The sequence below is a fragment of the Serratia sp. Z4 genome, assembly GCF_009900725.1.
GTDB lineage: Bacteria > Pseudomonadota > Gammaproteobacteria > Enterobacterales > Enterobacteriaceae > Serratia > Serratia nematodiphila.
In genome coordinates, this window is sequence record NZ_JAAABD010000002.1 from 402,869 (window position 1) to 629,373 (window position 226,505).

The 226,505-nt window shown below is 59.2% G+C and carries 229 protein-coding genes and 1 riboswitch (2 of these 230 running past the window's edge); of the genes, 91 read left to right on the plus strand and 138 right to left on the minus strand.

The annotated features are described in order from the left end of the window. Positions 1-281, minus strand: the 5' portion of a protein-coding gene (locus GT753_RS09755; RefSeq protein ID WP_004932318.1) for an ATP-dependent DNA helicase. It extends 1,636 nt beyond the left edge of the window; only the first 281 of its 1,917 coding nucleotides appear in the window; the start codon lies at positions 279-281; its stop codon lies beyond the left edge, outside the window. A 133-nt stretch (positions 282-414) separates the two neighbouring features. Between GT753_RS09755 and GT753_RS09760 the strand changes: the two genes are divergently transcribed. After that, positions 415-759: a RidA family protein gene (locus GT753_RS09760; RefSeq protein ID WP_015378124.1), complete on the plus strand. Its 345-nt coding sequence runs from the start codon at positions 415-417 to the stop codon at positions 757-759. Positions 760-821: 62 nt separating this feature from the next. Here GT753_RS09760 and mdtI read toward each other — a convergent pair whose 3' ends face one another. The 4 genes from mdtI to zwf form a co-directional block, all read right to left on the minus strand. Then, a complete protein-coding gene (mdtI, locus tag GT753_RS09765) occupies positions 822-1,151 on the minus strand; it encodes a multidrug/spermidine efflux SMR transporter subunit MdtI (protein ID WP_004932324.1) in 330 nt (109 codons plus the stop codon). Continuing rightward, positions 1,138-1,506, minus strand: coding sequence for a multidrug/spermidine efflux SMR transporter subunit MdtJ (mdtJ, locus tag GT753_RS09770; RefSeq protein WP_004932327.1), 369 nt, complete (start codon positions 1,504-1,506; stop codon positions 1,138-1,140). Before mdtJ ends, mdtI begins: the two co-directional genes overlap by 14 nt. A 552-nt stretch (positions 1,507-2,058) precedes the next feature. Beyond that, positions 2,059-2,700, minus strand: coding sequence for a bifunctional 4-hydroxy-2-oxoglutarate aldolase/2-dehydro-3-deoxy-phosphogluconate aldolase (locus tag GT753_RS09775; RefSeq protein ID WP_160125558.1), 642 nt, complete (start codon positions 2,698-2,700; stop codon positions 2,059-2,061). A 154-nt stretch (positions 2,701-2,854) separates the two neighbouring features. Beyond that, positions 2,855-4,330 carry a glucose-6-phosphate dehydrogenase gene (zwf, locus tag GT753_RS09780; protein ID WP_004932333.1) on the minus strand — a complete coding sequence of 492 codons (1,476 nt, stop codon included), beginning with the start codon at positions 4,328-4,330 and terminating at the stop codon, positions 2,855-2,857. Between the two features lie 449 nt (positions 4,331-4,779). On the opposite strand from zwf, the gene GT753_RS09785 reads away from it, so the two are divergent. From GT753_RS09785 to GT753_RS09795, 3 genes are all read left to right on the plus strand, one after another. Next, complete coding sequence (locus tag GT753_RS09785) at positions 4,780-5,652, plus strand: MurR/RpiR family transcriptional regulator (protein WP_021503871.1); 873 nt, start codon at positions 4,780-4,782, stop codon at positions 5,650-5,652. Between the two features lie 189 nt (positions 5,653-5,841). After that, positions 5,842-7,284, plus strand: a complete 1,443-nt coding sequence (pyk, locus tag GT753_RS09790; RefSeq protein ID WP_004932339.1) for a pyruvate kinase — start codon at positions 5,842-5,844, stop codon at positions 7,282-7,284. Between the two features lie 85 nt (positions 7,285-7,369). After that, positions 7,370-8,251 carry a leucine-rich repeat domain-containing protein gene (locus GT753_RS09795; RefSeq protein ID WP_160125559.1) on the plus strand — a complete coding sequence of 294 codons (882 nt, stop codon included), beginning with the start codon at positions 7,370-7,372 and terminating at the stop codon, positions 8,249-8,251. A gap of 49 nt (positions 8,252-8,300) precedes the next feature. Here the strand turns inward: GT753_RS09795 and lpxM are convergent, their stop codons facing one another. The 3 genes from lpxM to znuA form a co-directional block, all read right to left on the minus strand. Further along, positions 8,301-9,269 (minus strand): lauroyl-Kdo(2)-lipid IV(A) myristoyltransferase, encoded by a 969-nt coding sequence (lpxM, locus tag GT753_RS09800; protein ID WP_015378127.1) that lies wholly within the window; start codon positions 9,267-9,269, stop codon positions 8,301-8,303. 149 nt (positions 9,270-9,418) lie between these two features. Continuing rightward, positions 9,419-10,741, minus strand: coding sequence for a murein DD-endopeptidase MepM (gene mepM / locus GT753_RS09805; RefSeq protein ID WP_004932347.1), 1,323 nt, complete (start codon positions 10,739-10,741; stop codon positions 9,419-9,421). Positions 10,742-10,762: 21 nt separating this feature from the next. Then, on the minus strand, positions 10,763-11,707 hold the full coding sequence (gene znuA / locus GT753_RS09810; RefSeq protein WP_041922343.1) for a zinc ABC transporter substrate-binding protein ZnuA: 945 nt from the start codon (positions 11,705-11,707) through the stop codon (positions 10,763-10,765). A gap of 78 nt (positions 11,708-11,785) precedes the next feature. On the opposite strand from znuA, the gene znuC reads away from it, so the two are divergent. Together znuC and znuB are read left to right on the plus strand one after the other, a co-directional pair. Further along, complete coding sequence (znuC, locus tag GT753_RS09815) at positions 11,786-12,544, plus strand: zinc ABC transporter ATP-binding protein ZnuC (RefSeq protein ID WP_021503875.1); 759 nt, start codon at positions 11,786-11,788, stop codon at positions 12,542-12,544. Beyond that, positions 12,541-13,326: a zinc ABC transporter permease subunit ZnuB gene (znuB, locus tag GT753_RS09820; RefSeq protein WP_015378131.1), complete on the plus strand. Its 786-nt coding sequence runs from the start codon at positions 12,541-12,543 to the stop codon at positions 13,324-13,326. Before znuC ends, znuB begins: the two co-directional genes overlap by 4 nt. Positions 13,327-13,387: 61 nt before the next feature. Here znuB and ruvB read toward each other — a convergent pair whose 3' ends face one another. The 7 genes from ruvB to GT753_RS09855 form a co-directional block, all read right to left on the minus strand. Further along, positions 13,388-14,392, minus strand: coding sequence for a Holliday junction branch migration DNA helicase RuvB (gene ruvB / locus GT753_RS09825; protein ID WP_004932364.1), 1,005 nt, complete (start codon positions 14,390-14,392; stop codon positions 13,388-13,390). Positions 14,393-14,411: 19 nt separating this feature from the next. After that, on the minus strand, positions 14,412-15,026 hold the full coding sequence (ruvA, locus tag GT753_RS09830) for a Holliday junction branch migration protein RuvA (RefSeq protein WP_004932365.1): 615 nt from the start codon (positions 15,024-15,026) through the stop codon (positions 14,412-14,414). 112 nt (positions 15,027-15,138) lie between these two features. Next, positions 15,139-15,660: a crossover junction endodeoxyribonuclease RuvC gene (gene ruvC / locus GT753_RS09835; RefSeq protein ID WP_004932367.1), complete on the minus strand. Its 522-nt coding sequence runs from the start codon at positions 15,658-15,660 to the stop codon at positions 15,139-15,141. 57 nt (positions 15,661-15,717) lie between these two features. Next, positions 15,718-16,461 carry a YebC/PmpR family DNA-binding transcriptional regulator gene (locus GT753_RS09840; RefSeq protein ID WP_004932370.1) on the minus strand — a complete coding sequence of 248 codons (744 nt, stop codon included), beginning with the start codon at positions 16,459-16,461 and terminating at the stop codon, positions 15,718-15,720. A gap of 19 nt (positions 16,462-16,480) precedes the next feature. Next, positions 16,481-16,927 (minus strand): dihydroneopterin triphosphate diphosphatase, encoded by a 447-nt coding sequence (gene nudB / locus GT753_RS09845; protein ID WP_004932373.1) that lies wholly within the window; start codon positions 16,925-16,927, stop codon positions 16,481-16,483. Further along, a complete protein-coding gene (aspS, locus tag GT753_RS09850; RefSeq protein WP_160125560.1) occupies positions 16,927-18,711 on the minus strand; it encodes an aspartate--tRNA ligase in 1,785 nt (594 codons plus the stop codon). The genes nudB and aspS overlap by 1 nt, the downstream gene beginning before the upstream one ends. Positions 18,712-18,785: 74 nt before the next feature. Beyond that, positions 18,786-19,016, minus strand: coding sequence for a zinc ribbon domain-containing protein (locus tag GT753_RS09855; protein WP_320204121.1), 231 nt, complete (start codon positions 19,014-19,016; stop codon positions 18,786-18,788). A 215-nt stretch (positions 19,017-19,231) separates the two neighbouring features. On the opposite strand from GT753_RS09855, the gene GT753_RS09860 reads away from it, so the two are divergent. The 5 genes from GT753_RS09860 to cmoB all read left to right on the plus strand — a co-directional run bounded on the left by GT753_RS09860 (position 19,232) and on the right by cmoB (position 22,991). Further along, complete coding sequence (locus tag GT753_RS09860) at positions 19,232-19,810, plus strand: hydrolase (RefSeq protein ID WP_004932381.1); 579 nt, start codon at positions 19,232-19,234, stop codon at positions 19,808-19,810. Between the two features lie 53 nt (positions 19,811-19,863). Beyond that, positions 19,864-20,679, plus strand: a complete 816-nt coding sequence (locus tag GT753_RS09865; protein WP_031299685.1) for a DUF72 domain-containing protein — start codon at positions 19,864-19,866, stop codon at positions 20,677-20,679. Positions 20,680-20,781: 102 nt separating this feature from the next. Beyond that, the gene (locus tag GT753_RS09870; protein ID WP_004932387.1) at positions 20,782-21,177 is read left to right on the plus strand and encodes an MAPEG family protein; all 396 of its coding nucleotides are present in this window, start codon (positions 20,782-20,784) and stop codon (positions 21,175-21,177) included. Positions 21,178-21,279: 102 nt separating this feature from the next. Beyond that, positions 21,280-22,023 (plus strand): carboxy-S-adenosyl-L-methionine synthase CmoA, encoded by a 744-nt coding sequence (gene cmoA / locus GT753_RS09875; RefSeq protein WP_015378133.1) that lies wholly within the window; start codon positions 21,280-21,282, stop codon positions 22,021-22,023. Further along, entirely contained in the window at positions 22,020-22,991 is a 972-nt protein-coding gene (gene cmoB / locus GT753_RS09880; protein WP_015378134.1) for a tRNA 5-methoxyuridine(34)/uridine 5-oxyacetic acid(34) synthase CmoB, read from the plus strand. The genes cmoA and cmoB overlap by 4 nt, the downstream gene beginning before the upstream one ends. Before the next feature lie 36 nt (positions 22,992-23,027). On the opposite strand, the gene GT753_RS09885 is transcribed toward cmoB, so the two are convergent. Then, positions 23,028-25,001: an FKBP-type peptidyl-prolyl cis-trans isomerase N-terminal domain-containing protein gene (locus GT753_RS09885; protein WP_230857991.1), complete on the minus strand. Its 1,974-nt coding sequence runs from the start codon at positions 24,999-25,001 to the stop codon at positions 23,028-23,030. After that, positions 24,998-25,402, minus strand: a complete 405-nt coding sequence (locus GT753_RS09890) for a hypothetical protein (protein ID WP_015378136.1) — start codon at positions 25,400-25,402, stop codon at positions 24,998-25,000. The genes GT753_RS09885 and GT753_RS09890 overlap by 4 nt, the downstream gene beginning before the upstream one ends. Before the next feature lie 438 nt (positions 25,403-25,840). Here GT753_RS09890 and GT753_RS09895 point away from each other — a divergent pair, with 438 nt between their 5' ends. Further along, positions 25,841-27,661, plus strand: coding sequence for a hypothetical protein (locus GT753_RS09895; RefSeq protein WP_015378137.1), 1,821 nt, complete (start codon positions 25,841-25,843; stop codon positions 27,659-27,661). Positions 27,662-27,793: 132 nt separating this feature from the next. Here the strand turns inward: GT753_RS09895 and cutC are convergent, their stop codons facing one another. Beyond that, complete coding sequence (cutC, locus tag GT753_RS09900) at positions 27,794-28,552, minus strand: copper homeostasis protein CutC (protein WP_015378138.1); 759 nt, start codon at positions 28,550-28,552, stop codon at positions 27,794-27,796. A 101-nt stretch (positions 28,553-28,653) separates the two neighbouring features. Here cutC and GT753_RS09905 point away from each other — a divergent pair, with 101 nt between their 5' ends. Continuing rightward, a complete protein-coding gene (locus tag GT753_RS09905) occupies positions 28,654-29,802 on the plus strand; it encodes a MalY/PatB family protein (protein ID WP_015378139.1) in 1,149 nt (382 codons plus the stop codon). Here the strand turns inward: GT753_RS09905 and GT753_RS09910 are convergent. Beyond that, the gene (locus GT753_RS09910; protein WP_004929646.1) at positions 29,799-30,365 is read right to left on the minus strand and encodes a VOC family protein; all 567 of its coding nucleotides are present in this window, start codon (positions 30,363-30,365) and stop codon (positions 29,799-29,801) included. The two genes, GT753_RS09905 and GT753_RS09910, sit on opposite strands and share 4 nt — an antisense overlap. Positions 30,366-31,194: 829 nt before the next feature. Between GT753_RS09910 and argS the strand changes: the two genes are divergently transcribed. Then, a complete protein-coding gene (gene argS, locus GT753_RS09915) occupies positions 31,195-32,925 on the plus strand; it encodes an arginine--tRNA ligase (RefSeq protein WP_015378141.1) in 1,731 nt (576 codons plus the stop codon). Between the two features lie 62 nt (positions 32,926-32,987). Here argS and murJ read toward each other — a convergent pair whose 3' ends face one another. From murJ to rimJ, 4 genes are all read right to left on the minus strand, one after another. After that, a complete protein-coding gene (gene murJ / locus GT753_RS09920) occupies positions 32,988-34,523 on the minus strand; it encodes a murein biosynthesis integral membrane protein MurJ (protein WP_015378142.1) in 1,536 nt (511 codons plus the stop codon). Positions 34,524-34,629: 106 nt separating this feature from the next. Further along, the gene (locus GT753_RS09925; RefSeq protein WP_015378143.1) at positions 34,630-35,550 is read right to left on the minus strand and encodes a Gfo/Idh/MocA family protein; all 921 of its coding nucleotides are present in this window, start codon (positions 35,548-35,550) and stop codon (positions 34,630-34,632) included. After that, positions 35,543-36,190, minus strand: coding sequence for a YceH family protein (locus GT753_RS09930; RefSeq protein WP_015378144.1), 648 nt, complete (start codon positions 36,188-36,190; stop codon positions 35,543-35,545). Before GT753_RS09930 ends, GT753_RS09925 begins: the two co-directional genes overlap by 8 nt. 9 nt (positions 36,191-36,199) lie before the next feature. Continuing rightward, the gene (gene rimJ / locus GT753_RS09935; RefSeq protein ID WP_004929636.1) at positions 36,200-36,784 is read right to left on the minus strand and encodes a ribosomal protein S5-alanine N-acetyltransferase; all 585 of its coding nucleotides are present in this window, start codon (positions 36,782-36,784) and stop codon (positions 36,200-36,202) included. A 346-nt stretch (positions 36,785-37,130) separates the two neighbouring features. On the opposite strand from rimJ, the gene mdtH reads away from it, so the two are divergent. The 5 genes from mdtH to GT753_RS09960 all read left to right on the plus strand — a co-directional run bounded on the left by mdtH (position 37,131) and on the right by GT753_RS09960 (position 41,822). After that, positions 37,131-38,336 carry a multidrug efflux MFS transporter MdtH gene (gene mdtH, locus GT753_RS09940; protein ID WP_015378145.1) on the plus strand — a complete coding sequence of 402 codons (1,206 nt, stop codon included), beginning with the start codon at positions 37,131-37,133 and terminating at the stop codon, positions 38,334-38,336. Between the two features lie 73 nt (positions 38,337-38,409). Further along, positions 38,410-38,658: a hypothetical protein gene (locus tag GT753_RS09945; RefSeq protein WP_004929632.1), complete on the plus strand. Its 249-nt coding sequence runs from the start codon at positions 38,410-38,412 to the stop codon at positions 38,656-38,658. A 127-nt stretch (positions 38,659-38,785) separates the two neighbouring features. After that, the gene (grxB, locus tag GT753_RS09950) at positions 38,786-39,433 is read left to right on the plus strand and encodes a glutaredoxin 2 (protein ID WP_015378146.1); all 648 of its coding nucleotides are present in this window, start codon (positions 38,786-38,788) and stop codon (positions 39,431-39,433) included. Between the two features lie 32 nt (positions 39,434-39,465). Further along, a complete protein-coding gene (locus GT753_RS09955; protein WP_160125561.1) occupies positions 39,466-41,106 on the plus strand; it encodes an AarF/ABC1/UbiB kinase family protein in 1,641 nt (546 codons plus the stop codon). A 152-nt stretch (positions 41,107-41,258) separates the two neighbouring features. Next, on the plus strand, positions 41,259-41,822 hold the full coding sequence (locus GT753_RS09960) for a lipoprotein (RefSeq protein WP_033632830.1): 564 nt from the start codon (positions 41,259-41,261) through the stop codon (positions 41,820-41,822). A 56-nt stretch (positions 41,823-41,878) separates the two neighbouring features. Here the strand turns inward: GT753_RS09960 and yebF are convergent, their stop codons facing one another. The 5 genes from yebF to cspC form a co-directional block, all read right to left on the minus strand. Continuing rightward, entirely contained in the window at positions 41,879-42,238 is a 360-nt protein-coding gene (yebF, locus tag GT753_RS09965) for a protein YebF (protein ID WP_015378148.1), read from the minus strand. A 71-nt stretch (positions 42,239-42,309) separates the two neighbouring features. After that, complete coding sequence (gene yqfB / locus GT753_RS09970) at positions 42,310-42,618, minus strand: N(4)-acetylcytidine aminohydrolase (protein ID WP_021503892.1); 309 nt, start codon at positions 42,616-42,618, stop codon at positions 42,310-42,312. 39 nt (positions 42,619-42,657) lie between these two features. Then, positions 42,658-42,981: a YebG family protein gene (locus GT753_RS09975; RefSeq protein WP_004927565.1), complete on the minus strand. Its 324-nt coding sequence runs from the start codon at positions 42,979-42,981 to the stop codon at positions 42,658-42,660. An 88-nt stretch (positions 42,982-43,069) separates the two neighbouring features. After that, positions 43,070-44,452 carry an ATP-dependent RNA helicase DbpA gene (dbpA, locus tag GT753_RS09980; protein WP_031299688.1) on the minus strand — a complete coding sequence of 461 codons (1,383 nt, stop codon included), beginning with the start codon at positions 44,450-44,452 and terminating at the stop codon, positions 43,070-43,072. A gap of 147 nt (positions 44,453-44,599) precedes the next feature. Then, complete coding sequence (gene cspC, locus GT753_RS09985) at positions 44,600-44,809, minus strand: cold shock-like protein CspC (RefSeq protein ID WP_004927572.1); 210 nt, start codon at positions 44,807-44,809, stop codon at positions 44,600-44,602. 246 nt (positions 44,810-45,055) lie between these two features. Between cspC and purT the strand changes: the two genes are divergently transcribed. Continuing rightward, positions 45,056-46,234 (plus strand): formate-dependent phosphoribosylglycinamide formyltransferase, encoded by a 1,179-nt coding sequence (gene purT / locus GT753_RS09990; protein WP_075684559.1) that lies wholly within the window; start codon positions 45,056-45,058, stop codon positions 46,232-46,234. A 34-nt stretch (positions 46,235-46,268) separates the two neighbouring features. Here the strand turns inward: purT and GT753_RS09995 are convergent, their stop codons facing one another. Both GT753_RS09995 and GT753_RS10000 read right to left on the minus strand, forming a co-directional pair. Beyond that, entirely contained in the window at positions 46,269-46,508 is a 240-nt protein-coding gene (locus GT753_RS09995; protein ID WP_015378151.1) for a YoaH family protein, read from the minus strand. A gap of 70 nt (positions 46,509-46,578) precedes the next feature. After that, positions 46,579-47,580, minus strand: a complete 1,002-nt coding sequence (locus tag GT753_RS10000; RefSeq protein WP_160125562.1) for a glycosyltransferase — start codon at positions 47,578-47,580, stop codon at positions 46,579-46,581. Between the two features lie 521 nt (positions 47,581-48,101). Here GT753_RS10000 and pabB point away from each other — a divergent pair. From pabB to GT753_RS10020, 4 genes are all read left to right on the plus strand, one after another. Beyond that, positions 48,102-49,475, plus strand: coding sequence for an aminodeoxychorismate synthase component 1 (gene pabB / locus GT753_RS10005; protein ID WP_160125563.1), 1,374 nt, complete (start codon positions 48,102-48,104; stop codon positions 49,473-49,475). Beyond that, on the plus strand, positions 49,472-50,050 hold the full coding sequence (locus tag GT753_RS10010) for a CoA pyrophosphatase (protein WP_099982275.1): 579 nt from the start codon (positions 49,472-49,474) through the stop codon (positions 50,048-50,050). Before pabB ends, GT753_RS10010 begins: the two co-directional genes overlap by 4 nt. Before the next feature lie 446 nt (positions 50,051-50,496). After that, a complete protein-coding gene (sdaA, locus tag GT753_RS10015; RefSeq protein WP_004927589.1) occupies positions 50,497-51,861 on the plus strand; it encodes an L-serine ammonia-lyase in 1,365 nt (454 codons plus the stop codon). A gap of 268 nt (positions 51,862-52,129) precedes the next feature. Then, positions 52,130-53,716, plus strand: a complete 1,587-nt coding sequence (locus GT753_RS10020; RefSeq protein WP_004927593.1) for an EAL domain-containing protein — start codon at positions 52,130-52,132, stop codon at positions 53,714-53,716. 16 nt (positions 53,717-53,732) lie between these two features. On the opposite strand, the gene GT753_RS10025 is transcribed toward GT753_RS10020, so the two are convergent. Next, on the minus strand, positions 53,733-55,277 hold the full coding sequence (locus GT753_RS10025) for a TerC family protein (RefSeq protein ID WP_044031058.1): 1,545 nt from the start codon (positions 55,275-55,277) through the stop codon (positions 53,733-53,735). A 562-nt stretch (positions 55,278-55,839) separates the two neighbouring features. Here GT753_RS10025 and manX point away from each other — a divergent pair. The 5 genes from manX to mntP all read left to right on the plus strand — a co-directional run bounded on the left by manX (position 55,840) and on the right by mntP (position 60,010). Further along, positions 55,840-56,799 (plus strand): PTS mannose transporter subunit IIAB, encoded by a 960-nt coding sequence (gene manX, locus GT753_RS10030; RefSeq protein ID WP_031299690.1) that lies wholly within the window; start codon positions 55,840-55,842, stop codon positions 56,797-56,799. 56 nt (positions 56,800-56,855) lie between these two features. After that, positions 56,856-57,656: a PTS mannose/fructose/sorbose transporter subunit IIC gene (locus GT753_RS10035; RefSeq protein ID WP_015378156.1), complete on the plus strand. Its 801-nt coding sequence runs from the start codon at positions 56,856-56,858 to the stop codon at positions 57,654-57,656. A gap of 15 nt (positions 57,657-57,671) precedes the next feature. Beyond that, entirely contained in the window at positions 57,672-58,514 is an 843-nt protein-coding gene (locus GT753_RS10040; RefSeq protein ID WP_015378157.1) for a PTS mannose transporter subunit IID, read from the plus strand. 54 nt (positions 58,515-58,568) lie between these two features. After that, positions 58,569-59,027, plus strand: a complete 459-nt coding sequence (locus GT753_RS10045; RefSeq protein ID WP_004927610.1) for a DUF986 family protein — start codon at positions 58,569-58,571, stop codon at positions 59,025-59,027. 218 nt (positions 59,028-59,245) lie between these two features. After that, positions 59,246-59,433, plus strand: a riboswitch (yybP-ykoY riboswitch). 7 nt (positions 59,434-59,440) lie between these two features. Further along, the gene (gene mntP / locus GT753_RS10050) at positions 59,441-60,010 is read left to right on the plus strand and encodes a manganese efflux pump MntP (protein ID WP_004927615.1); all 570 of its coding nucleotides are present in this window, start codon (positions 59,441-59,443) and stop codon (positions 60,008-60,010) included. A gap of 63 nt (positions 60,011-60,073) precedes the next feature. Here mntP and rlmA read toward each other — a convergent pair whose 3' ends face one another. Beyond that, complete coding sequence (gene rlmA / locus GT753_RS10055) at positions 60,074-60,892, minus strand: 23S rRNA (guanine(745)-N(1))-methyltransferase (protein WP_160125564.1); 819 nt, start codon at positions 60,890-60,892, stop codon at positions 60,074-60,076. A gap of 161 nt (positions 60,893-61,053) precedes the next feature. Here rlmA and pgeF point away from each other — a divergent pair, with 161 nt between their 5' ends. Further along, positions 61,054-61,770, plus strand: a complete 717-nt coding sequence (gene pgeF, locus GT753_RS10060) for a peptidoglycan editing factor PgeF (protein WP_004927619.1) — start codon at positions 61,054-61,056, stop codon at positions 61,768-61,770. A 52-nt stretch (positions 61,771-61,822) separates the two neighbouring features. Here pgeF and cspE read toward each other — a convergent pair whose 3' ends face one another. Both cspE and GT753_RS10070 read right to left on the minus strand, forming a co-directional pair. Further along, a complete protein-coding gene (cspE, locus tag GT753_RS10065) occupies positions 61,823-62,032 on the minus strand; it encodes a transcription antiterminator/RNA stability regulator CspE (RefSeq protein WP_002221949.1) in 210 nt (69 codons plus the stop codon). A gap of 41 nt (positions 62,033-62,073) precedes the next feature. Further along, the gene (locus GT753_RS10070) at positions 62,074-62,190 is read right to left on the minus strand and encodes a DUF2627 domain-containing protein (RefSeq protein WP_002211058.1); all 117 of its coding nucleotides are present in this window, start codon (positions 62,188-62,190) and stop codon (positions 62,074-62,076) included. Between the two features lie 306 nt (positions 62,191-62,496). Between GT753_RS10070 and GT753_RS10075 the strand changes: the two genes are divergently transcribed. Then, positions 62,497-62,787, plus strand: coding sequence for a hypothetical protein (locus GT753_RS10075; protein ID WP_130054767.1), 291 nt, complete (start codon positions 62,497-62,499; stop codon positions 62,785-62,787). An 84-nt stretch (positions 62,788-62,871) separates the two neighbouring features. Here the strand turns inward: GT753_RS10075 and GT753_RS10080 are convergent, their stop codons facing one another. After that, positions 62,872-63,906, minus strand: coding sequence for an MBL fold metallo-hydrolase (locus GT753_RS10080; protein ID WP_160125565.1), 1,035 nt, complete (start codon positions 63,904-63,906; stop codon positions 62,872-62,874). Positions 63,907-64,125: 219 nt separating this feature from the next. Here GT753_RS10080 and GT753_RS10085 point away from each other — a divergent pair, with 219 nt between their 5' ends. Then, entirely contained in the window at positions 64,126-64,416 is a 291-nt protein-coding gene (locus GT753_RS10085) for a hypothetical protein (RefSeq protein ID WP_004927675.1), read from the plus strand. Between the two features lie 46 nt (positions 64,417-64,462). On the opposite strand, the gene GT753_RS10090 is transcribed toward GT753_RS10085, so the two are convergent. The 3 genes from GT753_RS10090 to GT753_RS10100 all read right to left on the minus strand — a co-directional run bounded on the left by GT753_RS10090 (position 64,463) and on the right by GT753_RS10100 (position 66,613). Beyond that, the gene (locus GT753_RS10090; RefSeq protein ID WP_004927677.1) at positions 64,463-65,824 is read right to left on the minus strand and encodes an amino acid permease; all 1,362 of its coding nucleotides are present in this window, start codon (positions 65,822-65,824) and stop codon (positions 64,463-64,465) included. Positions 65,825-65,999: 175 nt separating this feature from the next. After that, entirely contained in the window at positions 66,000-66,236 is a 237-nt protein-coding gene (locus GT753_RS10095) for a DUF4060 family protein (protein ID WP_004927680.1), read from the minus strand. Between the two features lie 74 nt (positions 66,237-66,310). Further along, a complete protein-coding gene (locus GT753_RS10100; RefSeq protein ID WP_004927682.1) occupies positions 66,311-66,613 on the minus strand; it encodes a phage protein NinX family protein in 303 nt (100 codons plus the stop codon). Positions 66,614-66,783: 170 nt separating this feature from the next. On the opposite strand from GT753_RS10100, the gene fos reads away from it, so the two are divergent. After that, positions 66,784-67,191 carry a fosfomycin resistance glutathione transferase gene (fos, locus tag GT753_RS10105; protein ID WP_060444663.1) on the plus strand — a complete coding sequence of 136 codons (408 nt, stop codon included), beginning with the start codon at positions 66,784-66,786 and terminating at the stop codon, positions 67,189-67,191. Between the two features lie 39 nt (positions 67,192-67,230). On the opposite strand, the gene GT753_RS10110 is transcribed toward fos, so the two are convergent. Next, positions 67,231-67,506, minus strand: a complete 276-nt coding sequence (locus tag GT753_RS10110) for a YebO family protein (RefSeq protein WP_033640075.1) — start codon at positions 67,504-67,506, stop codon at positions 67,231-67,233. Positions 67,507-67,587: 81 nt separating this feature from the next. After that, the gene (locus tag GT753_RS10115; protein ID WP_004927688.1) at positions 67,588-67,746 is read right to left on the minus strand and encodes a PhoP/PhoQ regulator MgrB; all 159 of its coding nucleotides are present in this window, start codon (positions 67,744-67,746) and stop codon (positions 67,588-67,590) included. A gap of 161 nt (positions 67,747-67,907) precedes the next feature. Between GT753_RS10115 and GT753_RS10120 the strand changes: the two genes are divergently transcribed. Then, positions 67,908-68,141 (plus strand): YobH family protein, encoded by a 234-nt coding sequence (locus GT753_RS10120; protein ID WP_004927690.1) that lies wholly within the window; start codon positions 67,908-67,910, stop codon positions 68,139-68,141. A gap of 40 nt (positions 68,142-68,181) precedes the next feature. Here GT753_RS10120 and GT753_RS10125 read toward each other — a convergent pair whose 3' ends face one another. Further along, on the minus strand, positions 68,182-68,421 hold the full coding sequence (locus tag GT753_RS10125; RefSeq protein ID WP_004927692.1) for a DUF2766 family protein: 240 nt from the start codon (positions 68,419-68,421) through the stop codon (positions 68,182-68,184). A gap of 184 nt (positions 68,422-68,605) precedes the next feature. Here GT753_RS10125 and GT753_RS10130 point away from each other — a divergent pair, with 184 nt between their 5' ends. After that, positions 68,606-68,818 (plus strand): YccJ family protein, encoded by a 213-nt coding sequence (locus tag GT753_RS10130; protein ID WP_004927694.1) that lies wholly within the window; start codon positions 68,606-68,608, stop codon positions 68,816-68,818. A 446-nt stretch (positions 68,819-69,264) separates the two neighbouring features. Further along, positions 69,265-69,651 carry a helix-turn-helix domain-containing protein gene (locus tag GT753_RS10135; protein WP_004927697.1) on the plus strand — a complete coding sequence of 129 codons (387 nt, stop codon included), beginning with the start codon at positions 69,265-69,267 and terminating at the stop codon, positions 69,649-69,651. 21 nt (positions 69,652-69,672) lie between these two features. On the opposite strand, the gene GT753_RS10140 is transcribed toward GT753_RS10135, so the two are convergent. The 5 genes from GT753_RS10140 to lysM form a co-directional block, all read right to left on the minus strand. Then, positions 69,673-70,026 (minus strand): DUF1304 domain-containing protein, encoded by a 354-nt coding sequence (locus GT753_RS10140; RefSeq protein WP_044031053.1) that lies wholly within the window; start codon positions 70,024-70,026, stop codon positions 69,673-69,675. A 427-nt stretch (positions 70,027-70,453) separates the two neighbouring features. Then, complete coding sequence (locus tag GT753_RS10145; RefSeq protein WP_075684711.1) at positions 70,454-71,395, minus strand: pirin family protein; 942 nt, start codon at positions 71,393-71,395, stop codon at positions 70,454-70,456. A 105-nt stretch (positions 71,396-71,500) separates the two neighbouring features. Next, positions 71,501-71,665: a hypothetical protein gene (locus GT753_RS25700; protein ID WP_004934557.1), complete on the minus strand. Its 165-nt coding sequence runs from the start codon at positions 71,663-71,665 to the stop codon at positions 71,501-71,503. A 23-nt stretch (positions 71,666-71,688) separates the two neighbouring features. Continuing rightward, positions 71,689-71,844: a hypothetical protein gene (locus GT753_RS25705; RefSeq protein WP_004934560.1), complete on the minus strand. Its 156-nt coding sequence runs from the start codon at positions 71,842-71,844 to the stop codon at positions 71,689-71,691. A gap of 266 nt (positions 71,845-72,110) precedes the next feature. Beyond that, positions 72,111-72,557 (minus strand): peptidoglycan-binding protein LysM, encoded by a 447-nt coding sequence (gene lysM / locus GT753_RS10150; RefSeq protein WP_015378169.1) that lies wholly within the window; start codon positions 72,555-72,557, stop codon positions 72,111-72,113. A gap of 228 nt (positions 72,558-72,785) precedes the next feature. On the opposite strand from lysM, the gene GT753_RS10155 reads away from it, so the two are divergent. Together GT753_RS10155 and GT753_RS10160 are read left to right on the plus strand one after the other, a co-directional pair. Continuing rightward, complete coding sequence (locus GT753_RS10155) at positions 72,786-72,977, plus strand: YebW family protein (RefSeq protein WP_004934567.1); 192 nt, start codon at positions 72,786-72,788, stop codon at positions 72,975-72,977. A 123-nt stretch (positions 72,978-73,100) separates the two neighbouring features. Continuing rightward, positions 73,101-73,325, plus strand: coding sequence for a biofilm development regulator YmgB/AriR family protein (locus GT753_RS10160; RefSeq protein WP_004934572.1), 225 nt, complete (start codon positions 73,101-73,103; stop codon positions 73,323-73,325). A gap of 81 nt (positions 73,326-73,406) precedes the next feature. On the opposite strand, the gene ompC is transcribed toward GT753_RS10160, so the two are convergent. From ompC to GT753_RS10190, 6 genes are all read right to left on the minus strand, one after another. Beyond that, positions 73,407-74,489 carry a porin OmpC gene (gene ompC / locus GT753_RS10165; RefSeq protein WP_160125566.1) on the minus strand — a complete coding sequence of 361 codons (1,083 nt, stop codon included), beginning with the start codon at positions 74,487-74,489 and terminating at the stop codon, positions 73,407-73,409. A gap of 568 nt (positions 74,490-75,057) precedes the next feature. Beyond that, positions 75,058-76,041 (minus strand): succinylglutamate desuccinylase, encoded by a 984-nt coding sequence (gene astE, locus GT753_RS10170; protein WP_160125567.1) that lies wholly within the window; start codon positions 76,039-76,041, stop codon positions 75,058-75,060. Positions 76,042-76,051: 10 nt separating this feature from the next. Continuing rightward, positions 76,052-77,392 carry an N-succinylarginine dihydrolase gene (astB, locus tag GT753_RS10175; protein ID WP_160125568.1) on the minus strand — a complete coding sequence of 447 codons (1,341 nt, stop codon included), beginning with the start codon at positions 77,390-77,392 and terminating at the stop codon, positions 76,052-76,054. Positions 77,393-77,444: 52 nt separating this feature from the next. Continuing rightward, the gene (gene astD / locus GT753_RS10180) at positions 77,445-78,917 is read right to left on the minus strand and encodes a succinylglutamate-semialdehyde dehydrogenase (protein ID WP_160125687.1); all 1,473 of its coding nucleotides are present in this window, start codon (positions 78,915-78,917) and stop codon (positions 77,445-77,447) included. Continuing rightward, positions 78,917-79,951 carry an arginine N-succinyltransferase gene (gene astA / locus GT753_RS10185; protein WP_004934585.1) on the minus strand — a complete coding sequence of 345 codons (1,035 nt, stop codon included), beginning with the start codon at positions 79,949-79,951 and terminating at the stop codon, positions 78,917-78,919. Before astA ends, astD begins: the two co-directional genes overlap by 1 nt. A gap of 52 nt (positions 79,952-80,003) precedes the next feature. Next, entirely contained in the window at positions 80,004-81,218 is a 1,215-nt protein-coding gene (locus GT753_RS10190) for an aspartate aminotransferase family protein (protein ID WP_015378175.1), read from the minus strand. A 666-nt stretch (positions 81,219-81,884) separates the two neighbouring features. Here GT753_RS10190 and GT753_RS10195 point away from each other — a divergent pair. Then, a complete protein-coding gene (locus GT753_RS10195) occupies positions 81,885-82,859 on the plus strand; it encodes an alpha/beta hydrolase (RefSeq protein ID WP_021503907.1) in 975 nt (324 codons plus the stop codon). Positions 82,860-82,861: 2 nt separating this feature from the next. Here the strand turns inward: GT753_RS10195 and GT753_RS10200 are convergent, their stop codons facing one another. The 6 genes from GT753_RS10200 to GT753_RS10225 form a co-directional block, all read right to left on the minus strand. Next, on the minus strand, positions 82,862-83,830 hold the full coding sequence (locus GT753_RS10200; protein ID WP_015378177.1) for an ABC transporter ATP-binding protein: 969 nt from the start codon (positions 83,828-83,830) through the stop codon (positions 82,862-82,864). Beyond that, entirely contained in the window at positions 83,820-84,806 is a 987-nt protein-coding gene (locus tag GT753_RS10205; RefSeq protein ID WP_033632808.1) for an ABC transporter ATP-binding protein, read from the minus strand. The genes GT753_RS10200 and GT753_RS10205 overlap by 11 nt, the downstream gene beginning before the upstream one ends. Continuing rightward, positions 84,803-85,753, minus strand: a complete 951-nt coding sequence (gene opp4C / locus GT753_RS10210; RefSeq protein WP_004934600.1) for an oligopeptide ABC transporter permease — start codon at positions 85,751-85,753, stop codon at positions 84,803-84,805. The genes GT753_RS10205 and opp4C overlap by 4 nt, the downstream gene beginning before the upstream one ends. Before the next feature lie 4 nt (positions 85,754-85,757). Further along, positions 85,758-86,714 carry an ABC transporter permease gene (locus GT753_RS10215; RefSeq protein ID WP_004934604.1) on the minus strand — a complete coding sequence of 319 codons (957 nt, stop codon included), beginning with the start codon at positions 86,712-86,714 and terminating at the stop codon, positions 85,758-85,760. A gap of 48 nt (positions 86,715-86,762) precedes the next feature. Next, positions 86,763-88,418 carry an ABC transporter substrate-binding protein gene (locus GT753_RS10220; protein WP_162895242.1) on the minus strand — a complete coding sequence of 552 codons (1,656 nt, stop codon included), beginning with the start codon at positions 88,416-88,418 and terminating at the stop codon, positions 86,763-86,765. Between the two features lie 187 nt (positions 88,419-88,605). Beyond that, on the minus strand, positions 88,606-90,024 hold the full coding sequence (locus tag GT753_RS10225) for a PLP-dependent aminotransferase family protein (RefSeq protein WP_004934613.1): 1,419 nt from the start codon (positions 90,022-90,024) through the stop codon (positions 88,606-88,608). A 144-nt stretch (positions 90,025-90,168) separates the two neighbouring features. Between GT753_RS10225 and GT753_RS10230 the strand changes: the two genes are divergently transcribed. Genes GT753_RS10230 through GT753_RS10240 form a run of 3 tightly spaced genes read left to right on the plus strand, consistent with a single transcriptional unit; the run spans position 90,169 to position 92,746 of the window. Beyond that, positions 90,169-91,569, plus strand: a complete 1,401-nt coding sequence (locus GT753_RS10230) for a cytochrome ubiquinol oxidase subunit I (RefSeq protein ID WP_004934615.1) — start codon at positions 90,169-90,171, stop codon at positions 91,567-91,569. 2 nt (positions 91,570-91,571) lie between these two features. Next, positions 91,572-92,579 (plus strand): cytochrome d ubiquinol oxidase subunit II, encoded by a 1,008-nt coding sequence (gene cydB, locus GT753_RS10235; protein ID WP_004934617.1) that lies wholly within the window; start codon positions 91,572-91,574, stop codon positions 92,577-92,579. 14 nt (positions 92,580-92,593) lie between these two features. Then, entirely contained in the window at positions 92,594-92,746 is a 153-nt protein-coding gene (locus GT753_RS10240) for a DUF2474 domain-containing protein (RefSeq protein ID WP_015378180.1), read from the plus strand. A gap of 9 nt (positions 92,747-92,755) precedes the next feature. Here GT753_RS10240 and GT753_RS10245 read toward each other — a convergent pair whose 3' ends face one another. The 27 genes from GT753_RS10245 to GT753_RS10375 form a co-directional block, all read right to left on the minus strand. Next, complete coding sequence (locus tag GT753_RS10245; protein WP_015378181.1) at positions 92,756-93,022, minus strand: hypothetical protein; 267 nt, start codon at positions 93,020-93,022, stop codon at positions 92,756-92,758. Then, a complete protein-coding gene (locus GT753_RS10250) occupies positions 93,019-93,243 on the minus strand; it encodes a hypothetical protein (RefSeq protein WP_015378182.1) in 225 nt (74 codons plus the stop codon). The genes GT753_RS10245 and GT753_RS10250 overlap by 4 nt, the downstream gene beginning before the upstream one ends. 106 nt (positions 93,244-93,349) lie before the next feature. Beyond that, entirely contained in the window at positions 93,350-94,435 is a 1,086-nt protein-coding gene (locus GT753_RS10255; protein ID WP_015378183.1) for an acyl-CoA desaturase, read from the minus strand. Further along, entirely contained in the window at positions 94,432-95,514 is a 1,083-nt protein-coding gene (locus GT753_RS10260; protein ID WP_075684706.1) for an acyl-CoA desaturase, read from the minus strand. Before GT753_RS10260 ends, GT753_RS10255 begins: the two co-directional genes overlap by 4 nt. Next, positions 95,507-96,640: a sterol desaturase family protein gene (locus GT753_RS10265; RefSeq protein ID WP_015378185.1), complete on the minus strand. Its 1,134-nt coding sequence runs from the start codon at positions 96,638-96,640 to the stop codon at positions 95,507-95,509. Before GT753_RS10265 ends, GT753_RS10260 begins: the two co-directional genes overlap by 8 nt. Next, positions 96,637-97,254, minus strand: a complete 618-nt coding sequence (locus tag GT753_RS10270) for a phosphatase PAP2 family protein (protein WP_015378186.1) — start codon at positions 97,252-97,254, stop codon at positions 96,637-96,639. The genes GT753_RS10265 and GT753_RS10270 overlap by 4 nt, the downstream gene beginning before the upstream one ends. After that, positions 97,251-98,537: a F390 synthetase-related protein gene (locus GT753_RS10275; RefSeq protein WP_075684705.1), complete on the minus strand. Its 1,287-nt coding sequence runs from the start codon at positions 98,535-98,537 to the stop codon at positions 97,251-97,253. Before GT753_RS10275 ends, GT753_RS10270 begins: the two co-directional genes overlap by 4 nt. Then, on the minus strand, positions 98,534-99,340 hold the full coding sequence (locus GT753_RS10280; RefSeq protein ID WP_015378188.1) for an MBL fold metallo-hydrolase: 807 nt from the start codon (positions 99,338-99,340) through the stop codon (positions 98,534-98,536). Before GT753_RS10280 ends, GT753_RS10275 begins: the two co-directional genes overlap by 4 nt. After that, positions 99,333-100,349 carry an NAD(P)-dependent oxidoreductase gene (locus GT753_RS10285; protein WP_075684704.1) on the minus strand — a complete coding sequence of 339 codons (1,017 nt, stop codon included), beginning with the start codon at positions 100,347-100,349 and terminating at the stop codon, positions 99,333-99,335. Before GT753_RS10285 ends, GT753_RS10280 begins: the two co-directional genes overlap by 8 nt. Further along, on the minus strand, positions 100,346-101,353 hold the full coding sequence (locus GT753_RS10290) for a 3-oxoacyl-[acyl-carrier-protein] synthase III C-terminal domain-containing protein (RefSeq protein WP_160125569.1): 1,008 nt from the start codon (positions 101,351-101,353) through the stop codon (positions 100,346-100,348). Before GT753_RS10290 ends, GT753_RS10285 begins: the two co-directional genes overlap by 4 nt. A 276-nt stretch (positions 101,354-101,629) precedes the next feature. Then, positions 101,630-102,307, minus strand: coding sequence for a respiratory nitrate reductase subunit gamma (gene narI / locus GT753_RS10295; protein WP_015378190.1), 678 nt, complete (start codon positions 102,305-102,307; stop codon positions 101,630-101,632). A 2-nt stretch (positions 102,308-102,309) separates the two neighbouring features. Continuing rightward, a complete protein-coding gene (gene narJ / locus GT753_RS10300; RefSeq protein ID WP_004934644.1) occupies positions 102,310-103,032 on the minus strand; it encodes a nitrate reductase molybdenum cofactor assembly chaperone in 723 nt (240 codons plus the stop codon). Beyond that, on the minus strand, positions 103,029-104,573 hold the full coding sequence (gene narH, locus GT753_RS10305) for a nitrate reductase subunit beta (protein ID WP_048323942.1): 1,545 nt from the start codon (positions 104,571-104,573) through the stop codon (positions 103,029-103,031). The genes narJ and narH overlap by 4 nt, the downstream gene beginning before the upstream one ends. Continuing rightward, positions 104,570-108,331 carry a nitrate reductase subunit alpha gene (locus GT753_RS10310; RefSeq protein ID WP_160125570.1) on the minus strand — a complete coding sequence of 1,254 codons (3,762 nt, stop codon included), beginning with the start codon at positions 108,329-108,331 and terminating at the stop codon, positions 104,570-104,572. Before GT753_RS10310 ends, narH begins: the two co-directional genes overlap by 4 nt. A 455-nt stretch (positions 108,332-108,786) precedes the next feature. Beyond that, the gene (locus tag GT753_RS10315) at positions 108,787-110,646 is read right to left on the minus strand and encodes a hypothetical protein (protein WP_021504020.1); all 1,860 of its coding nucleotides are present in this window, start codon (positions 110,644-110,646) and stop codon (positions 108,787-108,789) included. Positions 110,647-110,657: 11 nt separating this feature from the next. After that, positions 110,658-111,401 (minus strand): glycosyltransferase family 2 protein, encoded by a 744-nt coding sequence (locus GT753_RS10320; RefSeq protein WP_015378195.1) that lies wholly within the window; start codon positions 111,399-111,401, stop codon positions 110,658-110,660. Between the two features lie 7 nt (positions 111,402-111,408). Continuing rightward, a complete protein-coding gene (locus tag GT753_RS10325; RefSeq protein WP_015378196.1) occupies positions 111,409-112,464 on the minus strand; it encodes a glycosyltransferase family 4 protein in 1,056 nt (351 codons plus the stop codon). Position 112,465: 1 nt separating this feature from the next. Further along, positions 112,466-113,371 carry a glycosyltransferase family A protein gene (locus tag GT753_RS10330; protein ID WP_004934661.1) on the minus strand — a complete coding sequence of 302 codons (906 nt, stop codon included), beginning with the start codon at positions 113,369-113,371 and terminating at the stop codon, positions 112,466-112,468. A 3-nt stretch (positions 113,372-113,374) separates the two neighbouring features. After that, on the minus strand, positions 113,375-114,529 hold the full coding sequence (locus GT753_RS10335) for a hypothetical protein (protein ID WP_160125571.1): 1,155 nt from the start codon (positions 114,527-114,529) through the stop codon (positions 113,375-113,377). A 6-nt stretch (positions 114,530-114,535) separates the two neighbouring features. After that, positions 114,536-115,384, minus strand: coding sequence for an ATP-grasp fold amidoligase family protein (locus tag GT753_RS10340; protein ID WP_015378198.1), 849 nt, complete (start codon positions 115,382-115,384; stop codon positions 114,536-114,538). Then, a complete protein-coding gene (locus tag GT753_RS10345; RefSeq protein ID WP_160125572.1) occupies positions 115,365-116,663 on the minus strand; it encodes a flippase in 1,299 nt (432 codons plus the stop codon). Before GT753_RS10345 ends, GT753_RS10340 begins: the two co-directional genes overlap by 20 nt. Before the next feature lie 4 nt (positions 116,664-116,667). Next, positions 116,668-118,848 carry a polysaccharide biosynthesis tyrosine autokinase gene (locus GT753_RS10350; protein WP_160125573.1) on the minus strand — a complete coding sequence of 727 codons (2,181 nt, stop codon included), beginning with the start codon at positions 118,846-118,848 and terminating at the stop codon, positions 116,668-116,670. Positions 118,849-118,875: 27 nt separating this feature from the next. Further along, on the minus strand, positions 118,876-120,009 hold the full coding sequence (locus tag GT753_RS10355; RefSeq protein ID WP_031299728.1) for a polysaccharide export protein: 1,134 nt from the start codon (positions 120,007-120,009) through the stop codon (positions 118,876-118,878). 45 nt (positions 120,010-120,054) lie between these two features. Beyond that, a complete protein-coding gene (gene wecA, locus GT753_RS10360) occupies positions 120,055-121,104 on the minus strand; it encodes a UDP-N-acetylglucosamine--undecaprenyl-phosphate N-acetylglucosaminephosphotransferase (protein WP_015378202.1) in 1,050 nt (349 codons plus the stop codon). A 173-nt stretch (positions 121,105-121,277) separates the two neighbouring features. Further along, positions 121,278-122,240: an NAD(P)-dependent oxidoreductase gene (locus GT753_RS10365; RefSeq protein ID WP_031299729.1), complete on the minus strand. Its 963-nt coding sequence runs from the start codon at positions 122,238-122,240 to the stop codon at positions 121,278-121,280. 179 nt (positions 122,241-122,419) lie between these two features. After that, the gene (locus GT753_RS10370) at positions 122,420-123,319 is read right to left on the minus strand and encodes a helix-turn-helix domain-containing protein (RefSeq protein ID WP_033645720.1); all 900 of its coding nucleotides are present in this window, start codon (positions 123,317-123,319) and stop codon (positions 122,420-122,422) included. A gap of 771 nt (positions 123,320-124,090) precedes the next feature. Further along, positions 124,091-125,485, minus strand: a complete 1,395-nt coding sequence (locus tag GT753_RS10375) for a NarK family nitrate/nitrite MFS transporter (protein ID WP_004934679.1) — start codon at positions 125,483-125,485, stop codon at positions 124,091-124,093. Positions 125,486-125,834: 349 nt separating this feature from the next. On the opposite strand from GT753_RS10375, the gene narX reads away from it, so the two are divergent. Beyond that, a complete protein-coding gene (narX, locus tag GT753_RS10380) occupies positions 125,835-127,619 on the plus strand; it encodes a nitrate/nitrite two-component system sensor histidine kinase NarX (RefSeq protein ID WP_015378206.1) in 1,785 nt (594 codons plus the stop codon). 10 nt (positions 127,620-127,629) lie between these two features. Continuing rightward, the gene (gene narL, locus GT753_RS10385) at positions 127,630-128,280 is read left to right on the plus strand and encodes a two-component system response regulator NarL (protein ID WP_004934684.1); all 651 of its coding nucleotides are present in this window, start codon (positions 127,630-127,632) and stop codon (positions 128,278-128,280) included. Here narL and GT753_RS10390 read toward each other — a convergent pair. Beyond that, positions 128,277-129,788, minus strand: coding sequence for a YchO/YchP family invasin (locus GT753_RS10390; protein ID WP_160125574.1), 1,512 nt, complete (start codon positions 129,786-129,788; stop codon positions 128,277-128,279). The two genes, narL and GT753_RS10390, sit on opposite strands and share 4 nt — an antisense overlap. A gap of 428 nt (positions 129,789-130,216) precedes the next feature. Between GT753_RS10390 and GT753_RS10395 the strand changes: the two genes are divergently transcribed. Further along, complete coding sequence (locus GT753_RS10395) at positions 130,217-130,885, plus strand: A24 family peptidase (protein ID WP_160125575.1); 669 nt, start codon at positions 130,217-130,219, stop codon at positions 130,883-130,885. Here the strand turns inward: GT753_RS10395 and GT753_RS10400 are convergent. The 7 genes from GT753_RS10400 to GT753_RS10430 all read right to left on the minus strand — a co-directional run bounded on the left by GT753_RS10400 (position 130,882) and on the right by GT753_RS10430 (position 139,409). Then, a complete protein-coding gene (locus tag GT753_RS10400; RefSeq protein ID WP_160125576.1) occupies positions 130,882-132,492 on the minus strand; it encodes a hypothetical protein in 1,611 nt (536 codons plus the stop codon). The two genes, GT753_RS10395 and GT753_RS10400, sit on opposite strands and share 4 nt — an antisense overlap. 220 nt (positions 132,493-132,712) lie before the next feature. After that, positions 132,713-134,287, minus strand: coding sequence for an ABC transporter substrate-binding protein (locus GT753_RS10405; RefSeq protein ID WP_004934699.1), 1,575 nt, complete (start codon positions 134,285-134,287; stop codon positions 132,713-132,715). A 132-nt stretch (positions 134,288-134,419) separates the two neighbouring features. Beyond that, complete coding sequence (locus tag GT753_RS10410) at positions 134,420-135,091, minus strand: ABC transporter ATP-binding protein (protein ID WP_015378211.1); 672 nt, start codon at positions 135,089-135,091, stop codon at positions 134,420-134,422. Further along, the gene (locus GT753_RS10415; protein ID WP_004934707.1) at positions 135,088-135,930 is read right to left on the minus strand and encodes an ABC transporter ATP-binding protein; all 843 of its coding nucleotides are present in this window, start codon (positions 135,928-135,930) and stop codon (positions 135,088-135,090) included. The genes GT753_RS10410 and GT753_RS10415 overlap by 4 nt, the downstream gene beginning before the upstream one ends. Beyond that, positions 135,920-136,789 (minus strand): ABC transporter permease, encoded by an 870-nt coding sequence (locus GT753_RS10420; RefSeq protein ID WP_015378213.1) that lies wholly within the window; start codon positions 136,787-136,789, stop codon positions 135,920-135,922. Before GT753_RS10420 ends, GT753_RS10415 begins: the two co-directional genes overlap by 11 nt. Beyond that, positions 136,786-137,841 (minus strand): ABC transporter permease, encoded by a 1,056-nt coding sequence (locus GT753_RS10425; RefSeq protein ID WP_004934713.1) that lies wholly within the window; start codon positions 137,839-137,841, stop codon positions 136,786-136,788. The genes GT753_RS10420 and GT753_RS10425 overlap by 4 nt, the downstream gene beginning before the upstream one ends. Then, positions 137,841-139,409 (minus strand): ABC transporter substrate-binding protein, encoded by a 1,569-nt coding sequence (locus GT753_RS10430; protein ID WP_015378214.1) that lies wholly within the window; start codon positions 139,407-139,409, stop codon positions 137,841-137,843. The genes GT753_RS10425 and GT753_RS10430 overlap by 1 nt, the downstream gene beginning before the upstream one ends. 279 nt (positions 139,410-139,688) lie before the next feature. Between GT753_RS10430 and GT753_RS10435 the strand changes: the two genes are divergently transcribed. Beyond that, on the plus strand, positions 139,689-140,336 hold the full coding sequence (locus GT753_RS10435; RefSeq protein WP_075685195.1) for a hypothetical protein: 648 nt from the start codon (positions 139,689-139,691) through the stop codon (positions 140,334-140,336). Further along, positions 140,326-140,517 carry a hypothetical protein gene (locus GT753_RS10440; protein WP_015378216.1) on the plus strand — a complete coding sequence of 64 codons (192 nt, stop codon included), beginning with the start codon at positions 140,326-140,328 and terminating at the stop codon, positions 140,515-140,517. Before GT753_RS10435 ends, GT753_RS10440 begins: the two co-directional genes overlap by 11 nt. A 45-nt stretch (positions 140,518-140,562) precedes the next feature. Here the strand turns inward: GT753_RS10440 and cbl are convergent, their stop codons facing one another. From cbl to chaB, 3 genes are all read right to left on the minus strand, one after another. After that, complete coding sequence (cbl, locus tag GT753_RS10445; RefSeq protein WP_004934716.1) at positions 140,563-141,516, minus strand: HTH-type transcriptional regulator Cbl; 954 nt, start codon at positions 141,514-141,516, stop codon at positions 140,563-140,565. Between the two features lie 302 nt (positions 141,517-141,818). After that, complete coding sequence (locus tag GT753_RS10450) at positions 141,819-142,514, minus strand: gamma-glutamylcyclotransferase (protein WP_021504033.1); 696 nt, start codon at positions 142,512-142,514, stop codon at positions 141,819-141,821. A gap of 252 nt (positions 142,515-142,766) precedes the next feature. Then, on the minus strand, positions 142,767-142,994 hold the full coding sequence (chaB, locus tag GT753_RS10455; protein WP_160125577.1) for a putative cation transport regulator ChaB: 228 nt from the start codon (positions 142,992-142,994) through the stop codon (positions 142,767-142,769). 130 nt (positions 142,995-143,124) lie between these two features. Here chaB and GT753_RS10460 point away from each other — a divergent pair, with 130 nt between their 5' ends. Together GT753_RS10460 and chaA are read left to right on the plus strand one after the other, a co-directional pair. Continuing rightward, the gene (locus tag GT753_RS10460; protein ID WP_021504034.1) at positions 143,125-143,943 is read left to right on the plus strand and encodes a siderophore-interacting protein; all 819 of its coding nucleotides are present in this window, start codon (positions 143,125-143,127) and stop codon (positions 143,941-143,943) included. 294 nt (positions 143,944-144,237) lie between these two features. Next, complete coding sequence (chaA, locus tag GT753_RS10465) at positions 144,238-145,341, plus strand: sodium-potassium/proton antiporter ChaA (RefSeq protein WP_004934723.1); 1,104 nt, start codon at positions 144,238-144,240, stop codon at positions 145,339-145,341. Positions 145,342-145,377: 36 nt separating this feature from the next. On the opposite strand, the gene lpxO is transcribed toward chaA, so the two are convergent. The 6 genes from lpxO to putP form a co-directional block, all read right to left on the minus strand. Further along, the gene (gene lpxO / locus GT753_RS10470) at positions 145,378-146,280 is read right to left on the minus strand and encodes a lipid A hydroxylase LpxO (RefSeq protein WP_021504035.1); all 903 of its coding nucleotides are present in this window, start codon (positions 146,278-146,280) and stop codon (positions 145,378-145,380) included. 235 nt (positions 146,281-146,515) lie between these two features. After that, entirely contained in the window at positions 146,516-147,304 is a 789-nt protein-coding gene (phoH, locus tag GT753_RS10475) for a phosphate starvation-inducible protein PhoH (protein WP_015378226.1), read from the minus strand. A 720-nt stretch (positions 147,305-148,024) separates the two neighbouring features. Beyond that, entirely contained in the window at positions 148,025-149,323 is a 1,299-nt protein-coding gene (gene efeB / locus GT753_RS10480; RefSeq protein WP_004934727.1) for an iron uptake transporter deferrochelatase/peroxidase subunit, read from the minus strand. A gap of 11 nt (positions 149,324-149,334) precedes the next feature. Further along, positions 149,335-150,471 (minus strand): iron uptake system protein EfeO, encoded by a 1,137-nt coding sequence (gene efeO, locus GT753_RS10485; protein WP_160125578.1) that lies wholly within the window; start codon positions 150,469-150,471, stop codon positions 149,335-149,337. Between the two features lie 20 nt (positions 150,472-150,491). Further along, positions 150,492-151,337: an iron uptake transporter permease EfeU gene (gene efeU / locus GT753_RS10490; protein WP_004934730.1), complete on the minus strand. Its 846-nt coding sequence runs from the start codon at positions 151,335-151,337 to the stop codon at positions 150,492-150,494. A 243-nt stretch (positions 151,338-151,580) separates the two neighbouring features. Then, positions 151,581-153,065 carry a sodium/proline symporter PutP gene (gene putP, locus GT753_RS10495; RefSeq protein WP_015378228.1) on the minus strand — a complete coding sequence of 495 codons (1,485 nt, stop codon included), beginning with the start codon at positions 153,063-153,065 and terminating at the stop codon, positions 151,581-151,583. Positions 153,066-153,635: 570 nt separating this feature from the next. Here putP and putA point away from each other — a divergent pair. From putA to GT753_RS10510, 3 genes are all read left to right on the plus strand, one after another. After that, positions 153,636-157,607 carry a trifunctional transcriptional regulator/proline dehydrogenase/L-glutamate gamma-semialdehyde dehydrogenase gene (gene putA, locus GT753_RS10500; RefSeq protein WP_015378229.1) on the plus strand — a complete coding sequence of 1,324 codons (3,972 nt, stop codon included), beginning with the start codon at positions 153,636-153,638 and terminating at the stop codon, positions 157,605-157,607. 163 nt (positions 157,608-157,770) lie between these two features. Next, positions 157,771-157,974: a type II toxin-antitoxin system HicA family toxin gene (locus GT753_RS10505; RefSeq protein ID WP_015378230.1), complete on the plus strand. Its 204-nt coding sequence runs from the start codon at positions 157,771-157,773 to the stop codon at positions 157,972-157,974. 11 nt (positions 157,975-157,985) lie between these two features. Beyond that, positions 157,986-158,399, plus strand: coding sequence for a type II toxin-antitoxin system HicB family antitoxin (locus tag GT753_RS10510; protein ID WP_015378231.1), 414 nt, complete (start codon positions 157,986-157,988; stop codon positions 158,397-158,399). Positions 158,400-158,428: 29 nt separating this feature from the next. On the opposite strand, the gene tcyN is transcribed toward GT753_RS10510, so the two are convergent. The 7 genes from tcyN to GT753_RS10545 form a co-directional block, all read right to left on the minus strand. Then, complete coding sequence (gene tcyN / locus GT753_RS10515) at positions 158,429-159,181, minus strand: L-cystine ABC transporter ATP-binding protein TcyN (RefSeq protein ID WP_015378232.1); 753 nt, start codon at positions 159,179-159,181, stop codon at positions 158,429-158,431. Between the two features lie 3 nt (positions 159,182-159,184). Further along, complete coding sequence (gene tcyL / locus GT753_RS10520) at positions 159,185-159,847, minus strand: cystine ABC transporter permease (protein ID WP_015378233.1); 663 nt, start codon at positions 159,845-159,847, stop codon at positions 159,185-159,187. Next, the gene (gene tcyJ / locus GT753_RS10525; RefSeq protein WP_015378234.1) at positions 159,847-160,647 is read right to left on the minus strand and encodes a cystine ABC transporter substrate-binding protein; all 801 of its coding nucleotides are present in this window, start codon (positions 160,645-160,647) and stop codon (positions 159,847-159,849) included. Before tcyJ ends, tcyL begins: the two co-directional genes overlap by 1 nt. A 115-nt stretch (positions 160,648-160,762) precedes the next feature. Next, on the minus strand, positions 160,763-161,755 hold the full coding sequence (locus tag GT753_RS10530) for a D-cysteine desulfhydrase (RefSeq protein WP_015378235.1): 993 nt from the start codon (positions 161,753-161,755) through the stop codon (positions 160,763-160,765). Between the two features lie 124 nt (positions 161,756-161,879). After that, entirely contained in the window at positions 161,880-162,389 is a 510-nt protein-coding gene (gene fliZ / locus GT753_RS10535; RefSeq protein ID WP_004934751.1) for a flagella biosynthesis regulatory protein FliZ, read from the minus strand. 54 nt (positions 162,390-162,443) lie between these two features. Continuing rightward, positions 162,444-163,166, minus strand: coding sequence for an RNA polymerase sigma factor FliA (locus GT753_RS10540; RefSeq protein ID WP_004934752.1), 723 nt, complete (start codon positions 163,164-163,166; stop codon positions 162,444-162,446). 182 nt (positions 163,167-163,348) lie between these two features. After that, on the minus strand, positions 163,349-164,431 hold the full coding sequence (locus tag GT753_RS10545) for a flagellin FliC (RefSeq protein ID WP_021504080.1): 1,083 nt from the start codon (positions 164,429-164,431) through the stop codon (positions 163,349-163,351). A gap of 281 nt (positions 164,432-164,712) precedes the next feature. Here GT753_RS10545 and fliD point away from each other — a divergent pair, with 281 nt between their 5' ends. The 4 genes from fliD to GT753_RS10565 all read left to right on the plus strand — a co-directional run bounded on the left by fliD (position 164,713) and on the right by GT753_RS10565 (position 168,087). Next, positions 164,713-166,113, plus strand: a complete 1,401-nt coding sequence (gene fliD / locus GT753_RS10550) for a flagellar filament capping protein FliD (protein WP_015378237.1) — start codon at positions 164,713-164,715, stop codon at positions 166,111-166,113. Positions 166,114-166,139: 26 nt separating this feature from the next. Then, positions 166,140-166,550, plus strand: coding sequence for a flagellar export chaperone FliS (gene fliS / locus GT753_RS10555; protein ID WP_004934758.1), 411 nt, complete (start codon positions 166,140-166,142; stop codon positions 166,548-166,550). Then, positions 166,550-166,918, plus strand: a complete 369-nt coding sequence (gene fliT, locus GT753_RS10560) for a flagella biosynthesis regulatory protein FliT (protein WP_004934765.1) — start codon at positions 166,550-166,552, stop codon at positions 166,916-166,918. The genes fliS and fliT overlap by 1 nt, the downstream gene beginning before the upstream one ends. A gap of 308 nt (positions 166,919-167,226) precedes the next feature. Continuing rightward, positions 167,227-168,087, plus strand: coding sequence for a helix-turn-helix transcriptional regulator (locus GT753_RS10565; protein WP_015378238.1), 861 nt, complete (start codon positions 167,227-167,229; stop codon positions 168,085-168,087). A 466-nt stretch (positions 168,088-168,553) separates the two neighbouring features. Here GT753_RS10565 and GT753_RS10570 read toward each other — a convergent pair whose 3' ends face one another. Then, on the minus strand, positions 168,554-169,483 hold the full coding sequence (locus tag GT753_RS10570) for a LysR family transcriptional regulator (protein WP_160125579.1): 930 nt from the start codon (positions 169,481-169,483) through the stop codon (positions 168,554-168,556). A 128-nt stretch (positions 169,484-169,611) separates the two neighbouring features. On the opposite strand from GT753_RS10570, the gene GT753_RS10575 reads away from it, so the two are divergent. Beyond that, entirely contained in the window at positions 169,612-170,211 is a 600-nt protein-coding gene (locus tag GT753_RS10575) for an FMN-dependent NADH-azoreductase (protein WP_021504082.1), read from the plus strand. 244 nt (positions 170,212-170,455) lie between these two features. Here GT753_RS10575 and fliE read toward each other — a convergent pair whose 3' ends face one another. After that, positions 170,456-170,770, minus strand: coding sequence for a flagellar hook-basal body complex protein FliE (gene fliE / locus GT753_RS10580; protein WP_004934773.1), 315 nt, complete (start codon positions 170,768-170,770; stop codon positions 170,456-170,458). Between the two features lie 315 nt (positions 170,771-171,085). Here fliE and fliF point away from each other — a divergent pair, with 315 nt between their 5' ends. The 16 genes from fliF (at position 171,086) to GT753_RS10655 (ending at position 183,264) form a co-directional block, all read left to right on the plus strand. Beyond that, a complete protein-coding gene (fliF, locus tag GT753_RS10585; RefSeq protein WP_099981716.1) occupies positions 171,086-172,780 on the plus strand; it encodes a flagellar basal-body MS-ring/collar protein FliF in 1,695 nt (564 codons plus the stop codon). Further along, positions 172,777-173,769, plus strand: coding sequence for a flagellar motor switch protein FliG (gene fliG, locus GT753_RS10590; protein WP_004934775.1), 993 nt, complete (start codon positions 172,777-172,779; stop codon positions 173,767-173,769). The genes fliF and fliG overlap by 4 nt, the downstream gene beginning before the upstream one ends. Beyond that, on the plus strand, positions 173,762-174,466 hold the full coding sequence (fliH, locus tag GT753_RS10595; RefSeq protein ID WP_004934780.1) for a flagellar assembly protein FliH: 705 nt from the start codon (positions 173,762-173,764) through the stop codon (positions 174,464-174,466). The genes fliG and fliH overlap by 8 nt, the downstream gene beginning before the upstream one ends. Next, the gene (fliI, locus tag GT753_RS10600) at positions 174,466-175,827 is read left to right on the plus strand and encodes a flagellar protein export ATPase FliI (protein WP_004934781.1); all 1,362 of its coding nucleotides are present in this window, start codon (positions 174,466-174,468) and stop codon (positions 175,825-175,827) included. The genes fliH and fliI overlap by 1 nt, the downstream gene beginning before the upstream one ends. 20 nt (positions 175,828-175,847) lie before the next feature. Continuing rightward, positions 175,848-176,294, plus strand: coding sequence for a flagellar export protein FliJ (gene fliJ / locus GT753_RS10605; RefSeq protein WP_004934783.1), 447 nt, complete (start codon positions 175,848-175,850; stop codon positions 176,292-176,294). Continuing rightward, complete coding sequence (locus GT753_RS10610; RefSeq protein WP_160125580.1) at positions 176,291-177,520, plus strand: flagellar hook-length control protein FliK; 1,230 nt, start codon at positions 176,291-176,293, stop codon at positions 177,518-177,520. The genes fliJ and GT753_RS10610 overlap by 4 nt, the downstream gene beginning before the upstream one ends. A gap of 165 nt (positions 177,521-177,685) precedes the next feature. Next, positions 177,686-178,171 (plus strand): flagellar basal body-associated protein FliL, encoded by a 486-nt coding sequence (gene fliL / locus GT753_RS10615; protein ID WP_015378245.1) that lies wholly within the window; start codon positions 177,686-177,688, stop codon positions 178,169-178,171. A gap of 5 nt (positions 178,172-178,176) precedes the next feature. Continuing rightward, a complete protein-coding gene (fliM, locus tag GT753_RS10620) occupies positions 178,177-179,181 on the plus strand; it encodes a flagellar motor switch protein FliM (protein ID WP_004934798.1) in 1,005 nt (334 codons plus the stop codon). Continuing rightward, positions 179,174-179,590 carry a flagellar motor switch protein FliN gene (gene fliN / locus GT753_RS10625; protein ID WP_004934799.1) on the plus strand — a complete coding sequence of 139 codons (417 nt, stop codon included), beginning with the start codon at positions 179,174-179,176 and terminating at the stop codon, positions 179,588-179,590. The genes fliM and fliN overlap by 8 nt, the downstream gene beginning before the upstream one ends. Next, positions 179,590-179,994: a flagellar biosynthetic protein FliO gene (fliO, locus tag GT753_RS10630; RefSeq protein ID WP_088381695.1), complete on the plus strand. Its 405-nt coding sequence runs from the start codon at positions 179,590-179,592 to the stop codon at positions 179,992-179,994. Before fliN ends, fliO begins: the two co-directional genes overlap by 1 nt. Further along, positions 179,991-180,752, plus strand: coding sequence for a flagellar type III secretion system pore protein FliP (gene fliP, locus GT753_RS10635; RefSeq protein WP_004934802.1), 762 nt, complete (start codon positions 179,991-179,993; stop codon positions 180,750-180,752). The genes fliO and fliP overlap by 4 nt, the downstream gene beginning before the upstream one ends. A gap of 21 nt (positions 180,753-180,773) precedes the next feature. Further along, positions 180,774-181,043: a flagellar biosynthesis protein FliQ gene (gene fliQ / locus GT753_RS10640; RefSeq protein WP_004934803.1), complete on the plus strand. Its 270-nt coding sequence runs from the start codon at positions 180,774-180,776 to the stop codon at positions 181,041-181,043. 2 nt (positions 181,044-181,045) lie between these two features. After that, the gene (gene fliR, locus GT753_RS10645; RefSeq protein WP_015378247.1) at positions 181,046-181,828 is read left to right on the plus strand and encodes a flagellar biosynthetic protein FliR; all 783 of its coding nucleotides are present in this window, start codon (positions 181,046-181,048) and stop codon (positions 181,826-181,828) included. A 354-nt stretch (positions 181,829-182,182) separates the two neighbouring features. Continuing rightward, on the plus strand, positions 182,183-182,317 hold the full coding sequence (gene sra, locus GT753_RS25765; protein ID WP_013813483.1) for a stationary-phase-induced ribosome-associated protein: 135 nt from the start codon (positions 182,183-182,185) through the stop codon (positions 182,315-182,317). A 339-nt stretch (positions 182,318-182,656) separates the two neighbouring features. Beyond that, entirely contained in the window at positions 182,657-182,923 is a 267-nt protein-coding gene (locus GT753_RS10650; RefSeq protein WP_015378248.1) for a hypothetical protein, read from the plus strand. A gap of 14 nt (positions 182,924-182,937) precedes the next feature. Next, positions 182,938-183,264 carry a hypothetical protein gene (locus tag GT753_RS10655; RefSeq protein WP_015378249.1) on the plus strand — a complete coding sequence of 109 codons (327 nt, stop codon included), beginning with the start codon at positions 182,938-182,940 and terminating at the stop codon, positions 183,262-183,264. Positions 183,265-183,451: 187 nt separating this feature from the next. Here GT753_RS10655 and flgL read toward each other — a convergent pair whose 3' ends face one another. The 11 genes from flgL to flgB form a co-directional block, all read right to left on the minus strand. Beyond that, positions 183,452-184,411 (minus strand): flagellar hook-associated protein FlgL, encoded by a 960-nt coding sequence (gene flgL / locus GT753_RS10660; protein ID WP_015378250.1) that lies wholly within the window; start codon positions 184,409-184,411, stop codon positions 183,452-183,454. Positions 184,412-184,470: 59 nt separating this feature from the next. After that, positions 184,471-186,120: a flagellar hook-associated protein FlgK gene (flgK, locus tag GT753_RS10665; RefSeq protein ID WP_015378251.1), complete on the minus strand. Its 1,650-nt coding sequence runs from the start codon at positions 186,118-186,120 to the stop codon at positions 184,471-184,473. A gap of 205 nt (positions 186,121-186,325) precedes the next feature. Then, positions 186,326-187,270 (minus strand): flagellar assembly peptidoglycan hydrolase FlgJ, encoded by a 945-nt coding sequence (flgJ, locus tag GT753_RS10670; protein ID WP_160125581.1) that lies wholly within the window; start codon positions 187,268-187,270, stop codon positions 186,326-186,328. Continuing rightward, complete coding sequence (locus tag GT753_RS10675) at positions 187,270-188,370, minus strand: flagellar basal body P-ring protein FlgI (protein WP_004934816.1); 1,101 nt, start codon at positions 188,368-188,370, stop codon at positions 187,270-187,272. Before GT753_RS10675 ends, flgJ begins: the two co-directional genes overlap by 1 nt. A 10-nt stretch (positions 188,371-188,380) precedes the next feature. Beyond that, positions 188,381-189,082, minus strand: coding sequence for a flagellar basal body L-ring protein FlgH (gene flgH / locus GT753_RS10680; RefSeq protein ID WP_004934817.1), 702 nt, complete (start codon positions 189,080-189,082; stop codon positions 188,381-188,383). Positions 189,083-189,165: 83 nt separating this feature from the next. Continuing rightward, positions 189,166-189,948 carry a flagellar basal-body rod protein FlgG gene (flgG, locus tag GT753_RS10685; protein WP_004934819.1) on the minus strand — a complete coding sequence of 261 codons (783 nt, stop codon included), beginning with the start codon at positions 189,946-189,948 and terminating at the stop codon, positions 189,166-189,168. Positions 189,949-189,966: 18 nt separating this feature from the next. Further along, positions 189,967-190,722: a flagellar basal body rod protein FlgF gene (locus tag GT753_RS10690; protein ID WP_015378254.1), complete on the minus strand. Its 756-nt coding sequence runs from the start codon at positions 190,720-190,722 to the stop codon at positions 189,967-189,969. Positions 190,723-190,734: 12 nt separating this feature from the next. Next, positions 190,735-191,958, minus strand: coding sequence for a flagellar hook protein FlgE (flgE, locus tag GT753_RS10695; RefSeq protein ID WP_015378255.1), 1,224 nt, complete (start codon positions 191,956-191,958; stop codon positions 190,735-190,737). A gap of 54 nt (positions 191,959-192,012) precedes the next feature. After that, positions 192,013-192,690, minus strand: coding sequence for a flagellar hook assembly protein FlgD (gene flgD, locus GT753_RS10700; RefSeq protein WP_004934824.1), 678 nt, complete (start codon positions 192,688-192,690; stop codon positions 192,013-192,015). A gap of 12 nt (positions 192,691-192,702) precedes the next feature. Continuing rightward, on the minus strand, positions 192,703-193,107 hold the full coding sequence (flgC, locus tag GT753_RS10705; protein WP_004934826.1) for a flagellar basal body rod protein FlgC: 405 nt from the start codon (positions 193,105-193,107) through the stop codon (positions 192,703-192,705). 5 nt (positions 193,108-193,112) lie between these two features. After that, a complete protein-coding gene (flgB, locus tag GT753_RS10710; protein WP_015378256.1) occupies positions 193,113-193,526 on the minus strand; it encodes a flagellar basal body rod protein FlgB in 414 nt (137 codons plus the stop codon). Positions 193,527-193,686: 160 nt separating this feature from the next. Between flgB and flgA the strand changes: the two genes are divergently transcribed. The 5 genes from flgA (at position 193,687) to GT753_RS10735 (ending at position 196,154) form a co-directional block, all read left to right on the plus strand. Beyond that, a complete protein-coding gene (gene flgA / locus GT753_RS10715) occupies positions 193,687-194,340 on the plus strand; it encodes a flagellar basal body P-ring formation chaperone FlgA (protein WP_015378257.1) in 654 nt (217 codons plus the stop codon). Between the two features lie 129 nt (positions 194,341-194,469). After that, positions 194,470-194,781 carry a flagellar biosynthesis anti-sigma factor FlgM gene (flgM, locus tag GT753_RS10720; RefSeq protein ID WP_004934832.1) on the plus strand — a complete coding sequence of 104 codons (312 nt, stop codon included), beginning with the start codon at positions 194,470-194,472 and terminating at the stop codon, positions 194,779-194,781. Between the two features lie 39 nt (positions 194,782-194,820). After that, positions 194,821-195,255: a flagella synthesis protein FlgN gene (locus GT753_RS10725; RefSeq protein ID WP_004934835.1), complete on the plus strand. Its 435-nt coding sequence runs from the start codon at positions 194,821-194,823 to the stop codon at positions 195,253-195,255. A 229-nt stretch (positions 195,256-195,484) separates the two neighbouring features. Next, positions 195,485-195,859 (plus strand): type II toxin-antitoxin system RelE/ParE family toxin, encoded by a 375-nt coding sequence (locus GT753_RS10730; RefSeq protein WP_004934837.1) that lies wholly within the window; start codon positions 195,485-195,487, stop codon positions 195,857-195,859. Continuing rightward, positions 195,852-196,154, plus strand: coding sequence for a DNA-binding transcriptional regulator (locus GT753_RS10735; protein WP_015378258.1), 303 nt, complete (start codon positions 195,852-195,854; stop codon positions 196,152-196,154). The genes GT753_RS10730 and GT753_RS10735 overlap by 8 nt, the downstream gene beginning before the upstream one ends. A 2-nt stretch (positions 196,155-196,156) precedes the next feature. Here GT753_RS10735 and GT753_RS10740 read toward each other — a convergent pair whose 3' ends face one another. From GT753_RS10740 to flhD, 15 genes are all read right to left on the minus strand, one after another. Beyond that, complete coding sequence (locus GT753_RS10740) at positions 196,157-196,561, minus strand: flagellar protein FlhE (RefSeq protein ID WP_015378259.1); 405 nt, start codon at positions 196,559-196,561, stop codon at positions 196,157-196,159. After that, the gene (gene flhA, locus GT753_RS10745) at positions 196,561-198,639 is read right to left on the minus strand and encodes a flagellar biosynthesis protein FlhA (protein ID WP_021504090.1); all 2,079 of its coding nucleotides are present in this window, start codon (positions 198,637-198,639) and stop codon (positions 196,561-196,563) included. Before flhA ends, GT753_RS10740 begins: the two co-directional genes overlap by 1 nt. Further along, positions 198,632-199,783, minus strand: coding sequence for a flagellar biosynthesis protein FlhB (gene flhB / locus GT753_RS10750; protein ID WP_015378261.1), 1,152 nt, complete (start codon positions 199,781-199,783; stop codon positions 198,632-198,634). Before flhB ends, flhA begins: the two co-directional genes overlap by 8 nt. Positions 199,784-199,948: 165 nt before the next feature. Further along, the gene (gene cheZ, locus GT753_RS10755) at positions 199,949-200,593 is read right to left on the minus strand and encodes a protein phosphatase CheZ (RefSeq protein ID WP_004934858.1); all 645 of its coding nucleotides are present in this window, start codon (positions 200,591-200,593) and stop codon (positions 199,949-199,951) included. Between the two features lie 10 nt (positions 200,594-200,603). Beyond that, complete coding sequence (cheY, locus tag GT753_RS10760; RefSeq protein WP_004934862.1) at positions 200,604-200,993, minus strand: chemotaxis response regulator CheY; 390 nt, start codon at positions 200,991-200,993, stop codon at positions 200,604-200,606. Between the two features lie 102 nt (positions 200,994-201,095). Next, positions 201,096-202,145, minus strand: coding sequence for a chemotaxis response regulator protein-glutamate methylesterase (locus tag GT753_RS10765; protein WP_004934865.1), 1,050 nt, complete (start codon positions 202,143-202,145; stop codon positions 201,096-201,098). Beyond that, positions 202,145-203,017, minus strand: coding sequence for a protein-glutamate O-methyltransferase CheR (gene cheR / locus GT753_RS10770; protein ID WP_025159837.1), 873 nt, complete (start codon positions 203,015-203,017; stop codon positions 202,145-202,147). Before cheR ends, GT753_RS10765 begins: the two co-directional genes overlap by 1 nt. A 28-nt stretch (positions 203,018-203,045) precedes the next feature. Then, positions 203,046-204,671 (minus strand): methyl-accepting chemotaxis protein, encoded by a 1,626-nt coding sequence (locus tag GT753_RS10775; protein WP_004934871.1) that lies wholly within the window; start codon positions 204,669-204,671, stop codon positions 203,046-203,048. A 76-nt stretch (positions 204,672-204,747) separates the two neighbouring features. Continuing rightward, positions 204,748-206,418, minus strand: coding sequence for a methyl-accepting chemotaxis protein (locus GT753_RS10780; protein WP_015378264.1), 1,671 nt, complete (start codon positions 206,416-206,418; stop codon positions 204,748-204,750). 194 nt (positions 206,419-206,612) lie between these two features. After that, on the minus strand, positions 206,613-207,113 hold the full coding sequence (cheW, locus tag GT753_RS10785) for a chemotaxis protein CheW (protein WP_004934876.1): 501 nt from the start codon (positions 207,111-207,113) through the stop codon (positions 206,613-206,615). 32 nt (positions 207,114-207,145) lie between these two features. Continuing rightward, positions 207,146-209,149, minus strand: coding sequence for a chemotaxis protein CheA (cheA, locus tag GT753_RS10790; RefSeq protein WP_021504093.1), 2,004 nt, complete (start codon positions 209,147-209,149; stop codon positions 207,146-207,148). After that, positions 209,146-210,210, minus strand: a complete 1,065-nt coding sequence (motB, locus tag GT753_RS10795) for a flagellar motor protein MotB (protein WP_004934882.1) — start codon at positions 210,208-210,210, stop codon at positions 209,146-209,148. Before motB ends, cheA begins: the two co-directional genes overlap by 4 nt. After that, the gene (gene motA, locus GT753_RS10800) at positions 210,207-211,097 is read right to left on the minus strand and encodes a flagellar motor stator protein MotA (protein ID WP_015378266.1); all 891 of its coding nucleotides are present in this window, start codon (positions 211,095-211,097) and stop codon (positions 210,207-210,209) included. Before motA ends, motB begins: the two co-directional genes overlap by 4 nt. A gap of 145 nt (positions 211,098-211,242) precedes the next feature. Then, the gene (gene flhC / locus GT753_RS10805; protein WP_016927281.1) at positions 211,243-211,827 is read right to left on the minus strand and encodes a flagellar transcriptional regulator FlhC; all 585 of its coding nucleotides are present in this window, start codon (positions 211,825-211,827) and stop codon (positions 211,243-211,245) included. Further along, on the minus strand, positions 211,827-212,177 hold the full coding sequence (gene flhD, locus GT753_RS10810) for a flagellar transcriptional regulator FlhD (protein ID WP_004934891.1): 351 nt from the start codon (positions 212,175-212,177) through the stop codon (positions 211,827-211,829). The genes flhC and flhD overlap by 1 nt, the downstream gene beginning before the upstream one ends. A gap of 1,344 nt (positions 212,178-213,521) precedes the next feature. On the opposite strand from flhD, the gene ydgT reads away from it, so the two are divergent. The 3 genes from ydgT (at position 213,522) to GT753_RS10825 (ending at position 215,470) form a co-directional block, all read left to right on the plus strand. Next, the gene (gene ydgT / locus GT753_RS10815; RefSeq protein WP_004934895.1) at positions 213,522-213,737 is read left to right on the plus strand and encodes a transcription modulator YdgT; all 216 of its coding nucleotides are present in this window, start codon (positions 213,522-213,524) and stop codon (positions 213,735-213,737) included. Positions 213,738-213,934: 197 nt separating this feature from the next. Further along, the gene (gene uspC / locus GT753_RS10820) at positions 213,935-214,354 is read left to right on the plus strand and encodes a universal stress protein UspC (RefSeq protein ID WP_015378267.1); all 420 of its coding nucleotides are present in this window, start codon (positions 213,935-213,937) and stop codon (positions 214,352-214,354) included. Positions 214,355-214,438: 84 nt separating this feature from the next. Then, entirely contained in the window at positions 214,439-215,470 is a 1,032-nt protein-coding gene (locus GT753_RS10825; protein WP_075684509.1) for an NADP-dependent oxidoreductase, read from the plus strand. Positions 215,471-215,504: 34 nt separating this feature from the next. Here GT753_RS10825 and pcp read toward each other — a convergent pair whose 3' ends face one another. After that, complete coding sequence (pcp, locus tag GT753_RS10830; protein WP_015378269.1) at positions 215,505-216,152, minus strand: pyroglutamyl-peptidase I; 648 nt, start codon at positions 216,150-216,152, stop codon at positions 215,505-215,507. A 97-nt stretch (positions 216,153-216,249) separates the two neighbouring features. Between pcp and GT753_RS10835 the strand changes: the two genes are divergently transcribed. From GT753_RS10835 to tssJ, 10 genes are all read left to right on the plus strand, one after another. Further along, on the plus strand, positions 216,250-217,182 hold the full coding sequence (locus GT753_RS10835) for a LysR family transcriptional regulator (protein ID WP_015378270.1): 933 nt from the start codon (positions 216,250-216,252) through the stop codon (positions 217,180-217,182). Between the two features lie 513 nt (positions 217,183-217,695). Next, positions 217,696-220,035, plus strand: coding sequence for a type VI secretion system Vgr family protein (locus GT753_RS10840; protein WP_015378271.1), 2,340 nt, complete (start codon positions 217,696-217,698; stop codon positions 220,033-220,035). A gap of 10 nt (positions 220,036-220,045) precedes the next feature. After that, a complete protein-coding gene (locus GT753_RS10845; RefSeq protein WP_004934914.1) occupies positions 220,046-220,435 on the plus strand; it encodes a DUF3592 domain-containing protein in 390 nt (129 codons plus the stop codon). A 101-nt stretch (positions 220,436-220,536) separates the two neighbouring features. Next, the gene (locus tag GT753_RS10850) at positions 220,537-221,037 is read left to right on the plus strand and encodes a hypothetical protein (RefSeq protein ID WP_015378272.1); all 501 of its coding nucleotides are present in this window, start codon (positions 220,537-220,539) and stop codon (positions 221,035-221,037) included. A 171-nt stretch (positions 221,038-221,208) separates the two neighbouring features. Beyond that, positions 221,209-223,761 (plus strand): DUF2169 domain-containing protein, encoded by a 2,553-nt coding sequence (locus GT753_RS10855; RefSeq protein WP_160125582.1) that lies wholly within the window; start codon positions 221,209-221,211, stop codon positions 223,759-223,761. Then, positions 223,758-224,825: a pentapeptide repeat-containing protein gene (locus GT753_RS10860; protein ID WP_076740728.1), complete on the plus strand. Its 1,068-nt coding sequence runs from the start codon at positions 223,758-223,760 to the stop codon at positions 224,823-224,825. The genes GT753_RS10855 and GT753_RS10860 overlap by 4 nt, the downstream gene beginning before the upstream one ends. A 30-nt stretch (positions 224,826-224,855) precedes the next feature. Further along, on the plus strand, positions 224,856-225,491 hold the full coding sequence (locus tag GT753_RS10865; RefSeq protein WP_015378275.1) for a DUF3540 domain-containing protein: 636 nt from the start codon (positions 224,856-224,858) through the stop codon (positions 225,489-225,491). A 15-nt stretch (positions 225,492-225,506) separates the two neighbouring features. Then, on the plus strand, positions 225,507-225,899 hold the full coding sequence (locus GT753_RS10870) for a DUF4150 domain-containing protein (RefSeq protein WP_004934933.1): 393 nt from the start codon (positions 225,507-225,509) through the stop codon (positions 225,897-225,899). 48 nt (positions 225,900-225,947) lie between these two features. Next, positions 225,948-226,448 carry a type VI secretion system accessory protein TagV gene (gene tagV, locus GT753_RS10875; RefSeq protein ID WP_160125583.1) on the plus strand — a complete coding sequence of 167 codons (501 nt, stop codon included), beginning with the start codon at positions 225,948-225,950 and terminating at the stop codon, positions 226,446-226,448. 29 nt (positions 226,449-226,477) lie between these two features. Continuing rightward, positions 226,478-226,505, plus strand: the beginning of a protein-coding gene (gene tssJ / locus GT753_RS10880) for a type VI secretion system lipoprotein TssJ (protein WP_015378277.1). It continues 503 nt past the right edge of the window; only the first 28 of its 531 coding nucleotides appear in the window; its start codon is at positions 226,478-226,480; the stop codon falls past the right edge of the window.

The following is a 226,505-nucleotide window of genomic DNA, read 5'->3' on the forward strand; positions in this document are numbered from 1 at the left end:
TTGTACTTCAGCGCCTTGGCGACGGTGGGCAGATCGCGCGCATACAGCTGATCCTGCAACGCTTTCGAACCGGTGGAGATGATCACTTTGCGATCGGCGCGCAGCGCCGGCGCCAGATAAGCGAAGGTTTTGCCGGTGCCGGTGCCGGCTTCCACCACCAGCTCCTGCTTGAAATTGATCGCCTCGGTGACGGCCTGCGCCATCTGCCGCTGCGGCTCACGCGGTTTGAATCCCTTGATAGCCTGCGCCAATGCGCCGTCTGTTGCAAAATCGTCTGTCACGCTGTCTCTCTGCCGGTGTCATTCAGCGGTGATTATGCCAAGCCTGCCGCCCGGCTACCACCCACTTTATCGCCGCGCTTTTTCATCACCGGCTGTGCTACCCTTAGCGGGACTATGATATGGAGATAAGCAAATGAATATCGAAAGAATTGATCCCGATCAGCGCTGGTCCGAAGCCGTGGTGCACAACGAGACCGTTTACTATACCAGCGTGCCGGAGAACCTGGATGATGACGCGACCGCGCAGACCGCCAACGCCCTTGCAGCCATCGACGTGCTGCTGGCGCGCGTAGGCTCGGATAAAAGCCGCATTTTGGACGCCACCATCTTCCTGGCCAATACCGCCGACTTCGCCGCGATGAACGCCGCCTGGGACGCCTGGGTCGTTGCCGGCAGCGCGCCGGTACGTTGCACCGTGCAGGCGCAGCTGATGAATCCGAAATATAAAGTGGAAATCAAAATCATCGCCGCGCTGTAAGCCTGAGCGCAGACGAAAAAAAACCGCAGACGGCAACGCCTGCGGTTTTTTATTGCCCGCTATCAGGACAGTTTAAGGATCACCATCCCCGCCAGCAACAGCGCCAGGCCGATCCAGCCTTTGGCGTTTAACCGCTGGCCGAACATGATCCAGCCCGCAGCGATAGTGGCGGCGATACCGAAACCGCCCCACAACGCATAAGCGATCGACAGATCGATGCCCTTCACCGCTTGCGCCAGGGCGCTGAACGCACCGAGTACCGACAGCAGCGACAGCAATCCCAGCCAAATTTTACGGAAACCGTCCGACATCTTCAGGAAGATATTGGCGATGATTTCCAGCACGATGGCCAATCCCAGGAACCCAATGTGGTACAACTCAAACTGTTGCATGGTTGTCACCTCGCGGGCTGACCTGTTTTCGCTCTTTGCGGGTACCGGATTTCACCAGCATGATACCGGCGATCAGCGTAGCCAGACCCAGTACCTTCAGCGCGGAAATGGGCTCGTCGAACCACAGCACGCTGAACAGGGTAATGAACAGAATGCCGATACCTTCCCACAGCGCATAGGCCACGCCCAACGCCACGCGTTTTACCGCTACTGACAGCAACACATAAGACGCGGTGATCATCACGTACATCACGATATGCCCGATCATGCCGCCATTGACGCTGGCGTATTTCATCGACAAGGTGCCGATGATTTCGGTCATGATGGCCAAACCTAAAAAGATCCAATAAATCATAATTTTTCTCCCAAACGGCGAATAATGCGCGCCAAGGCATATTTATCCCGATTTATCTCGTCGAACGGCCGCAGTACGGCGCGCAAGACGCAGAGATCCCTGGGGATAAACTGACCCAAACGCAAAAAGAATGTTTGCCCGGCTGAACGGTAGAACGAAGGCCTAAGCCCGCTACCTGCACCGGTTAAGGGAGAAAGACGCTATAGCTCGCTGCACCAGTGATGCTCACTGGCAAGGATCGCAGACAGGAAGAGTTGGCACGTAGAGGTTCTGAGGGTAGTTCCGTTAATAGTCATCATAATAGTTCTCTATTATCAGCCGCACACCGTGCGATTTGCCCAATATCCTCATAAAAGTAAAATTTTCAACTGAGATATTTTTACCACAGCCAAAATAAGAAAGCAAACTGCCGTTTTCATCAAAAAGCAGAAAAAAACGGGTTAAAAATAAGAAAGTTAATCGCGATAAAAATTAAAAAAGGCTCAACGGAGCGTTGAGCCTTGCGATATCCGCGGGTGAGCAAATAAGCGCCAACCCCAGGCCTGGCGCGGGTTACAACGCGGCGCCGCTGACGGCGCTGCGCGCCAGTTCAGTGATGCGCGCATAGTCGCCTTTTTCGAGCGCGTCCGCCGGCACCAGCCAGGAACCGCCGATGCAAAGCACGCTTTTCAGCGCCAGATAATCGCGGTAATTGTTTGGCGTAATGCCGCCGGTCGGGCAAAAACGCACCTGCGGGAACGGGCCGCCGATCGCCTGCAGCGCCTTCACGCCGCCGTTGGCTTCCGCCGGGAAGAATTTGAATTCCCGCAGACCGTGATCCGTGCCCTGCATCAGTTCAGACACGGTGCTGATGCCCGGGATCAGCGGGATGGGTCCCGCCGTCGCCGCCTGCAGCAAGGCCTCGGTCAGCCCTGGGCTGATGGCGAACTGCGCCCCGGCTTCGGTCACCTGCCGCAGCTGCTGCGGGTTGATCACCGTACCGGCGCCGATGATCGCCTCCGGCACCTCTTCGGCGATAGCGCGGATAGACTCCAGCCCGCAGGTGGTGCGCAGCGTCACCTCCAATACCCGCACGCCACCGGCAACCAGCGCTTTCGCCAGCGGCACCGCCTGCTCCAGCTTGTTGATCACGATAACAGGCACCACCGGCCCTGCCGTCAGGATCTGCTCGGCGCTGGTTTTCCAGTTTTTCATCGTTATTTCTCCATTACTCGCGGTTAACAATGGCACGCCCCTGCCACAGGGCTCCGCACAAATGCGCGGACGTCCGGCCGTACCGTAAGTGATGAGGCCCACGCGCAGATCGCAGGCAAAAAAAAGCCGGCAGACAGGCTGCCGGCATTACGCATTATTCGAACTCGTTCCAGGAGCGGCCGTCGCGGGTGATCATCGCCACCGAGGCCACCGGTCCCCAGGTGCCCGCCTGGTAAGGCTTAGGCGCCTCGTTGTCGGCTTTCCATGCGTCCATGATGGAGTCGACCCACTTCCAGGCTTCTTCCACTTCATCGCGGCGCACGAACAGCGCCTGAATGCCGCGCATGGTCTCCAGCAGCAGGCGCTCGTAGGCGTCCGCCACGTGCTCCTGGTTAAAGGTTTCCGAGAAGCTCAGGTCCAGCTTGGTGGTCTGCAGACGGTGCTTGTGATCCAGCCCCGGCACCTTGTTCAGCACCTGAATTTCGATGCCTTCGTCCGGCTGCAGGCGGATGGTCAGCTTGTTCTGCGGCAACTGCTGGTAAGAATCGCTGAACAGGTTAAGCGGCGGGTTTTTGAAGTACACCACCACTTCCGAACATTTGGTCGGCAGACGTTTACCGGTACGCAGGTAGAACGGCACGCCGGCCCACTGCCAGTTGTCGATATCCACGCGGATAGAGACGAAGGTTTCGGTGCTGCTGCTCTTGTTCGCCCCTTCCTCTTCCAGATAACCCGGCACTTTCTTGCCCTGGACGAAGCCGGCGGTGTACTGACCACGCACGGTGGTTTCCCGGACATTGGTCTGATCGATGCGGCGCAGCGAGCGCAGCACCTTCACCTTCTCGTCGCGGATGCGGTCGGTGGTCAGATCCGCCGGCGGCGACATGGCGATCATGGTCAGGATCTGCAGCAGGTGGTTCTGGATCATGTCGCGCATCTGGCCGGCCTGGTCGAAGTAACCCCAACGCCCTTCGATGCCCACCTCTTCCGCTACGGTGATCTGCACCGAATCGATGGTGCGGTTATCCCAGTTGGAGGCGAAAAGCGAGTTGGCGAAACGCAGCGCCAACAGGTTCAGCACTGTCTCTTTGCCGAGATAGTGGTCGATACGGTAAACCTGGGATTCGTTGAAGTACTCCGCCACCTGATCGTTGATCACGCGTGAGGACGCCAAATCGGTGCCCAGCGGTTTCTCCATCACCACGCGCGCCGGCTCATGGTTCAGCTTGGCTTCGCCCAGCCCTTTGCAGATGGCGCCAAAGGTGCTTGGCGGCATGGCAAAGTAGTTGATGGTGGTGCGGTGCTTCTGATCCAGCATTTTACCCAATTTGGTAAAGTTCTTGCTGTCGTTGACGTCCAGGTTGCAGAAGTCCAGGCGCGCGCTTAGCGTGGCCCAGAGTTCGTCATCCAGTTTTTCCTTCATGAAGGTGCCAAGCGCTTCCTTGACCACTTCGGTATAGGCTTGTTTATCCCACTCCGCGCGGCCGACGCCGATGATCCGCGTATCCGGGTGGATGTGTCCGGCTTTCTCTAACTGGTACAGGGAAGGCAGCAGCTTACGGCGCGCCAAATCACCTTTCGCGCCGAAAATAACCAGGTCACACGCCTGGGCTGTAGAGGTTACCGCCATGTTCATCTCCTCGTTGCAGGATATTTGTAATTTTCTTACATTACTAATGTACTCTGTTTGACTACGGCCAGCAAACCCGGTGCAAAAGCAGAAAAAAAGCCCCAAAAATTCCAGTGGTAAGCGCCACTGCGCGGCAGAGCCGTTGCAGGTGGGCAAAACTGTAACTTTTCGTCTTTTTTGACGCTCTGTTACCATTATGAAAGTTAGACACAGGTCATATTCTGGTGAAAAAAGCCTGCATACACCCTGTCGAGACTGCCAACGGTTACCAGCACGTAGTATATTTTCACTAAACCGGCATTGATTTCTCCTTTGTTTGAAATCGACATACCCTATCGATTCCAGGTTACAGCCGCTCGTTTGGCGTCTGCTCGCACGGCGAACACGGGCGAAATTCGACGCTGTTGCTTGAAAGCCACAGGGATAAAACCATGAGTGACTCTCGTTATATGAATACGCTGGACAAAATCCAGAGCCATCTGGAACGCCTGAGCAAATCTGAAAGGAAAGTCGCCGAGGTGATCCTGGCCTCCCCGCAGACCGCCATTCACTCCAGCATCGCCACGCTGGCGCGCATGGCCGACGTCAGCGAACCTACCGTCAACCGTTTTTGCCGCCGCCTTGATACCAAAGGCTTTCCCGACTTCAAACTGCATCTCGCCCAAAGCCTGGCTAACGGCACGCCCTACGTAAACCGTAACGTTGAGGAAGATGACAGCGTCGATTCCTATACCAGCAAGATCTTCGAATCGGTAATGGCCAGCCTCGATACAGTAAAGGCAAATTTGGATATTGCCGCAATCAATCGTGCGGTTGACCTGCTCACCCAGGCAAAAAAGATCTCTTTCTTCGGGCTGGGTGCCTCCGCGGCGGTGGCGCACGATGCGATGAACAAATTTTTCCGCTTCAACATTCCGGTGGTCTACTTTGATGACATCGTCATGCAGCGCATGAGCTGCATGAACTCCAGCGAAGGCGACGTGGTGGTGCTGATCTCACACACCGGCCGCACCAAGAATCTGGTGGAGATGGCCCACCTGGCGCGGGAGAACGACGCCACGGTACTGGCTATCACCTCGCGCGACACCCCGCTCGCCCAGGCGGCGACCCTGGCCCTGCTGCTCGACGTGCCCGAAGACACCGACGTTTACATGCCGATGGTGTCGCGGATCGCGCAATTAACGCTCATTGACGTGCTCGCCACCGGATTTACCTTGCGCCGAGGGGCTAAATTCAGAGATAACTTGAAGCGGGTCAAAGAAGCGCTCAAAGAATCGCGCTTTGATAAAGGCGTGGTCATTCCCAACAGTTTTGATTCGTGACCCGACGAAGAAAAAATCGCCGTTCAACAGACATTTGAATGACGGCATCAGAGGCGGTACCCTGTTAACATGCTCATACGGGTAACCCGGGTGAAATATCAGTGTTGTAAAATTACATTTCACGCCTGGTTTCGTTATCCGACGTTATCGCAACACCAATATTTGCTTCACCAGTCAACGGAGTAATACATGTCCAGACGGCTCAGAAGAACCAAAATCGTTACCACCCTGGGTCCGGCTACAGACCGCGACAATAATCTGGAAAAGATCATTGCCGCCGGCGCCAACGTAGTTCGGCTTAACTTCTCCCACGGCAGCCCGGAAGATCATCAGGCTCGCGCTGACAAAGTGCGCGAAATCGCTGCCAAGCTGGGGCGTCACGTCGCTATCCTCGGCGATCTGCAAGGGCCGAAAATTCGCGTCTCCACCTTCAAGGAAGGCAAAATCTTCCTCAACGTGGGCGATAAATTCCTGCTGGACGCCAACCTGTCAAAAGGCGAAGGCGATAAAGAAAAAGTCGGTATCGACTATAAAGGCCTGCCAGCCGATGTGGTACCGGGCGACGTCCTGCTGCTTGATGACGGCCGCGTTCAGCTGAAAGTGCTCGAAGTTCAGGGCATGAAAGTGTTTACCGAAGTGACCGTCGGCGGCCCGCTGTCCAACAACAAGGGCATCAACAAACTCGGCGGCGGCCTGTCGGCCGAAGCCCTGACCGAAAAAGACAAGGCGGACATCGTGACCGCCGCCAAGATTGGCGTCGACTACCTGGCGGTCTCCTTCCCGCGTACCGGTGAAGATCTGAACTATGCCCGCCGCCTGGCGCGCGATGCCGGCTGCAACGCCAAGATCGTGTCCAAGGTTGAGCGCGCCGAAGCGGTTTGCACCGACGAAGCGATGGACGACATTATTCTGGCCTCCGACGTGGTGATGGTGGCCCGTGGCGACCTGGGCGTCGAAATCGGCGATCCGGAACTGGTCGGCATTCAGAAGAAACTGATCCGCCGCGCCCGCACCCTGAACCGCGCGGTGATCACCGCGACCCAGATGATGGAGTCGATGATCACCAACCCGATGCCGACCCGCGCCGAAGTCATGGACGTGGCCAACGCCGTGCTGGACGGCACCGACGCTGTCATGCTGTCGGCGGAAACCGCCGCTGGCCAATACCCGGCGGAAACCGTGGCGGCGATGGCGCGCGTTTGTCTGGGTGCCGAGAAGATCCCGAGCATCAACGTTTCCAAACACCGCCTGGACGTACAGTTCGACAACATCGAAGAGGCGATCGCCATGTCTTCGATGTATGCCGCCAACCACCTGAAAGGCGTCACCGCGCTGATCGCCATGACCGAATCCGGCCGCACTGCGCTGATGATGTCGCGCATCAGCTCCGGCCTGCCGATCTTCGCCATGTCGCGTCATGAGCACACGCTGAACCTGACCGCGCTGTATCGCGGCGTGACGCCGGTTTATTTCGACAGCCACAAAGACGGCGTGATCGCCGCCAATGAAGCCGTCAATCGCCTGCGCGACAAAGGCTTCCTGGTCTCCGGCGATCTGGTGATCGTCACCCAGGGCGACGTGATGGAAACCGTCGGCACCACCAATACCAGCCGTATCCTGCGCGTCGAGTAATCCACGCCGCAGACGACATGCCGGCCGGCTCACGTTGGCCGGCATTTTTTTTGCCCTGACACCGCCATAAACGACGGAGAACGCCATGCTCCACCAACGCAATCCAGCCTCGACCGGTGATGCGCTCGATCTCGATGGGCGCGGTCTGACGCAGCTCGACGAATCGCAGCTAACCGGCCACGCGCTGCGCAAAATCAGCCTGTACGACAATCTGCTGACGGCCTTCCCCGCCTCCATCTTGCAACACCGCAACCTGCAGGTGCTGAACATCTCCTGCAATCAGCTCGACCGCCTGCCGCCGGAGATTGGTCAGTTGCAACAGCTTGAGATGTTCGACTTCGGTCACAACCGCGCAAGCGAACTGCCTGAAACATTGGGGCAACTGCACCGGCTGAAATACCTCTACCTGAGCGATAACGGCTTTAGCGACCTGCCGCGTGCGCTGGCGCAACTGCAGCAGTTGGTTTACCTCAACGCGACCGATAACCAACTGACCGCCTTGCCGCAGGCGATACCGGGGCTGGCGGCATTGCAGGAGCTGCGTTTATACAACAATCGCATCGGCAACCTGCCCGGCGAAATCGGGCAGCTGCGCGCGCTGCGCGAGTTGCATATCATGAAAAATGCCCTGACCGCGCTGCCGGCGGAAATGGCTCTGCTCGGCGAGCTTGAGATACTCGATGCGGCCAACAATGCCATCACCGAACTGCCGGCAGCCTTCTGCCGCCTGCCGCGATTGAGCGAGCTGAACCTGCGTTTTAATCAGCTGACGCGCCTGCCGGAAAATATCGGTGAGCTCACGGCGCTGAGAAGCCTGGATCTGCGCGCCAACCGCCTGAGCAATCTGCCGGAAAGCCTCGGTGAACTGAGCCGGCTGCGCAAGCTTGATCTGCGCTGGAATGATTTCACCCACACGCCTAAAATCGTCGACATCCTGCGGGCTCGCGGCTGTAGGGTGCACATCTGAAGAGACGCCGGCCGGGTTGTGGCCCTGCCGGCGTTAGCGGTAGAAAGGATTAACGATACAGATCGTCGCGCGAGTAAGGCTCAATCTCCCCTTCTTTGCGCGTCTTCAACAGTTTGAGGATCCAGGTGTACTGCTCCGGGTTCGGGCCCACCAGGTTTTCCACTTCTTCATTCATACGGCGGGCAATGCGCGGATCGTCCGCTTCGGCCAGATCGTCCATCGGCTCGCGAATATAGATATCCAGCATGCTGGTTTTGCCGTCGTACACCGGGAACAACGGCACGATCGCCGCACGGCATACCTTCATCAACCGCCCGACCGCCGGCAAGGTCGCCTTATAGGTGGCGAAGAAGTCGACAAACTCACTGTGCTCAGCGCCGTGATCCTGATCGGGCAGATAATAACCCCAATATCCCTGGCGAACCGAACTGATAAACGGTTTGATGCCGTCATTGCGCGCGTGCATGCGGCCGCCGAATTTACGACGCACGGCGTTCCACAGGTAGTCGATCAGCTGATTGCGCTGATTGTGGAACATCGCCGCCATCGGTTGACCGCGCGCGGCCATCAACATCGCCGGCACATCCACCGCCCAGCCATGTGGCACCAGGAAAATCACGTTGCGCCCTTCCGCGCGGATCTTGTCCAACACCTCTTCGCCGTGCCAACGCACGCGCTTGAGCACTTTTTCCGGTTTGGTGCAGGCCAGCTCAGCCATCAGCACCATCGACTGCGGCGCGCAGGCGAACATCTGGTCGATAATGTGCTCGCGTTCGCTTTCAGGCAACTCAGGCAAGCAATACAGCAGGTTGATGCGGGCACGACGGCGCGCGCCCTTCGCCAACTTGCCGGCCAGTTTGCCGACCGCACCCAGCACCGGATCGCGCAGGCGCGCAGGCACCAGCGAAATGCCGGCCATCAGACCGGTTCCCAACCACACGCCCCAGTAGCGCGGATATAAAAAGGCTTTTTGAAACTGCGGAATGAACTCTACGTTCGATTTCTTCTCGTTTTGCATGCACATGCTCTTGGCTTAGCGATTCGGCTAATCATAATTGCCAGCACCGATTTTGCAATTAACAACCGCGAACCGCCCAGATAAAACAGCATCGGCCCGCAATCAGGCCGATGAAATTAACGGCGCCGAAGCGCCGGAAAAAGGGGGCGTTAATCCAACTGCAGCTGAGGAACCACTTCCTTCACCTGCGCCAGATAATCGCTGCGGTCTTTGCCGCCCAGCCCTTCGGAACGCGGCAGTTTAGCCGTCAGCGGGTTCACCGCCTGTTGGCCGGTCCACAGTTCAAAGTGCAGATGCGGCCCGGTGGAACGGCCGGTGTTGCCGGAGAGCGCAATGCGATCGCCGCGTTTCACCTTCTGGCCTGGTTTCACCAGCAGTTTTTTCAGGTGCATATAGCGCGTGGTGTACTGACGACCGTGGCGGATCGCCACATAGTTACCCGCTGCGCCGCTGCGTTTGGCGATCACCACCTCACCGTCACCGACCGCCAGCACCGGCGTGCCGACCGGCATGGCGAAATCGACGCCCTTGTGCGGCGCCACGCGGCCGGTCACCGGGTTCACGCGGCGCGGGTTGAAGTTGGAGGAGATGCGGAACTGTTTCATGGTCGGGAAACGCATGAAGCCGCGCGCCAGGCCAGAGCCCTGGCGATCGTAGAATTTGCCGTCTTCGGCGCGGATCGCGTAGTAATCCTTGCCGCCGGTGCGCAAACGCACGCCCAACAGCTGGCTTTGTGATTTCTTGCCGTCGAAATGCTCACGCGACATCAGCACGGAGAACTGATCGCCTTTGCGCAGCTTGCGGAAATCGAGCTGCCACTGCAACGCCTTGATCACCGAGTTGATTTCGTTACGGCTCAGCCCGGCGTCGCCGGCGCTGCTGACGAAGCTGCCGTTGACCCGGCCGCTGATCACGTTGTTGCGCCATTCGCCCTGCTGCGCCTCTTTTGACTCCTTGAAGCTGTTGCCGACGCGATCATAGGTGCGAGTTTCGCGGCGGGAAACCTCCCAGGTCAACTGCTGCAAATCGCCTGCGTCGTTCACGGTCCACGACAGCTGTTGGCCGATCTTCAGGTTACGCAGATCGCGGTTTTGCGAAGCCAGCAAGGTGACATCCGACATATCAATGCCGTACTGCGTCAGAATGCTGCCAAGGGTGTCGCCGGTGGAAACCACATATTCATGCACGCCATCATCGCCGGCATCCTTCTGGTCCAGCTCATCCTGCGGGATTTCGTCATCGGGGGTGGGTTGGTCGACATCTATCGGTTCACTGGCTTCAGGGAGCAATGACCGCATCTGGCTGGATTCTAACTCGACGCTCTTGGCGATGGGGTTGTGTTCTGGGTGGTAAACAAAAGGCCGCCAAACAGCGACGGCCAATGTGACGACTGTCAGCGACCCCAGCATGACGCGGTGGGGCCGTGGCAGGTTGTTATACGCCAGAGCGATAGTTCGGACTATCTGCTGCACTCGATATTATCCTCATAAGCTTTACTTCAGGCAGCTCACGTACTGGTTTGACAGCTGAGTCAGGAATTTCCCGTAGCTGTCCTTCTCCAGCGCGATGCCGGTGCCCAGCGGGTCCAGCGTTCCGGAACGCACTTTGGTACCCTTGGCGACGGCATTGATTACGGCCGGCCTGAATTGTGGCTCAGCAAAAACGCATACCGCTTTCTGCTCAACCAACTGTGTTCGAATTTGGTGTAGGCGCTGTGCTCCAGGCTGAATTTCGGGATTGACGGTGAAATGGCCCAGCGGACTCAAACCGTAGTGTTTTTCAAAGTAGCCGTAAGCATCATGAAAAACAAAATAACCCTTACCTTGCACAGGCGTAAGCATGTTACCAACATTTTTGTCAGTTTGCGTCAGCAGATTCTCGAACTGGCGCAGGTTTGCGTCTAATTTGTCCTTATTTTGCGGCATAAGTTCCAACAATCTGTCGTGAATCGCGATCGCGGTCACTTTTGCTATCTCCGGCGACAGCCAAACGTGCATATTGTACTCGCCGTGATGATGCCCATGATCGTCATCGGCATGGTTATGCGCTTCACCTGCATGTTCATGATCGTCGTCCTCTTCGCCTTTCATCAGCAGCGGCTTCACCGCCGGCAGTTCGCTGATAGCCAGCTTTCGCGTCGCCGAGATCGGCACCAGCGCCTTGGTCAGGAACGCTTCCATGTCCGGCCCGACCCACAACACCAGGTCAGCGGAACGCAAGCGCTGGATATCGGAAGGACGCAACGCAAAATCGTGCGGCGAAGCGCCGTCCGGCAGCAACACCTCGGTCGGCGTCACGCCGTCGGCGATGGCCGCAGCGATAAAGCCTAAGGGGCGAATCGATGTCACCACCGCAGCGGAAGCGCTGCTCAGCGGGCCGGCCATCAACAGTGCGCTGGCCAGCAGCGTGCGCTGCAGCCATTTATTTTTCTTTGCCATCATCAGTAATCCCATCGTTTTCATCAACAAGGCGTGATATTATAACATCCGCTTCGTTCTGCAACCTGTAATCTCGAGATGTCTACACTGATAACGCTAAAAAATATCTCCGTCGCCTTCGGCAGCCGCAAGGTGCTGTCGAACATTTCCCTCAGCCTGCAGCCCGGCCGTATTCTCACGCTGCTTGGCCCGAACGGCGCGGGCAAATCCACACTGGTACGCGTGGTGCTGGGATTGGTCAAACCAACCGCCGGCACGCTGGAGCGGGAGCCCGGCCTGCGCATCGGCTACGTGCCGCAAAAACTCCACCTCGACGCCACCCTGCCGCTGACCGTTAGCCGCTTTATGCGTCTTAAACCCGGCGTAAAGAAAGCCGACATTCTGCCGGCGCTCAAGCGCGTGCACGCCGCCCACCTGCTCGACCAGCCGATGCAAAAGCTCTCCGGCGGCGAGAACCAACGCGTACTGCTGGCGCGAGCGCTGCTGAATAAACCGCAGCTGCTGGTGCTGGACGAACCCACGCAAGGGGTGGACGTCAACGGCCAACTGGCGCTGTACGATCTGATCGATCAGCTGCGCAAGGAGCTGGGCTGCGCCGTACTGATGGTCTCGCACGATCTGCATCTGGTGATGGCGAAAACCGACGAGGTGTTGTGCCTCAATCAGCATATCTGCTGCTCCGGCGCGCCGGAGGTGGTCTCGATGCATCCCGAATTCATCGCCATGTTCGGCAACCGCGGCGCAGAGCAGCTGGCGGTGTATCGCCACCATCACAACCATCGCCACGACCTGCAGGGAAGAATTGTCTTGAAGAAAACCGGGAGCCACGAAGCATGATCGAATTGTTACTTCCCGGCTGGCTGGCCGGGGTGTTGCTGGCTAGCGCCGCCGGGCCGCTGGGCTCCTTTGTGGTTTGGCGCCGCATGTCCTACTTCGGCGACACCCTGGCGCACGCCTCGCTGCTCGGCGTCGCCTTTGGTCTGCTGCTGGACATCAATCCTTTCTATGCGGTGATCGCCATTACGTTGCTGCTGGCCCTGGCCCTGGTGTGGCTGGAACGCCGCCCGCAGCTTTCGGTAGATACCCTGCTCGGCATTCTGGCCCACAGCGCCCTGTCGCTGGGTCTGGTGGTGGTGGCGCTGATGTCCAACGTGCGGGTCGATCTGATGGCCTACCTGTTCGGCGATCTGCTTTCGGTCACGCTGAGCGACATCGTGATGATCGCCGGCGGCGTCGCCGTGGTGCTGTTGGTGCTGTGGTGGCAATGGCGCGATCTGCTGTCGATGACCATCAGCCCGGAGCTGGCGCACGTCGACGGCGTCAATTTGGCGCGGGCGCGTACCGTGCTGATGCTGGTCACCGCGTTGACCATCGGCCTGGCGATGAAATTCGTCGGCGCGCTGATCATCACCTCGCTGCTGATCATTCCGGCGGCCACCGCTCGCCGTTTCGCGCGCACGCCGGAGCAGATGGCGGGTGTCGCGGTACTGCTCGGCATGGTGGCGGTTACCGGCGGCCTGGCCTTCTCGGCATTTTACGATACGCCGGCCGGCCCTTCGGTGGTGCTCTGCGCTGCCGTGCTGTTCACGCTGAGCCTGTTCAAAAAACAACAGGCTTGATTAAAGCCCGGATATGACAAGGGCCGCATCTGCGGCCCTTTTTTATTGGCGGATTAAAAATTTACTCTTCGCGTTCGAGACCAAAGTGCCGGTAGGCGTGCTGCGTCGCCAGACGGCCGCGCGGCGTGCGCTGGATAAAGCCCTGCTGGATCAGAAACGGTTCAATCACGTCTTCAATGGTTTCGCGCTCTTCACCGATCGCCGCCGCCAGATTATCCAACCCGACCGGGCCACCGGTAAACTTGTCGATAATCGCCAGCAGCAGTTTGCGATCCATATAGTCGAAGCCTTCGGCATCGACGTTGAGCATATCAAGCGCCTGCGCCGCCACCGAACCGCTGATCACGCCGTTGGCGCGCACTTCAGCGAAATCGCGCACCCGGCGCAACAGGCGGTTGGCGATACGCGGCGTGCCGCGCGCGCGGCGAGCCACTTCATGGGCGCCCTCGTCGGACAGCTCCAGCCCCAGGCACCCGGCGCTGCGCGAGACGATGTGCTGCAGATCCGCCACCTGATAAAACTCCAGCCGCTGGACAATGCCGAAGCGATCGCGCAGCGGCGAGGTCAGCGAACCGGCGCGGGTGGTGGCTCCCACCAAGGTAAACGGCGGCAGATCGAGCTTAATCGAACGCGCCGCCGGCCCTTCGCCGATCATGATATCCAGCTGGTAGTCTTCCATCGCCGGATACAATACTTCTTCCACCACCGGTGACAAACGGTGAATTTCGTCGATGAACAACACGTCGTGCGGTTCGAGGTTGGTCAGCATCGCCGCCAAATCGCCCGCCTTCTCTAACACCGGGCCGGAAGTGGTGCGCAAATTTACGCCCATTTCGTTGGCCACGATGTTGGCCAGGGTGGTTTTCCCCAGCCCCGGCGGGCCGAAGATCAATAAATGGTCGAGCGCGTCGCCGCGCTGCTTGGCCGCCTGGATGAAGATCTCCATCTGCTCGCGCACGTGCGGCTGGCCGACGTATTCAGTCAGCAGCTTGGGACGAATGGCGCGATCGAGGATCTCCTCTTCGTTGATCGGTTCGGCGGAAATCAGGCGATCGGCTTCAATCATTATCTACCCCTTTTCGGCCTTACAGGGCGGCGCGCAGCGCGTCGCGGATCAGGGTTTCGCAGTCGGCGCCCGGCTTGGCAATCTTGCTGACCATGCGGCTGGCTTCCTGCGGCTTATAGCCCAGCGCCACCAGCGCCGAGACGGCTTCGGCTTCCGCGTCCGCTTCCGGCGTTTTGTCGGCGGCGGCCGGCAGGCTGATCTCGCTGCTGTTGTTGAACAGATCGCCGTTCAGCCCTTTGAAGCGATCTTTCATCTCGACCACCAGGCGCTCGGCAGTTTTCTTGCCCACGCCCGGCAGCTTGACCAGTGCGGTGATCTCTTCGCGCTCCACCGCGCTGACGAACTGCTGCGCGGACATGCCCGACAGGATGGCGAGCGCCAGTTTCGGCCCGACGCCGTTGACCTTAATCAGCTCGCGGAACAGCGCGCGCTCCTGCTTGTCGTTGAAACCGTACAGCAGCTGCGCGTCTTCACGCACCACGAAGTGGGTAAACACGATGGCCTCTTGCCCCAGTTCCGGCAGCTCGTAAAAGCAGGTCATCGGCATGTGCACTTCATAACCCACGCCGTTCGCCTCCAGTAACACCAGCGGCGGCTGCTTTTCCAGAATATTTCCTCTGAGACGACCTATCATTTACCCTCCTGCAGAATTACCGGGCATGGCGCCCTGCCATGCCGTTGCTGGTAAAGCTTATAACATAAAAAAGGCTGGATGAATATCCAGCCTGAGCAATCATCGTTTCGCGTCAGCGCAAACGCCCGCGCGCCAGGTTCAGCCGCCCTTCGCTCATTCGCAGCACGTTCTGGCTGAGGTGGCAGTGGGTGATGGCGATGGCCAGGGCATCCGCGGCATCCGCCTGCGGGTTTGCCGAGAGTTTGAGCAGCGAGCGCACCATGTGCTGTACCTGCGCCTTTTCGGCCGCGCCGGTGCCGACCACGGTTTGTTTGACCTGCCGCGCCGCATACTCGAACACTTCCAGGTTCTGATTAACCGCCGCCACGATTGCGACGCCGCGCGCCTGGCCGAGCTTGAGCGCCGAATCCGGGTTCTTGGCCATAAACACCTGTTCGATGGCGAAGAAATCGGGCTGAAACTGGGTGATGATCTCGCTGACGCCGGCGTAAATCAGCTTCAGCCGCGTCGGCATGTCGTCCACCACCGTGCGGATGCAGCCGCTGGCGATATAGCTCAACTGGCGCCCCTGCTGGCGGATAAGGCCATAGCCGGTGACGCGCGAGCCGGGATCGATACCGAGTATGATCGCCATATCTACATCCACCTTGCATGCACGGCGCCGCCGAACGGCGGCGCCCGTTTTACCGGATTACAGCGTCGCCGCCACTTCGTCGGAGATTTCACCGTTATGGTAAACTTCCTGCACGTCGTCGCAGTCTTCCAGCATATCGATCAGGCGCAACAGCTTAGGCGCGGTTTCCGCGTCCATGTCGGCCTTGGTCGATGGGATCATCGACACTTCCGCCGCTTCGGCTTCGAAGCCCGCAGCGGTCAGCGCATCTTTCACCGCGCCCAGGCTTTCCCAGGCGGTGAACACGTCGATGGCGCCATCGTCATAGGTCACGATGTCTTCCGCACCGGCTTCCAACGCCGCTTCCATTACGCTGTCTTCATCCAGGCCCGGTGCGTAGGTGATCACGCCCTTCTTGGTGAACAGATAAGCCACGGAACCGTCGGTGCCGAGGTTGCCGCCGCATTTGGTAAAGGCGTGACGCACTTCCGCCACGGTGCGGTTGCGGTTGTCGCTCAGGCATTCGATCATGACGGCGGTGCCGCCAGGGCCGTAGCCTTCATAGATGATGGTTTCCATATTGGTATCATCATCGCCGCCCACGCCGCGCGCGATTGCACGATTCATGGTGTCGCGCGTCATGTTGTTCGACAGCGCCTTGTCCATCGCCGCGCGCAGACGCGGGTTGGAATCCGGATCGCCGCCGCCCAGCTTGGCGGCCGTGACCAGCTCACGAATAATCTTGGTGAAAATTTTACCGCGCTTGGCGTCCTGCGCCGCTTTACGGTGCTTTGTGTTGGCCCACTTACTATGACCTGCCATAAAAAATCTCCGAAAAAAACTACTGGACTGAATTGATCACGAACTCTTCAATCGCCTGCTGATTGCTCCACGACTTGGTCAACTTCACGGCCTCGGCCGCCTCAAGCCATTGGTAAGCGTGATGCTCGGTAATCACCGGATCGCGCTCCTCGGGCAACGCCAGACAGAACCAGTGCTCTTTATTGCGCGTGGTTCCCGGCGCATAGCGATGTCGCAAATGGACAAAGAGTTCAAACTCCACGCAGCGCTGGCAATCGAACAACGGCAGGTGCTCTGCTTCGATATCGATGCCCACTTCTTCCATGACCTCACGCCGCGCGGCATGCGGCGGCGACTCATCCTGTTCCAGGCTGCCGGTGACCGACTGCCAGAACTCGGTATCGTCGCGCCGCTGTAACATCAGCACCCGACCACTGGATTTCGCGTAAATCACTACCAGGATAGATTCAGGGCGCTTGTAACTCATCACTCGCTCTCTTGTTCCGCACCGGCTTTCTTTACCACGCTGATCGCCAGCTCCTGCAGCGCCGCCGGGTTGGCGAAGCTCGGTGCATCGGTCATCAGACAGGCCGCCGCGGTGGTTTTCGGGAAGGCGATAACGTCGCGGATGTTGTCGGTGCCGGTCAGCAGCATCACCAGACGGTCCAGGCCGAAAGCCAGGCCGGCGTGCGGCGGCGTGCCGTACTTCAGCGCGTCCAGCAGGAAGCCGAACTTCTCGCGCTGTTCGTGTTCGTCGATGCCCAGAATGCTGAATACCGTCTGCTGCATTTCGCTGCGGTGAATACGCACCGAACCGCCGCCCACTTCGTAACCGTTGATCACCATGTCATAGGCGTTGGCGATAGCGTTGACCGGCGCAGCGGCCAGCTCTTCCGGGCTCATGTCGCGCGGCGAGGTGAACGGGTGGTGCATCGCCGCCAGGCCGCCCTCTTCGTCTTCTTCGAACATCGGGAAGTCGACCACCCACAGCGGCGCCCAGCTGTCGAGTTGGGTCAGCCCCAGATCGCGACCCAGCTTCAGGCGCAGCGCGCCCATCGCATCGGTGACAATCTTGAAACTGTCTGCGCCGAAGAACAGGATGTCGCCGGTCTGCGCGTCGGTACGCGCCAGGACGGCTTCCAGCACTTCCGCGCTGAGGAATTTGGCGATCGGGCTCTGCACGCCTTCCATGCCGGCGGCGCGGTCGTTGACCTTCAGCCAGGCCAGGCCTTTAGCGCCGTAGATGTTGACGAAAGCGCCGTACTCGTCGATCTGCTTGCGGGTCAGCTGTGCGCCGCCCGGTACGCGGATCGCCGCCACGCGGCCTTTGGCGTCATTGGCCGGGCCGGAGAACACTTTGAACTCGACGTCCTTGACCAGGTCAGCCACGTCCACCAGCTCCAGCGGGTTACGCAGGTCCGGCTTATCGGAACCAAAGCGACGCATCGCTTCGGCGAAGGTCATGACCGGGAAATCGCCCAGATCCACGCCCTTCACGTCCAGCCACAGTTCACGCGCCAGCTTCTCCATCACTTCACGCACCTGCTCGGCGGTCATGAAGGAGGTTTCGACGTCGATTTGAGTAAATTCAGGCTGACGGTCCGCACGCAGGTCTTCGTCACGGAAGCATTTGACGATCTGATAGTAACGATCGAAGCCGGACATCATCAGCAGCTGTTTAAACAGCTGCGGAGACTGCGGCAGCGCGTAGAATTTGCCCTTGTGCACGCGGCTCGGCACCAGGTAATCGCGGGCGCCTTCCGGCGTCGCTTTGGTCAGCATCGGCGTTTCGATGTCGAGGAAACCGTGGCTGTCCATAAAGCGACGTACGAAGCTGGTGATTTTGGCGCGGGTCTTCAGACGCTCGGCCATTTCCGGGCGACGCAGATCGAGGTAACGGTATTTCAGGCGCGCTTCTTCGCTGTTGACCTGGTTGGAGTCCAGCGGCAGCGGCTCGGAGCGGTTGATGATCTCGAGCGCGTGGGCGAACACTTCCACTTCGCCGGTGGCCATATCTTTCTTGATCTGGCTGTCCGGACGCGCACGCACGGTGCCGACGATCTGGATGCAAAATTCATTGCGCAGGTCATAGGCCTTGTCGAACGCCACTTTCTCGTCCGGGTCGAAGAACACCTGCACGATGCCTTCACGGTCGCGCATATCAATAAAGATCAGGCCGCCCAGATCGCGACGACGATTGACCCAACCACACAGAGTGACTTCCTGGCCCACGTGGGACAGATTCAACTGCCCGCAATATTCAGTACGCATACGCTATCCTTTTACACAGCCGATGCCGCGCCGGGCTACTGCGCCCCTGTCGCGCGGCTGTTATCTGATAAATTCTACTTGTTGCCCGGTTTAAAATCCGTCGCATACCAGCCGGTGCCCTTAAGCTGGAAACCGGAAGATGAAATCAACTTGGTCAACGCGGGCTGCCCACACGCCGGGCAGTCTGCCAGCGGCGCATCGGAAAATTTTTGCAATTTCTCTAACCGATGGTTGCAAGCACCACATGCATATTCATAAATCGGCATAGGTCGTTGGATTAAAGAGTGTTGAAAAAAGGGAGTCATTATAAAGGAAATTCATCCGCCCGATAAGTGCGAACACAGCATTGTTACTGCACTAAATGGCGCGTTTTTGTTCGAATCAACACATCGGTTAACAAATTTCCCATTAACCTGCGACAGTTTTTTCACGTAGCCTGATTCTCCCCCGGTTTTGCGCCGAACGCAGCTCGCCCGGCGCGCCGAACAGTTTTTATCCACTTCGCAACGAGATGAAATCCATGCTGAAACTTGACGCCCAAACCACCGCTCTGGTGCTGATCGATTTGCAAAACGGCATTCTGCCTTACGCCGGCGGCCCGCACAGCGCCGGCCAGGTGGTGGCGAACGCCGCCCTGCTGGCCGCCCGTTTTCGCATGCTGGGCGCGCCGGTGCTGTTGGTGCGCGTCGGTTGGTCAGACTCCTTCGCCGAAGCGCTGAAACAACCGGTGGATAAACCGGCTCCCGCGCCCGCCGGCGGTTTGCCGGCCAGCTGGTGGGAATTCCCCGCGCCGCTGGCGGTCTGCGACAACGATATTCTGATCACCAAACGCCAATGGGGCGCCTTCTACGGCACCGATCTGGACTTGCAGCTGCGCCGCCGCGGCATCAAGTCCGTGGTGCTGGGCGGCATTTCCACCAATATCGGCGTGGAGTCCACCGCCCGCGCCGCCTGGGAGCACGGCTATGAACTGGTGATCGCCGAAGACGTCTGCAGTGCGCAGAACGCGGAAATGCACCGTTTCGCGTTCGAACACATCTTCCCGCGTTTGGCGCGGGTGCGCGACACCGGCGAAATTCTTGCCGCGCTCGAGCGGTAACGTTAAGTTGTAGCCTGATAAGCCAAGCACAAGTAAAGGAAGACGACGCCGTGATCTACATCGGACTGCCGCAGTGGCAACATTCAGCCTGGAATCGTATCGGGCTGCGTGATTTGGCGGATTACAGCCGCTACTTCAACTGCGTGGAAGGCAACACCACCTTCTACGCGCTGCCGAAACTGGAAATCGTGCAGCGCTGGCGCGACATGACCGGCGACGATTTTCGCTTCTGCTTCAAATTCCCGTCGGACATCAGCCACAAGGCCGCCCTGCGCAACTGCGCCGCCGAGCTACAGGCGTTTTACCACTGCCTGAGCCCGGTGCATCAGCGCATCGGCCAGTTGTGGCTGCAGCTGCCCGCCGCCTTCGGCCCCGATGAGCTGCCGCGCATGTGGCAGTTCTTCGAAAGCCTGCCGCAGGAGTTCACCTACGGCGTAGAAGTGCGTCATCCGGCGTTTTTCGCCAAGGGTGAGGAAGAGCGCGCGTTGAATCAGGGGCTACACCAGCGCGGCATCAATCGGGTGATCCTCGACAGCCGCCCGGTGCATCACGCCGCCCCCAATACCGCCGCCGTGCGCGATGCCCAGCAGAAAAAACCGAAGCTGCCGGTACACGCTCTGGTCACCGCCGACCAACCGTTGGTGCGCTTTATCGGCGGTGACCAACTGGCCGATAACCTGCGCTGGTTCGAAGCCTGGCAACAAAAACTGCCGCTGTGGCAGCAACAGCATCAGCCCTATCTGTTTATTCATACGCCGGACAACGGCGATTCGCCCCAGCAGGCGCAAAAAATTTGGCAGCAGTTGCGTCTGGCGATCCCTGATTTGCCTGCGCCGCCAGACTGGCCAGAACAAGATGCACTGTTTTGACCTATTAATCTGACCAATAACATCAAATATTTCCCCGCGACAGTGAATACAATGACGGCTATGATGCTGGCTGCCAGTTTTGGTTAGGGAACGGAGTTAAAAATGGTAAGCGCGCTTTATGTGGTGCTCGGCGCATTGTTGTTGATCAAACTCTCTTATGACGTAGTCAGATTAAGGATGCAGTACCGCGTAGCCTACGGCGACGGCGGTTTCTACGAATTGCAGACCGCCATACGCGTGCATGGCAACGCCGTTGAATACATTCCTATCGCTGCCGTATTGCTGGTGATCATGGAAATGAACGGCGCGGAAATCTGGATGATTCACCTCTGCGGCCTGATGCTGATGGCCGGGCGGTTGGTGCATTACTACGGTTTACGCAACCGCGAGGTTCGTTGGCGCCGTTCAGGCATGGCCGCGACCTATATCTCTTTGTTGTTGATGGTTCTGGCAAATATCTTCTATCTGCCTTGGGATCTGATTTTCAGCCTGCACTGATCCCGTTTTATCATCAGGCGGCCGCGCCGCCTGCTTCCGCTCCGCTTTTTTGCGCTTTTCTGTTAGACTACGCAGCTTCGAATTCTGAACTGATTTGCCGCTATGCCAAACCGCGATACTCTTTTCTCCGCCCCCATCGCCAAACTGGGCGACTGGACCTTCGACGAACGCGTCGCCGAAGTGTTCCCCGACATGATCCAACGCTCCGTTCCCGGCTATTCCAACATCATCTCGATGATCGGCATGCTGGCCGAACGTTTTGTGCAACCCGACAGCCGGGTGTATGACCTGGGCTGCTCACTGGGCGCGGCGACGCTGTCAATGCGGCGGAATATCAAGGTGCCCGGCTGCCATATCGTCGCCGTCGACAATTCGCCGGCGATGGTGGAACGTTGCCGCCGCCATATTGACGCCTTCCGCGCCGACACGCCGGTTGAGGTTATCGAAGCCGACATTCGCGACATCGACATCGAAGACGCCTCGATGGTGGTACTGAACTTTACGCTGCAGTTCCTCGAGCCGGCCGATCGCCTGCGCCTGCTGGAGAAAATCTATCGTGGCCTGCGCCCAGGCGGCGCGCTGGTGCTGTCGGAGAAGTTCAGCTTTGAAGACGCCGAAGTCGGCGAGCTGCTGTTCAACATGCACCACGATTTCAAACGCGCCAACGGATACAGCGAGCTGGAGATCAGCCAAAAACGCAGCATGCTGGAAAACGTGATGCTGACCGATTCGGTGGAGGCGCACAAGGCGCGTCTGCAACAGGCCGGATTCGAGCATGCTGAAGTGTGGTTCCAGTGCTTCAACTTCGGTTCGCTGATCGCCCTGAAAGCGGGGGATGCGCAATGATCGAATTCGGTGATTTCTATCAGCGCATTGCCAAGAGCCCCCTCAGCCACTGGCTGGATACGCTGCCCGCGCAGCTGAGCGCCTGGCAACGCGAATCGCTGCACGGCAAATTCAAGCAGTGGTTCAACTCGGTGGAGCATTTGCCGACGCTGACCCCCACCCGTCTCGATCTGCTGCACGGCGTGCGCGCTGAGATGGAGCCTGGCCTGTCGCCGGGCCAGCGTGAAGGCGTCGAGAAAATGCTGCGCACCCTGATGCCGTGGCGTAAAGGGCCGTTCTCGCTGTATGGCATCGATATCGATACCGAATGGCATTCCGACTGGAAGTGGGATCGCGTGCTGCCGCACATCTCCCCGTTGGCCGGACGCACCATTCTCGACGTCGGCTGCGGCAGCGGTTATCACCTGTGGCGCATGATCGGCGCCGGCGCACACTTTGCCGTAGGCATCGATCCGATGCAGCTGTTCCTGTGCCAGTTTGAAGCGGTGCGCAAACTGTTGGGCGGCGATCAGCGCGCCCATCTGCTGCCGCTCGGCATCGAGCAGTTGCCGGAACTGGCGGCGTTCGACACCGTGTTCTCGATGGGCGTCCTGTATCATCGCCGCTCGCCGCTCGATCATCTGTATCAGTTGAAAAATCAGCTGGTAGCTGAAGGCGAACTGGTGCTGGAAACGCTGGTGGTGGAAGGCGATCGCCACCAGGTGCTGGTGCCGGGCGACCGTTATGCGCAGATGCGCAACGTGTATTTCATTCCTTCCGCCGAAGCGCTGAAATGCTGGCTGGAGAAATGCGGCTTCGTTGACGTGAAAATCGCCGATATGTGCGTCACCAGCCTCGAAGAACAGCGTCGTACAGACTGGATGACCAGCGAGTCGCTGGCTGAATTCCTCGACCCGAACGACCGCAGCAAAACGGTTGAAGGCTATCCTGCGCCGCTGCGCGCCGTGTTGACCGCCAAAAAGCCCTAGCGCTTGCTAATTGGGCCGGCCTGCGCCGGCCTCAACTTACCCGTTGCCGGCATCGACAATCCGCAGCTCATACACCATCGTCGCGTTCGGCGGGATCTGCGGCGCATAGCCCGTTTCACCGTACGCCAACGCCGGCGGCACCACCATCGTCAGCGAGCCGTGATTTTTCAGATGGCCGATCGCCTCACGGAACAGCGGCGGATAGGCGGAGAGCGGCTGTGACATCACCTTTCCACTGCGATCCATATCCTGGATCACGCTGCCGTCGGTCAAGCTCTCTTTCACCACGATGTCTACCCGCGCGTTTTCCGCAATGGTTTCATCCCCCATATAATCGATGCGATACCAGAAGCCGGAAGGCGATTTCTGTGTGCCCTTCTTCTTTTTGAACTCGGCAACAAACGCTTCGCCTTTGCTGGTTTGCGCCTTCGCCGCCTGGCTTCTGGCGTCGTTCACCGCTTTTTCCGACTCCGCCAATGCGCTGGCCAGCTGCGCATCGCTCAACTGGTAATGGCCGTTGAAGGTATCAATTACACCCGCCAGCAGCACAGTTTTATCGGGTGTGATACCCCAATTTTTACGCTCCGCCAGCATCGTTTGAATGTCGCGCCCCAGGGCGACGCCGGCAGCATAACTCTGTTGTTCCGGCTTTTTCTTCAGCGTTTTCACCTCCGGCAACCATTTGGCCCGCGATCTCAGCCCGCTCAATTCGTCTTGCAAAGCTTGCTGAGCCTGATGGGCGGCAGCCAGCTCCGCCGCCGTTTTATCCGCCCGTTGCGTCGCTTCATCCCTCTTCTGCGCTGCCTGCGCGCTTTCCGCCGTCACCGCCGCCAGACGTTGTTCCAGCGTTTTGGCCTGCACGGTTTGCGTTTTGTTTTTTTCCTGCAGTTGCGCCAACTGCCGCTGCAGTTCCTCCGTCGCTTTGGCGGCTTCTATCGCCTGCTTTGCCAGCGCCGCCTTCAGGCTGTTCTCTTGCTGCTCGGCCTGCTGGCGTTGGCCATCACGCTCTTTTTGCAGCGCTGCCAGTTGCTGCTGAAGTTCCCCCGTCGCTTTGGCGGTCTCGGTCTTTTGCTGCTCCAGCGCCATCTTCAGGTTTTTCTCCTGTTGTTCGGCCTGATGACGTTGAACACCCTGTTCTTTCTGCAGCTGTGCCAGCTGCCGCTGCAGTTCCCCCGTCAACTTGTCGGCTTCGGCCTGTTGCTGCGCCAGCGCTGTCTTCAGGCTTTTCTCTTGTTGCCCCTCCAGCTGACGTTGGACACCCTGTTCTTTCTGCAGTTGTGCCAGCTGCCGCTGCAGTTCCCCTGTCAACTTGGCGGCTTCGGCCTTCTGTCGTTCCAGCTCAGCGGCGGCCGCTTTTTTGTCCTGTTCATAACGCTGACGCGCTTTATCGTTGGCGGTTTGCGCCGCCGCCAGCTTCTCCTCCCAAACCTGCTGCCGAACGTTTTCCGCCGGTTTAGGCAAGGCCGCCAGCCGTTGTTCCAGCAAGGCAATGCGCCGATCTCGCTCCGCGGTTTGTTGCTTTTGCCGCGCTAACGCGGCTTGCGCTTCGGCGATCTGCGCCTGAGCCTTGCGCTCCTGCGGCGTCAGATTCAGCGCCTGTCGCACGCCGCTGGCGAAGTCGCTCAAGGCGCTCAGATCGGGAGCAGGTGCCGGTTTATCGGCAGCCGTCAGGGATGACGCAACGCGCAGCGCGGTCAGCTCCTGCTGCAGTGATTGAATAGCGGCTTGCTGTTGTTCCAATCGAGTCTCTTTCTCACGCAGCGCCTTTTGCAACTGCGTCAGTTGCTTTCTCTGCGCAGCCGTTTCACGAATCTGAACCGGCCGGGACGCCGGCTTTTGGGTTTCCTGAGATGGGGTAACCACGGTATCAGCCGCCGGTGCGTCCTGCCGCTGATAACGCTCGGCAAACTGCAATAACGCCGGCACATCGTCATCCGCCGCGGCCACCGCCGGCGCAAACGCCAGCGGTATCATCAGGCTCAGTAATGCCTTTCTTGCACGAGGGGTCATTGGGCGCGTTCTCCGCGCTCAGCCAGGCCGGTCATCATGGCAGAACTGATGTCTGCGCAGAGGCGGCTGGTGCGATAACGATACAGCGCGTCGACGGTTTCCTGCGTGCCCGTGTTGACCCGCTGGCGTACCCCGGCATACTGCGCGGCGCCGCTCATCAAGGTATCGAACTCGCGTTTGAATTTCTGATATTTCTCGTTATCCATGCCGCGCATGGCATCCAGTTCGCGCTGGCACTGTTGCATGCGCTCGGCCTCACGCTGCCGCTTATCTTGCTCCGCAACTTCTTCTGCACTGGGCGGCTTACTCAATGTAGAAACGGGCCGCTTGGCGGTCTGGCAGCCGGTCAGGGCCAACGTCAGTAAAAGCGCCGCGGTCCAACAGTGTGCCGTTCGGGTCATTATCATTATCTCCTTGTTAAATCCGCCGCCAACGCGCTCTGCAGTCGAGCTGACGGCTCTCCTCATTGATGCTGTGATGTTCCGGCCATCAGCCAAGCTGTGTTCGGACATGAAAATGCAGACGCAGCATTGAGAGGCATGGCGCCAATCATTTACTGCATCAATACATATCAAAAAATCATTTAATATTATGATATTTAAAGGATTTTAACTCACAAACTTATCAGCAGGACATGACGATCGCAAGAAGAGATGGGGGGTTGGTCGACCGAGATACCACGTTGAAACGGGCGAATGGTCTTTACAAAACATAAAAAAAGCCCCGGCAAAACGCCGGGGCCTGACTTTACGCTGTATCAGCGTCCTACAAACCTTATCGACTGTTTCAATCGTCCCATCTGATTGACAATCATGTTGCCAACCAACAGGAGAAATTCCATGAGCAATATGATTAGTGTAAATAATATCAGTGAATTGCGTAATCTGACGCCAGTTACAGATGACCAGATTGTCTTTTTAGTTTCTCACGCCGCCGGACGTTTCGCCGGCGGCGGAGAATTCTATTATGCGAAAACGGATACAACCAGTGCGGATAATAACGGCACCGTGGTGGTTACATCGGGAGGAGCCCGCTGGAAACGACTGGAGCAGAAACTTAGTTTCGATCACTTCGGCGCCGATCCCAGTGGTACCTCCGCCTCGGATGCAGCAATCAGCGCGACATTAAACTATGCCGCGAGTTTAAAAAACAAAGTGGTCTATGCTTCGGAAAATGCTCAATATCTGCTGACCAGTGCTCAACCTATCAACGTCGCTAGCGGCGTCACTGTGAGAGGCTCCCGTCGCGGTATTGCTCAAGGCCCTGCAAGCCTCACAAGCAATGGCCCTAATCGGGCAGGCCTTGCGGACGACAGTGCTTTCATTATCAAAAAACCCGCGGGTACGGTTTGTTTCGCCTGCGATAAGAATGTTGTCTTTGATGGTTGGTCGTTCCTCTACCCGGATCAAAAATATACTGCCACCCAGCCGGAGACATTCGTTCAATACGGTGCCACCATTACCGCAGGTGGCGCTCTGTCAGTCGCCAACTGCCGTTATGTAGGCGCCTATGACTTTGTTGAAGCTCGAGGAGAAGCCAACAACTTTGAGAATATCTACGGTTGGGCAGTCCGCTGTGACTACAGGGTTTATGAAAGCAGGGACATCAACAGATTTACCAATGTTCACGTCAATGCCAATGTCGTGCGTCCGACAGAAAACGCGGTTACTGCCTCTATCGCCGTAGCCGGTTCTTGTGCTTTCAATTTCGATCGCCACGACAATACGTTTATGGTGAATGTATTCTCTTATGGCAAAAAGATCTTTATCAAAACCACAACACAAGGAACTTCCTATTTAGGCGGTCTCAGCCTAAGCAATTTCATGGCAGACAGAAATGGTACCGGCATCGATATCGACTCAGATTCCTCCGCCAATATTCAAATCGCCAACGGTTCCTACATCAATGATTATGGTGATGCCGTTGGGGGATTCCTGGTATTAAGAAAATCCACCAGCCAATCTAATATCACCCCAGTTCAAATCAGTAATGTTAACTTCGCTACCGCCAATGGGCCCAAGGGCACACTGTCGCCCCAGGCTATTCGCTTCGAAGCTAACGCTGGGTATCAACTCTCATTCAGCAACACCGTTATGCCAATGTGGACAAACGGCAGTCTGAACAATGAAGCTGGTTACAACATTCTCAGAGGCACACTGGGCATTGCACAGCGCAGTTATCAGCTGCATGAGGCCCCGCTAAATTATTTGACGAACAGCAATCTGATCGCCATCGGTGCTGACAATCAGCCTACAGGCTGGTTTATCGACGGGAAACTGACGGTAGACAGCAATCTTCTGACAGCCACTGGCGACAACCCGGCCTACAAAGGTTTGGGTCAACGTATTCATCGGAGCATGGGACCGAGGACATTCTGGGCCATCGCATCCTCTATCGGCGATCAATCTACCGCGCAAGCTTCGACTGGCATTTGGGCCCGCTCGTTCAACGATAACTATACCGACACTGTCGAGAGCAATCAGGCTATTCCCTGGATACGCATCGGCAACCTTTACTACGCGCGTTTTGTCATGAACAACAATCGCACTATCCACGATATCTTGGTCAATCCCGGCAGTGGCAATAATACGGTGCGCATTTTAGCCTGCGGCATTAGCCCGGGTGAAATCTTCGACTTCTCGCCTGACACGTTGCAATAGTCTCTCGCGGCATAAAAAAAGCCCCGGCAAAACGCCGGGGCCTGGTACTTGCGTGATCGCCGAGGGCTTCAGTGACACGCAAAGGGGTCTTACGGCCCGGAAACCGGTTGTCAAACGCGGCTAACTGCGTGCTTATGCGCTTTGCGCCAGAGGATCAACCAAGGCCAGCGCGTTTTTCATCGCCTCCACCATTTCGCCATCCACGCAATAATGGCTAAATTCGTCAAACTCGTTATCGGAGCACATGGTGACGCCCGCCTTGCGATAACGCATGGTCGACGGCACCAGATGGCCGGAAGAGCTGTGCAGTTCATGCAGGCCGATATCGACAAACTTGTGCAGATTGCTGAGGCGCACGCCGGCACCCGCCATGATCACCGGACCCTGGCTGGCCTGGCGCAAATCGCGCAGCAACGGCAGGCCAAGTTCGGCGCTCTGCTGCTGGCCGGAGGTCAGAATGCGCGCCACACCCAGTTCGGTCAGTTGCTCCAGCGCCACCATCGGGTTCTGGCACATGTCGAACGCGCGATGGAAGGTCACCGCCATGCCCTCGCACAGCCTCATCACTTCGCGCATGCGCGGCAGATCGATGTGCCCTTCGTCGTCCAGCATGCCAACCACCACGCCGGGGAACCCCATCTCGCGAATTTGGCGGATATCTTGTTTGATCACTTCGAAATCCACCGCGCCGTAGCAGAAATCGCCACCGCGCGGGCGAACGATCGGATGCACCGGGATCGCAACCCGCTCACGCGCCAGACGCAGCGTGCCATAGCTCGGCGTCAATCCCCCTTCGCTCTGGCTGGCGCACAACTCGATGCGATCGGCGCCCGCCCGTTCGGCCGTCAGCGCACAGTCGACGCTAAAGCAACAAACTTCCAGTTTTATCATTGTCACCCCCAGATAACGGCCAACATACGGCGGCAATTGTTCATTTCTTCATTTCTCACGTAGGCTCATGCATAGGCATAAACCGGCTCAGGGTTATCACTATGGCATTCAATTTTGATCAATGGGTAGACCGCAGTCACAGTGACAGCGTTAAGTGGGATAAATATCGCGGCAGCGACATCATCCCGCTTTGGGTCGCCGACAGCGATTTCACCTCACCGCCGGCGGTGATCGAAGCCTTGCAGCGCCGCGTAGCACACGGCGTATTCGGCTACACCCACCCATCCCCTGATCTTATTGAGGTTTTTACCCGCCGCATGGTAGAGCGCTATGATTGGCACATCAAGCCTGAATGGATCATTTTCCTGCCTGGCCTGGTGTGTGGCCTGAACCTGTGCGTGCGGGCCTGCACCGAACAACATCAGAGCACGCTGGCCCCCTCGCTCATTTATCCGCCGTTTCGCAAAGCGGCCAAATTCGCCGGGCGTAAACACCTTCCGGTATCGCTAACAGCGGTCAACCAGCGTTGGGGACTGGATTTTTCCTCGATGCATGATCAGCTCAACGGCAACGAAAAACTCCTGTTGCTGTGCAACCCGCAGAACCCCGGTGGCACCGTGTATCGCCGAGAGGAGTTGTTGCAGCACCATCAGTTCGCTCGCGAACACGATTTAATCGTCTGTTCGGATGAAATCCACTGCGAACTGCTGCTTGAGCCCGGCGCGCGGCATATCCCCTTCGCCACCCTGAATGAAGACGCGGCCCAACGCAGCGTGACGCTGATGTCACCGTCAAAGACGTTTAATCTCGCCGGGCTCGGCGCCTCAATGGCGATCGTTCCCAACGAAGCATTGCGACAAAAGCTGAAACGCGCGCGCAGCGGCATCGTGCCGGAGGTCAATCTGTTGGCGCTGGTGGCGGCGCAGGCGGCTTATCAATACGGACAACCCTGGCTGGATGAGCAGTTGATTTATCTGCGCGCCAATCGCGATCGGCTGACAAAACGTATCAACGCCATGCCGGGATTGACGTTGCTGCCCGTCGAGGCCACCTATCTGGCCTGGATAGACTGCAGCGCACTGCCGGTAGATAACCCGCATCAGTTCTTCGAACGTGCGGGCGTTGGGTTAAGCGCCGGCCTGGACTTCGGCGATCGGCGCTTTGTACGGCTTAACTTTGGTTGCCGATGGGCTCTGCTCGATGAAGCGCTCGATCGCATGGCGCGCGCCTGTGCGGCGCTGCCTGGCTAACCTTGTTCGCTGGCGACGATGTCTCGAATGGAATACGGATGAAACTTGATCGTAACCGTTCCGTCGGTGATGGCCAGCGTCGGGTTCGGTAGCCGCTCGCCCTCGCCTTTTGGCGAGCTTTGCTTCAGCTTGATCCCCGGCGCCAACAATGCCTCATCGGCAAGGTGGCTCAACGCCCGAGCGTACAGCGTCTGAGGATCGCCACTGAGCACTAATTCGACGTGTTCCCAGCCTTCGTGCGGATAGCGTTTCTCCCCAGGATACGGCAGCTCGATGCAGTCTATCCGCCACGGCCCTACGGCCAGCGGCTGAGACAAATCGAACAGACAGATAGGCCGCCCGTTGATCATCGATTCGGATAGCAGTGTCCCGCACTGCATCAGCCCCTGGCGCCAACGTTCGGCGGTGGCATTCTGGTGACAGCGCAAAGAGATGTGATCGGCGGTGAACGCGGCCAGATCAAGCCGCAATTTGGCGGCAAATTGATGCAGCGCCTGCTCGAAACGCGGCAAATCGAGCTTCAGATCGTCAAGCTCGGCAATGGCCTGCAAGGGAGTGGTCATAGAAACCTCAAAACAACGGAGCGCAAAGTTAAACGCGGTAATTTACACGGTGGCGGCAGTGCTCGCCACCGTTACGACGTTTTTCGGCGTCAGTTCAGAATGATTTTTGGTTGCGGACGGGGAGAATGAAAAACCAGTCCCTTATTAAGATGACTGCTTATTAAAACAACAGAAAAATAAAAAATAAGATTTTTCGCAAGCCATTATACCTTTTCTTCATGACGCTATGATTTAAGTTATTTTGCACAAAACTCTCTGCAGCCCATTGGTCAACTCGATTGAATAGTCTGGTTTAATCAAACCTGATCCACTTATCGAAACCACATAAAACCATAAGCATAACCTATTGTAAAAGAAGGCAATAAACCCCATTAATTGATGGGAAGCTAAGGATTATCTTAATTTTCCCCCAGGCAATTGATTCACCAAGACAACTCAGCTACTTTGGAGGAAATTTAAATTCGAGATGATCATTATGTTATTGCTGACGATATCCTTGGTGTTGATAATTATCGCCGTATACGCCATCTACCGTCATTTCAAATCACGCAGCGCCAACACGCTGGATGCCGGTCGCCGCAATAAAAAGCGCTAGCTTCGCAACTCTCCCCTTCGTACATTCTGTTCAGATCATTCTGCTTTCACCTTCCGGCAATCAACGCGCCGCCCTCGACAACTGTTTCATCGCAGCGGCCGCGCCAACTGCTGACGGGCTCCGTCAGATCGGTTACAATTACAGGCTGTTTTGTGGCGGTCGCCCATCGCGCCCGCCACCGTTGAATCCCGCAGGGGCTGGCTTCAGCCCCTCGTTCGTCATTAAGGTAACCCGGTGAATATTCAGGTTCTTCTTTCAGATAAAGTCAGCCAGGCGCTGATCGCCGCTGGCGCGCCAGCCGATTGCGAAGCGCAGGTCCGCCCTTCCGCCAAGGCGCAGTTTGGTGATTACCAGGCCAACGGCGTGATGTCAGTCGCCAAAAAGCTGGGCATGCCGCCCCGTCAGCTGGCGGAAAAAGTGGTGCAACTGCTGGATCTCGGCGACGTCGCCGGTAAAGTGGAAATCGCCGGTCCCGGCTTTATCAACATTTTCCTGAACAGCGATTGGGTCGCCCGCCAGGCCGATCAGGTGCTGAACGCACCGAAGCTGGGCATTGCGCCGGTTGAGCCCCAAACCATCGTTATCGACTACTCCGCACCGAACGTGGCGAAAGAGATGCACGTCGGCCACCTGCGCTCCACCATCATCGGCGACGCCGCGGCGCGTACCCAGGAGTTTTTGGGCCATAAAGTGATTCGCGCCAACCACGTCGGTGACTGGGGCACTCAGTTCGGCATGTTGATTGCCTACCTGGAAAAAATGCAGAACGAAAACGCCAGCGACATGGGCCTGTCCGATTTGGAACAGTTCTATCGCGAAGCCAAGAAACACTACGACGAAGACGCCGAGTTCGCCGAGCGCGCGCGCGCTTACGTCGTGAAGCTGCAGGGCGGCGATCAGTACTGCCTGAAAATGTGGCGCAAGCTGGTCGACATCACCATGGCGCAAAACCAGCTGACCTATAACCGACTGAACGTCACGCTGACCGAAGACGACGTGATGGGCGAAAGCCTGTATAACGCGATGCTGCCGGGCATCGTCGCCGATCTGAAAGCCAAAGGGCTGGCGGTGGAAAGCGAAGGCGCCACCGTGGTGTTCCTCGACGAATACCAGAACAAGGACGGCGACCCGATGGGCGTCATCATCCAGAAAAAGGATGGCGGCTACCTCTACACCACCACCGATATCGCCTGCGCCAAGTATCGCTACGAAACTCTGGGCGCCAACCGCGTTCTGTATTACATCGACTCCCGCCAGCATCAGCACCTGATGCAGGCCTGGACCATCGTGCGCAAAGCCGGTTACGTGCCGGAGTCCGTCTCGCTGGAACACCACATGTTCGGCATGATGCTGGGCAAAGACGGCAAGCCGTTCAAAACCCGCTCGGGCGGCACGGTGAAGCTCTCCGATCTGCTGGATGAAGCCATCGAACGCGCCGAACAGCTGATCGCCGGCAAAAACCCGGATATGCCGCAAGACGAAATGAAGACCGTGGCCCGCGTGGTCGGCATCGGCGCGGTGAAATACGCCGATCTGTCGAAAAGCCGCACCACCGACTATGTCTTCGACTGGGACAACATGCTGGCCTTCGAGGGCAATACCGCGCCTTATATGCAATACGCCTATACCCGTGTGGCATCGGTATTCAAGCGCGCCGGGATCGACGAAAGCAGCCTGACACTGCCGCTGACGCTGACCGAAGAGCGTGAGATTGCGCTGGCTACCCGCCTGCTGCAGTTCGAAGAGGTGCTCACCACCGTCGCACGTGAAGGCACGCCTCACGTCATGTGCAGCTACCTGTATGATCTGGCCGGCTTGTTCTCCGGCTTCTACGAGCACTGCCAGATCCTGAACGCCGACAGCGAAGAAACCCGTCAGAGCCGCCTGAAGCTGGCGCTGCTGACCGCTAAAACGCTGAAAACCGGCCTGGATACGCTGGGCATCGAAACCGTCGAACGTATGTAAACCGCACCGCGCGGAAAGTAAAAAGGTCGCCAAGGCGACCTTTTTTTGTTCTTGCATTCGGCTCAGGCGACGCGGCGCGCAAAATCACGCGGGCGGAAGCCCAACCCGGCCAGCACGCCAAAGTAGGCCACCACACCGGCCACCACCACCGCCGCCAAACGCAGCAAACGTTCCAGCATATTGCCCTGATCCCAGGCCGGCATCAGCCACATCACGCCAATCAGCACCGCCGACATCGCCAGCACGGCGATCACCAGCTTAGTGAGGAACAGCGCCCAACCCGGCTGTGGCTGGAAGATCTTCTGCTTGCGCAGCTGCCAATACAGCAGCGAGGCGTTCAGGCAAGCCGCCAAGCCGATCGACAGCGCCAGGCCGGCATGCTTCAGCGGACCAATAAACGCCAGGTTCATCACCTGCGTCATGATCAGCGTGATGATAGCGATCTTGACCGGCGTTTTGATGTCCTGCCGCGAATAGAAGCCCGGCGCCAGCACTTTAACCACAATCAGCCCCATCAGCCCTACCGAGTAAGCCACCAGCGCGCGTTGCGTCATCGCCGCGTCAAAGGCGCTGAACTTGCCGTACTGGAACAGCGAGACGGTCAACGGTTTGGCCAAAATGCCCAGCGCGATGGCGCTCGGCAGCGCCAGCAGGAAACACAGGCGCAGCCCCCAATCCATCAGGCGCGAATACTCATCGTGGTTGCCGCTCGAGAAGCTTTTGGCCAGCGACGGCAGCAGGATGGTACCCAATGCCACGCCCAACACGCCGGAAGGAAATTCCATCAGGCGGTCGGCGTAGTACATCCAGGACACCGAGCCGGATACCAGGAACGATGCGAAGATAGTATTGATGATCAGCGAGATTTGGCTGACCGACACCCCAAGGATCGCCGGCCCCATCTGACGCATTACCCGCCAGACTCCGGCATCGCCCAATTTGATGCGCGGCAGCACCAGCATGCCGATCTTGCGCAGGTGCGGCAGCTGGTAGCCCAATTGCAGTACGCCGCCCACTACCACCGCCCACGCCAGCGCCAGCACCGGCGGGTGGAAATACGGCGCGGCGAACAGCGCGAAGCCAATCATGCTGACGTTAAGCAGCGTTGGCGCAAAGGCCGGGATCGAGAAGCGGTTCCAGGTATTGAGGATCGCTCCCACCAGCGACGCCAGCGAGATCAACAGAATATAGGGGAATGTGATGCGCAGCAGCGCCGACGTCAGGGCAAACTTGTCGGGCGTATCGGTAAAGCCCGGCGCGGTGAGATAGATAACCCAGGGCGCGGCCAACATCCCCAGCACCGTCACCACCGCCAGCACCAGCGTCAGCAGCCCGGAGACATAGGCGATAAAAGTGCGTGTCGCCTCGTCGCCCTGCTGGCTTTTGTATTCGGCCAGGATCGGTACGAAGGCCTGCGAAAATGCCCCTTCGGCAAAGATACGGCGTAACAGATTCGGGAGTTTGAACGCCACGAAGAAGGCGTCCGTTGCCATGCCGGCCCCGAACACCCGCGCGACGATCGCATCGCGGGCAAAGCCCAGCACCCGCGAAAACATCGTCATCGAGCTGACGGCAGCCAAGGATTTGAGTAGGTTCATGTGGTTGTCTGATAGGTACCGTAAATATCAACGCCTGCAACAGCAGGCGTCAGTGAAACAATCGGCTCAGTTTACGCATCCGGAAAAGAATAGCTACCGCCAGATGTTACATAGAGTTATCCCGCAGCAAACGCTCGACCACCCGCTGGGCAAGCAGCGCCTGTTCGCCGCCGGTTTCCGGCGCGCTCTGATTGGCGACGGCATCAAGGAAATGCCGCACCGCACCGTCGAAGCCGCGTTGCACCAGCGTGCTTTGCCAGCCCGGCACCGGTTGTTCCAACTCGCCCTGCGCATCTTCACGCAGCCAGTGGCGCATATCGGTCAACTGATACAGCGCGCCGTCTGTCACCGCCTGCACGCTTTCGCGCTGGCTGCCGCCGCGGCGATGCATGCTGGTCGTCACCTGCGTATCGCCGCAGGCGAAGTGATGCTCGGCGTACAGCATTTCGCCTGCGGCGTTGGTGCGCACGCTGCCGCTCAGCAGTTGCTCGCCGCCGCCCGCCAGCCACAGCGCCGTGTCCACCACGTGCAGGTAATCATCCAACAGGGTAAAACGCAGATCGTGCGGGCCGACGCTGTCCGCCCGATGTTTATCCATGCGAATGGAGGCCGGCTGGTTCATTTGCTGCTTGAGCTGCCGGTAAAGCGGCGCGAAACGCCGGTTGAACCCCACCATCAACGTTTTGCCTCGCCGCTCGGCCAGCTCAAGCAACTGCTCGCCCTGCTCCAGCGTCTCCGCCAGCGGTTTATCGACGTAAACGTGCACGCCGCGGTTCAGCAGCTCGCCTATTACTGAAAAATGGCTGGCGGTGCTGCTGTGAACAAAGACCGCGTCGCACTGTTCGGCCAGGCTGTCCAGCCGGGAGAAACAGGCCATGCGGTAGCTGTCGCACAGCGGCTCCGCTTTTTGCTGATTGGGCGAAAAACCGCCCACCAGCGTCCAGTCCGTCGCCTGGCCGAGGATTGGCAGATAAGCCTTCTGCGCGATACTGCCCAATCCCACCACGCCTACACGCAATTTAGTCATTCGCATCCTTCACCAACAGATGTTGCAACTGCCGTTTCAGTTCCGCCACTTCGCTTTCTAATGCGCTAACCCTGGCGCTCAGTTCGCCGTCGAACTCGGATTCGAACGCCGCCGCCGGCGCTTCATCAATCTGGCCGCTGAACAGATGCATGAATCGGCTTTCGCGCTTGCCCGGCTCACGCGCCAGGCGCACCACGAACGGACCATCTTCCCGAGTGGCCAGCTGTTGCAGCACCTGTTCAACCTCGCTGACATCGCTGAACTCGTGCATCCGATTGGTACGGGTGCGCAGCTCGCCGGGCGTTTGCGCGCCGCGCAGCAGTAAGGTGGCGATCACCGCCAGTTCGGCGGGCGAAAGTTTCAGTTGGCCGAACTCGGAGTTGCAAAACCGCTGTTCGTACTTCACTACCCGGTTGCCGAATCCGCTGAGGGTGCGCAAGAAATGTTTGCGCAGCAACAGATCGAGCAGCTGCTGCACTTCGCTTTCGCTCAGATCCATCACCGGTTCACGGTTGGTTTTTTGGTTACATGCCAGCGTAATGGCATTCAGCGAAAGCGGGTATTGATCCGGGGTCGTGACCTGTTTTTCCAACAGGCAGCCGATAACCCGAGCCTCTTTGGCGTTCAATTCATATTTCATCGTTTGGCCTCAACGTGGGGGTAGCCACTCTTTATTGGTGTATGCCGTCAAAACGTGGTCTTGCCACTGGCCGTCGATCAGCAGGTAATCCTTGGCGTAACCTTCGCGTTCGAATCCCAGACGCGTCAGCAATGCGCCGCTGCGCTGGTTGTGCGGCATATAGTTGGCCATGATGCGGTGCATGCGCTGTTGGCGCAGCATATAGCGGATGGCGGACTGCAAGGCTTCGAACATCAGCCCCTGCCCCTGCCATTTCTCCCCCAGCGAATAACCGAGGAAACAGGCGTGAAACGAACCGCGCAGCACGTTGCTGAAGTTCGCCACGCCGCGGACTTCCTGCTCTTCTGGATCGAGCAGGATAAAATAGTAGGCGCTGCCCTGCTTTTGCATTTCAGCGATCATCCCCAGACGCGCCTGCCAGCCGGAAGGATAACAATGGCTTTCGTCGCGCACCGGCTCCCAGGGTTTGAGAAAAGCTCGGTTCTCGGCATAATAATCCGCCAGACGATAGGCATCCCGTTCATGCACTAAACGGACCACCATCCGGTCGGTAGTAAGACGTACTTTTGGCGATGCAGAGCGGTAGCCGAACATCATTTCCCCCGCAGTCAAAACGGTTCGATAAGAAGTATTTATTGGGAAGCCGCGTGGATAATCATCCGATGCCGATCTGATGGCATGATTTTATTTTGCCAATAGCGCTTCAGAACCGCACTTCCCTGCATTCAATATAACCGTAGCCCGCCCCCGAGGTAAAACCTCGGTCGCTCAGTAAATCGCCGAATACGCGTTTTACGGCGTTTTTCCGCCCATTTTGCAGCACAGGTAACACCTTGACGATAAAAAAATATTATCTACTCCGCCCCTGTCGCCGTCCGGCAATTGGGTAGAGAATGGTGGAGTTGCCTTCCCCCTCTCTCTTAATTGCTCATGGTGATGCATGTCTCTGGTGTCGCAAGCGCGCAGCTTGGGTAAATATTTTCTGTTGCTCGACAACCTGCTGGTGGTTTTAGGCTTCTTTGTCGTGTTCCCGCTTATTTCGATCCGCTTCGTCGATCAATTGGGATGGGCGGCGCTGATCGTCGGCATCGCGCTGGGTTTACGTCAACTGCTGCAACAAGGGCTCGGCATCTTTGGCGGCGCCATCGCCGATCGCTTCGGCGCCAAGCCGATGATCGTCACGGGCATGGTGCTGCGCGCCGCCGGTTTCGCCACCATGGCGATGGCCGATGCCCCCTGGATCCTGTGGTTCTCTTGCGCACTGTCCGCCCTCGGCGGCACGCTGTTCGATCCGCCGCGCACCGCTTTGGTGATCAAGCTGACCCGCCCGCACGAACGCGGCCGTTTTTTCTCGCTGCTGATGATGCAGGACAGCGCCGGCGCGGTCGTCGGCGCGCTGATCGGCAGTTGGCTGCTGCAGTACGACTTCCACTTTGTCTGCTGGGTCGGGGCGGCGATCTTCGTGCTGGCCGCCGGCTGGAACGCCTGGCTACTGCCGGCTTACCGCATCTCAACCGTGCGCGTGCCGATGAAAGAAGGCATGCTGCGGGTCGTGCGCGATCGCCGCTTCCTCACCTATGTCCTGACGCTGACCGGCTACTATATGCTGGCGGTACAGGTGATGCTGATGCTGCCGATCGTGGTCAATGAAATCGCCGGCTCACCGGCGGCGGTGAAATGGATGTATGCGATTGAAGCGGCGCTGTCGTTGTCGCTGCTCTATCCGCTGGCGCGTTGGGGAGAAAAACACTTCCGGCTTGAGCAGCGCCTGATGGCGGGCCTGCTGCTGATGACGCTCAGCCTGCTGCCGATCGGCCTTGCCAGCAGCCTGCAAGGCGTGTTCACGCTGATCTGCTGTTTCTACCTGGGTTCGATCATCGCCGAACCGGCGCGCGAAACGCTGAGCGCTTCGCTGGCCGATCCACGTGCGCGTGGCAGCTATATGGGCTTTAGCCGCCTTGGTCTGGCGCTGGGTGGCGCGTTAGGTTACACCGGCGGCGGCTGGATGTACGATACCGGACGCACGATGAACATGCCGGAGCTACCCTGGTTGCTGCTTGGGGCAGTGGGCTTCGCTACGTTGCTGGCGCTGTACTGGCAGTTCAGCCCGCGGCGCAGTGCATCGATGATGCTGCGCGGCGGTTAACGCCATAGAAATCCGGCCGAATCGGCAACAGCTGCTATCCTGTTAGTAAAAACCCCCACAGGAGCCCGTCGGCATGAGTGAAGAAGCAAAATTACCGCAACTACTCGAACATATGATACTGAACTTGCGCATGATTTATGCGCGTTCCACCCTGGTGGAAAAGGCCCTGGCCCATATCCTCGCCAGCGACGCCGGCCTGAAAAACGATATTATCAAACAGCTGCAGGTCGTCACCGCCGCCAACGAACGTGACAAAATCGACCTGGAAGAAGCTCGCATTCACCTGATCGATGTGCTCAACTCGGTACCGGCCAAGAAATAACGCCCCCTAGCCCGCGCCGGTGCGCGGGCAATATCGCAATAACGCACCATCCAACACACGCACGTCAAGACAGCCTCGATAAGCTGTGGTAACTATTGCTGTTAAAACCTGACAACCCGGAGCAAGCATGAAACTGTTCATTTACGATCATTGCCCATTCTGCGTTAAAGCCCGCATGATTTTTGGCCTGAAACGTCTGCCGATTCGTCTGGTCACGTTGCTCAACGACGATGAGACGACTCCGTTCAATCTGATCGGCCAAAAAATGGTGCCTATCCTGGTCAAAGACAACGGCGAAGCGATGCCGGAAAGCCTGGATATCGTGCGCTATGTCGATAACCTGGACGGCAAGCCGGTGCTGACCGGCCGCACCAACCCGGCCATTGCCGAGTGGCTGCAGCGGGTCGGCGGGTACAGCGCAAAATTGCTGTTGCCGCGTATTGCGCATGCCGATTTCGAAGAGTTCGCCACCGACAGCGCCCGCCGTTATTTTATCGATAAAAAGCAGGGGTCAATCGGTGATTTCGCCGAGCATCTCGCCAACAGCGCCGATCTGATCGCCCAGTTGGAGGCCGATCTGCAAACCCTGTCACCGCTGATCGTCTCCGCCGAAGCGGTAAACGGCGAACTGTCCGAGGACGATATCCACCTGTTCCCGCTGCTGCGCTCGTTGTCGATCGTCGCCGGGGTTGCGCTGCCGGAGAACGTGGAAACCTACCGCAACCGCATGGCGCAGCGCTGCGAGGTGCCGTTGCTGCTGGACATGGAACAATAACGTTTGAATAACCCAAAGGATAGGGCGTACTGATGCTGAAAATGGTGCTCGCCACCGCTCGCGATCGGGCGCGGCTGAAGGAAATTACCTCCGTTCTGATTCGTTACGGCCTGCAAGACGTTCTGCGTCTGCTGGGCCTGGGGGCTTTGCTGCGCGGCGCCCGCGCAGGATCCGTCCAACAGGACGCACAAACCCTGCCCGAGCGGCTGCGCGAAGCGCTCGAGGCGCTGGGCCCGACCTTCGTCAAATTCGGCCAGATCCTGGCCACGCGTTCTGATCTTCTGGATCCGGCCTGGACCGACGAACTGGATCGCCTGCACAGCCAGGCAGCGGTGTTGCCATGGGAAACGCTGGCGCCGCAAATCATCGCCGATCTGGGGGGCGAGCCCGAGCAGCAGTTTGCCGAATTCGATCGCACGCCGCTGGCCGCAGCATCGATGGCGCAAATTTACCGCGCCCGCTTGCACAGCGGCGAACAGGTGGTGGTGAAAGTGCTGCGGCCCGGTTTGGCGAAAACCATCCACGCCGATCTGCGGCTGCTGGCCTCGCTGGCGGAAACCGTGGAGCAGCAGAGCCCCGCGTTGGCGCGCTATCGGCCGCGGCAGATGGTCAGAGCGCTGGCGACGGCGCTGAATCATGAGCTGGATTTGACTCACGAAGGGCATAACTGCGATCGCGTCGCCGGGATGTTCGCGCATGAACCCGATGTGGTCGTGCCGAAAATCTATTGGCAATGGTCTTCCCCGCGCCTGTTAGTGCAGGAGTACTTGCCCGGCACCGCGCCGGAGAACCCTCAGCAATTGGCGGCGGCGGGCTTTGACGGCCCACTGCTGGCGCAACGCGGCGCGCGCGCCTTTATGAGCATGGTGCTGGAGCATCGGTTGTATCACGCCGATCCTCACCCCGGCAACGTCATGGCGCTGAGCGGGGACCGCGTTGGCTTTATCGACTTCGGCATGGTGGGCCAACTGTCTGAGCGGCGGCGCAATCAGTTGCTTCTGCTGCTGCAGGCCATTGCCGATCGTCAGTCCGAAGGCATCGTCAACACGCTGATCGCCTGGTCGGACAGCGAACCGCTGGATCTGATGGATCTGGAGCTGGCGGCGCAAAACTTTCTCGACAAACAGGCCGCCGCCACCCTGACGTTGGGCAAGGCTCTGACCGACCTGCTGGTGATGGCGCGTGAACACCAGTTGGCGCTGCCGCCCGATCTGGTGCTGCTGTTCAAGGCGTTAATCACCGCCGACGGCGTGCTGCACCGATTGGATCCCGCCTTCGATATCGTCGCCACGCTCAAACCGATGCTGCAACAAACGGTGCTGCAACGCTATGCCCCTGACGCCGTGCGCCAGCGGTTGTTGGCCCTGGGCGGGGAAGCGCTCGACGCCGGGGAAGAACTGCCGCAAACCCTGCGGCTGTTGGTGCGCCGCCTAAAACGCGGGCAGCTCAATGCCGATATCAACGTCAGTAATCTCGGCCAGTTGAGCAAAGCGCTGGAACGCGCCGCCGTCACCCTGGCTATCGCCATTGTCACCGCCGCTTTCACCCTGGGCCTGGCGCCTTATCTGATGCACTCCTCACTGCAGTTGTGGGGCATTCCGCTGTTCCCGCTGTTGGGGGCCGCGGCCTGCCTGGCCGGCGTGATCCTCCTGGCGCTGCGATTGCGGCGCTGACGCTTTCGGCGTTATCCGATAGGTGTCGCCCGCTTTTGCGCGCACTATCCTCTGCACATCGCCGCCTGCCGTTTTCACGCGCAGGCGGAACGTTTATAATGATTAATCAATTATCTGCAGCACTTTTCGCCAGCAGTCGCAATGAGGCATTAATGAAGAAGATCCTGATGGGCGCAGCCGCCCTGCTGTTCGCCGGCGTATTGGCCGGTTGCAATCAACTGACCCAGTACACCCTGAGCGAGCAGGAAGTGAATGATTACCTGCAGAAACATAACGACTATCAGAAGCAGATCGGCGTGCCCGGCCTGGTGGACGCCAACATCGTGCTGACGCAGCTGCAAAGCCAGATCGGCCGCAGCGAGCCGGGTAAAGTCACCCTTTCCGGCGACGCCAAGGTCAACATCACGTCGATTCTCGGCCCGCAGACCGCGGATCTGAAGCTGACGCTGAAAGCGCAGCCGGTTTACGACCGCGCACAGGGCGCCATTTACCTGAAAGACATGGAACTGACCGATTACAGCGTGCAGCCGGAAAAAATGCAGACGGTGATGAAAGCGCTGACGCCATATCTGAACCAGTCACTGAAGTCTTACTTCGACCAAAAGCCGGCTTATGTGCTGAATCCTGACAACAGCAAAACCGAAGCGCTGGCGAAAAAACTGGCGAAGGGATTGGAAGTGAAACCGGGTGAGTTGGTGATACCGTTCAGCGACTGACGCCGTCTGGGGACATCAAGCCCGCCGCTCGGCGGGCTTTTTATTGCCAAAAAGCGTTACTGCGGCGCGCTGTAGGCGATTTCGCCGGTGTTGCAGTTAAGCGTCACGTTGTAGGTTTTATCTGCCTTGGTGCCACGCACCGTCAACGGCACCTGCCATACCTGATCCTTGCCGGTGATGGCATCCGGGCTGACCCAGGCGATCGGGGTGGCGGTACCCAGCAGCTTTTTGTCCGATTCCCAGCGCGTGATGCGGTTCTGCAAGAAGTCGCGCTTGACCTGGGCGGCGATATCCGCCGGCTGCAGACCCGCACACTGCCCCACCTTGGCGGCGCGCTGCTCGTGATCCTGCGCCCACACCGCAGTCGATGCTCCCATCATGGCCAACAAGGCGATAGCCAAACCCGTTTTTTTCATATCTCCTCCCGTTGTGATTAGCGCTATCCGGGCGCCCATCCCTGGCTCACAACAGGGTTTCGGCAAAGGGTTTACCGTTTGACGAACTCGATGACAAACAGCGAATCCAGGCCCGGATAGATTTCCTTGATCACCTGCTTCAGTTCGCCGAGCGACATGTTCTCCTGCTGTGCGTGGCGTTCAGTCAGCGCGTCCAGGCGCACCGGCGTTACCGACAGCACTTCGATAAAGCAGAAAAATACGCCGTCTTCATTGCGGCTTACGCGCAATACCTCGCCCGGTTCGAAGTGCGACTCACTGGCATCCCGAATGGTGATGGTTTTGCGCCCGGCCAGAATATCTTGCTCAAAGCGGCTGAAGAAAGTTATTTCACGGCTCATTTTAGATCCTTTTTCATCACAACACCGCAACATAAGTCATTATGCCGCTTGCTTTTCTGACGCAGATCCCTCTTTTGAGTTAGAGGCCGCTTTTTTCGCTTTCGCTTCCGCCGGTTTCTTGAGGGTTTCCGCCGGCGAAGCGCCGCGCAGAATCAGACCCAGCGCATCTTTATTCTCTGCCAGGAAGAAGCTCAGCCCTTCACGCTGTTCGTCGTCCAGGTTCAGCGGCGCCTGTTGCAGCCACTCTCCGAGGTTATCCGCCAGATCCAGCATTTTGTCGTAGGCGTCGGCTTCTTTCTTGCTCGCGAAAGTCATTTTTTCCTCACCGTTTCTCACCACCACATATTTAACTTCAACCGCCATGCGTGCGTCCTCAAATACTCAAATAGCTGTAATTACATACAGTATAAATAGATAATGGCGGGAGGGCAAACCGCCGCCCGCCTTCGGCTTATTTCAGCAGCCGCACCTTGCAGCTCTTGCCTTTGATTTTGCCCTGTTGCAGCTGTTGCAACGCCTTGCGCGCGCTGGCTTTACGGATCGCGACGTAGGCATGCACCGGGAACATGTCGATCTTGCCCACTTCCGCCGCCGTCAGCCCGGCATCGCCGGTCAGCGCGCCAAGGATATCGCCGGGACGGATCTTCGCCTTGCGGCCGCCGTCGATGCACAGCGTCACCATCTCTGCCTCCAGCGAGCCGTTGGCCGCCCCGCTCAGCTCGGACACCGGCGCCCAATCGACGGTCATCTGCAGGTAGTCTTCAATCGCATGCGCCCGCGCCATCTCCTGCGGCGTGCACAGGCTGATCGCCAGCCCGCTCATGCCGGCGCGGCCGGTGCGGCCGATACGGTGCACATGCACTTCGGGATCGAACGCCAGTTCGTAGTTAACCACCAGCTCCAGCTCTTTGATGTCCAGCCCGCGAGCGGCGACGTCGGTCGCCACCAACACTCGGCAACTGCGATTGGCGAAGCGCACCAACACCTGATCGCGGTCGCGCTGCTCCAGATCGCCATGCAGCGCCAGCGCGCTGATGCCGCGGGCCTCCAGGGCCTCAAGCACTGTCTGACAATCGCGCTTGGTATTGCAGAACACCACGCAGGACGCGGGTTGATGGTAGCGAATGGCCGACACCAGGAGCGCCGGACGCTGCTCGCGCGTAGTCTCATAAAAGCGTTGTTCGATAGCGGTCTGCGCTTCGTCATCGTCCACTTCGACGCTCAGCGGCTGACGCTGAACACGCTCGCTGATGCGTTCGATGCCCGCCGGATAAGTGGCGGAAAACAACAGCGTCTGACGCTGCGGCGGCGTGTAGCTGATCACATCGTCGATATCGTCAGCGAAACCCATATCCAACATGCGGTCGGCCTCATCCAGCACCAACACCTTCAGCTCGTCCAGCAGCAGCGTTTTCTTGCGCAGATGCTCCTGAATGCGCCCCGGCGTCCCCACCACGATGTGTGGCGCGTGCACCAGCGAGTCGAGCTGCGGCCCCATCGGTTGGCCACCGCACAGCGTCAGAATTTTGATGTTTTGCGTGAAACGCGCCAGGCGACGCAGCTCTTTGCTCACCTGATCGGCCAACTCGCGAGTGGGGCAGAGCACCAGCGCCTGCGTGGCAACCTGAGTAACGACGATGTTATTCAGCAAGCCAATGCCGAATGCCGCCGTTTTGCCGCTGCCGGTTTTCGCCTTGGCGCGCACGTCTCGCCCTTGCAGGATAGCGGGCAACGCGGCGGCCTGCACCGGCGTCATTTTGGCGTACCCCAGTTCGTTGAGGTTGGCCAACTGTTCGGCTGGCAGAGGCAGGGAAGAAAAAGAAACTGTGCTCACGGCGATAACTCTTATATGACGAATGGAATGGCGGCGCGCCCGCAGGTTGGCGCCGAATCAGCAGTAAATGATAACAGAGATGGGCGGCGTTACGGGCTGCGGGCATAAAAAAACCCGCCGGCGGCGGGTTTCTTGGCGGCTCAGTCGTTAAATCGCAACGACGTTGGCTGCAGCTGGGCCACGTTGGCTGTCCTGGATGGAGAATTCAACCTGCTGGCCTTCAGCCAGAGTCTTGAAACCATCGCTAACGATAGCGGAAAAATGAACGAAAACGTCTTTAGAGCCGTCGGCAGGCGTGATGAAGCCGAAACCTTTGCTTTCGTTGAACCATTTAACGTGACCAGTGATCTTGCTCATTTGTGTTTCCTTTACTTGATAAACCTGCCTTGACGGCACGAGACGCGAAAACCTTGCTATATATAGGCCTTCTTTCGCCGTCGCTTATTAACGCACAATCGCCCAAGCAGGGCAAATATTTCTGCTTGTTATAAAAACAGTAAGTTAGCAACAAACCTGGCGCGGTGGCTGTGAACGCAATCGTTTTCGTATATACTGCCCGCCGATCATCAATCCGCTTACTTTCACCGATCCAGGTACGAAACTATGTTAACGATTGGAACCGCCCTGCGCCCTTCCGCCACCCGCGTTATGTTGCTCGGCTCCGGGGAGCTGGGTAAAGAAGTCGCCATTGAATGCCAGCGCCTCGGTCTGGAAGTGATCGCCGTCGATCGCTATGCCGACGCCCCCGCCATGCATGTGGCGCACCGCAGTCACGTCATCAATATGCTGGACGGTGACGCGTTGAAAGCCGTTATCGAACAAGAGCGGCCGGACTATATCGTTCCCGAAATCGAAGCGATCGCCACCGCCATGCTGGTGGAACTTGAACGTCAGGGCCACCGCGTGGTGCCCTGCGCCGAAGCCACGCGCCTGACCATGAACCGCGAAGGCATCCGCCGTCTGGCGGCGGAAGAACTTGGCCTGCCCACCTCCAGCTATCGCTTTGCCGACAGCGAAGCGGCTTTCCGGCAGGCGGTCGAGCACATCGGCTACCCGTGCATCGTCAAACCGGTGATGAGTTCTTCCGGCAAAGGACAAAGCCTGATCCGCGCGCCTGAGCAGCTGCAAAGCGCCTGGGATTACGCGCAACAGGGTGGACGCGCCGGCGGCGGCCGGGTGATCGTCGAAGGGTTGGTAAGATTTGATTTTGAAATTACGTTGCTGACCATCAGCGCCGTGGACGGCGTACATTTCTGCGAGCCGATCGGCCATCGTCAGGAAGACGGAGATTATCGCGAATCCTGGCAACCGCAGCGCATGTCAGCCACGGCGTTGAGCCGTGCTCAGGCTATTGCGGAGAAGGTGGTGAAAGCCCTGGGCGGGTTCGGCCTGTTCGGCGTGGAGCTGTTCGTCTGCGGCGACGATGTGATCTTCAGCGAAGTGTCTCCGCGGCCGCACGATACCGGCATGGTTACGTTGATCTCACAGGATCTGTCCGAGTTCGCCCTGCACGTTCGCGCGTTTCTCGGGTTGCCGATTGGCGCCATCCGCCAGTTCGGCCCTTCCGCTTCGGCGGTGATCCTGCCGCAGCTCACCAGCAGCGATGTGCGTTTCAGCGGACTGGAAAATGCGCTGCACGGGCACAACCAGCTGCGCCTGTTCGGCAAACCGGAGATCGCCGGGCAACGTCGTCTGGGCGTAGCGCTGGCGACGGCCAACACGACGGAACTGGCGGTGGAGCAAGCGAAACAAGCCGCCGCCGCCGTGACGGTCAACGGCTGATACTCACGGGGCCGCTTGCGCGGCCCCGATAACGTCAATAGTCTTCGTCTTCTTCAGCATCGTCATCCCGCGACGCCTCGGGTGCGGCCTCATGTTGCTCGTCTTCGTCATCGAACAATACCGCAACCTGAGCACCCTGATGCTTCTCGCGAATTTCCTGCGCAACGCGAGCAATGGCCTCACCGCTGCTCATGCCCTGCTCCATCAGTTGATGGATGCGATCCGCCGCTTCCTGCTGCTCCGCGTGATTCAGTAATGGCATACCTGCATGCATGTGTCGTTCTCTCCGGCAAAAGGGAGAAGGAGTATACGCGCTAACGCGGCGGATCCCAACGTCTGGTGCGTCAGGCCGGTTGCGAACAGCCGTTATCGTTGCGCCACTGCTTCAGGCGATGCCGCCACAGCATGACATGCCCCCCCTGCTTCAGGCCGCGCGCATTGGCGAACATCGCTCTGTCGATACCGCGCTGATAGAACTCTTCGGTGATCTGACTCTGAGCGGCCGGTTCCGGCTCGCGACGAATGCTGTGGCAAATGCCCAGCGCTTCGCGGGTGATTTGCCAATGGAAAGCCGGACGAATGACGATAGTGCCCGCATAGCGCTGGTTGAGCCGCTCCAGCATGTCGACGATTTTCATATAGTGGCGTTGATACTCCACGTTCGCCTTACCGATGCGACGACGATTACTGATCGACTTGTCGTGCACCCGTTGACGGTACAGCGGCGTACTTAAATATTTGACCCGTTTGGCATTAAACATGACTTCTGTCGTCCAGGGAATATCCTGGTGATGTAACCCCGGCTCGAAATAAAGCCGATGCTGGCGAATAAAGTCGAGGCGATATATTGCCAGCCATACAACGTGAATAAACTTTCGCGATTTCAGCGCACGTTCAAACCACTGCACGCCACTGATCACATCGGTGGTACGCAAACGCGCCTCGGGAAAAATCGGCTGCAATTCATCTTGGCTGGTGAAATAGCGCTCGCCATTACATTGCATCACGTCTAATTGGTGTTTTTCCGCCTGTTCCAGCAGCGTGGAATACATCTCCGGCGCCAGCAAGTCGTCGGCATCGGGAAACGCCACATATTTGCCTTGGGCAACGGCAAGCCCGGCATTACGCGCGTTAGAAACGCCGGCATTGGCCTGATCGATCACACGAATATGCGGATGTACCGCCGCGTAACGGTGCGCGATCTCTCCTGAACCGTCAGTGGAACCATCGTTGACGATGATCACCTCCAACCGTTGCTCGCGCTGGGCCAGCAGCGAGGCCAGGAAAGGCTCCAATAATTCCCCCGCATTGTGCATCGGGACGATCACGCTCAGCATTAACGACATAGTCAGCTCTTCAATGATAATGTAACAAAATAATAATTTTATTTTTCTAAAAGACTCATTCGGCCTGCGTAGGCTTGGGATAAGCGTGAAACACTGCAAATTCCCGCGCTGGCTAATGGAACCGAACTGGCCTTTCTTTCTCAAACCCACGCCAGAAAAGCGCTGAGTAATTAAGCCATTAATTCCAAAAGGCGGCGACGTTGCTAAAATCGGGCATAGCAACATCTCCCCCGCTTCTAATAACAAGCAGAAATAATAAATTTATGAAATTAACGAATCTATTTTATATTTCTCGGGTATTGCGCCCTCGATGAATAGGCTTCCAGTGCATTTGACGTTAAATTTTTAACATATCGAAGTATAATCAATGGCGCAAAAAATGCCTTATTTAAGGTTTGTTGAGCTGCTGTTTATGTGAACTGTGCTTCATGTCGTGCATGGCAAAACATGCATGATGTGGCTGTCTATGGCACACTAGCCGCCAGATATCGCCGTCCTCACAGCCAGGTTTATTGACGTTCATGAGCGTAACCGCCCCAAACATAAAATCTTTGCCCTACAGCCGCCGTGCCCTGATGACGCTTTTCGCCCCGCTTTCATCGCAGCCTTGGGCGATGCTGCTGCATTCGGGCTTTGCCGACCATTCGCACAACCGCTTCGATATCCTGGTCGCACAACCGCGCGTGACACTCACCACCCGGGGTGCCGACACGCAAATCGAAAGTGACGGCGTCACCATTCAGTCGCAGGAAGATCCGTTCTCCTTGCTGCAGCAGCAACTGGCGGCGCAAGGCTGGCAGCCGGCGTTTAATCCGGACCTGCCGTTTCAGGGCGGAGCTCTGGGACTGTTCGGCTACGATCTTGGGCGCCGGGTGGAAACCCTGCCGCAGTTGGCCGAAGCCGACCTCGCTTTGCCGGATATGGCAGTGGGCATTTATGACTGGGCAGCGATCGCCGACCACCAATTGCAAACCCTGACGCTGCTCAGCTATGGCGATGTGGAGCAGCGCTGGCGCTGGCTCAATAGCCAAACCGCACCTACAGAACGCCCTTTCACGCTGCTGAGCGACTGGCGCGCCAATATGAGCCGGCGACAATACGGCGAGAAATTCCAACGTATTCAGCACTACCTGCGCAGCGGCGACTGTTACCAAATTAATCTGGCACAACGATTCTCCGCCGACTATCAGGGGGATGAATGGCAGGCGTTCTGCCGCCTGAGCGCCTGCAACCGCGCGCCGTTCTCGGCCTTCCTGCGCTTGCCGCACAACAGCGTACTGAGCGTCTCTCCCGAGCGCTTCCTGTGGCTGGAGCAGCAGCGTATCCAAACCCGCCCGATCAAGGGCACGCTGCCGCGGCTGGCGGACGCGGAACAGGACGCCGCGCAGGCTCGCCGTTTGGCCGATTCACCCAAGGATCGCGCTGAAAATCTGATGATCGTCGATCTGCTGCGCAACGATATCGGCCGCGTCGCCCAACCTGGCAGCGTACGGGTGCCGGAACTGTTCGCCGTGGAGCCGTTCCCCGCCGTGCATCACCTGGTGAGCACCATCACCGCGATCCTGCCAAACCATACCTCGGCGGCCGAACTGCTGCGTGCCTGCTTCCCCGGCGGTTCGATCACCGGCGCGCCCAAGGTGCGCGCGATGGAAATCATCGAAGAGTTGGAGCCGCAGCGCCGCAATGCCTATTGCGGCAGCATCGGTTACCTGAGCGCCTGCGGCACCATGGACACCAATATCACCATTCGCACGCTCGTCACCGAAAACGGTCGCATCCACTGCTCCGCCGGCGGCGGCATCGTGGCGGACAGCCAGGAGCAGGCGGAATACCAGGAGACCTTCGACAAGGTCGGCCGCATTTTGCCGCAGCTAGGGGAGTATGCCCTGTCGTGATCCCATCGAACGCACCGGCCTCACTGCACGCCTTTATCAGCCGTTTTCAACTGCAGCTGCCACAGGCGACGCAGATTTCGCACCATGTGCGCCCGGCGGCGGTGCTGATCCCGATCGTCTGCCGCGCCGAGCCGACGCTGCTGTTGACCCGCCGTGCCGACTCGCTGCGCAAACATGCCGGTCAAGTGGCCTTCCCCGGCGGCAAAACCGACGCCGAAGACGGATCGGCGATCGTCACGGCGCTGCGAGAAGCGCAGGAAGAAGTGGCGATACCGCCGCAAGCGGTGACTGTCCTCGGCCAAATGGCGCCGCTCGACAGCAGCACCGGATTTCAGGTTACCCCTATCGTCGGCCTCATCCCGCCGGACGTGCAGTTCCACGCCAATGAAGGCGAAGTGGCGGACGTGTTCGAGATGCCCCTGCGGGAAGCGCTGACCCTGTCACGTTACTATCCGCTGGATATTCATCGCGCCGGCCATACGCACCGCATCTACCTCTCCTGGTATCACAGCCAGTTTATCTGGGGGCTGACCGCCGCTATCATTCGGCGCCTGGCGCAACAGGTCAGTATTTAGCCCGCATTACGTGATCTGACTCGCAATCTGGCACGGTTGCCGACCTCCGCGGCGGGTAAAGCGATCGCTATCACTTCATTTGATCGCTTTTTCAACTACCGTTCCGTTTGAATGGTTTTAAAAAAACTGTAAACCCTCTCTTAAACCTTACGAAATACCTGTAAAATACCACCGTCCGAGATAAACCACTGTAGAAACAGGGATTAAGCCGGCGGCGTTCAGCACGGAAAGCTGGCGCGATTACCGCTAATGGAGCTTGGGCGAAAGCGGATACCCAGCACAAGGGTTCGCCCCGGGTAATCAGTAAAAAAAGCGACACCACGGATTATTTAATTTCATGCGAAAAAGGCAGCCGAACCCGCACGGCCCTTTTACAATATCGCTGTTCCCTGCGCGGTTTTTGACCGCCGCAGCCATAACAATACGTCTCTTTAAGGAGTTTTAGCGTGATTAGCGTTTTCGACATGTTTAAGATCGGCATCGGCCCGTCCAGCTCTCATACGGTTGGACCGATGAAAGCCGGCAAACAGTTTGTCGACGATCTGGTAAATAAAGGCCTGATGCCTTCTATCACGCGTGTTGCCGTAGACGTTTACGGCTCACTCTCATTGACCGGCAAAGGTCACCATACCGATATCGCCATCATTCTCGGCCTGGCCGGCAACATGCCGGACACCGTCGATATCGATAGCATTCCGGGTTTTATTCGCGATGTAGAACAACGTCAACGCCTGATGCTGGCCAACGGCCTGCATGAAGTCGATTTCCCACGCGACGGCGGCATGGTCTTCCGCAGCGACAACCTGCCGCTGCACGAAAACGGCATGCAGATCCACGCCTTCGCCGGCGATAAAGAAGTGTACAGCAAGACCTATTACTCTATCGGCGGCGGTTTCATCGTCGACGAGGAGAATTTCGGCAAGGCCGCCGAGCAAGAACTGCAAATGCCATATCCGTTCAACTCCGCGCGCGAAATGCTCGACCACTGCCGCGAGACCGGCCTGTCGCTGTCCGGCATGGTGATGCAGAACGAACTGGCGTTGCACAGTAAGCAAGAGATCGAGACCTACTTCGGCAACGTCTGGCAAACCATGCGCGCCTGTATCGACCGCGGTCTGAACACCGAAGGCGTACTGCCGGGGCCGCTGCGCGTACCGCGCCGGGCCTCCGCGCTGCGACGCATGCTGGTGGCGTCGGACAAACTGTCCAGCGATCCGATGAACGTGATCGACTGGGTCAACATGTTCGCGCTGGCGGTTAACGAAGAAAACGCCGCCGGCGGCCGCGTGGTCACTGCGCCGACCAACGGCGCCTGCGGCATCGTGCCTGCGGTGCTGGCTTACTACGATCACTTCATCGAGTCCGTCAGCCCGGATATCTACATCCGCTACTTTATGGCGGCGGGTGCGATCGGCGCGTTGTACAAGATGAACGCCTCCATCTCCGGCGCCGAAGTCGGTTGCCAGGGTGAAGTCGGCGTTGCCTGCTCCATGGCGGCGGCCGGTCTGGCCGAACTGCTGGGCGGCAGCCCTGAGCAGGTCTGTGTGGCGGCGGAGATCGGCATGGAACACAACCTGGGTCTGACCTGTGACCCGGTCGCCGGCCAGGTGCAGGTGCCGTGCATCGAGCGCAACGCCATCGCCTCGGTCAAGGCGATCAACGCCGCCCGCATGGCCCTGCGCCGCACCAGCGAGCCGCGCGTTTCGCTGGATAAGGTGATCGAGACCATGTACGAAACCGGCAAAGACATGAACGCCAAGTACCGCGAAACGTCACGCGGCGGCCTGGCAATCAAGGTGCAATGCGACTGACAGACAACCCCGCCACCCGGCGGGGTTTTTTATGGGTAATCAATTCACTGGCCGCTTTTTGTGACAATGTCACCAGAAAAAATCCTGCATTTCTCTCATCGATCCGGTGGTTAGCCTGCAAATTGACCTTCTGTTTTGCCAAATCGAAATAATTTACTGAGTTACCATCAATCTTGTATAACCTCAGGCTAGAATTAGCCGAGCGCAACTTAAGGATCTATGACCTGACCGTGACTCGGGGCTGGATTACCGAACAAGGATTTACCGGATGTTGATGACCCACCTCGCCGCGTCCCGATATCGTTATTACCGTTGGCTGCTGGCCGGAGCGGTGGGCGCGGCTATTCTGTTGGTATCGCTGTATACCCGTTACTATCAAGAGGTCAAAAGTATCGAGCTGAGCCAACAGACATTGGCCACCCGCACCGTCGGCAAGCTCAACCAGTTGTTGACGCCGGCTCAGCTGCAGGCGGAGCGCAGCATGGACATGCTGGACCAGCCCTGCGAGAACGTTTCGTCGACCCTGCGCTTTCGCGCCGCGCAGAATCAGGCGCTACGCGCCATGTTGCTGGTAAAAAACGGCATTATTTACTGCTCCAGCCTGTTTGGTTCCCGTCATTATCAGCTGGCCGCGGTAATGCCGACCTTCGTCAACAGCAACGCCAGGCTGGCGCTGCGCCCCTCGCTGGCGGTGAGCAAAGGCCTGCCCACGCTGGTGATGTGGACGCCATCCCCCCACGATAAAACCAGCGGCGTGCTGCACGTGTTTAATATCGAGCTGCTGTCCAACTTTTTACTCGAGCCGCAGGAGCCTTACGTTCAGCGCGTGGTGCTGAACGTGGCTGACAGCAGCCTGGAATACGGCCGACGCGAAATCCTGAGCCGTGACACCCTGACCAACGATCTGCGCTACACCGCCGGCTCTGCGCTATACCCGTTCTCGATTTCGCTGTTCGGCCCGCAGATCGGCATGCTGGCGCTTTCCGCACTGCCGCGCCATATCCCGCTGGCGCTGCTGATCAGCCTGTTGGCCGCCTATGTGGTCTATCTGCTCACCGCTAACCGCATGAGCCTGTCTTATCACATCGGCCATGCCATCACCCATCGCGAGTTCCGCGTCTATTGCCAGCCCATCATCCATAGCGACACCGGGCGCTGCGCCGGCGTCGAGATGCTGCTGCGCTGGAAAAAGAAGCGGCAAGGGTGGATCTCCCCCGACGTGTTTATTCCGCTGGCCGAGCAGCATGAGCTGATCATTCCGCTGACCCGTTATCTGATGAACACCGTGACGGAAAATCTGCAGCTGTTCCCGCCGCGACCGTCGTTCTACATCAGCATCAACGTCGCCGCCGAACACTTTAAAACGCTCAACATCATCGACGATATACGCCGGATTTGGCTACCGGCGCATCCGATGCCGTCACTGATGCTGGAGCTGACCGAACGCACCGCGCTGTCGGCGATCCAGCATGACCAGATCCGGACGCTGAAAGACATGGGGATCATGCTGGCCATCGACGATTTCGGCACCGGCCACAGCTCGCTGAGCTACCTGAAGAACCTTAGCCCGGACGTGTTAAAGATCGACCGCGGGTTTACCGCGGCCATCGGTACCGACGCGGTCAACGCCACGGTGACCGATACCATCATTACGCTGGCGCAGCGGCTGAAGCTGAAGCTGGTGGCTGAAGGGGTAGAAACGGCGGAACAGGCCGACTATCTGCGCTCGCGTGAGGTCAATGCCCTGCAGGGGTATTATTTCGCCAAGCCGATGCCGATCCACGTTTTCCCGCTGTGGTTGCAGCAGTACGAATCGCGCGTCAGGAAAACAGAAGAGAATACGCCGGAGGCCTGAGCCTCCGGCGGGTGGGTTACGAATGCGCCGGTTCGTCGAAGACGACGCGGGTGACACGCACCAACTCAATGCGATAGTCGGAGACCTCGACGATATCGAAACGCAGGTGGTTCAGTTCAATGGTGTCCCCCACCACCGGCATCTGGCCGTAGTGGGCTAACAGCAGCCCCGCCAGAGTGGCGTAGTCTGCGGTTGGGCTGACCAGGTCATCGCAGGCCAGCGCCTGTTCCAGCGAGTGCAGGTCGGTCCCGCCTTTGACCAGCCAGCCGTCGCCTTCCGCCACGATGTCCGGCGTTTCATCTTCGTCCGGGAACTCGCCGGCAATCGCTTCCAGCACATCCAGCGGCGTCACCAGCCCCTGCACCACGCCGAACTCGTTGGTGACCACCACCAGGCGCCCTTTGGCGCGGCGCAGCACCGCCAGCAGCTTGATGACATCCATGGTTTCCGGCACCACGATCGGCGGCGTGCGGGCGGCAAACTCGGCGATATCTTCCCCTTGCTCCAGCGCCACCAGCAGATCCTTGGCGCGTACCACGCCGACGATCTCATCCACAGAGTCGCGACACACCGGGAACAGGCTGTGCGGCGTATCCAGCAACTGTGCGCGCACCTCCTCACGGGAGCGCTCGCAGTCGACCCAGGAGATGTCAGTGCGCGGCGTCATCACGCTGCGCAATGAGCGCGAGGCCAGCGTCAGCACACCGCTGATCATATAACGCTCTTCCGCCGCAAAGGTTTCATCCCTCGGCAACGCCACCGCATCGTCCGCCTGCTGCGCGCGCTGCTGCCCCATCAGGCGCATGATCGCTTCCGCGGTGCGCTCGCGCATCGGGCGACGCGCCTGATGCTTGATAAAGTTGCGACGCGCGATCTGATTGAACAATTCAATCAGGATCGAGAAGCCGATCGCGGCGTACAGATAGCCTTTAGGAATGTGCAAGCCGAAGCCTTCGGCGATCAGGCTCAGACCGATCATCAACAGGAAGCTCAGGCACAGCACCACAATGGTCGGGTGCGCGTTGACGAAGTTGGTCAACGGCTTGGATGCCAGCAGCATCACCGCCATCGCGATCACCACCGCCGCCATCATCACCGGCAGATCGTTCACCATGCCCACGGCGGTGATCACCGCATCAAGCGAGAACACCGCGTCAAGGATCACGATTTGCACCACCACCGCCCAGAACTTGGCGTAACCGCGGTTGGCGCCATCCTGGTGCGTCTGCCCTTCCAGCCGTTCATGCAGCTCCATGGTGGCCTTGAACAGCAGGAATACCCCGCCGAACAGCAGGATAAGATCGCGGCCGGAGAAGCTGAAATCGCCGACGCTGAACAGCGGCGTGGTCAGGGTTACCATCCAGGAGATCACCGACAGCAGACCCAAACGCATCAGCAATGCCAGCGACAGGCCGATGATGCGCGCCTTATCGCGCTGCTTAGGCGGCAGTTTGTCGGCCAAAATGGCGATGAATACCAGGTTGTCGATGCCCAGCACGATTTCCAGCACCACCAGCGTAAGCAACCCCGCCCAAATAGAGGGGTCCATTAAAAATTCCATATCAGACTCCAGAGAAAAGTGGGAATGAGCGCACGCCGCTCAGACGTGACGATGCCGCCGCTGCATGGGCGCAGTCGACAATAGCAAAGTGACGGGATGGGATTACCGGGAGATGGCCGAAGGGCCGAACAGCATATGCAACGCCAGCAGGTGGCGGGTGAAACCTGGAAAAACAGTTACTTCGGTGACAGTCCATAGGGAGGGCTGAGGCCCTTCACTCCTTAGTGATGAAAGAGGAAATTACTGTATCAGGATTTTTCTGGGGGACAAAGCGGCTTTTTCAACGGCGGTTTAGGGTGACGCCACGCCATATCGTCTGCGACAGCTAAGATTTCTCCGAGCATTCAATAGCGGAGCAGCGTCACAAAAAATATTTTTTCACTCACTAAAATAAATCTCGCGTTCGTGAAGTATCACGCACAGGCATTTGATACTGCGTGAGAAATGTTAGGCGTGCGTTTCTTTTTTTCTACCATAATGTATCTGAACCGCGGAAGTGACTGCCAAGACGGCGCGGAGAAACGACACAAACCGCGTCTGGAGTTCAACGAGGAGGTAGCGAGTGGCAATAGCTATTATCATCGGCACACACGGGGCTGCAGCGGAACAACTGCTGAAAACGGCGGAGATGCTATTGGGCGAGCAGGACAACGTCGCCTTTATAGACTTCGTTCCCGGTGAGAATGCCGAAACGTTAATCGTCAAATACAACGAAAAAATCAGTGGATTGGATACCAGCGGCGGCGTGCTGTTCCTGGTGGATACCTGGGGCGGCAGCCCGTTCAACGCCGCCAGCCGCATTGCGGTCGACAAAGAAAACTATGAGGTCGTCACCGGGGTCAACATCCCGATGCTGGTGGAAACCTTCATGGCGCGGGACGACAACCCCGCTTTCGATGAACTGGTGGCGCTGGCGTTGGAAACCGGCCGCGAAGGCGTGAAAGCGCTGAAAAAACCGCAGGAAGAACCCGCAAAACCCGTGGCGCCCGTCGCCAAAGCCGCTGCCCCTCAGGCGCCGCTGGGGCCGAACGACCACATGAAAATCGGCCTGGCGCGCATCGATGACCGCTTGATTCACGGCCAGGTCGCCACCCGCTGGACCAAAGAGACCAACGTCAGCCGCATTATCGTCGTCAGCGATGAAGTCGCCGCCGATCATGTGCGAAAAACTCTGCTGACCCAGGTTGCCCCGCCGGGCGTCACCGCCCACGTGGTGGACGTGGCGAAGGCCATCCGCGTGTGGAACAACCCGAAATACGCCAATGACCGCGTGATGCTGCTGTTTACCAATCCGACCGACGTCTGGCGTCTGGTGGAAGGCGGCGTGGATATTCAATCCGTCAATATCGGCGGCATGGCGTTCCGCCAGGGGAAAACCCAGGTGAACAACGCCGTTTCCGTCGATGAAAAAGATATCGAAGCGTTTAAGAAACTGAACGATCGCGGTATCGAGCTGGAGGTGCGTAAGGTCTCGTCCGACAGCCGGCTAAAAATGATGGACCTGATTAACAAACTCAATTAGTGGCGCCAGCCGCTGATTATTTTACTCAGAGCTTTTTTGGTCATAGGAGAAGTGCAATGGAGATCACCACTCTTCAGATTGTGCTGATATTTATCGTTGCCTGTATCGCCGGGATGGGTTCCGTCCTCGACGAGTTCCAGTTCCACCGTCCGCTGGTCGCCTGTACCCTGATCGGCTTCATTCTCGGCGATATGAAAACCGGCATCATCATCGGCGGTACGCTGGAAATGATCGCCCTCGGCTGGATGAACATCGGCGCGGCGGTCGCGCCGGATGCCGCCCTGGCGTCCATCATCTCGACCATCCTGGTCATCGCCGGCGGGCAAAGCGTCGGCGCCGGTATCGCCCTGGCCATTCCGCTGGCGGCGGCCGGCCAGGTGTTAACCATCATCGTGCGAACCCTCACCGTGGCCTTCCAGCACGCGGCGGACAGCGCGGCGGAGCGCGGCAGCCTGCGCGCCATCAGCTGGATCCATGTCGGCGCCCTGCTGCTGCAGGCAATGCGTATCGCCATCCCGGCGGTCATCGTCGCCATCTCGGTAGGCACCGCCGGGGTGCACGCCCTGCTCAACTCGATCCCGGAAGTGGTCACCAGCGGCCTGAACATCGCCGGCGGCATGATCGTGGTGGTCGGTTACGCGATGGTGATTAACATGATGCGCGCCGGCTACCTGATGCCGTTCTTCTATCTCGGTTTCGTTACCGCCGCCTTCACCAACTTCAACCTGGTGGCGCTCGGCGTCATCGGCGTGGTGATGGCCGTGCTGTATATCCAGCTCAGCCCGAAATACAACAAGTCTCAGGTTGTCCAGGCCGGCCCGGCTAACGCGAACGATCTCGATAACGAACTCGACTAGGAATAGGTGAGAGAAATGGTTGATACAACTGCTCAAAAGAAACTCACGCCGGCCGATATTCGCGGCGTATTCCTGCGTTCGAACCTGTTCCAGGGTTCATGGAACTTCGAACGCATGCAGGCGCTGGGTTTTTGCTTCTCGATGGTGCCGGTGATCCGTCGCCTGTATCCGGAAAACAATGACGATCGCAAACAGGCGATCAAGCGCCACCTTGAGTTCTTCAACACCCACCCTTATGTGGCGGCACCGGTACTCGGCGTGACCATGGCGATGGAAGAGCAACGCGCCAACGGCGCACCGATCGACGACGCCGCAATCAACGGCATCAAGGTTGGTTTGATGGGGCCGCTGGCGGGCGTCGGTGACCCGATCTTCTGGGGCACCGTGCGGCCGGTATTCGCCGCGCTTGGGGCGGGCATCGCCATGAGCGGCAGCCTGCTCGGACCGATCCTGTTCTTCGTGCTGTTCAACCTGGTGCGCCTGCTGACCCGCTATTACGGCGTGGCCTACGGTTACCGTAAAGGGGTGGACATCGTCAACGACATGGGCGGCGGCTTCCTGCAGAAACTGACGGAAGGGGCGTCCATTCTCGGCCTGTTTGTCATGGGCGCGTTGGTCAACAAGTGGACGCACGTGAATATCCCGCTGGTGGTGTCCAAGATCACCGACCAGACCGGACATACCAACGTCACCACGGTGCAGACCATCCTCGACCAGCTGATGCCGGGCCTGGTGCCGCTGCTGTTGACCTTCGCCTGTATGTGGCTGCTGCGTAAAAAAGTCAATGCGCTGTGGATCATCATCGGCTTCTTCGTCATCGGTATCTTTGGCTATTGGATTGGCCTGCTGGGCCTGTAATCGTTCGAAACGGCCGGGGGGCAACCCCCGGCTTTTTTATGTGTGGAGCAAGAGATGTCACTGACCGACGCCGTACTGATGCTGTTTATCGCCCTGCTGTTGCTGTATTCGCTGTACGACGAATTCGGCATGGATCTGCTGAAAGGCAAAACGCGGCTCAAAGTGCCGCTCAAACGCCGCAACCGCCTCGACAGCCTGATTTTCGTCGGCCTGATCGCCATTCTGATTTACCGTAACGTCACCGCCAACGGCGCGCTATTAACCACTTATCTGCTTATTTCTTTGGCGCTGCTCGCCATCTATATTGCTTATATCCGCTCGCCCAAAATGGTGTTTAAAGCGCACGGTTTTTTCTTCGCCAATGTTTTTGTCGAATATAACCGCATTAAAGCCATGAATTTATCGGAGGACGGCATTCTGGCCATCGACCTGGAGCAGCGCCGGCTGTTGGTTCAGGTGACGCACCTGGATGACCTGGAGAAGATATACAACTTTTTCGTTGATAATCAATAAATAAAGGAAAATTAATTTTATCCTCGCTCAAACCTTGCGCTGTCTGTGGATAATTAATCGGCAGCGCCATTTCATTTCTGACTATTATTTCTGCAACATTGTTACCCGCGTCTACATTATATTCCCACATGAACTCAGATTAATGAAAACGAGTCTCAATTAATAACAAAAATCGCGCCAGAATAAAGTTGTCGGTACCGGAAATAATATGGTATGGTTGCGCCGTCATTGGGGAGTAGCCGGTTTCTGGAGAATAAAACGCCAGAAACGCCCGTATCAACATACTCGTTTCGCCGTATGAAACGTGGTGCGGGCAGCCAAGTAAGGTTGGCGAGACCATAGACACGTAACTCCGTCGTTTGGTTGGGGGTGGGTTACGTGTATATGGAGCCACCCGGCCGAGGCTATTTCACATGAACCTTTCAGCAACGCTTATTCTCGCTTTCGGCATGTCCATGGATGCGTTCGCCGCTTCTATCGGCAAAGGCGCCAGTCTGCATCAGCCCCGTTTCCGCGAAGCGATCCGCACCGGCCTAATCTTCGGCGTGGTCGAAGCAATCACCCCGCTCATCGGTTGGGCCATCGGCCTGTTCGCCAGCCAATACATCATGGAATGGGATCACTGGGTCGCCTTCTCGCTGCTGTTCATTCTCGGCATGCGCATGATTGTCGAAGGGGTGCGCAACAGGCCCGACGAAGAAGAGAAGGTCAAACGCCACGGCTTCTGGATATTGGTGGCCACCGCTATCGCGACCAGCCTGGACGCCATGGCGATCGGCGTCGGTCTGGCCTTCCTGCAGGTGAACATCGTGCACACCGCAATGGCCATCGGCTGCGCCACCATGATCATGGCAACGTTGGGCATGATGATCGGCCGCTTTATCGGCCCGCTGCTGGGCAAACGCGCCGAAATCCTCGGCGGCGTGGTGTTGATCGGCATCGGCGTCAACATCCTGCTGGAGCACCTCGGCTACCTGGCCTGAGGCGACCGAACTGCAAAAAAAACCTGCCGCGGCAGGTTTTTTTGTTTCTGAGTTCAAGGCCCCTTAAGCGCGACGTCGGTACAACGCCAACACGAAATCCGTCTCGCACACAAACTCGCCGCCCTCGGCCAACCGCTGTTGCACCTCCGGCGTAGCGCGCCAGGCGAACGGCGTCATCTGCAGCAGATTGGCGGCCTGCGCGCCCGGTAGGGTCATCGTATAGGCCAGCGCCTCTTTGCGCTCGCAGTCGAATCCGTCGAACTGTTCATCCTGTTCGGCATGCAGCTGCACCTGCTGGTACACCTGCTCTTTCAGCTGGTACAGATGACGCGGGCCCGGCGACACCGTCAGCACCACGCCGCCCGGCTTCACTACCCGCGCCAGCTCCTCCGCCTTGCAAGGCGCATAAATGCGCAAGACCGCGTCCAGCGCCCCGTCGGCGAACGGCAAACGGTGACTGGAGGCGACGCAGAACGAGACCGCCGGATAACGTTTGGCGCCATAACGGATCGCCACCTTGGCGACGTCCAGCCCATAGACCGCCATATTGCGCTTCTGTGCCAGCCGTGCGGCCACGGCGGCGGTGTAATACCCTTCCCCACAGCCTATGTCCAATAACGCGCCTGCATCGGCCGCCAGCACCGAATCCAGCCACTCGGCTACCTGCGCTTGCAACGGCTGATAATATCCACCGTCGAGAAACGCGCGCCGTGCCTGCATCATTTCCGCGCTGTCTCCCGGCTGCTTCGATCGTTTGTGCTGCACCGGCAGCAGATTCACGTAACCTTCTTTGGCTTGATCGAACTGATGATTGCCGTCACAACGCCAGTGTTGTGATGAAAAATGCAGCGGTTGATGACACAGGGGGCAGTGATAAGACATGAATGGGCTTCCAGAAAGACAGGGCGCGGCTAGTCTAAAGAAGGCGTCGGCTTGATGCAAGGCGCATCCCCGCTCGCTTTCGCCGCCAACAACATCTGGTCAAGCGGGGAAAAAGCTGGCTACACTGAGAGTCTGTTTTCTCATGCAGGTGAACATAACTTATGAGCGATCGTTCCGCGCTGCTCGATGCGGTGCCCCACATTCAGCACGGCTTCGGCAGCAAACTCGCGCTGCTGCCCGGGCATCTGCTGCCCTACAGCGCCACGCTGCCGGAAAAAAAACAGGTGCACGGCACCCGCATCGTCGATGTGCTGCAGCCGGCGCAGGCATGCGGCGAGGCCGATGGTTTCTATACTCGCCAGCCCGGCATTCTGCTCAGCGTACTGACGGCGGACTGTTTGCCGGTGCTGTTCAGCCGCCGTGACGGCGGCGCCATCGCTGCGGTGCACGCCGGCTGGCGCGGGCTGCTGGACGGCATTCTGGAACAGATGGCAGCACGCATTCGCCAGGACGGCGACACCGCCGATTGGGTCGTCTCCATCGGCCCTGCCGCCGGCCCGTGCTGCTACGAAGTCGATGAAGCGCTGGTGGAGAGTTTTAAACAGCGCCTGCCGCTGCCCGCCACGTTGATCAGCCCGCATTACCGGCATCTCGATTTGGCCGCAATTGCCGAATACAAGCTGGCGGCGCTCGGCTTCGCCGCCGTTGACCGCGCCGGCAGTTGCACCATCTGCACGCCGGACGTCGACCCACAGCGGCCGCAGCGCTTCAAATACACCAGCTATCGCCGCAACAGCCACCGGCGCGCGCAGGATCCGACGCATCCGGGGATCAAAGGCCGCAACCAGTACGCCGGCATCATCATCGCCGCCGGATGACGGAAACGAAAAAGCCCGCGCGAAGGCGGGCTTTTTGTACAGCTGACGCTGATTAGATAGCAGTAACGTTTACTGCAGATGGGCCTTTCTGGCCATCTTGGATTTCGAACTCAACGTTCTGGCCTTCAGCCAGGGTTTTGAAGCCGTTACCCTGGATTGCAGAGAAGTGTACGAACACGTCTTTGCTGCCGTCAGCCGGGGTGATGAAACCGAAACCTTTAGACTCGTTGAACCACTTAACTTGACCTTTGATCTTTGCCATCTTGAGTATTTCCTTTGGATTGTTTAAACCGCCCGAGGGCGTTACATAGACAAACTAGAGTCGTTACTGCTTGAGGCACTAAGATAAGGATCGGCAGAGAAGCGGTATTCAACGCTAACGTCTTTACTCAGAACTTCTTTACTGAAAATGCCACACATATACAGAACTGTACCTCGTTTTACCCAGATGCGTTATCACATACTCTGTATGCGATGGCAAGCCATTTTTAATCACTGAACGACATGTCGCACATATTTGAAACGGTCGAGCGCAACATTTGCTTAAATAGGCCAAAAGATGTTGAAGCATCGGCTATTTTCTGCTTGCCAAAATCACTGCGCCAGACCCCGCATTCTGCTGGAGTTTTAACAAAACTTTCATCGTATTGACGCCTTTGCGTCTCATCATTTCCGCTTTTTTGCCGCTTATAGCGTTAAAAAATTTGAATCTTTATGGAATTTGATATGCAACATCTGAATATCGATGAACGGGGGCCAATTTATTCATCGCTCCTCCGACCATTTACCGCCGGAAAGCCCATTCCTCATCGGCTTTCCGCCCTGCCGCCAAACGGCGCGGGCGAGAACGGCGCACGGGTCGGCGGCAACGTCTCCACCCTGCACAACGGATGCATAAGCATGCAAAGCGCCGGCACATCTTCCGCTGCCTGTGGTTTCATCATAAATAATCCGAATGTCATTAACCTCAATAGCCGGAATAATCTTATCAATAACGAAAGTTCAACGTTGAATTAAATCCTGAAAATACGGGGGTTATTTGAATCACCACCCGCACTTATCAATTCTGCTAATTACAGCTGCGCTTTCAAACCATTGACTTTATTCATCCCGCTGCGCCGCCGGGTGATTAGGTAACGCAAGCGATGAGCCCTGCAACGCGATGCGCTCGCCAATCTTCAGCGGGAGGAATTGATGCTGCTCCACCCCCGCCTCGCTCAGGGCCAGGTTCAGCTGCTGCGGCGGTTCGTCCAGCGATTCATCCGCCAGTTCGAATACTCCCCAATGGATAGGAATGGCTCGCGGCTGATTCAGTTCGCGATACAGCGCCACCGACTGCTGCGGATCCATATGCTGCTCCTGCATAAACCAGCGCGGCGCATAGGCGCCGATCGGCAACGCAGCCACGTCGAACGGCCCCAGCCGTTGACCGATCTCCGCCAGCCGTTCCGAATAACCGCTGTCGCCGGAAAAATAAAACCGTAGCGCCGGATGGTGGATCACCCACCCGCACCACAGCGAGCGATTGCGATCCCACAGCGTGCGCATGCTCCAGTGCCGCGCCGGCGTGGCGTAGACCGTCAGCTCGCCCAGTGACAGGCTCTGCCACCAGTCCAGTTCATGCACCTTCAGCCGGTAGCGGCGAAACCAGCGCTTCAACCCCAACGGCACGATGAACTCGGCCTGTGGGAAACGCCGCGCCAATTGCCGCACCGTGCGCCTGTCGAGGTGGTCATAATGGTTATGGGAGATCAGCACCACATCCACCGCCGGCAGTTGCCCCACCGTCAACGGCGGCGGCGTTCTGCGCTTTGGGCCGTAAAAGCTCAGCGGCGATGCACGTTCGGACAATACCGGATCGATCAGGATATAGCGGCCACTCAATCGCAATAGCATCGAGGCATGCCCCAACCACCAGACGCTGTCGTCGCTGCCACTGAGATCGGCAGGTTGCCACCAGCGCTGGGTAAATTGCGCATAACCCTGCTGCGGCGGCCTGGGCAGCCCCTGTCGCTTGCGTTCATCTTGCCAACGCCGAAGATCGCCCTCCTGACGCCGCGAAGGTTCCAGGTTGCGAAATCCCTCCGGCGTATGATGCGCCTTGGCCGCGTCGTAATAACGGTTGATTCTTTTCATCCTGCCTTTTCTCCCGACCACAGCGCCCTGCACGGGCATGACTTTCAGTGTAACAAACCCGATGAAGCTCGCACTTTGTCAGCCGTGCGCTGTATCTCGGGACCTTTTGCCGTATGCTGTTGTCTCACTCCAGTGGAAAGCCAGGGCCGCCAAGAGCCCGTTAAGACTCTCTTAAGATCTTTGTGATTGACTTGTAGGGCATACAGAAAAGGAGAAGTTATGAGTCGTTCTACATCCCGCAAATCAGGCATCGGCCTGGGGCGTCGTATTCGCAGCGCGCTGCTGGCGCAGAAGCAATACTGGAAAATGTATTTCGCCATGAAGCTGCGCCGGCTGCGCGTGCCTGCACCGTTGGTACTGCTGGGCGGTTCGCTGCTTGGGTTCTTCATGCTGACTCTGCTGATGCTCAGCGTAGTCGCCATCGACGTTATCAGCACCCTGCTGCTGCTGTGCCGGAAACTGTTGGGGCGGGGTCACGGTGAGAGCCGCGCCTTTATGCCGCGCGGCTAACGAGAAAAGAAGCGGAGGCGGGCAATACGCCTCCGCAGCACGCAGATTAACGCTTGGCGCCTTTGCGGCGCGTCAGCATGAACCCGCACCACAGCACCGCAACCCATACCGGCATCAGCAACACCGAAATGCGGATCCCTTCGCTGAAATACATGATCACCAGAATCAGGCCGAGGAACGCCAGACACAGGTAGTTGCCGAAAGGATACCACAGCGCCTTAAAGCTGGGGATGACGCCCTGGCGGTTCTTGGCGGCACGGAACTTCAGGTGCGCCAGGCAGATCATCACCCAGTTGATCACCAATGTTGACACCACCAGCGCCATCAGCAGTTCAAACGCCTTGCCGGGCATCAGGTAGTTGATCAGCACGCCGATCGAAGTAATCAACGCCGACAGCGCGATGGACAGCACCGGCACGCCGCGTTTATTCACGCGCGTCAGCACCTGCGGCGCATTGCCCTGGCTGGCCAGCCCGAACAGCATGCGGCTGTTGGCATAAACGCCGCTGTTGTAAACCGACAGCGCGGCGGTCAAGACCACTACGTTGAGCACCGTTGCCACCAGATTGCTGTTCAGCGCATGGAAGATCAGCACGAACGGGCTGCCGCCCTCCACCACTTGCCCCCACGGATAGAGCGAAAGCAGCACGGTCAGCGAGCCGATATAGAAGATCAGGATGCGGTACACCACCTGATTGGTGGCTTTGGGAATGCTGCGGCGCGGATCGGCGGCTTCCGCCGCGGTGATGCCGACCATCTCCAGCCCGCCGAACGAGAACATGATCACCGCCATCGCCATTACCAGCCCGGAGAAGCCGTGCGGCATAAAGCCGCCCTGCTGCCAGAGGTTGGTGATGCTGGCCTGCGGCCCGCCGTTACCGCTGGCCAACAGCCAGGCGCCGAAGACGATCATGCCGACAATCGCCACTACCTTGATGATGGCGAACCAGAACTCGGTTTCGCCGTACAGGCGCACGTTCACCAGGTTAATCAGGTTGATCAGCACGAAAAACAGCGCGGCGGAGGCCCAGGTGGGGATCTCCGGCCACCAGTACTGAATGTAGATGCCGACGGCGGTCAATTCCGCCATGCCGACCAGAATGAACATTGCCCAGTAGTTCCAGCCGGAAAGGAAGCCGGCGAAATCGCCCCAGTATTTATAGGCAAAGTGACTGAAAGAGCCGGCGACCGGCTCCTCCACCACCATTTCACCCAGCTGGCGCATGATTAAAAACGCGATAAAACCGCCGATGGCGTAGCCCAGCAGCACGGCGGGGCCGGCCATTTTAATGGTTTGCGCAATGCCGAGAAATAAACCGGTACCGATGGCGCCCCCGAGGGCAATAAGCTGTATGTGTCTGTTTTTTAAACCGCGTTTTAGCGGAGTATCCTGATGCTGACCGCCCATCTTATCCTCATATGGCGTATACCCTTGCCGCTATCGGCCAAGATTTCACCAATCAATAAATGTATCTGCGGGCGGCTTTTTAACACTTAACCCCGTGAGCATCAAGGAGAAGCGCCCCGAGACGGCAGGCCGGAGCGCGATTTTTTTACCGCGAGAAAGCGGATAACGGCAGCGTTTAGCCAGGCATACCGCACAGTTTGGTCAGATTGCGCGCGCCGATCATCAGCGTGGCGACATAAGATTGGCTACGCGTGACCACTTCCACCGCCACGCGATCGTTTTGATATTTTATCAGGTAGGTCGAGGGCCAGCCCTGACGGCGCTGGCCGAAGCTTTCGGCATGACGATCGATCGCCGCATGGGCAATCACCAGATGAGACAAGTTTTTATCACCTTTGATAATGCGCTTCATAAACAGCCTCCGCCAACGACAGCTCTGTTATTAGAAAAAGGAGAAACTCTTACCAATCACCGGTATTGTTCGACTCAGTTAGCCTGTCGGCTCATCAGGAAGCAGATCATCGCCGCGCGCAGCGGACTGGCGCTGTCCGCCTGCCATTCACCGCCCTGAGTGCTCATGCGCGCCTGCCACTGCGGGCTGTCGCTTTGGTTATCGGGGTTCAGACTGATTTTGTTGGCGCAAATGATCGGCCAGGCATCGGAGGGATTCTTGCAGTAATCTTTACCTTTCACACCACCGTAGGGATACCACTTGTCCGGGTTCTCTCCGGTCAGCAGCGCAATGCTGCGGTTCACTTCGGCATCGCTTTCTTCGTACCATTTAATCATCGGCTTCATCCATCTTTCGTAAGGTTCGCGCTACATTACGATGCCTGTACGACAGTTTTATGACAGCGCCGCCGGTTTTCACATTATCTCTACTAATGCTTTGTGCCCTTTATCTTTCCTTAGCGCCTGCGTAAACTTTTCTCCCTGTTCAGCGCCCGGAGAACGCATGCATGTTGACCGGCCTTAACCATCTGACGCTCGCCGTCAGCAATCTCGATCGCAGCTTCGATTTTTATCGGCATCTGTTGGGATTTATCCCGCACGCCCGCTGGCAAGGCGGCGCCTATCTGTCGTTAGGGCCGTTGTGGCTATGCCTGTCGCTGGATGAAACGCGCATGCAACAACGCGAGCGCGATTACACCCATTACGCCTTCAGCGTCGCGCCGGAACACATTGAGCAGGTCAGCGAGCGGTTGCGCCAGGCCGGCGTCGAAGAGTGGAAAAACAATCGCAGCGAAGGCGAATCACTCTATTTTCTCGATCCCGATGGGCATCAATTGGAGATCCATGCCGGCGATTTGGCCAGCCGCCTGGCGGCATGCCGGGAAAAGCCGTATCAGGGCATGGTGTTTTACTGAGGCGCCCCGGCGACGCTGCCGTCGGCCGGGGCATCATGCTCAACGTTCGGGGATGAAACCTTTGAAATCCAGCGCGGGGTTGAGATCGTCGTCAGCAGCAGCGGCGCCGTCTGCGCCGGCGCGGTGCGCCATACGCTTCAACAGCGCCGTTTGCTGGCGTTGTTGCTCGGCAATCTCCTGCAGCAGGCGAATCTGCTCATTGGCGCGCACGCTGGCGCGGTTCACCAGGAACCAGACCCACAGCCCGGCCAGCAACGCCACGGCGGCGAGGGCCAGCGACAATAGGCCGTTCTGGCCAAAACCTAAATCGTACATGGACAACCCTATCTACTGCGAAATTCAGGCCGCCATCTTAACACTCGCGGCGGCCGTGCGAACATCCCTGCCAAAAATTGCTTACCAGGGCACGAAGCGGGTCACCGAACAGATGCCCAACGCAAAATTTCCACCATCGTCGCAATAGCTGTCCAGCGCCAGCAGGTAGAAAAACAGGCAGGCAGCGACGGCCGTCATTATCACGAGGATTTTTTTTCGCAACAAATTTAGCAGCCTCATTGTTATCTTGGTAATCTATCGCGCATGTTATCACAGCGAAGTTAAACGAAGTTTAACTTTCCGTTTAGATTTCTGGCTATCGCCCGGTTTTCAGACTGTTACCCTTGCCCTCGCATAGGCGCCGTGGCTAGATGAACCCTCAGGGATAACGAGGAAATACGATGAGCAAATTGATTAAGTGGGTATTGGTGTTGGCGGTCATTTACGGCGGCTTTTTGATCTCGGGCTACGGCGTGCTGATCGGCAGCAACAAAAACGTTGGCGGGTTGGGGTTGCAGTGCAAATACCTGACGGCGCGCAACGTGGCGATCGCCCAGTACGTGAATGGCGACAACGGTTTCATCGGCGTAGCCGACTGCCCGCTGTTCAAGAAAATCGAAACGGTGGTGGATTAACCGCCACCGCCCGACGCCGCCGCTTTGCGGCGGCCCCGCCTCAGTTGCGGGTAAACTTCATCTCGATCAGCGCAATCGCCTTGTCAATCGCTCGGCGGGTCACCGGATCGGCGCCGGCAGGATGCGTGGAGAAATCGATGCTTTTGAGCTGACCCGCCATCTTGTCGCGCACTTCGGTCGGCGCAATCACGTCGATAACGTCCAGAATCTGTTTGATGACCAGTTGGCAAGCGACCAGATCGGAAGCCAGTTCCTGCTCGTTGCTCAGCATGTCAGACATAATAAATTTCCTTCTTGATTCAAACGCCGCACAGAATAGCATGGCGTCCGCGCCATTGCCCGCACTCCCCGTCTTTTTCCCCATTCTGCGCACCGGCGGGCAAAAGCCTGCGGCGGATTGGCCTATACTTGCTGCATGGCGGTGGTAAAAACCACCCGCAAGCCACAACCAACAGGAGAAAGTTATGGCGAATCACAATGTGAAATCCTGGGCGACAGTGCGTGAAACTTCGGTGGAAATCGCCGAAGCCATTTTTGAGCTGGCAGGGAACGATGAAGTGTTGGCGCAGAAAATCTGGGAAGAAGGCAGTGATGAGGCACTGGAAAAGGCCTTTGCCAAAACCACCGCCGACCAGCTTTATTGGGGAGAGGAAACCGTCGAGCGGAAAAACGTTTGAGCGGTTACGCAACAAAAAGCCCGGGTTTCTGACCCAGGCTTTCCCGATTAGCGCTCGCCCCGCTTAGCGGCGTGCATATCTTCTTGCTCTCACGGTTCTTCACCTCCCACACCTTCCGCATTCTTCATGCTCATCACCGGCGTCGCCATAAAAGCGCCGACGCCCACGATTACAACCAGAGTAATAATCACTGTCATTAACATGCGATCACCCCATCAACGTTGAGTTGTTACGGCTGACTCTGTTTTGGCGGTTCTTGCTGCGGCTTTCTTTGCGTCCCCCACCGCGGCGGCGACAGTCTCAGATTAGCCGTTTTTCCTTTCGGCTGACAAGCGGCGGTCAAACGGTTTTTCCGAATAATTGCCCCCCGTCACCGGCGGCATTTTTGTCGACGGCGGCAAGTTGTGTATACTTCACCGCTATGTAGGTCTCACACTGACGCACTGATGATACAAGAACACCACCTCTCGTTGGTCTGCGCCCTCAGCAAATGGGTCGAAACTCACCTCGGACGAGTGATCCATCTCGAAGAGCTGGCCGAGTACTCCGGCTACTCGCTGTGGCACATGCAGAAGCTGTTCAAAGAAGCGACAGGGATTTCGCTCGGTAAATACATTCGCGAACGCCGTCTGGCCGGCGCGGTCTATCAACTGCGCAGCAGTGAAGCGTCGATCTTCGACATCGCCCTGGACTTTGGCTTCGGTTCACAGTCCCACTTCACCTACATGTTCAGAAAGCGTTTTAATATCACACCCTATGATTTCCGCCAGGATTTGAGCGTTGATCTGCACATCGATCCGCCGTTGCACGTCATTCACCAAAAATCCGCCTGAAGCCCGCCGCAAGTCGGCGGGTTAACGCGCCCCCCAGACCGCCAGCATCGCGATCGCGGCCGGCAGCGCCTGCACCCACAGAATTTTGCGGCTGGCGCTCAACCCGCCGAACACCCCGGCCGCCAGCACACACCCGAGAAAGAACAGCTGCAGTGCCATATCCCCACGCCAGTAGCTCCATACCAACCCCAACGCCAGAAAGCCGTTGTACAACCCCTGATTGGCGGCCAACACCCGCGTGGCTGCGGCGAACTCCGCCGTTGTGCCAAATGCGCGCCTGCCGAGGGGCGTACGCCACAGGAACATTTCCAGCACCAGGATATAAAGATGGAGCGCTGCGATGAGCAGCAGCAAAATATCGGCAAAGAACTTCATGATGGTTCCAGTCGTTTATTGAAGATGCCATCAATTATAAACGCCTTCGCTCACCTCCCCATCGGCGGAGATAAAAAAACCCGCCGAAGCGGGTTTATGCAGGAGTCATTTTTTGAGGTTAGTTTAATACGGCGACCAACAATGCCGCGACAGAGACCCAAAACAGCGCCGTGGCAACCACGACATGGGACAATCTTGCACGATAAAGTACCTGGCTCATAATGACCTCACTGACATCTGACTAACGGGAGACAACCTGACTTCCTGAGGATTATCCTAAACTTCTTCTCACTGTCGTTATATGCGCCAGATCACTTTTCCGCCGAGAAACCTTATATTGTCGTAAAGCTGGAGCCGCGATCACATTAATTACGCCTTATTAGAGCGAAATAAGCCGAATAATCGCGGCGATTATATCCTAACGCTATCAAACATCGTTCCAGGGCAGGCGCGGTGCGGTCATGCGCTCACCAGAATAACCGCTAACCGGCGGGAAACGCGGCGCGCCTTGTTCCCAATCATGCTGAGCCCGAGTAATTTCAGCCTTGGTATGGCCAACGAAATTCCACCAGATAAGGATCTCTTCGTTTAATGGCGCCCCACCGATGAGTAATCCCCGGCTCCCCTTCCGTGCATTTAACCCAATAGAGTTATTCTTTATGCCCAAATAGGCGAATTCATCAGGTGAAAAGGTTTCACCATTAAGTTCAAATGCACCAATAAGGGGCAAAAAGCCGATTTCATAATCATCGCGCAACGGCAATTCGATTCTTGCCGCTTCTTCCCATTCCAGATCAATGGCGATTAATGGCGAAAGAGTGAACACCGGTGAACAATAAGCGCCAAATTCCCCAACCAACAAACGATGATTCACGCCATTACTCTGCCATTGCGGCAAATCAGGATAATGATCGAAGCGTGGTGCCATGTCGGCATGTTCGGCCGGCAGCGCGATCCATAATTGCGCAGCATGCAATCGCCGTTGCTCACCCACCGACTGTTCCGTATGCGCAATGCCGTGCCCTGCGGTCATCAGGTTAACCTGACCCGGACGAATCACCTGCTCACTGCCGAGGCTGTCTCGGTGCAGCACCTCACCTTCTATCATCCAGGTGAACGTTTGCAGCCCGGTGTGCGGATGCGGCCCCACATCCATGCCGGGCGAAGTGCCGTTGAATACCGTCGGCCCGGCGTGATCGAGAAAACACCAGGCGCCGACGGTGCGCCGCTCCCGGGTTGGCAACGCACGGTTGATCGGAATGCCCCCCACTTCGGCGTTACGCACGGCAATACGTTGTATCTGGCGCACACCGTCAACGACGGGGCACTCGCGTGAAGGTGAAGAGAGCGTAGGACGTGGCTGACTCATCGCAAAGACCTCCTGAATGGCGCCGATTCGCCAAGGGTAACCGCCCAAGCTTAACACAGGACAGCTCCTCCGCAGAGCGGCGACGTGCAGGCACGTTCGCGCGGTTCAGGGGGCTTTGATATAGCAGCTCTTGATGTCTATATCGTCATGCGCGTGCCTGAGATCGGAGAAATAGGTCACGCCAAAGAGAATTGATACCACCAGCAGCACGGACACCAACAGGCCGATGATCGCCAGCAGTTTGGTTTCATCATGGAGATTAGGCTCCATTTTATCTCCCCTAGTTAATCGCGTCAGGTCACCCACAGCGTGACCGCCAGCGTAAAGATAATCAGTGAGCAGGACGCCACCGCCAATACGACGATCGCAAATTGCGCATCACCCAAGGTTTCTCGATAGTTTTTATCCGTTGAGGCGTTACGCTCTTGTTTCACTAAATCGGTTTTCACTCGTTCAACTGCTGCATTGCTGTTTGACGGGGCAAAACATCCCCTCAGAATAAGGCGCCAACGTCGCTGACTTGGTCGCTCCGGCCTCAACCGGGGGATGACGCTATCAATTTTCCCCATCAGGGTCAACACCGCGCCTGCCGGCGAGCGAGCAAGTACACAGGGGAGATGTAACTGGCATGGAGAGCGCAAGGAAATAAGAGACGCCGATTGCAGAGGGCAAAAAAAAAGCCCGGTACGTGACCGGGCCAGGGTAGACCGACGCGTTATTGCGGGATACGCAACACCTGCCCCGGATAAATCTTGTCCGGGCTCGACAGCATCGGCTTGTTGGCTTCGAAAATCTTGTTGTACAGATTGGCGTTGCCGTACATCTCTTTAGAGATCGCGCTCAGCGTATCGCCCTTCTTCACGGTATAGAAGCGGCTCTCGGCGTCGGATTGCGCTACCGCCACCTTGTCTTCCACACCGCTGATACCTGCCACGTTGCCGATAGCCACCAGGATCTTCTCTTTTAACTCCTGGCTGACGGCGTCGCCGGTCACTACGGCTTTACCATCGACCACCTGCACATTCACTTTGTCGGTGCCCGGCAGGCCGCTCTTATCGAGATGCTCCTTGAGTTTGGCGCTTTGATCTTCGGCGGAGGCATTGCCGGTGACTGTATCCCACAGTTTTTCGCCCGCTTCTTTGACGAAGTTAAACAAGCCCATATTCACTCCTTTTGATGGTTGCAGTAATGCGTTTAAGTAAGGCTTGTTAAGCTTAGCATCGACAAAAGGATATGCCATCCGCTCACGGCGTCAGAAACGGGTAGAGTATTCCGAAAGTGTCGTCAGCGGCGTTTCCATGGCGATTAATCGTGCAATGATGCTGAAAAATCGCGCTTTTCTACCTACACTGTTGCAGACAAGGCAACTCGACGAAGGAGGCGTGCGACGATGTACGCATTGGTGATGTTTGTCTGTTATCTGGATGGCGGCTGCAGTGAAATGGTGGTCGATATATTGCGCGACGAGCCGCAATGCCTGGTCGCGATGAAGGAACAGAACTTGCGACACGCCGGCTGTTATCCCATGGAAGAGTTTATCGACGGCTTCTGGTTGCCAGCCAGCGAATATTCGGATTTTTAACCTGCTCCCCGCGCAATGCTGAGGAATTTCTGATTTCATCGGAAACTTCGTCTTCCTCTGAGGCATAAGGCCGCTGTTTTGCTAAATTGCGGCTCCCGAAGAAGAGAGAGACAGAGAAAGGTCATGCCAGCATCGGCTCATTCCAACGAGCAATATGAAACTCTGCTGCGCGACGTCAGCCTGGCGTTAGGCGACGCAGTGTTGCAGTTAATCCAAAAACATAAAAAGGTATCCGGCGGCAATATTCTTTCACAGCTGGTGGACGAAATAGAGCGTGAGCAGGATCAGCAACGTTTCGTCGCACTGCGTTCCGCCATTGAACTGGTCGGGCTGGCGCCCAAAGGCTGAGATCCCGATAAAACAAAGGCAGGGCTTGCGCCCTGCCTGATTACCAATCCCGACACAGGATGAAGGTAATGAAATTGCAGATTAGAAACGATACGTCAGGCTGACGGCAACGATATCATCGTTGGCCAGTTTCAGTTTGTTATCGTCGCTCAGCTGGTTGATTTGATAATCGACGTAGGTGTACATATTTTTGTTGAAGTAGTAAGTCGCCCCCACTTCCACGTATTTCACCAGGTCGGCATCACCGATCCCTTCGATATCCTTGCCTTTGGACTGCACGTAGGCCACGGAAGGACGCAGGCCGTTCTCGAATTGATACTGAGCCACCACTTCGAAGTTTTGCGTTTTATTGGCGAAGCCGGAAGTGCCGTTGACGCTGATCGGCGTCATGTTACGGGTTTCGGCATACATCGCAGCCAAGTAAACCTGGTTGGCGTCGTATTTCACCGCGGTGGTCCAGGCGGTAGCGCTGTCACCCTTGCCATACTGCAGCGCTTTCTGAGCGCTGGTGCGGTTGGAATCGGAGAACGCCGCCGCTACGCCGATGCCGGAACCGCCGATATCCTGGTAGTCCAGAGACAGGCCGTAACCGTCGCCGTTTTGCTTGGTCACGCTGCGGCCGTCACCGTCGTTTTTACCCTGATACTGCACCGCCAGGTTCAGGCCTTCCACCAAACCGAAGAAATCACGGTTGCGGTAGGTCGCCAGGCCGTTGGAGCGCGCGGTCATAAAGTTGTCGGTATAGCTGTAGGAGTCGCCGCCGAATTCCGGCAGCATGTCGGTATAAGCCTCGGCGTCATACACCACGCCGTAGTTACGACCGTAGTCGAACGAGCCATAGTTGGCGAACTTCAGGCCGGCGAAGCCCAGACGGGTTTTGGTGCCGGTGGTGCCCTGCGCTTCATCGTGGTTGGCCTGAACGTTGTATTCCCACTGGCCGTAACCGGTCAACTGGTCATTGATTTGCGTTTCGCCTTTGAAGCCCAGACGAACATAGGTCATATCACCGTCGTTGGACTTACTGTCGCTGAAATAATGCTTGGCGTTAACGCGGCCGTACAGGTCGAGTTTATTGCCATCCTTATTGTAGATTTCAGCCGCGTTGGCAAAGGAGGTGATCGCCCCGAGGGCGACAGCTAAGGCTAATACACTGCGTTTCATCATTTATTTTCCTAGATATTATAATTAGAACCCTGCCCGTCACGCCCAATTTATAATTTGGGCTGTGATTTTATCTTTTGGTATTTTATGAGCTCCCCTAATGCCGGGGTGATGTGACATTAGCATCATGAATCAAAACTTAAAATCAAAAAGTTCATGAAACAACGAGGAGAAAGCATGTTTATGTGTAACTAAATATTACAAAAAAGAAATCACTCAACTCATTGAATATAAGAATTTTTTATCACATAAGTTATAACCAAAACGGTGCAATGCACTATTATAGTGCAATTCGGTTTCGTTTTGCGTGCTTTCTGCGCGATTCAAAAGTAACAACAAGATTAGCATGGTTATTAAAAACGTTACTTATTTCACATTTTTATCTTAACAAACTCACCAGGCAATTAAGGCTTTCAGATAACGACCTGACACTGCCTTCTATTCATTCGCATAAAGACGCGGATTAGTAACGAATAAAATTCGCCTTACGGGAATAAAAATAGTGGGAAATAGCAGATTAAAATAATGAAAGGAATAACGGCGGCGCGCTGACGGCGCCACCGTGGATAAATCAATACAGCGTAGAGCGGGAAACTTCGCTCAACAACATGCCGGCACGCAGGCCCAACGCCACGCTGGGGTTAGGGAACAGTATCCACGCCCCCTCCTGGCCCACGCGATAGTCCTCCTGCGGTTGCTCGCACAGCAACATACCCGGTTGCAGTTCGGTGAAGTTGGCCGTGTCATCGTCCAGATGCAGTTTGAAATCTTCGCTGTGCTTGATCAACGAGTGCATCACACGAAAAACCCGAATCTCGGCGCCCGCACGCGCCGGCAGCGCCCCTTCGCTGACCGCCGCCCGCAGAGCGCGATCGATGGCGGCAAACTGCTGCAGATCGTTGCTGCCGAACGGCCGCGCCTTGCCCAGCTCGAGCGTACAGCTCGCCGCATTGAGATGTTCGCTGGAGTAATGGCTAAAAGTCCCGCCCGGCGCACTGTGTACCACCAACGCATCCAGATCGGCGGCATCCAGCAGCTTCAACATCGGCTCACTGTACGGGCGTTTCTGAAAGGGCAGAATGCCGAAACGTGGCAAACGCGATTCACGGATGGCGGTGTGCAAATCGTAATGGAAACGCGCCGCCTGCTCCCCATCGAAAAAGGCGGCGAGCGCACGCTCCAACTGCTGCGCGCGCACGGTTTCGCCGCTGGCGGCGAAGTTGCGGTAGCGGCCGCCGAACATGCGGTTCATGTCGCTGTGCAGATAACGCTTGCCGGCTCGCATCGCCGCCGGGTTGCCCAGCACTACCAACAGTCGCACCGTCAGCGGCAACCGGCCGGCAAGGAGATCGCCGACCAGCTGATTGAGCAATTCAATCGGCGCGGTTTCATTGCCGTGCACGCCCGCCGACATCACCATCGCCTGGCGGTAAGGCTGTCGTGGCGTAAGCTCCAGTACCCCTTCCCCCTGCCAGCGCCACCGCAGCTGCGGTGTTTCACCTTGCCATTCGACGGGTTCGGTCCCTTCCAGCGTCAGGGGCAGTAGATCGATCATGCTGCCTCCCTTAGCGTTGGAACGGATAAATGGCGCCGAGACCGAGGATCGACGTCAGCGCATCCAGCGCCTCGCGCCCTTCGCGCAGCAGCAGCGGATCGGCCAGGTCATCCTGCGTCAGGCGGTCGCGGTAATGACGATCGACCCACTCGTTCAACGTTGCGAACAGCCGATCGTTCATCATCACGCGCGGATTGACCGCTCTCAACTCTTGTTCGTTGAGCGCCACCCGCAACCGTAGGCAGGCAGGGCCGCCGCCGTTGCGCATGCTTTCACGCAGGTCGAACACGCGGATTTCATCGATAGGGCCGCCGCTGCCGACCATGTCGTTGAGGTAACGCCACACGCCGGCGTGCTGACGCGACTCCTCCGGCACGACGATCATCATCTGGCCGTTCGGTTTGGTAAGAATTTGGCTGTTGAACAGATAGGTCGCCACCGCGTCCGCTACCGAGACGCGCTCTGTCGGCACTTCGATCGCTACCAGCTCGCTGTCCAGCGTCGCCATCTTGCGGCGCACTTCATCCAGCGCCTGTTGCTGGCGGTAAAACGCCTGCTGATGATGGAACAGCACGTTCTGGTTGCTGACCGCAATCACGTCGTTATGGAACACGCCCTGATCGATCACCGCCGGGTTTTGCTGCACGAAGACCGTATGCTGTTCATCCAACTGGTGCAGACGAGCGATCGCCTCGCCGGCTTCGCGCGTCTGGCGCGCCGGATAACGCGCCGGCGCCGTTTCGCCGCCGAACTCCTGACGCCCATAGACGAACACCTGCACGCTGCGCCTGGCGTAGTCGCCGCCCAAACGGTTATGGTTGGCCGCCCCTTCGTCGCCGAACAACGCCACCTGCGGCAGCGCCTCGTGGTGGGCGAAATGCCGATCGTCGCTGAACATCGCCCGCAATACGGCGGTGGTGGTTTCCGCTTCGATGGCGCGGTGGAATTTGTTGTTCAGGTTGGCGGCGGTGAAGTGCACCTTGCCGTCGGCGCTGTCCGCCGAAGGCGAGACGGTGGCCGCATTGGCGGTCCACATGCACGACGCCGAGCTGAGCGCCGACAGCAAGCGCGGCGACTGACGCATCGCCTGCGCCAGCACCGCCTCATCGCTGCCGCTGAAACCCAGGCGACGCAGCATCGGCAAATGCGGCCGCTCCTGCGGCGGCAAGACCCCTTGCTGGAAACCGAGATCGGCCAGCGCCTTCATTTTCAGCAAACCTTGTTTCGCCGCCAGCTTCGGGTTCGATACGCTGTTTTGATGCTGCGTCGACGCCTCGTTGCCGAACGACAGCCCGGCATAGTGGTGCGTCGGCCCCACCAAACCGTCGAAATTGACTTCATATCCTGACATGTTTATCCCCTGGGGATAGCGTGCGGCAGCGCCATCGCGCCGCCGCAGACGATTAACGGAACGACAAGCCCGGCGAGAGCGTGGCCGGCAGCGACAGGCTTTCGCTTTCCAGCGAAGCCATCGGCCAGGCGCAATAGTCCGCCGCATAGAAGGCGCTTGGGCGATGGTTGCCGGAGGCCCCCACGCCACCGAACGGCGCCGCGCTGGACGCCCCGGTCAGCGGCTTGTTCCAGTTGACGATGCCGGCGCGCGCTTCCAGCAACAGCCGCTCGAACAGCTCGCGCTGCGGCGAGACCAATCCCACCGACAGGCCGTAGCGCGTCTGGTTGGCGAGCCGCAGAGCCTCGTCGAAATCGCGGTAACGCACGATGGTGGTCAACGGCCCGAAGTACTCTTCGTCCGGCACGCCGGCCACGCCGGTCAGCTCGATGATGCCCGGGCTGAGCAGCGAACTGCCCGGCTCCAGCAGACGCATGGCCAGCAGCGATTTGCCGCCCAACGCCAGCAAGCGCTGCTGCGCTTTCAGCATGTTTTCCGCCGCGGCAGCCGACACCACCCCGCCCATGAACGGCTGCGGTTCGGCATCCCAACGGCCGACGCGCAGTTCGCCCGCCACCTGAACCAAACGCGCGATAAAGGCATCGCCTTCCGCCCCTTGCTTCACCAGAATGCGACGCGAACAGGTGCAACGTTGACCGGCGGAGATAAATGCCGACTGGATAGCCAGGTTGACCGCCGCGTCGCGATCCTCGAAACCGTCGACGATCAGCGCATTGTTGCCACCCATCTCCAGCGCCAGGATCTTCTCCGGCTGCCCCGCCAATTGGCGATGCAGGTGATAGCCGGTGCCGGCGCTGCCGGTAAACAGCAGACCGTCGATATCCGCACTGGCCGCCAAGGCTTCGCCGGTTTCGCGGCCGCCTTGCACCAGATTGATCACCCCGTCCGGCAGACCGGCCTGCAGCCAAAGTTTCAGGGTCTCCTCGGCGGTCAACGGCGTCAGCTCGCTCGGCTTGAATACCACGCAGTTACCGGCCAACAGCGCCGGCACGATATGGCCGTTCGGCAGATGGCCGGGGAAGTTGTAAGGCCCGAATACCGCCAGCACGCCGTGCGGACGATGGCGCAGCACCGAAGCGCCGTCGGCCATCGCCGTCTGGCTAAAACCGGTGCGCGCCTGATAGGCCTGCAGCGAAATGCCCACCTTGCCGATCATCGCCTGAATTTCGGTCAGCGTTTCCCAACGCGGCTTGCCGGTCTCGCGGCTGATGGTTTCCGCCAGCGACTGCTTGTGTTCCTCCAGCAAGGCGGCGAAGCGTTTCACCAGCTGTTCGCGCTGCTCGAACGGCGTGCGCGCCCAGGCGGGGAACGCGGCGCGCGCGGCTTCGCAGGCAGCGGCGACGTCATCGGCGTCGGCGGCGTTAGCGCCCCACAGCGGCTGGTTGCCGACCGGATCGGCCTTGCCGAACTCGGCGCCGCGGCCCTGCCGCCAGACGCCGTTAATCAACAGTGCAGGATGGGACATCATGCTTTCTCCTGTGCAATAAGGGGGAGCACCCGCACCGGGCTGCCCTGTTCGACGCCCAGCGCCGCGGCGGTGGCGGCGTTGATATGCAGGCGGTCGTCATACAGATCGGCATTGACCAACAGTGCGCGGTAATTCTGATAGTTGTCGTTGGCCACCAGATGCACCGGCGCATCGGCGCGCATCGGCGTGTCATCCAGCACCACTTTCACCAGGCGGCTCTGCTTCACCGCGCGGATATGGTCGATCTCCGCTTCCAGCGTCGGGCCGCCGTCGAAGATATCGACGTAGCCCTGATAACTCAGGCCTTCCGCCTCCAGTAGGCGGCGCGCCGGCAGGGTTTGCGGGTGCACTTCGCCAATCACTTTCTGCGCATCTTCGGCCAGGAAATCGACATACAACGGGTGTTTCGGCATCAGCTCGGCGATAAACGCCTTTTGCCCGGTGCCACTCAGGTAGTCCGCCTTGGCGAACTCGATGGAGAAGAAACGGTGACCGACGCTCTCCCAGAACGGCGAACGGCCGTTTTCATCGGAGAAACCGCGCATCTCGGCGATCAGACGCCGGGAGAAGCGTTCACGGAACGCGGCGATAAACAGGAAACGCACCTTCGACAGCAGCTTGCCGTTCTCGCCGTGGCGATAATCCGGATCGAGGAACAACGTACACAGCTCCGAATGGCCGGTATGGTCGTTGCTGAGGAACAGCGTCGGCACCGATTTATAGACGTTCAGCTGTTTGGAGGCGTGCACCTGCGTGCCAACGCGGAAGCTGTACCAGGGTTCCGCCAGGCCGACGGCCACTTCAATTGCGCAGACCCCCACCGCCTGCCGGCGCTCGCTGTCTTCCAACACGAACAAATAACACTGGTCACTTTGCGGAAGTTCGCCTTGCCAGGTTTTTAACGCCCGCTCAATGCGCGCCGACAAGGTATCTTCATTCTGCGGCAGTGAAGTGAGACCGATGCCGGATTTACCGGCAAGCGTCAGTAAATCCGCCAGATCGCGACGCTCTATAGGGCGAATAATCATCATAATGCGAACCTCTTCTGAATCAGGCTGCGCCGGTGAAGGCGCAGCCCGCTGATTAGCTGCAAATGCGCGCCACGGCGCGCGCGAATCGCGCCAGCCCCTCTTTCACATCCTGCTCAGGGATGATCAGCGACGGCGTGAAACGCACCACGTCCGGACCGGCGATCAGCGCGATAACGCCTTCTTCGTTGGCCAGTTGGGTGATCTGCTTCGCTTTGCCGGCATAGTCTTTCTTCAGTTGGCAGCCGATCAGCAAACCGCCGCCGCGGATCTCGGCGAAGATCGGGTACTGACGGTTGATATCGTTCAACCCGTCGATGAACCACTGGTGACGTTGTTTGACGCCTTCCAGCACTTCCGGCGTGTTGATGATGGAGAACACTTCCCCCGCCACCGCCGTCGCCAGCGGGTTGCCGCCGTAGGTGGTGCCGTGGGTGCCGACGCCCAGCGTTTTCGCCAGCGCATCGGTGGTCAGCATCGCGCCGATCGGGAAGCCGCCGCCCAGCGCTTTGGCGGTGGTCAGCACGTCCGGCACCACGCCGTACTGCATGTAGGCATACAGATGGCCGGTGCGGCCGACGCCGGTCTGCACTTCGTCGAAGATCAGCAGCGCGTTATGACGATCGCACAGTTCACGCAGCCCCTGCAGGAAACTGGCCTCCGCCGGCAGCACGCCGCCCTCGCCCTGAATAGGCTCGACGATCACCGCGCAGGTGCGATCGTTGATAAGCTCGGCCGCTGCGGCCAGATCGTTATACGGCGTATGGGTGATGCCGCCCGGCAGCGGCGCAAAATCCTGCGAATATTTCGGCTGGCCGCCGGCGGAGACGGTGAACAGCGTGCGGCCGTGGAACGCGTTGTTGAACGCCACAATCTGATCTTTACCGGCGCCGTGCTGGTCGTGCGCGTGTTTACGCGCCAGTTTCAGCGCCGCCTCGTTAGCTTCTGCACCCGAATTACAGAAGAACACCTTGTCGGCGAACGTGGCGTCTATCAGTTTTTTGGCCAGACGCAGTACCGGTTCGTTGGTATAGCCATTGCCCAGATGCCACAGTTTGCCCGCCTGTTCCACCAGCGCCGCCTTGACCGCCGGGTGCGCATGGCCCAGCGCGTTAACCGCGATGCCGCCGGCGAAATCGATGTAAGACTTACCCTGCTGATCCCACACCTGCGATCCTTCGCCACGCACCAGAATAAAATCGGCAGGGGCATAAACCGGGACCATCCAGTCATCGAAAGACTGGCGGGTAACTGCGATTGGCTGTTCCATAGTGACCTCATAATCTCAGCAAAGGCTGAATTTTGACAGTAAGGGCCGCTCAAGCCCGGTTAGACCGCCACAATGCAAAAAAACCGTTGTTCAAAACCGACTTTCTCGGCGGAGAAAATGCTGTCCCTTACCGCTGATTTAGAAACAAATCTGTTACATAAAATCGGTTTTTCACTATTTATGGCGTATATCCGGTCCCTGAGCGGGGAGTAAATGTTAACGAGCAGTTAAAATACATGTCGTTTGATAAAGAGTGTAGAGCAGCTATCGTGCCAAAACGGGATTTTTGCCGGATTTTGCTATTTTTTACGTTAAAACAACGGCTTATAATGAATATTTATTCATTTTCTATGCATTGGTAATGCATAAATTAAAAAATAAGGCCTAAAATCATCATTGCGTGCGAAATCCTATTCAATTACGAAAAACTTCAGGATTTCTGATCGGGCTCGCAAAAATAATTTCCCCCAATTTGCTCGCTATCACACTTTTTGCCCCCATCGGGTGCAGCGGCGCGCCAGCATGGTGCAACGCGGCAGCGACGCAGAGGCGCCACCCGCCATACTCGCGAAAAAGGAGCCGCGCTGACCGCGGTTCCTGCTTTGTACGCCAGCGACTACACTGTGATCCTGACCGCCCCTTCTCTTCTGCGCACAAGGAGCCACCATGCCCAAGAAAACCGTCGATCTCAGCCAGCCGCACGCCCAACACGACATCCGCGCGTTTCTCGACGCGCTGAATGCCGGTGGCGGTAAACCCATGGAGCAGATGAAGCCCAAAGAGGCGCGCAGAGTTTTGGAAGCGGCGCAGCGCAGCGTAGACGTGCCGCTGCGCGAGGTGGAGATCAGCGAGAAAACCATCCACGTTGAGGGCCAGGATATTCTGCTGCAGTTGGTGCGGCCGGCCAGGGTCAAGGAGGCGTTGCCGGTATTCATGTTCTTTCACGGCGGCGGCTGGGTGCTGGGCGATTTTCCCACTCATGAGCGGCTGGTGCGCGATCTGGTTTACAGCTCCGGCGCGGCGGCGGTATTCGTCAACTACCCACGCTCCCCGGAAGCGCATTATCCTCAGGCGATCAATCTGGCCTACGCCGCCACGGAATGGGTGGCCGAGTACGGCGAAAAAATCAATGTCGATGGGTCACGGCTGGCGGTGGTCGGCAACAGCGTCGGCGGCAATATGGCGGCGGTGGTCAGCCTGATGGCCAAAGAGAAAGGCATACCGGCGCTGCGTTGCCAGATCCTGCTGTGGCCCGTCACGCACGCCCACTTTGATACCGATTCCTATCATCAGTTCGCCGAAGGCCATTTCCTGACCCGCAACATGATGAAGTGGTTTTGGGACAGCTATGCGCCCGATAAGGCGCAGCGCAAAGAGATCTACGCCTCGCCGCTCAACGCCACGCCGGAACAGCTGCGGGGCTTGCCGCCGGCGCTGGTGCAGACCGCCGAGCTGGACGTGTTGCGCGATGAGGGGGAAGCTTACGCGCGTCTGCTTGACGCCGCCGGCGTCGAGGTCACCGCCACCCGCTACAACGGCCTGATCCACGATTACGGCCTGTTGAATCCGCTCGCCCACGTCCCGGCGGTGCATTCGGCGATCCACCAGGCCGGGCGCGCGTTGAAGCACTACCTGTCCTGACGCTAGCCAACCACGTGGCAAGCCACCTGATGGCCGGGCGCCACGCTGCGCAGATGCGGCGCCTGTTCACGGCATTGCGCCGTGGCCAGCGGACAGCGGGGATGGAAACGGCAGCCGCGCGGCGGGTTGGCGGGATTGGGCGCTTCGCCCCCGGCCACCCACGCCGGCGAACGGTGCGCATCCAGCGTCGGCACCGCCGCCAACAAGGCCTGCGTGTAGGGATGCAGCGGTTGGCGAAACAGCGAATCGCGGTCGGCGCTCTCGACGATCTGCCCCAGATACATCACCGCCACGTCCTGGCACAGATGCTCCACCACGCCGAGATCGTGCGAAATAAACAGCAGCGTCACCCCCTGCCTTTCCTGCAAATCGGAAAACAGATTGATGATCTGCGCCTGAATCGACACGTCGAGCGCCGATATCGGTTCATCGGCGACGATAAATTCCGGTTGCAGGATCAGCGCGCGCGCGATGCCGACGCGCTGCCGCTGGCCGCCAGAAAACTCATGGGGAAACCGCCCGTAATGCTGCGGCGACAGCCCGCAGATCGCCAGGGTATCGAGCACCCGTTCGCGCAGTTCCGCCTTGCTTGCCAGGCCATGCTGCAACAGCGCTTCGCCGATGGCGTCGCCCACGCGCAGACGCGGATTCAGCGAGCTGTACGGATCCTGAAACACCAGCTGCATTTTCGGCCGCAGGGCGCGCAGCGCGTCTTTGCTGAGGCTATCCAGCGCCTGCCCTTTGAACATCACCTCACCGGCGGTTTTATCGTGCAGGCCGAGCAGCGTGCGGCCGACGGTGGTTTTGCCACTGCCGGACTCGCCCACCAGCCCGAAAACGCGGCCCTTGCGAATGCTGAAGCTGACGTCGTCCACCGCCTTCAGTTGGCCGGTGGTTCGCCCGAACAGCCCGTCGCGCAGCGGGAAATATTTCTTTAATCCTTTCACTTCCACCAAGGGTTCAGTCGACATGCAGGCGCCCTCCGGCGTTGAGGAAGCAGGCGGATTGGCGCTGCTGAGTCCCGTACAACGGCGGGATGCCGTCGCGGCAGCGCGCGGTGGCCTGCGCGCAGCGCTCGGCAAACGCACAGTGTTCAGGCAGCCGCGCCAGATCCGGCACCTGGCCGGGAATGGAGTACAAACGGCGACGCCGCTGCCCCGGCACCGGCCGCGAGGCGATCAGCCCCTGAGTATAAGGGTGCCGCGGTTCGGCCAGCACTTCCCGCGTCGTTCCCTGCTCGACGACACGCCCGGCGTACATCACCGCCAGCCGATCCGCCATTTGTGCGATCACCCCAAGATCGTGGGTGATTAAGATCATCGCCATATTGTGTCGCCGGCTCTGCTCGCGCAGCAACGCCAGGATTTGCGCCTGTACCGTGACGTCGAGCGCCGTGGTCGGTTCATCGGCGATCAGCAGCGCCGGCCGGCACCCTATCGCCATGGCGATCATCACGCGCTGCAGCATGCCGCCGGAAAGCTGGTGCGGGTAGCAGCGCATCAGCGCCTCCGCGCGCGCCAACCCCACTTCCTCCAGCAGTTGCACCGCCTGACGCCAGGCCGCTTTCGGCGACAGGGCCAGATGACGAATCAGCGGCTCCAGCAGCTGTTCGCCGAGCGTCAGCACCGGATTGAGCGCGCTCATCGGCTCCTGAAAGATCATCGCCAGCCGGTTGCCGCGCAAATCGGCCATCTGCGCCGCCCGCAGCGACAGCAGGTTTTGTCCTTCAAAACGAATCTCGCCGCCGTCTACCTGCGCCAGCGGCTGCGGCAACAGCCCCATCAGCGCCATGGCGGTCACGCTTTTGCCGCAGCCCGATTCGCCGACGATCCCCAGCGTTTGCCCGGCCTGCAGTTCCAAGCTGACCTGCTGCACCGCCCGCACCGGCCCCTGCTCGCCCTGAAACGACACCGACAGTCGGTCGAACGCCACCAGCGGTTGACTCATCGTGTTACTCCATTCATTTTCGGATCGAGCGCGTCCCGCAGGCCGTCGCCCAGGATATTGATCGCCACCACGGTGACGAAGATCGCCAGCCCGGGCGGCATCCACAGCCAGGGCCGGCGCTGAAAGTCGATCAGGCTGTTGGCGGCGTCCATCATGTTGCCCCACGACGGCGTCGGCGGCACCACGCCCAGCCCGAGGTAACTCAGCGCCGATTCGCTGAGAATGGCGTTGGCCACCGCCATGGTGGCCACCACCACCAGAATCGGTACGGTGTTGGGCAGCAGATGGCCGAAGAGGCGTCGCCGGGTGGAGAGACCCAGCACCTCGGTGGCCAGCATGAAATCCCGCTCGCGCAGCGACAGGATCTGGCCGCGCACCAGCCGCGCCAATGACGGCCAGCCCAGCAGGCTCAGCATGATCATCACCATGTAGATGCGGTAGTCCGGCGACACGTCGAGTTCGGTCAGCATCGCGCCCATGATGATCAACAGCGGCAGGCCGGGAATGGTCATCAGCAGATCGGCGAAGCGCATGATCAGCCGGTCCGCCACGCCGCCCAGATAACCGGAAAGCGCCCCCAGCACGTAGCCCAGCGTCACCGACAGCAACATCGACACCAGGCCGATGGTCAGCGATATCCGCCCCGCCAGCAGCAGCCGGGTGCAGATATCGCGGCCGAGAAAGTCGGTGCCCAACCAGTGCGCGCCGCTCGGCGCCTGATTGATATTCAGCACATCGCCGGCATCGTCGCGCCACGGCGACAACGACGGCCCAATCAGGCACAGCAACGCCAACAGCACCAGCAACGCCAGCGAAATCATCGCCGGCCGGTGGCGACGCAGCCGCCGCCAGGCCTGCGCCGCGGGCGGTGGCGACAGTTGCGCCAGCGCCGGCAGTTGCGCCTGGCGCCAGCGGCGACGGCGGCCGAAAAACAACGTAGCCAACATCGTGTTACCTCAAGCGAATGCGTGGATCGGCGTAGGCGTACAGAATGTCCGCCAGCAGATTGCCGAGAATGGTCAAGGCGGCCAGAAACAGCGTGAACCCCATCAATACCGGGTAATCACGCGCCGCCAGCGAATCGATATGGATGTGTCCGGCGCCCGGCCAGTTGAAGATTTTTTCGGTGATCAGCGCGCCGGAGAACAATCCCGGCAGCTCGAACCCCAGCAGGGTGATGATCGGCAATAGCGCATTGCGCAGCGCGTGTTTGAGGATCACCGTTTTCTCCCTGAGCCCTTTGGCGCGCGCGGTGCGAATATAGTCCATGCGGATCACCTCCAGCATGCTGGCGCGGAAATAGCGCGTCAGGCTGCCGGCCTGCAGCATCACCAGCGCCAGCACCGGCAACAGCAGGTGCGCCGCCACCTCCAGCGCCCAGGCCAGCCCGCTCGCCTCGCTGCCGGTGCGCAGCATGCCGCCCGCCGGCAGCCAGTGCAGATCGACGGCGAACCATTTGATCAGCAACAGGCACAGGAAGAACGTCGGAAACGACATGGCGGCGAACACCGCCACGGTGATCAGATGATCGAACAGCGAATAGGGTTTCATCGCCGAGATCACTCCCACCGCCAGCGCGATGCCCCAATACAACACCATCGCCACCGCCGCCAGCAGGAACGAATTCCAGATGTATTGGTTCAGCAGCGTGCTGACCGGGATCTGGTACTGCAGTGAAAAGCCGAGGTCGCCCTGCAGCAGCCGGCCAAGCCAGTGCAGATAGCGGCTGAACAACGGCTGATCCAGCCCGTACAGCGCCCGCAGCTCGGCGGCGCGTTGCGCGGTCAGATTGATGTTGCCGTCGATAAAATCGCCGGGCGCCAGGGCGAAAATGCAAAAAATCAGCAAGGAAGCCAACAGCAGCATCGGGATCGTCTGCAGCAGACGGCGCAGGATAAAATTTCTCATCGCGGGTTCCATCGCCGCCGCCCGGAATGGCGCGGCGGCGTCAGGGCGTTACGGCGCCGGTTTGACGTTCGGCAGGCTGCCGACCAATCCGTTGTAGATATCCGGTTTAAAGCCGGTGACGCGCGCGCTGCTGGCGCTCAAAATCTCGCGGTTGCCGAGCAGGATCACCGGCGGATCGTCGGACAGCGCCTGGTACAGCTGGTGGTACAGCGGCTTGCGCTGCGCGATATCCAGCGTGGCATTGGCTTTGGCGATCAGCGCGTCCACCTGCGGGTTGTGATAGCCGGTCTCGCTCTCGCGGCTGATGAAGTCGCGTACGCCGTCGTGCGGATCGTTCAGCGTGCTGGTGCTGAGGGACGCCAGGTCGTAATTGCCCGCCTTGCGCTGCGCCAGCAGCGCGTTGAAATCCAATACCTGCGGTTTCAGCACCACGCCGAGCCGGCGGTAGTTATCCTTGGCGATCGGCACCAGCGCGTCGTTGATCAGCTTTTTGGTCACCAGCAGCGTCAGCTCCAGCTTTTTACCGTCTTTCTGCCGGATGCCGTCAGCGCCCACCTGCCAGCCCGCCTCGTCCAACAGCTTTTTGGCCTTATCGAGATCGTAAGCGTAAGGATTGATGCCATTCGCGTCATAGGCCCAGGAGATCGGCGAAATCGGCTGGTTGGCGACCTTGCCGTACCCCTGATACACCACGGCGATCAGCTTTTGCCGATCCAGGCCGTAAATCAACGCCTGGCGCACCCGCTTGTCCTGCAGCGCCGGGCGTCTGAGGTTGAAATCAACCCGGCTGTAATCGCTCGAGCTGTAAAGGTTGATATTGGCGAAGCCGAGCAGCTTGAGCTGTTCGATATCGTCCGGCTTGGCGGTAAAGGCGTCGTAGTCGGTCTCACCGGTCTGGAACAGCTGGAAGTTGGTGGCCGGGTTGGTGACGCGATAGATAAAGCGCGCCATCGGCGGCGTACCGAGGTAGAAGTTCGGGTTGGCGTGGAAGCGGATCTCCTGCCCCGGCACGTACTTGTCGTAAATATAGGGGCCGTTGCCGAGCGGTTTGCCGTTCAAGGCGCGCACGCCGTCGAGCTTGCCCCGCTGATAGTCTTTGCCGTAGTAAGCCCGCGACAGCACCGGGCCGCCGATCAGTTGCAGCGTGGTGGCGCCCGGTTGCGTGGTGACGATCTGAATGGTGCGATCGTCGATCACCTTCAGGCCGCTGATGCCGGCGGCGGTGCCGTTTTTATACTCGGCGCCGCCCTGAATGTGCGCCGGCGTGATGTCAGTGTCGCCGTCATAGGCCGGATCGTGCAACAGCGTCAGGGTAAAGGCGATATCGTCGGCCTTCAGCGGCGAGCCGTCGCTGTAGACCAGATTCGGCCGCAGCTTGATGGTGTAGGTCAGATTATCGGGACTGACCTGCCAGGACTCCGCCAGACGCCCTTCCGGCTTGCCCTGGCTGTCCAGGCCGATCAGGCGGCTGAAGATCACGTCGGTGACGTTCTCGTCCCAGCCGTTGGTGAACAGATACGGGTTGAAAATCCCCTGCGGTTCCGAGATGCCCGCCACCACGGTGTCTTTGCGCAGCTTGGCGGCGGCCGGCACCCGGCTGACGTCGCTGGCCGGCGTGATGCCTTCGGCCAGCGTTTCCGCCTGCGCGCCGGCGCTCAATCCCAGCGCGCAGATCAACGCCAGCGGCGTCAACCGATAACGCAACAGTTTGTTTAGCTTGTTTTTTATTCTACTCACCCACTGCCCCTCGTCTACCCGTTGATAAAAATGTGACAAAATTTATCGCAGAGTAATGGGCGGCTGGAGGGCTGTCTAACAACGAAACCGGCATTCCATTGCCGAAAAAAGCATTATGAATTTTTCTGGGGCGAAGCGGCGTGAAAAACGCGGCTCAACCGGCCGCCGCCAGCCCCCGGATAAGTTTGGCTAAGGTTTTGATCGCCTCTTCAAAGCGGTCATTCCATTCAAAAGAGGCGTTGAGACGGAAGCAGTGGTTGAAATGGTCGCCGGTGGTGAACATGCGCCCCGGCGCGATGCTGATACCCCGGGAAAGGGCCCGCCGGTACAGCTCCATCGACGACAGCGCCGGATCCAGCTCCAGCCACAGGAAGTAACCGCCGTCGGGCTGGCTGACCTTTACCGTCGGCGGGAAATGGTGGGCAATCGCCTGACGCATCGCGCTTTGGCGCTGGGCCAGCAGGCGGCGCAACCGCCGCAGGTGGGTGTCGTAGCCGCCGTGCAGCAGATAATCCGCCAGCGCCATCTGGGTCGGCACGCTGGTGGAAACGGTGCTCATCAGCTGCAAACGCTGGATCTGCTGCGCATAACGCCCCGCCGCCACCCAGCCAACGCGAAAGCCCGGCGCCAGGCATTTGGAAAACGACGAGCAGTGCAGGATTTGGCCGCCGCTGTCGAGCGCCTTGGCCGGCAGCGGCCGTTCGGCGCTGAAGTACAGCTCGCCGTAGACATCGTCTTCGATCAGCGAGATCTGCCGCTCGCGCAGCAGCGCCACCAGACGCTGTTTGTTGGCCTCCGGCAGGGTGGCGCCCTGCGGGTTCTGGAAGTGGGTCATCAGCCAGCAGGCTTTGATCGGATACTGCTCCACCGCCTGCTGCAACGCGTCCAGATCGATGCCGTCCTGCGGATGGGTGGCGATCGCCACCGCCTTCAGCCGCAGCCGTTCCAGCGCCTGCAGCGCGCCGTAAAACGCCGGCGACTCGATCGCCACATAGTCGCCCGGTTGGGTCACCGCCTGCAGGCTGAGGCTGAGCGACTCCATCGCCCCGGCGGTGATAACGATTTCGTCCGGCGCGACCTGCATGCCGCTCAGCGCATAACGTTGGGCAATGTGCCGCCGCAGCGCGTCGTTGCCCGGCGGCAGGTTAGCCAGCGAACTGTGCGGCGTGAATTTGCGCGCTACGCTGCTCAGCGCCCGCGCCAGCTTCGGCTGGGCGAACAGCGTGGCGTCGGGAAAGGCCGAACCGAAAGGCACGATGTCCGGATCCTTGCAGGCCTGCAGCACGTCAAAAATAAAGGCGTTGATGTCCACCTGCTCGCTCAGCAACAGTTTCTCGCCGCGCGAAGGCTGAGGCAGCGGCTGCGGACGCGCCGCCACGTAGTAACCCGACTGCGGCCGGGCGACGATCCACCCCTGGCTCTCCAACAGTTGGTAAGACTGCACCACCGTCATCAGGCTTAATCCGGCGCGTTTGCCGCTCTCGCGCAGCGAAGGCAGCTTGTCGCCCGCCCGCCACACCCGGTTCTGGATCTGTTCTCTAATCTGTTGCGCAAGCTGCTCGTATCGGGTCATAACCATTAACTGTTATATGAAAAAGTAAAATAACTGTCACTATTATAGTCACTGTACTTCGTGATTAACTTCACGCCAAGCTTTTCACATAAAAATGACAGCTATACTCAAGAGGTTAATTTATGTTCAACCCTAGGAGGCGCCATGCTGGGTCTTGATGCACTGGAACTCGCCAGAATACAGTTCGCCTTCACCGTGTCTTTCCATATCATCTTCCCCGCCATCACCATCGGCTTAGCCAGCTATCTGGCGGTGCTGGAGGGATTATGGTTGAAAACGCACAATGAAGCCTATCGTGAGCTTTACCATTTCTGGTCAAAGATTTTCGCCGTTAACTTCGGCATGGGCGTGGTTTCCGGGTTGGTGATGGCCTACCAGTTCGGCACCAACTGGAGCTTTTTCTCCGAGTTCGCTGGCAGCATTACCGGGCCGCTGCTGACTTATGAAGTGCTGACCGCCTTCTTCCTCGAAGCCGGTTTCCTCGGCGTGATGCTGTTCGGCTGGAACCGCGTCGGCCCAGGGCTGCACTTCTTCGCCACCTGCATGGTGGCGCTCGGCACGCTGATCTCCACCTTCTGGATCCTGGCCTCCAACAGCTGGATGCAGACCCCGCAGGGACACGAAATCATCAACGGCCAGGTGGTGCCGGTCGACTGGCTGAAGGTGATCTTCAACCCGTCCTTCCCGTATCGCCTGCTGCACATGTCCACCGCAGCCTTCCTCTCCTCGGCGTTCTTCGTCGGCGCTTCCGCCGCCTGGCACCTGCTGCGCGGCCGCGATACGCCGGCGATGCGCAAGATGCTGTCGATGGCGATGTGGATGGCGCTGATCGTCGCGCCGGTGCAGGCGCTGATCGGCGATGCGCACGGCCTGAATACGCTGAAACACCAGCCGGCGAAGATCGCCGCCATCGAAGGCCACTGGGAAAACCCGCCGGGCGAAGCCACGCCGCTGATCCTGGTCGGTTGGCCGGACATGCAGCGTGAAGAGACCCGCTTCAAGCTGGAGGTGCCCTATCTCGGCAGCCTGATCCTGACGCACAGCCTGACCGAGCAGGTGCCGGCGCTCAAATCCTTCCCGCCGGAAGATCGCCCCAATTCCACCGTGGTGTTCTGGTCGTTCCGCATCATGGTCGGGCTGGGCATGCTGATGATCCTGGCCGGGGTGTGGAGCCTGTGGCTGCGCTGGCGCGGCGGGCTCTATCAGTCGCGTCCGTTCCTGTACTTCATTCTGTGGATGGGTCCGTCCGGGCTGCTGGCGCTGCTGGCGGGCTGGTTCACCACCGAGATCGGCCGCCAGCCGTGGGTGGTGTATGGCCTGCTGCGCACCAAGGATGCGGTCTCCGCGCACGGCGATCTGCACATGAGCATCAGCCTGCTGGCGTTTATCATCGTCTATTGCTCGGTATTCGGCGTGGGCTACTCCTACATGATGCGTCTGATCCGCAAAGGGCCGCAGCCGCATGAGCACCAAGAAGACAATACCGAGGGCCGCCCGGCGCGTCCGCTGTCCGCGGTCAACGACACTCTGGACGACAGGAGCTGAACATGGGTATCGATCTTCCGCTGATTTGGTTTGTGATCATCGTGTTCAGCACCATGATGTATGTGGTGATGGACGGTTTCGATTTGGGCATCGGCATCCTGTTTCCGTGGGTGAAAGAGAGCGGCGATCGCGATCTGATGATGAACACCGTCGCCCCAGTGTGGGACGGCAATGAGACCTGGCTGGTGCTGGGCGGTGCGGCGCTGTTCGGCGCCTTCCCGCTGGCCTACTCGGTGATCCTCGACGCGCTGGCGATCCCGCTGACGCTGATGCTGATCGGGCTGATTTTCCGCGGCGTGGCCTTCGAGTTTCGCTTCAAGGCGACGCCGCAGAAGCGCCATATCTGGGACAAGGCGTTCATCTGGGGCTCTCTCTTCGCCACCTTCAGCCAGGGGGTAGTGGTGGGCGCCGTGATCAACGGTTTCCCGGTCGAAGGCCGCACCTACGCCGGCGGCGCGCTGGACTGGCTGACGCCGTTCGCGCTGTTCTGCGGGCTGGGGCTGGTGGTAACCTACGCCCTGCTCGGTTGCACCTGGTTGGTGATGAAAACCGCCGGCGATCTGCAGGCGCGCATGTATTACCTGGCGACGCCGCTGCTGGCGATCCTGTTGCTGGTGCTGGCCGCAGTCAGTATCTGGACGCCGATCGCGCATCCGGAAATCGCCGCCCGCTGGTTTACGCTTCCGAACCTGTTCTGGCTGCTGCCGGTGCCGCTGCTGGTGCTGCTCAGCGCCTGGGGCATTCAGCGCGGGGTGAAACGCGGCGCGCACTACTCGCCGTTCATGCTGACGCTGTTGCTGGTGTTCCTCGGCCTGAGCGGGCTTGGCATCAGCATCTGGCCGCACCTGATCCCGCCGGCCATCAGCCTGTGGGACGCCGCCGCGCCGCCGCAGAGCCTCGGCTTTATGCTGGTGGGCGCGCTGTTCATCATCCCGATCATCCTGGTCTACACCTTCTGGAGCTACTACGTGTTCCGCGGCAAGATCAGCCATGAGCACGGCTATCACTGAGGAGGGAGGACGCTATGCAAGATAAAACGGCAGCCGTCGCTCCGGCGCCCTGGTGGAAACGCATCGGTTGGCTGGTGATCATCTGGAGCGCCAGCGTGCTGGGGCTGTTCGTGGTCGCCTCGCTGTTCCGCCTGCTGATGACCGCGGCGGGCATGAAGTCGCATTAACGCGGCGCCTTATCTGGACGCGCTGTTGGGAAAGTAAAAAGAGACCACCAGCGTGACCAGCGGCAAGGCGCCGATCTTCACCAGCTCGAACACTTGACCGAGCGCTTCGTTTTTGTCCCAATACGCGTGGGCGGCGAATACGCCCACGCTGACCGCAAATATCCCGCACAGTACCTGGCGCGCCAGGCGCAGCCGCTCCATTTCGTCGAAGACCAACACCTGCTCCAGATAAACCTGGCTGGCTTCATCGCGCAGATTACGGCTTTCGATGCTCATGGGAAGATCTCCACGACCCGTCCCACCGCTTCAAGCTGTTCGCCATTCTCTCGTACGATGCCTAGACACGTACCATCCTGCTTCATCCAGTACTTATCGGCAATGGCGATCAGTGCAAACGCCATTTTGATTACCTCGGTTTTTTCCATCCCGTGACGCCGGGCGATATCGTTCAGATCATCATCAATTTTGTTCGATAACCGAATCGGTAAACTCCGCATACTCCACCTCCTGTGGTCGTTGATTCACCGGGGGAAAGTCTACTGGAAGGGTAAATGTCGTTCAATTAGTGAACTGCGTAACGCCTCGCATAACCCGCATGCAACGCTAGTGCGGCTTGCGCCCCATCGCGCTGAGGAAACGCTGCTGCAGGCGCAACAGCTCCTCCAACTCCAGCAGGCGGTAGTCGATGCCGAAACGCGGCGCCACCTCGCCGATAATGCGGCTCAGCGCCGGGTAATGGCGGTGGCTCCAGTGCGGGAACAGATGATGCGTCAAATGCAGGTTCGCCCCGCCGAGCCAGTACCCCAGCCAGCGCGGCCGGGTCAGCCAGTCGAAGGTAGTGGCGAACACATGATGATACCAGCCGTGCGGCATTGCGCCTTGTTCTGGCGCCTGGTAGAAGTTGGCCTTGGCCCAGTGGGTGCCGATGATGAGCATCACGAACAGCAGTGAAGAAAGCATCTGGCTCAGCAAATAGACCAGCAGGATTTGCCCGATGCCGATAGCCGGCGGCAGCAGCCAGCACGGGATCGCCAGCGCCAGCAGCAGGTGCGCCGCCTTCCCCGCCAGAAACCCGATCCAGCCACGCACGCCCTGCTGCGCCATGCGCGCCGCCACGCGGGTGCGGCCCGCCCTGTCCAGCCAATCGAACAGCCAGATGTAGTACGGAAAAGTCAGCGCCGCCACCAGCGGCCAATAGTAACGCTGCGCGCGCATAAAGGGCCGCCAGCGCTGGAACGGCGTTTGCCGCAGCACGCCGTTGGCGTCGATGTCGGGATCGTAATGTTCGATATTGTTATGGGCATGATGGAACAGCACGTGCCGCACGCGCCAGCAGTCGGGATCCAACCCCAGCGGCACGCTCACCAGGGCGTTCAACCCGCGGTTGGCCCAGGGGCGACGGAAAAATGCGTTGTGCGAGGCGTCGTGCACCACGTTCACCGTCAGGAACATGCCGATAAAGATAAAACCGAAATAGCAGGCGAAAAACGCCCAGCCGTTCTGCTGTTGCAGGCTCAGCCCGTAACACAGGCCGCACAGCGCCAGCAGCAGCGCGACCTTCGCCAGCATGCCGCCGTCGGCGAAACGGTGATCGCCGTTGGCCGCCAGATAATGCTGGGCGGCCTGCATCAGCGCGCGGTGCAACCCGCTGTCGTCGCGCCGATAGGCTAACGGACGCAGCGGTTTCACGGCTGCCCCATAAGGCGTAAGAAGCGCTGTTGTTGCGCCAGCAGTTCGCGATAGCCGATGCAGCGATACGCCATGCCGTGCCGCTGCGCCACCTCTGCCACCGCCGCGGCCAGCGCCGGGTAATGGCGATGATTCCAGCCGGGAAACAGGTGATGGGTCAGGTGATAGTTCAGCCCGCCGGTCAGATGCTCCAGCCAGCGCGGTTCGGGCTGCCAGTCGCAGGCGGTGGCGAAATTGTGCCGATACCAGCCTTGCGGCATGCTGTCGCCCGTCGGCGCCGGGTAAAACTCGGCCTGCGCCCAATGGGTGCCCAGCAGCAAGAACACCACCAGCAGCGAGGCGCACATCTGGCTGAGCGCGTAGGCCAGCAGCACCCAGCCCCAGCCGATGCCGTGCAAGTGGCCCACGACCAGCGGCGCCACCAGCACCAGCGCCAGATGCGCGAGCTTGCACAGCACGAACAGCGTCCAACCGCCGCGTCCCGCCAGCACGCGTTTTTCCCGCAGCGGCGTTTTATCGAGCCGATCGGACCAATCGAAAATCCACGCGATGTAAGGCAAGGAGAGCGCGGCGATCAGCGGCCAGTACAGATGCTGATAACGCATATGCGGTCGCCAGCGCTGGAACGGTGTCTGGCGGAAAAAACCGTTCTCTTCGGTATCCAGATCGTAGTGTTCGACGTTGGCGTAAACGTGGTGGTAATCCACATGCCGCGTGCGCCAGTAGTCCGGATCGACGCCCAGCGGCAGCGTCACCAACCGCCCCACCAGCCGATTGGCCCAGGGCGCACGCAGGAAAGCGTTATGCGAAGCATCGTGGTTGACGTTGACGTTAAGCAGCATGCCCATAGTCACGAACAGGAAATAGCAGAGGAAAAACGCCCAGGGCTGATGCTGCAGCAGGCTCAATGCGTAAAACCCGACGCACAACGCCAGCAACAGCGCGGCCTTGGCCAACCGCGCGGCATCGGCATAGCGATGATCGCCCGCCAGACAGGCGTGGGCCGCGCGCTTAAGATCGCGGTGGAAGGCCTGTTCGCCATCGGCGGGAAAACGCAGCGGCGGCAATGATTCAGCCATGCGGTTCCTCCACGGCGGCCGGTGCGGCCACCCGTCCCCAGCCCAGCGCGACGCACAGGGCATGCAACGCCACGGCGGCCATGGCGATATGCCAATAGCGCTGCGGCCAACCGAGATAGCCGATAAACAGCAGCGGCATGCCCAGCGCGACCAGCAACCAGACGGCGCTCGCCCAAGGTCGCCCTTCCGTCATGCCGCCCAGCGCCACCGAGCCCAACGCCAGCAACACCAGCAGCGCCATTTGCGGCCAGTTGATGTCGCCGTAGCCGTAACCGTATTGGTAGACGTAACCGACCACCAGCGAGAACAACAGCATGGCGCCGCTGAATACGCTGAGCGCCGAACGGCGGTCGCGTGGCCGGCCCGGCGCCGGGCGCCAGGCCAGACGGAAATAGCGCAGGAACGGCAGATTGCTCGCCCAGAACGGGTTGGCGGACGGCCTGTCGCCGCCGACGCCATAGCTGAACGGCGTGCTCGGCAATGCCGGGCAGAAGGTGCCGAACAGCTTGTCCCAGAAGATAAAGCTGCCGCCGAAGTTCTTATTGGAATAGGCCATATCCTTGACGTGATGCACCCGGTGATGCGCCGGCGTGACCAGGATTTTTTCCAGCACGCCAAGCTTCGGCGTCAGCGCGTTGTGATTAAACAGCTGGATGCTGTAGTGAAAAATAGAGACCGCAACAAACACCGACAGCGGCACGCCCGCCAGCGCCAGCAGCAAAAAGAACGGGATCGACGTCAACGACGAATACCAGGAGTTGCGCACCCCCAGCGACAGATTGAAATGCTCGCCCTGATGGTGCACCACGTGCACCGCCCACAGCAGGCGGAAACGATGGTGCAGACGGTGCAGCCAGTAGAAACCGAAGTCCCACGCCAGCAGGGCGAACAGCCACATCAACAGCGGCGGCCAGGCGTCCAGCAGCCCCAGGCTGAAATGCGCGGCCACGTAGCCGTAGCAGGTGATCTCCAACCCGCGGAACAGCCACAGCATGATATGGCCGGAGTTCAGGTTGAACACCAGATCGTGCCAGTTGACCGGCTCGCGACGCCCCCACTGCAGCGCCACCGCCTCGGCCACCACGATGAACAGCATGAACACTATCGGCAATGCCAGATCGCTCATCCCATTTCTCCTTTAACCACGCGCCGGCGCAGGGTGTTCATACGCAGGGCCAGCCAGCCGGCGAACAGCGCCAGCAGCGCGCCGCCGGCCAAATCGACAAACAAATGGCGGCGCAGTTGCAGAATCGAGAACGCGATCGCCGCGCCCCACAGCATCCACAGCGCCGTGCGCACTTTGCGCTCGCCGTCGCTCAGCGCCCACACCGCCAGCACCGTCAGCGCCATATGCAACGAAGGCAGGCAGTTCTGCGGCGAATCCACCTGGGTTAACGCCGCCAGCAGCTGCGCGCTGATCCCGACGCCATCGTTCTGCGGATAGGCCATGGTGGTCGGCCACAGCAGGTAAACCGCCCCGGCGCCCAGCGCGGTGAGCTGCATCGCCCGCGTCAGCCATGTGATCCGCGGCAGCGGCGCCAGCAGATAGCCCGCCGGGACAATGAGGAAGAACGACAGGTAGAGCCATATGGCCGTGGGGCTGAACGGGATCGCCCGGTCAAGCGCCGACGGCGGCAACAGGGTTCCCGCCCCCTGCAGGCGATCGGTCAGACTATACACCACCCCGACCGTCCCCCAGCCGAGCAACATGTGCCCTAGTCTGAACAGCGTATTTTTCATGCTTCCTCCGCCTGGCGCACGATGCGCCGCCGCTTGCGATCGAACTGCGGCAGCACCGCCTGCGCCGTCAACCGCCATTCGAGGCGCTCGGTGGCGATGCCCTGGCGAGCGAACAGCGCGATCAGCTGCGCCTGACAGTGCGCCAACGCCGCCGGGCTGCAATCGGCAATCAATTCCAACCGCCGTTCGCCGCGCTGGATCAGGCGGTAATCGCTGCTCAGCGGCAACGCATTGGCGATCGTTCGGCTGCAGGCATCGGCGAACACCGCCTGCGGTTGCCGCTGCGCATCGGGCAGCATCAGTTGATCGTCGCGCCGCCCCTCGATACGGGCGATCGCCCGCGTCGGCTGCCCGCACGGGCAGGGTTCCTTGCGCAGCACCAACACATCATCCAGCCGATAACGCACGATCGGCTGCGTGCTGCGGGTAAAGTCGGTGATCAACGGCGTAAAACGCAGTTCGTCGATCCACTGAGGTTCGATATGCAAAAACTCTTCGTTCAGATGCAGCGTACCGTGCGCGCAGGTCGCGGCAAGAAATCCTTCGGTGGCCTGATACACTTCGCCGACCGCCGGAAATACCTGCAGCAGCAGGCGGCGGTCCTGCTCTTCAAGCACCTCGGCCACCGAGATCGCTTTTTTGACCGGCAATTTCACCTGCCCGGCCAGCACCGCCAGCGCCAAGGCGCGCAGCACCTGCGCCGGGGCCACGATAATGCTGGGCGCCTGCCGTTCCAATGCGGGCAAATGCTCGCTGAACGGCGCCAGCAGATCGTAAAACGCCAGGCTCAGCCAACGATTGTTCACGCTGTGATAGAGATTATTATCCGCGCGCAGAAACAGCGCAACGCGCTCGCCCGCCGACAGCCCGTCCGGCAGCATTTTCGCCAGCATGCCGCCGGCCCACACCTGCTGTTCGCGCGGGCTGACGACAAACACGCCGCGCTGCCCGGAAGTGCCGGACGACAATCCAACGCTGTAGCGCCCGATCTTCGGCGTGAAATCGCGATCCGCCTCGCTGCGCTGCGCGCAGGCCAGCACCGCATCGCGCTGCAGCCCGGCGGTGTTCATCCGGTCGAACTGCGCCATCATCAGCGCCTTGTCCATCTGCGGCCATTCGGCGAACGGCCGGCGACTGAAGCGTTGAAAATAGGGGCTCTTGCTCAGCACCCGACGGGCAAAGCCCGCGAGCTGCCGGGCCTGATGCGCCTCCAGCGCCGCACGATCGCCAAAGCGCAGGCGCCGGGCGCGGAAATAGTGCCAAAGGGTCATGAACGGGATCACAGGTCCCCCTCGTGGCACAGCAAAATGTTGACCTGGCCGCCCGCCCACAGCTGGTTGAGCCGCTCCAGCGTGCGGGTGTACGCCACCGCGTCGTCCATCACCAGATTGGCCAGGCGCGAAGGCCCGCGCAGCGTCTGGTAACTCTTCGGCGACCAGGCGGCGTCGCTGGCCAGCAGCGTCCAGCCGGCGTCGGTGAGAATAAAGGCGCCGATATGGCCGGCTGCATGCCCCGGCAGCGGCACCAGCACGATCTGCCCTTCGCTGCCCGGCAGCGCATAGCCGCGCTCGAACGGCGCCAGCAGCGCAGGCAACGCCACCGAGGGAAAAGCTTCCATAAACTGCAGGTTGCTCTCGAAATCTGCCGGGATCAGACCGGGAATAAAGGCGCGCTTCAGCGCCGCGAAACCGCGCAGCCCGCGGGTTTGCTGCCAGCCTTCGCCGGAGCAAATAAAGTCGAGTTGGCTGAAATCCTGCAGCCCGGCGATGTGATCGGCGTGAAAATGCGAGACGATCAGCGCCTGAATATCCCCCTCGGCGTAACCGGCGGCGCGCAGCTGATGCGCCAACGACTCGGCGGGATCGAAATAGACCGGCGTCATGCGGCGATAAAGGCTGAACACCCCCGACTGCGTGTGCTGCTGAAAATAATGCGCGTAGCCGGTATCCCACAGCCAGCGGCGCTCCCCCACCTCCAGCAGATAGGCGCGCGCCGGGAATTTGCATACCCGGAACCCGGCGCCGCGCAGCGCCATGCAGCCGATATGCGTGCAATAGCCCACTTCAAACACGGTGACCTTAGCCATGCTGTCCGCCTCCTTGCCGCCGCAACCACTCGCCGGTCAGGCGAATGCCCTCTTCCATCGAATAACGCGGCTGATAGCCCAGCTCTTCGATCGCACGGGTCTGGCTCAGCGTCATGTCAAAATGCACCGCCGCCACGCTGTAGCGCGTCAGCAGCGGTTCCTTGCCGCTCAGCGTCGCCCACAGCTCCATGCCGCCGGCCAGCGTATGCAGCAACGGATAGGGCACGGCCTGCAGCCGGTAGCGCAGCCCCAGTTCCTGACGCAGCAGCGCATCCAGCATCTCCGCCAGCCGCTGCGGCTGGTGATTGGTAATGTTGTAAACGGTGCCGGACGGCAACCCGCGCTGCCGGCTGGCCAGGTCCATCGCGTGCACCACGTTGGGGGCGAAGGTCAGGTCCAGCAGCGCTTGCCCGCCGCCGGGCAGCCGCAGCACGCCGCGATCGCGTTCGAGCTGCTGCAACAGCCGCGGCACGATCACCCGATCGTGCGGGCCAAACAGGCCGCGCGGCCGCAGCATAATGTAGGTGGTTTGCGGGTAGATCTTCGCCTGCGCCAACAGGCGTTGTTCAGCCGCATACTTGCTGGCGGCATAGTGATTGGCGAAGCGCCGGGCGCGGTAACCTTCGTCAAGATCGTAATGCGGCTGAAAATCGAAGTAGATTGCCGGCGTGGAGATATGCACAAAGCGCCGCACGCCGCAGCGCCCCGCCGCCTCCGCCAGCCTCTCCGTCGCCGCGGCGTTGATGCGGTGAAACTCCGCTTTGCCGCCCCAGGGTGAAGACTTGGCCGCACAGTGCCACACCCACTCGCAGTCGGTGACGAGCTGCCGGCACTGCTGCGGCGTGGCCTGCGCCAGATCGAGCGCACAAAACTCGGCGCCCAGCCGACACAACGCTGCGCCGGCCCGCTCGTCGCGGCCGGTGGCGCGCACCTGATGTCCGGCCTCCAGCAGCCACTGCGCCGCGTTGCGTCCCAGCCCGCTGGTCGCCCCGGTGACCAGCACCCTCATGGCAGCAACACCATGCCGGCCAGCGCCAGCCCGGCGGCGGTGCCGATCAGCATCACCGGCTGGCCGGGGTTGAAGCGCCCGGTGGTCACGGCGGCATGCAGCGCCGTCGGGATGGACGCCGCCACCTGATTGCCATGATGGCGGTAGATATCCACCAGCGCCTCGCTGGAGACGTGCAGCCGTTTGCGCATATGTTCGAGCGACAGATGGCTGGCCTGATGCGGCACCACGGTGGCGATCTGCCCCAGGGTCAGGCCGCTGGCGCTCAGCAGCCGATCGAAGTAACCCTCAATCAGCGCCGACGCCTGGCGGAACAGCGGCTTGCCCTGCATATGAAACAGGAAGTCTTGCTCGCACATGCCGGCGCGCGGGTTGCGACGCGTGCCGCCGGCGCGGATCTCGCACAGTTCGCTGCCGGCGGGGTAGGTTTCCACCAGGCTGGCGAGGATGCCGCTGGCGCCGTCGCCGCGCTCCACGATGGCGCAGGCCGCGCCGTCGCCGAAGATCAGCGACGACTCTTCGTGCTGCCAGTCGATGCCGCGTGAAGCGAGATCCGCCGAGACGATGGCGATGCGTCGATACGTTCCGGCGTTCAGCAGCCCCGCCGCCACCTGCAGCGCAGAGATAAAGCTGACGCAGCTGCTGTTGATGTCGAAGCCCGGCGTGCCCGGCGCCAGCCCCGCCACCTTGAGAATGTGCGCGGCGGTGCACGGCAGCGCCTGCACCGAAATCGCCGAGGCGGAGATCAGCAGGTCAATGGAGGCTGCCGGGAGGGCGCTGCAAGCCAGCGCGTCTTGCAGCGCGGCGGCGGCGAGTTCGGCCTGGCTGGCATCGTCGGCGGCGTGATAGCGGTAAACGATGCCCGAGCGTTTTTCAACGTAGCCGGCCGGTTTCCCCAGGCGAGCATCGAGCGCAGAGGACGCCACGCGGTTAGGCGGCAACGCGGCCCCGGTGGCGATGATTTTCAGAGGCAGCAGCTCGGGTGAGCGAAATTGTGTGGTCATTATTGTTATTGATTAACCTGACTATCCATAAAGCGATTCTCCCGCACGACGCGAAGGCCACGCGGATCATCCCCGGTTTTTATGTCCCAAAATGCCTTTCATCAAGGCGGTATCTCTTGTTATCGGCTACCACGGGCCGACGTCCGTCGGCGCAAGCATAAGCGTAACATGACTGAGATATTCAGTTTACGACAAGGCGGGGAGAATGGGCAGACGGCGGGCGAATTATCGGAATAGCGCCGCCGCTGGCGATCAGCGGCGGCGGCGGGGTCAGACTCAGCGGCGGTTGCGCACCAGCTGGTAACGGCGTGTCAGGTACTCTACCGGCGCACTCCAGATATGCACCAGGCGGCAGAACGGGAACAGCACGAACAGCGTCATGCCCAGCACCATGTGCAGCTTGAAGATAAGCGCCACCCCTTCCAGGTGCGCAGAAGCGCCGGCGTGGAAGGTCACCACCGCCTGCGCCCAGGCCACCAGCTTCATCATTTCGCTGCCGTCCATATGCTGGGCGGAGAACGGAATGGTCAGCAGGCCGAGACACACCTGCACCACCAGCAACGTCAGGATCAGGATGTCGGCGAAGCTGCTGGTGGCGCGCACCCGCGGGTTGGCCAACCGGCGTTTGAGCAACAGCGCGCCGCCGATCAGCGTCATCAGGCCGCAGGCGCCGCCGGCGATCATCGCCAGCTTCTGCTTCACGTCGATCGGCAGAAAGGCCTCATACATCCAGTGCGGCGTCAGCATGCCGAGGAAATGGCCCGCGAAGATGCCGATAATGCCGATGTGGAACAGGTTGGACGCCAGCCGCATGCCTTTTTTATCCAGCATCTGGCTGGAGCCGGCGCGCCAGCTGTATTGCCCGTAGTCGTAGCGCAGCCAGCTGCCGATCAGGAACACCGCGCCGGCCAGATAAGGGTAGATGTCGAAGAAGAACTGATTCAAAAATTGCATGATTAGCGTCCTTTGGTTCCGGTTAACGCATCCGTCAGGTCCAGATACTGTGGCGCCACCGCGCCGGCGAAGCGCCGCTGGTGCGCCGTCTGCTGGGCGGAGGCGCAGCCCTGTTCGCCGAGAAACTTGACCTGCTCCTCTTCCCACACCGCATCCAGCGCCTGCGGCGTATCGTCGCGCGCCTCTTGCGCCACCTGCGTCTCCAGAGCCTGCGCCTGTACCTCGCTGCCGGACAACGCCAGCAGCAAATCGAACAGCACCGCATACGGGCTTTCGCGCTGCTGCAAGCGCGCGCCCAACAGCGCCAGGATCGGCGCGATGTCCTGCAGCCCTTCGCGCGCCTGCGCCGCGTTGCGGCTGGCCAAATACTCCAGGTACAGCGGCAGGAAATCCGGCAGCTCGCGGCTGTCGATCTCCAGCCCGGCGGCGCGGTACTGCGCCATCAGGTCAACCATCGCCTGGCCGCGATCGCGCGATTCGCCGTGCACGTGTTCAAACAGCAGCAGCGAGGTGGCGCGGCCGCGATCGAACAGTTCGCAATAATCGGCCTGCGCGTCCAGCAACGGGCGCGCGCACAGGCGGCGGATAAACAGAATCAGCTGCGCGCTGTGGTGCAGATCCAGCTCGCTGGCCGGCTCCAATGCTTCGATCAGCGCCTGCTGATGGTCAAACAGCGCCTGCTCCGGGTAATCCAGCAGGCGGGCGATCACTTTCAGGCTGATCATGAGGCGTCCTCCGGCCGCGCGCTTCTCGCGCTCACGTCGATGGCGTCGATACGGCGGCTGTTGAACAGGTTGAACTTGCCGTCGCTGCCGTGGCAACCGTCGCCGAAGCTGAAGCCACAGCCTTTGCTTTCCGGGAAGGCTTCACGCGCCAGCTCGCGGTGGCTCGACGGCACCACGAAGCGATCTTCATAGTTGGCGATCGCCAGGTAGCGATACATTTCCTGCGCCTGCGCTTCGCTCAGACCGACCTGCTCCAGCGCGCTGGTGTCGACCACGCCGTCGACGGTTTCCGCCCGTTTGTAATGGCGCATCGCCAGCATGCGCTTCAGCGCCAACAGTACCGGTTCGGTATCGCCGGCGGTCAGCAGGTTCGCCAGATACTGCACCGGGATGCGCAGGCTCTCGACGTCCGGCAATACGCCGCTGTGCGCCAGCTCGCCGGCGTCGGCGGCAGACTGAATCGGCGACAATGGCGGCACGTACCACACCATCGGCAGCGTGCGGTATTCCGGATGCAGCGGCAGCGCCAGCTTCCAGTCCATCGCCATTTTGTACACCGGCGACTGCTGAGCGGCTTCAATGACGCCCTGCGGCACGCCGTCCGCCAGCGCCTGAGCAATCACCTTCGGATCATGCGGATCGAGGAAGATATCGAGCTGGCTCTGGTACAGATCCTTGTCGTTCTCCACCGCCGCCGCCTGCTCGATGCGATCGGCGTCGTACAGCAGCACACCGAGGTAGCGAATGCGGCCGACGCAGGTTTCCGAACAGACCGTCGGCTGCCCGGCTTCGATGCGCGGGTAGCAGAAGATGCACTTCTCGGACTTGCCGCTCTTCCAGTTGAAGTAGATTTTCTTGTACGGGCAGCCGGTCAGGCACATGCGCCAGCCGCGGCACTTGTCCTGGTCGATCAGCACGATGCCGTCTTCGCCGCGCTTGTAGATCGCCCCGCTCGGGCAGGTGGCGACGCAGGCCGGGTTGAGGCAGTGCTCGCACAGGCGCGGCAGGTACATCATGAAGGTGTTTTCGAACTGGCCGTACATCGCCTTCTGCAGGTTGTCGAAATTTTTATCCTGCGAGCGTTTTTCGAATTCCCCGCCGAGGATCTCCTCCCAGTTCGGGCCGCTTTCGATCTTGTTCATGCGCTGGCCGGTGATCAGCGAGCGCGGGCGCGCCACCGGCTGGTGCTTGCCCTGTTTGGCGGTGTGCAGATGCTGATAGTCGTAATCGAACGGCTCGTAGTAGTCGTCCAGCGCCGGCACGTCCGGGTTGGCGAAGATTTTCGCCAGCACGCCGACGCGGCTGCCCATGCGCGGCTCCAGCTTGCCGTTGATTTTACGGATCCAACCGCCCTTCCACTTCTCCTGATCTTCCCAGGCGTGCGGATAGCCGACGCCGGGTTTGCTTTCCACGTTGTTGAACCAGGCGTATTCCATGCCTTCGCGGCTGGTCCAGACGTTCTTGCAGGTGACCGAACAGGTGTGGCAACCGATGCACTTGTCCAGATTCAGCACCATGCCGACTTGCGAACGAATTTTCATTTGTGGTTCTCCTGCTGACTGCCCTGCGCGTAGTCGTTGCCTTCATCGTCCAACCAATCAATACGGTTCATCTTGCGCACCACCACGAACTCGTCGCGGTTGGAGCCGACGGTGCCGTAGTAGTTGAAGCCGTAGGCCAACTGCGCATAGCCGCCGATCATGTGGGTCGGCTTCGGACAGGCGCGGGTCACCGAGTTGTGGATGCCGCCGCGTTGGCTGGTGATCTCCGAGCCCGGCAGATTCACGATGCGCTCCTGTGCGTGGTACATCATGGTCATGCCGGCCGGGATACGCTGGCTGACCACCGCGCGCGCCGTCAGCGCGCCGTTGGCGTTGAAGGCCTCGATCCAGTCGTTGTCCGCGATGCCCAGATCTTTGGCGTCGTCTTCGCTCAGCCAGACGATCGGCCCGCCGCGCGACAGCGTCAGCATCAGCAGGTTGTCGCTGTAGGTGGAGTGGATACCCCACTTCTGGTGCGGCGTCAGGAAGTTCAGCGCCTTCTCCTTGTTGCCGTTCGGCTTGCTGTTGAGCAGCGGCCGCGCGGCGCGGGTATCGATCGGTGGCCTGTACGCCAGCAGGCTTTCGCCGAAGGCGCGCATCCACTCGTGGTCCTGATACAGCTGCTGGCGGCCGCTGAGGGTGCGCCACGGGATCAGCTCGTGCACGTTGGTGTAGCAGGCGTTATAAGAGACGTGCTCGTCTTCCAGGCCGGACCAGGTTGGGCTGGAGATGATTTTGCGCGGCTGCGCCTGAATGTCGCGGAAGCGAATTTTCTCGTCTTCCTTGTTCAGCGCCAGATGCCGGTGATCGCGGCCGGTGACGTTGCTCAGCGCTTCCCAGGCTTTCACCGCCACCTGGCCGTTGGTTTCCGGCGCCAGCGACAGGATCACTTCCGCCGCGTCTATCGCGCTCTCGATCTTCGGCCGCCCCGCCGCCGGGCCGTCGGCCTTGACGTAGTTCAGCTGCTTGAGGAAATCGACCTCGGTCTGGGTGTTCCAGCTGATGCCCTTGCCGCCGTTGCCCAGTTTGTCCATCAACGGCCCCAGGGAGGTAAAACGCTCGTAGGTGGCCGGGTAATCGCGCTCCACCGCGATGATGTGCGGCGCGGTTTTGCCGGGGATCAGTTCGCATTCGCCTTTCTTCCAGTCCTGCACGCCGTAAGGCTGCGCCAGTTCGGCGGCGGAGTCGTGCTGGATAGGCAAGGTCACCACGTCGGTTTCCTGGCCCAGATGGCCGACGCACACCTCGGAGAAGGCTTTGGCGATGCCCTTGTAGATTTCCCAGTCGCTCTTCGAATCCCAGGCCGGATCGACCGCCGCCGACAGCGGATGAATGAACGGGTGCATGTCGGAGGTGTTCATGTCGTCTTTTTCGTACCAGGTGGCGGTCGGCAGCACCACGTCGGAATACAGGCAGGTGCTCGACATGCGGAAATCGAGCGTCACCACCAGATCCAGCTTGCCTTCGCCGCCCTGCTCGCGCCATTCCACTTCCTGCGGCTTCACGCCGCCCTGCTGGCCGAGATCTTTCCCCTGGATGCCGTTCTCGGTGCCCAACAGGTATTTGAGCATGTATTCATGACCCTTGCCGGAAGAGCCCAGCAGGTTGGAGCGCCAGACGAACAGGTTGCGCGGGAAGTTCTGCGGATTGTCCGGCTGCTCGGCGGCAAAGCCCAGCGCGCCGCTCTTCAGGCTGTCGACGGTAAATTCGACCGGCGACTGGCCGACGGCGCGGGCCTGCTCCGCCAGGCGCAGCGGGTTAGCGCCCAGCTGCGGCGCCGACGGCAGCCAGCCCATGCGCTCGGCGCGCACGTTGAAGTCGATCAGGCTGCCGCCGAAGCGCGATTTGTCCGCCAGCGGCGACAGCAGCTCATCGGCGCCGACGGTTTCATAGCGCCATTGGCTGGAATGGTTGTAGAAGAACGAGGTGCTGTTCATGTGGCGCGGCGGGCGTTGCCAGTCGAGGCCGAACGCCAGCGGCAGCCAGCCGGTTTGCGGCCGCAGTTTTTCCTGGCCGACGTAGTGCGCCCAGCCGCCGCCGCTCTGGCCGACGCAACCGCAGAAGATCAGCATATTGATCAGGCCGCGGTAGGTCATGTCCATGTGATACCAGTGGTTGACGCCGGCGCCGACGATGATCATCGAACGGCCGTGGGTCTTCTCGGCGTTTTGCGCGAATTCGCGGGCAATGCGGATGATGTTGTGGCGCGATACGCCGGTGATCTGCTCAGCCCAGGCCGGGCTGTAAGCCTTGACCTCGTCATAGTCGGCGGCGCAGTTGGCGTCGCCCAGTCCGCGCTCCAGGCCGTAGTTTGCCAACGTCAGATCGTACACGCTGGTCACCAGCGCTTCGCTGCCGTCCGCCAACTGCAGGCGTTTCACCGGCAGCTTGTGCAGCAGGATCTCGTCCAGCGCCACGCTGTTGAAATGCTCGCTGTCGGCGCCGCCGAAGTACGGGAAACCCACCTCGGCGACGTCGTCATGCCTGCCCAACAGGCTGAGCTGCAGCTCGACTTCCTGTTGCGCCTTGCCTTCGCGCTGTTCCAGGTTCCACTTGCCCTTCTCGCCCCAGCGGAAACCGATGGAGCCCTGCGGCGCCACCAGCTCGCCGCTGCGGCTGTCGATAGCGACGGTTTTCCATTCGGGATTGTTTTCCTGGCCCAATCCGTCCACCAGATCGGCGGCGCGCAGCAGGCGGCCGGCGGCGTAGTGGCCGCCTTCACGCGGCTCCAGCAGCACCAGCATCGGCATGTCGGTATAACGACGCACATAGTCGCGGAAGTAGCCGACTTCGCGATCGAGATGGAACTCTTTCAGCATCACGTGGCCCATCGCCAGCGCCATCGCGCTGTCGGTGCCCTGCTTCGGATTCAGCCAGTGGTCGCACAGCTTGGCGACTTCGGCATAGTCCGGCGTCACCGCCACGGTTTTGGTGCCCTTGTAGCGCACTTCGGTAAAGAAGTGGGCGTCCGGGGTGCGCGTTTGCGGCACGTTGGAGCCCCAGGCGATAATGTAAGAAGAGTTATACCAGTCGGCGGACTCCGGCACGTCGGTCTGCTCGCCCCAGGTCATCGGCGAAGCCGGCGGCAAATCGCAATACCAGTCGTAGAAGCTCAGGCAGGCGCCGCCGATCAGCGACAGGTAGCGGGCGCCGGCGGCGTAGGACACCATCGACATCGCCGGGATCGGCGAGAAGCCGATAATGCGGTCCGGGCCGAAGGTTTTGGCGGTGTAGACGTTGGCGGCGGCGATCAGTTCATTGACCTCCTGCCAGCTGGAGCGGACGAAACCGCCGCGGCCGCGCGCCACCTTGTAGCTCTTGGCTTTTTCCGCATCGCCGACGATAGAGCCCCAGGCTTCGACCGGATCGCTGTGCTGCGCTTTCGCTTCGCGCCACAGCTTGAGCAGGCGCTTGCGCATCAGCGGGTATTTCAGCCGGTTGGCGCTGTACAGGTACCAGGAGTAGCTGGCGCCTCGCGGGCAGCCGCGCGGTTCATGGTTGGGCAGATCGGGGCGGGTGCGCGGATAGTCGGTTTGCTGGGTTTCCCAGGTCACCAGACCATTCTTCACGTAGATCTTCCAACTGCAGGAACCGGTGCAGTTCACGCCGTGGGTGGAACGCACCACTTTGTCGTGCTGCCAACGGCTGCGGTAGCCGTCTTCCCAGTCGCGGTTGGTGTTCAAGGTCTGGCCGTGATCGCCAGAAAAAGGCTCCGCCAACTGCTTGAAATAGCGGAAACGGTCTAAAAATTTGCTCATCCGGAATGCTCCTGAAGGCTCTTGTCGTTATAAGAAGACATGCTCAATCTGCCGCCAGCCTACTGACGGCCAAGAGGCGGCAAATTGATTGCGATCAAGAGAAAGCGGGAGGCGCCGCGCGCGTCGGCTGAGAAATACCACCAAAGTATAGGTGTGAAAGATTAAGTTAATTGATTGAATTAAAACGAGTAAAACAGAATATAGAGATAAAGGTGGGCAGGAGGGAGGCAAGGCGGGGTATTTGGGGGTAGGACGCGGGAGAAACCTCCCGCGTCAGACTGTTGACAAAGGGGGAAAAAGCGTGGTTTTTCCCCCTTTGTGGTGAGCGGCCGAAAATCAATAAATTGATTTTCCTTGTTTTTTATTTGGTGCTCTCTGCCAACCCGGCAAGGGTATAAGGTTTGTCATCAATCTCACGCGGGAGAAACCTCCCGCGTGATGCTAACTCGATGCTTTCAGCGTTGGAGCCACAGCGTCGCGGTGCCCACTGCGGGCAACGCCAGCGCGATCTCCGCACCCGCGCCCTGCTGCCGCCAGCCCGCCGGAAGGCGCAAGCGGGTGCTTCCCTCCCGATAGTAAGGATTGGCTACCAGCAGCAAGGCGCGATCGCCCAGAATAAACATCCGCGCCGGCATTTGCGGGTCGCTTCCCGCCAGCGGCGTCGATTTTCCCGTCAGCAGATAAGGGGTGAAGGCGGCGATTTGCTGCGACACGGCAGCCACACCACGCCAGGTGGCGTCAAACTCCCGTTGGTCGAAGCGGCCGGTTTTGCGTTTGTAAAACAGATCGGTATAAGAATAAAACAACAGCCCCTTGGCGCCGCCGATCAGCGCCTGCCAGGCCTGATTGCGGATTTCCGCCTCTGACGGCGGATGTGGCTTGCGGCGGGCGTCATAAGCGGCGTGATCCATGATTTGCATCACCACCCAGGCTCCGCGTGCCTGGCGGGCAGCCTGCACCGTCAGTGCGGTATAACGCGTGGTGCGCGTCAGATCGCTATCGTTCCCCACCGGATAAGGGTCGGTCGCCAAAATGTCGCTGCTGTTGAAGTGAGCGTCCAACTCCCCGGTTTTGTTCAGCACCTGGAAAGTCGGATGATCGCCGTCAAGTCGCTTTATTTGCAGGTTTTTTTCCTCGATTTTATCGAGATATTCCGGCCCCAGCTCATCGTTGATGTACCAGGCAAGCAGGTTGGGCTGAGAGCGCAAACGCTGCACGTACCAGGCAGTCAGCGCCGCGTAGTCGCCACCGCGGACGGCCGGCGCGAAGCGGCTGCCGCGGTACTGATCTTTGACGGAGTAAATGACCAACAGCCCGCGCTTGCGTGCGTTGCGGAAAAAGGCGTATGGATCTTTCTTTTCCCCGTAATCATAGTTCAGCACCGTGTTGAATCCCGCCGAGGCGATGCGCGCCAAATGCTCATCGGTAGCCACGTTGGCGTAAATGCCCAACGGGAAAAGCCGTTGACCGTCGCGCAGGGTAAAACCTTCGCTGTCGATCGCCACTTTGGCCGCAGGCTGCCCGACGCGAAAAGACAGCTCGCTGCCCTGAGCCTGGCGGGATTGTGGACCGGTAACCTGCTGACGCAGGCGGTATTCACCCTGGGCCAGGCCGGCCGGCGGTTGGTATTCGATACGGCGTTGTCCCTCAACCTGATAACGGTCGCGGCTACTGTGAACAACCTGCCCCTCGGCATTGAGCAATTCGCTGTCGACCTGCAAATGCTGCGGCTGCGAAGTGACGACCAGCGTGTCAACCTTCCCCTGCGCCGACGCGCCGAGCTGATATAACGCCGGCATAGACGCTCGAGCACAGGCATAGGCGTCGTCAAACCAGGCGGTACCGGTGCTCCCCTTACGCAGATAAACGCCAAAAGTGATTCGCGCCGCCTGCGGCGGCACGGTATAGCTGGCGTTCACCTGCCGCCAGCCGCTGTCGCCGGTTACCCCAGCCGGATAGCTGCCTTCCAGAAAGCGCCCCTGCGCATCAAAGCTCTGCAGATAAACCCCAGCGCCGCCGTCGCGGCTTTGCCCGCGTACGCCGCGAGTCTTGAGCCAGACGCCGAAATCTATCGTCTGTCCGGGCACAACCTGCAGCGCCTGGTTGAAGGTACGGTATTGCGCTACATCTGCATTGTCATAACGCAGACTCCCCCTGCCACTGTGCGTATCGCCGTCGGCCTGCGCGCCCTGCGCTCGCCAGCCGCTGAGCCCCTGCTCAAAGCCGGGGTTGATCAACAGATTGGGTTGGCAGTTCTGCGCCAGAGCCGCTGCGCCCCACAAGGCGCAACAGCCCAGAGCCGCCCGCCGATACATCCCCCTCATGGTCATTTCCTTTTCACCACGGCATTGAACAGATAGGTGGCGAACAAATAGCAGGATTTCTGGTACGACAGCCCCAAATGCTGACGGTAAATCCGCCATTGCCAGTCCGCAGCGCGGATTTTGTTGCCCGACAGCGAATGAGTAGACAATCGGTAACAGGCCAGCGGTTCGGGAATGCAGTAGGCCAGGCCGTTACGCGCCTTCTGCAGCACCGCCAGCCACATCAAATAGTCCTCATGCCCCACTTTTTGCTGATACACCTTACCGATGCGCTTCTGGTTATAGATGCCGGTGAGATTGCCGATCCAGTTGCTTTTCAACATGTCCTGATAGCCGATAAGCTCATCCGCACCACGGGTGTTTTTGATCAACTTCAGATCGTCTTCGAAGGTGTAATAATGGGAACACACCACGTCATAGCGGCGGGTTTGCAAAATGCTCGCCTGGCGCGACAGCTTGTTGGGGAGCCATACGTCATCACTGTCGCAGAAAGCGATATAATCCCCGCTCGCCGCCTCAATGCCGATGTTGCGCGTTTCCGCCACGCCCTGGTTATGCTCATTGCGTATATAGGTGAGGCGATCGTGGATAAACGGCCGCACCACCTCGGCGGTGTTGTCGGTGGACGCATCATCGATCACATACAGGTGATAGTCGGTAAATTGCTGGTTCAGCACACCAAGAATCGATTCTTTGATTGAGTTTGCCGCGTTGTAGGCGGGCATTATCACGGATATCTTTTCCATTCGGTCCTCACTCAATGAGCTGTTGCCACTGGGGATAAATACGTTCGGGAGAAAAACGGCGAGACTTATCAAGTGCAGCGACAGAAAAGCGCTCGCGCAGAGCCGGATCGCGCATCAGCTCGAGCACGCCTTCGCTGAAGGCGGCGGCATCGTCATCGGGCACCAGATAGCCGTTGACGCCGTTGTCTATCAGCTCGGCCGGGCCGGTCTTGCAGTCGTAGGCCACCAGCGGCAGGCCGAAACTCATGGCTTCGATCAGCACCATCGGCAACCCCTCATAGCGCGACGTCATCACGTACAAACTGGCCTGGCGATAATAGGCCGCCACGTCGGCGGTGGCCGGCAGCAGGCTCACCTGCTGCTCCAGCCCGGCGCCTTCAATCTGCCGCCGCAGTGCGTCGCGCTCAGGGCCGTCGCCAATAATCAACAGCCGCCAATCCGGCATCTGCGCCGCCACCCCTCGCCACAGCGCGATCAGACGCTCGAAGCCTTTCTGATTGCTCAACCGCCCCACCGCCAGCGCCACCTTTTCCTGCAGCGCCGGCGTCGGCGCCTGTGCACCGAACGGCGAAACGTTCTCGATCACCCGGCATTTCCCGGCACCCACCCAGCGAGCGATGGCGTCGCTATCTTGCCGCGTCAGGAAAATCACGCGATCGCTCAAGCGGTAAACCAACAACTTCAACCATTTAAATACGCGCGGATACTGGTGAAAGCTGACGTGTTCGCTCAATAACAGCCGGCTGCGGGCACAGAACAAACGTAGAAAAGGCGTCATCACCACCGACAGTTTTCCCATGGAAACGGTAATGATCACATCCGCGCGTTCACGCCGCAGAGCCAACGCCAGCCGCCATGGCCAGAACAGCGAATCGCCGCCGCCACAGCGTAGCCGGACGTTGCTCGCCAGCGGAAAGAAGCTCCGTTCGCCACACAGCGAAAACACCGCCACCTCGTAATTCGGCAGACGCGCCAGCGCATTGGCCAAACCGCTGGCGACCCGTTCAGTGCCGCCCTTGCCCGCCATATTTTCGATGACGATGATTACCTTGCGTGCTTGCATATCATCTCCTGAATCCCTGGCGCACATTGCGCAACAGCCGGCCGCCAACCGAGAACAACCCCAGCCGCGTCAGACAATCGCCATACCATTTGATCATCTTGAACTTGCCGCTCAGGCTGTGCCGCACGATGCGCGACGAATAATAGTTGAACGCCTGGGCGTTTTCCGAATACAGCGAGGCCAGCAGGTGCTTGCAGGCGAATCCGCTGATATGGCGATCGCTGGGGCTGAGGAAGGTATTGATGAAGCGGTCGCTGGCCTCCAGATTAAGCTTCGCCGTCATGCGTCCGTAGCGCCCCACGTCGAGAAACACCCCGCCGCCGGCGTCATGCGCCACTTGCGCGCCCAAATTGGTGGCGTTGACCAGAAAGCCCCAATCCTGATGTTTGTTGAGAAACTCGGGAAATAAAAAGCGGCGATCGCTTTTTTTACGCATGCTGATGGTGGATGACCGAATATCACCCATTTCCAGAAAAAGAAAATCCTCACCGGAAGAACCGGATTTGTAGTGGAAATTGAAGTCGCGTACCGAATCACCACTCACCTCTGCATAATTACCGAAGATAATATCAATATGGCGATCTTCATGCTTCTTCATGCGGCGAATAATATAGTTGGTAGTGAAGTAATCATCCGAATCGAGAAAAAACACGATCTCCGATTGCGCTAAATTGGCGCCCAGGTTGCGCGATACCGCCGCATTGCTCTTTTGTTTTTTCTCATGCAGCATCACGTTGCTATTAGTCGCCGCTATCTGGCGAATATATTTGATATCATCCTCGTCAGAGCAATCATCAACCAAAATCACCTGATAGTCGAACCCTTGGCAAGCGTTGAAAATCCGCTTCAGAGTTTTAGGCAGGTAACGCGCACTATTATAAATAGGGATCACGATCGAGAAATCCATTTCTTAACCCTCCAACTTAGAATTTATCATTTCTTTTCCACGGCAAAGCAGCAATAACGACACGTTAAATACCGGGACCAAAAAATAGGTTTCCGTAAAAGTTGTTAGCAGGAAAACCACCACCACCCAGCGCATGAATCGACTCAGCCTGCGCATATTCCCCAACAGGTGAAAATAACAAAAAAGCATGACAACAGAGGCTATCCCACCAGCCGAATAAAACATGGCGATGAAGAAAAAATCGACCGGCTTATAGGGTTCGATATTCATGCCGAACAGCGGATTGGGTAGCCCCACCGCCTGAAACATCTGCCAGGAGAACCAGATGCGCCCGGTCAACGCCTGGTTCAACAGCGCGTCCAATGCCGGATTGTTCCCCCAGCGTATAACGCTGGCGAACTGAAAGCCTATGATAGCCAACGTCAGCGCAATGCAGATTTTTCTATTGGGGGTAAAACGCAGCAGCGGCGCCAGCCAAAACAGCAACAACATCAACAGCGCCAACATAAAACAGGTGCGGGAATAGGAATACATCAGCACCGGGATAATTAACGCCGACACCCCCAGTGAGGCGATATTTTTCATTCCACGCGTTAATTTTGCATGGTCGATCAGGCACAGCAGCATGGCGAACAAGGCAAAAGAATAATACGCCAAGGTGTTCGGGTTATCGAAACCCAGCGTTAATCTGTTGCCATAGCGCTCATCAAGATAAACAAATCCCTCGGTGTAAAAGGTATAGGGGATAACCATCAACAGCCCGGCAACCACAAAAGCGATAGCGAACATTTCAGCGCCGCGCACCATCTCGATGCGGCGGAATAAAATTATCACCGCCGAGCTGAATACCGCGCCAAAAAGGTAATCACCATGTCCGGTGGCGATATTAACCAGAAACAGCAGAACCAAAAAACCCGCAACCGCTTTTTCCGCCATCGTAGCGATGAAAAATGCATAGCCGACATAGAGCAACATTAGGGCATTAAGCCCCGTCACGGTTTTATTAATCAGCTCGCTGTTGAACGATCCCGAGGTCAGGAAAGTTTTCACGAAAAAGATCAACAGGAAGGTCAATATGATTGATTGATTGACCAAATCCCGCGACTGATTATAACCGACATTGGCATGCATGTGAAAATTGGAGGCGACTCTCTGCATAAGCGTTTACTCAGTAAAATAACTGCCCCATTCCTGCTCGATGTTTTCCGGTTTAAGCTTGCTTAACCCCGCACCAGGCGTAAACGTCAATTCACCGAAATAGACCTTCTCACCGACCTGGTAGAAATCCACGCGGACATAAGAGAACTGCTGCGCAACCTGGCGAGCCAAGCGCGTCATTTCTTCCAGCCGCGTAGGCCGCGGCATCGGTTCGTCGGCATTCGGCAAGCTGATGCGGATTTCGGTGCGGTTCCAGTCGATATCAAAAATGTCGCGCCGATGGGTGCCGAAACGCTGGTAATCCACCTGGATGAACATGCGAATTTCATGGTTGTCGTTGAAACAATGAAACTTGATATCGTTCGGCACCTGCTCACCATCCAGCAACATGCGTTCCACCATGATGCAGGGTTCGATGTCCAGATAATGCTTTTCGCGACTCTGCTCGTAAAAGTTGCTGCGCATCCACGAACTACTGAGATCGTACAATTCCGCGTAGCTAACCTGTTGCTTGTCGAACACCAACCGGTTATAGCCGCTGCCATGGTTGGCCTTCAGCACGAAGGCGTCGGGCAACTGCCTGAACGTGTCGTAGCTGAGTTCCGTGCCATGCGCATACAGCTCTACCAGATACTCTTCGCCCCACAGGCCGGCAATAAATTCACGGACCTTGTATTTGTCCGACAAGGTGGTGTAGATGCTGCGCGGATAAATTTTGCGGCGCATGATCTTTTCGCTGAAGCCGGTCGGTTTTGACAGGTGCGGCAGTTTTTTGAAATAGAGCGCGTATTTAACCTGATGGTGCCAGGCATCGGGCAGGCGCTTGGAAATGCTTTTAACCAGGGTGTTTAACATGCTCTCTCCTTAATTTGCTGACAAGACGCGGCAGGCAGTAAAAACAGGTCAGCTGCAGTCGGGTAATTTTCCCGCCACGGAATAAACTGTTCAGAACGAAGAATGAAATGAATTCCGCCAGTAGCGTAGACACCGCAGCGCCGGTCAGGCCGTACCGCGGGATCAGCAGCAGATTCATCGCCACGTTCATCAGAACCACCAACGGCATCTTGATGGCGATAAAGCGATAACCGGCGAACAGCACGATGCTGCGGTACGAAACCGTCCCCATCACTGAGAACAGCGAGGTCAGCGTACAAATAGCCAGGATGTCGGCGGCCGGTTGAAAAGCGGCGCCATACAGCAGCGCAATAGCCGGGTGGGCGAACCACCACAGCCCCAGCAGCACCGGCAACGACAGGCCCAATACCACCAGATACAGCACCCGGATGCGGTACTCCTGCTCCAACGGATCGCGACAGTTGGCAATACCCGGCATCAACGAGGTGATCAGTGCCATCGGCACAAAAACCCACCCCTGACTGAGGGTGGTAGCGGCGCTGAACCAGCCCACCGCCTGCTCGCCGACCAGATTGCCCAGCATGATTTGATCGATGCGGGTATAAATCACTATCGCCAGACTGGAGATGGCCAACGGCAGGCCCACTTTCAGCAAATAACGGCCATAGCGCCTGGCCTGGCGCGGCGTAACCCGCGGCGTGGCCGCAGCTTCCCCACGGAATAGCCAGAGGCGCGCCAGATAAGGTACGGCGCTGCTGAGGATGTAGGGTACCGCGAACCACACCAGCGGCAGCGCAACGCTCACCAGCGCCAGCCGCAGCCCGATCGACAGCAGCAGCGCCAGGTTGTTGATCAGCGTATTGCGTTTCGACTGCAGGCGGGCATCGTAATAAATTTTGTACACGTCCTGAATCGAGAAATAGGCGCTGATAAGCAGCAACAGCGTCATCAGTTGACTGGCTGGCGGCTGGCTGAAATAGCTCCATATCAGCATCGGCAGCGCCACCACCAGGAACAGCCGGCGGCGCAAACGCATCGAAGCCAACATCAGGCGAATGCCGCTCGGCTGGCGGCGGGCGACGCGGTTGAAAATGATGCTGTCGGCGCCCAGCTGCACCAGCGGCACCACGATGGCGATCGTCGCCAATAGATAGTTGAGAGCGCCAAACTGGGCGGGCCCCAGATAGCGCGCAACGTAAATGGAGACGAAGATGCCGGACAGGCTGAGCGAAACGCGTTCCAGCATCAGCCACAGGGCGTTGGTGATAATGGCCTTCACCCGCTTATTCCTCTGCCTGCCGGCGATCTTCCCGATGGCTTGGATAGGCGAAGTTGTAATAGCTCATGTCGGTCGCCGCCCTCTTCACGATGCCGTTGAGGATTACGCCTCTGATCGCCACGCCATTTTGTTCGAAACGGCGCATGCTGGTTTCGATCTGCTTGACGGTGTTCACCTCAAAACGCACCACCAACAGTGACGTACCGGCGTGATTGCCGACGATGGCCGCGTCCGTCACCGCCAGAATCGGCGGCGTATCAATCAGCACCAGATCGTAGTTTTGCCCGGCCCAGCGCAGGAAATCGGCGAAACGGCGATGCATCAGCAGCTCGGACGGGTTCGGCGGCACCTGGCCACGCGGTACGAAATCCAGATTGGCAATGGCGGTTTTCCGCACCGCCTGTTCCGTCGTCACTTTGCCCACCAGCATGTCGGACAGCCCTTGATGAGCGTCGTCCGATAGCCAACGATGCAAAAATCCTTTACGCATATCCGCGTCGATCAACAGCACCCGCTGCCCGGCCTGCGCCACCACCACCGCCAGGTTGGTGCTGGTAAAACTCTTGCCGCTTTCCGGGCTGGCACCGGAGACCATCAAAATGTTGTTTTTGGCCTCCAGCATAGCGAAATGCAGGCTGGTGCGCAGGCTGCGAATGGCCTCCACCGACAGATCCGCCGGCTCGGCCACCGCCAGGATCGGCAGGCGACGACCGCCGGATTTGGGCAACAGCAGGCGTTGTTCGCGATTGCGTTTCGCCTGCCATGGCGACAGCGGCACGGTGGCGTAGACGTTGATGCCTCGCTTCTCCAGCGTATCGATATCATTGATGCCGCGATGGAAGGCCGTGCGCAGCAGCACCACGGCCGCAGTGCCTGCAGCGCCCAATATCAACGCCAACAACACGATTAGCATCTTTTGCGGCTGAATCGGTCGGATAGCGGTTTCCGCCTCGTCAACGATGCGAATATTACCCACCGTGCCGGCCTTGCTGATGCTCAGCTCCTGCTGTTTGTTCATCAGTTGCATGTAAACCTGCTGATCCACCTGCACGTCGCGGGTGAGGCGCAGGATCTCCTGCTGCATTTTCGGCAGCGTCTGTACCTGTTTGCCGAGCCGCGCCTTTTCCGCCTCCAGCGTGGCGCGCTTTTCCATCAGCGCCCGGTAAGCCGGGTGCACGCGGGTATAAAGCTTGGAAATCTCCGCCTCTTTGAAGGTCAGCTCGTTGAGCTGGGCTTCGAGCTGTACCTGCGTGTCCAGCACCGACTTGGCTTCCAGCGACAGATCCACCGAGTCGTTTTGCTGGCGGAACTGGTTGAGCTGGGTTTCGGCGTTGTTGAGCGAGGTTTGCGTTTGCGGCAACTGCTCCTGCAGGAAGGCCAGCATCCGCTGCGCCTCTTCCGTTTTGCGATCCACGTTCTGCTGCAGGTAGTTATCGGTGATGTTCTTCAGCACCGCCTCGGCACGCTGCGGATCTTCGCTCGGCAGCGTAAACGTCATGATGCCGCTGTCTTTGCCGCTCGGCACTACGCCCAGGTATTTACGCAGATCGTCCACCGCTTCTTGACGCGCGACTTTAACCACGGTGAAACTGGTGCCCGGCGCCGCGTCCAGCGCCGAAACGGTCATGCCCCACTCGCCCTGCGCCACCGGTTGCCCAACCACGCCGCTGAACAATTTGGCGCCGTCATGGCTCAGCTCGTAATGTTGCCCATCGCGCACCGTCAGCGTCAGCGCTTCGCCCTGCATGTCCGCCGGCGTTGTCAGCGTGGCGATGTCCAATACCGGCGCCTTTTCACCGCTCAGTCGGGCAAAGCCTTTACCGAATACCGGGAAATAGTCCGGTTCGACGCGCACCGTCAGGCCGAGGGCATCCACCGTTTTGCCGAGCACGTAGCGCGACTTGACCAGCGTCACCTCATCCTGCGTCGCCGCATTTTGCCCCAGCGAACTGTCCAGCGTTTCACGCAGCAGCGAATCGCCGGACAGCTGATTCTCCACCTGCACCACCGCCGTGGCCTGGTACACCGGGGTAGCCAACAGGGCGTAGGCGACGCCCAGCGCACCGACCACGCCGGTCACGACGGCGATCCGCCAGCGGTTATCCCACAGCGGCCCTACCAGACGCTCCCACTCCAGCTTTTCATCTTGTTCGGCCACCATCACGGACAGCGCATTATTTTTCATCTTCTGTTCCTTATTCACCCTGCTGAGTTACCAGTTGCGCACGCGCAAGGTAGCCTCGCTGAGATCGTTAAAACTGCTGATGGTCGGCACCAGCTGGCTGATCAAACGGTTCCAGCGCGCGACCGGCGCCGCGGTGACGTACACGACGTCGTAAGGGTGCAGCTGAAATTCAGCGCCCATCGCCAGCGCGCTGGCGTCGGAGAGATCGAACTGATACAGCGTCGCCAGCCGCTGCGGGGGATTGCCGCCGCTCGGCCGGATCACGAACACCCCGGTCGCATCCGCCACCGTCTGGCTGATCCCTTCGGAAGATCCGAGGGCTTCGGTCAGGGTCATGCCGCTGCGATCCATCTTCAGCGTCGCTTGCTTGCCCACCTCGCCCATCACGAACACTTTCAAGTTGTCATTGCGCGGAATGTAGAGGATGTCGCCCGGCTGCAGCAGCTCGTTCTGGCTGATGTCGCCACGCTGCATCAGCGCCTGCAGCGAGATGGCCCGCTCTTTGCCCTGATGGGTCAGCACCACGTTGCGCCAGTCGGCATTGTCCGTCAGGCCGCCGGCGGCGTTGATCGCATCCAGAATGGTCAGCGGCACGTTGGTGATCGCCTGCTGACCGGAGGTTTTCACCTCACCGGTCACATAAGCCTTCTGCGAACGGAACGCGGCGATGCTGACATCCACCTGCGGGCTTTCCACATACTGCGCCAGACGGCCGGCGATCAGGCTGCGCACTTCGGTGACGGTTTTACCCACTACCGCCACGCGCCCGATATAGGGGTAAAAGATCGTGCCATCCGCATGCACCCAGTTACCGGTGTCGCTGGCGCTGCGATATTGCCCGGCCGGCGTGGTCAACTCGGGGTGATCCCAGACGGTGACGTTCAACACGTCGCCGACGCCGATACGGTATTGGTAGCTCTGCAACCGCTGATCCAGTGCCGGATTCGGCTGGGCGACCGGTTCAACGCGCCGCATTTTCTGCAGCAGCATCGGTGACATGCGATAAACCTGTACCTGGCTATTCAAATCGAAATCGTCGTCTTGTTGCACGACGATGGCTTTTCCGCTGGTCGATAAATGTGAGCCGGGAACCACCGTACAACCGCTCAACAACGCGGAGGTGAAGGCCAACGGCATCAAAAGAGGCAAATGAAAATTCATGGAAGTACCGTGATAAACGGGCTGCTGCCGCAGCCCGTGAGAGGATTAACGCCCGACGGTTGGATTATCGCTGAGCATCGTCGCCTGACGCGGTTCGCGCAACATGGCGAAATAACCGCAAAAACAGAACAGAAACGCCACCAGCATCAGGCTTTCCTGCAGTTGCAACACTTCACTGCAAATGCCGATGCAGGCCAGCGTCACCGCCAGCATGGTGCTCATCGCCAGTGCCTGACGCGCATTGAGCCCGCGACGCATCAGAATATGGTGCAAATGATCGCGGCCCGCTTTGAAGGGGCTTTGGCGGCGCAACAGGCGGCGCACCATCACGGTCACCATGTCCATCAGCGGAATGGCGATCAGCCACAGCGCGGTGACCGGGCGCATTACCGCCTGCTGCCCCTGCGTCGCCAGCAACACCAGCCACAGCACGCTGAAGCCGATCACCATGCTGCCGGCGTCCCCCATAAAGATTTTGTTACGCGCGCCGAACAGGCTCAGGTTGAACAGCAGATAAGCCGCCAGCGCGACGATCATGCCCAGGCACCACAGCGCCAGATCTTCCCGGCCACCCAGTCCGAACACGATGGCCAGCGCAACAAAGGTCACGCAGGACAAGGCGCCCAGTTGCCCGTCGATGCCATCCACCATGTTGTAGGCGTTGATCGCCCCCCATACCGCCAGCGGCGTGAGCAGCAACGCGCCATAACCGAGCATCACTTCCTGATGGCCCCAGGCATGGCCCAATGAGGAAAGCTGCATCCCTGCCGCCAGCATCATCGCCAGCGCGATCCCTCCCTGCACCATGACGCGCGGCGCCACGGGCAGATCAAAGCGGTCATCCAGTACGCCCAACACCACCAGCGCCGTGATGCACAGCAGGTAGACGGTGTTGTCGGGCAGCCAGACGGGTTGCCACAGCGTCATCAGCATCAGTGTCAGGTAAACGGCGATGCCGCCGACCAACGGAATATGTCCCAGATGTTGCTTGCGCGCATTGGGCTTATCCACTAATCCCACCGTCAAGGCGACCCGGCGGGCAATAAGGATCCACGCGACCGCCAGCACAAATATCACGCTCAGTTGATATAACATCGTTCCTCCAGCGAATAAGCACGCTACCGCCCTTGAGTTACAGCTCCCAATGCGCTATTAACAAAAACAAAATTGATCCTGCCAGGATATAAGTCAGCATGAATTTATCCTGAAAAATACAGATTTATCCGCTTGTCGGCGGAATAATCAAATAACGTCAGCGTGCGATTAAGTTATCTATCAGAAAACTCATGTTTAATGGTTCTTTCGATTGCCGAATCAAGTTCAACAGGCGCCACGAAATTATTTTGCACATTACTTTTAAACTGCGTTCTGGCGCAGAATTTCTGTACTCTGACACGACTGATTGGGAATTTCTTTCGACTTATTTTACTCACAACATCCAATGCGGTTGCGCCGCATATGCCTACGGCATAAGGAATGCGAATCGTCTTATTTTCTCTCCCCAATGAAGAGGAAATTACGTCAACCAATTGATTCATCGTAAAGTCCGGTTTATCGACGTAGTTGCTGACCTGATAACTTGACTGTTGATCCAGCGCATATTCCAGCCGCGCGGCAATATTTTCAACGTAGGCCATCGACTTCATATTATTGCCGCTGCCAATCATCACGAAACGTCCGCTGGCGATCTGACGGAACAGGTTATACACGTTGCCACGGTTGCCTTCGCCGAATACCACCGTTGGGCGGATGATAGTCAACCGATTTTCCTCATCGGCCTTGCGCCAGGCTTCATAAACGTATTCCGCCTCAAGCTTGGACTTGCCGTAATGGTTGAAAGGCTCGAAACGTCCTTCCTCGCCGGTCTCCTGTTTGACGAAGCCGTAAACAGCGACCGAGGAGGTGAAAATGATTTGACGGATATTCAGGGCGGAGGCGGTCATGCAGACATGGCGCGCGCCTTCGACATTGACCTGATAATAGAGCGAAATGGGATCGACATTGTCCTGATGCTCCGCCGCCAGATTAATGATGGCGTCGCAGCCCGCCAGCGGTTCTTGCAACGTCTGGGGTTGCGTCACATCGCCATACTGATAAAGGGATGGAAAATGTGCACTGGGTTGCTTATCGACGATGACCAATGTCAGATCATCGCGCTTACTGAGACGTTTCGCCAGGCGTGTTCCGATAAAACCGGAACCCCCGATAATAGCTACTTTACGCTTATCCATAATTTGTCACTCAGCAGGTTCTCATTATTCCCGTCACCCGATTGGGACAGGACGCTAATACGCGTTAGGTAATGAGTTCCAGACTGGACAAATCGAACCTGGCTTTCAAATAACAAATAATGAAATAAAAGATTTCATCAAATGTAAAATTATCGCTATAGATAAAACCTCATTCAGCGCTAATTTTTAACATCGTAAGCAACTTGATATTGCAAGGTTTTATTCGGCAATATAAGATTAATCCGACCCTTACCGGTGGAGGAAGAGGTCTCATATTTTACCGGCAATTTCAGCTGACCTTGCTTAGGATCGACACATTCGATGGTCGCCTGCTCCATGCTCTCGCCCTGGTACAGGCAGAACAGAGTTTGCGGGCTGTTGGTATGGGGATTATTCAGCGTCAGCGTCAACACCACACGCGTGTTGTTCTGAATATCATTGATCACCGGGGGGCGGGTTTGGTTGCCAAGCACGTATGAAAAATGTGAAATAACCAGCAAAGAGGCGAATACGGTCAGGTATTTCACTACACGGCTGGCGGGCATGCTGAAAAAGCGACGCGCCGCCGCCGACTTTTTTTCACGCGCCGGTTCTTTGGATGACTCCACCGTTGCAACAGGCGCAGCAACCAGCGTCGATTTATGCGGCTTATCTATTTTTTCATCGTTTGTTTCAGACGACTCACTTTCACTTTCAGAAAGTTCCGCTTGAATATCAACGCCAATATCTTCACCGCCATTTAATATATCATCATCAGCGTAGTCTTCATCCTCGGATATAAAGTGAAAAGCCGCTTGATTTTCCACCTTGTAACCCAAACGAGGAATGGTTCTGATAAGCGTGTGTTCCGTGTCACTAATCTTTTGGCGAATAGATTTAATTGTTTGATTTATCGTTGAATCTGAGCAATAGGTTCCTTTCCAGATATTTTCTATAATTTCCGTTCGGGTAACCAGTTCTGGCGATCTGGCGACAAGCAGCGAAAGAATTTGATACTCCTTCCAACGCAGACGAAATTTCTCCCCGGCAGGAGTCAGAACATCGAGATTCCTAATCTTTATTCTTTTATCAAGATTCACTTTTAATTTCCTTAGCGTGCCTGTCCTGCACACTTTGTATAGAAATATCAAAAAATGTTCAAGAAATTAAATGTAAACTCAACAGGTTGCATTCATCGGATATTGGCCTTTATAAAAATTTTCTGATTTCATTTTTTACATTAGGCCATATTAAGGATGTTCCGTTTATCCAAATGACTCTTTTTCCCTGTTGGCAACATGGATTTCTTTCATGGTTACCGTAAAATTCAAATGAACACCTCATTGATTTAAAAAGAAAAAACTAACCATGTTGTTCGATTGTTAATCGAATGAAATTGTGAAATTTCATTCTTATCCGTGAATTCATTGTGTTTTCCCACCTAATCTGATTGTCAGATAGACTACAAAAAGCCGAAAAAAACAGAATGAGAGTTATCTGATTTAACCCCGTTGCACATTCCACTCGGTGTGTGCTGCATCTAAGACAAAATCCTATTACTGATTTTATAACAATCGCACTAATTATGCTTTGCCCTCCCGGAAATTTCATTTAATCTGCGAAATGACATTAACGTCTTAATGTAAGAATACTCTCAATAAAACGAAAAAAACGTGCAAATAATATAATCCGTTTTGGCGAAAACATTCTCACATTGAGAGATAGTGCTATAAAAAAAGAAAAAAACGGCAAGCAAAGATGAGAATTTTACCTAAAGACAGAAAATTTCACTGAGGAGGCGAGGAGAGATGACTCGGAATGAGAGAAATATCCCTCCCGTGGCGGGAGGGATTGAGAAAGCAGTTTGATACTCAGGCCTTTTTCTTGCGGCCATACACCGCCCAGGTGATGACCACACACAAGATATAGAACACCAGGAATACTTTCATTGCCCCCGCCGGTGAGCCGGTCAGCGCCAGCGAGGTACCGAATGCCTGGGGAATAAAGAAGCCGCCTGCGGCGCCGATCGCCGAGATAAAGCCCAATGCGGCGGCGGAGTCCGTCACCGCTTCACGCTGTGCGCTCTCGTCACTGCCGCCGGCCGCTTTCACGCGATCGACAGTGATTTTACGGAAAATGACGGCGATCATTTGGAAAGTCGATCCGCTGCCCAGCCCCGCCGTGAGGAACAGCACCATAAAGATGCCGTAGAAGGCGATGAACGAACCGCCCTCGCCCGCCGTCGGCAAGGTCAGGAACAACAGCGCGGCGAACACGGCCATCACCACAAAGTTGATCAACGTCACCCGCACGCCGCCGAAACGGTCAGACAGCGCGCCGCCGACCGGCCGCGCCAGCGCCCCGAGGAACGGCCCGAAGAAAGCGTAATGCAGGATCACGACCTCCGGAAATTGCGTCTTCGACAGCATGGCGAAACCGGCGGAGAAACCGATGAAAGAACCGAAGGTCGCGAGGTACAGCAAACTCAGCATCCACAAATGCCCACGTTTGAGCACTGGCAGTTGCTGGCGCAGCGATGCCTTGGCCGCCGCCAGATCGTTCATGCCGAACCAGGCCGCCAAGGTGGCAACCAGCAGGAACGGTACCCAGATCCAGGCGGCGTTTTCCAGCCACAGCTGCCCCCCTTCTGCCTGATCTTGCGCCGTGCCGCCAAACAGACCAAACAGGCTGAAAGAGATCGCCAGCGGCGCGACCAGTTGCATGACGCTGACACCCAGATTCCCCAACCCGCCGTTGAGACCCAACGCGCCGCCCTGACGCGCTTTCGGGAAGAAGAAGCTGATATTGGCCATGCTGGAGGCAAAGTTGGCGCCCGCAAAACCGCACAGCAGAGAAATGATGACGAACACGCTGTACGGCGTGCTGCTGTCCTGCACCGCGAATCCCAGCCACAAGCACGGCACCAGCAGGAAGCAGGTGCTGATAGCGGTCCAGCGACGGCCGCCAAACAGCGGGATCACGAAGGAATACGGCACGCGTAAAATAGCGCCCGAGACCGACGGCAGCGCTGTCAACAGGAACAGTTGATCGGTGGAAAAGTTGAAGCCAACCTTGTTCAGGTTGACCGCCACGGCGCTGAACAGCATCCAGACGCAGAAGGCCAGCAGCAGACAGGGAATGGAAATCCACAGGTTGCGGGTGGCGATGCGATGGCCACGCTGCTGCCAAAAGGCGCTGTCTTCAGGATGCCAATCCTGAATCAGCGCACCGGTTTTCTTTGATGAAGGCGTTGCAAGTTGCGACATAAAAACCTCAGACACGGGGGATTATTCCGACACCCTAGGGGGCGGCCCCGGCGGCAAAGTTGATGTATATCAACCCGAATGCAAGTAGTTGGCGGCACAAATAGCGCCTTCATCCCCTTAGGGGTACGTTCCGGATAAAAATTAAATCATTTATAATCAATAAATTATAATGAATCACTTCGTCGTCCTCACCGCTTCGCCGCCCCACTGGAAACTAATGGGTACTTCATTCGAGGTATGGGGTTATGCTCAGGGATAATCAAAAATACGGCTGAATCGTGACTTGTTTACCCCGTCGCCGCCTTCGCCCCTGAGCTTCAGCGGCGCCAAATGCCAGGAACCCGCGCTTATGAAACGCCTGTTGGCCCCGCTTTCGATCGTGAATCAGGTCGCCCTGCTGATGTTGCTGTCGGGCATTCTGGGCGTGGCCGGCATGGGGATTTCCGCCTGGATGTCGCAAAGCATTCAGGGCAACGCGCATGCCATCAACAAGGCCGGCTCGCTGCGTATGCAAAGCTACCGTCTGCTGGCGCAGGTGCCGCTGGATGAACGGCATGAAGCGTTGATCCGCGAACTGGAGCGCGACGAAAACAGCCCCGACCTGCAGCGTTCGGTGGAACAGGAAGGGTTGACGCAACCTTTCGACACCTTGCGCGACTACTGGCAACAGACCCTGCAACCTCGCCTGCGTAGCGCGCAGCGCCCGGCCGACGCCGCGCCGCAGGTGGCGCACTTCGTGCAGCTGTTGGATAAGCTGGTCTCGGATATCGACAGGCAAACCGAGCGCCGCCTGCTGATGGTGACGCTGGTGCAGGCCGGCTTTATCGCGCTGACCCTGCTGCTGCTGATCGGCACCACCTGCTACCTGCGCCGCCGGTTGCTGCATCCGTGGCGGCAGCTGGTGGAAATGGCGTTGGCGGTGGGCCGCGGCGACTTTAGCCGCCGCTTCGCGCAGCGCGGCCATCAGGATGAAATGGCGTCGCTCGGCGGCGCGTTGAACACCATGTCCGACGAACTGTCGGCCACCTACAGCGGGCTGGAGCAGCGCGTAGCCGAGAAGACCGCGGACCTGCAGCAAAAAAATCAGATGCTGAGCTTCCTCTATCGCGCCAGCCGCCTGCTGCACGCCAGCGAGCCATTGTGCAGCCGCCTGACGCCGCTGCTCAACCAACTGCAAATCCTGACGCCGCTGCGCGCCATTCAGGTGCGGCTGTATGAAAACGACAGCCGGGAGCCGCTGCTGCAGCTGAGCGGCAACCAGCCGTTGCGGCCGGAGCATTGCCATAATCCGGTGTGCAGCGCCTGCCTGCACGACAGCGACCGCCAGCATCCCGACAACCCGTCGCTGAGCTGGAGCCTGAGTGACAAACTTGGCGACTACGGCGTGATCGTGGCGCAACATGCGCCGCAACAGCCGCTGAACGATGAGCACCGCCAGCTGGTCAACACTCTGGTGGAGCAACTGACCAGCGTGCTGGCCATCGAACGTCAGGTAGACCACCAGCAGCAGCTGATGCTGATGGAAGAACGGGCGGCGATCGCCCGCGAGCTGCACGACTCCATCGCCCAATCGCTCTCCTGCCTGAAAATGCAGATCGCCTGCCTGCAGATGCAAGGCGAAACGCTCTCGTCCGCCAGCCAGGCGCTGGTGCAGCAGATGCGCGAAGAGCTGAACGGCGCCTATCGCCAGCTGCGCGAGCTGCTGACCACCTTCCGCCTGCAGCTGACCGAACCGGGCCTGCTGGCGGCGCTGCAATCGACGGTAGCGGAGTTCAATCCCAAACTGGGCCTGAACATCAGCCTCGATTACCAACTGGGGCCGCGCACGGTGCCCGCCTACCAGGCCATTCATCTGCTGCAGATCGCCCGCGAGGCGCTCAGCAACATCCTTAAGCATGCCGCCGCCAGCGAGGTGAGCATTCAGGTCATCAACAAACGGGGTGAAGTGACCCTGAGCGTATGCGACAACGGACGCGGCCTGCCGGCCGAAACATCCCGCCCCGACCATTACGGCTTGATCATCATGCGCGATCGCGCCAAGAGCCTGCATGGACGTTGCGACATTTTACCGCGCAGCGGCGGCGGCACCGAGGTGCGAGTCAGCTTCACGCCGGATAACCACGCCATCGACTAACGGAGACACCATGACGACAGAAACCGCCGCCACCATCTTACTGATCGACGACCACCCGATGCTGCGCAACGGCGTAAAACAGCTGATTGGCATGGACGCTCGCCTGCAGGTCATCGCCGAAGCCAGCAACGGTGAGCAAGGGGTCGCGCTGGCGGAGCAGCACGATCCGGATCTGATCCTGCTCGACCTCAACATGCCCGGCATCAACGGGCTGGAAACGCTGGATCGTCTGCGCCAGACAGACCTGTCGGGGCGCGTTGTGGTGTTCAGCGTGTCCAACCATGAAGACGACGTCGTCAGCGCACTCAAACGCGGCGCCGACGGTTATTTGTTGAAAGACATGGAGCCGGAGGATCTGCTGAAGGCGCTGCATCAGGCGGCGGCCGGGCAGATGGTGCTCAGCGAAACGCTGACGCCGATCCTCGCCGCCAGCCTGCGGGAAAACCGCCCCAGCGCCGATCGCGATATTCAGCAATTGACGCCGCGCGAACGGGATATTCTGAAGCTGATCGCCCAGGGGCTGCCGAACAAGCTGATCGCCCGCCGCCTGACCATCACCGAAAGCACCGTCAAGGTACACGTCAAACACCTGCTGAAAAAGATGAAGCTAAAATCCCGCGTCGAGGCCGCCGTGTGGGTGCTGCAGGGCAAAAACGGTTAGTCGCCGCCGTACAGCGGCCCGGTTTGCGCCGGGATCGGCGGCGGCGTCAGGGTTTTGATCGGCGGCAGGCCCGCGTCATCACCGGCGGTCGCCGTCAGCGGCGGCGCCACTTTCAGCTCTATCCAGTTGGACGTCACGCGCTGCTGTTTATCGTCCTCCAGCGTGACCGATAGCCGGTAGCTGTTGGCGGCGCCCGGCGCGTCGTCCCACGGCGGCACGATCGCCGTCCAGCCCTGCGGATCGTTGGCATTGTGCGGCGGCGTCAGGCTCAGCGCCTGCGTATCCCCCTGCCAACTGACGTGAGAAATCCCGTTCAATGCCTTGATTTCCAGCACCAGCGGCACGGTTTCCCCCGCCTGCAGGCTCCACGGCGGCGTAGCGAGGAACACCTGCAGCGTTTTACGCTGGCGGAACTCCAGCACCGGCACGTTCTTGCGTTCGATAGGATCGTAGCGGCTGCCGCGCAGCGACTTGGCCTGCGCCACATACTCCGGCGAAATCTGCTTCACCAACGGCACCCCGAGCCGATAGCTCAGCGCCAGCTCGATCTGATCCTGGCTCTGCCCGCCCGCGCCAATCTTATGCAGCGCCTTCATCGTCACCAGCGGCACCGGGGTGTAATTGAGCCCCAGCTGCATCGCGCGCGGATCGTTTTGTTTTTTGCCGCTGCCGAACAGATCGACATTATCGCCGAGATACTGCTCATAGCTGAGCGAACCGCCGATCTGGCGATAAAACGGCAGATAGCCTTGCGTCGTGATGTCGTAACCGCGCGCCGGACGGCTGAAAAACACGCCATCGCCAGACTTTTGCGCCAGCGCCGACAGCGGGTAGTAATAGTTGGTGGAGAAACGCAGGTAGTCTCCCCAGGCCTCCGCGCCGACGCTGCCGCGATTGCGCTGCCGGGCGAAATCGCTGTCGAGCGCCGTGTTGTACCCCAGCAGCCAGTCACCGGCGATCCAGCGCTGCCCCAGCGCGAAATTACCGAGCGCCCCGGCGCTTTGCTGCAGCCAGCCGATCTGGCTGTAGGTCAGCAATCCGTCGACGTCGTACAGCGGGCTGAATAACTGCCCGTTGCTGCCGGTAAAGTCCCCCTCACCGGTCATCTTCAGCGATAATCGGGCGGTGCCCAGCGGCGACAACAGTTCCTGCGCCTGCTGTTGCAGCGCGCCGGTCGCCTGGCCCAGCAGATAATCCTCGGCGCGGCTGCGCATCTGCTGACGGGAAACGTTATTCAGATCTTTTTCGCCGAACTGCTTGGCCATCTCGGCCCACTGCTTCTCGCGCGCGGCGTCATCGGGCGCGCCGCCCAGTTCGGGCAAATTCGCGGCCGGATCTGCGGCGGCCTGTGCGGAAGAGACAACGCTCTCCGGCGCCGGCGGGGATTCGGCGCAGGCGGGCGCCGCGCCGGCCAGCCACACCAGCGCCCCGGCCAGCCACACCGCCTGGCGGCTGTGCCAGCGTCGTTTTTTGGTTTTGATGAGTCCCGCCTGAATTTCGTCTTTCATGGCACCGTTGGCCCCCTCCCTCCTGGAGCAGGCCAACCCACTGCTTTGCTGTCGCCTTTCCCGCGGCAGATCTGGAAACCCTACGCCCCGTCCAGGCCGGGGCGCCTCTCCCTTAAAGCCTAACGGCTTGACGAACAGAAACAATAGGATAAACCCCAATCACTCTCCAGTGACGCCGTCACTTACGCCCTTTACCGATCCATTCCGGCCGCCAGGTGAATTCACACCATTTCAGCACCGATTTTGCCGATAAAAAGCGCAACAACCCGCTGTTGCGCGCCTCCGCGCATGACATTGCCTCACTCTGCAATACGTGAAGTGGCGATGCGTACAACTGCGCATTCCTCACAGCCCACCGCATTTCACCCCGATGAAATACGCATTTTGCCGTTATTTTAAACATCTATTTCACGACTTATGGAGCTCCGATGTTTCTTTCCTTACTGTGGCCCGCGCTGTTTTTCACCGCGCTGCTGTCGGCAGGTGTGGTCGCCTTCGCGCTCATCACCCGGTTGGAGCGAACGGCGGCCGGGCGCGCCAGCCCACCGAAATTGCGCCGCCGTAGCCTGCTGCTGACGGCCTTCGGTTTGGCGTTGACGACGCTGCCCTTCGACCTGCCGGCAGCACACCGGCTGTGGTTGCCGCCGGCCGCGGCGCTGCTGATCGCCCTGGCCTGGCTAGACTGGCGCCACCGGTGGTTGCCGGACCGGTTAACCCAGCCGCTGCTGTGGGGCGGGATGCTGTGCAATCTTGACGCTCGCTGGGCGACGCTGGGCGACGCGGTTATCGGCGCCGCCGCCGGCTACGGGGGGTTGTGGCTGCTCAACGCGCTTTATCGGCAGGTGCGGCGGCGTAACGGCATCGGCCAGGGTGATTTCAAACTGCTGGCGGCGCTGGGCGCCTGGCTCGGTTGGACGATGCTGCCGCTGCTGGTCTGTCTGGCGGCCATGTTCGGATTAGGCATGGCATTGACGCGCGGCCGCCGCAACCGCCGCGCCTGGCGAACGCGGCAACCTTTCGGCATCGCCTTGGCGGCCGCCGGCTGGCTGTTGCTCTTGATGGACGCCGGCCAGAACGCGCCGGCGTTATTCGGTTAGTTCTTCAGTGTCTCGATCAGCCGATTGAGCAATCCTGCCACTTCCGCAGTGCTGGCCGTTGTCGGATTGGCCAGTGGCTGGATCACTGCGAGCCTGGTGGTGGATAACACCTCATCGCTGCGGATTTCCAACGCATCGGCGGGTGGCGTGCTCAATGAAACGCCGTCCGGCCGCCAGTAGCTGCCGCGCGTAGTCTGCACCTGATAACTGCCAAAGCCGAAATCTTTCTCGACGCGGTAATATATTTCGCAGCTTAACGGCCCGGTGCGCCGCAACATAAAGGCGCCTTTCGCGCTATAGCTGCCTTTATTGACGACAAAGGCGGTCGCCTGCGAAGACAGATCGAACGTGATATATAAATCGCACGCCAGCACCTTGGTGCTTACGCCCTGTTGAAGAGTAATGCGCGTTGTAGGTTGCCGATCCGGCGCGGTCAGGGTGCCTAAAAAAGTCCACGATTGCTGTTTCGAGATATTGCGCGGCAAATGGTTGCTGGTGGCGCAAGGAGCAATTCCCCGCTCGCCCAGACTGTACATCGCTTCGACCCCGTTTAAAAACGACGTAACGTCGACGGTGCTTTTGCCGGCCACCGGAACGCCGCCGTTGTATACGTTACTGAAGGTTACCTCGGTATTGTTGCTGCAGGCGGCGATCGCCGCCGGGAACGGCGTCTTCGAACCGCTGTAAAGAGTCAACTGACCGATGTCCCAACGAGATTCGTTGATGAATCGGCACAACACGCTCCCGCTCTCCACATTCTGCGCGTCCTGGATATTGATATTGCCTATCGTGCCCTGGGCAAAGTTGGTGGACAACACGCTGATATTGGCGGCGCGCTGCGTGTTGCGGTTCTCGCAGCCCAACGAATTGATCGTGCCGTTAAAATCTTTGAACGAGTAGATATCGCCGATGCAGTCATCCGCAGCCAACGAGCCGATAGTAGAGTAAAACCCTGAAATTCTGAACGCAGTCCCCTTGGCGCGAGCGGCGTAGAGGCCGTCTATAAAATTGGTGGTGCCGGACTTGTCCATCCACAGCACCCCATCGCCCGGGCGATTGGCGTTTGCCTCCATCTGCACGTTCACCAGCCAGTTAATGAACATGTCGCCCGAGACAAACAGCGAATAACCGCCGACCTTGGTGTAGATGTCGCGAATATCAAACTTCGTCATATTGCGATCGCTGAACCACACGCCGTGAGTGTCGTCTACGCCGGTATCATCCCGCAACGTCAAGCCGTGCAGCGTCAGATTGGCGAAGCCTTTCACCACGATCACCGCTTTCTTCGTTTCGCCCTGTTCGTTGGTGTAACTGCTGTCCGCCGTCTTGACAATTTTGGTCGCCCGTCCCAATCCGACCACCCGCAAACCGATGCCGCCGTAGATGTCCGTTGTCGTCTGAATGAGTACGTGTCCGGCGACCGTATACACCCGCTTCCCAAGGGACAGCGTACCGCCGGCTTGCAGCGCCGCCGCCGCCGCTTTGTTGATCGCCGGCCCCCAGTTGCTTCCGTCGCTGTCCTGATAAAACTGTTCCGGCGTAACAACCTCACCGGTGGCGATCAAGGTTGCTGCGCGCGCTCCTGAAGCGTTTTCGTTATTGTCCATAATATCTCCTGACGTGATGTGTCCGCATCATTGCGGACGGCCGCGGTGAAAGGCGTCAACAACGCCGCCTTTCAGTGCCAATCTATCACCGTCATATGAGCGCGTTATGAAATTTCATTTTATTTCACCCTGACAAAACATCTCGCGATCCGAGGTAGCAATAGCCAGCGATTTCACTCGCCGTTGGCCTTTGGTGCGACAGAAAGCTCGGACAGGCCCGCTACTTGCTGACCCGATCCAGATACAGCATGCTGTTGGCGATATCCAACCGGGCACCTTCGACGTTGTCCCGCAATGCCACCAGCGTTTGCCCCTGCAGCGCCACCACATACGGCGAACTGGCCTGCAGTTCCCGTTGCAACGTGACGTAACGTGCGCTGCGCGCGGCGCTGTTCCCTTCCGCAGCCGCGGCGCGCGTTTCCGCGCTGATGGCGGGAATGTTCCACTGGGTGCGCCAGGCCAGGGTTTTCGGCCCACCGGGCACGTTATAGGCAAAGGCGCTGGCGTTGGTGTTCGGATCCAGGTAGTCGGCGCCCCAGTAGGTGAAGATCGCCTGAAAATCGCGGCCGCGCATCTTGCCCCACAGATCGCTTTCTACCACCGGATGGATATCCAACCGCAGCCCGGCCTGCGCAAAACTGGCCTGCAGCGCCTGCGCGATGTCGGTATACGGCGGTTGGTTGATGACGATAAGATCGATGCGCGTGCCTTCAGCGATGCCGGCATCGCGCAGGATCTGTTTGGCTTTGTCCACGTCGAGCTTAAACGGCCGATCGTCGAGTGCCCCGTCCAATCCCTGCGGCAAGAAGGCCTGATGCACGCGATATTGCCCTTTCAGCAGTTGCTCGGCGATGCTCTGATAATCGACCAGCCAGCGCGCCGCCTGCCATAACGCCGGATTGCCCAGCGCCGGATTGTCTTTGCTGCCGGTGTTGAAACCGAGGTAATAGATCCGGGGCGCATCGGCCTGCTCGATGCGCACGCCAGACGCGTTACGCAGTGAGTCGAACTGGTCAGCCCCCAGATCGTAGGCCACGTCGGCATCCCCTTTCAGCAACAGCAAACGGCGGGTACCGGCGTCGCTGACGTTCTTGAACAACACCGTTTTCAACCTTGCCGGCGACGGAGCGTAGTCATTACGGCCAAACAGCAGCGCTTCATGCGGCACATAGTTGTTCACCCGATACGGGCCGCCGCCGGCGGAATGGCTGCGCAGCCAGCCGTTACCGTAGTCCCCCTGCTGCGCGTGCTCGTTCAACAGCTTTTCATCCACGATCGAAGCCACATTCGCCGTCAGCAGCCGCAGCGCCAACTCGCTGCCGATGTTGGCGGGCCAACTGAGTTGCACCTGGTTATCTCCCACCTTCTTCAGCTGTTGCTCAACGTTATCCGGCGTCCAGCCAAACTCGCCGAGAATAAACGACGGCGCCTTGTTCAGCTTCACCGCGCGAACCAGCGAAAAAATCACATCTTCTGGCCGCAGTGGGTTGCCGGAAGCGAAACGCTGCTGCGGTTTCAGGGTAAAGGTCAGGCTGCGGCCATCGGCGCCCGCTTGCCAACTGCCTGCGGCGTCCGGCGCCAGCTTTTGCGGCGCGGCGCGATCCGGCGCCACCAGGCGCTGATAGAGGTTGACCAGATTGGCCGAACTGACGGTTTCAAAGCTCTCCGCCGGATCGAGGCTGATAATGCCCTCCAACGAACTGACCACTACCAAGGTATCCTGCGGGGTGGCAGCCTGCGCACCAAAAGCGGCCGCCAGCGCGCCATACAATAAGGTTGGAATTAACCGTTTCATCGATACACTCTCCACAATCACGCGGTTACGCTGTTTTTCGAGTGTAGGGGGTAAGAATTAACAGAAGAACGACGATAAATTGCTTTATTTATTACCAAGATGGATATGCCCGCCGCGTTGGCGGGCACAGGTTTAAATGCTGATGCGGCCGTGCGCCATTGCCACCGAACGATCGCACATATGGTCAATCACGTCCGCATCGTGGCTGACCAGCACCATGGTCAGATCGCCCGCCTGCTTCAGCTCGTTGAGCAGATTGAGGATCTCCGCCTGCACCGACATGTCCAACGCCGAAGTCGGTTCATCCAGCAGCAACAACTTAGGCCGCAGCAACAATGCGCGCACGATCGCCACGCGCTGCCGCTGGCCGCCCGACAGCTGATGCGGGTAGCGATCCAGCAGGCGCGGATCCAACCCCACCTGGCGAAAGCCCGCGCTGATCTTGCGTTCGATATCGCTTTCCTGCAGCAGCTTGAGCGGCTCCGACAGCGTACGCAACAGCCGGTGCTTGGGGTGTAGCGAAGCATAGGGATCCTGAAACACCATCTGTACCTCACGCCGCAGCTCGCCGGTAAATGCCTGCCCCGGTTGCAGCCGCCGCCCCAGCAGCTCAAAACCGCCCTGCCAGCTGCCATTCAGCCCGGCCAGCACCCACAGCAACGAGGACTTGCCGCAGCCGGAAGGCCCCACCAGCCCGAAACACTCACCCGGTTCGATGTGCAGGTTAACCTCATGCACCACGGTGCGCAGCTCGTAGCCCTGGCGGTGACTGACGCTCAGGTTCTCCAGTGCGATTACGCTCATTTCAACGTCTCCAACAGCGCGCGGTCCAGCACCGGCAGCGGTTTGCCGCGCGTCTCGCGGCTCGGCCGGCACGCCCACAGCGTGCGAGTGTAAGGATGCGTGGCCTGCGCCAGCTCTGCTGCCGGCAGTTGATCCAACAGCTCGCCTTTGTACATCACCAGCACCCGCTCGCAGTGGTGCGCCACCTGCTGCAAATCGTGGCTGATCAGGATCAGCCCCATGTTGCGTTGCGCCACCAGATTGTCTATCAGTTGCAGCACCTGATCGCGCATCTGGTGATCCAGCGCCGAAGTCGGTTCATCGGCAATCAACAGCTGCGGATCGTTGATCAACGCAATGGCCAGCATCACCCGCTGCCCCATGCCGCCGGAAAGCTGATGCGGATAACGGCCCCACAGCGCCGCCGGATCGGGCAACCCCACCGCCGCCAGCATCTCCAATACCTTTTCACGCCGCTCGGCGCGGCTCAGCTTGGCATGCAGCACCAGCGGCTCCTCCACCTGACGGCCGATCGGCTGATTGGGATTCAGCGCATGTTTGGGATCTTGCATCACCATCGCCACCCGGTCGCCGCGCAGGCGGCTCCACTGGCGTTCGCTCAGGCGCGTCAAGTCTTCATCGCCCAGCGTCAGGCGCTGCGCCTGCAGCTGCAACGGCGGCGGCAATAGCCCCATCAGCGCACGCGCGGTCAACGACTTGCCGGAACCGGACTCGCCGACCAGCGCCAGCCGCTCCCGCCCCATGCTGAACGAGATATTCTTCACCAGCGCCGCCGGCTGCGGCCCCGGCACGCCGATCGCCAGCCGTTCGACGGTCAATAAAGTGTTATCAGTGCCCATGACGAGGATCCATTTTGTCGCGCAGGCCATCGCCCAGCAGGTTAAACGCCAGACTGGCGAACAGGATCGCCCCGCCTGGTGCGGCGGCGACCCACCATTGGTCGAAAATCACTTTACTGCCTTCGGCCACCATCGAACCCCATTCGGCGGTCGGCGGCGCGACGCCCATGCCGAGGAACCCCAGACCGGCGGCGGACAGGATGATGCCGCCCAGGCTCAGCGCCGCACGCACCACCGCGCTCGGCAGGCATAAAGGCAAAATGTGGCCGACCATCAGCCGCAACCCGTTGATACCCTGCATGCGCGCCGCCGCCAGGTAGTCACTGCGGCGCAGCGCCAGGGTTTCGGCCCGCGCCTGGCGGGCAAAGGCCGGCCAGCTGGTCAATGCCAGCGCCAGCGCGCCGTTCATCAGCCCCGGCCCCATCACCGCCACGAACGCCAGCGCGATCACCAGACTCGGCAGCGACAGGAAAATGTCGGTCAGACGCATCAAAATGCGCTCGACCCAGCCGCCGAGGTAACCGGCGCAAATGCCGACCAGCAGGCCGATGGGAATGGTCAACACCAGAATCAGCGACACCAGGATCAGCGTCGGCCGCGCGCCGTAAATCACGCGGGAGAGCAAATCGCGGCCAAAGCCGTCGGTGCCCAGCCAATGTGCAGCCGAAGGCGGCAGTAACCGCAATTCGATATGCTGCAGATTGGGGTCGAAAGGCGCCAGCCACGGAGCCAGCAGCGCGGTGACAAGCAGGATCGCCACCAGCGCCGCGCCCAGCGTCAGCGTGGTCAGACGCCGACCGCGGCGGTCACCGACGGCTGGCTCGCTTTGCGGTTCGTGTTCAGAGAGATATTGGCTCATCGAGTTCGCGGATCCACTAAATAGGTCAAGGCGTCGGCCAGCGCATTCAACAGCACGAAACAGGTGCCGATCAGCAGCGTGGCACCGAGGATCGCCGGCGTGTCGGCAGCAAACAGCGCCGAGGTCAGGTAACGCCCGACGCCGGGCCAGGCGAACACCGTTTCGGTCAATACCGCGCCCTCCAGCAGGCTGGCGTAGGAGAGAGACAGTACGGTGATCAGCGTGCCAAGCACATTGGGAAACACATGGCGCAGCAGAATGCGCAGGCGGCCGGCGCCCTTGGAACGCGCCAGCGTCACGTATTCCTTGTTGCACTCTTCCAGCATCGCCGCCCGCAGCAGCCGGGTAATGCCCGCCATCGACAGCAGCGCCAACGCCACCACCGGCAGCCACAGGTGGCCGATGGCGTTGTAGAACATTTCACGATCGCCGGACAGCCAGCTGTCGATCAACACGAAACCGCTGCGCGGCTCCATGCTGTACAAGTAAATGTCGTCCAGCCGCCCCGGCCCCGCCGACCAATGCAGCGTGGCGTAGAACAGCAACAGCCCGAGCAGGCTCAGCCAGAAAATCGGCACCGAATAACCGATCAGCGACAGCAGACGCGCCGCGTTATCCAGCCAGCTGCCCGGTTTGAGCACCGCCAGAAACGCCAGCGTAATGCCGCCGAGGGCGCCGAGGATAATGGCGCAGGTGGCCAGCTCCACCGTCGCCGGGAAGGTACGCAACAGATCGCTCAACACCGGCTGCGCGGTAATACGCGAAATGCCCAAATCACCGTGCGCCAGGTGCACCAGGTAACGCCAAAATTGCACCGGCAGCGGCTGATCCAACCCCAGCTCGTGCCGCACCTGCGCATAGGTGGCTTCGCTGGCGTGATCGCCCGCCACCTGCAGCGCCGGATCGATCGGCGCCAGGTGCGACAGCATGAAGGTGAACAGCAGCAGGCCGAGCAACGTCAGCGCCAGAGACAGCGCGCCGCCGAGCAGCCGCCCGCCCCAGCGCCAATACCGCCGGGCCGCCCCGGCGCCGGCGGACAGGTCAGCGGCCATTACTTGCTGACCTTGCTGTAGAACACCATGTCAGGGTTGATGCCCTGCACATAGCCCTTGAGGTTGTCACGCACCGCAATCAGGCTGCGCGCCTGCAGGCCGATGACAAACGGCGAGCTTTGCTGCACCTGTTTTTGCAGTTGCTGGTAGTCTGCCACCCGTTTGGCGGTGTCGTTTTCCGCAGTGGCGGCCAGCGTCAGCTTGCTCAGCGCCGGGATCTGCCAGTTGGCGCGCCAGGCCAGCGTCTTGCTGCCGTCTTCCGGGTTGTAGGCGAAGGCGGCGGCGTTGGTGTTAGGGTCGAAGTAATCCGGCCCCCAGGAGGTCAGCGTCGCATCGTAGTTAAGCGCTTTCACCTTGGTGGAGACCTGCGAACTGATGCCCGGCACCAGTTCGACCTTCACGCCGCCCTGAGCAAAACTGGCCTGCAACGCCTGAGCAATATCCAGATACGGCGGCTGATTGTTGACGTCCAGGCGGAAACTGACGTTGCTCAGCCCCGCCTTGGCCAGTATTTCTTTGGCTTTCTGCGGATTGAAGCTGTACGGCCTATCTTTGAGCGCGCCCAGATAACCGTCCGGCAGGAATGCCTGATGGCTCTGGAACTGCCCTTTCAGCAGATCGTCGGCGATGCCTTGATAATCGAACAGCCAGCGCGCCGCCTCCCAGAACGCCGGATTGCCGAGCGCCGGCGACGCCTTGGCGTTGAACTGCAGGAAATAAAGCGAAGCATAAGGAATAGCCAGCGGTTTGACGCCCGGCTTGCCCTTCAGAGCCGCCATCTGGTCTGCCCCCAGGTTGCGTGCGATATCGGCATCGCCCTGCTCGATCAGCAAACGGCGCGCCGCCGGATCGGGCACGTTTTTGATCAGGATGGTTTTCAGCGTCGGCGCCCCTTCCGGCGAGCCCGGGTTGGCGTCCAGCACCACCACTTCGTGCGGCACATAGGTGCGGATTTTGTAAGGGCCACTGCCGGCGGAGTGGCTGTTCAACCATTGATGCCCCAGATCGTCGCCCTGCTGGTGCGCCAGCGCCTCTTTGGCGTCGACGATCGAGGATACCGGCGCCGACAGCAGGCTGAGCACGAAGGCCGGGCTGACGTTCTCACTCCAGCTGATTTTTACCGTGTGCTCGTCCACCTTGCTCAGGTGTTGCTCCACGTTCTTCGCGTTCCAGCCCAGCTGCGTCAGGATAAACGACGGTTCGAGATTGAGTTTAACCACCCGTGAAAGCGAGAAGATCACGTCTTCCGGCCGCAGCGGATTGCCGCTGGCGAACCTGGCGTCCGGGCGCAGGCTGAAAGTCAGGCTGCGGTCGTCGGCGCCGGCCTGCCAGCTGCTGGCCAGGGTTGGTTTAAGATCGATGGGATTGTGCGGATCTGACTGGATCAGACGTTGATACAGGCTGTTGAACGACTGCACCGTGGTTAACTCAAATCCCTGGGCCGGGTCAAAGCTGACCACGTCATCGATAGATTGCGCGATCACCAGCGTGTTGGCCGGCGTCGCCGCCTGTACGTTAACGCTGGCCGCCACGGCCAAAAACAGCAAAGAAGGAACGAGCGCTTTCATCTGAAACTCTCCAAGCGGATGGAATTTATAATAATTTTGCGAGTGTATGCGAGCACGATCGGCAGCTGAAGGTACTTAAATCACTATAGATATTCTTTTTATGTATATAGATGGGATTTTGATTATTAGGGCAAGGATTGCGCGGCCGATCGCACTCTCGCGACACGTCGCGGCAATTGCCTACTGTCTTTGCAGCACGATTCGCAGCGATGAAAGTCGGGGTTTGAGTCTGTTTCATCGGGTGACTAACGTGAGCTCAGTCACCCAAAGGACGGGCAAATGGCAAACCATCCATCAGAAAATGGCTGCTCACTCCTGCATGAGAGAGCGATAGAGCAAACGCTGGCAGACATGAACAGCGTGCTGCTTGAGTCGAATCTGTTTATGACTCGTCTGACGGTACAAGACCGGCGCTGGCAAAAAGGCAGAAAAAACGGCCATACGTTAAATTGGCGCTCTCTGTTTAAATATCATGTCCAAATGCCGATGCGTTTCGCTTTTGTCTACCGGCAAATAGCCAGCCCGCTGAGCCGCGCCGGCTTTTGCCTGTGCCGTTATCTCCAGGCGGAGAACGTTATCGAACTTGTCGCGCTGGAGAATTTCTCCCTGCGCGAAACGCAACATCCCCTGAAAGGCAATATGCTGCGCAACTGCTTGCAGGCGCTATATCTGTATGGGCTGAACCTGCAAGAGCAGGGGCTGACGCCGGCGTATCCGCCGGACATACTTATCAGCCACGCCATTAATCATCGCGTGTTAGCACTGTATACACGTCAGGCCGCCTTTGAAGTAATACCCGGCACCATGACATGTAAAACCAGCTTCAACGCACTGAAAAAGTACATACAATCGCTGGAAAAATACGGTGCCAGATGTGATAAGGTGCGTATAAATAACGAGCAGCAAGGAAGCCAAAATGGAAAATAAGGATCTGACCGACCCCACGCTCTCCATTCAAGAGCAAAAACGCATCGCCATCGAGATTTTACGTCAATACCATCGCTGGGAGATGGCTAACCCACGTCCAGCCGAAGAACTCCCGGAATGGGAAGCCATCGGCCCGTTCAGAAAAAGCAAGCGTCACCTTATCGAACGTACCGATGACTGACCATGCATTAGCCCGCGAGCGATCCTGCAGGGCAATCCCGTGTTGTTAAATCTGGTAGTCAATCACCGCATCCAGCTGCGACGAGAACACCTTGTCTTTGATTTCGGTCAGCGACAACGTCGGGTTGCACAGCTGAATAAAGCGCCAGGCATAGTTGCGCTGCAGTTGGCTGCGTTTCAGGCCCAACCAGACCGTATTGGGTTCAAACAAATGCTCGGCGTTGAGGCTGACCAACCCGCGATCGCGCTCTTTTTCATACGACATGTCCGCCAGCACGCCCACGCCCAACCCCAGCTCGACATAGGTTTTAATCACGTCGGAATCTTGCGCGCTGAGCGCGATGTCCGGCGTCAGGCCCGCTGATTTGAACGCCGCATCCAGCTTCGCGCGGCCGGTAATGCCCTGGCGGTAAGTGATCAACGGCAAGGTGCTGAGCATCTCCAGCGTCACCTGCGGCTGCCGCGTCAACTCGTGCCCTTCCGGCACCAGAATGGTGTGATGCCATCGGTAGTAGGGGAACGCCGCCAGCGACTCGTCGCTCATCAGCCGTTCGCTGGCAATGCCGATATCGGCTTCACCGGCGGCCAACATCGAAACGATCTCCTCCGGGCTGCCCTGATTGAGCACCACCCGCACCCGTGGATAAAGCGCGCGAAACTCTTTGATCACCCCCGGCAGGCTATAGCGCGCCTGGGTGTGCGTCGTCGCGATATGCAGCTGCCCCGAATCGTTGCTGCTGAAGACATCCGCCAGGCGACGGATGTTGTTCGCGTCGTTGAGAATCCGTTCCGCTACCACCAGCAGCTCTTTGCCGGGTTCGGTCATGCCCAACAGCCGTTTGCCGCGGCGAATGAATATTTCGATGCCCAGCTCTTCTTCCAGCTCGCGAATATGCCGGCTAACGCCGGACTGCGAAGTAAATAAGGTATTGGCGACCTCGGTCAGGTTGTAGTTGCAGCGCGCCGATTCTCGAATAATTTTTAATTGTTGAAAGTTCATTCCCGTCTCCCTGTTACTTGCAGTAGCGTCTGCCATATTGATACGGAGTCCTGCGGGGCTGAACAAATAAGAAATAACCTTTACTTATGCAATTTAATGCTAAGTGAATTATTTATCGTGGCTCTCGGGGGGTGAGGACGGGGGAAAATGATGAATGGCTTTAAAAATAATGAGATAAATAACCATACAAATAAAGAGCCTTAAGTCATCATGCAGAATAAAGTTATTAAATAGAGGTATTAGATATATGAAAAAGGGCTCAGCATGCTGAGCCCTTAAGTGTCTGCTGCCCTGCTAACGCCTCAGGCGGTAGCCTCAGCCCCGAAAGCGCCAGGGCGGTTCTGTTGCAACCACTGCTGTACATAGCGCACCAGATCGCCGATGCAATCATCCTGCATGCCGTGGTGTTTCAGCTCGTTATCCAGCGCAAACAGGTATTGCGCGTTGGTACCCAGCGGGCCGCTGGCGCTGGCGATCAATGGCGCGATCACCTGGTGGCTGGTGTCTGCTTCAAACAACGGGTGCTGCGCGTTCATCACGAACACCAGCGCCGTGACGGTCTCTCCGCCATCCAACTGCAGTTCACACCAGGTCGGCACGTAGCAGTCGGTCACCATTTCGCGCTTCCAAAGCAGCTCCAGCTCTTCACGCAGCTTACCTTCCGGCAGACGAAACGCCAATCCGGTGGTCTGACCGCCCTCTTTCAGCGCCAGCATGCGCCCCGGCTGATGCAGCGTGCCGCGCCCGGCGGTCAAACGCATGCAGAACGCCCGATGCCAGCCCTGCAGCATGGCGGGCCGCACTTCTTCAGATTCGAAAACCGGATTCCACATCAGCGAACCGTAACCGAATACCCATACCGGGCTGTGATCCGGCCGGCGCGATAACGTGCATTCCAACGAGGCTGCGCGCTGTTCAGGCGTCAGCAGCAGCGACTCCTCAATAGCGCCAAAGGCGGTTTTGCAATCCGCTTTTTGCAGAAAATCTCGCGTTAACACTGTTACAACCTCCCGGGAATACGATTTCTCGTCCTCCCTCGCCACTACTGAACCTTTGCAATTTTATTTTTTGGTGCGGAATTTTATTAATTCAATAACCGCGCCGATTAATAATGACCATATTCTTTTCCCGCCGCGCAATCAAGTTGCAAAGCGGCGTTAACGTGGAAAAGTATTTGTACTGAGCAGCAATAATATTAATTGCCGAGGTCAGCATAACGTCTGCGCGTTTTTTACCGGGGCATAAAAGCGTTACTTTTTATGCCAGCGTTCGTCGTCGCCCTTGCGATAGCTTTGCTTGACCGCCGCCCAGGCCACCTTATGCGCCGTCTCCTCCCGGCTGTCGTCACCGCGCCGATCGTCGGGATCCCGGTATTGTTGCCAGGCGCCGTTGAACGCTTCTTTATAGATCGCCTGCGCATGTTCCGGTAGCACATGCTTTACATTGTCCGGCAAGTCGCTCGTGTCCTGGTATGGCATCACGTCCTCCCGTGCGTATTGCGTGAACCTTAAGCCTAGCTCACACGCGGTTGCGCCTCAATGAGCAAACAATTCTCATTATCAAACGGCATGGTATACTCACCGCCAAACGAACTATAAGGAGATCCTCGTGACTACCGAAGCCCCTCGCTCACGCGCCCCCTACCTGATCGCCGTCAGCGCCGTACAGGACATTACGCCGCACCTGCGCCGCATCACCTTTACCGCGCCCGATCTGCGCTACTACCCGGCCAACGCCGCCGCCGCGCACATCAAGGTCTTTTTGCCGCTCGCCGGTCAAACGCAGCCGGATCTGCCGACGCTGACTGAAAACGGCCCGCGCTGGGCTGCGGATGCCGTGCGCCCGATCGTGCGCACCTATTCCATTCGCGCCGTGCGCCCGGAACAGGCGGAAGTTGACATCGAGTTTGCCATCCATGACCACCAGGGACCGGCGGTCGACTTTGCGCGTCAGGCGAAAGCCGGCGATAAAATCGGCATCAGCAATCCAGGCGGCCCCAAACCGATGCTGCCGGCCGCCGACTTCTACTGCCTGGCGGGCGATCCTTCCTCGCTGCCTGCGTTGGCCGCGCTGCTGGAAAACCTGCCGCCGCACGGCGCCGGGCGCGCTTTCATCCGCGTCGACAGCACTGCCGACGTGATTGACCTGGAAAAACCTGCCGGCGTTGAGGTGAATTGGATCGTCGGCGGCACGGAGAAAACCGACGAATTGATCGCTCGGTTCCGCGCGCAGTCCCTGCCGCAGGGGGAAGCGCACTTCTGGCTCGCCGGTGAAGATCGCCTGGTGGTGGAGCTGCGCCGTTACCTGCGCCGCGAACGTCAATGCGATCGTAATCGTCTTTATGCCGTGCCTTACTGGCGTGAAGGGCTAAATGAAGAGGGATACCACAATAAACGGCATGAAATCATGGATAATATTGACGACTAACGGTCGTATTTTCCTTGATTAACCACGCACTAAATAAGTAAACACGACTTTTCTCAAATCTAACGTTGTAAATTGACGTTATTGCGTAAAAGTAAGTAAATAAAACCGCACTCCGTGCGGTTTTTTTGTTACTCTGATCACATAAAGCAAGCAATTGCTTTCTCAGATAAAAACAACATCACACCGGCGCCGCGGGTGTATCCTAATATAAAATACCTACTGGAAACGCAGAGTTGCCGCATCACGGCGACCGGCGCTGACGGGCTACGCTGTTTGAGAAGGAGTGCCACCCTCATGAAGTCGCAACACGATCCTGGCCGATCCACCAAATCTCGCCACACCGAATACTCGCTGATCTTCCCCATCGCCGCGCTGGTGGTGTTGAATTTATGGGGCAGCACCGCTAACTTTCCGCTGATCGTCGGCATCAATATTCTCGCGCTGGTGGGGATCCTCAGCAGCGCCTTCAGCGTGGTGCGCCACGCCGACGTGCTCGCCCACCGACTGGGCGAGCCCTATGGCTCGCTGATCCTCAGCCTGTCGGTGGTGATCCTCGAAGTCAGCCTGATCTCGGCGTTGATGGCCACCGGCGACGCCGCGCCGGCGCTGATGCGCGACACGCTGTACTCCATCATCATGATCGTTTCCGCCGGCCTGGTCGGCTTCGCGCTGCTGCTCGGCGGGCGCAAGTTCGCCACCCAGTACGTCAACCTCGGCGGCATCAAACAGTACCTGATGGCGATTTTCCCGCTGGCGGTGATCGTGCTGGTGTTCCCGAGTGCGCTGCCGGGCGGCAACTTCAGCACCGGGCAAGCGCTGTTGGTGGCGCTGATTTCCGCCGCCATGTATGGCGTATTCCTGGTGATCCAGACCAAAACCCACCAGAGCCTGTTCGTGTACGAGCATGAAGACGACGATGGCGATCCGCACCACGGCAAGCCCTCTTCGCACAGCAGCGCCTGGCACGCCGCCTGGCTCATCGTGCACCTGATCGCGGTTATCGCCGTCACCAAGTTCAACGCCAATCCGCTCGAAGGCCTGCTGACCAAAATGAATGCACCGGCGCAGTTCACCGGTTTCCTGGTGGCGCTGCTTATCCTGTCGCCTGAAGGCCTGGGCGCGCTGCGCGCCGTGTTGAACAATCAGGTGCAACGCGCCATGAACCTGTTCTTCGGTTCGGTGCTGGCGACCATCTCCCTGACGGTGCCGGCGGTGACCATCATCGCTACCCTGACCGGGCAGACGCTGATCTTCGGCCTGCAAACGCCGCATATCGTGGTGATGTTGACGGTGTTGTTGCTGTGCCAGCTGTCGTTCTCGACCGGCCGCACCAACGTGCTGAACGGCACCGCCCACCTGGCGCTGTTCGCCGCCTACATGATGACTATCTTCGCCTGATCAAAAAGGGGCGCACTCTGTGCGCCCCTGCCTGCGTTATACCGAGAAGAATATCGCCGCGGCGATCCCCCCGAACAAAATCCACTTGATGATGTAATAACCGGTGCGGTTCCAGGCCTTCAGCCGTTTCCCCACCCGGCGAATTGCATAGATGTATTTGAACATCTTGTTGACGCCGCCGGTGCGATCGCCCTCTTCATTCGGCGCGGTGGCGGCGCTCATCAGATTGCGCCCCAACCAGTGGTTAACCGCCTGCGCCCAGCGGTAGCGCATCGGACGTTCGATATCGCAGAACAGGATCAGGCGATTCTGCCCGCTCTGGTTTTCCGCATAGTGCAGATAGGTTTCATCGAACATCACCCCTTCACCGTCACGCCAGCTGTAGCGCTCACCGTCCACCTCAATGAAGCAGCGGTCATCATTGGGGGTAATCAGCCCCAGGTGATAACGCAGCGAACCGGCGTAAGGATCGCGGTGGCGCGGCAAACGGCTGCCGTCCGGCAGTTCGGCGAACATCGCCGCCTTGACCGAAGGCAGACTGCGCAGCAGTTCCGTGGTCTGCGGGCACAGGGTCATGGCGGAGGGATGGCTGTCCTCATACCATTTCAGATAAAAGCGTTTCCAACCGGTCTTGAAGAACGAGTTGAAACCGGCGTCGTTGAATTGATCGGACGCTTTGATCTGCTGGATCTCCATCAGCTTCTGTCCTTCGTCGCGGATGGTTTCCCAGTTCTCCCGCAGTACCGTCAGCTCAGGAAATTGCTCCGGCTTCAGGTACGGCGTGGTCGGCACACGGGAAAACAGATACATGAAGACGTTCAACGGTGCGGTAAAGGTGGAATGGTCAGACAGCTGCCGCCACACGTTGTAGCGCACCCGCCCGCGGTAATGCACATAGACGACGCATAAAATAAGCAAAAGCAGAATGATGTATTTCATGTTTGAATCGCAGCAAGGAACCCACACGCTATGCGCCGCGCGGCGCACACCCCAGAAAATGTCCTTTTGGCGGCGCACGCAAACTGCGCGCCAATCTGGAACCCATTAATCATTAACGCTAACTCAACGAAAATCTATACAAATAACCACAATAATTTACACAAAGGTTAAACGAAATGGTAAATAGGCGGCGATAAAAAAGGCCGCCGAAGCGGCCTTTCCATTAGCGGATAGGTTAACTGTAAGCGTTGAGCGTGCGCTGGCACAAAGCGGAGCGTACGCAGTCCTGTTTTTCAAAGCGGATGACGCCGATCATCTCGTCCTCTTCGAAGCGCTCCAGGGCATCGCTGAGGCCGGATTTTACGCCGCGCGGCAGGTCGCACTGGGTCACGTCGCCGTTAACGATAACCGTCACGTTTTCCCCCAGGCGGGTCAGGAACATTTTCATCTGGCTGGCGGTCACGTTCTGGGCTTCATCCAGGATAACGACCGCATTTTCGAAGGTGCGTCCGCGCATATAAGCGAACGGCGCAATCTCTACCTTGCCGATTTCCGGGCGCAGGCAGTACTGCATAAAGGAAGAGCCCAAACGGCGCACCAGAATGTCATACACCGGGCGGAAATAAGGGGCGAACTTCTCGGAGATATCCCCCGGCAAGAAACCGAGGTCCTCATCCGCCTGCAAAACAGGACGGGTAACGATAATCCGATCCACCTCTTTATGGATCAGCGCCTCCGCCGCCTTGGCGGCGCTGATAAATGTTTTGCCGCAGCCGGCTTCGCCGGTGGCGAAGATCAGCTGCTTATTCTCTATGGCTGATAAGTAATGACCCTGAGCTTCGGTTCTAGCCTCGATGGGTGAGCTATCGCGCTTGTCTCGCGCCATGCCGATAGACTCGACTCCCCCCATTTGCACCAGCGAGGTCACAGACTCTTCTTCCAGCTGGCGATGACTACGAGCGTCACGACGAATAACGCGTTTCGCTTCACGACGTGCTTTGATCACTGCTTTCTGTCTACCCATAGTGGCACCTTACAGTTTGTTTCACCTACCGCAACGGCCAGGCCGCGCGATTATGTTTCACACACGTATTAGGTTTTGGCCTCCTCCGAGCCAATAAGAGCCAAGGGAAAAAGTGAATCGACGGCAACGCTTAAGCGCTGTGTCTTCACGGGACAACGCGGACTGCATCAATAAACGTGGAGTAAAAAGTGATGAGATTCGGTAGCGATAAGGGTGCGGAGTTGCCGGTAAAAGAGAGTCGGAGAGAGAACCCTCGTTACAACGAGAAATCAGGGGAGATGTGTTATTTTTTCTTTCCAGCCCAACCAAGGACTTTACCATTAGCGATCCCCGCAGTGATATTTACAGCTTCAAGCTGTGCACCGTGTGAAAACTACCGCCAGATGATTACAGTATAATGACATTCAATCCTGTCGCGTTACTAAAATGTAAAAAAATTTTATATGTTTTGTTTTTAGTTATCGCTAAAACACTATATCACGCCCAAGACATCATTCCATAGAAAATTATAATCAATAAATATCAATGAATTACAATTAAAATCCGCGAATGACACTTTGGTTTCCCGATTAAATTTTGCGCAATCAAAAGCAGCGGAGATGGGTGTTTTTTTATCTGCTGGCAAAGCATTGAATTGCGTTTCATCTTTAACTGCCCCCCCCTGCAGCAGGTAAGACAAACGTAAAACGAGGCGGAAGATCCCGCCTCGTTATTCCGGCTTCAGGCCTTGAGCAGGCCGCTGGCCAGATAATCGCCACCCTCTTTCACGCCCGGCAATACGAAGAAATACCCGCCGCCAATCGGCTTGATGTATTCCTCCAGCGCTTCGCCGTTCAGCCTTTTTTGCACCGTCAGGAAGCCTTTCTCCAGATCGGCCTGATAGCAGACGAACAGCAGCCCCATTTCCAGCTGGCCGGCATTGGAGACGCCAAGGGAATAGCTGTAGCCGCGCCGCAGCATCAGGTTGCTTTGGCTTTCCGGCGTGCGAGGATTAGCCAGCCGGATGTGCGCATCCATCGGGATCACCTTGCCGTCGGGATCGTTCGCGTAGTCCGGCTCGTCATGTTCACGCTTCATGCCCAGCGGCGCCCCGCTGTGCTTCTCGCGGCCGAAGATGGTTTCCTGCTCCTGCAGCGGCGTGCGATCCCAAAACTCGACGCGAAAACGAATAATGCGCGCCGCCTGATAGCTGCCGCCCGCCGTCCATGCCGGCTCACCGACGTTGTCGCCGACCCACACCACCTTATCCATCAGCGGTTTGTCGTCGGTTTTCGGGTTCGCAGTGCCGTCTTTGAAACCCAACAGGTTGATCGGCGTCTCTTTGCCTTTGCTGCGCGCCGCGTGCGCGGAGATGAACCCCTCCCGCTTCCAGCGCACGCTGAGCAGATCCGGCGAATGCTTAATGATGTCGCGCAGCGCGTGAATCACCGTTTCGTTGGTGTTGGCGCAGATCTGCAACAGCAGGTCGCCGTGACAAAGCGCGGCGTCCAACGCATCGTTGGGGAAGCGGGTCATTTTCTGCAACCGCAGCGGCTTTTGCGCCTGCAGACCAAAGCGTTCATCAAACAGCGATGCGCCGACCGAGACGGTGATGGTCAGGTTGTCCGGGTAAATCTCCGGCCCCATGATGCCGGAATCGAGCGGCGGCAGCTTGGCGTCCACCTCCGGCGCCTTGCCGCCGTGGGTCAGGAAGGCGATGCGATCGGTCAGCAGCCGGAACAGGCGCTCCAGCCCCGCTTTGTCGGTCGCCAACACATCGAACGCCACCAGCATCATCGCCGCCTGTTGCGGCGTCAGCACGCCGGCCTGATGGCGGCCATAAAACGGCTGTTTCTGCCAGCGCTCATCCTGCGGCGTCGCCAACGGCTCCGCCGCGTTACCCGCCGCCTGCGCCAGGCGGCTGCCGCCCAGCGCCAGCGCGCCCAGCCCCAGCCCTTGCAGCAAACGGCGGCGCGAAGGCGATGCCGCCCCCTGCGATTGCGGATGCGGCCCGTTATTCGGGCCTGCCTTGTTGCTCATAACCCTATGCCTCAGTCCAGACCCAATACGCCGCGCAGCTGGGAAAGATCCTCCGCCAGCGTGGTGATCGGCCCTTTCAACGCATTGCGATCGGCATCGGTCAGCTTCTCATAGGACTCATAACCCTCTTTGGTTTGGTACTTCGCCAAAATGGTGTCCACGGTTTTGAAGTTGGCGTCGATTTTGTCCAGCAGCGGCTTATTGGCCTTAACCAGCAGCGGGCGCAGCAGATTGACTATCTTTTGCGCGCCGTCGACGTTGGCCTGGAAGTCCCACAAATCGGTGCGGCTGTAACGGTCTTCTTCACCGCTGATCTTGCTGGCCGCCACCTCTTCGATCAGCCCGGCTGCGCCGCCCACCACTTTGCTCGGCGGGAAGGTCAGTTCACTCACGCGTTTTTGCAGCTCAACGGTGTCGTGATACAGACGATCGGCATATTGGCTCATGTCTTTGGTCGAATTGTCGGCAAACAGCGCCTTCTCCAGACGGTGGAAGCCGGTGAAGTTCGGGTCCGCCGCTTTCTTCTCGTAGTCGTCTTCACGGGCGTCGATGCTGCCGTCCAGATCGGAGAACAGCTCGGCGATCGGCTCAATGCGCTCATAGTGCTGGCGGGTCGGCGCATACAGCCTGCGCGCCTGCTCCACGTTGCCGGCCTTCACCGCGTCGGTAAACAGCTTGGTCTGTTTCACCAACCCATCGACTTCTTTGGTGACGTAAACCTTGTATTCAGCGATCGGGCCGACCAGGTCCAGCGCGTTCGGCTTGCCGTCGGTGGCGCCGTTGGCCGCGGCGGTGACAGTCAGTTTGCCTTTCGGATTGCTCAGCAGCCCGCAGGTCATGTCATATTCGCCCGCTTCCAGCGTGGCGGTCATTTTCTGGGTAAAGCCCGGCGCGATGTTCTCGCGCTCTTCCACCACCATCACCCCTTTCAGGATTTCCCATTCGACGTTTTTCTGGCTGGTGTTGTGCACCACAAACTGTGTCTTGCCGGCCGGGACCGTCAGTTGCATCGGTTCGCACTGCTTGTCGTTAACCGTAACCTTGACCTGCGGCACGTCCGCCGCCAAGGCGCCGATGCTCAGCGCAAACGCCGGGATAGCCAGTAATGCTGCGTGCAACGCCTTGCGGCGAAATAACGGAGTAGACATACGAGATTCCCTATTAAACATTAATGATTGATTTTACGTTGCGCCGGGGCCGCTGCTGGCTCCGCGCGCTGCGGCAGGAAAAAGAAAATCAGCGCCGGGATCAGATACAGGAAGTAGACCGCCACTTCGCTGACCGTCGGCGCTTCCTGGTAACCGAGAATGCCTTCCAGCAGGGTGCCGAACAGCGAATGGGTCGACAGGGTGTTGCTGAAATCGAAGGCGATGTCCTGGAAGTGGTTCCACAGGCCGGCTTCGTGGAAGGCGCGGATCGCCCCGGCGGCCAGGCCGGCGGCGACGAACAGAATGAACAGGCTGGTCCATTTGAAGAATTTGGCCAGGTGCAGCTTCACCCCGCCCCAGTAAATCATCATGCCCAGCACGATGGCGGCCACCAGGCCGAGCACCGCGCCGATCGGCGCCGCGGCGCCCACGTCTTGCTGGAACGCCGCCAGCAGGAAGAACACCGACTCCAGCCCTTCGCGCGCCACGGCGAAGAACACCATCGCCACCAGCGCCCACCCCTGCCCTTTACCGGCGCTGAGCGCCTGATCGATAGCCCCTTCCAGATGCACCTTGACCGATTTGGACACCTTACGCATCCAGAACACCATATAGGTGAGGATCAGCACCGCCACCGCCGCCACGATGCCTTCGAACAGCTCTTGCTGTTTCTGCGGGAACTCGCCGGTGGTCTCATTGATGAAGATGCCGAGCGCCAGACATAGCGCCGCGGCGACAATCACGCCGATCCACACCGCGCCCAGCCATTGGCTGCGCTGCGTGCGCTTCAGGTAGCTGGCGATCAGGCTGACGATCAGCGCGGCCTCCAGCCCCTCACGGAACATGATAAGAAAGGGAACGAACATAACTAATCACCCCTGAAAAGACCGCGGCGGCAGAGAAAACCGGCTCGAAATGAGCCGCGGCGAGTATGTAAAGAAACGTAAAATACAACGAGAGTGATTATCATTCTGGCAAAAAGAAATACAAGAGGCACAAGCGTGATTTTTTCTAATCAAATGTCGCCAGGTGTTACAGCCGAATGACGGGCAAACAGGCAAAAAGAAGGGGCGCTCTGCGCGCCCCTTGCCGACTGACATCAAACGGCGTTATACCGTTTTGTATTCGGCTTCCGCCTGATCGAAACGTTCGGTCATGGTTGAGGATGGCTGGCGGCCCATCAGGCTCACCACCACGATGGCCAGACAGCCCAGGATGAAGCCAGGGATGATTTCGTACAGGCCCAGCCATTCGTACTGTTTCCAGACGATCACCGTCACCGCACCGACCAGCATGCCGGCCAGCGCGCCGTTGCGGGTCATGCGCGACCACATTACCGAGATCAGCACAACCGGGCCGAAGGCGGCACCGAAACCGGCCCAGGCATAACTCACCAGGCCCAGCACGCGGTTCTCCGGGTTGGCCGCCAAGGCGATGGCGATCAACGCCACTACCAGCACCATCACGCGGCCGACCCACACCAGCTCACGCTGGCTGGCGCCCTTGCGCAGGAACGCCTTGTACAGGTCTTCGGTGATCGCGCTGGAGCATACCAGCAGCTGGCAGCTCAGGGTGCTCATGACCGCCGCCAAAATCGCCGACAGCAGCACGCCCGCCACCCATGGGTTGAACAGCAACATCGCCAGTTCGATAAACACGCGTTCGCCGTTCTGCGACACGTTACCGGCCTGATCCGGGTTATTGGCGAAGTAAGCGATACCGAAGAAACCGACGGCGATGGTCCCGGCCAGGCACAGGATCATCCAGGTCATGCTGATGCGGCGCGCGCTGCGGATGGTGCGGTGAGAATCCGCTGCCATGAAACGCGCCAGGATGTGCGGCTGGCCGAAGTAGCCCAGGCCCCAACCCAGCAGCGACAGGATGGCGACGAAGTTCAGCCCCTTCAGCATGTCGAGGTTGGCCGGGTTCTTCGCCTGGATCACCAGCATCGAGGTATCGATGCCGCCGACGGCGAAGATCACGATCACCGGCGTCAGGATCAGCGCGAAAATCATCAGGCTGGCCTGTACGGTGTCGGTCCAGCTCACCGCCAGGAAACCGCCGATAAAGGTATACAGGATGGTCGCCGCGGCGCCGGCCCACAGGGCGGTTTCGTAGCTCATGCCGAAGGTGCTTTCGAACAGGCGCGCGCCGGCCACGATGCCGGAGGCGCAGTAAATGGTGAAGAACACCAGAATGACGATGGCCGAGATCACCCGCAGCAGCTTGCTGTTGTCTTCAAAACGGCTGGTGAAATAGTCCGGCAGCGTCAGGGCGTTGTTGTTGGCTTCGGTATGCACGCGCAGCCTTCCTGCCACCAGCTTCCAGTTCAGGTAAGCGCCGATGGTCAGGCCGATGGCGATCCAGCTTTCGGAGATGCCGGAGAGGAAGATGGCGCCCGGCAGGCCCATCAGCAGCCAGCCGCTCATGTCGGAAGCCCCGGCGGACAGCGCGGTCACCACGCTGCCCAAACTGCGGCCGCCGAGAATATAGTCATCAAAGTTGTTGGTTGCCCGGTAGGCAAGCAGGCCGATCAGCACCATCCCGAAAATGTACACCAGGAAGGTCACCAGCATAGGTGTGCTCATTGTCATTTAATTCTCCACTTTCATTATTATTCGCGTTTCGCTCCGGCCAAGCCGGCGCCGGTAAACCCACGCGCAATGCATTTCACTGGCCGCCGCGCCGGAACGTGACGCAGCCTGCGAGCGAGTGCAGGTAAAATAGTTTCTGCCCGTAATTGTTGACCGTCGGTTATCCTAGATGAGCCTTTCATCAACCAACAAGATATTTAACAACAAAGTTACACAAAGTTTACCCTGCGTCACATTTACCGGGCTCAAAGGTTGCACTCACGACAAGCAAAATGAGTTGCACCTTGCCATTACCCTTATATACCGCAGGGTAAAGCGCCTGCGACGTAATAAACCCCGCCGCATTCGCTCAATAACGCAACATTCATGCCAACTGCCCGTGTTAAAAAATCGATGAAACTCACACTTCGCTCATCAGCCTGATTTAACAAGGTTGCACAAAGTTGCAACATGCAGGATATTGTCTGCATTCTTAACCCACACATCTCACGAACCTATCCCAACAGGCTTTCCGGCCTGCTGTTTGTCTAGCCTGATGGGATAGGTTCTAAACACAGGAGTTGGACAGGCATGGGCACTACCACAATGGGCGTGAAACTCGACGAGGCAACACGCGACCGGATCAAGAGCGCCGCGCAGCGCATCGATCGCACGCCGCACTGGCTCATCAAGCAGGCCATCTTTAATTACCTCGAGCGTCTCGAGAGCGGTACCGATATCCCTGAAATTCCAGCGCTGGCCGCAGCGGGCCAGCCTGAAGCGGACGACATTATGCCGCAAGCGCAGGAAGAGTCACACCAGCCATTCCTCGATTTCGCCGAACAAATTCTGCCGCAGTCGGTGACCCGCGCCGCCATCACCGCCGCCTATCGCCGCCCGGAGACCGAAGCGGTGCCGATGTTGCTCGAACAGGCGCGATTACCCGCCGATCTTGCACAGGCTACTCATAAAATGGCCTATGGCATCGCCGAGAAATTGCGTAACCAAAAAAGTGCAAACGGCCGCGCCGGCATGGTGCAAGGCCTGCTGCAAGAGTTCTCCCTCTCCTCGCAGGAAGGTGTGGCGCTGATGTGCCTGGCGGAAGCGCTGCTGCGCATTCCGGACAAACCGACCCGCGACGCCCTGATCCGCGACAAGATCAGCAACGGCAACTGGCATTCGCACCTGGGGCGCAGCCCGTCGCTGTTCGTCAACGCCGCGACCTGGGGCCTGCTGTTTACCGGCAAGCTGGTGTCCACGCATAACGAAGCCAATCTGTCCCGATCGCTGAACCGCATTATCAGCAAGAGCGGCGAACCGCTGATCCGCAAAGGCGTGGACATGGCGATGCGCCTGATGGGCGAACAGTTCGTGACCGGCGAAACCATCGCCGAAGCGCTGGCCAACGCGCGCAAGCTGGAAGAAAAAGGCTTCCGCTACTCCTACGACATGCTGGGCGAAGCCGCCCTGACCGAAGCCGACGCCCAGGCCTACCTGGTTTCCTACCAGCAGGCGATCCACGCCATCGGCAAAGCCTCCAACGGCCGCGGCATCTATGAAGGCCCCGGCATCTCCATCAAGCTGTCCGCCCTGCACCCGCGCTACAGCCGCGCGCAGTACGAACGCGTCATGGAAGAGCTTTACCCGCGCCTGCTGTCGCTGACCCTGCAGGCACGTCAGTACGATATCGGCATCAACATCGACGCCGAAGAGGCCGATCGCCTGGAGATCTCGCTCGATCTGCTGGAGAAACTGTGCTTCGAGCCGCAGTTGGCCGGCTGGAACGGCATCGGCTTCGTGATCCAGGCCTATCAGAAACGCTGTCCGTTCGCCATTGACGCGGTGATCGACATGGCGCAACGCAGCCGCCGCCGCCTGATGATCCGTCTGGTGAAAGGCGCCTACTGGGACAGCGAAATCAAACGCGCCCAGATGGACGGCCTGGAAGGCTACCCAGTCTACACCCGCAAGGTGTACACCGACGTTTCCTACCTTGCCTGCGCCCGCAAGCTGCTGTCGGTGCCGAACCTGATCTATCCGCAGTTCGCGACCCACAACGCCCATACGCTGAGCGCCATCTATCACCTGGCCGGCAACAACTACTACCCTGGCCAGTATGAGTTCCAGTGCCTGCACGGCATGGGTGAACCGCTCTACGAACAGGTGGTGGGCAAAGTGGCCGACGGCAAACTGAATCGCCCTTGCCGCATCTACGCGCCGGTCGGCACCCATGAAACGCTGCTGGCTTACCTGGTGCGTCGCCTGCTGGAAAACGGCGCCAACACCTCGTTCGTCAACCGCATCGCCGACGCCACCCTGCCGCTCGACGAGCTGGTGGCCGATCCGGTCAGCGCCGTGGAAGCGCTGGCGGCCAGCGAAGGTCAAATTGGCCTGCCGCATCCGCGCATCCCGCTGCCGCGCGAGCTGTACGGCGAGAAACGCGTTAACTCCAGCGGTCTGGATCTGTCCAACGAACAGCGTCTGGCTTCGCTGTCCAGCGCCCTGCTCACCAGCGCCAGCCATCCATGGCGCGCGGAACCGATCATCGACGCCGAGTTGGATCAGGGCGTCGAACAGCCGGTGATCAACCCGGCCGAGCCGGGCGATGTGGTCGGCTACGTGCGTGAAGCCACCGAAGGCGAAGTCAGCCGCGCGCTCGACGCCGCCGCGGCCGCCGGCCCAATTTGGTTCGCTACGCCGCCGACGGAACGCGCCGCGATCCTCGAACGCGCCGCCGAACTGATGGAAAGCCAGCTACAAAGCCTGCTGGGCATTCTGGTGCGTGAAGCGGGTAAAACCTTCAACAACGCCATCGCCGAAGTGCGTGAAGCGGTCGACTTCCTGCACTACTACGCCGGCCAGGTGCGCGACGACTTCGCCAACGACAGCCACCGCCCGCTGGGCCCGGTGGTTTGCATCAGCCCGTGGAACTTCCCGCTGGCGATCTTCACCGGCCAAATCGCCGCCGCGCTGGCGGCGGGCAACAGCGTGCTGGCCAAACCGGCCGAGCAAACGCCGCTGGTGGCCGCGCAGGCGGTGCGTATCCTGCTGGAAGCCGGCATTCCGCAAGGCGTGCTGCAGCTGCTGCCGGGCCAGGGTGAAACCGTTGGCTCGACGCTGGTCAACGACGCCCGCGTCCGCGGCGTGATGTTCACCGGCTCCACCGACGTCGCCGGCATTCTGCAGCGCAGCATCGCCGGTCGTCTGGATCCGCAAGGCCGCCCGACGCCGCTGATCGCCGAAACCGGCGGCCTGAACGCCATGATCGTCGACTCCTCCGCCCTGACCGAACAGGTGGTGACCGACGTGGTGGCCTCCGCCTTCGACAGCGCCGGGCAGCGTTGCTCCGCGCTGCGTATCCTGTGCATTCAGGAAGACGTGGCCGAGCACACGCTGCAAATGCTGCGCGGCGCGATGGCCGAATGCCGCATGGGTAACCCGGAGCGCCTGTCCACCGACGTGGGCCCGGTGATCGACGCCGAAGCCAAAACCGGCATCGAGCGCCACATCCAGGCGATGCGCGCCAAAGGCCGCAAGGTGTACCAGGCCGCCAAAGGCAGCGCGCAGGATGAGAAAGAGTGGGCGCGCGGCACCTTCATCAAGCCGACGCTGATCGAGCTCGACAGCTTCGACGAGCTGCAGAAAGAGATCTTCGGCCCGGTGTTGCACGTGGTGCGCTTCCAGCGCAACAATCTGGACGCGCTGGTCGATCAGATCAACGCCGCCGGTTATGGCCTGACGCTGGGCATTCACACCCGTATCGATGAAACCATCGCCCGGGTGACCGAACGCGCCAAGGTCGGCAACCTGTACGTCAACCGCAACATGGTCGGCGCAGTGGTCGGCGTGCAGCCGTTCGGCGGCGAAGGCCTGTCGGGTACCGGCCCGAAAGCCGGCGGCCCGCTGTACCTGTACCGTCTGCTGGCCAACCGTCCGGACGACGCGCTGCAACGTACGCTGCACCGCCAGGACGAAGAGCGCCCGATGGAAGCCACCGCGCGGCCTCAGCTGCTGGGCGCACTGCAATCGCTGGAGAAATGGGCGGTCACCAGCCAACACGGCGAACTGGCGGCATTGGCGCAACGTTATGCGGAACTGGGCCAGGGCGGCACCGTACGTCCGCTGCCGGGCCCGACCGGCGAGCGCAATACCTATGCCCTGCTGCCGCGTGAACGCGTGCTGTGCCTGGCGGATAACGAAACCGACGCGCTGATCCAGCTGGCCGCCGTGCTGGCGGTTGGCAGCTGCGCGCTGTGGCCGGAAGCGGAACTGCAGCGCAATCTGTTCCGCCGCTTGCCGAACGATGTGCAGGCGCGCATCGCCTTTAGCAAAGACTGGCAGCAGGACAAGGTCGAGTTCGACGCCGCCATCTACCACGGCGATGCAGACCAGCTGCGCACCCTGTGCGAGCAGATCGCGCAGCGCGGCGGCGCCATCGTCTCGGTGCAGGGCTTCGCTCACGGTGAAACCAACATCCTGTTGGAACGCCTGCTGATCGAACGTTCCCTGAGCGTCAACACCGCCGCCGCCGGCGGTAACGCCAGCCTGATGACCATCGGTTAACGCATCCTCAAGGCGGCAATACATTGCCGCCTGATTTGCTAACCGCTACGCAAACCCTGCACTTGTGCAGGGTTTTTTATTGTCCGCAGCCCGGTCAGCCGTTAGCGTATTAATCTTCTTGCCTGAGAGTGTGTATGGTGTGTAGATTAAGGACAATAACATCGTGAAGAGTTCAGAACTGATTGCGCTGCTGGAAAGCCACGGTTGGGTATTGCGGCGGGTAAAAGGCAGCCACCATCAATTCAAACATCCCGATTTTGCGCTGATCATCACCGTGCCGCATCCAAAGAAAGATCTCAAGCTGGGCACGCTGCGGCAGATACTTAAAGACGCGGGGTTAAGTGCGCTTCACATCGCCACGCGTTAACAGGAGAGACCATGTTTTATCCCGCTTATATCCATACAGAATCAAACGGCAGCGCCAGCGGTTTCTTTCCCGACGTCCCTGGCTGCTACTTCGCCGGCACCAGCCTGGACGACGCTTTTGCCGATGCCCAAAGCGCACTGGACGCGCACTTTGAGTTGTTGAGCGAAGACAATCAACCGCTACCGCGCCCGCATGCCGTCGCAGCCCATCTTGCCAAAGATGCGGGATCCTTCGAGGGAGGACAATGGCTATTGGTCGCTATCAATATGGATAAATTTGACGGCCGAGCCGAACGGATTAACATCACGTTGCCCCATCGCCTGTTAAGTCGCATTGACTCTCTGGTTCGGCAACATCCGGGATACGGCAGCCGCAGCGGATTTCTCGCCGCCGCCGCGCGCAATGAATTGTTGAAAGCGGAGTGAATGCAGTCGGGGGAAACACCCCCGACGCCTTATTGATTCCGGAACTTGTCGAGGAATTGCTGGGTGCGCTGATGCTGCGGATTGGCGAACAGCGCTTTGGCCGGGCCCTGTTCGACGATGCGGCCGTGATCCATAAAGATAACCCGATCGGCCACGTCGCGGGCGAAGCTCATTTCATGGGTGACGATCACCATGGTGCGTTTCTCTTCCGCCAGTGAACGCATGGTATTGAGCACTTCTCCCACCAGCTCGGGATCGAGCGCCGACGTCGGCTCATCGAACAAAATCACCTCCGGCTGCATCGCCAGCGCGCGCGCGATCGCCACCCGCTGCTGCTGCCCGCCGGACAGCCGACGCGGATAAGCCGCCTCTTTGCCGCTCAGCCCCACCTTGGCCAGCAACGCGCGAGCGCGCTGTTCGGCGCTGGCTTTCGCCTCACCTTTAACGATAACCGGCCCTTCAATGATGTTTTCGAGCACCGAACGGTGCGGAAACAGGTTGAAGTTCTGGAACACAAAACCGACCTGCTGGCGCAGCGCGCGCACCTGATTTTTCTGTTTGCTCAACGGCTTGCTGCCATCGATCAGGATATCGCCGACGCGAATGGTGCCGGAATCCGGCTCCTCCAGTAGGTTGATGCAGCGCAACAAGGTGGTTTTCCCTGAGCCGCTCGGGCCGATGATCGCCACCACTTCACCGGCATCCACCGCCAGATCGATCCCATGCAGCACCGTCTGACCTTTGAACTGCTTGGTCAATTGCTTAACTTCAATGGCACTCATGCGTTACTCCTGATCCTGGCGATTAACGTGGGCTTCCAGACGGTTTTGCAGTGCGGAAAGCAGGGTCGCCATCACCCAGTAAATCAGCGATGCCGCCAGGTACATGGTGAACACTTCCAGCGTGCGCGAGGTGATGAGCTGCGCCTGGCGGAACAGTTCCGGCACCTGAATGGTAGCGGCCAGCGAGGTGTCCTTCACCAGGCCGATAAAACTGTTGCCCAGCGGCGGCAAGGCGGTGCGCGCCGCCTGCGGCAGGATCACCCGGCGCAGGGTTTGCCAACGGGTCATGCCGATACTGGCGGCGGCTTCCCACTGCCCTTTGTCGATCGACGAAATCGCCGCGCGCAGCGTTTCTGAGGTGTAGGCGGCGGTATTGAGCGACAGGCCAATCAGCGCCGCCGGGAAAGGATCGAATTCGATGCCGAACTGCGGCAGACCGTAATAGATCATAAACAGCTGGGCGATCAGCGGCGTGCCGCGGAACAGCGATACGTAAATGCGCGACAGCCATGACAGCGGCCAAAGCGGCGAAAGGCGCATCAGCGCCAGCAGAAAACCCAGCAACAGGCCGAACGCCATACCGCCCAGGCTAAGCTGCAGCGTCAGTATGGCGCCCTTCAATAAAAATGGCGCTGAATCCAGCGCCAGTTGAATACTTTCGTGCATTATTTAGTTACGTCCGCGCCAAACCATTTCTCGGAGATCTTCGCCAGCGTGCCGTCTTTTTGCATCTCGGCGATCGCCTGGTCAATCGCGGCCAGCAGCTCTGGGTTATTCTTGCGCAGCGCCACGCCGGACTCCTGGCGGGAGAATGCCGGGCCGGCCACCGCCAGCGTATCGCCGGTTTTCTTCACCAGATCCAGCGCCGCCAGGCGGTCCACCAGAATGGCGTTGATGCGGCCGACGCGCAGATCCTGATACTTGGTCGGATCATCGTCGTAAGTGCGCACGTCCACGCCCTGCACATTCTCGCGCAGCCATTGCTCATAGTTGGTGCCCAGGCCAACGCCGACCTTTTTGCCCTTCAGGTCATCCGGCTTGGTAATGGTGCCTTCGTTGCCCTTTTTCACCAGCGCCTGAATGCCGGAAACGGTGTAAGGGGTGGAGAAATCATATTTCTTCTTGCGCTCATCGGAGAGCGTCACCTGATTGATGACCACGTCGATGCGCTTCGAATCCAGCGAAGCCAGCATACCGTCCCATTTGGTCGGGTTCAGCTTGGCTTTCACGCCCAGATGTTGCGCCAGCGCGTTGGCGAAATCCACTTCGAAACCGGTCAATTTGCCGTCTTCCCCCTGGAAACTGAACGGCGGATAAGTACCTTCCAGCCCGACGATCAGCGTGCCGCGCTGTTTCACCTGCTGCAGCAGGTTATCGGCGGCGTAGGTTTGCGTCGTCACACCGGCGGCCAACGCAATACCCACCACGCCCAACAACCATTGACGACGAACTTTCGCAAACATCATAAACACCCCTGTATGTTGTTTATCTTTTTTGATATCAGCACTTTAACAGTGCAACCGCCCGCATAAAGGAATATAACCTTATAAATATAGTTCAAAATGGAATAACACGCGGTGTTTACACCTGCGGATGGTAGGCGAACAGCGCCGGTGCACCGCCGGTGTGAACAAACAGGATGGGACCTTCGTCGCGGAAGCGCCGCTGGGCGATGCCGTCGATCAAACCGGCCATCGCTTTGCCGGTGTACACCGGATCCAGCAATACCCCCTCTTGCTGCGCCAGCAACTGCACCGCCGCCATGCCCTCTTCGTTCGGCATGCCGTACTGCGGCGCGAAGTAATCATCCCACAACGCGATCGGCGCCAGTTTGTCAATATTCAGCGAACAGGCCAGGGCTTTCTGGATTTGTTCCACCTTCGGCAACTGATCGATCACGGTGCGCGAGACGGTCACGCCGATCAACTCGGTTTCGGGCAGCAGCTGCTGCAGCCCCACCGCCAGCCCGGCGTGGGTGCCGGCGCTGCCGGACGCCACCACCACCGAACTGAACGCCACGTTGCTGCGTTGGCTCTGTTCGGCGATTTCCAATGCGCACTGCACGTATCCCAGCGCGCCCAGCGCATTGGAGCCGCCCACCGGCACCACGTAAGGCCGGAAGCCCTGCGCCTCGAGGCGCGTCGCCAGTTCCGCCAGTTGCTGCTGCGGATCGTGCAGCGCTTCGCACATTACCACTTCGGCGTTGAACAGGCCGAGCAACAGACGGTTGCCGTTGGTCAGGTAGTTTTCCGCGCGGGTATCGATCGGGTTTTCCAGCAAAGCGACGCAGTGCAGGCCCAGTTTCGCCGCCACCGCCGCCGTCTGGCGCACGTGGTTGGATTGAATGGCGCCGGCGGTGACCAGCGTATCGGCGCCTTGCCGTAACGCATCGGCGGCCAAAAACTCAAGCTTTCTCAGCTTGTTGCCGCCCATCGCCATAGGCGTGACATCGTCACGTTTAAGGTAAATTTCACGGCCGAGGTAATCGGAGAGACGGGACAGTTTTTCCAGCGGTGTGGCGACGCCAACCAGATCCAGACGCGGAAATTGCGCCAGTTGTTGTTGCAGGTTCACTACTTCCCCCCAGGGAATCGAATATCAACATCTGATAACCGATAGATTTAGCAGATGTGAACTGAATAATCATCCTTTATCACGGGGGAAACAGCAGACCCCGGCCCAGCGGCCGGGGAAAGTCTCAGTAGCTGCGCTGCCAGGCGAGATACTGATCGTACTTGCGCAGCGCAATGCGGTAGTTGTTGTGCGCCGCGGTAGGCAGATCGTCGATGATGCGCTGATGACTGGCGCTGTTGGCGAATTTGTCCGCCGGGTAATTCCGCGCCACCAGCATTTCATCCAGCCGGCGCAGCCGCACCACGTACTCGCGAATGGTGCTGTGGCTCATCTCGGTCTGTTCGAACAGATACTGCTTGAACGCCATAATGTCGAAATAACTCGGGTGGCTGTTGCAGGAAATCTCGCTGCAAAAGCGGCACAGCGCGGTCAGCTCGTGCTGCACGTTTTGCCAGACCGCATCGTCGATCGGCTGATCCATGCGCGCGATGGCTTCTTTATTGATTATCTTGCCGCGAAACACCAGCGCCATGCGGTCCAACAGTTTGCCGCACTGGGAGCAATGGGTCTGGCTGTGCTTGTAGTCTTTCAGGTAACGGCTAAGCGGCCGTTTCTTCAACAGTATTCCTGGCATAAGGGGCAGTCCGATTGTCGCATGAGTCATCGAGTTGGGGGCGGCGCTCCGCCGTCAGGTATCGTTCGCCAGCCGCGCGCGCAGCCGTTTGATCGCCTGACTGTGCAGTTGGCTGACGCGGGATTCCCCCACGTCCAGCACGGCGCCGATCTCTTTGAGATTCAACTCTTCCTGGTAATACAGCGTCAGCACCATTTTTTCGCGCTCCGGCAACGCCTCGATGGCGTCGATCACCCGCTGGCGCAGGCTGCCTTCCAACAGGTGATGCAGCGGGTTGGCCTCTTCATGCCCTTCCAGCATCGGTTCCGCGTTCTCGCCATGCTCCTCGCGCCATTCGTCGTAGGAGAAAAGCTGGCTGTTATTGGTGTCCAACAGAATTTGACGGTACTCATCCAGCGAGATGTTCAGCGTCTGCGCCACTTCCGTCTCGCTCGCCGGACGGCCGTAACGCTGTTCCAGTTGCCGCATCACCTGCGCGACCTCGCGCGCGTGGCGCCGCACGCTGCGCGGCACCCAGTCGCGGCTGCGCAACTCGTCGAGCATCGCGCCGCGAATGCGCTGCACCGCATAGGTGGTAAAGGCGGTTCCCTGTAGGGCGTCATAACGCTCAACGGCGTTTAATAGCCCGATTCCCCCGGCCTGCAACAGGTCGTCAAGCTCCACGCTGGCGGGCAGCCTGACCTGCAGGCGCAACGCCTCGTGGCGCACTAACGGCACGTAGCGCAACCAGAGAGAATTTTTGTCCATCACGCCTTCGGCGGTATACAGATCGCTCACTATGTCTTAAACCTGCGGATAAGAGAGTCAGCGCTATTATGCGTAGGGGGCGGAATGCCAATCGGCTGAACAGTCGCACAAAACGGGCTTTATTTGCGCCATGTAATAACCGCGCGGTGCGCGAGCATAAAAAAACCCCGCCGAAGCGGGGTTTCTTTGCGACAGTTAATCGGGAGAGACGATTAACGCAGCAGGGACAGGACGTTCTGAGTAGACTGGTTAGCCTGTGCCAGAACAGAGGTGCCAGCCTGTTGCAGGATGTTGGCGCGGCTCATGTTGGACACTTCGGTCGCGTAGTCAGCATCCTGGATACGGGACTGAGAAGCGGACAGGTTGTTCACGGTGCTGTTCAGGTTGTTGATAACAGAATCGAAACGGTTCTGTACCGCACCCAGGGAAGAACGCAGACCGTCAACCTGAGACAGCGCTTTGTCCAGGGTAGCCAGCGGATCAGGAATGTCCACTGCAGTGGTGCTTGCAGCAAATTTCACGGTATCAGCTGCACCGCCAGTACCTGCAGTGAAGGTTGGAGTCGCTGAAACGTAAGATTTTTTACCGTCGGTGGCAGTGGTTTCGACCATGTAGATGGTTTTGCCATCTTTATCAGAACCTGATACCAGCTTCTCATTCGCCTTCAGACCAGATGCGTCAACTTTAGCATCGCCAACGGTACCTGCGTTGTCATACTTGATAGTTGCGCCATCAGCGATCTGAGAACCAACTTTGTTGCCTTTGGTCGTCACATTAAAGGTATCCAGACCCAGCTCTTTAGCGTCGATCTTTTTCAGATCGATATCGATGGTTTCACCGTCGTTAGCGCCAACCTGGATAGTCAGTTTCTGATCGCTGCTCAGCACTTTCACGCCGTTGAAGTCAGTCTGCTCGGAGATACGGTTGATTTCAGACAGACGCTGAGTGATTTCGTCCTGGATGGATTTCAGGTCGCTGGTGGAGTTGGAACCGTTCTGCGCCTGTACGGTCAGACGACGGATGTTCTGCAGGTTGTCGTTAACTTCGTTCAATGCGCCTTCAGTGGTCTGCGCCAGAGAGATACCGTCGTTGGCGTTGCGGGAAGCCTGAGTCAGGCCTTTGATGTTCGCGGTGAAACGGTTGGAGATCGCCTGACCCGCAGCATCGTCTTTCGCGCTGTTGATACGCAGACCGGAAGACAGACGCTCAATCGCAGTGCCCAGAGAAGACTGAGATTTGTTCAGGTTGTTCTGCGCCATCAGAGACAGGCTGTTAGTGTTGATTACTTGTGCCATTGTTTGCTTTCCTTACGAGTCAGTTGCGTTCTTCGCAACACGGTTAAAAGGTTCGGGCTTGTTTGCCCACGGCGTCAACCACCGTCCCCTCAGGTATCGGCCCTCCCCTAACAACCTTTAGCAATTTTTTAAAATTTTTTGTGCCCGTTGCAATGGCGGAAATAACGCGCTTTTTCCCTCCTCTATTGCGCCATCGTTTTTTTGTTTTTTTCGGTAAACTTTTTCACCACTGGGCCGATAACGCGTAAAGCGAATAAAGTCATAATCAAGGAGAATTACTCATGGCAACGATCAGTTCATTAGGTCTCGGCTCAGGACTCGACCTCAATGGCTTGCTGGATAAGCTGACCAAAGCGGAACAACAGCGCCTGACCCCTTACACCACCAAGCAATCCAGCTACAACGCCCAGCTGACCGGTTACGGCACGTTGAAAGGCGCGCTGGAAAAATTCGACAATCTCAGCAAAGAGATGGCGAAAGAAGATTTCTTCAAGGCCACCACCGCCACCGAACACGACGCCTTCAAGATCACCACCAACGCCAAGGCGGTGCCGGGCAACTATGTGGTGGAAGTGAACAAACTGGCGCAGGCGCAAACCCTGACCACCCAGGCGAAAGTCAGCGACCAGGGCGCTAAGTTGGGCGCTGAAGGCGTGACAGACCGCTCCCTGACCATTACCGCCGGCAACCCGCCGAAAGAAACCAAAATCCCGCTGAGCGACGATCAAACCTCGCTGGTTGAGCTGCGCGACGCCATCAACGGCGCCAAAGCCGGCGTCACCGCCAGCATCATGCGCGTCGGCGACAACGACTATCAGTTGGCGGTCAGCTCCTCCACCACCGGCGAAAACAACAAGATTTCTCTGCAGGTCGATAACGACGACCAACTGGGCGATATCCTGAACTACAACGCCACCCGCGGCACCGGCACCGCCATGAAGCAGACGGTCGCGCCGCAGGATGCTGAGCTGACGGTGAACGGCACCGCTATCAAGCGCAGCACCAACTCGATCAGCGATGCCCTGCAAGGCGTCACCATCGATCTGAAAACCAAAACCAAAACCGATGAACCGCAACACCTGGTGATCAGCACCAACACCGCCGGCACCACCGACAAGATCAAAGAGTGGGTCGACAGCTATAACTCGCTGCTGGACACCTTCAACGCGTTGTCCAAGTTCACCCCGGTGAAAACCGGCGAAGCGCCAAACCCAACCAACGGCCCGCTGCTGGGCGACAACACCCTGCGCGGCATTCAGTCGTCGATCAAAAGCGCGCTGAGCGCAGCCCAGGACAACCCGGAGTTAAAAGGCCTGGGCAACCTCGGCATTTCCACCAACACCAAAACCGGCAAGCTGGAAATCGACAGCGCCAAGCTGAAGAAAGCGATGGATGAGAAGCCGGATCAAGTCAGCAACTTCTTCGTCGGTAACGGCAAAGACACCGGCATGGCCACCGAGATCCACAACGAGATCCAGAGCTACATCAAATCCGGCGGCATCATCGAGAACTCGACCAAAAGCATCAACACCAACCTCGATCGCCTGAACAGCCAGATCACAACGGTCACCGCCAGCATTCAGAACACCATCGATCGTTATAAACAACAGTTCGTTCAGCTGGATACCATGATGTCGAAAATGAACGGCACCAGTAACTATTTGGCTCAACAGTTCAAGTAACCCTTTAACAAGGTAAAGAAAACAGCATGTATAACCGTAGCGGCACTCAGGCCTATGCACAGGTCAGTCTGGAAAGCGGCGCCATGAGCGCCAGCCCGCACCAGTTAATCGTGATGTTGTTCGACGGGGCGCTCAGCGCCCTGCTTCGCGCACGCATCCTGATGAACCAGGGCGATATCGCCGGCAAAGGCATGGCGCTGTCCAAAGCCATCAATATCATCGACAACGGCCTGAAAAGTGGCCTCGACCCTCAGCAGGGCGGCGAGATCGCCGAAAATCTGGCGGCATTGTACGACTACATGAAGCGTCGACTGATGCAGGCCAACCTGCACAACGACGAAGCGGCGATCGCCGAAGTGGTTAAACTGCTGGAAAACATCGCCGACGCCTGGCGCCAGATCGGCCCTAACTACCAACCTTCGCAGGACGCCGTGTAATGGAACGTCAACAGCAGCTGTTAGCCGCTTATCAACAAATTTATAGCCTGAGCAGCCAGATGATCGCGCTGGCGCAAACCGGGCGCTGGGAGGAGCTCGTCGAGCTCGAATTCGCTTACGTGACGGCGGTGGAGAAAACCGCCGCCTTTACCGGGCAAGCCGGCCCGTCCATGGCGCTGCAGGAGATGTTGCGCAATAAGTTGCAACAGATCCTCGACAACGAAACCGAGCTCAAGCGTCTGTTACAGCAGCGAATGGATGAGCTGAAGATGCTGATCGAACAGTCCACGCGCCAGAACGTGGTCAACAATACCTACGGCCAGTTTCATGATCGTGCGCTGTTGCTGGGGGAACCACAGGTCCGATAAGATCGACAATACTGACGAAAATGGATTAAATAGCACTATGCGCTATTACCCTCGGGTTACGTTAGGATATTAATCTATGGCATTTGAATTATTCAGTTTATGGGTAATTGGTAAAATGCGCGCTTCGAGCCTGGCTCTCACTTTAATGGATAAACATCATCCCGACACGGACGTTTTCTGTTCAGCAGGAAATTGATTTTTGATAGATAAAACACGCCGCTGTGTTTCACGGCCCATGGAAAAATGTTGCTCCAACGCTGATCAAAGCGTAAAGATATTCTCAGATAATGGCTGCGAAATGAATATCGATGGAACGTACAATTAATCTCTGTCCTGGAATTGGCGCCTCAGCGCACATCATTCAGCATACTGAATTATTATTCCCTTCAGTCTATTTTGAGCAACCACATCTGTATCTGATACAACAAGGCCATAAGCGCGTACGCTGGCAACAACACGAAGTGGTCGCTCATCCCGGCGAGCTGTTGATTATCGACGGCGGGCAAACTGTGGACATTATTAACGGCCCGTCCGAAGACGGCGTATTCAGCTGCCAGTTGCTGACCTGCGATCCCCTGTTGCTCACCGTCCAACCTCCGGCGGAGGAAACGCCGGCGCCGATGCCGTTCGAGGCCGTCCTGGCGCTGCGCAACCTGCCCTGCGCCCTCAAGCACAGTTTTGAAACCACCGGTCTGGCGCTGACGCTGCGGCAACGCTTTCCCACCATCATCGTGCGGCACAAAATGCTGGAAATTCTGCTGTGGCTGGCCCAATTCGGCATTCGCTTTATTCACAACGAAGCCAAGGATCTGACGCAACGCGTGCGCCGCTGCCTGGCGACCGACCCGCACAGCATTTGGACGGCGGCCAAAGTCGCGGAAAGCCTGTCGATGAGTGAAGTGATGTTGCGCCGCAAACTGTCGATGGAAAATACCGCATTGCGCAATCTGATGATCGACGTGCGCATGAGTAGCGCGCTGGCCCTGCTGCAGTCGACCGACTGGCCGATCTCCGCCATCGCGCAACATGTGGGTTATGAAAGCGCATCGCGTTTCGCCGAACGTTTTCGCAAACGCTTCGGTTTCGCGCCTACCGCCATTCGCGGCCATCAAAGGATTATGGAACCCGGTTCTCAGGGCGTTGAGGCGATGGTCGCCGGAGAAACATAAATAGACGCGCAACAAAATGGCTTTATTTAACACAAGTCCCTAACGGTTGTAACACCACTGAGATACGCTAAGCAACGCCCATCCGCCGAACAGCGAATTAAATGATGCGTAATGAAAAGCGATTATTTTCTCTGGCAATAATTTTGTTGGGGTTGTGGCTGTTAGCCTTACTGAATGAAGAAGAGATGATGCGTTTACTGGCCGCACAATAAAACGGCCAGGCTTTTTATCGTCTGGTCAGACTTCAGTCCAGTTTAACCAGAACGCCAATTAATACCGCCAGCAGCGCCAACATTAAAATACTGATCAGACGCCATCTGGATTCGCTTTTCGTGCTCATTGACCGGCCTCGAATAATAACCCTACTAATCACGTCATAATAAACGGTCACCTGCGCATTCAATAAACCTGACAGCACCATTTTCTGCCCTCTATTCGGTACATTAGTCGGTTGTGGAACCGGCCATTAGCGATGCGATACCCACGGTGCCGCAAGCGCCAATTTTCCCGGCAGCTCCGCCACCAGCTTGTCTACCGCCAGCCGCACCTTGAGCGGCTGGTAAGGCATATAGGGCCACACGACGTTCACCGGGAAACTGAGGCTGGACTCACCGCGCATGATCTCCACCAACGTCCCCGCCATCAAGCGCTCGCGCACCAGCCACTCCGGCAGCCAGGCAATGCCGGCGCTGGCGGACACCGCATCGACGATCCCCTGCATGTCATCCATCATCATCTTGGCCGGTGGCCTGAACGGCCGCAGCTCGCCGTTTTCACCGCGAAGCTGCCAGGGCAGCACGGCCCCGGCATGCAGATACCCCACCGCCTGATGTCGGCTTAACGCCTCTACCGTTCTCGGTTCACCGCAGCGCTGCAGATAATCGGGCGAGGCGCACAGCAGCATGCCGTGTTCGCCCAAGCGCCGGGCAACCAGGCTGCCGCTGTCCGCCAGCTCGCCAATGCGCACCGCCAGATCGAACCCCTCGTCGACGAGATCGATCCTGCGGTCGCTGAATGAAATCTCCAGCGTCAGTAAGGGATGCTCATTCGCCAGCGCCGTCAACACGGGCGCAATGCACAAATGGCCGAACAGCACCGGCACCGAGACTCTGAGCCGGCCGCTGACCTGCATCTTGCCGCTGTCGAGCTGGTTTTCCGCCGCCTGAATGTTTGCCAACGCCTGCCGGCAGTGCTCATAGTACAGCGCCCCTTCATCCGTCAGGCTCAGGCTGCGCGTGGTGCGCATAAACAACATCACGCCAAGCCGAGCCTCGAGACGCGACACGATTTTGCTGACCGCAGAGCGCGTCAGATGCAGTTTCTCTGCGGCGGCGGCGAAACTGCCGCCTTCCGCTACGGCAACAAAGGCCGGCAGCGCACTCAGATCGCTTTTCATCTTAATGTTGCCAATATGGAATCAATTTAGTGAAAACCTATCACCACTGGTGAACCTCAAGCAATGATAACCTGCAGTCATTCCGAATCCCCGGTGAAAACCACAGATGACCGTCAGAGGACAACAGCATGAAAAAAATACTGGTACTCAAATCCAGCATTATGGGAAATGACTCGCAGACCAATAACCTGATTGACCGCTATCTGGCGGCGCGTAAGGCGAAAGGACACGAAGATCGGATCGTCGAACACGATCTGACGGCGTTGGATCTGCCGGTATTGGACGGCGAGCTGTTCGGTGCGTTGCGCGGCGCGGAAAACATCAGCCCACGCGCCAAAGCGGCGGTGGCGCTCTCCAACCAGCTGATTGCCGAACTGAAAGAGAGCGATCTGCTGCTGCTCGGCGCGCCGATGTACAACCTCAACGTCCCGACCCAGTTGAAAAACTGGTTCGATTTGGTGGCTCGCGCCCGGATGACCTTCAACTATACCGCCACCTACCCGGTGGGGTTGGTGGAAGGCGTCAATGCGCTGGTATTCAGTTCACGCGGCGGCATGCACGCCGGGCATCCGACGGATGCCGTAACGCCCTACCTGCGTTCGGTGCTGGGGCTGATGGGGATCGGCGACGTGCAATTCATCTATGCCGAAGGGCTGGACATGAAACCGCACGGCCGCGATCAGGGGCTGGCGAACGCCCACCAGCGGATCGCGGAATTGGCGGGCTGAAGCAAATGCACGACAGCATTGATTTGTTATAATATAACAAATATGATAATCGCGTTGACGCCACCTCGAGCGGCTGTCGACGCTCCTACATGACATAAATGTTTTATCGCACCTTCAGCCAGCTATTTCGATAGCTGGTTTTTTTTCCTCGGTTGGCGCTGCGGCTTCAGCATTGTCGGACTGGCCGTCACTCTAAGGTAACAGCGCCGAGCCAAATTTCACCGAAAAATAGTCGGCACGTTCATCACACCGGCATGTTCATGATGTCCTGGTAGGCCGCCACCAGCTTGTTGCGCACCTGCACGCCCAGTTGCAAAGAGACCGACGATTTCTGCAGATCGACCATCACATCGTTCAGGCTGATGCCTGGCGCGCCCAGCTCGAAGTCCTGCGCCTGTTTGCGCGCCGTTTGCTGGGTCTCGCTGATCTTGCCGAGCGCCGCGGTCAGTTCGCTGGCGAAGCTGACGCCCTGCGGCGCCGCATTCTGCCCCATCTTGCCGGCCTGAACCGCCATGGTCTGCATCTGCTGCAGTACCCCTTCAATGCCCTGAATCGCCATCTGGTCCTCAATCCTCTCGTCTCGCCGGGTGACGTTTTCACCCTGCACTTCTCCAATGATGCACACCCTAGCACAGCGTTTTCGGACCTAAAGCGGTTAATTAACTGCAAAAAACCCGGCTTATCGGGCAATCGGAATTGTCTGATAAGGCGAATAATGGCCTGCCCAGAAATGGGAGCGCCGCTATTTAGAAGATATGTGTATCAGGGAGTCTGTTTTGTCACACAACGCTAACCATACCGTTCATCAGCCTGGCAGGGAGCTGCTCAGCGGCCCGTACGGGATCGTGAGCGCCATTGAAGGACGAGACCTAAAATGAGTGCTTCGATAACCGCCGGCGAAAGCCGCGACAACGGCCTGCAGGCCATCTGGAACCGTCTGCGCGCCAACCCGAAAATTCCGTTGCTGGTCGCCGCTTCCGCCGCGATCGCGATCGTCGTCGCGCTGCTGTTGTGGGTGAAAAGCCCCGACTACCGCGTGCTGTACAGCAATCTGAACGACCGCGACGGCGGCGCCATCGTCACCCAGCTGACGCAGATGAATATCCCTTACCGCTTTGCCGAGAATGGCGCGGCGCTGCTGATCCCGGCGGAAAAGGTGCATGAAACCCGTCTGCGCCTGGCGCAGCAAGGGCTGCCGAAAGGCGGCGCCGTCGGCTTCGAACTGCTGGATCAGGAAAAATTCGGCATCAGCCAGTTCAGTGAGCAGATTAACTATCAGCGCGCCCTCGAGGGCGAGCTGTCGCGCACCATCGAATCGCTGGGGCCGGTGCAAAACGCCCGCGTTCACCTGGCGCTGCCTAAACCTTCGCTGTTCGTGCGCGAACAGAAATCCCCTTCCGCCTCGGTAACGCTCACCCTGCAACCCGGCCGTGCGCTGGACGACGGCCAGATAAACGCCATCGTTTATATGGTGTCGAGCAGCGTCGCCGGCCTGCCGCCGGGCAACGTGACCGTGGTCGATCAGGCCGGCCGCCTGCTGACCCAGTCCGACGGCACCGGGCGCGATCTCAACGCCTCGCAGCTGAAATACGCCAACGAAGTGGAAAACGGCTTCCAGCGCCGCATCGAAGCGATCCTCGCCCCGGTGGTCGGCAGCGCCAACGTGCGTGCGCAGGTCACGGCGCAGATCGATTTCGCCACGCGCGAACAAACCGATGAACAGTACCAACCGAACCAGCAGCCGGACAAAGCCGCTATCCGCTCCCAGCAAACCAGCCTGAGCGAGCAGATCGGCGGGCCGCAGGTCGGCGGCGTGCCGGGCGCGCTGTCCAACCAACCGAGCGCTCCGCCTACGGCGCCGATTGAAACCGCCAAGCCGGCGGCAGGCAACAACGCCAACGCCACCGCGCAAAACGCCGCGACCACCCGCAGCGCGGCGGCCAGCGGCGTGCCGCAAAATACCCGTCGCGACGCGACCACCAACTACGAGCTCGATCGCACCATCCGTCATACCCAGCAAAAAGCCGGCACCGTGCAGCGTCTGTCGGTCGCCGTGGTGGTCAACTACCTCGGCGCGGATAAAGACGGCAAACCGCAGCCGATGAGCAAAGAACAGCTGGCGCAGATCGAAGCGCTGGTGCGTGAAGCGATGGGCTACTCCAGCAGCCGCGGCGATACCCTGAACGTGGTCAACACACCGTTTACCGACAGCCAGGTGACCGGCGGTGAACTGCCGTTCTGGCAAAGCCAGTCGTTTATCGATCGCCTGATCGACGCGGGCCGCTATCTGCTGGTGCTGCTGGTGGCCTGGCTGCTGTGGCGCAAACTGGTGCGGCCGCAGCTGCAACAGCGCCAGGCCGCACAACAGGCCGCCCTCGCCGCCGCCAACGCCCCTGCCGCCAAAGCGGCCGACAGCAACAAACCGAGCAACGAGGAGCTGGCGCAGCGTCGCAAATCGCAGCAGCGCGTCAGCGCAGAAGTCCAGAGCCAGCGGATCCGCGATCTGGCTGACAAAGACCCGCGCGTGGTCGCTCTGGTAATCCGCCAATGGATGAGTAACGAGATATGAGCCTGACCGGAACCGACAAAAGCGCCATCTTGCTGATGACGCTGGGTGAAGATCGCGCGGCGGAGGTGTTCAAACACCTCTCCTCGCGCGAAGTACAGCTGCTGAGCGGCACCATGGCAGGCATGAGCCAGGTGTCGCACAAACAGCTCGGCGAAATACTGACCGAGTTTGAAGACGACGCCGAGCAATACGCGGCGCTGAGCGTCAACGCCAGCGACTATCTGCGTTCGGTGCTGGTCAAGGCGCTGGGCGAAGAGCGCGCCGCCAGCCTGTTGGAAGACATTCTCGAATCGCGCGAGACCACCACCGGCATGGAAACGCTCAACTTTATGGAGCCGCAGAGCGCCGCCGATCTGATCCGCGACGAACACCCGCAGATCATCGCCACCATTCTGGTGCACCTCAAACGCGGCCAGGCGGCAGACATCCTGGCCCTGTTCGACGAACGCCTGCGCAACGACGTGATGCTGCGTATCGCCACCTTCGGCGGCGTGCAGCCGGCGGCGTTGGCGGAGCTGACCGAAGTGCTGAACAACCTGCTCGACGGCCAGAACCTCAAGCGCAGCAAAATGGGCGGGGTGCGCACCGCCGCCGAAATCATCAACCTGATGAAAACCCAGCAGGAAGAAGCGGTCATCGACGCGATGCGCGAATACGACGGCGAGCTGGCGCAGAAGATCATCGACGAGATGTTCCTGTTCGAAAACCTGGTGGAAGTCGACGATCGCAGCATCCAACGCCTGCTGCAGGAAGTGGAAGGCGAGTCGCTGCTGATCGCGTTGAAAGGCGCCGAACAGCCGCTGCGCGAGAAGTTCCTCAAGAACATGTCGCAACGCGCCGCCGACATCCTGCGCGACGACCTGGCCAACCGTGGGCCGGTGCGCATGTCGCAGGTGGAGAACGAGCAGAAAGCCATCCTGCTGGTGGTAAGACGCCTGGCGGAAACCGGCGAAATGATCATCGGCGGCGGCGAGGACACCTATGTCTGATCGCATTAACACCCTGCCCTGGCAGCCCTGGTCGCTCAACGATTTGGGCGAACAGAAACCGGCTCTCGAGCTGCCGCCATTGCCGGATCTCGAACTTGACGATCCGTCGCCGGACGCGCAGGCCGAATTGCAGCAGCAGCTGGCGACGCTGCGGCTGCAGGCGGAGCAACAGGGCCAGCAACTGGGCTATGCCGACGGCCAGCAAAAAGGCTATGAGGCCGGTTTTCAGTCCGGTCTGGAAGAAGGCCGTCAACAAGGGCTGCTGGAAGCGCAGCAGCAGCAACAGCCGCTGACCGCCCACTGGCAGCAGTTGGTCACCGAATTCCAGCACACGTTGGACGCGCTCGACAGCGTGATCGCTTCGCGGCTGATGCAGCTGGCGCTGACCGCCGCCAAACAGGTGCTGGGCCAGCCGCCGGTGTGCGACGGCACCGCCCTGCTCGCGCAGATCCAACAGCTGATTCAACAGGAGCCGATGTTCAACGGCAAGCCGCAGCTGCGGGTCCACCCGGACGACTACCCACGCGTCGAGCAGCAGTTGGGGGTTACCCTCAGCCTGCACGGCTGGCGCCTGCTGGCGGACGGTGAACTGCATCCGGGCGGCTGCAAGGTCAGCGCCGAGGAAGGCGATCTCGACGCCAGCCTGGCGACGCGCTGGCATGAACTGTGCCGCCTGGCGGCACCGGGAGAAGTCTGATGACCGCGCGTCTCGGCCGCTGGCTGAGCTCTCTGGATACGCTGGAAAAACGCATCGCCCGCGCGCCGACGGTGCGCCGCTACGGTCGCCTGACCCGCGCTACCGGGCTGGTGCTGGAGGCCACCGGCCTGCAGCTGCCGCTCGGCGCGACCTGCCTCATCGAACGGCACGACGCCGGTGAGGTGCAGGAAGTAGAAAGCGAAGTGGTGGGCTTCAACGGCCAGCGGTTGTTCCTGATGCCGTTGGAAGAAGTGGAAGGCATCGTGCCGGGCGCGCGGGTTTACGCCCGCATCGCGCCGGAAGGCCAAAGCGCCGGCAAACAGCTGCCGCTCGGCCCGGCGCTGCTGGGGCGCGTGCTGGACGGCAGCGCCAAACCGCTCGACGGCCTGCCTTCACCGGAAACCGGTTACCGCGCGCCGCTGATCACCGCGCCGTTCAACCCCTTGCAGCGCACGCCAATTGAGCAGGTGCTGGACGTGGGGGTGCGCACCATCAACGGCCTGCTGACCGTCGGGCGCGGTCAGCGCATGGGCCTGTTCGCCGGCTCCGGCGTTGGTAAGAGCGTGTTGCTCGGCATGATGGCCCGTTATACCCAGGCGGATGTGATCGTCGTTGGCCTGATCGGCGAGCGCGGCCGCGAGGTCAAAGACTTTATCGAGAACATTCTCGGTGCCGAAGGCCGCGCGCGCTCGGTAGTGATCGCCGCGCCGGCGGACGTGTCGCCGCTGCTGCGCATGCAGGGGGCGGCTTACGCCACCCGCATCGCCGAAGATTTCCGCGACCGCGGGCAGCACGTGCTGCTGATCATGGACTCCCTTACCCGCTACGCCATGGCGCAGCGTGAGATCGCCCTGGCCATCGGCGAGCCGCCGGCGACCAAAGGCTATCCGCCTTCGGTCTTCGCCAAGCTGCCTGCGCTGGTGGAACGCGCGGGCAACGGCATCAGCGGCGGCGGCTCCATCACCGCTTTCTACACCGTGTTGACCGAAGGGGACGATCAGCAAGACCCGATCGCCGACTCGGCGCGCGCCATCCTCGATGGCCACGTGGTGCTGTCGCGGCGGCTGGCGGAGGCCGGCCACTACCCGGCTATCGACATCGAAGCGTCAATCAGCCGCGCCATGACGTCGCTGATCGACGAAGAGCATTATCGCCGGGTTCGCACCTTCAAACAGATGCTGGCCAGCTATCAACGCAACCGCGATCTGATCAGCGTCGGCGCCTACGCGGCGGGCAGCGATCCATTGCTGGACAAAGCGATGACGCTGTATCCGCAGATGGAAGCCTACCTGCAGCAGGGTATCTTCGAACGCAGCGGCTATGATGAAGCCTGTCAACAGCTGCAGCAGTTGATTGTTTAACGTCACAGAGGCGCACAGCGATGAAATCACAATCCCCCCTGATTACCCTGCGCGATCTGGCGCAGGATGCGGTGGAGCAAGCCGCGCAACAGCTTGGCCAGGTGCGGCAGGCGCAGCAGGCGGCGGAGCAGCAGCTGTCGATGCTGCTCAACTATCAGGACGAATACCGCCAGAAGCTGAATCATACGCTCTGCGACGGCATGGACAGCTCACGCTGGCAAAACTACCAGCAGTTTATCGGCACGCTGGAACAGGCCATCGACCAGCACCGCCAGCAGCTGCTGCAGTGGGGGCAGAAAGTGGATCACGCGGTGAAGCAATGGCAAGACAAACAACAGCGGCTGAACGCTTTCGAAACCCTGCATACCCGCGCAATGAACGCGGAGCAGCAGCAGGAGAACAAACGGGATCAAAAATTGATGGATGAATTCGCTCAACGCAGCGCACAAAGGAATATCAACCCATGAATCTGAACGCCCTGCCCGGCCTGGCCTTACCCGGCGACGCCGGCGGTCTGACCGAACTGGCCTCGGCGCTGGACGAAAGCCAGCTGTCGTCCGCTTTTGCCCAGCTGCTCGGCGCGCGTTTCGCGCCCGCCGCCGATGGCAAACCTCAGCCGGCCACGCTGAGCGCGGACGAGGAGCGCGCCCCGGCCCTGAGCCGCAACCAGCTCAATCAGCTGCTGGCCACCTTCGGCGAGCGCGGCGGCCTGTTGCCGAACCTGTCAGCCTCAGCCGACGCGCCTTCTTCTGAAGCCGTTGAAGGCGATGCGCCCGCCGCCGGCGATAAACCGGCGCAGCCGCCGATCGTCGCCGCCAAAGAGCTGGATGCCGCGACGCTGCAGGCGCTGTACGCCATGCTGCCGGCCGCGATCGTCGCTCAGGCGCAACCGGCCGAAGGCCAACGGTCGCTGCCGATGGAAAACGCTGACGAGGTGACTGCGCTGCAGCCCGGCAACGGCCTGCTGAACATCGCGGCGGCCGGTGATAACACCGCCGCGCGCTCGTCGGCGGCCCCCGCCCCGGCGGTGACGGGCGCGAAAACGCCGGCTACCGATGGCGACAACGCTGCCGCGGCGCTCCCGCAGCCGACCAGCGGTGAACGCGCAAACGCCGCACAGCCGCTGCCGGCGAGCGATGCGCAGCAGCAACCGACGCTCAATCACGCTGTCGCCCTGGCCGCCGCCAGCCCGACGCAAACGACCGCCCCGGCCAGCGCGCTGGTGACGGCACCGCCGGCTCCGCAGCTCAACGCGCAGCTGGGCAGCCCGGAGTGGCAGCAGGCGTTGAACCAACAGGTGCTGATGTTCCACCGCAACGGCCAGCAGAGCGCCGAGCTGCGCCTGCACCCGCAGGAACTGGGCGCCTTGCAGATCACGCTGAAACTGGACGACCAGCAGGCGCAGCTGCACATCGCCTCCGCGCACGGCCAGGTGCGTGCGGCGGTGGAAGCGGCGATGCCGCAGCTGCGGCACGCGCTGGCGGAGAGCGGTATCAACCTGGGGCAGAGCAGCGTGGGCGGCGAGTCCACCCCGCACTGGCAGCAGGCGCAACAGCAGGCTTCCAACGGCCAGGGCCGTTCCCGTTATGCTGAACATCATGGCGCTGACGGCGCAGCCGCCGAGGGCGTCAGCGCACCGGCGGCGCTGCAGCGTATGGCCAGCGCGGTCAACGGCGTCGATATTTTCGCCTGAGCCGCCGCAAACGCCCAAGCTGGCACCCATTTGCGCGTCTATTCAGGCTATTGCACGCCACAATAGACGCGATAATACCTTTACATGTCATGCGTGCGGCTTTGCCGCGCGCGATGCCCGCCGCCTCGCCGGCCGCGGGTGGAACAACAGGAATTAGATTTCGCTATGTCTCAGAACTCCCTTCCGGCAGCACCGAAACGCCCCCTTCTGGTCATCCTGCTGGTGTTGATCAGCGTCGTCGCCTGTGGCGCCGCGGGCTACAGCTGGTGGCTGCTGCAACAGCATAAAAACGGCGCCGAACCGGCCGCCGTCAAAGAACAACCGCCGGCGGCGCCGGTGTTCATGCCGCTCGACACCTTTACCGTCAACCTGGTGACGCCGGACAACAACCCGGATCGCGTGCTGTACATCGGCCTCACGCTGCGTCTGCCGGACGAAAGTACCCGCCGCCAGCTGAACGATTTTCTGCCGGAAGTGCGCAGCCGTCTGCTGATGCTGCTTTCCCGCCAGGAAGCGAGCCAGTTGGCCAATGAACAAGGGAAGCAACAGTTGGTGGCGCAGATTAAGGATGTGCTCAGCCCGCCGCTGGTTAAGGGACAACCGAAGCAGGTGGTCAGCGACGTGCTGTTCACCGCCTTCATACTGCGGTAATCACTATGGGCGATAGCATTCTTTCACAGGCAGAGATCGACGCCTTGCTCAACGGCGACAGCGCGGGTGATGAACCCGAGGCGGTGGTCGGCAAAGAGAGCGAGGTCAAGCCTTACGATCCGAACACCCAGCGCCGCGTGGTGCGCGAGCGCCTGCACGCGCTGGAAATTATCAACGAACGTTTTGCCCGGCAGTTCCGCATGGGATTGTTCAACCTGCTGCGCCGCAGCCCGGACATTACCGTCGGCCCGATCAAAATCCAGCCGTATCACGAGTTCGCCCGCAACCTGCCGGTGCCGACCAACCTGAACCTGGTGCATCTGAATCCGCTGCGCGGCACCGCCCTGTTCGTGTTCGCGCCGAGCCTGGTGTTCATCGCCGTCGATAACCTGTTCGGCGGCGACGGCCGCTTCCCGACCAAGGTCGAAGGCCGCGAATTCACCCCGACCGAACAACGGGTGATCAAGCGCATGCTGCGTCTGGCGCTGGACGCCTACGGCGACGCCTGGAGCGCCATCTACAAGATCGACGTAGAGTACGTGCGCGCCGAAATGCAGGTGAAGTTCACCAACATCACCACCTCGCCGAACGACATCGTGGTCACCACGCCGTTCCAGGTGGAGATCGGCGCGCTGACCGGCGAGTTCAACATCTGCATTCCCTTCGCGATGATCGAACCGCTGCGCGAGCTGTTGACCAACCCGCCGCTGGAAAATTCGCGGCAGGAAGACAGCCACTGGCGCGAAACGCTGGTGAAGCAGGTGCAGCACTCCGAACTGGAGCTGATCGCCAACTTCGTCGATATCCCGATGCGGCTGTCGAAAGTCCTGAAGCTGCAACCGGGCGATGTATTACCGATAGACAAGCCGGAACGCCTGATCGCCCATGTGGACGGCGTACCGGTTCTGACCAGCCAATACGGCACGTTGAACGGGCAATACGCCCTGCGTGTTGAACATTTGATTAACCCTATTTTGAATGCTCTGAGTGAGGAACAGCCCAATGAGTGATCCTAAGCAACCGTCTGGCGAAGGAAAGGAATCCGTAGACGATCTGTGGGCTGATGCGTTTAACGAGCAGCAGTCTTCAGAGAAATCCGGCGCGAGCACCGAAGGGGTGTTCAAGTCGCTGGAAGCTCAGGATGCGCTCGGCAGCCTGCAGGATATCGACCTGATCCTGGATATTCCGGTCAAGCTGACCGTGGAACTGGGGCGCACCAAGATGACCATCAAAGAGTTGCTGCGCCTGTCGCAGGGTTCGGTGGTGGCGCTGGACGGCCTGGCCGGCGAACCGCTGGATATCCTGATCAACGGTTACCTGATCGCACAAGGTGAAGTGGTGGTGGTGGCCGACAAGTTCGGCGTGCGCATCACCGACATCATCACCCCGTCCGAACGCATGCGTCGACTGAGCCGCTGATGACCGCCGCCGCGCCCGTTACCGTGCAAAGCACCCAACAACCCGCCGCGCCGGCCCTGCCGGCCGGTTCGGTGTTGATGCAGGTCAGCAGCGCGCTCGGCGGCATTCTGCTGCTGATCCTGCTGGCCGGTTGGCTGTTCCGTCGGCTGGGGTTCGCCCCGCAGGCGCGCAACAACAAACTGCTCAACCTGCGCGCCAGTTGCCAGGTCGGGCAGCGCGAACGCGTGGTAGTGGTGGAAGTCGACGACACCCTGCTGGTCTTGGGCGTCACCGCCCAGCAGATCACCCCGCTGCACACCCTGCCCGCCCCGCCGAAAGACGAAGGCGAGGCCAACGCGGCGACGCCGGCGGACTTCCGCCAACTGATGCAAAAAGTTCTGAAACGCCCGGAAAAATCGGCATGACCTCGACTCTTCATACCCTCGTCCGCCGTCCGGCGGTTTGGCTCCCTGCCGCCCTGCTGCTGATCAGCCCGGCGGCTTTTGCACAACTGCCGGGGCTGATCAGCCAGCCGCTGGCCAACGGCGGCCAAAGCTGGTCGCTGCCGGTGCAGACGCTGGTGCTGTTGACCTCGCTGACCTTCTTGCCCGCCATGCTGCTGATGATGACCAGCTTCACCCGCATCATCATCGTGCTCGGCCTGCTGCGCAACGCGCTGGGCACGCCGTCGGCGCCGCCGAACCAGGTGATGCTGGGGCTGGCGTTGTTCCTGACCTTCTTCATCATGTCGCCGGTGTTCGACAAGGTTTATCAGGATGCCTATCTGCCATTCAGCCAGGACAAAATCGGGCTGGAAGTCGCGCTGGATAAAGGCGCGCAGCCGCTGCGCGAATTCATGCTGCGGCAAACGCGCGAAACCGATCTGGCGCTGTACGCCAGACTGGCCAATCAGCCGCCGCTGGCCGGCCCGGAAGCGGTGCCGATGCGCATCCTGCTGCCCGCCTACGTCACCAGCGAACTGAAAACCGCCTTCCAGATCGGCTTTACGGTGTTCATTCCGTTCCTGATTATCGACCTGGTGGTCGCCAGCGTGCTGATGGCGCTGGGGATGATGATGGTGCCGCCGGCCACCATCTCGCTGCCGTTCAAGCTGATGCTGTTCGTGCTGGTCGATGGCTGGCAGCTGCTGCTCGGCTCGCTGGCGCAGAGCTTCTATTCGTAACCCCTGACCGGAGAAAGCGAGATGACACCTGAATCGGTTATGGCGCTCGGCACCGAAGCAATGAAAGTCGCGCTGGCGCTGGCCGCCCCGCTGCTGCTGGCGGCGCTCATCAGCGGCCTGGTGGTCAGCCTGCTGCAGGCCGCCACCCAGATCAACGAAATGACGCTGTCGTTCATCCCCAAAATTCTGGCGGTAGTGGCCACCATCATCATCGCCGGCCCCTGGATGCTGAACCTGTTGCTGGACTACATGCGCACCCTGTTCAGCAACCTGCCTACCCTGATCGGCTGACCGTGCTCACTTTCGACAGCGCCCAGCTCACCGTCTGGCTCAGCCACTATTTTTGGCCGCTGCTGCGCATTCTGGCGCTGATCAGCACCGCGCCGATATTCAGCGAAAAGCAAATCAGCAAAAAGGTCAAAATCGGCCTTGGCGGGCTGATCGTCATCCTGATCGCGCCGACGCTGCCCGCCAGCAATATTCCCATCTTCTCCGCCGCCGGCCTGTGGCTGGCGATTCAGCAAATACTGATCGGCGTGGCGCTGGGGTTGACCATGCAGTTCGCCTTCGCGGCGGTGCGCCTGGCGGGCGAAGTGATCGGCATGCAGATGGGCCTGTCGTTCGCCACCTTCTTCGATCCCAGCGGCGGCCCGAACATGCCGGTGCTGGCGCGCCTGCTTAACCTGCTGGCGATGTTGCTGTTCCTCAGCTTCGACGGCCATCTGTGGCTGATTTCGCTGCTGGCGGACAGCTTCCATACCCTGCCTGTCCAAGCGCAGCCGCTGAACGGCAACGGTTTCCTGGTGTTAACCCAGGTCGGCTCGCTGATCTTCATCAACGGCATGATGTTGGCGCTGCCGCTGATCTGCCTGCTGTTGACGCTGAACATGGCGCTCGGCCTGCTCAACCGCATGACGCCGCAGCTGTCGGTGTTCGTGATCGGCTTCCCGGTCACCATGACCTTCGGCATCATGACGCTGGGCATGATGATGCCGATGCTGGCGCCGTTCTGCGAACACCTGTTCGGCGAAGTGTTCGATCGATTGGCGGCGGTGATCGGCGGCATGACCTTCTGATCCCCTGTGCGGCCCCTTCCTTCCCCCCTCTTCCGCCTGAGACAAAATGGCAATAAAAACGTTTTCTTGGGACAAAAGCCTGAGAAACGGCTTTTATCCGGATTAAGGTTCAAATGTCTCCGGCGGCTTGAATAAATAAAACCCCGACCTAGAATAGACCCGGTAACAAAAATATCGCCACAGCGCGTGAGTCTCCGCAGCGATAATATACAACCATTGATTAGAGAAAAATAAAATAACGCAGCCACGCAGAGTTAAATGCGCGGCAGATTCCTTGCATCTTAAATAAATGCGTCCGGTGCCCGCCGGCTGCAGGGAGCAGCATCGATCTTTGCTAACCATAGGAGCGACATCATGATTAAAGCGAAAAGCAACCGCAAAGCACGCCGGTTATTCGGTTTGACCCACTGGAAAAGCAACAAGTTTAGAGTTTCCTTCACCGAGACCAGCGATGGCGGAAAATGGAAAGTGGTGAAGAAAAAGAAATAATCACGCAGGACCTGTAGCAAAATTCCGGGTTGCGCCTCTATCCGGCTTCTGCAACGTCATTCGACGCGGCGCCGCATCGGCAGCCCGGGACCCACACTCATCACTCGCCGGCAAACCGTGCCGGTGTACTTTATTCTTAGGAAGGGAATAACGCGCCACATCACCCTGGCTGCTGCGTTAAATTTAAAAATAATGTATTAATGATTTAATTTACTCACACCCCTTATTTATTCACTGACAAGAAAAATCGATTTCCCACCTTATTTCCCCAGCGTTATATTGAAAACAACCTTGCTACCAGTACGCGGCAAGCCTCACTAAAATATAAACGGTGTAAATATGAAGATAAAGTTTCAGCTGAGTGATTTATTCATCAGCGGCATCGCCCTTTTGATCATGAGCACTATTTTAAACACACTGGGTTTTTCCTGGGGTTTATTTGCTCTGCCGCCTGGCGTCGATAGTTTTGTCATCATCCCGTTTACCTTATTTGGCTCATTGAAGTTGGCCGAGTGCCTCTATAAGCCAATACGCTGGCTGCTAAATGAGAGCCGCAAATCTCAAATCGAAAATAACAACCCTAAAAATAACGCTAAGTCGCGTTAACAGGAGATCGACCTATGCTGAGAGAACTGACCAGAGAAGAAATGCAACGGATTGGCGGCGCCGGTGACGGCAATAACGGCGGCGACCGGGATCGCGACTATGGCCCAAGCTCCTACGGCGCGCAGGCGAACGGCTTCCAGCCTAATTGGGCGGCGAAAGGCTATGGGCTATTTCAGGATCCTTGTACCGGCGCAGTGGTGACCGGCGCCATTGCCATGGCCGGCGCCCTGGCCAGCCGTAACGGCAGTGCAATTGGCACTGCGGCAGCCTCAGCCTTCGTCAACATAGGCGGTCAATGCACTAAAGGGTCCGGCAACGATCGCGGCGTGCCTTTCCGCTAACGCGTAAGCTGAATGGGGAACATGCAGACAAAAAAAGGCGCGTCACTCAGTCAGTAGTGGGAGAACGAGCGACGCGCCAAACGAGTGCGCCCGGTTTCAAGAAGCCTCCCTCCCCGCGGGGCGGAGAAGGCGTTTTCTAAGCGCACTAAAGGGAAACCCGTCGCGGTCAGGCAACGGGATATTGCTCTTAACGATTCATCTGGAACAACGACATGCCCTGCATATCGCTGAAGGTTTTATACGACGCCTGCAGCGCCGCCTGCTGCATGAAATAAGACGAGATAGACTCGGCCAGGTCGGCATCCGTCAACGCGCTCATCTGGATCTGGTTGGTCATATCGCGCTCTTTGCCGATGCTGTCCAGTTGATCCATCTCCTGCAGCTGGCTGCCCAGCTCGGCGCGCACGCTCAGCACGTTGTTGTAGGAGTTGTCCAGGCCGCGGTTGGCTTTCGCCAGCGCATCGTTCACCTGTTGCTTGGTGGCCTCGTCGGCGCCCTGCAGCGGGATTTTCAGCGCGTTCAGCGCGATATCGATGCTCTCGAATACGTTGCTGACCGGCGCGCTGCCGTCCGGCTCGGGCTTCGGGTTGCTGGTCAACGACATGAACACCGCGTTGCCGGTATGGCCGATGGTCATGGTGCGGTTGGCGTCCACTTTCTGCTGAACCGTCTTGTCGCCGCCCTGATAGCTGACGGTGCCGCCGTTGTCGACGAACGGCGCCTTGTCGTTCACATACCCGCCGAACATATAGCGGCCGTTGCCGTCGGTGCTGTTGGCCTGGTTCAGCAGCTGATCTTTCAGCCCCTGCAGCTGAGTGGCCAGCGACTGGCGATCGTTATCGCTTTCCGTACCGCCGGCATTGACGATCAGCGCCTTCATGTCCGCGATGGTGGAGGTCGCGCCGGCCAAGACCGTTTCTTCCATCGACACGTTCTGACGAGCGAAGGTGCGCGCCAGCGTGTACTGGCTGTTTTCCGCCTGCGATTGCGACAACATCACCGCGCGCGACGCCGCCAGCGGATCGTCGGACGGGTTGATCACCCGCTTGCCCGAGGAAAGCTGCTCGGCCGCCTTCATGAACAGCGACTGGTTGCCCGTGATGCCGTTCATGTTCTGTTGGTACATCATGCTGGTGCTCATGCGCATGCTGTGGGTTCCTTACTCTGAGCGACCGGCGCCGTTATCGGCGCCGATTAACAATGAAATCAACGAATATTCAGCAGCGCGTCGAACAGCGAGCTGGCGGTCTGAATCACCTGCGCGTTGGCCATGTAGTACTGCTGGAAACGCAGCAGCTCGCCATACTCTTCGTCAAGGTTGACGCCGGACATCGACTGCTGTTGCGCGCCCAGCTGCGTGACGATCTTGGCCTGCGAGGTGGCGATGGCCTTGGCGGCAGCGGTCTGGTTGCCGACGCCGCTGACGATGCCGGCGTAAGCGCCGCTCAGGGTCGCCTTGCCGTCCACCAGGTTTTTGGTTTGCAGATCCAGCAGCTTCTTGGCGTTTTCGTTATCGCCGCGGCCGCTGTCGTCTTTACCGGCGGCGGCGATCTTGGACGAATCGGTGATGGCCACTTTCAGATTGCCCGCCACGTCGCTGACCGGCTTCACGGTGAAGCTGTCTTTGGCCTGCGCATTGCCGTCGATGCTCACTTCCAACCCGTCGAAGTTCAGCGTCGGCTTGCCGTCGGCGCTGGTGCCCGGCGTCGCGTTGACTTTCACGTTGTCCGGCAGGCGGCTCACCTGCCAGCTGCTGCCGTCGAACTCGACGCGATAATCGTTGGCCTTCACCTTGCCGGTATCGGTGTAAGAGACCGACAGCGACGCGTCGCCGGTGTTGCGGGTGTTATCCACCACCCGGCCGCCGCTGAAGCTGAAGAAGTCGCCGCCCGCGTCGCCGTTCAGATCGAAGCCGGCGCGATGCTGTTGGTTAAAGCTGTCCGCCATCGCCAGCGCCAACTGGCCCAGCTGATTGCGCACGCCGTCCAGCGTTTCGCTGCGGAATTTCAGCACGCCGCTCAGCGTACCGCTGGTGATCTGGCCTTCCGGCACTTCACTGGCGCCGTTGCCGCGGTTATAGCCGATGGTCAGACGGGAAGGATCGCTGCTGGATGGCACGGCTTCCACCTGATAGGTGTTGCTGCCCTGCACCAGGGTCAAGCCGTTGGCGAAGGAGACGGTATAGGCGTCGCCGTCCTGTTGCGTGACCTGTACGCCCACCAGCTGGTTCAATTCGGTGACCAGCTGATCGCGCTGATCCAGCAACGCATTCGGCTCGCCGGCGGCGCTGCCGCGCAAACGGGTGATCTCGTCGTTCAGTTTGGCGATCTGTTGGCCGTAGCTGTTGATCTGCTGCGCCGTATCGCTGATCTGTTGATTAACGCCGTTATCCATGTCGCGCAGGAATTTGTCGGTGTTGTTGAACTGATTCACCAGGCCGTTGGCCTTGCCCAGCACCGTCTGGCGCGCGGCGTCGTCACCGGCGTTGCTCACCAGGTTCTGCAGGTTGGTAAAGAAATCCTGCATGTTGGTCGACAGCGGGTTGGTCTTGCTCGCCAACAGGTTGTCGATCTGTGAAATCTTCTCGTAATAGGCGTTTTGCGCCCCGAACGCGCTTTGCGCGCCGCGCAGCTGGTTGGTGATGAACTGGTTGTACTCGCGATTAACGCTGGTGACGGTCACGCCGTTGCCGATAAAGCCGCTCATGGTGGCCATGCCGCCGTTCTGCGCCAGGATCGCGGTCTGACGGTTGTAGCCCGCCACGTTGTAGTTGGAGATGTTGTTGCTGACGGTACTGAGCGCCACCTGAGCCGCATTCAGCCCGCTCATCGCGGTATTGATTAAGCTATTGGACATCGGAATTCCTTATGCTGCGGCGCCGGCGGCCCACAGGGTTCTTAATTGAGCTGCTGAGCCTGTTCGCTCAGCCTGTTTCGGTTATCGGCAAAAATGAGAAGAACTTGAGGAAAAAAAGCGGCAATGTAGTCAGCATCCAGCGAGCCTCCATTGCCGCCTACCCCTAAATAATTGGCGCCGCTGCGGCGTCAAGAATGACGGGGATTTAGAACAAATCTTTCAGATCGTGGGAGTAAGCTTTCACCGCCTGTTCCCCGGCGTTCTTCATCTGCTGAATCACGCTGACCAACTTGCTGGCGTACTGGGGATCGGTGGCATAGCCGGCGCGCTGCAGCGCATGCGCCGCCTGTTCCGGGCTGCGCGCGGCGGCCACGTCGGCGTAGCGCGGGTTGTTGGTCAGCAGTTTGACGTAATCGGCGATCGCCTCGACGTACGAGCCGTAGACGCGGAACTTCGCCTTCACCTTCTTCGCCGCGCCCTGTTCGAACTCGGTGGTGGTGATCTCCGTTACCGGCCCGTTCCAGCTGCCGCCGGCCTTGATGCCGAACAGGTTGTAGCTCGGCGTGCCGTCTGAGGTCGGGATCTCGCGCTGCCCCCAGCCGGACTCCAGCGCCGCCTGCGCGACGATCAGCTGATGCGGAATGCCGCTCTGCTGGCTGGCGACCTTCGCCGGTATCGACAGGCGGGCGACGAAGTTGCCGTTGTTGAGCGACAGCGGCGCGGCGGCCGGCGGGGCTTTCGGCATCGCCCGGCGCACCATCTGCTCCAGCGCCTGGTTCGGCAGCGTTTGCAGCACCTCGTTGTCCAGCGCCATCGGCGACAGGCCCGCGGTTTCGCTCGGCACCGCGTTGGCGTTGCTCATCTGCTTGACCATCATGTCGGCCAGCCCCAGCCCTTTTTGCGACATCTGCTGGGCGATTTGCTGATCGTACATCGAGGTATAGAGCCGCGTTTGATCGCTGCTCAATACCCCGTCCTGCGGCAAGGCGGATCGCATGCTTTTCAGCATCATCTGCACGAACATGCCTTCCACCTGCTGGGCCACCTGCTTGAGGTTGCCCTGCGGGTCGGCCGCCGCGTCGCGCTTCAGGCCGTTCAGCGCCTGGGCGTCATAGGCCGCGCCCGACATCGCCATCAGATCGCCGGCCATCAGATGATTTCCAGCTTGGCGCGCAGGCAGCCGGCGCTCTGCATCGCCTGCAGGATCGACATCAGATCGATCGGCGTGGCGCCCAGCGCATTCAGCGCGCGGATCACATTGTTCAGGTTGGCGCTGGCATTCACCTTCTGCAGCGACCCACCCTGCTGTTGCACCGAGATCTGGGTGTTAGGCGTCACCACCGTCTGGCCGCCGCCGAACGGGGTCGTTGGCTGGCTGACGGTGTTCTGCCGATCGACCACCACCGACAGGTTGCCCTGGGCCACGGCGCAAGAATCGAGGATCACATCGCGGTTCATCACCACCGAACCGGTGCGCGAGTTGATGATCACCTTGGCGTCCATCGCGCCGACGTTGACGGTGATGTTTTGAATCTCCGCCAGGAAGCGCACCTGAGAGCTGTTGCCCTGTGGCACCAGCACCTGAATGGTGCGGGCGTCGAGCGGCGTCGCGGTGCCGCCGCCGCGTTGGCGGTTGATGGCGTCGCTGATCTGCTGCGCCAGCGTGAAATCCTCGTCGTTCAGCTGCAGGTTGAGCACCCCGCCGCTGCCGAAGGTGGTCGGCAACTCGCGTTCGATGGTGGCGCCGTTGCTGATGCGCCCGCCCGCCAACTGGTTGACCTGCACGCTGCTGCCGCCGGCCGCCGCGCCCGCGCCGCCCACCAGCACGTTGCCCTGCGCCAGCGCATAAACCTGGTTATCCACGCCTTTGAGCGGCGTCATCAGCAGGGTGCCGCCACGCAGGCTCTTGGCGTTGCCCATCGAAGAAACCACCACGTCGATATTCTGCCCGGCGCGCGAGAACGGCGGCAGTTTGGCGGTCACCATCACCGCCGCCACGTTTTTCAGCTGCATATTGGTGCCCGGTGGCACGGTGATACCCAGCTGCGACAGCATATTGCTGAGGCTTTGGGTGGTGAACGGCGTCTGCATGGTCTGGTCGCCGGAGCCGTCCAACCCCACCACCAGGCCGTAGCCGATCAGGGCGTTGTCTCGCACGCCCTGCACCGTCACCAGATCGCGGATGCGCTCCGCCGCCGCCGGCAAGCACACCAGCCCGACGCACAGCGCGATAAACCATTTTTTCAGCATCAGTCAATCCTTAGAACGGTGAAACATTTAAGAAGAAGCGCTGCAGCCAGCCCATGGTCTGCGCCTCGTTGATATAGCCATTGCCGACGTATTCGATCCGCGCGTCCGCCACCTGCGTCGAGGTGACCGAGTTGTTGCCGCTGATGGTGCGCGGGTTGACGACGCCGGAGAAACGAATGAATTCGGTGCCCTGGTTGATGGCGATCTGCTTTTCCCCCACCACGTGCAGGTTGCCGTTGGCCAGTACCTGGTTGACCGTCACCGTAATGGTGCCGTTGAAGGTGTTGTTGGCGTTGGCGCCGCCCTTGCCGCCGAAGGTGCTGTCGCCGGAAATGTCCATATCGGCGCGCGCATTGCCCAACAGGCCGTCGAGGTAACGCGGCGAGGTGGCGACGCCGAACTTGCTGGCGCCGTTGCGGCTGGCGTTGGCGGAGGAGCTTTTGCTGGCGCTGACGTTTTCCTGCAGCACGATGGTCAGGGTGTCGCCGACGTTGCGCGGCCGGCGGTCTTCGAACAGCGGCTGATAGCCGTAGTTCATCGGCTGCACCGTCTGGAAGATTGAGCCGTTCGGCATCGGCGCGCTGGCCGGCGCGGGCTGCGCCGTGGTCGCGCCGTCCACCAGCGGTTTATGCGGAATATAAGCGCAGCCGCTCAGCGTCAGCATCACCATTCCCGCCAGCCAGCGTTGTCCCTGCCGCGGCAGGATTGCCATCGAATATGTGGTTACCACGGGTATCGCCTTTGTTTCACGAAAGAGAATGACGGGCGCGGCATGCCGGGCCCGTCAAGGACAGATTACAGTTGCGTCAGCTTTTGCAGCATCTGATCGGAGGTCGATACCGCTTTGCTGTTGATCTCATAAGCGCGCTGAGTCTGGATCATGTTGACCAGCTCTTCCGCCACGTTGACGTTGGAGGTCTCCACGTAGCCCTGATACAGCAGACCGGCGCCGTTCAGCCCCGGCGTGCTCTCGTTCGGCGCGCCCGAGCTTTCGGTTTCCTGATACAGGTTCTCGCCCACGCTCTCCAGACCGCTGTCGTTGACAAAGGTCGTCAGCGTCAGTTGGCCCACCTGCTGAGCGGCGGTCTGCCCTTGCTGGGTAACGCTGACGATGCCGTCGCGGCCGACGGTGATGGACAGCGCGTTCGCCGGAATGGTGATCGCCGGCTGCACCTGGAAACCGCTGGAGGTGACCAGCTGGCCGTTCTGATCGATCTGGAACGACCCGTCACGGGTGTAAGCCTGGGTGCCGTCCGGCAACATCACCTGGAAGAAACCCTGCCCCTTGATGGCGACGTCTTTGCTGTTGTTAGTCTGCGACAGGTTGCCCTGGCTGTGCAGGCGCTCGGTCGCCACCGGGCGCACGCCGGTGCCGATCTGCAGACCGGAAGGCAGCGTAGTCTGCTCGGAGGACTGCGCGCCCGGCTGACGCATGGTCTGGTACAGCAGATCTTCAAATACCGCACGCTGGCGCTTGAAGCCGTTGGTGCTGACGTTCGCCAGGTTGTTGGCGATCACGTCCATGTTGGTCTGCTGCGCGTCCAGACCGGTTTTGGCAATCCATAAGGATGGAATCATCGGTTATTTCCTTGCTGCTTAGCTCACTGAGAGCAGTGAGTTGGCACGCTGTTCGTTTTCATCCACGCTGTGGATGACCTTCATTTGCATTTCAAAACGGCGGGCGTTGGCGATCATGTCAACCATGGTCTCCATCGGCTTGACGTTGCTGCCTTCCAGCACCCCGGGCATCACCCGCACCTGCGGATCGTTTTGCAACTGATTGCCGCGCAGCTGTTGGGTTTCCGGCGTCAGGCGGAACAGCCCGTCGTCACCGCGCATCACTTCGCGCGCATCGGCCTTCACCAGCTTCAGGCGGCCAATCTGCGCGATGGTGTTCGGCGGATCGCCGGCGTTCAGCGCCGAAATGGTGCCGTCGGCCGCGATGGTGATCTCCGCCGACGGCGGCACCTCGATCGGCCCGCCGTCGCCCATCAGCGGCATCCCCTGCACCGTCAACTGCCCGGTGGAGGAAATCTGAATGTTGCCGTTGCGGGTGTAAGCTTCACCGCCGCCCGGCAGGCTCACCGCCAAAAAACCATCCTGCTGCAGCGCCACGTCCAGCGGGCGCGCCGTGTAGTTCAGCGCGCCCTGGCTCATGTCGGCGCCCGGCGTCGAGGCAGTCACCAAGGTGCGTGTCGCCAGGCTCGGACCGTCGACCGGCACCGCGCGCAGCGCGGCGAGCTGGGCGCGAAAGCCCGGCGTCGACGCATTGGCCAGGTTGTTGGCGGTAATGGATTGCTGCTCCAGCGTTTGGCGAGCCGCGCCCATCGCGGTATAAATCGCGTGATCCATAACTCGGCCCTATTAGCGCAGGCTAACCAGCGTCTGCAGGATGGAGTCCTGCGTCTTGATGGTCTGGGCGTTGGACTGGTAGTTACGCTGTGCGACGATCATGTTCACCAGCTCCTGGCTCAGATCGACGTTGGAAGACTCCAGCGCGCCGCTGGTCAGCTTACCGAAGCCGCCGCCGCCCGACAGACCAACGCGTGGCTGGCCGGACGCGCCGGTTTCCTGCCAAACGTTATCGCCCTGCGACGCCAGCCCTTCCGGGTTGGAGAAGTTGGCCATGACGATCTGACCCAGCACCTGGGTCTGCTGGTTGGAGTAGATGCCCACCACTGTGCCGTCGTTGTTGATCTGGAAGTTGGTGTATTCACCGGCGGCATAGCCGTCCTGCGCCACCTTGCTCACCGAGTCGCTGCCTACGTTCTGCTGCATGCTGCCGGCGAAGCTCAGGGTGAAGTTTTGCGCCGGCGCGCCGTCTTTGGCGGTCATCGGGATCACCATGCTGAACTCGCCCGGCGCGCCGTTGGTGCTGGTGGTTTTCACCAGATTACCGCTGGTGCTGAACTCCATGGTGCCGGCGTTCACTGGCGCCGCGCTGCCGTCCTGGGTGTAGACCTGCCACTTGTTGTCTTCGGTCTTCACAAAGTAAGCGTTGATGTTGTGCGCATTACCCAGCGAGTCGTAAGCGGTGATGGTGTTGACGTAGTTGTAGCTGTCCTGCTTGGTCGGATCGAAAGTCTTGTTTTCCGGCACTTTATGGGTGGACTTCAGGTTGGCCACCATCTCGCCGGAGGTGGACGCCTTGGCGTTCATCATGCCTTCGGGAATGCTCAGCGGCACCGGGTTGGCGCCCTGCTGGATGGTCGGTGGGGAACCGGCCGCCGGGTAACCGGTCAGCTGCAGGCCCTGCATGTTGGTCAGGTTGCGGTTCTCGTCCAGTTTGAACTGGCCGTTGCGGGTATAGAAGATGCCACCGTCTTTATCCTGCATGCGGAAAAAGCCGTTGCCGTTGATGGCCACATCCAGCGCGCGGCTGGTGCCGGTGGTGGTGCCGCCCTTGAAGTTCTGGGTGATGCCGGACACTTTGACGCCCAGCCCGACCTGCGAACCGGCGAACATGTCGGCAAAGGAGACGCTGCCGGATTTGAAGCCCGCGGTTGCGGAGTTGGCGATGTTGTTACCGATCACGTCCAGGTTGGTTGCTGCCGCGTTCAAGCCGCTGACTGCCTGAGAAAAGGCCATGTTATTCTCCGAATAGTGGTCAGGCTATCGTCCGATTGAGCCTGATGCTTAGGGTTATAAGATCTGTCGCACGTCTTCCAGGGTGGCGTTGCCCGCCAGGCCGAGATCCAGCTTGGCGCCGTTGCCGTCGCGGATCACGCCATTCACCAGCCCGAAGTGCAGGCTGCGCGCCACCAGCTGCTCGCCGTTGCCTTTGGCGTTAATCGCCACTTTGTAGGCGCCGTCGGGCGCGGTGGAGCCGTCATCCAGCGAGCCGTCCCAGGTGAAGGCGTGCACGCCGGCGGTCAGGCCGCCAATTTCAATGGTGCGCACCACCTGCCCGCTGGCGTTGGTGATGGTGGCGGTCACCTGATCGGCGGCGCGCTCCAGTTCCACGCCGAACGGCGTGGTGCTGACCTTGCCGTCCTTGCTGCCGACCAGAATATTGTTGCCCGGCACCATCACGCCGTGACCGATCAGCGCAGTGGCCTGCAGCGACTGGTTGCTGTTGATCTGGCCGGAGATCGACCCCAGCGTGGTGTTAAGCTTTTCGATACCCTGAACGGTGTTGATCTGCGCCAGCTGCGACGTCAGCTCGTTGTTCTGCATCGGATTGGTCGGATCCTGGTTTTTCAACTGCGCGACCAGCAGCGTCAGGAAGCTGTTGTGCAGATCCTGGCTGTTGGTGGTCTTGCTGTTGTTACCGATGACGGTGTTGTCCAACGACTCGTTGGTGGTTGCGGCGATAGCCATGGAAATCTCCGGTTACTGACCCAGCGTCAGGGTTTTCATCATCATCGACTTGGTGGTGTTGAGCACCTCGACGTTGGCCTGGTAGCTGCGGGAAGCGGAGATGGTGTTGACCATTTCCCCCACCACGTCGACGTTCGGCATGCGCACATACCCCTTGGCGTCCGCCAGCGGGTTGCCCGGCTGATACACCAGGCGCTCGGGCGCCGGATCGTCCACCACCTGGGCGACGCGCACGCCGCCGGTCGGCTGCCCTGGCGCCGCCGCGACCTGGAACACCACCTGCTTGGCGCGGTAAGGTTCACCGTCCGGGCCGGTCACGCTGTCGGCGTTGGCCATGTTGCTGGCGCTGACGTTCATGCGCTGGGATTGCGCCGATAACGCCGAGCCGGAGATATCAAAAATATTCAGTAAAGACATGCGCCTTATCCTTGTTGCAGCACGGACATCATCCCTTTGATCTGCCCGTTGAGCAGCGTCAGGTCGGTCTGATATTTCAGGCTGTTATCGGCAAAGTTGGTGCGTTCGCGATCCATGTCCACCGTATTGCCGTCCATCGACGGCTGGTCCGGCACTCGGAACAGCAGATCAAGCTGTGGCGGCTGCAGGGTCTGCGCCGGGATGTGGCGCGCCGCCGTCAGGTTCAGCGCCATGCCGTTGCCGCTGACGCGCCCCTGCTCCAGTACTTTGTTCAATTGGCTGGCGAAATCGATATCCCGCGCCTGATAACCCGGTGTGTCTGCGTTGGCGATGTTGGCGGCCAGAATTTCCTGCCGCTGGGCGCGCAAGTTCAGCGCCTCTTGGCCAAAGCGCAGAGCCGCGTCCAGTTTGTCGAGCATGCTCCCTCCGCGAGGTTAGAATTTGGAGTCGACAGCATAAACGCCCCCTGCGCCACCCTATCGCGGGAATAAACGCAAAATGGGGCGCTATTTATCTGCTTAGCCTGCGCGCGCTGCGGGTACACTTACGCGTATCCCGATGAAGCTTGAGAAGATGACGATGAAAGGTAAAATGCTGCTGCTTATCGGCCTGCTGTGCAGTCTGAACGCGCGCGCCGACGATCTGGCGACGCAAATCGAAAGCTTCATCCAAGGCAAGTTCAGCGGCGAACCGGTACAGGTAAAAGTGCGGGTGCGCACGCCGCCGAACCAATGGCCCGCTTGCGAACTGCCGCAGCTGTCGCTGTCGCCCAACGCGCGGATCGGCGGCAACGTCAGCATTTCGGCGCGCTGTGGCCAGGAGCGGCGTTTTATCCAGACGCAGGTGCAGGTGTTCGGTCGCTATCTCGTGTCGGCGCGCGGCATCAGCGCCGGCAGCCGGTTGACGGCGGCGGATCTGGCGTTGAAACAGGGCCGGCTCGATACCCTGCCGCCGCGCGCGCTGACCGAAGCGGGCAAAGCGTTAGGCGCCGTCAGCCTGCGCAACATCAGCCCCGGTCAGCCGCTGACCCTCGCCATGCTGCGCCGCGCCTGGATTATCAAGGCTGGGCAACCGGTGCAGGTCAACGCACAGGGCGAAGGATTCAGCATCAGCGGTGCGGGTAAGGCGATGAACAACGCCGCCGCCGAAGACAGCGTGCGGGTACGCATGGCCTCCGGGCAGATCGTCAGCGGCGTGGTCGGGGACGACGGCGCGATCCGCATTACGTTATAAAAAAGTAAAGGTTCCGCCAACCTTGCCGATAAGACAAATCAAGCAGCATTTTATTGGCCACCAGGGCCGCAACACTTTCATTGCAGCGTCGTCGCCCGCGAGCGGCGACGGCGTAAACGGAGATGGACCATGAGTATCGATCGCACCCAGCGGTTACAGCCGGTTTCCACTGTGCAACCGCGTGAAACCCCGGCCGACAACCCGCTCCAGCCGCGCAAGGCCGCCGTGGCCGAAACCGCCGTCAGCGGCACGCAGGTCAAACTGAGCGAGGCGCAGGCGCGCCTGATGCAGCCGGGCACCCAGGATATCGATATGGGTCGGGTCGAGGCCATCAAACAGGCGATCCGCAACGGTGAACTGAAGATGGACGCCGGCAAAATCGCCGATGCGCTGCTGCAAGACGCGCAGAGCGATGTTCAATGGATCGCCGGACGCGACTGACAGCACGCGGCGAATAGCGGTAAAGGATAAGTCATTACTATGGAAAAGCTGGCACAACTGCTGGATAAACTGTTGGAAACGTTGCAGGCGCTCAATGGTGTGCTGGAGGAAGAGCACGACTTGCTGTGCTCCGGCCAGTTGCCGGGCGTGGCCTTGCAGCGCGTCACCGATGCCAAAAGCCAACTGCTGGCGACGGTCGCTTATCTCGAGCAACAGCGCCTGGGGCAGGAAAAAACCTGCGGGCAACGCGCCCCCTATGCCAGCCAAGCGCCCCTGGCCGATCGTTGGCAGCGCGTTCAATTGCTGAGCCAAACGCTGCGCGAAAAGAACCAGCACAACGGTCTGCTGCTCAATCAGCAGATCGACCATAACGCTCAGGCGCTGGCCATCCTCAGTAAAAACAACAAATCGCTGTATGGCCCGGACGGCCAGTCGCACGCCGGCAGCCTGCTCGGCAGAAAAATCGGCGTTTGACCTGACTCATTTGCCCGGTGAGCCTATCACCGGGCATGCGTTCACCGGCTTCTGCGCATCCCGTCGCATTTTCTCCCTATCACTCTTTGAATTCACTTAAGGCTTTGCGTCAGGCTGCGCATGGCGTGAATTTGGCTGTTTCTTTCTCTTTGGCCTCTTGTCACCCTGTGGTTATTTTTAAACCACTTGAAATATACCCTTAGAGGGTATAGATTCGCAGGGAGAGCGAATGGCCGACATTTATCTCACCAAAACCTTTCAGGGTTTTGCCGCACGCGAGCGCATTAGCGACGCCACGATAGTGAAAGCGGCGCGAGAGATGCAACATCAGCTGTACGATGCCAATCTTGGCGGTTGCGTATACAAAAAGCGCATCGCTCGGGCTGGTGCGGGCAAACGTGGCGGCTATCGGGTACTGATCGTTTTTCGCGATGAAGACCGCCTGTTTTTTATGCGCGGCTTTGCCAAAAGTGAGAGAGAAAACATCAGTGCGGATGAGTTACAAGGATTGAAACATCTGGCTGCGCTGTATCTGGATTATTCGCCATTCAGACTCTACCAGCTGGTCAACAACAAGGAATTACGGAGGCTAAGCGATGAGTAAAATTCTTGCCGAGATCCACCAGGAAGTTCAGGGCCTGCATCGCGCCGGTTTCGTCGATGACGTGACCATGCGCACCTTCGACATGCTGTGTCTGCGGCCGGTGAAACAGTTCGGGCCGGCCGAGATCCGCGCGCTGCGCGAACGGGAAAACGTCAGTCAGCCGGTGTTTGCGCTGTATCTCAACGTCAGCAAAAAAGCGGTGCAGAAATGGGAGCGCGGCGAAGCGCAACCGAACTCCGCCGCAATGAAACTGCTGACGCTGGTGGAACGCAACGGCCTGCAAATTCTGGCCTGATGTTACTGATAATTGACGATCACCTGATTGCCAATCACCCGCAGCGGCGGATTCAGCCCGCCTTGCGACTGCACGTAATAGACAAAGCGCAATTCCGCATTGGCCGGTTCGCCCTGCAGACCGTTGCTGCTGCCGCTGCCGCCGCCCAGCGGAATACAGCGGTTTACCGTGCAGAGCTGGGCCTGCAGCCCCACCGGTTCCGGCCCCAGCAAACGGTAGCGCCAGCTGACGCTGGTGATGCGCGCATGGGCATCCGGCAGCGCGTTCGGCGGCCGCAAAGCGGCGGATTCATCGCGCATCCCGCCCTGTTCCAGCGTGACCCCCGCCCCTTCAGCCACCCAGGAGCCGGACACCGCGCCGGCGGCGAGCGGAGCCAGCAAACAAAATACGAACAGACAGCGTTTCATCAGGCCGCTCCGATGGTCGAGGTCATGCGAATCTGGCGATCGTCGTTGATCTCCAGATTGGACAACACCACGATCTGCGGCAGGCTGCGACGCAGGAAGCGCGCCAGCAAGGCCCGCAGCGCATGGTTGACCAGCAGCACCGGCGGCGCGCTGAGCATTTCTTGCCGCTGCAACGCCTGGCGTGCCTGATCCAACAGACGATCGGCCAGCCCCGGCTCCAGGCCGCCGCCGCCCTGCAACGCCTGCAGCAACAGACGCTCTAACTGGGTATCCAGGCCGATAACCTGAATCTCGCCGTTGCCCGGGAACCACTGCTGCGTGATCGCCCTGCCTAGCGCCACTCGCACCACGGTGGTCAATTCATAAGGATCGCTCTGCGCCGGGGCGTGTTCCGCCAGCGTTTCGACGATGGTGCGCATATCGCGAATGGAAACGCGCTCGGCGAGCAGATTTTGCAGCACTTTGTGCAGCGTCGTCAGCGACACCACGCCCGGCACGAAGTCTTCGGTCAGCTTCGGCATCTCCTGCGACACGCGATCCAGCAGCTGTTGGGTCTCCTGGCGGCCAAACAGCTCGCTGGCGAACTGGCCGATCAGGTGATTGAGGTGTGTCGCCACCACGGTGCTGGCCTCCACCACGGTAAAGCCCTGGATCTGCGCCTGCTCGCGCAAGGCGCTGTCGATCCATACCGCCTCGAGCCCAAAGGCCGGATCGACGGTTTTGTCTCCCGCCAGCTCGCCTACGGCATTGCCGGGGTTGATCGCCAGCCAGCGGCCCGGCTGCGCTTCACCGCTGCCGATCTCGACGCCTTTCATCAGGATACGGTAGCTGGCAGGCGGCAGTTCCAGGTTGTCGCGAATGTGCACCACCGGCGGCAGATAGCCCATGTCCTGGGCGAATTTCTTGCGGATGCCGCGGATACGGCCCAGCAGTTCGCCGTTCTGCTGAAAATCGACCATCGGAATCAGCCGGTAGCCCACCTCCATCCCCAGCGGATCTTCCAACTGCACGTCGGCCCAGCTGGCTTCGGCGGCCTGCGGATTCTCCGGCATCACCGGATCTTCCACCGTTTTCGGCGCCTGTTGTTCACGGCCGCGCAGCCACCAGGCGAGGCCCAACAGAGCCGCGGTAAACAGCAGGAACACCAGGTTCGGCATGCCCGGCACCAGGCCCAGCAGCCCCAGCACCCCGGCGCTCAGCAGCATCACGCGCGGATTGTTGAACAGCTGGCCCACCATCTGCTCGCCGACGTCCTGATCGGTCGCGACGCGGGTGACGATGACGCCGGCGGCGGTGGAGATCACCAATGCCGGGATCTGCGCCACCAGGCCGTCACCGATGGTCAGCAGCGTATAGCTTTCCGCCGCCGCCCCCAGCTCCATGCCGTGTTGCACCACGCCGACCAACAGGCCGCCGACTACGTTCAGCACCATGATCATCAGGCCGGCGATGGCGTCGCCGCGCACGAATTTACTGGCGCCGTCCATCGAGCCGTAAAAGTCGGCCTCCTGGGTCACTTCGGCGCGGCGTTTCTTCGCTTCGTCTTCACCGATCAGGCCGGCGTTCAGATCGGCGTCAATCGCCATCTGTTTGCCCGGCATGCCGTCCAGCACGAAACGCGCGCCCACTTCGGCGATACGCCCCGCACCTTTGGTGATGACCATAAAGTTAATCAGCACCAGGATGATGAACACCACGATGCCGATGGCGAAGTTGCCCCCCACCAGGAAGTGGCCGAAGGCTTCCACCACGCGGCCGGCGGCGGCGGAGCCGGTGTGCCCCTCCAGCAAGATGATGCGTGTCGACGCGACGTTGAGCGACAAACGCAGCAATGTGGAGAACAGCAGGATGGTCGGGAAGGCGGCGAATTCGAGCGTGCGCTGGGTGAACATCGCCACCAGCAGCACCATGATCGACAGCGCGATGTTGAAGGTAAACAGCAGGTCGAGGATAAACGCCGGCAACGGCAACACCATCATCGACAGGATCAGCAGGATCAGCACCGGGCCGGCCAACACCTGCCACTGCGTATCTTTAAAATTGCCCGGCAAACGAAGCAGGGAGGCCAAATTAGCCATCAGAGTCACTCTCTTTTGCAAAATCCAGTGCTTCCGGCACCGGTAAACGTTCAGGTTTTTTCGGGATCAGGCCGCCCTCGCGCCGCCAGCGGCGCAGCTGGTACACCCAGGCCAGCACCTCGGCGACCGCGGCATACAGGGTGGCCGGAATATGCTGGCCGATCTCGCTGTGCCGATACAGCGCGCGCGCCAGCGGCGGCGCCTCCAGCATCGGGATGCGGTGTTCCGCACCGAGTTCGCGAATGCGCAAGGCGATTTCGCCGGCCCCTTTGGCCAGCACTTTCGGCGCACTCATTTTTTTGTCGTTGTACTGCAACGCGACGGCGTAGTGCGTCGGGTTGGTGACGATCACGTCCGCCTTGGGCACGTCGGCCATCATGCGGCGCCGGGCGATCGCCCGCTGCTGCTGACGAATGCGTCCCTTGACGTGCGGGTCCCCTTCCTGGTCTTTGAACTCGTCGCGAATATCCTGCTTGGTCATCTTCAGCTTCTTGAAGTGACTCCACAGCTGATAAAACACGTCGAACGCCACCATCGGCGTCAACCCCAGCACCACCAGAAAACCGCAGAACAGAATCATCTGCAGCGCGTTGCCCAGCGCATCGAGCGGCTGCTGGGTCATCAGATGCAGCATCGCCGCCCAGTTGTGCCACAGATAGAGGCCAGTCACCCAACCGACCAGCGTCGCTTTCAGGATCCCTTTCAGCAGCTCGGCCAGCACCTGGCTGGAAAAGATGCGCTTCAACCCGGATAGCGGGTTCAGCCGCTTCAAATCGAACTTGATCGACTTGCCGCTGAACAAGATGCCCCCCAGCAACATCGGCGCGGCGAGCGCCACCAGCACCAGCCCCGCCATGATCGGCAGCAGCGCCAGCACCGCCTGGCGCAGCAACATGCCCAATTGGCGCAGCATCTGTTTATCGTTGCTGACCATGCCGTGATCGAAGTTCAGACCTTGCGTGAGCATCGCCGCCAGCTGTTGCGCCATGTTGCTGCCGGACATCAGGATAATCGCCAGGCCCGAGAGCAGCATCAGTACCGAGGTCAGCTCGCGCGAGCGCGGGATCTGGCCGTCTTCACGCGCCTTTTCCAGCCTGTGGGGCGTGGGGGCCTCGCTTTTTTCCAGATCGCTGTCTTCAGCCACGAAACGCCGTTCCTGTGTCGGGAGGGTAAAGAATGGCGGTCAGCATGCCAAAAAATTGGCGATGTCATTGGGGGAACAACGGGGAAAAAGGCGGGTTATTTAGGGGATGAGACCAAAACGACGTGGCTTGTTGTCGGGGCGCGCCGTCGCGCGCCCCGAAAGGCCTCAGAAACCGAGGCTGTCGAGCAGATCGTCGACCTGCGCCTGATTGGCGATCACGCCGACGCCGTTCTGGTCGAGCTGCGGGCCGTTCAGCAGGCTGTCGTTCGGCCGTTTTTCCTTCACCGGCTGCTCCGGCATGTTTTCCATCAGCACCATCAGCAGCTGCTTTTCGATCTCCTGTACCACGTCCATCATGCGCTTGATCACCTGACCGGTCAGATCCTGGAAGTCCTGCGCCATCATGATCTCCAGCAGCTGGGCGTTGGTGAAAGCCGTATGGCCCGGCACCTGATCCAGATACTGGCGCGTGTCGTTGACCAGAGAACGCGCGTCGTCCAGTTCGATGGGATTGGCGAACCACTCGTCCCAGCGCCCTTTCAACGCGTTGGCGCCGGATTCCAGCTCCGCCTGGCGCGGTTGCGCCGCCTCTACGCAGTTCAACGCCCGTTCCGCCGCCTGCGCCGTCATGGTTACGACATAGTCAAGACGGTCGCGCGCATCCGGGATCGCCTCTGCCGCCTGGGCGATCGCCTGATCGAGCCCCAGTTCGCGCATGCTGTCGCGCAGCATTCGGGTCAGTTGGCCGATGCGGGAGATGATCTCTCCCGCGGTCGCTGCATCGCTGGCAGGCATTGGAATGTCTCTCATCGCCCTCTCCTTACATGCCCAATTTTTCAAAAATCTTGTTGAGCTTTTCTTCCAGCGTCGCCGCCGTAAATGGTTTTACTACATAACCGCTGGCGCCGGCCTGCGCCGCCGCGATGATATTTTCTTTCTTGGCTTCCGCGGTCACCATCAGTACCGGCATCGCGGCCAGCGCGCTGTCGGCGCGGATGGTTTGCAACAGCTCAAGCCCGTCCATGTTCGGCATGTTCCAGTCGGACACCACGAAGTCGAAACCGCCGGCGCGCAGCTTGTTCAGCGCATCCGCGCCGTCTTCAGCTTCTTCGACGTTGTTGAAGCCCAGCTCTTTGAGCAAATTTCTGACGATGCGGCGCATGGTGGAAAAATCGTCCACAACCAGAAATCTGAGGTTCTTGTCTGCCATTGTTACTCCTGAAATAGTTAACCGTTTAATGATGCAACACCGCAGGCCGCCGCACGGCGAACCTGGGTCATATCGCCGCCGGGAAGACCCTGCGGACTGAAATCAAATGCGCAATGCCTGGCCGCCGGCGATCTGCGCCAGCATGCGCTGGCTCATTCTGTCCAGCTCGACCACTTCGCTGACGCCGCCGCTGGCGATCGCCTCGCGCGGCATGCCGAACACCACGCAGCTCGCCTCGTTCTGCGCCAGGGTATAGGCCCCGGCGCGGTGCATCTCCAGCATCCCCGCCGCACCGTCGTTGCCCATGCCGGTGAGGATCACCCCCACCGCATTGCGGCCGGCGTATTGCGCCACCGAGCGGAACAGCACGTCGACCGAGGGGCGATGGCGGTTGACCGCCGGGCCGTCATGCAGCTTCACCTGATAGTTGGCGCCGCTGCGCGTCAGCTCCAGATGGCGGTCCCCCGGCGCGATATAGGCGTGGCCCGGCAGCACGCGCTCGCCGTCCTCCGCTTCTTTCACCGTGATCTGGCACAGCTTGTTCAGCCGCTCGGCGAACGAACGGGTGAAACCCGGCGGCATGTGCTGGGTGATCAGCAGCGCCGGGCTGGTAGCCGGCAGCGGCTGCAGCACCTGGCGGATCGCTTCGGTGCCGCCGGTGGAGGCGCCGATGGCGATCAGTTTTTCACTGCTCAGCAGCGGCGCATGGCTGAGGATCGCCGGCGCCGGGCTGCTGGAGCGCTGAGGCAGACGCGCTCTGGCCGCGGTGCGGATCTTCTCGGCAATCAGCTCGCTGTAGGCCAACATGCCCTCGCGAATGCCGAGTTGCGGTTTGGTGACGAAATCCACCGCGCCCAGTTCCAGCGCGCGCAGCGTGATTTCCGAGCCTTTGCCGGTCAGCGAAGAGACCATCACCACCGGCATCGGCCGCAGGCGCATCAGCTTCTCGAGGAAATCCAGCCCGTCCATGCGCGGCATCTCGACATCCAGCGTCAGCACCTGAGGATTAAATTTTTTGATCAGATCGCGCGCCACCAGCGGATCCGGCGCGGTCGCCACCATTTCCATGTCGGGATGGCCGTTCACGATTTCCGTCATCAGCTGGCGCATCAGTGCCGAATCGTCTACGCATAACACTCTGATTTTACTCATTACCTCTCCTTGGTCAGCCCATACACGGTCTGCCCACGCAAGTAGAAATCCCGGCTGATCTGGCTGAAATTCTCGGAGTGGCCGGCGAACATCAGCCCCCCCGGCTTAAGCAAGGGAACGAAGCGGCGCAGGATGCGCTCCTGCGTCGCCTTATCGAAATAGATCATGACGTTGCGGCAAAAAATGGCGTCGAATTGCCCCGGCAGCGCCCACTCCGGCGCCAGCAGATTCAGCGGCTGAAAGTTCACTCGCGCCGCCAACTCCGGCCGTACGCGCACCAGCCCCTGATGCGGACCGGTGCCGCGCAGAAAATAGCGCTGCATTTGGGTCGGCGTCAGGGTGCGCAGATCTTCCTGGCGGTAAACGCCCGCCTCCGCTTTTTCCAGCACCTGCGTATCGATGTCGCTGGCCCAGACCTGGCAACTGCCGGCCCGCTGCCCCAGGGCATCGCTCAGCGTGATGGCGATCGAATACGGCTCTTCGCCGGTCGAGGCCGCGGTGCTCCAGACGCTGTAGCCGTTCGGCCGCGAGCGCGCATGCTCCGCCAGGATCGGGAAGTGATGCGCCTCGCGGAAAAATGCCGTCAGGTTGGTGGTCAGCGCGTTGATGAACGCCTGCCACTCCGCGCTGTTCGGATCGCTTTCCAGCAGCGCCAGATAATCGCCGAAATCGTGCAATCCCAGCAGCCGCAACCGGCGCACCAGGCGGTTGTAAACCATCTCGCGCTTATGCTCCGCCAGCACGATGCCGGCGCGTTGATAAATCAACTGGCTGATACGGCGAAAATGCACGTCCGACAGCGGCAGGCGCTGCACCATTTGCGTCAACATCGACGCAGTATCCCGGTTAGAAGTTGACGGCGCCTGTTTCATGCCGCCTCACCGGAGTAAAACGTGCTGCTTATGCGGTTTGACAATCTTGGGCTTCCTTTACCACGGGTGAAACTGCGTTGTTGCTGTTACCTGGCGCGACGAAGTTATCGTCCGCCAGACGGAATACCGCGACCGCGTCGGCCAGGGTAATAGCCTGCTCTTCCAGCGCGGTGGCGGCAGAAGCGGATTCTTCCACCAGCGCGGCGTTCTGCTGGGTAACCTGATCCATCTGGGTCACCGCCTGCGTCACCTGCTCGATGCCGCGGCTCTGTTCATCCGAAGCCGACGCGATCTCGCCCATGATGTCGGTGACGCGCGTCACCGAACGCACGATGTCCTGCATGGTGGCGCCGGAATTTTCCACCAGCACCGAGCCGTGTTTGACGCGGCTGACCGATTCGTCGATCAGCACCTTGATCTCTTTCGCCGCCTGCGCGCTGCGGCTCGCCAGGTTGCGCACTTCGCCGGCGACCACGGCGAAACCGCGCCCCTGTTCACCGGCGCGCGCCGCTTCCACCGCCGCATTAAGCGCCAGAATGTTGGTCTGGAAGGCGATGCCGTCGATCACGCTGGTGATGGCGCCGATTTTCTGCGAGCTGTTGGCGATATCGTGCATGGTGGTGACCACGTCCCCGGCCAGTTCGCCGCCCTTGGCCGCGGTGGCCGAAGCGTCGCGCGCCAGCTGAGAGGCCTGCCGCGCATTGTCGGCGTTCTGTTTCACCGTCGCGGTCAGCTGTTCCATGCTGGCGGCGGTTTCTTCCAGCGAAGCGGCCTGCTGCTCGGTGCGGGAAGAGAGATCGTTATTGCCTTCGGCGATCTCCTGCAGGCCGATCAGAATCGACTCCGCACCGTCGCGAACCGCGCCGACGGTACCGATCAATGACTGCTGCGTGCGTTGCAGGCTGGCGAACAACATGCTGATTTCATTGCGGCCATACACCTGAATCGGCGTCGCCAAATCGCCGGCGGCGATGCGTTCAAAGTGGCTGCGGATTTGGTTCAGCGGCTGTACCAACATGGTGCGCAACCACCACATGGCGCTGCCGGTCACCACGATCAGCATCAAGACCGCCCCCGCCAGCATCAGGCCCGCCAGCGTGAAGGAGAATTGGTTGGCGTCTCGAGCCTCGCTGATGTCACCGTTGACCAACTGCAGGTACTGCACGAAGTCAGCCTCAAACAGGTCCTGGGTTTTCTGCGTCGGCTGATCCATAAACGCCTGCAGCTCGCCCTTTTCCAGGAAACCGATCAGTTCACGCAGTGCGCCGCGCAGCCGCTCGTAGCTGGCCTTGGTGGTGGCCGTCTGCTGGTTCTGCTGTTCACTGCTGCGTTCAACCGCCATAAACTGATTGAAATAGAGATCGGCCTTCTGCAGCGAACTGCGGGCGCTGCTCATCAATTCGTTCACCTGCTCCTGCGGCAGTTTCAGCGCCGCGCGGGTGCCGGCGCGGTTCAGCGTATTGCGCGCCTGCAACAGCGACACCCAGCTCAGGCTGAGCGAATCGCGCTGCTGGCTGCCGAGGGTGATGATGTCGAGGTTGTGGTTATCGGAACGAAACGCGGAATACGACAGGCCGCTGCTGGCCAACTGCAGAACGCAGAAGGTCATCAACAACAGGAACAAGCTGGTAGAGATACGGATTCGGTTAAACACTGTGAACCTCCTTGCAGCCGGCCGGCGACCGGCCTACGTAGGGAAAAGGGCCTCTGCGAGAGAGGCCCGATACCGGTCAGAACGTTTCCCAGTTATCCTGCAGATCGCTGGCGTTCATTTTCTTATGATTGATTACCGGTGTTACCGTCGCCTTGCTGGTGACAGGCGCTTTAAACTCTTCCTGGCCTTCCGACCTCAGGCGGAATACCGCTACCGACTGGGTCAGCATGCTGGCCTGTTCTTCCAGCGCCGCCGCCGCCGAGGCGGATTCTTCCACCAACGAGGCGTTCTGCTGGGTCACGCGGTCCATTTCCGCTACCGCCTGGCCAACCTGATCGATACCGCGGCTCTGCTCGTCGGAAGCCGAGGCGATTTCGCCCATGATGTCGGTCACGCGGGTGACGGCGTTGACGATGTCACCCATGGTTTCCCCGGCGCTTTCCACCAGCACGGAGCCCATATCGACGCGGCTGACCGAGTCTTCGATCAGGCCTTTGATCTCTTTCGCCGCCTGCGCGCTGCGCTGCGCCAGGTTGCGCACTTCACCGGCCACCACCGCGAAGCCGCGACCCTGTTCGCCGGCGCGCGCCGCTTCCACTGCGGCGTTCAACGCCAGGATGTTGGTCTGGAAGGCGATACCGTCGATCACGCCGGTAATATCGGCGATCTTCTGCGAGCTGCCGGCGATGTCGTGCATGGTCTGCACCACGTTGGCCACCACCTTGCCGCCTTTCTGCGCGGTTTCGGAGGCGCTCAGCGCCAGCTGTGAAGCCTGACGGGCGTTTTCGGCGTTCTGTTTCACCGTCGCGGTCAATTGCTCCATGCTGGCGGCGGTCTCTTCCAGCGAAGCGGCCTGCTGCTCGGTGCGGGAGGAGAGATCGTTGTTGCCCGCGGCGATTTCAGACGCGCCGCTGTAGATGGCGTCCGCACCCTGGCGCACGCCGCTGACGGTTTCGATCAGTTCGCTTTGCATGTGTTTCAGGCTGGCCGCCAGCACGCCCATTTCGTTGCGGCTGTTGACGACGATCTGCTGAGTCAGGTCGCCGGCGGCGATCTGTTTGATGTGGTCGATCATGCGGTTCAGCGGGCGCACCAGGATGTGATGGATACCGGTCCAGACCAGTACGATCACCGCCAGCACCACCACCAGCACCACGATCAGCGTCCAAATAGCCGAGTTGTAGGAGCTGTTGCTGCCGTCAACCGCGATTTGGTACAGCTTGCCGTTTTGCTCCAGATAAACGTTGTAGCTCTGCTCAAAGTTGTCCTGGTAACTCTGCGTAGGCTGATCGAAGAAGGCGTTGATTTTGCCTTCGCCCAGCAGTTGGATCAGCTCGGAGAGCGCGCCGTACAGCACATCGTACTGCTGCTTGAGGCGTTCCGCCGACTGAGGATCCTGGCGCGGGTCCTGAGGAATTTTCTCGTACGCGGCGTAGTGTCTTTCCGCTTCACCCAGCTCTTCCTTCGCCTTGGCCAGCAGTTCATCAATGGTGGCGCCGCTGCCGATCTTGTTGGTATCCATCATGTAGCGGATACCGGCGCGGTTCAGGGAGTTGCGCGCCTGCAGCAGGTCAACGCGGCTTTCACTCAGCTGCAGCTGCTGCTGGCGGATCGTTTGCAGGACGGTAAAGTTTTCCTTATCGCTTTTCAGCGAGGAGAAAAAAAGTCCGCCCGAAATCAACTGCAAGGCGCCAAACAGCACCAACACCAGCAACAGGCTGGTGACCACCTTCATACGATTTAACATGATTTCCCTTGTTGAAGCCCGCGCAGACAGGCTCTGATGACGTTGAATGTGAGAGTTATCGGCGCCGTGCGGCAAAACTTTATGCGGGAAAGTAACTATTTTTAGTGGGGGTTCCGAGCGCGGCTGAGGCCATCGCGACAGATCAGGGAAAGTGAAGATTAAAGGGGGCGGCGCCCCGCCCCTTGAGTCTGAAATCAGACGCTTTTCGCCACGCTGTCGACCAGCGACATCTCTTCGCTGCTCAGCAGCTTTTCGATATCCACCAGGATCAGCATGCGCTCGCCCAGCGAACCGAGGCCGGTGAGATATTCGGTCGCCAGGGTCACCGCGAACTCCGGCGCCGGACGGATCTGATCGGCGGTGAGCGACAGCACGTCGGAGACGCCGTCAACCACGATGCCCACCACGCGCTGGCCAAAGTTCAACACGATCACCACGGTGTTTTCATCGTAGGAAACACTTTGCTGCGAAAATTTCACCCGCAGATCGATGATAGGAACAATCACGCCGCGCAGGTTGGTGACGCCCTTGATGAACGCCGGGGTGTTGGCGATGCGGGTCACCTGATCGTAGCCGCGAATTTCCTGCACCTTGAGGATGTCGATGCCGTACTCCTCGTTGCCCAGGGTAAAAATCAGAAACTCTTGCCCTACCGTTTCGCCAGCCAATTTGCTGACGGCTGCCAATCCTGCCATATCATTCACCTTTTAAATCAATAAACTCATTATTATGCGGCGGCGTCCGTCAGACGCTTTTCACGGTTCAAGGTTTGCAACGCCGAGACATCGACGATCAAGGCCACGCTGCCGTCGCCCAGAATGGTCGCGGCGGAGATGCCCGGCACTTTGCGGTAGTTGCTTTCCAGATTCTTCACCACCACCTGATGCTGGCCAATCAGCTGATCTACCAGCAACGCATAGCGGCGGCCGGCGCTTTGCAGGATAACGACGATGCCCTGCGTGGCGTCGGTTTTGGCGCCTTCCACTTCGAATACCCGATACAGCTCCACCAGCGGCAGGTATTCGCCGCGCACCTGCAGCACACGCTCTCCGCCGGCCAACGGATGCAAATCCTCCGCCTGCGGCTGCAGCGACTCCATCACCGCGTTCAACGGCAGAATAAAGACTTCGTCGTTCACTTTGACCGACATGCCGTCGAGGATCGCCAGCGTCAACGGCAGCAGAATGCGGATGGTGGTGCCTTTACCGGCCTGCGAACGGATCTCGACGTGGCCGCCCATCTCCTGAATATTTCTTTTCACCACGTCCATGCCGACGCCGCGGCCGGAAACGTCGGTCACCTGCTCGGCGGTGGAGAAACCCGGCGCGAAGATCAGCATGCCGACCTCTTCGTCGCTCATGCTGTCGCTGACCGCCAGCCCTTGCGAAGCCGCCTTGGCGAGAATTTTTTCGCGGTTCAGCCCGGCGCCGTCGTCGATGACTTCAATACAAATGTTGCCGCCCTGGTGTTCGGCCGACAGCACCAGATTGCCCACCGCCGACTTGCCGGCGGCGATACGGGTAGCCGGCTCTTCGATACCGTGATCGAGGCTGTTGCGCACCAGGTGCGTCAACGGATCGATAATGCGTTCGATCAGGCTCTTGTCCAGTTCGGTCGAGCTGCCCTGCAGCGTCAGCTCCACCTGTTTATTCAGCTTGCCGGCCAGATCGCGCACCAGCCGCGGGTAGCGGCTGAAGACGTACTCCATCGGCATCATGCGGATCGACATCACCGATTCCTGCAGATCGCGCGCGTTACGCTCCAGCTGGCTCATGCTGTTCAGCAGATCGCCGTGGTTCACCGGATCGAGCGTGCCGGAGCGTTGCGCCAGCATCGATTGGGTGATCACCAGCTCGCCCACCAGGTTAATCAGCTGATCCACCTTTTCCACCGCCACGCGGATGCTGGTGGATTCGCTCGCCTTGGCGCGCGCTTTTGGCGCTTCGGCCGGTTTCGCGGCAGGTGGCGCGGCGTTCGCGACCGGCGCAGGCTCCGGTAAGGCGGCCACTTCCGGTAAGCTCGCTTCTGCGATGGCCGGTTCGCTCTGGGTCGGCGTCGAGAAGCTGATTTGTTCCGGTTCCAGCACGAAGCACAACACGGCGCTGATGTCGTCTTCACTGGCGGAGGTGAGCAACGTCACGTCCAGACTGTGTTCCGTCTGATGCGGATCTTTAACCTCGCCGAGGTTGCCCAGCTCTTCCAACATCAAGGGGATTTCACTGGCTTTCAGCCCGTTCAGGCTGATGCGCATGCCGCCCTCGATCGCCGCCGGCGCGGCCGATGGCTTAACGACAGGCTGCTGAACGGCCGGTTGAGCCGCAGGCGCCTCTTGCTGCTGTTGCGCTTCCAACGCCAGCTGGCGCAGCGCCTGACAAATGTATTCAAAGCTTTCAGCGTCAGGCTGTTGCGAGGTTTTATAGGCGTCCAGTTGCTCCTGCATAATGTCTTTGGTTTCCAGAAACAGGTTGATAATCTCGGTGCTCAGGCTCATTTCCTGGCGTCTTGCACCGTCCAGCAGGTTCTCCAGCAGGTGGGTGGTTTCCTGCAGCACCGAAAAACCAAAGGTCGCCGCGCCGCCCTTGATCGAATGCGCCGCGCGGAAGATGGCGTTCAACGGCTCGATATCGGGGGCCAGCGGATCCAGCTCCAGCAGGTGTTGCTCCATGTCGGCCAGCAACTCGTCTGCCTCATCAAAGAAGGTCTGATAAAAATCGCTAATGTCCATGCTCACGGGGTCACCTCTGGCTGTGAGTCGCGGTTAGTCGGTGCGGGTGCGGACGCCGGTGGTTCCGGCGCCTGATCGGCCGGTGCTATCGCCGGGGATGCCTGCGGTGGAGCGCCTGGCGTTGTCGCCACCGGTTCCGGGGCCGTCGCCGAGGGTTCCGGCGTTTGGCTGGCCGGTGCGGTCGCCGACGGCGCCAGCTGCTTCAGGCTGTCCGGCTGGGCGATATCCATCGCGTTGCTTTCGGCATTTTCGTGCTCGATGCCCTCTTGCGTTTGCTTGTTCAGCACCAGCACGGTGATGCGACGGTTAATCGCGTCATCGGCGCCATGCTGTTTCAGGCTCATGGTGGCCGCCATGCCCACCACCCGCAGCACCTTGCCTTCCGCCAGGCCGCCGGCGATCAGCTCGCGCCGGGAGGCGTTGGCGCGATCGGCCGACAGTTCCCAGTTGCTGTAGCCGCGCTCGCCGGTGGCGTAAGGGATGTCATCGGTGTGGCCGGACAGGCTGATTTTGTTCGGCAGGTCGTTAAGGATCGGCGCTATCGCCCGCAGAATATCGCGCATGTAGCTCTCGACCTGCGCGCTGCCGGTTTTGAACATCGGCCGGTTTTGGCTATCGATAATCTGGATGCGCAGCCCTTCGTCCATCATGTTGATCAGCAGATGCGGACGCAGCGCCTTCAGGCGCGGATCGGACTCAATCAACTCATCCAGCTTTTCGCGCAGCTTGTTCAGGCGCAGCTCTTCGGCGCGCGAGTCCGGCGAATCGACCTGTTTTTTCACCAGGCCATGCTGCTGCGTGGGATCGTCGCCGCCGCCAGGAATGGGGCTGCTCTCGGAACTGCTCTTGTCGCCGCTGGTCAGGGCAACCTTGAGCGGCGTACGGAAATATTCGGCGATTTGCGTCAGCTCCTGCGGGCTGGCGATCGCCAGCAGCCACATCACCAGGAAGAACGCCATCATCGCCGTCATAAAGTCGGCATAAGCGATCTTCCAGGAGCCGCCGTGATGGGCGGCATGATGCGACTTGCGCTTTCTGACCAGAACGACCGGATGATTCTGTTTCATGCTTCTTCTTCTTCCGTCGCCTGCTGCGCCGGCGCTTTCACGCGGCGCACGTGTTCTTCCAGCTCAACGAAAGAAGGACGTTCGGTGGTATACAGCGTTTTGCGGCCAAACTCGACTGCGATCTGCGGCGCGTAACCGTTCAGACTCGACAACAGCGTGACCTTGATGCACTGCATCATCTTGACGTTTTCGGCGCTCTTCTGGCGCAGCAACGTCGCCAGCGGCGAGATGAAGCCGTAGGCCAACAAAATGCCGAGGAAAGTACCGACCATGGCGTTAGCGATCAGCGCGCCCAGCTCAGCGGCCGGACGGTCAGCCGAAGCCAGGGCGTGCACCACCCCCATCACCGCCGCGACGATGCCGAACGCCGGCAAGGAGTCGCCCACCATCGCCAGACTGCCGGCGGGCACTTCGCTTTCCTGCTCGTAGGTTTCGATCTCTTCGTCCATCAGCGCTTCGATCTCGAACGCATTCATATTGCCGCTCACCATCAGCCGTAAATAGTCGGTAATGAACTCCACCAGAGTGTTATCGGCAAGGATGCGCGGATAATTAGAGAAAATTTCACTTTCTTGCGGATTATCGATATCGAACTCGAGCGACAGCATGCCCTGCTGGCGCGATTTGGCCAGCAGACGGAACAGCAACGCCATCAAATCCATATACAGATCTTTGTTGTATTTGGAACGGCGCATCAGCCGCGGCAGCGCGCGCAGCGTGGCTTTGATCGCTTTGCCGTTGTTGCCGACGATAAAGGCGCCGACGCCCGCCCCGCCGATAATCAGAAATTCCGCCGGCTGATACAACGCCCCGAGATGACCGCCCACGATCAGGTAGCCGCCAAACACCGCACCCAATACCACGAGATAACCCAAAATAACTAGCACACGCATTCCTTAAATTAACAATGTGGATGGAAGGTGGGGCAAACGCGCCCTGGCGCGACAGACCAGGCTGCATGTCTGGGGGCGGCATGCCGCCCCTGCGTATCACACGTCGGTATTCATTGCCGAGAGCCGGCAACGTGGCGGCTCAAATGGCGCGTTTGACCTGCTCGTCCAGCAGTTGAGGAATAATATCGGCCAGTTGCGGCGAAAGTTTACGTCTTTTTACGGCGCGGGATGGGGGTTGGCATAAACTGCAGATGAAACCATTCAGCGGCTGGTGCGCGTGGGTGATAAATGCGCCGCCGCAGCAGCTGCAGGCGGAAAGCTGCAACATGCCGCTATCGACGAAGCGCACCAGCGTCCAGGCACGGGTCAGCGCCAGCAACGGCGCCTCGCCGGCCTGCTGCGGACACTGCTCGAGATAGAGGCGATAGGCTTTGATCACCGCCTCCACGCCGCTGCACTGCCCGCTTTTCATCAAAAACAGGTAAGCGTTGTAAAACATCGACGAGTGAATATTTTGTTCCCAGGTCATAAACCAGTCGGTTGAGAACGGTAACATTCCTTTTGGCGGCGGGCTGCCGCGTAACTCCTTGTAAAGTTTAATCAAGCGCCCGCGGCTAAGCTGGGTTTCACTCTCCAGCATCTGCAATCGGGCTCCCAGCGAAATCAGCTCCATGGCGAGCTGAATGTCCTTGGCTTCTTGAACGATACTTTTCTCAACCATCATCAGGCTCTTTTCTTCGTCGGGCTAGCGTCTTTACTCGATAGCTCTTGCAGTAAATGGCTTGATAGCAAAATGCCGGTATGGATTTGTTGCAGATCGTCGACGCGCGACTCTTTGGTCAGGCGTTCGATGGTCTGGCTTTCGTTAAAGCGGAAGTGGCAAACCAGCTGGTTGGTCTCGGCCAGTTTAACCATTTGCGGCAAAGTCAGCTGCGCCAGCGCATCGGCCATGGTTTCATCAATACCCAGGCGAAACATTGCGGACGCTTTTTCATCGTTGATCAAACGCTGTGCTAAAAGTAAATATGACAGATTGATGTCATAAATATGCTTAAGTAATTCAGACGTACCCATATTCCCCATCCCGACAGACTATGTTTAAAAACATACGCTGGGTGATAAATTTTATCGCCCGTGACTTGGGTTGTTTCCCAAAGTTGGCAAATTAATCTCTCAAAAACGACTGCTATAATTTTCGACAATCGCTAAATTCGACCACTGTTCAGTATTTGCTACGAGCGTAAACCAACGTGTATGGATGTACAGCATTCTGCTTCGATAGTGTTTAGTCACCATGAAACTATTTTTACAAATTTAATAAGATTATTCCTAAAGCAGCGCAACTCTACCCCCGAACCATTAGCACACACAATGTAAGTGAGAGGCAATTTTAAATACAATGTGACATAGATCACAAAAATAAAAAATAATTAAGCCAAATACCCCCAAATACGCTCACTTATTGACCGTCATTTTGCTCATAAAATAGCCACAGGTAAAAAAACGTCTTAAAAACAATGTTTATCCGCCAAAAAATTATCTTTTTTAGATCAATTCGAACAAAAGCATCACCAAACCAAAATAACAGAACAAAAATCTGCATATAGGCAACAAACTCAGTATAAATAACCATTTGAGTTACTAAAAAATATCCAAGCTGAAAAATAACCAATGTAAACTATGAGGTTATTAGCTATCGGATTTGACTTAAGCCTTCAGCCTGAGGCTGTTCTAATTTTCAACATCAGGTGATTATGGCTTATCAATGATTCGCAGGCGTAGTGAACAAGCCAACAGACGTAACGATATGTTTCCGTATTAGCACGATGCAAGAGTGCTTTTTTTGAGTTAAATTCCCCCAAAACGTTATATCGGCAGCAATTCATAAAACCTTAATGCTTTTTATTTCTTTTTCTGACGCCGAGATAATTCCCCCTCCCTCCAGAGATTATTTACATGGCTTTGGCTTTCATTGCTTCATTGTCATAAAATAAAACGCAGTTTTGTTTTACTGTTCATATTTCTTCATCGAACAAAACGGCTTTTCAACGCAAGCAGCGGCGACAAACATCGCCCAATGCCGCGGCGGCGCCACGGCCGGGTGAAAAAATCACCCAAAAGAGGCCCGGCACGGCACCTTGTGCTTGCCCACAGCACGAACGACGACGCGTCGACCGTCAACCGCCCTGAGACTTTCCCTATTTCTCCATTAATCAGCAGGCTGAGATTGCTGACGGCGCACTGGCATATTATGATTTACCAAAGCGCCGCTACGGGCGGCGCGACATCATTACCCAGTGCAATTTATCTAATTGAAATGATTTTTGTCAGGTCGTACATCGCTGCCTCGACGGCGTCGCCGTGAGTCGCTATGTGTTATTCACCCGGCTTTAACTATTAACAGGCTATATTTTAATCATGACCGATACGCTCGAATATCTGCTGACATTTCGTAAATGCTCCTCTTTGGACAGCCTGGAGAAGGTGTACGACAAACTGAACTACTCCATTGAAAACGATACGGAAATGAGCAATATGTACCGTGCCGCCGACCACCGTCGCGCCGAGCTGGTTGCCGGTAAATTGTTCGATCTGGGCAAGGTGCCGAAAACGCTGTGGGCACAGGTGCTTTAATTCAGTGAAATTACGTGCGGCAACGGTTTTATCTTTTATTGCTATATAACCGGGGCACATTCAGCTTTTATTGCCGCGCGTGATATGAAACACATTTATTCCCCCCGCCAGGTTCTACCCTTTATCCGACGCAGTACTTCCACCAAGGCCGCCGCTGCAGCAGCCTGAAACACGATGGATACAACAAGGAGTCGGATATGGGGTATCAAAACGTTCTGGTTACCGTCGCCGTTGCCCCTGACAGCCACCGCCTGGTGGAAAAGGCCGTCTCCATCGTTCGCCCCTACGGCGGCAGCATCACCCTGTTAAGCACCCTCGCCAATCCGGAAATGTACAATAATTTCGCCGGGCCGATGCTGGGCGATTTGCGCTCGCTGATGGAAGAGGAAACCCGGCTGTTTATGCAGGAACTGCGCCAACGCGCCGGCTACCCTATCGCCGATACGCTGATCGTGCATGGCGAGCTGGGTGACAGCCTGGCATTCGCCAGCCGCCGTCAGCCGTTTGACCTGCTGCTCTGCGGCAATCACCGAGACAGCATGATGAACAAAGTCTCCTGTTCCGCCGCCCGCTTTATCAATATCAGTCATATCGACGTGTTGATTGTTCCGCTCTGAGCTAAGCACATTCGGTCACGTCGCCTCAGCGCTCCTGCACTAGGCTTAACGGACCTTGTTTGCCGCACCACAAAGGAGCTTTCGATGTCCCCTTCTCAACAGAACCGCCGCTTCCTGCTGGCCTCGCGTCCGAACGGCGAACCGACAGCCGCGAACTTCCGTCTCGATACCGTCCCCGCACCGCAACCCGGCGCCGGCCAACTGCTGCTGCGCACCGTATATCTGTCGTTGGATCCTTATATGCGCGGACGCATGAGCGATGCCCCCTCCTATGCGCCGCCGGTGGAGCTCGGTCAGGTGATGGTGGGCGGTACGGTATCGCGCGTGGCGGCCTCACAGCATCCCGATTTCAACGTCGGCGATTGGGTATTGGGGTATGACGGCTGGCAGGAATATGCGCTGTCCGACGGCAGCGGCCTGCGCAACCTCGGCCCGCATTTGCCGCACCCTTCCCGCCTGCTGGGCGTGCTCGGCATGCCGGGATTTACCGCATACATGGGGCTGCTCGATATCGGCCAACCGCAGGCAGGTGAAACGCTGGTGGTGGCCGCCGCCAGCGGTGCGGTTGGTTCGGTGGTCGGCCAAATCGGCAAACTGAAAGGCTGCCGTGTCGTCGGCGTCGCCGGCGGTGCGGAAAAATGCCGCTATGTGGTGGAAGAGTTGGGTTTCGACGCCTGTATCGATCACCGCGCCCCAGACTTTGCCGAACGGTTGGCCGCCGCCTGCCCACAGGGTATCGACATCTATTACGAGAATGTCGGCGGGGCGGTGTTCGACGCCGTACTGCCGCTGTTGAACACCAAAGCGCGTATTCCGGTATGCGGCATCATCGCCCATTACAATGCCACCGGGTTACCTGCGGGGCCGGACCGCTTGCCGCTGCTGGAGGGGCTGATCCTGCGCAAACGCATCCGTATGCAGGGCTTTATCATCTTCGACGACTACGGCTCACGCTTTGACGAGTTCTTGCAACAAATGAGCAGTTGGGTCGAACAGGGGAAAATCAAGTTCCGCGAAGACATCGTCGACGGGCTGGAGCAGGCGCCGCAGGCGTTTATCGGCCTGCTGCAAGGCAAAAACTTCGGCAAACTGGTGATCCGCGTCGCCGACGAATAACCCGTAGCAGGGCGTGGTACGCCACGCTCTGCTTTTAATGTACGGCGCCGTCGCCGAATCGCACATCTTCCTCTACCGTCAGCGTCACCTGAACGACAGTGCGCACCGCTTCCACCATCGTCGCCAGTGCCATGCTCGGCTTGCCCGGGTGCGCTGCCGCCAGTTCATGGCTGTACGGAATATGCACGAACCCGCCTCTGGCCCGCGAATGCTGCATCTCCAGATAGTGACGCAGACCATAAAAAATGTGGTTGCAGTTGTAGGTGCCCGCCGTATAAGAGACCGCCGCGGGGATCCCCTGCCGGCGCAGTTGCTGCACCGCGGCCTTGACGGGCAGCGTACTGAAATAGCCCACCGGCCCGCCGGCAACCACCGGCACGTCAATCGGCTGTTTACCGGCATTGTCGGGAATGCGGGCATCGATCAGATTGATGGCTACCCGTTCCAGGGATATTTCGGCCCGGCCGCCGGCCAGCCCCAGACAGATCACCGCCAGCGGCTGCAATGCCTCAATCGCCGCGATCAACTGCTGGTTGGCCACGCCCAATACGCACGGCAACTCGAGCACCGCGATCTCCGCGCCGGCGATACGCTCTCCGGCCAATGCCTGCGCGACCTGCCAGGAAGGGTTCACCGCGTCACCCTCGAACGGCTCAATGCCGGTGATTAACACTTTGTTCATCATTTCCCCTGATTGAAGGCTACATTCGTGTGCTACCAGCCTAGGGAACGCTGTAAGATTCTGGAAATGGATTATCTGTATATAGAGTATTCATAAAATGAATTTAGCCAACGTCGATCTCAATTTACTGGTGGTGTTTGAAGCGCTGTATCAGACGCGCAACGTCACCGCCGCAGGCCGGCGTCTTAACCGCGCGCAACCTTCCGTCAGCAATGCATTGGCGCGACTGCGCATTCTGCTCAACGATCCGCTGTTTGTCCGCAGCGGCGGCGGCATGGCGCCCACGCCGCGCGCCCACCAACTTATGCCACAGATACAGCGGGTGCTTGAGCAAATCCATTTGGCGTTGGCCCCGCCGGCCCGTTTCGATCCGGCCACCGCCGGGCAGCGGCGTTTTACGCTGGCCGCCGGCGACTATGCGGATATCTTGCTGCTGCCCGCCATCATCAGCCGTTTGCGTCAGGCGGCACCCGGCATCGATATTCGCGTTTCGCGCCTGGATCGCCACAATATTTACCGGCAACTGGATCGCGGCGAGGTGGATATCGCGCTGGGAGGGCACCTTTCCGGTGCGGAAAGCCACTATGTGCGCACGTTGTTTGAAGAACATCTGGTGTGTATCGCCAGCCGTTCACACCCACAGCTGGCGGATGGCCGCTGGGATCTGGCGCGCTACCTCAGCCTGCCGCATGGGCTGTACGCACCGGCAGACGACGGCTCTGCCAGAGGGTTGGTCGACCGGCGTCTGGCGGAAATTGGCGGTCAACGGCGCGTTGCCGTGACCTTTTCGCACATCGTCGCCCTGCCGGCGGTGGTCGCCGACAGCGATCTGATCGCCACCCTGGCCGCCAGCGTGGCCCGGCGTTTTTCCGATCCGCAACGCGTACGCATTCTCCCGCTGCCTAAGGAGTTGGCCATCGCGCCTTTCCCCATTGAGCTGATCGCCGGCCGACAGGCGCAACGCGACCCGGCCTTAATCTGGCTCTGTGACCTGATAAGCCGACTTTCCCTCGATCCCCTTCCGCGCTAACCGCATCAATTGCTGCTTTATCAACCATTCAGACTCACCGTCGGAGGCCCGCACCGCGGGCTTTTCACGCCGGCCAAATAGGAATCATCCGAATTAACATTCGGTAAATTTATATATTTGATCATCTTTAACTAACGAATGGTAAGGATAAAAAATACTCAGTGACTTTTTTCACGGAAAAAAAGAGTTGTTTTATAAACACGTTGACTTAAGTGTTACAGATTTATTATTTGGTATTACCATTTGACCAATAATTTGGGATAAAAAAAGATCTGCGCGTATCTATATGTTTTAGATAATAAAAAACCAGATCGTGAGCGAGTTAACGAATTGAGCATTGATCCACAAGGCTATTTTGCAAATGCAGAGCTCTATTGTAGACTGCACAAATCGTGCCTTTGTGTAAACTTTGTTAAATCTTTCGTCAGCCCCTGTCTCAATTCGTGACAGATACGCCATCGGGATCGCGCGTCAAATCTCGTGCGGTAGCTATGCCTAAACCGGGGATATAGTATGGATCGCCTTATCATTGCGCACACGCCTTTGCCCGCCAATCAGCTGTTGTTCAGAAGCCTTTCCGGTGAGGAAAAACTGGCCGGCCTGTTCGAATTCGACGTCGAGCTGCTCAGCCCCGACAATCGGCTCGATCTGAAAGCGCTGCTGGGACAAAAAATCACGCTGGAACTGCGGGGCAATCCGTTGGCGCCGCGTTATCTCAACGGCAATATCACGCGCATGACCCTCTCCGGACGAGAAGCCGGCGGCAACCGTTACTATATCTACCGCGCCGTGCTGCGCCCCACGCTGTGGTATCTGACGCAAAACCGCGATTTTCGCATCTACCAGGAACAGACCGTTCCCGACATCCTGACTCAGGTGCTGGGGCAGTATCAGGTGAAGATCGATAACCGCCTGAGTTACGACTACCGCATCTGGGGGTACTGCGTGCAGTACCAGGAGAGCGATTTCGATTTCATCAGCCGCCTGATGGAACACGAAGGCATCTATTATTATTTCACGCACCAGCAAGACGGCCATACGCTGGTGCTGGCTGACGCGCCGGCGGCCCATCAGGAACTCGCCGGCTACGCCAGCATTCCCTATCAGCTCGCGGAAGGCGGCCTGGTGGAAAACAAAGACAGCATCAACAGCTGGAGCGTTTCTGACGCCATCACGCCCAGCCTGTATAGCCTGGATGACTACGATTTTCGCAAGCCGCGCGCGCGGTTGCTGGAGGCCCGGCAAAATCCCGCCTCATTCGCGCAGGACAAAGCCGAGGTGTTCGACTGGCCCGGCCGTTATACCGATCACGCCCATGGCCAGTTTTACGTCAAGGTTCGCCAACAGGAGTTCGAAGCGCAGCATGAGCAGATGAGCGGCGAAGGCAATTCGCAGGGCATTGCGCCCGGCTATCGTTTTCAACTGACCCAGGCGCCGCGTATGGAAGACAACCGCACCTACCTGGTGGTCAGCGCACATTACTTCATGCAGGAGAACAGCTACACCAGCAACGATAACGATGTCGGCGAACAGCGAACCGAATTTCAGGTCGTTCCGGCGGATATCAATTGGCGCCCGGCGCGCACCACGCCCTGGCCGAAAACCCATGGCCCGCAAACTGCCGAAGTGGTGGGCCCGGAAGGCGAAAGCATCTGGACCGATAAATATGGCCGGGTGAAACTCAAATTCCGTTGGGATCGCCACGGCAGCGGCAACGAAACCAGCTCCTGCTGGGTGCGCGTCTCCAGCGCCTGGGCCGGCTGGAAATACGGCGGGATCCAGATCCCGCGCGTCGGTGAGGAAGTGGTGGTCGACTTTATCAACGGCGATCCGGATCGCCCCATCATCACCGGCCGCGTTTACAACGAAGACAGCATGCCACCGTGGGATCTGCCCGGCGACGCCACCAAAATGGGCTTTATGAGCCGCAGCAAAGGCGGCGGCGTCGACAACGCCAGCTTCCTGTTCCTGGAAGACTCGCCCGGCAACGAATCTTTCGACATGCACGCCGAACGCAACATGAACATGACGGTGGAGAACGACAAGAACGTCAATATTGACGGCAGTCGCACCACCACCATCGGTCGCCAGCAGGACGACACCGTCACCGGCGACGCCACGTTCCTGTACAAAGCGAAACGCACCACAACGGTCAATGGGCTGGAAACCGCCAACCTGAACGCTCACCAGACGGTGAACATCAAAGGCGGCCGCGACCTGACGATTATCGACGGTGGCGATAAAATCGACATCACCGGCAATCAGTCCTTCAAGCTCGACGGCGCGCAGACGCAAAACATTACGCAAACCCAGCATGTCACGGTGAAAGGCAACCAGACCCTCGACATTACCGAGGGGCAACAAACCAGCACCATCAAGCAAGGGCAGACGGTCAACATCACCTCCGGCGGGCAGCACACCACCATCACCGCCGGCGGGCAGGAATTGACGATTAAAGGCGGCGGCCAAACCGCCACCGTAACCGGGGATGTCACCGAGACCTACAAAAACGATCAGAGCACCACGATCACCGGCACGCTGACCATCAAGGCGAAAACGATCAATATCACCAGCGCGGACGGCGTATCGGTGCAGACACCGAGCTGGAAAGATAACTGCCACGGCTTGAAATGGGTGGCGACCGGGGCCAACTTCGCCTTTTACGGTTCAAATCTTGCGTTGACAGGAGCCAGCCTGAAACACACGATGCTGGATATCTCGCACAACCCGCTGTCGATCAGCAAAACCAATTTCAAGCTCAGTAATGATCCCATGACGTTCACGCAGCTTGGCGCGCTGGTGACCAACGGTGCCTTACGATTGAGCACCAAGGCGCTGGCGATCTTCTTGTAAAGGGACTCCCATGTCGAAGGCCAAAAATGTTTTCACCGTTATCGGTTTGATTTTATTGGCTCCCATTCTCAGCCTGGTGGGCTTTTTCAAATTCATCACGGTCGATATCTGGGGTTATTTCAAACATATCGGTTCTTCCCTCAGCGTGATGGAGAACGGTATTTCCGCCTCAGGGCAAATCGTCAGCATTCGCCAGACCAACCTGTGGGACGGGAATCGGCCGGTCTGCGAAGTCGAAGTCAAGTACATCGCCCAAGACGGGAAAAACCATACGGCCGTGGCGAAAGGCCCGATCAGCGTCGTGGATCTGCCGCGTTATCAGCCGGGCCATTTCATCGCGATAAAGTACGATCCGAAGAATCCCAAAAAAGCGGTGATCGAAGAGCTTTCCCGGCTTTGAGCGAAAAGCATCCCTTCAATCACGCGATCCGATTTCAACGTTCCGTAAACGGCTTACCGTTCATCAGTTCGCGAAATCACCTTGCATAAGGAAGTGTCACGATGGGCACGTTCATTGCCTTTTCGACGCAGGACAGCCTCTGGGGACAAGTCCTGTTTACCTTCTTTGGCATCCTGGTTGGCTGCGTATTGCTCGCTGCGATCGGCAAAACCTTTTTGTCGGCCAACCGAGCGGCCACGTTGCCTGTGCGGCTGCTGATCTTTGTCGCGCTGATGCTGGCGCTCCTGAAATACAACCAGCAGGTGATGTCTGCGGTAAATGCCCCCGCAGAACTGATCGGATTGCTGATTTTTCCCGGCTTTTTGATGAGTTACCTGGGTGCGGCGCCCACCGGCAGACTGGCGCTGGCGATAGAGCTGCCCTGTTTTGCGGCGCTCGCCGCGCTGCTGATCCTGGGCACCAATGACATCGGCTTCTTTGCGCCCTATCACCTGGAGAGCGCCGGCCAATTGATCGCCAAGGCGATCGCCGCGGCGTTGTCCGTGGCCGCCGTGCTGCTGGCTCGTGGAATAAGCGGAAAGGACAACGCACTGTCCTCTTGATCATCCATTTCGAAGCGGGGCGCTCCCCGCATTGGCGATCGGCTCTGAACGCCGCATCGTTTTCTTCATCTGTTGTGACATAGCCTGATATCTATTAAACCGAAAAACGGATTGTTTTTGAGCAAGCAGCCTGGCTGCCGGCTGATATCCACAGGAAGCTTTACACACACAATGAAAGTCGTAAAACCTCTGCGCCTCAGCGCGCTTCATCGTCCCTTCTCTTGGCAAGGGCAAAACCATCTGGGCGTTTCCGTTTTGGCCTTGGCCGACATGGGGGCAGCCCCGCGCCTGCGTCCCGAACCGGAGTTGTGGCAGTTGGCCGCCGACGAACTCACGTTGAGCGGCGGCGTGCTCGATTTGGCTATCCCAAAAGCCTGCGCGGAGTTTCTCGCCACCGGCAATGCCTACACCCATCATCAACAAGACAAAACCGCTTGCGCCGTGAAGATCCAGCTTGATTCGCTGGAAAAAACGCTGGTGGTTTTCGGCGATCGCCATTGGATCAACGATCGTCCCTCTACTCCCCTCCCTTTTTCAGAAATGCGTCTGGACTGGCGCCGGGCTTACGGCGGCGCACAGTTCGCCGATAATCCGCACGGCATCGGCGCCACCCCAGAAACATTTCCGCAAGGCCGCATCCATCGTCTACCCAATGTTGAACCCCTGCAGGGGCGCCTTGCGTCTTCTCGGCAAAGCGCGCAACCGGCAAGCTTTGACGCGTTGGATATCACCTGGCCGCGCCGCTTCTCCCGCATCGGCAAAAACTACGACGCCGACTGGTTGAAAAACGGCTTTCCCGGCTTCGCCAACGATATCGACTGGCGCCTGTTCAACATGGCGGAAAGCGATCAGCAGTTTCCTCAACGCGACAGCTTGCCGCCCCGGGCCGCCTATCGGATTTGGAACATGCACCCTTCAGAACCGGTGCAGCAAGGGCATTTGCCGCCGTGGCGCGCGCGCTGCTTCATCAACCGGCTGCGCGGCGGCGAAACGCATTTCGAAGAGATCGCGATGCGCCACACCACCGTCTGGTTCTTCCCCCATCGGGAACAGATGCTGCTGATTTATCAGGGCAGCGCACGCATCAATGAAGACGATGCCGCCGACGTGATGCAGCTGATGCCGGCCCTGGAAACCGAAGGCGAGCCCCGCTCCACCGCGCATTATCGGCAGGTATTGGCCCAGCGGCTGGATAAAGAACGGGGTGCTCTGCACGCTTTTCGTGAGCAAGAGTTGTTGCCGGAGGCGTGCATCGGCGCCTGGCTGGATACGGAAACGCCGACGCAGCAAAGCCCGATGGCGGAAAATATCGCCGCCTACGAGCACCAGCAACGCGAAGAGCATCGCCAGCGTCTGCTGCGCGAGGGGCAAGACATTGATGAACTTTTCCCGCACCCGTCGCAAGAGGCGCCGCCGAAGCTGGACCAGCTCGCCGAATTCGTCGAGCGTCTGGAAAGCCAGGCCGAGGCGCAGTATCAGGACATGCTCAAGCTGACGCAAGCCGAGGGTATCGATCCGCTCAATCCCGGTGGGGATCACGTGCCGCCATCCGGTGCGGAAAGCTACCAGCAGCAACGCGATCTGCTGTTCCAGGAGGCACGCCGGCATCCTGACGCATTTAGCGATAAACAGCGTGGGGAAAGCGAACGCGCGCTGCACCAAATGTATTTAATGTCGGCACAGGCGCAAAGCCCTGCACTGCGCCTGCGTGGCGATCTGGCGCAAATCATTCGCCAACGCGTCGCCGCCGCCATGCTGCGCGATAAGGATCTCAGCGGCCTGGATCTCACCGGCGCCGATCTGTCCGGCATGGATCTCTGCCAGGCTAACTTGCGCGGCGCTTTGCTGGAAAACGCCAATCTGCGCCAAACCCAATTGGTGGGTTGCGATCTTCGCGAGGCGATGTTGGCGCGCGCCGATCTCAGCGGCGCCGTCTTACAGCAGGCCGATTTGAGCCACGCCTCCTTAGCCCTGGCGAAATGTGAAGCGACGGATTTCGGCGGCGCGCAGTTGCACGAAACCAACATCCAGCAAACGTTGTTTCAACGCTGCGATTTCACTATGGCGTCGTTACGCGACTTGCTGGGGTACGAAACCCTGCTCGGGCAGTGTGACTTCAACCGCGCCACGCTGGCCAACATTACGCTGATGGAGCTGCAACTGGAGCAACTGACATTCAGCCACGCCCGGCTCGACAAAGTCAGCTTCGTCAAATGCCGGCTGCTGGCGGTGAACTTCGATCGGGCGCGGCTAGAGAGCTGCGCCTGGGTTGATACCGAGACGCAAAGCCTCAGCTTCCGCGCCGCACGCCTCACCGCCTGCGCCTTCGCGGCAAAGACGCTGTTGCCGCAGGCGGATTTCAGCGACGCGACGCTGAACCAGTGCAATTTGCGCCAGATGCCGTTGCAGCGGGCTAATTTCAGCCGTGCGCGCCTCGACAACTGCGACCTGTCGGAAGCCCGGCTGAACGAGGCCGATTTCCGTCAGGCCAACGGCAGCGGCAGCCTGTTCATTCGCTGCGATCTGTCCAAGGCCAACCTGCGCGACGCCAATTTCATCGCGGCGATCCTGCAAAAATGCGTGCTGTCAGGCGCCGACCTGCAGGGCACCAATCTGTTCCGGGCCGATTTGTCGCAGTCGCAAGTGGATCAGGCGACCCGGCTCGACGGTGCCTATACCGCCAGGGTGAAAACCTTGCCTCGCCACAACGGGAAGGAAGTATGACGTCAAAACCTGAGCAGATACGCCAGCGCGTGAAACGCGGCGAGCTGATTGCCGGTGAGGATTTGCACGGCCTGTCATTCGCCGGTATGGATTTGGCCGGCGGCATGTTCAACGAACTGAACCTGAACGGCGTGAACTTCTCCGATTGCGATCTGCGCGACAGCGTCTTCAGCGATTGTCGGCTCGAACACGCTCAATTTGCGCGGGCGAACCTGAAGCAAACGGCCTTCAATCAGTGCGCCATGGCGGGCGGCCGCTTCAGCGAGAGCCATATCGAACTGACGATGTTCAACGACTGCCGGCTTGAACAGAGCGACTTTAGCCGGCTGTCGCTCAACCAAAGCCACTGGATGTCATGCCAATTGGCCGGCGCGAATTTTTCCGCCACTCAGCACGATCGCACCACCTTTTACGAAAGCCCGCTCGACGGCGCAGATTTAAGCCATACGAGGCTGTCACTTGTCACGTTCTTTCGATTAAATCTCTGTGAAACAAGGTTTGAAGGGGTTGATTTCGACCGCGTCACGTTTTTCGAATGTGATCACCGCGGCAAAAGTTACGCCGGGCAGCGTCTCATCGCCTGCCAGTTTACCGATAACCAACTGGACGACGTCGATTTCAGCCAGGCGACGTTGCGTCAAAGCAACTTCAAGGGCGCTTCGCTGCTGCGCGCCAACCTGACGGGCGTGCAAGCGCAGCAGTCACTGTGGCTGGAGGCCAATCTGACCCACGCGCAGTGCCGCAGCGGGCAGTTCGATCAGGCGATCTTCAGCGAAGCGACGCTGGACGCCGCCAACTTTAGCCAGGCGCGCCTGTATCAATGCGTGTTCCAGCGCAGCCGCGCGGCGCGCTGTGATTTCAGCGACAGCGACCTGACCTACGCCGACTTCTGTTACGCCGACATCGGCGCCGCCGATTTCCGGCGCGCGCGTTTTATGCGCACCCGCATGCACCGCGCCCACCAGCAGCAAACGCGCTGGGGCGATCGCAGCGGGATCCTCGAGCGCGACGAAGAACTGTACGCCGCCGAAACCTGGAGCGCACAGCGCCAGAGCCGAATCTGAATGCATTGACCACTTCACGAGGGGATCACCATGAGCGTTGCCAACACAACTCGCGCCGTCAACATCGCACCGCCCCAGCAGGCCGCCGGCCAGGTCGTCAACCTGTTGCCGGACGGCAGCCTGGTGGTGGAGTGCGAAGGCCGCGGCTGGCATTGCCGCCGGGCGGCGAGCTGCCTGCTGACGCCGGCCCTCGGCGATAACGTGCTGGTCGCCGGCTGCGGCCATCAGCTGTGGGCGATCGCCGTCCTTGAGCGCGCAGAGCCGCAAAGCGCGGCGCGGCTCTGCGTCGCAGGCGATCTGCACATTGAAACGCCGAACGGCTCTCTGTCGCTGCACGGCGCGCAGGCGCTGAACCTGAGCGGCGACGCCATGACGTTGCAAGCGAACAGCGGCGACTGCCACGTCGACAAGATGAAATACAGCGGCGAAGAGCTGTCGGCCTTCGTCAGCCTCAGCCGCCTGGTCGGCAAACGCTGCGAGTCGCTGTGGCATTCGGTCAGCCAGATCAGCCATTCGCTGTTCCGCAAAGTGCGCCAGACCGAGCACGTGCGCGCCGGGCAGCTGGATTACCAGGCGGAAGATTACGCCCGCATTCATGCGCGCAACACGCTGATTACCTCGAAAGACATCACCAAGCTGGATTCGGAACAAATCCACGTCGGATAACCTGCGGAGGCCTTTATGTTTGCCAACAGCCAAATGATCGGCGTGGACCTGGCGTTTCCCGACGTCTGTCTGACGCCAAGCCCGGCGCCGGTGCCCGTGCCTTACCCGGATATCGCCCTGGCGCCGACCGCCATCCCGAATGCGTTCAACATTCTGTTCGTCGGCACCCCGGCACACAACATGGCGACGGTGACGCCCCTGACCAACGGCGACAACCCCGGCGTGGCCACCGGCGTCGCTTCCGGCACGGTAATGGGGCCGTCCCGCCACCTGACCGGCGCCTTTACCGTGCTGCTCAAAGGCACCCCGGCCACCCGGTTGACCAGCCTCAGCCTGCAGAATTCCACCAACGCGCTCGGCATGCGCATCGTGCCGAGCCAATTAAAAGTGTTGCTGCTTGCGCCCTGATGACGGCGCCTTATTACACAGCCATTCAATCAAGAAAAAGAGGACATTGTGAAAACACGGATTACCCTGACGCTGCTGACCGCCCTGATGCTTGCCGGTTGCTCCACCCCGCCGCCACCGCCGCCGGCGCTCAATAACGACGCCATCATCAGCAGTGAAGTCAATGGCGTCACGCTAAAGCACCGCGCCGCGGTGAGCGCGCCGAAACAGTTCAAGCCGATCGGTGAGGAATACCGCAGCCTGTACGCCGCCAGCATCATGAGCAGCCCCGATTATACCGGCACCGCCGTCGGCAGCCTGGACAACGCCGCCGCGTTCTACGCGCTGGGCGAAGTGGAAAACAACTGGCTGGCGATCTCCGCCATTCGCGGCGGCGACCTGGTGGGTTATATCCAGGCCAACGCCGGCGTGCCGGAAGCGCGCTACAAATCAACGCTGCGCAAAGATCTGCCGCGCCGCGCGCGCGCCGCCAAACAGGACTGCGTCAAAGTCGGCGGCGACAGCAAGGCGTGTAAAAACGCCGGCTCAGCCACCTGGATCCTCCAGTAGTCAGTACACCTGCGGGCGACGAGATTCCCATGATGACGACCCCTATCGCTTCCCGCT

Excerpts from the sequence above, each read along its gene's own strand:
- GT753_RS09760 (WP_015378124.1), top strand. The coding sequence starts at position 415 with ATGAATATCGAAAGAATTGATCCCGATCAGCGCTGGTCCGAAGCCGTG.
- mdtI (WP_004932324.1), bottom strand. The coding sequence starts at position 1,151 with ATGCAACAGTTTGAGTTGTACCACATTGGGTTCCTGGGATTGGCCATC.
- mdtJ (WP_004932327.1), bottom strand. The coding sequence starts at position 1,506 with ATGATTTATTGGATCTTTTTAGGTTTGGCCATCATGACCGAAATCATC.
- GT753_RS09775 (WP_160125558.1), bottom strand. The coding sequence starts at position 2,700 with ATGAAAAACTGGAAAACCAGCGCCGAGCAGATCCTGACGGCAGGGCCG.
- zwf (WP_004932333.1), bottom strand. The coding sequence starts at position 4,330 with ATGGCGGTAACCTCTACAGCCCAGGCGTGTGACCTGGTTATTTTCGGC.
- GT753_RS09785 (WP_021503871.1), top strand. The coding sequence starts at position 4,780 with ATGAATACGCTGGACAAAATCCAGAGCCATCTGGAACGCCTGAGCAAA.
- pyk (WP_004932339.1), top strand. The coding sequence starts at position 5,842 with ATGTCCAGACGGCTCAGAAGAACCAAAATCGTTACCACCCTGGGTCCG.
- GT753_RS09795 (WP_160125559.1), top strand. The coding sequence starts at position 7,370 with ATGCTCCACCAACGCAATCCAGCCTCGACCGGTGATGCGCTCGATCTC.
- lpxM (WP_015378127.1), bottom strand. The coding sequence starts at position 9,269 with ATGCAAAACGAGAAGAAATCGAACGTAGAGTTCATTCCGCAGTTTCAA.
- znuA (WP_041922343.1), bottom strand. The coding sequence starts at position 11,707 with ATGGCAAAGAAAAATAAATGGCTGCAGCGCACGCTGCTGGCCAGCGCA.
- znuC (WP_021503875.1), top strand. The coding sequence starts at position 11,786 with ATGTCTACACTGATAACGCTAAAAAATATCTCCGTCGCCTTCGGCAGC.
- znuB (WP_015378131.1), top strand. The coding sequence starts at position 12,541 with ATGATCGAATTGTTACTTCCCGGCTGGCTGGCCGGGGTGTTGCTGGCT.
- ruvB (WP_004932364.1), bottom strand. The coding sequence starts at position 14,392 with ATGATTGAAGCCGATCGCCTGATTTCCGCCGAACCGATCAACGAAGAG.
- ruvA (WP_004932365.1), bottom strand. The coding sequence starts at position 15,026 with ATGATAGGTCGTCTCAGAGGAAATATTCTGGAAAAGCAGCCGCCGCTG.
- ruvC (WP_004932367.1), bottom strand. The coding sequence starts at position 15,660 with ATGGCGATCATACTCGGTATCGATCCCGGCTCGCGCGTCACCGGCTAT.
- GT753_RS09840 (WP_004932370.1), bottom strand. The coding sequence starts at position 16,461 with ATGGCAGGTCATAGTAAGTGGGCCAACACAAAGCACCGTAAAGCGGCG.
- nudB (WP_004932373.1), bottom strand. The coding sequence starts at position 16,927 with ATGAGTTACAAGCGCCCTGAATCTATCCTGGTAGTGATTTACGCGAAA.
- aspS (WP_160125560.1), bottom strand. The coding sequence starts at position 18,711 with ATGCGTACTGAATATTGCGGGCAGTTGAATCTGTCCCACGTGGGCCAG.
- GT753_RS09855 (WP_320204121.1), bottom strand. The coding sequence starts at position 19,016 with ATGACTCCCTTTTTTCAACACTCTTTAATCCAACGACCTATGCCGATT.
- GT753_RS09860 (WP_004932381.1), top strand. The coding sequence starts at position 19,232 with ATGCTGAAACTTGACGCCCAAACCACCGCTCTGGTGCTGATCGATTTG.
- GT753_RS09870 (WP_004932387.1), top strand. The coding sequence starts at position 20,782 with ATGGTAAGCGCGCTTTATGTGGTGCTCGGCGCATTGTTGTTGATCAAA.
- cmoA (WP_015378133.1), top strand. The coding sequence starts at position 21,280 with ATGCCAAACCGCGATACTCTTTTCTCCGCCCCCATCGCCAAACTGGGC.
- cmoB (WP_015378134.1), top strand. The coding sequence starts at position 22,020 with ATGATCGAATTCGGTGATTTCTATCAGCGCATTGCCAAGAGCCCCCTC.
- GT753_RS09885 (WP_230857991.1), bottom strand. The coding sequence starts at position 25,001 with ATGACCCCTCGTGCAAGAAAGGCATTACTGAGCCTGATGATACCGCTG.
- GT753_RS09890 (WP_015378136.1), bottom strand. The coding sequence starts at position 25,402 with ATGACCCGAACGGCACACTGTTGGACCGCGGCGCTTTTACTGACGTTG.
- GT753_RS09895 (WP_015378137.1), top strand. The coding sequence starts at position 25,841 with ATGAGCAATATGATTAGTGTAAATAATATCAGTGAATTGCGTAATCTG.
- cutC (WP_015378138.1), bottom strand. The coding sequence starts at position 28,552 with ATGATAAAACTGGAAGTTTGTTGCTTTAGCGTCGACTGTGCGCTGACG.
- GT753_RS09905 (WP_015378139.1), top strand. The coding sequence starts at position 28,654 with ATGGCATTCAATTTTGATCAATGGGTAGACCGCAGTCACAGTGACAGC.
- GT753_RS09910 (WP_004929646.1), bottom strand. The coding sequence starts at position 30,365 with ATGACCACTCCCTTGCAGGCCATTGCCGAGCTTGACGATCTGAAGCTC.
- murJ (WP_015378142.1), bottom strand. The coding sequence starts at position 34,523 with ATGAACCTACTCAAATCCTTGGCTGCCGTCAGCTCGATGACGATGTTT.
- GT753_RS09925 (WP_015378143.1), bottom strand. The coding sequence starts at position 35,550 with ATGACTAAATTGCGTGTAGGCGTGGTGGGATTGGGCAGTATCGCGCAG.
- GT753_RS09930 (WP_015378144.1), bottom strand. The coding sequence starts at position 36,190 with ATGAAATATGAATTGAACGCCAAAGAGGCTCGGGTTATCGGCTGCCTG.
- rimJ (WP_004929636.1), bottom strand. The coding sequence starts at position 36,784 with ATGTTCGGCTACCGCTCTGCATCGCCAAAAGTACGTCTTACTACCGAC.
- mdtH (WP_015378145.1), top strand. The coding sequence starts at position 37,131 with ATGTCTCTGGTGTCGCAAGCGCGCAGCTTGGGTAAATATTTTCTGTTG.
- GT753_RS09945 (WP_004929632.1), top strand. The coding sequence starts at position 38,410 with ATGAGTGAAGAAGCAAAATTACCGCAACTACTCGAACATATGATACTG.
- grxB (WP_015378146.1), top strand. The coding sequence starts at position 38,786 with ATGAAACTGTTCATTTACGATCATTGCCCATTCTGCGTTAAAGCCCGC.
- GT753_RS09955 (WP_160125561.1), top strand. The coding sequence starts at position 39,466 with ATGCTGAAAATGGTGCTCGCCACCGCTCGCGATCGGGCGCGGCTGAAG.
- GT753_RS09960 (WP_033632830.1), top strand. The coding sequence starts at position 41,259 with ATGAAGAAGATCCTGATGGGCGCAGCCGCCCTGCTGTTCGCCGGCGTA.
- yebF (WP_015378148.1), bottom strand. The coding sequence starts at position 42,238 with ATGAAAAAAACGGGTTTGGCTATCGCCTTGTTGGCCATGATGGGAGCA.
- yqfB (WP_021503892.1), bottom strand. The coding sequence starts at position 42,618 with ATGAGCCGTGAAATAACTTTCTTCAGCCGCTTTGAGCAAGATATTCTG.
- GT753_RS09975 (WP_004927565.1), bottom strand. The coding sequence starts at position 42,981 with ATGGCGGTTGAAGTTAAATATGTGGTGGTGAGAAACGGTGAGGAAAAA.
- cspC (WP_004927572.1), bottom strand. The coding sequence starts at position 44,809 with ATGAGCAAGATCACTGGTCACGTTAAATGGTTCAACGAAAGCAAAGGT.
- purT (WP_075684559.1), top strand. The coding sequence starts at position 45,056 with ATGTTAACGATTGGAACCGCCCTGCGCCCTTCCGCCACCCGCGTTATG.
- GT753_RS09995 (WP_015378151.1), bottom strand. The coding sequence starts at position 46,508 with ATGCATGCAGGTATGCCATTACTGAATCACGCGGAGCAGCAGGAAGCG.
- GT753_RS10000 (WP_160125562.1), bottom strand. The coding sequence starts at position 47,580 with ATGTCGTTAATGCTGAGCGTGATCGTCCCGATGCACAATGCGGGGGAA.
- pabB (WP_160125563.1), top strand. The coding sequence starts at position 48,102 with ATGAGCGTAACCGCCCCAAACATAAAATCTTTGCCCTACAGCCGCCGT.
- GT753_RS10020 (WP_004927593.1), top strand. The coding sequence starts at position 52,130 with ATGTTGATGACCCACCTCGCCGCGTCCCGATATCGTTATTACCGTTGG.
- GT753_RS10025 (WP_044031058.1), bottom strand. The coding sequence starts at position 55,277 with ATGGAATTTTTAATGGACCCCTCTATTTGGGCGGGGTTGCTTACGCTG.
- GT753_RS10035 (WP_015378156.1), top strand. The coding sequence starts at position 56,856 with ATGGAGATCACCACTCTTCAGATTGTGCTGATATTTATCGTTGCCTGT.
- GT753_RS10040 (WP_015378157.1), top strand. The coding sequence starts at position 57,672 with ATGGTTGATACAACTGCTCAAAAGAAACTCACGCCGGCCGATATTCGC.
- GT753_RS10045 (WP_004927610.1), top strand. The coding sequence starts at position 58,569 with ATGTCACTGACCGACGCCGTACTGATGCTGTTTATCGCCCTGCTGTTG.
- mntP (WP_004927615.1), top strand. The coding sequence starts at position 59,441 with ATGAACCTTTCAGCAACGCTTATTCTCGCTTTCGGCATGTCCATGGAT.
- rlmA (WP_160125564.1), bottom strand. The coding sequence starts at position 60,892 with ATGTCTTATCACTGCCCCCTGTGTCATCAACCGCTGCATTTTTCATCA.
- pgeF (WP_004927619.1), top strand. The coding sequence starts at position 61,054 with ATGAGCGATCGTTCCGCGCTGCTCGATGCGGTGCCCCACATTCAGCAC.
- cspE (WP_002221949.1), bottom strand. The coding sequence starts at position 62,032 with ATGGCAAAGATCAAAGGTCAAGTTAAGTGGTTCAACGAGTCTAAAGGT.
- GT753_RS10070 (WP_002211058.1), bottom strand. The coding sequence starts at position 62,190 with ATGTGTGGCATTTTCAGTAAAGAAGTTCTGAGTAAAGACGTTAGCGTT.
- GT753_RS10075 (WP_130054767.1), top strand. The coding sequence starts at position 62,497 with ATGCAACATCTGAATATCGATGAACGGGGGCCAATTTATTCATCGCTC.
- GT753_RS10080 (WP_160125565.1), bottom strand. The coding sequence starts at position 63,906 with ATGAAAAGAATCAACCGTTATTACGACGCGGCCAAGGCGCATCATACG.
- GT753_RS10085 (WP_004927675.1), top strand. The coding sequence starts at position 64,126 with ATGAGTCGTTCTACATCCCGCAAATCAGGCATCGGCCTGGGGCGTCGT.
- GT753_RS10090 (WP_004927677.1), bottom strand. The coding sequence starts at position 65,824 with ATGGGCGGTCAGCATCAGGATACTCCGCTAAAACGCGGTTTAAAAAAC.
- GT753_RS10095 (WP_004927680.1), bottom strand. The coding sequence starts at position 66,236 with ATGAAGCGCATTATCAAAGGTGATAAAAACTTGTCTCATCTGGTGATT.
- GT753_RS10100 (WP_004927682.1), bottom strand. The coding sequence starts at position 66,613 with ATGATTAAATGGTACGAAGAAAGCGATGCCGAAGTGAACCGCAGCATT.
- fos (WP_060444663.1), top strand. The coding sequence starts at position 66,784 with ATGTTGACCGGCCTTAACCATCTGACGCTCGCCGTCAGCAATCTCGAT.
- GT753_RS10110 (WP_033640075.1), bottom strand. The coding sequence starts at position 67,506 with ATGTACGATTTAGGTTTTGGCCAGAACGGCCTATTGTCGCTGGCCCTC.
- GT753_RS10115 (WP_004927688.1), bottom strand. The coding sequence starts at position 67,746 with ATGAGGCTGCTAAATTTGTTGCGAAAAAAAATCCTCGTGATAATGACG.
- GT753_RS10120 (WP_004927690.1), top strand. The coding sequence starts at position 67,908 with ATGAGCAAATTGATTAAGTGGGTATTGGTGTTGGCGGTCATTTACGGC.
- GT753_RS10125 (WP_004927692.1), bottom strand. The coding sequence starts at position 68,421 with ATGTCTGACATGCTGAGCAACGAGCAGGAACTGGCTTCCGATCTGGTC.
- GT753_RS10130 (WP_004927694.1), top strand. The coding sequence starts at position 68,606 with ATGGCGAATCACAATGTGAAATCCTGGGCGACAGTGCGTGAAACTTCG.
- GT753_RS10135 (WP_004927697.1), top strand. The coding sequence starts at position 69,265 with ATGATACAAGAACACCACCTCTCGTTGGTCTGCGCCCTCAGCAAATGG.
- GT753_RS10140 (WP_044031053.1), bottom strand. The coding sequence starts at position 70,026 with ATGAAGTTCTTTGCCGATATTTTGCTGCTGCTCATCGCAGCGCTCCAT.
- GT753_RS10145 (WP_075684711.1), bottom strand. The coding sequence starts at position 71,395 with ATGAGTCAGCCACGTCCTACGCTCTCTTCACCTTCACGCGAGTGCCCC.
- GT753_RS25700 (WP_004934557.1), bottom strand. The coding sequence starts at position 71,665 with ATGGAGCCTAATCTCCATGATGAAACCAAACTGCTGGCGATCATCGGC.
- lysM (WP_015378169.1), bottom strand. The coding sequence starts at position 72,557 with ATGGGCTTGTTTAACTTCGTCAAAGAAGCGGGCGAAAAACTGTGGGAT.
- GT753_RS10155 (WP_004934567.1), top strand. The coding sequence starts at position 72,786 with ATGTACGCATTGGTGATGTTTGTCTGTTATCTGGATGGCGGCTGCAGT.
- GT753_RS10160 (WP_004934572.1), top strand. The coding sequence starts at position 73,101 with ATGCCAGCATCGGCTCATTCCAACGAGCAATATGAAACTCTGCTGCGC.
- ompC (WP_160125566.1), bottom strand. The coding sequence starts at position 74,489 with ATGATGAAACGCAGTGTATTAGCCTTAGCTGTCGCCCTCGGGGCGATC.
- astE (WP_160125567.1), bottom strand. The coding sequence starts at position 76,041 with ATGATCGATCTACTGCCCCTGACGCTGGAAGGGACCGAACCCGTCGAA.
- astB (WP_160125568.1), bottom strand. The coding sequence starts at position 77,392 with ATGTCAGGATATGAAGTCAATTTCGACGGTTTGGTGGGGCCGACGCAC.
- astD (WP_160125687.1), bottom strand. The coding sequence starts at position 78,917 with ATGTCCCATCCTGCACTGTTGATTAACGGCGTCTGGCGGCAGGGCCGC.
- astA (WP_004934585.1), bottom strand. The coding sequence starts at position 79,951 with ATGATGATTATTCGCCCTATAGAGCGTCGCGATCTGGCGGATTTACTG.
- GT753_RS10190 (WP_015378175.1), bottom strand. The coding sequence starts at position 81,218 with ATGGAACAGCCAATCGCAGTTACCCGCCAGTCTTTCGATGACTGGATG.
- GT753_RS10195 (WP_021503907.1), top strand. The coding sequence starts at position 81,885 with ATGCCCAAGAAAACCGTCGATCTCAGCCAGCCGCACGCCCAACACGAC.
- GT753_RS10200 (WP_015378177.1), bottom strand. The coding sequence starts at position 83,830 with ATGTCGACTGAACCCTTGGTGGAAGTGAAAGGATTAAAGAAATATTTC.
- GT753_RS10205 (WP_033632808.1), bottom strand. The coding sequence starts at position 84,806 with ATGAGTCAACCGCTGGTGGCGTTCGACCGACTGTCGGTGTCGTTTCAG.
- opp4C (WP_004934600.1), bottom strand. The coding sequence starts at position 85,753 with ATGTTGGCTACGTTGTTTTTCGGCCGCCGTCGCCGCTGGCGCCAGGCG.
- GT753_RS10215 (WP_004934604.1), bottom strand. The coding sequence starts at position 86,714 with ATGAGAAATTTTATCCTGCGCCGTCTGCTGCAGACGATCCCGATGCTG.
- GT753_RS10225 (WP_004934613.1), bottom strand. The coding sequence starts at position 90,024 with ATGACCCGATACGAGCAGCTTGCGCAACAGATTAGAGAACAGATCCAG.
- GT753_RS10230 (WP_004934615.1), top strand. The coding sequence starts at position 90,169 with ATGCTGGGTCTTGATGCACTGGAACTCGCCAGAATACAGTTCGCCTTC.
- cydB (WP_004934617.1), top strand. The coding sequence starts at position 91,572 with ATGGGTATCGATCTTCCGCTGATTTGGTTTGTGATCATCGTGTTCAGC.
- GT753_RS10240 (WP_015378180.1), top strand. The coding sequence starts at position 92,594 with ATGCAAGATAAAACGGCAGCCGTCGCTCCGGCGCCCTGGTGGAAACGC.
- GT753_RS10245 (WP_015378181.1), bottom strand. The coding sequence starts at position 93,022 with ATGAGCATCGAAAGCCGTAATCTGCGCGATGAAGCCAGCCAGGTTTAT.
- GT753_RS10250 (WP_015378182.1), bottom strand. The coding sequence starts at position 93,243 with ATGCGGAGTTTACCGATTCGGTTATCGAACAAAATTGATGATGATCTG.
- GT753_RS10260 (WP_075684706.1), bottom strand. The coding sequence starts at position 95,514 with ATGGCTGAATCATTGCCGCCGCTGCGTTTTCCCGCCGATGGCGAACAG.
- GT753_RS10265 (WP_015378185.1), bottom strand. The coding sequence starts at position 96,640 with ATGAGCGATCTGGCATTGCCGATAGTGTTCATGCTGTTCATCGTGGTG.
- GT753_RS10270 (WP_015378186.1), bottom strand. The coding sequence starts at position 97,254 with ATGAAAAATACGCTGTTCAGACTAGGGCACATGTTGCTCGGCTGGGGG.
- GT753_RS10280 (WP_015378188.1), bottom strand. The coding sequence starts at position 99,340 with ATGGCTAAGGTCACCGTGTTTGAAGTGGGCTATTGCACGCATATCGGC.
- GT753_RS10285 (WP_075684704.1), bottom strand. The coding sequence starts at position 100,349 with ATGAGGGTGCTGGTCACCGGGGCGACCAGCGGGCTGGGACGCAACGCG.
- GT753_RS10290 (WP_160125569.1), bottom strand. The coding sequence starts at position 101,353 with ATGACCACACAATTTCGCTCACCCGAGCTGCTGCCTCTGAAAATCATC.
- narI (WP_015378190.1), bottom strand. The coding sequence starts at position 102,307 with ATGCAATTTTTGAATCAGTTCTTCTTCGACATCTACCCTTATCTGGCC.
- narJ (WP_004934644.1), bottom strand. The coding sequence starts at position 103,032 with ATGATCAGCCTGAAAGTGATCGCCCGCCTGCTGGATTACCCGGAGCAG.
- narH (WP_048323942.1), bottom strand. The coding sequence starts at position 104,573 with ATGAAAATTCGTTCGCAAGTCGGCATGGTGCTGAATCTGGACAAGTGC.
- GT753_RS10310 (WP_160125570.1), bottom strand. The coding sequence starts at position 108,331 with ATGAGCAAATTTTTAGACCGTTTCCGCTATTTCAAGCAGTTGGCGGAG.
- GT753_RS10315 (WP_021504020.1), bottom strand. The coding sequence starts at position 110,646 with ATGTATCGGCGGGCGGCTCTGGGCTGTTGCGCCTTGTGGGGCGCAGCG.
- GT753_RS10320 (WP_015378195.1), bottom strand. The coding sequence starts at position 111,401 with ATGGAAAAGATATCCGTGATAATGCCCGCCTACAACGCGGCAAACTCA.
- GT753_RS10325 (WP_015378196.1), bottom strand. The coding sequence starts at position 112,464 with ATGCAAGCACGCAAGGTAATCATCGTCATCGAAAATATGGCGGGCAAG.
- GT753_RS10330 (WP_004934661.1), bottom strand. The coding sequence starts at position 113,371 with ATGGATTTCTCGATCGTGATCCCTATTTATAATAGTGCGCGTTACCTG.
- GT753_RS10335 (WP_160125571.1), bottom strand. The coding sequence starts at position 114,529 with ATGCAGAGAGTCGCCTCCAATTTTCACATGCATGCCAATGTCGGTTAT.
- GT753_RS10340 (WP_015378198.1), bottom strand. The coding sequence starts at position 115,384 with ATGTTAAACACCCTGGTTAAAAGCATTTCCAAGCGCCTGCCCGATGCC.
- GT753_RS10350 (WP_160125573.1), bottom strand. The coding sequence starts at position 118,848 with ATGAAAAATAATGCGCTGTCCGTGATGGTGGCCGAACAAGATGAAAAG.
- GT753_RS10355 (WP_031299728.1), bottom strand. The coding sequence starts at position 120,009 with ATGAATTTTCATTTGCCTCTTTTGATGCCGTTGGCCTTCACCTCCGCG.
- wecA (WP_015378202.1), bottom strand. The coding sequence starts at position 121,104 with ATGTTATATCAACTGAGCGTGATATTTGTGCTGGCGGTCGCGTGGATC.
- GT753_RS10365 (WP_031299729.1), bottom strand. The coding sequence starts at position 122,240 with ATGGATAAGCGTAAAGTAGCTATTATCGGGGGTTCCGGTTTTATCGGA.
- GT753_RS10375 (WP_004934679.1), bottom strand. The coding sequence starts at position 125,485 with ATGTCGCAACTTGCAACGCCTTCATCAAAGAAAACCGGTGCGCTGATT.
- narX (WP_015378206.1), top strand. The coding sequence starts at position 125,835 with ATGAAACGCCTGTTGGCCCCGCTTTCGATCGTGAATCAGGTCGCCCTG.
- narL (WP_004934684.1), top strand. The coding sequence starts at position 127,630 with ATGACGACAGAAACCGCCGCCACCATCTTACTGATCGACGACCACCCG.
- GT753_RS10390 (WP_160125574.1), bottom strand. The coding sequence starts at position 129,788 with ATGAAAGACGAAATTCAGGCGGGACTCATCAAAACCAAAAAACGACGC.
- GT753_RS10395 (WP_160125575.1), top strand. The coding sequence starts at position 130,217 with ATGTTTCTTTCCTTACTGTGGCCCGCGCTGTTTTTCACCGCGCTGCTG.
- GT753_RS10400 (WP_160125576.1), bottom strand. The coding sequence starts at position 132,492 with ATGGACAATAACGAAAACGCTTCAGGAGCGCGCGCAGCAACCTTGATC.
- GT753_RS10405 (WP_004934699.1), bottom strand. The coding sequence starts at position 134,287 with ATGAAACGGTTAATTCCAACCTTATTGTATGGCGCGCTGGCGGCCGCT.
- GT753_RS10410 (WP_015378211.1), bottom strand. The coding sequence starts at position 135,091 with ATGAGCGTAATCGCACTGGAGAACCTGAGCGTCAGTCACCGCCAGGGC.
- GT753_RS10415 (WP_004934707.1), bottom strand. The coding sequence starts at position 135,930 with ATGGGCACTGATAACACTTTATTGACCGTCGAACGGCTGGCGATCGGC.
- GT753_RS10420 (WP_015378213.1), bottom strand. The coding sequence starts at position 136,789 with ATGAGCCAATATCTCTCTGAACACGAACCGCAAAGCGAGCCAGCCGTC.
- GT753_RS10425 (WP_004934713.1), bottom strand. The coding sequence starts at position 137,841 with ATGGCCGCTGACCTGTCCGCCGGCGCCGGGGCGGCCCGGCGGTATTGG.
- GT753_RS10430 (WP_015378214.1), bottom strand. The coding sequence starts at position 139,409 with ATGAAAGCGCTCGTTCCTTCTTTGCTGTTTTTGGCCGTGGCGGCCAGC.
- GT753_RS10435 (WP_075685195.1), top strand. The coding sequence starts at position 139,689 with ATGGCAAACCATCCATCAGAAAATGGCTGCTCACTCCTGCATGAGAGA.
- GT753_RS10440 (WP_015378216.1), top strand. The coding sequence starts at position 140,326 with ATGGAAAATAAGGATCTGACCGACCCCACGCTCTCCATTCAAGAGCAA.
- cbl (WP_004934716.1), bottom strand. The coding sequence starts at position 141,516 with ATGAACTTTCAACAATTAAAAATTATTCGAGAATCGGCGCGCTGCAAC.
- chaB (WP_160125577.1), bottom strand. The coding sequence starts at position 142,994 with ATGCCATACCAGGACACGAGCGACTTGCCGGACAATGTAAAGCATGTG.
- chaA (WP_004934723.1), top strand. The coding sequence starts at position 144,238 with ATGAAGTCGCAACACGATCCTGGCCGATCCACCAAATCTCGCCACACC.
- lpxO (WP_021504035.1), bottom strand. The coding sequence starts at position 146,280 with ATGAAATACATCATTCTGCTTTTGCTTATTTTATGCGTCGTCTATGTG.
- phoH (WP_015378226.1), bottom strand. The coding sequence starts at position 147,304 with ATGGGTAGACAGAAAGCAGTGATCAAAGCACGTCGTGAAGCGAAACGC.
- efeB (WP_004934727.1), bottom strand. The coding sequence starts at position 149,323 with ATGAGCAACAAGGCAGGCCCGAATAACGGGCCGCATCCGCAATCGCAG.
- efeO (WP_160125578.1), bottom strand. The coding sequence starts at position 150,471 with ATGTCTACTCCGTTATTTCGCCGCAAGGCGTTGCACGCAGCATTACTG.
- efeU (WP_004934730.1), bottom strand. The coding sequence starts at position 151,337 with ATGTTCGTTCCCTTTCTTATCATGTTCCGTGAGGGGCTGGAGGCCGCG.
- putP (WP_015378228.1), bottom strand. The coding sequence starts at position 153,065 with ATGACAATGAGCACACCTATGCTGGTGACCTTCCTGGTGTACATTTTC.
- putA (WP_015378229.1), top strand. The coding sequence starts at position 153,636 with ATGGGCACTACCACAATGGGCGTGAAACTCGACGAGGCAACACGCGAC.
- GT753_RS10510 (WP_015378231.1), top strand. The coding sequence starts at position 157,986 with ATGTTTTATCCCGCTTATATCCATACAGAATCAAACGGCAGCGCCAGC.
- tcyN (WP_015378232.1), bottom strand. The coding sequence starts at position 159,181 with ATGAGTGCCATTGAAGTTAAGCAATTGACCAAGCAGTTCAAAGGTCAG.
- tcyL (WP_015378233.1), bottom strand. The coding sequence starts at position 159,847 with ATGCACGAAAGTATTCAACTGGCGCTGGATTCAGCGCCATTTTTATTG.
- tcyJ (WP_015378234.1), bottom strand. The coding sequence starts at position 160,647 with ATGATGTTTGCGAAAGTTCGTCGTCAATGGTTGTTGGGCGTGGTGGGT.
- fliZ (WP_004934751.1), bottom strand. The coding sequence starts at position 162,389 with ATGCCAGGAATACTGTTGAAGAAACGGCCGCTTAGCCGTTACCTGAAA.
- GT753_RS10545 (WP_021504080.1), bottom strand. The coding sequence starts at position 164,431 with ATGGCACAAGTAATCAACACTAACAGCCTGTCTCTGATGGCGCAGAAC.
- fliD (WP_015378237.1), top strand. The coding sequence starts at position 164,713 with ATGGCAACGATCAGTTCATTAGGTCTCGGCTCAGGACTCGACCTCAAT.
- fliS (WP_004934758.1), top strand. The coding sequence starts at position 166,140 with ATGTATAACCGTAGCGGCACTCAGGCCTATGCACAGGTCAGTCTGGAA.
- fliT (WP_004934765.1), top strand. The coding sequence starts at position 166,550 with ATGGAACGTCAACAGCAGCTGTTAGCCGCTTATCAACAAATTTATAGC.
- GT753_RS10565 (WP_015378238.1), top strand. The coding sequence starts at position 167,227 with ATGGAACGTACAATTAATCTCTGTCCTGGAATTGGCGCCTCAGCGCAC.
- GT753_RS10570 (WP_160125579.1), bottom strand. The coding sequence starts at position 169,483 with ATGAAAAGCGATCTGAGTGCGCTGCCGGCCTTTGTTGCCGTAGCGGAA.
- GT753_RS10575 (WP_021504082.1), top strand. The coding sequence starts at position 169,612 with ATGAAAAAAATACTGGTACTCAAATCCAGCATTATGGGAAATGACTCG.
- fliE (WP_004934773.1), bottom strand. The coding sequence starts at position 170,770 with ATGGCGATTCAGGGCATTGAAGGGGTACTGCAGCAGATGCAGACCATG.
- fliF (WP_099981716.1), top strand. The coding sequence starts at position 171,086 with ATGAGTGCTTCGATAACCGCCGGCGAAAGCCGCGACAACGGCCTGCAG.
- fliG (WP_004934775.1), top strand. The coding sequence starts at position 172,777 with ATGAGCCTGACCGGAACCGACAAAAGCGCCATCTTGCTGATGACGCTG.
- fliH (WP_004934780.1), top strand. The coding sequence starts at position 173,762 with ATGTCTGATCGCATTAACACCCTGCCCTGGCAGCCCTGGTCGCTCAAC.
- fliI (WP_004934781.1), top strand. The coding sequence starts at position 174,466 with ATGACCGCGCGTCTCGGCCGCTGGCTGAGCTCTCTGGATACGCTGGAA.
- fliJ (WP_004934783.1), top strand. The coding sequence starts at position 175,848 with ATGAAATCACAATCCCCCCTGATTACCCTGCGCGATCTGGCGCAGGAT.
- GT753_RS10610 (WP_160125580.1), top strand. The coding sequence starts at position 176,291 with ATGAATCTGAACGCCCTGCCCGGCCTGGCCTTACCCGGCGACGCCGGC.
- fliL (WP_015378245.1), top strand. The coding sequence starts at position 177,686 with ATGTCTCAGAACTCCCTTCCGGCAGCACCGAAACGCCCCCTTCTGGTC.
- fliM (WP_004934798.1), top strand. The coding sequence starts at position 178,177 with ATGGGCGATAGCATTCTTTCACAGGCAGAGATCGACGCCTTGCTCAAC.
- fliN (WP_004934799.1), top strand. The coding sequence starts at position 179,174 with ATGAGTGATCCTAAGCAACCGTCTGGCGAAGGAAAGGAATCCGTAGAC.
- fliO (WP_088381695.1), top strand. The coding sequence starts at position 179,590 with ATGACCGCCGCCGCGCCCGTTACCGTGCAAAGCACCCAACAACCCGCC.
- fliP (WP_004934802.1), top strand. The coding sequence starts at position 179,991 with ATGACCTCGACTCTTCATACCCTCGTCCGCCGTCCGGCGGTTTGGCTC.
- fliQ (WP_004934803.1), top strand. The coding sequence starts at position 180,774 with ATGACACCTGAATCGGTTATGGCGCTCGGCACCGAAGCAATGAAAGTC.
- sra (WP_013813483.1), top strand. The coding sequence starts at position 182,183 with ATGATTAAAGCGAAAAGCAACCGCAAAGCACGCCGGTTATTCGGTTTG.
- GT753_RS10650 (WP_015378248.1), top strand. The coding sequence starts at position 182,657 with ATGAAGATAAAGTTTCAGCTGAGTGATTTATTCATCAGCGGCATCGCC.
- GT753_RS10655 (WP_015378249.1), top strand. The coding sequence starts at position 182,938 with ATGCTGAGAGAACTGACCAGAGAAGAAATGCAACGGATTGGCGGCGCC.
- flgL (WP_015378250.1), bottom strand. The coding sequence starts at position 184,411 with ATGCGCATGAGCACCAGCATGATGTACCAACAGAACATGAACGGCATC.
- flgK (WP_015378251.1), bottom strand. The coding sequence starts at position 186,120 with ATGTCCAATAGCTTAATCAATACCGCGATGAGCGGGCTGAATGCGGCT.
- flgJ (WP_160125581.1), bottom strand. The coding sequence starts at position 187,270 with ATGGCCGGCGATCTGATGGCGATGTCGGGCGCGGCCTATGACGCCCAG.
- GT753_RS10675 (WP_004934816.1), bottom strand. The coding sequence starts at position 188,370 with ATGCTGAAAAAATGGTTTATCGCGCTGTGCGTCGGGCTGGTGTGCTTG.
- flgH (WP_004934817.1), bottom strand. The coding sequence starts at position 189,082 with ATGGCAATCCTGCCGCGGCAGGGACAACGCTGGCTGGCGGGAATGGTG.
- flgG (WP_004934819.1), bottom strand. The coding sequence starts at position 189,948 with ATGATTCCATCCTTATGGATTGCCAAAACCGGTCTGGACGCGCAGCAG.
- GT753_RS10690 (WP_015378254.1), bottom strand. The coding sequence starts at position 190,722 with ATGGATCACGCGATTTATACCGCGATGGGCGCGGCTCGCCAAACGCTG.
- flgE (WP_015378255.1), bottom strand. The coding sequence starts at position 191,958 with ATGGCCTTTTCTCAGGCAGTCAGCGGCTTGAACGCGGCAGCAACCAAC.
- flgD (WP_004934824.1), bottom strand. The coding sequence starts at position 192,690 with ATGGCTATCGCCGCAACCACCAACGAGTCGTTGGACAACACCGTCATC.
- flgC (WP_004934826.1), bottom strand. The coding sequence starts at position 193,107 with ATGTCTTTACTGAATATTTTTGATATCTCCGGCTCGGCGTTATCGGCG.
- flgB (WP_015378256.1), bottom strand. The coding sequence starts at position 193,526 with ATGCTCGACAAACTGGACGCGGCTCTGCGCTTTGGCCAAGAGGCGCTG.
- flgA (WP_015378257.1), top strand. The coding sequence starts at position 193,687 with ATGAAAGGTAAAATGCTGCTGCTTATCGGCCTGCTGTGCAGTCTGAAC.
- flgM (WP_004934832.1), top strand. The coding sequence starts at position 194,470 with ATGAGTATCGATCGCACCCAGCGGTTACAGCCGGTTTCCACTGTGCAA.
- GT753_RS10725 (WP_004934835.1), top strand. The coding sequence starts at position 194,821 with ATGGAAAAGCTGGCACAACTGCTGGATAAACTGTTGGAAACGTTGCAG.
- GT753_RS10730 (WP_004934837.1), top strand. The coding sequence starts at position 195,485 with ATGGCCGACATTTATCTCACCAAAACCTTTCAGGGTTTTGCCGCACGC.
- GT753_RS10735 (WP_015378258.1), top strand. The coding sequence starts at position 195,852 with ATGAGTAAAATTCTTGCCGAGATCCACCAGGAAGTTCAGGGCCTGCAT.
- GT753_RS10740 (WP_015378259.1), bottom strand. The coding sequence starts at position 196,561 with ATGAAACGCTGTCTGTTCGTATTTTGTTTGCTGGCTCCGCTCGCCGCC.
- flhA (WP_021504090.1), bottom strand. The coding sequence starts at position 198,639 with ATGGCTAATTTGGCCTCCCTGCTTCGTTTGCCGGGCAATTTTAAAGAT.
- cheZ (WP_004934858.1), bottom strand. The coding sequence starts at position 200,593 with ATGAGAGACATTCCAATGCCTGCCAGCGATGCAGCGACCGCGGGAGAG.
- cheY (WP_004934862.1), bottom strand. The coding sequence starts at position 200,993 with ATGGCAGACAAGAACCTCAGATTTCTGGTTGTGGACGATTTTTCCACC.
- GT753_RS10765 (WP_004934865.1), bottom strand. The coding sequence starts at position 202,145 with ATGAGTAAAATCAGAGTGTTATGCGTAGACGATTCGGCACTGATGCGC.
- cheR (WP_025159837.1), bottom strand. The coding sequence starts at position 203,017 with ATGAAACAGGCGCCGTCAACTTCTAACCGGGATACTGCGTCGATGTTG.
- GT753_RS10780 (WP_015378264.1), bottom strand. The coding sequence starts at position 206,418 with ATGTTAAATCGTATGAAGGTGGTCACCAGCCTGTTGCTGGTGTTGGTG.
- cheW (WP_004934876.1), bottom strand. The coding sequence starts at position 207,113 with ATGGCAGGATTGGCAGCCGTCAGCAAATTGGCTGGCGAAACGGTAGGG.
- motB (WP_004934882.1), bottom strand. The coding sequence starts at position 210,210 with ATGAAACAGAATCATCCGGTCGTTCTGGTCAGAAAGCGCAAGTCGCAT.
- flhC (WP_016927281.1), bottom strand. The coding sequence starts at position 211,827 with ATGATGGTTGAGAAAAGTATCGTTCAAGAAGCCAAGGACATTCAGCTC.
- flhD (WP_004934891.1), bottom strand. The coding sequence starts at position 212,177 with ATGGGTACGTCTGAATTACTTAAGCATATTTATGACATCAATCTGTCA.
- ydgT (WP_004934895.1), top strand. The coding sequence starts at position 213,522 with ATGACCGATACGCTCGAATATCTGCTGACATTTCGTAAATGCTCCTCT.
- uspC (WP_015378267.1), top strand. The coding sequence starts at position 213,935 with ATGGGGTATCAAAACGTTCTGGTTACCGTCGCCGTTGCCCCTGACAGC.
- GT753_RS10825 (WP_075684509.1), top strand. The coding sequence starts at position 214,439 with ATGTCCCCTTCTCAACAGAACCGCCGCTTCCTGCTGGCCTCGCGTCCG.
- pcp (WP_015378269.1), bottom strand. The coding sequence starts at position 216,152 with ATGAACAAAGTGTTAATCACCGGCATTGAGCCGTTCGAGGGTGACGCG.
- GT753_RS10835 (WP_015378270.1), top strand. The coding sequence starts at position 216,250 with ATGAATTTAGCCAACGTCGATCTCAATTTACTGGTGGTGTTTGAAGCG.
- GT753_RS10840 (WP_015378271.1), top strand. The coding sequence starts at position 217,696 with ATGGATCGCCTTATCATTGCGCACACGCCTTTGCCCGCCAATCAGCTG.
- GT753_RS10845 (WP_004934914.1), top strand. The coding sequence starts at position 220,046 with ATGTCGAAGGCCAAAAATGTTTTCACCGTTATCGGTTTGATTTTATTG.
- GT753_RS10850 (WP_015378272.1), top strand. The coding sequence starts at position 220,537 with ATGGGCACGTTCATTGCCTTTTCGACGCAGGACAGCCTCTGGGGACAA.
- GT753_RS10855 (WP_160125582.1), top strand. The coding sequence starts at position 221,209 with ATGAAAGTCGTAAAACCTCTGCGCCTCAGCGCGCTTCATCGTCCCTTC.
- GT753_RS10860 (WP_076740728.1), top strand. The coding sequence starts at position 223,758 with ATGACGTCAAAACCTGAGCAGATACGCCAGCGCGTGAAACGCGGCGAG.
- GT753_RS10865 (WP_015378275.1), top strand. The coding sequence starts at position 224,856 with ATGAGCGTTGCCAACACAACTCGCGCCGTCAACATCGCACCGCCCCAG.
- GT753_RS10870 (WP_004934933.1), top strand. The coding sequence starts at position 225,507 with ATGTTTGCCAACAGCCAAATGATCGGCGTGGACCTGGCGTTTCCCGAC.